Source organism: Sinomonas atrocyanea, assembly GCF_030811715.1.
Lineage (GTDB): Bacteria > Actinomycetota > Actinomycetes > Actinomycetales > Micrococcaceae > Sinomonas > Sinomonas atrocyanea_A.
Genome location: NZ_JAUSRH010000009.1, coordinates 1 through 168,739, shown reverse-complemented (window position 1 = coordinate 168,739; position 168,739 = coordinate 1). Strand labels below are relative to the sequence as shown.

Annotated in this window: 154 protein-coding genes, 1 tRNA gene and 1 pseudogene; 83 read left to right on the top strand and 73 right to left on the bottom strand. The window is 71.4% G+C overall.

All coding sequences use genetic code 11. The annotated features are described in order from the left end of the window. Nucleotides 1-242: 242 nt before the first annotated feature. Nucleotides 243-920, top strand: a complete 678-nt coding sequence (locus J2W21_RS14475; RefSeq protein ID WP_307115208.1) for a hypothetical protein — start codon at nt 243-245, stop codon at nt 918-920. Nucleotides 921-983: 63 nt separating this feature from the next. Here J2W21_RS14475 and J2W21_RS14470 read toward each other — a convergent pair whose 3' ends face one another. The 4 genes from J2W21_RS14470 to J2W21_RS14455 form a co-directional block, all read right to left on the bottom strand. After that, the gene (locus tag J2W21_RS14470; RefSeq protein WP_307115207.1) at nt 984-1,556 is read right to left on the bottom strand and encodes an excalibur calcium-binding domain-containing protein; all 573 of its coding nucleotides are present in this window, start codon (nt 1,554-1,556) and stop codon (nt 984-986) included. A gap of 656 nt (nt 1,557-2,212) precedes the next feature. Further along, nucleotides 2,213-2,593, bottom strand: coding sequence for a hypothetical protein (locus J2W21_RS14465; protein ID WP_307115206.1), 381 nt, complete (start codon nt 2,591-2,593; stop codon nt 2,213-2,215). Nucleotides 2,594-2,786: 193 nt separating this feature from the next. Next, the gene (locus J2W21_RS14460) at nt 2,787-3,116 is read right to left on the bottom strand and encodes a CHY zinc finger protein (RefSeq protein ID WP_307115205.1); all 330 of its coding nucleotides are present in this window, start codon (nt 3,114-3,116) and stop codon (nt 2,787-2,789) included. Between the two features lie 10 nt (nt 3,117-3,126). Next, on the bottom strand, nt 3,127-3,768 hold the full coding sequence (locus J2W21_RS14455; RefSeq protein ID WP_307115204.1) for a biotin transporter BioY: 642 nt from the start codon (nt 3,766-3,768) through the stop codon (nt 3,127-3,129). Between the two features lie 265 nt (nt 3,769-4,033). On the opposite strand from J2W21_RS14455, the gene J2W21_RS14450 reads away from it, so the two are divergent. After that, a complete protein-coding gene (locus J2W21_RS14450) occupies nt 4,034-4,867 on the top strand; it encodes a DUF3883 domain-containing protein (RefSeq protein ID WP_307115203.1) in 834 nt (277 codons plus the stop codon). Nucleotides 4,868-4,992: 125 nt separating this feature from the next. On the opposite strand, the gene tcuA is transcribed toward J2W21_RS14450, so the two are convergent. The 3 genes from tcuA to J2W21_RS14435 form a co-directional block, all read right to left on the bottom strand. After that, complete coding sequence (tcuA, locus tag J2W21_RS14445; protein WP_307115202.1) at nt 4,993-6,486, bottom strand: FAD-dependent tricarballylate dehydrogenase TcuA; 1,494 nt, start codon at nt 6,484-6,486, stop codon at nt 4,993-4,995. Between the two features lie 56 nt (nt 6,487-6,542). Then, nucleotides 6,543-7,940, bottom strand: coding sequence for an MFS transporter (locus J2W21_RS14440; RefSeq protein WP_307115201.1), 1,398 nt, complete (start codon nt 7,938-7,940; stop codon nt 6,543-6,545). 101 nt (nt 7,941-8,041) lie between these two features. Further along, complete coding sequence (locus J2W21_RS14435) at nt 8,042-9,226, bottom strand: PrpF domain-containing protein (protein WP_307115200.1); 1,185 nt, start codon at nt 9,224-9,226, stop codon at nt 8,042-8,044. Between the two features lie 114 nt (nt 9,227-9,340). Here J2W21_RS14435 and J2W21_RS14430 point away from each other — a divergent pair, with 114 nt between their 5' ends. Then, nucleotides 9,341-10,261 (top strand): LysR family transcriptional regulator, encoded by a 921-nt coding sequence (locus J2W21_RS14430; protein ID WP_307115199.1) that lies wholly within the window; start codon nt 9,341-9,343, stop codon nt 10,259-10,261. Nucleotides 10,262-10,433: 172 nt separating this feature from the next. Next, nucleotides 10,434-10,700: a hypothetical protein gene (locus J2W21_RS14425; RefSeq protein ID WP_307115198.1), complete on the top strand. Its 267-nt coding sequence runs from the start codon at nt 10,434-10,436 to the stop codon at nt 10,698-10,700. A gap of 71 nt (nt 10,701-10,771) precedes the next feature. Here the strand turns inward: J2W21_RS14425 and J2W21_RS14420 are convergent, their stop codons facing one another. Further along, a complete protein-coding gene (locus J2W21_RS14420) occupies nt 10,772-12,223 on the bottom strand; it encodes an amino acid permease (RefSeq protein ID WP_307115197.1) in 1,452 nt (483 codons plus the stop codon). A 291-nt stretch (nt 12,224-12,514) separates the two neighbouring features. Between J2W21_RS14420 and J2W21_RS14415 the strand changes: the two genes are divergently transcribed. From J2W21_RS14415 to J2W21_RS14365, 11 genes are read left to right on the top strand one after another with little or no spacing between them, the layout of a single operon-like run. Continuing rightward, nucleotides 12,515-13,171, top strand: coding sequence for a TetR/AcrR family transcriptional regulator (locus J2W21_RS14415; RefSeq protein ID WP_307115196.1), 657 nt, complete (start codon nt 12,515-12,517; stop codon nt 13,169-13,171). Nucleotides 13,172-13,183: 12 nt separating this feature from the next. Next, nucleotides 13,184-14,026: an enoyl-CoA hydratase-related protein gene (locus J2W21_RS14410; RefSeq protein ID WP_307115195.1), complete on the top strand. Its 843-nt coding sequence runs from the start codon at nt 13,184-13,186 to the stop codon at nt 14,024-14,026. Nucleotides 14,027-14,078: 52 nt separating this feature from the next. After that, entirely contained in the window at nt 14,079-15,224 is a 1,146-nt protein-coding gene (locus J2W21_RS14405; RefSeq protein ID WP_307115194.1) for an acyl-CoA dehydrogenase family protein, read from the top strand. Nucleotides 15,225-15,252: 28 nt separating this feature from the next. After that, a complete protein-coding gene (locus J2W21_RS14400; RefSeq protein WP_307115193.1) occupies nt 15,253-15,999 on the top strand; it encodes an SDR family NAD(P)-dependent oxidoreductase in 747 nt (248 codons plus the stop codon). Nucleotides 16,000-16,037: 38 nt separating this feature from the next. After that, nucleotides 16,038-17,705 carry an AMP-binding protein gene (locus J2W21_RS14395; RefSeq protein WP_307115192.1) on the top strand — a complete coding sequence of 556 codons (1,668 nt, stop codon included), beginning with the start codon at nt 16,038-16,040 and terminating at the stop codon, nt 17,703-17,705. Nucleotides 17,706-17,710: 5 nt separating this feature from the next. Beyond that, nucleotides 17,711-18,925: an acyl-CoA dehydrogenase family protein gene (locus J2W21_RS14390; protein ID WP_307115214.1), complete on the top strand. Its 1,215-nt coding sequence runs from the start codon at nt 17,711-17,713 to the stop codon at nt 18,923-18,925. Nucleotides 18,926-18,929: 4 nt separating this feature from the next. Beyond that, on the top strand, nt 18,930-19,709 hold the full coding sequence (locus tag J2W21_RS14385; protein ID WP_307115191.1) for an enoyl-CoA hydratase/isomerase family protein: 780 nt from the start codon (nt 18,930-18,932) through the stop codon (nt 19,707-19,709). Further along, complete coding sequence (locus J2W21_RS14380; protein ID WP_307115190.1) at nt 19,706-20,572, top strand: 3-hydroxyacyl-CoA dehydrogenase family protein; 867 nt, start codon at nt 19,706-19,708, stop codon at nt 20,570-20,572. Before J2W21_RS14385 ends, J2W21_RS14380 begins: the two co-directional genes overlap by 4 nt. Next, entirely contained in the window at nt 20,565-21,836 is a 1,272-nt protein-coding gene (locus J2W21_RS14375; protein ID WP_307115189.1) for an acyl-CoA dehydrogenase family protein, read from the top strand. The genes J2W21_RS14380 and J2W21_RS14375 overlap by 8 nt, the downstream gene beginning before the upstream one ends. Continuing rightward, the gene (locus J2W21_RS14370; RefSeq protein WP_307115188.1) at nt 21,836-22,618 is read left to right on the top strand and encodes an SDR family NAD(P)-dependent oxidoreductase; all 783 of its coding nucleotides are present in this window, start codon (nt 21,836-21,838) and stop codon (nt 22,616-22,618) included. The genes J2W21_RS14375 and J2W21_RS14370 overlap by 1 nt, the downstream gene beginning before the upstream one ends. 48 nt (nt 22,619-22,666) lie before the next feature. Further along, on the top strand, nt 22,667-23,119 hold the full coding sequence (locus tag J2W21_RS14365) for a MaoC family dehydratase (protein WP_307115187.1): 453 nt from the start codon (nt 22,667-22,669) through the stop codon (nt 23,117-23,119). Here J2W21_RS14365 and J2W21_RS14360 read toward each other — a convergent pair. Beyond that, complete coding sequence (locus J2W21_RS14360) at nt 23,073-24,329, bottom strand: RNA polymerase sigma factor (protein ID WP_373423114.1); 1,257 nt, start codon at nt 24,327-24,329, stop codon at nt 23,073-23,075. The two genes, J2W21_RS14365 and J2W21_RS14360, sit on opposite strands and share 47 nt — an antisense overlap. After that, on the bottom strand, nt 24,329-24,652 hold the full coding sequence (locus J2W21_RS14355) for a YciI family protein (protein WP_307115185.1): 324 nt from the start codon (nt 24,650-24,652) through the stop codon (nt 24,329-24,331). Before J2W21_RS14355 ends, J2W21_RS14360 begins: the two co-directional genes overlap by 1 nt. A gap of 204 nt (nt 24,653-24,856) precedes the next feature. Between J2W21_RS14355 and J2W21_RS14350 the strand changes: the two genes are divergently transcribed. Further along, nucleotides 24,857-25,399 carry a flavodoxin domain-containing protein gene (locus J2W21_RS14350; RefSeq protein WP_307115184.1) on the top strand — a complete coding sequence of 181 codons (543 nt, stop codon included), beginning with the start codon at nt 24,857-24,859 and terminating at the stop codon, nt 25,397-25,399. A 53-nt stretch (nt 25,400-25,452) separates the two neighbouring features. On the opposite strand, the gene J2W21_RS14345 is transcribed toward J2W21_RS14350, so the two are convergent. From J2W21_RS14345 to J2W21_RS14335, 3 genes are all read right to left on the bottom strand, one after another. Then, nucleotides 25,453-26,454, bottom strand: coding sequence for an alcohol dehydrogenase catalytic domain-containing protein (locus J2W21_RS14345; RefSeq protein WP_307115183.1), 1,002 nt, complete (start codon nt 26,452-26,454; stop codon nt 25,453-25,455). 111 nt (nt 26,455-26,565) lie between these two features. Then, on the bottom strand, nt 26,566-27,141 hold the full coding sequence (locus J2W21_RS14340; RefSeq protein ID WP_307115182.1) for a hypothetical protein: 576 nt from the start codon (nt 27,139-27,141) through the stop codon (nt 26,566-26,568). Nucleotides 27,142-27,439: 298 nt separating this feature from the next. After that, nucleotides 27,440-29,182: a glycoside hydrolase family 13 protein gene (locus J2W21_RS14335; RefSeq protein ID WP_307115181.1), complete on the bottom strand. Its 1,743-nt coding sequence runs from the start codon at nt 29,180-29,182 to the stop codon at nt 27,440-27,442. A 117-nt stretch (nt 29,183-29,299) separates the two neighbouring features. Between J2W21_RS14335 and J2W21_RS14330 the strand changes: the two genes are divergently transcribed. Beyond that, entirely contained in the window at nt 29,300-31,201 is a 1,902-nt protein-coding gene (locus tag J2W21_RS14330; protein ID WP_307115180.1) for a hypothetical protein, read from the top strand. Between the two features lie 86 nt (nt 31,202-31,287). After that, the gene (locus J2W21_RS14325; protein ID WP_307115179.1) at nt 31,288-32,454 is read left to right on the top strand and encodes an ROK family transcriptional regulator; all 1,167 of its coding nucleotides are present in this window, start codon (nt 31,288-31,290) and stop codon (nt 32,452-32,454) included. A gap of 66 nt (nt 32,455-32,520) precedes the next feature. Here the strand turns inward: J2W21_RS14325 and J2W21_RS14320 are convergent. Further along, nucleotides 32,521-34,404: pseudogene (locus J2W21_RS14320) on the bottom strand (putative bifunctional diguanylate cyclase/phosphodiesterase); the annotation flags it as partial. Nucleotides 34,405-34,409: 5 nt separating this feature from the next. Further along, on the bottom strand, nt 34,410-34,961 hold the full coding sequence (locus J2W21_RS14315) for a heme NO-binding domain-containing protein (protein WP_307115178.1): 552 nt from the start codon (nt 34,959-34,961) through the stop codon (nt 34,410-34,412). A gap of 106 nt (nt 34,962-35,067) precedes the next feature. Between J2W21_RS14315 and J2W21_RS14310 the strand changes: the two genes are divergently transcribed. The 3 genes from J2W21_RS14310 (at nt 35,068) to J2W21_RS14300 (ending at nt 37,420) form a co-directional block, all read left to right on the top strand. Next, nucleotides 35,068-36,426 carry an APC family permease gene (locus tag J2W21_RS14310; RefSeq protein WP_307115177.1) on the top strand — a complete coding sequence of 453 codons (1,359 nt, stop codon included), beginning with the start codon at nt 35,068-35,070 and terminating at the stop codon, nt 36,424-36,426. Between the two features lie 46 nt (nt 36,427-36,472). Next, a complete protein-coding gene (locus J2W21_RS14305; RefSeq protein WP_307115176.1) occupies nt 36,473-36,850 on the top strand; it encodes an OsmC family protein in 378 nt (125 codons plus the stop codon). Nucleotides 36,851-37,021: 171 nt separating this feature from the next. Beyond that, nucleotides 37,022-37,420 (top strand): hypothetical protein, encoded by a 399-nt coding sequence (locus J2W21_RS14300; protein ID WP_307115175.1) that lies wholly within the window; start codon nt 37,022-37,024, stop codon nt 37,418-37,420. Nucleotides 37,421-37,438: 18 nt separating this feature from the next. On the opposite strand, the gene J2W21_RS14295 is transcribed toward J2W21_RS14300, so the two are convergent. Continuing rightward, nucleotides 37,439-37,957, bottom strand: a complete 519-nt coding sequence (locus tag J2W21_RS14295; protein ID WP_307115174.1) for a hypothetical protein — start codon at nt 37,955-37,957, stop codon at nt 37,439-37,441. 107 nt (nt 37,958-38,064) lie between these two features. Between J2W21_RS14295 and J2W21_RS14290 the strand changes: the two genes are divergently transcribed. From J2W21_RS14290 to J2W21_RS14270, 5 genes are all read left to right on the top strand, one after another. After that, nucleotides 38,065-38,790 (top strand): DUF4386 family protein, encoded by a 726-nt coding sequence (locus tag J2W21_RS14290; RefSeq protein WP_307115173.1) that lies wholly within the window; start codon nt 38,065-38,067, stop codon nt 38,788-38,790. A gap of 233 nt (nt 38,791-39,023) precedes the next feature. Beyond that, nucleotides 39,024-39,227 carry a cold-shock protein gene (locus tag J2W21_RS14285; RefSeq protein WP_307115172.1) on the top strand — a complete coding sequence of 68 codons (204 nt, stop codon included), beginning with the start codon at nt 39,024-39,026 and terminating at the stop codon, nt 39,225-39,227. 88 nt (nt 39,228-39,315) lie between these two features. After that, on the top strand, nt 39,316-40,419 hold the full coding sequence (locus J2W21_RS14280; RefSeq protein ID WP_373423113.1) for a fatty acid desaturase family protein: 1,104 nt from the start codon (nt 39,316-39,318) through the stop codon (nt 40,417-40,419). 106 nt (nt 40,420-40,525) lie between these two features. Next, complete coding sequence (locus tag J2W21_RS14275) at nt 40,526-40,954, top strand: hypothetical protein (protein WP_307115171.1); 429 nt, start codon at nt 40,526-40,528, stop codon at nt 40,952-40,954. A 9-nt stretch (nt 40,955-40,963) separates the two neighbouring features. Continuing rightward, entirely contained in the window at nt 40,964-42,490 is a 1,527-nt protein-coding gene (locus tag J2W21_RS14270) for a CYTH and CHAD domain-containing protein (RefSeq protein ID WP_307115170.1), read from the top strand. 43 nt (nt 42,491-42,533) lie between these two features. On the opposite strand, the gene J2W21_RS14265 is transcribed toward J2W21_RS14270, so the two are convergent. Together J2W21_RS14265 and J2W21_RS14260 are read right to left on the bottom strand one after the other, a co-directional pair. Continuing rightward, nucleotides 42,534-43,655 (bottom strand): alcohol dehydrogenase catalytic domain-containing protein, encoded by a 1,122-nt coding sequence (locus tag J2W21_RS14265; protein WP_307115169.1) that lies wholly within the window; start codon nt 43,653-43,655, stop codon nt 42,534-42,536. A 53-nt stretch (nt 43,656-43,708) separates the two neighbouring features. Next, a complete protein-coding gene (locus J2W21_RS14260; protein WP_307115168.1) occupies nt 43,709-44,422 on the bottom strand; it encodes a type 1 glutamine amidotransferase domain-containing protein in 714 nt (237 codons plus the stop codon). A 106-nt stretch (nt 44,423-44,528) separates the two neighbouring features. On the opposite strand from J2W21_RS14260, the gene J2W21_RS14255 reads away from it, so the two are divergent. Further along, nucleotides 44,529-45,197 (top strand): hypothetical protein, encoded by a 669-nt coding sequence (locus J2W21_RS14255; protein ID WP_307115167.1) that lies wholly within the window; start codon nt 44,529-44,531, stop codon nt 45,195-45,197. A gap of 55 nt (nt 45,198-45,252) precedes the next feature. Here J2W21_RS14255 and J2W21_RS14250 read toward each other — a convergent pair whose 3' ends face one another. Both J2W21_RS14250 and J2W21_RS14245 read right to left on the bottom strand, forming a co-directional pair. Continuing rightward, nucleotides 45,253-46,179, bottom strand: coding sequence for an NAD(P)-dependent oxidoreductase (locus tag J2W21_RS14250; RefSeq protein ID WP_307115166.1), 927 nt, complete (start codon nt 46,177-46,179; stop codon nt 45,253-45,255). 35 nt (nt 46,180-46,214) lie between these two features. Next, entirely contained in the window at nt 46,215-46,874 is a 660-nt protein-coding gene (locus tag J2W21_RS14245; RefSeq protein ID WP_307115165.1) for an HAD-IA family hydrolase, read from the bottom strand. A 100-nt stretch (nt 46,875-46,974) separates the two neighbouring features. Here J2W21_RS14245 and J2W21_RS14240 point away from each other — a divergent pair, with 100 nt between their 5' ends. Beyond that, nucleotides 46,975-47,724 carry a GntR family transcriptional regulator gene (locus tag J2W21_RS14240; RefSeq protein ID WP_307115164.1) on the top strand — a complete coding sequence of 250 codons (750 nt, stop codon included), beginning with the start codon at nt 46,975-46,977 and terminating at the stop codon, nt 47,722-47,724. A 59-nt stretch (nt 47,725-47,783) separates the two neighbouring features. Here the strand turns inward: J2W21_RS14240 and J2W21_RS14235 are convergent, their stop codons facing one another. After that, complete coding sequence (locus J2W21_RS14235; RefSeq protein ID WP_307115163.1) at nt 47,784-48,251, bottom strand: PTS sugar transporter subunit IIA; 468 nt, start codon at nt 48,249-48,251, stop codon at nt 47,784-47,786. Further along, complete coding sequence (locus tag J2W21_RS14230; RefSeq protein ID WP_307115162.1) at nt 48,251-48,556, bottom strand: PTS glucose/sucrose transporter subunit IIB; 306 nt, start codon at nt 48,554-48,556, stop codon at nt 48,251-48,253. The genes J2W21_RS14235 and J2W21_RS14230 overlap by 1 nt, the downstream gene beginning before the upstream one ends. Nucleotides 48,557-48,670: 114 nt before the next feature. On the opposite strand from J2W21_RS14230, the gene J2W21_RS14225 reads away from it, so the two are divergent. Genes J2W21_RS14225 through J2W21_RS14215 form a run of 3 tightly spaced genes read left to right on the top strand, consistent with a single transcriptional unit; the run spans nt 48,671 to nt 51,476 of the window. Then, a complete protein-coding gene (locus tag J2W21_RS14225) occupies nt 48,671-49,918 on the top strand; it encodes a PTS transporter subunit EIIC (RefSeq protein WP_307115161.1) in 1,248 nt (415 codons plus the stop codon). A 2-nt stretch (nt 49,919-49,920) separates the two neighbouring features. Beyond that, on the top strand, nt 49,921-50,697 hold the full coding sequence (gene nagB, locus J2W21_RS14220; RefSeq protein ID WP_307115160.1) for a glucosamine-6-phosphate deaminase: 777 nt from the start codon (nt 49,921-49,923) through the stop codon (nt 50,695-50,697). Continuing rightward, nucleotides 50,682-51,476, top strand: a complete 795-nt coding sequence (locus J2W21_RS14215; RefSeq protein ID WP_307115159.1) for a copper homeostasis protein CutC — start codon at nt 50,682-50,684, stop codon at nt 51,474-51,476. Before nagB ends, J2W21_RS14215 begins: the two co-directional genes overlap by 16 nt. Here the strand turns inward: J2W21_RS14215 and J2W21_RS14210 are convergent. After that, on the bottom strand, nt 51,391-52,401 hold the full coding sequence (locus J2W21_RS14210) for an adenosine deaminase (protein WP_307115158.1): 1,011 nt from the start codon (nt 52,399-52,401) through the stop codon (nt 51,391-51,393). The two genes, J2W21_RS14215 and J2W21_RS14210, sit on opposite strands and share 86 nt — an antisense overlap. A gap of 99 nt (nt 52,402-52,500) precedes the next feature. On the opposite strand from J2W21_RS14210, the gene J2W21_RS14205 reads away from it, so the two are divergent. The 5 genes from J2W21_RS14205 to J2W21_RS14185 all read left to right on the top strand — a co-directional run bounded on the left by J2W21_RS14205 (nt 52,501) and on the right by J2W21_RS14185 (nt 56,849). Then, on the top strand, nt 52,501-53,499 hold the full coding sequence (locus J2W21_RS14205; RefSeq protein ID WP_307115157.1) for an ABC transporter ATP-binding protein: 999 nt from the start codon (nt 52,501-52,503) through the stop codon (nt 53,497-53,499). Nucleotide 53,500: 1 nt separating this feature from the next. Beyond that, complete coding sequence (locus tag J2W21_RS14200) at nt 53,501-55,123, top strand: ABC transporter permease (RefSeq protein ID WP_307115156.1); 1,623 nt, start codon at nt 53,501-53,503, stop codon at nt 55,121-55,123. Next, nucleotides 55,120-55,587 (top strand): GbsR/MarR family transcriptional regulator, encoded by a 468-nt coding sequence (locus J2W21_RS14195; RefSeq protein WP_307115155.1) that lies wholly within the window; start codon nt 55,120-55,122, stop codon nt 55,585-55,587. Before J2W21_RS14200 ends, J2W21_RS14195 begins: the two co-directional genes overlap by 4 nt. A 97-nt stretch (nt 55,588-55,684) precedes the next feature. Further along, nucleotides 55,685-56,335: an NAD(P)-dependent oxidoreductase gene (locus J2W21_RS14190; RefSeq protein WP_307115154.1), complete on the top strand. Its 651-nt coding sequence runs from the start codon at nt 55,685-55,687 to the stop codon at nt 56,333-56,335. An 85-nt stretch (nt 56,336-56,420) separates the two neighbouring features. After that, complete coding sequence (locus tag J2W21_RS14185) at nt 56,421-56,849, top strand: universal stress protein (protein WP_307115153.1); 429 nt, start codon at nt 56,421-56,423, stop codon at nt 56,847-56,849. An 81-nt stretch (nt 56,850-56,930) separates the two neighbouring features. On the opposite strand, the gene J2W21_RS14180 is transcribed toward J2W21_RS14185, so the two are convergent. Further along, entirely contained in the window at nt 56,931-58,412 is a 1,482-nt protein-coding gene (locus J2W21_RS14180) for an NCS1 family nucleobase:cation symporter-1 (protein WP_307115152.1), read from the bottom strand. Between the two features lie 211 nt (nt 58,413-58,623). Between J2W21_RS14180 and J2W21_RS14175 the strand changes: the two genes are divergently transcribed. From J2W21_RS14175 to J2W21_RS14140, 8 genes are all read left to right on the top strand, one after another. After that, the gene (locus J2W21_RS14175) at nt 58,624-58,935 is read left to right on the top strand and encodes a hypothetical protein (protein WP_307115151.1); all 312 of its coding nucleotides are present in this window, start codon (nt 58,624-58,626) and stop codon (nt 58,933-58,935) included. 95 nt (nt 58,936-59,030) lie between these two features. Next, nucleotides 59,031-61,007: an amino acid transporter gene (locus J2W21_RS14170; RefSeq protein WP_307115150.1), complete on the top strand. Its 1,977-nt coding sequence runs from the start codon at nt 59,031-59,033 to the stop codon at nt 61,005-61,007. 72 nt (nt 61,008-61,079) lie between these two features. After that, nucleotides 61,080-61,628 carry a dihydrofolate reductase family protein gene (locus tag J2W21_RS14165; RefSeq protein WP_307115149.1) on the top strand — a complete coding sequence of 183 codons (549 nt, stop codon included), beginning with the start codon at nt 61,080-61,082 and terminating at the stop codon, nt 61,626-61,628. Nucleotides 61,629-61,725: 97 nt separating this feature from the next. Beyond that, on the top strand, nt 61,726-63,939 hold the full coding sequence (locus tag J2W21_RS14160) for an McrB family protein (protein ID WP_307115148.1): 2,214 nt from the start codon (nt 61,726-61,728) through the stop codon (nt 63,937-63,939). Continuing rightward, a complete protein-coding gene (locus tag J2W21_RS14155; protein WP_307115147.1) occupies nt 63,936-65,087 on the top strand; it encodes a 5-methylcytosine restriction system specificity protein McrC in 1,152 nt (383 codons plus the stop codon). Before J2W21_RS14160 ends, J2W21_RS14155 begins: the two co-directional genes overlap by 4 nt. 151 nt (nt 65,088-65,238) lie before the next feature. Further along, nucleotides 65,239-65,856 carry a TasA family protein gene (locus J2W21_RS14150; protein WP_307115146.1) on the top strand — a complete coding sequence of 206 codons (618 nt, stop codon included), beginning with the start codon at nt 65,239-65,241 and terminating at the stop codon, nt 65,854-65,856. A 34-nt stretch (nt 65,857-65,890) separates the two neighbouring features. Further along, nucleotides 65,891-66,568: a signal peptidase I gene (locus J2W21_RS14145; RefSeq protein WP_307115145.1), complete on the top strand. Its 678-nt coding sequence runs from the start codon at nt 65,891-65,893 to the stop codon at nt 66,566-66,568. Then, the gene (locus tag J2W21_RS14140) at nt 66,555-66,917 is read left to right on the top strand and encodes a hypothetical protein (RefSeq protein ID WP_307115144.1); all 363 of its coding nucleotides are present in this window, start codon (nt 66,555-66,557) and stop codon (nt 66,915-66,917) included. Before J2W21_RS14145 ends, J2W21_RS14140 begins: the two co-directional genes overlap by 14 nt. A gap of 16 nt (nt 66,918-66,933) precedes the next feature. Here J2W21_RS14140 and J2W21_RS14135 read toward each other — a convergent pair whose 3' ends face one another. Continuing rightward, nucleotides 66,934-67,707 (bottom strand): response regulator transcription factor, encoded by a 774-nt coding sequence (locus J2W21_RS14135; protein ID WP_307115143.1) that lies wholly within the window; start codon nt 67,705-67,707, stop codon nt 66,934-66,936. 144 nt (nt 67,708-67,851) lie between these two features. On the opposite strand from J2W21_RS14135, the gene J2W21_RS14130 reads away from it, so the two are divergent. Continuing rightward, complete coding sequence (locus J2W21_RS14130; RefSeq protein ID WP_307115142.1) at nt 67,852-68,283, top strand: hypothetical protein; 432 nt, start codon at nt 67,852-67,854, stop codon at nt 68,281-68,283. 30 nt (nt 68,284-68,313) lie between these two features. Here J2W21_RS14130 and J2W21_RS14125 read toward each other — a convergent pair whose 3' ends face one another. Continuing rightward, the gene (locus tag J2W21_RS14125) at nt 68,314-69,954 is read right to left on the bottom strand and encodes a PAS domain-containing sensor histidine kinase (protein ID WP_307115141.1); all 1,641 of its coding nucleotides are present in this window, start codon (nt 69,952-69,954) and stop codon (nt 68,314-68,316) included. Between the two features lie 139 nt (nt 69,955-70,093). On the opposite strand from J2W21_RS14125, the gene J2W21_RS14120 reads away from it, so the two are divergent. Then, on the top strand, nt 70,094-70,465 hold the full coding sequence (locus J2W21_RS14120) for an iron chaperone (RefSeq protein ID WP_307115140.1): 372 nt from the start codon (nt 70,094-70,096) through the stop codon (nt 70,463-70,465). Nucleotides 70,466-70,550: 85 nt separating this feature from the next. Then, complete coding sequence (locus tag J2W21_RS14115) at nt 70,551-71,243, top strand: DNA alkylation repair protein (protein ID WP_307115139.1); 693 nt, start codon at nt 70,551-70,553, stop codon at nt 71,241-71,243. A 39-nt stretch (nt 71,244-71,282) separates the two neighbouring features. Here the strand turns inward: J2W21_RS14115 and J2W21_RS14110 are convergent, their stop codons facing one another. The 4 genes from J2W21_RS14110 to J2W21_RS14095 all read right to left on the bottom strand — a co-directional run bounded on the left by J2W21_RS14110 (nt 71,283) and on the right by J2W21_RS14095 (nt 74,669). Further along, the gene (locus tag J2W21_RS14110; protein ID WP_307115138.1) at nt 71,283-71,966 is read right to left on the bottom strand and encodes an HNH endonuclease family protein; all 684 of its coding nucleotides are present in this window, start codon (nt 71,964-71,966) and stop codon (nt 71,283-71,285) included. A 162-nt stretch (nt 71,967-72,128) separates the two neighbouring features. Beyond that, nucleotides 72,129-72,914 (bottom strand): pullulanase X25 domain-containing protein, encoded by a 786-nt coding sequence (locus J2W21_RS14105; protein ID WP_307115137.1) that lies wholly within the window; start codon nt 72,912-72,914, stop codon nt 72,129-72,131. A gap of 264 nt (nt 72,915-73,178) precedes the next feature. Continuing rightward, nucleotides 73,179-74,048, bottom strand: a complete 870-nt coding sequence (locus J2W21_RS14100) for an MmpS family transport accessory protein (RefSeq protein ID WP_307115136.1) — start codon at nt 74,046-74,048, stop codon at nt 73,179-73,181. A 156-nt stretch (nt 74,049-74,204) separates the two neighbouring features. Continuing rightward, nucleotides 74,205-74,669 carry an acyl-CoA thioesterase gene (locus tag J2W21_RS14095; protein WP_307115135.1) on the bottom strand — a complete coding sequence of 155 codons (465 nt, stop codon included), beginning with the start codon at nt 74,667-74,669 and terminating at the stop codon, nt 74,205-74,207. 314 nt (nt 74,670-74,983) lie between these two features. Here J2W21_RS14095 and J2W21_RS14090 point away from each other — a divergent pair, with 314 nt between their 5' ends. From J2W21_RS14090 to J2W21_RS14055, 8 genes are all read left to right on the top strand, one after another. Further along, nucleotides 74,984-75,430 carry a pyridoxamine 5'-phosphate oxidase family protein gene (locus tag J2W21_RS14090; RefSeq protein ID WP_307115134.1) on the top strand — a complete coding sequence of 149 codons (447 nt, stop codon included), beginning with the start codon at nt 74,984-74,986 and terminating at the stop codon, nt 75,428-75,430. A 25-nt stretch (nt 75,431-75,455) separates the two neighbouring features. Beyond that, the gene (locus J2W21_RS14085) at nt 75,456-76,238 is read left to right on the top strand and encodes an IclR family transcriptional regulator (protein WP_307115133.1); all 783 of its coding nucleotides are present in this window, start codon (nt 75,456-75,458) and stop codon (nt 76,236-76,238) included. Between the two features lie 103 nt (nt 76,239-76,341). Continuing rightward, the gene (locus J2W21_RS14080) at nt 76,342-78,024 is read left to right on the top strand and encodes an FAD-dependent oxidoreductase (RefSeq protein ID WP_307115132.1); all 1,683 of its coding nucleotides are present in this window, start codon (nt 76,342-76,344) and stop codon (nt 78,022-78,024) included. Continuing rightward, on the top strand, nt 78,021-78,326 hold the full coding sequence (locus J2W21_RS14075; RefSeq protein WP_307115131.1) for a Dabb family protein: 306 nt from the start codon (nt 78,021-78,023) through the stop codon (nt 78,324-78,326). The genes J2W21_RS14080 and J2W21_RS14075 overlap by 4 nt, the downstream gene beginning before the upstream one ends. Next, complete coding sequence (locus J2W21_RS14070) at nt 78,323-79,717, top strand: MFS transporter (protein ID WP_307115130.1); 1,395 nt, start codon at nt 78,323-78,325, stop codon at nt 79,715-79,717. The genes J2W21_RS14075 and J2W21_RS14070 overlap by 4 nt, the downstream gene beginning before the upstream one ends. A gap of 20 nt (nt 79,718-79,737) precedes the next feature. Next, complete coding sequence (locus tag J2W21_RS14065; RefSeq protein ID WP_307115129.1) at nt 79,738-81,471, top strand: FAD-dependent oxidoreductase; 1,734 nt, start codon at nt 79,738-79,740, stop codon at nt 81,469-81,471. Next, nucleotides 81,468-82,235, top strand: coding sequence for an SDR family oxidoreductase (locus tag J2W21_RS14060; protein WP_307115128.1), 768 nt, complete (start codon nt 81,468-81,470; stop codon nt 82,233-82,235). The genes J2W21_RS14065 and J2W21_RS14060 overlap by 4 nt, the downstream gene beginning before the upstream one ends. Beyond that, complete coding sequence (locus J2W21_RS14055; protein WP_307115127.1) at nt 82,235-82,978, top strand: SDR family NAD(P)-dependent oxidoreductase; 744 nt, start codon at nt 82,235-82,237, stop codon at nt 82,976-82,978. Before J2W21_RS14060 ends, J2W21_RS14055 begins: the two co-directional genes overlap by 1 nt. A 154-nt stretch (nt 82,979-83,132) precedes the next feature. On the opposite strand, the gene J2W21_RS14050 is transcribed toward J2W21_RS14055, so the two are convergent. The 6 genes from J2W21_RS14050 to speB all read right to left on the bottom strand — a co-directional run bounded on the left by J2W21_RS14050 (nt 83,133) and on the right by speB (nt 92,677). Next, on the bottom strand, nt 83,133-85,175 hold the full coding sequence (locus J2W21_RS14050) for an ABC transporter ATP-binding protein (RefSeq protein WP_373423111.1): 2,043 nt from the start codon (nt 85,173-85,175) through the stop codon (nt 83,133-83,135). Beyond that, nucleotides 85,172-86,935 (bottom strand): ABC transporter ATP-binding protein, encoded by a 1,764-nt coding sequence (locus tag J2W21_RS14045; protein WP_307115126.1) that lies wholly within the window; start codon nt 86,933-86,935, stop codon nt 85,172-85,174. The genes J2W21_RS14050 and J2W21_RS14045 overlap by 4 nt, the downstream gene beginning before the upstream one ends. A gap of 150 nt (nt 86,936-87,085) precedes the next feature. Continuing rightward, entirely contained in the window at nt 87,086-89,152 is a 2,067-nt protein-coding gene (locus J2W21_RS14040) for an MDR family MFS transporter (protein WP_307115211.1), read from the bottom strand. Between the two features lie 16 nt (nt 89,153-89,168). Further along, complete coding sequence (locus J2W21_RS14035) at nt 89,169-89,666, bottom strand: MarR family winged helix-turn-helix transcriptional regulator (RefSeq protein WP_307115125.1); 498 nt, start codon at nt 89,664-89,666, stop codon at nt 89,169-89,171. 198 nt (nt 89,667-89,864) lie between these two features. Further along, the gene (locus tag J2W21_RS14030) at nt 89,865-91,550 is read right to left on the bottom strand and encodes a thiamine pyrophosphate-binding protein (RefSeq protein WP_307115210.1); all 1,686 of its coding nucleotides are present in this window, start codon (nt 91,548-91,550) and stop codon (nt 89,865-89,867) included. A 134-nt stretch (nt 91,551-91,684) separates the two neighbouring features. Continuing rightward, the gene (gene speB, locus J2W21_RS14025; protein ID WP_307115124.1) at nt 91,685-92,677 is read right to left on the bottom strand and encodes an agmatinase; all 993 of its coding nucleotides are present in this window, start codon (nt 92,675-92,677) and stop codon (nt 91,685-91,687) included. A gap of 175 nt (nt 92,678-92,852) precedes the next feature. On the opposite strand from speB, the gene J2W21_RS14020 reads away from it, so the two are divergent. Beyond that, nucleotides 92,853-94,574, top strand: coding sequence for an LssY C-terminal domain-containing protein (locus J2W21_RS14020; RefSeq protein ID WP_307115123.1), 1,722 nt, complete (start codon nt 92,853-92,855; stop codon nt 94,572-94,574). 3 nt (nt 94,575-94,577) lie between these two features. Here J2W21_RS14020 and J2W21_RS14015 read toward each other — a convergent pair whose 3' ends face one another. Both J2W21_RS14015 and J2W21_RS14010 read right to left on the bottom strand, forming a co-directional pair. Beyond that, a complete protein-coding gene (locus tag J2W21_RS14015) occupies nt 94,578-95,318 on the bottom strand; it encodes a hypothetical protein (RefSeq protein WP_307115122.1) in 741 nt (246 codons plus the stop codon). Nucleotides 95,319-95,693: 375 nt separating this feature from the next. Continuing rightward, nucleotides 95,694-96,269 carry a cupin domain-containing protein gene (locus J2W21_RS14010; RefSeq protein ID WP_307006661.1) on the bottom strand — a complete coding sequence of 192 codons (576 nt, stop codon included), beginning with the start codon at nt 96,267-96,269 and terminating at the stop codon, nt 95,694-95,696. Nucleotides 96,270-96,553: 284 nt separating this feature from the next. Here J2W21_RS14010 and J2W21_RS14005 point away from each other — a divergent pair, with 284 nt between their 5' ends. Beyond that, nucleotides 96,554-97,672, top strand: a complete 1,119-nt coding sequence (locus J2W21_RS14005) for a VIT1/CCC1 transporter family protein (RefSeq protein WP_307115121.1) — start codon at nt 96,554-96,556, stop codon at nt 97,670-97,672. A 133-nt stretch (nt 97,673-97,805) separates the two neighbouring features. On the opposite strand, the gene J2W21_RS14000 is transcribed toward J2W21_RS14005, so the two are convergent. Continuing rightward, the gene (locus J2W21_RS14000; protein ID WP_307115120.1) at nt 97,806-98,738 is read right to left on the bottom strand and encodes a LysR family transcriptional regulator; all 933 of its coding nucleotides are present in this window, start codon (nt 98,736-98,738) and stop codon (nt 97,806-97,808) included. A 102-nt stretch (nt 98,739-98,840) separates the two neighbouring features. Here J2W21_RS14000 and J2W21_RS13995 point away from each other — a divergent pair, with 102 nt between their 5' ends. Together J2W21_RS13995 and J2W21_RS13990 are read left to right on the top strand one after the other, a co-directional pair. Further along, nucleotides 98,841-99,866, top strand: a complete 1,026-nt coding sequence (locus J2W21_RS13995; RefSeq protein WP_307115119.1) for an MBL fold metallo-hydrolase — start codon at nt 98,841-98,843, stop codon at nt 99,864-99,866. Nucleotides 99,867-99,903: 37 nt separating this feature from the next. Next, on the top strand, nt 99,904-101,229 hold the full coding sequence (locus J2W21_RS13990; protein ID WP_307115118.1) for an MFS transporter: 1,326 nt from the start codon (nt 99,904-99,906) through the stop codon (nt 101,227-101,229). 114 nt (nt 101,230-101,343) lie between these two features. Here J2W21_RS13990 and J2W21_RS13985 read toward each other — a convergent pair whose 3' ends face one another. Further along, nucleotides 101,344-102,468: an LOG family protein gene (locus tag J2W21_RS13985; RefSeq protein ID WP_307115117.1), complete on the bottom strand. Its 1,125-nt coding sequence runs from the start codon at nt 102,466-102,468 to the stop codon at nt 101,344-101,346. A gap of 86 nt (nt 102,469-102,554) precedes the next feature. Between J2W21_RS13985 and J2W21_RS13980 the strand changes: the two genes are divergently transcribed. Both J2W21_RS13980 and J2W21_RS13975 read left to right on the top strand, forming a co-directional pair. After that, on the top strand, nt 102,555-104,120 hold the full coding sequence (locus tag J2W21_RS13980; protein WP_307115116.1) for a CehA/McbA family metallohydrolase: 1,566 nt from the start codon (nt 102,555-102,557) through the stop codon (nt 104,118-104,120). Between the two features lie 161 nt (nt 104,121-104,281). Next, complete coding sequence (locus tag J2W21_RS13975; RefSeq protein WP_307115115.1) at nt 104,282-105,721, top strand: amino acid permease; 1,440 nt, start codon at nt 104,282-104,284, stop codon at nt 105,719-105,721. Between the two features lie 50 nt (nt 105,722-105,771). Here the strand turns inward: J2W21_RS13975 and J2W21_RS13970 are convergent, their stop codons facing one another. After that, complete coding sequence (locus J2W21_RS13970) at nt 105,772-106,266, bottom strand: FBP domain-containing protein (RefSeq protein ID WP_307115114.1); 495 nt, start codon at nt 106,264-106,266, stop codon at nt 105,772-105,774. A 376-nt stretch (nt 106,267-106,642) separates the two neighbouring features. Beyond that, nucleotides 106,643-107,236: an HhH-GPD-type base excision DNA repair protein gene (locus J2W21_RS13965; RefSeq protein WP_307115113.1), complete on the bottom strand. Its 594-nt coding sequence runs from the start codon at nt 107,234-107,236 to the stop codon at nt 106,643-106,645. A 299-nt stretch (nt 107,237-107,535) separates the two neighbouring features. Here J2W21_RS13965 and J2W21_RS13960 point away from each other — a divergent pair, with 299 nt between their 5' ends. Both J2W21_RS13960 and iolB read left to right on the top strand, forming a co-directional pair. Further along, a complete protein-coding gene (locus J2W21_RS13960; protein WP_307115112.1) occupies nt 107,536-108,276 on the top strand; it encodes a GntR family transcriptional regulator in 741 nt (246 codons plus the stop codon). A 50-nt stretch (nt 108,277-108,326) separates the two neighbouring features. Beyond that, complete coding sequence (gene iolB / locus J2W21_RS13955; RefSeq protein WP_307115111.1) at nt 108,327-109,232, top strand: 5-deoxy-glucuronate isomerase; 906 nt, start codon at nt 108,327-108,329, stop codon at nt 109,230-109,232. Nucleotides 109,233-109,243: 11 nt separating this feature from the next. Here the strand turns inward: iolB and J2W21_RS13950 are convergent, their stop codons facing one another. The 7 genes from J2W21_RS13950 to iolC form a co-directional block, all read right to left on the bottom strand. Continuing rightward, the gene (locus J2W21_RS13950) at nt 109,244-110,107 is read right to left on the bottom strand and encodes a hypothetical protein (protein ID WP_307115110.1); all 864 of its coding nucleotides are present in this window, start codon (nt 110,105-110,107) and stop codon (nt 109,244-109,246) included. 126 nt (nt 110,108-110,233) lie between these two features. Next, nucleotides 110,234-111,247 (bottom strand): Gfo/Idh/MocA family protein, encoded by a 1,014-nt coding sequence (locus tag J2W21_RS13945; protein ID WP_307115109.1) that lies wholly within the window; start codon nt 111,245-111,247, stop codon nt 110,234-110,236. An 18-nt stretch (nt 111,248-111,265) separates the two neighbouring features. Further along, nucleotides 111,266-112,186 (bottom strand): sugar phosphate isomerase/epimerase family protein, encoded by a 921-nt coding sequence (locus J2W21_RS13940; RefSeq protein WP_307115108.1) that lies wholly within the window; start codon nt 112,184-112,186, stop codon nt 111,266-111,268. A gap of 23 nt (nt 112,187-112,209) precedes the next feature. Beyond that, nucleotides 112,210-113,709: a CoA-acylating methylmalonate-semialdehyde dehydrogenase gene (locus tag J2W21_RS13935; RefSeq protein WP_307115107.1), complete on the bottom strand. Its 1,500-nt coding sequence runs from the start codon at nt 113,707-113,709 to the stop codon at nt 112,210-112,212. 39 nt (nt 113,710-113,748) lie between these two features. Next, on the bottom strand, nt 113,749-115,701 hold the full coding sequence (gene iolD / locus J2W21_RS13930) for a 3D-(3,5/4)-trihydroxycyclohexane-1,2-dione acylhydrolase (decyclizing) (protein ID WP_307115209.1): 1,953 nt from the start codon (nt 115,699-115,701) through the stop codon (nt 113,749-113,751). Between the two features lie 14 nt (nt 115,702-115,715). Continuing rightward, nucleotides 115,716-116,678 carry a Cgl0159 family (beta/alpha)8-fold protein gene (locus J2W21_RS13925; protein ID WP_307115106.1) on the bottom strand — a complete coding sequence of 321 codons (963 nt, stop codon included), beginning with the start codon at nt 116,676-116,678 and terminating at the stop codon, nt 115,716-115,718. Next, nucleotides 116,675-117,664, bottom strand: a complete 990-nt coding sequence (iolC, locus tag J2W21_RS13920; RefSeq protein WP_307115105.1) for a 5-dehydro-2-deoxygluconokinase — start codon at nt 117,662-117,664, stop codon at nt 116,675-116,677. Before iolC ends, J2W21_RS13925 begins: the two co-directional genes overlap by 4 nt. 238 nt (nt 117,665-117,902) lie before the next feature. Here iolC and J2W21_RS13915 point away from each other — a divergent pair, with 238 nt between their 5' ends. From J2W21_RS13915 to J2W21_RS13905, 3 genes are all read left to right on the top strand, one after another. Beyond that, nucleotides 117,903-119,192 carry an MFS transporter gene (locus tag J2W21_RS13915; protein ID WP_307115104.1) on the top strand — a complete coding sequence of 430 codons (1,290 nt, stop codon included), beginning with the start codon at nt 117,903-117,905 and terminating at the stop codon, nt 119,190-119,192. Between the two features lie 88 nt (nt 119,193-119,280). Next, complete coding sequence (locus J2W21_RS13910) at nt 119,281-120,036, top strand: flavodoxin family protein (protein WP_307115103.1); 756 nt, start codon at nt 119,281-119,283, stop codon at nt 120,034-120,036. Nucleotides 120,037-120,069: 33 nt separating this feature from the next. Further along, a complete protein-coding gene (locus J2W21_RS13905; protein ID WP_307115102.1) occupies nt 120,070-121,005 on the top strand; it encodes a DMT family transporter in 936 nt (311 codons plus the stop codon). Nucleotides 121,006-121,024: 19 nt separating this feature from the next. Here the strand turns inward: J2W21_RS13905 and purU are convergent, their stop codons facing one another. The 6 genes from purU to glyA are packed head-to-tail and all read right to left on the bottom strand — an operon-like array spanning nt 121,025 to nt 128,396. Further along, nucleotides 121,025-121,906, bottom strand: coding sequence for a formyltetrahydrofolate deformylase (purU, locus tag J2W21_RS13900; RefSeq protein ID WP_307115101.1), 882 nt, complete (start codon nt 121,904-121,906; stop codon nt 121,025-121,027). Nucleotides 121,907-121,909: 3 nt separating this feature from the next. Next, nucleotides 121,910-122,587 carry a sarcosine oxidase subunit gamma gene (locus J2W21_RS13895; RefSeq protein WP_307115100.1) on the bottom strand — a complete coding sequence of 226 codons (678 nt, stop codon included), beginning with the start codon at nt 122,585-122,587 and terminating at the stop codon, nt 121,910-121,912. After that, nucleotides 122,580-125,537 carry an FAD-dependent oxidoreductase gene (locus tag J2W21_RS13890; RefSeq protein WP_307115099.1) on the bottom strand — a complete coding sequence of 986 codons (2,958 nt, stop codon included), beginning with the start codon at nt 125,535-125,537 and terminating at the stop codon, nt 122,580-122,582. The genes J2W21_RS13895 and J2W21_RS13890 overlap by 8 nt, the downstream gene beginning before the upstream one ends. Beyond that, nucleotides 125,534-125,836: a sarcosine oxidase subunit delta gene (locus J2W21_RS13885; RefSeq protein WP_307115098.1), complete on the bottom strand. Its 303-nt coding sequence runs from the start codon at nt 125,834-125,836 to the stop codon at nt 125,534-125,536. The genes J2W21_RS13890 and J2W21_RS13885 overlap by 4 nt, the downstream gene beginning before the upstream one ends. 23 nt (nt 125,837-125,859) lie before the next feature. Next, nucleotides 125,860-127,077, bottom strand: coding sequence for a sarcosine oxidase subunit beta family protein (locus J2W21_RS13880; protein ID WP_307115097.1), 1,218 nt, complete (start codon nt 127,075-127,077; stop codon nt 125,860-125,862). Further along, nucleotides 127,077-128,396 (bottom strand): serine hydroxymethyltransferase, encoded by a 1,320-nt coding sequence (glyA, locus tag J2W21_RS13875; RefSeq protein ID WP_307115096.1) that lies wholly within the window; start codon nt 128,394-128,396, stop codon nt 127,077-127,079. The genes J2W21_RS13880 and glyA overlap by 1 nt, the downstream gene beginning before the upstream one ends. 121 nt (nt 128,397-128,517) lie before the next feature. Between glyA and J2W21_RS13870 the strand changes: the two genes are divergently transcribed. Beyond that, nucleotides 128,518-129,180, top strand: coding sequence for a GntR family transcriptional regulator (locus tag J2W21_RS13870; protein ID WP_307115095.1), 663 nt, complete (start codon nt 128,518-128,520; stop codon nt 129,178-129,180). Nucleotides 129,181-129,283: 103 nt separating this feature from the next. Here J2W21_RS13870 and J2W21_RS13865 read toward each other — a convergent pair whose 3' ends face one another. Then, the gene (locus J2W21_RS13865; protein ID WP_307115094.1) at nt 129,284-130,090 is read right to left on the bottom strand and encodes an IclR family transcriptional regulator; all 807 of its coding nucleotides are present in this window, start codon (nt 130,088-130,090) and stop codon (nt 129,284-129,286) included. A gap of 252 nt (nt 130,091-130,342) precedes the next feature. Here J2W21_RS13865 and J2W21_RS13860 point away from each other — a divergent pair, with 252 nt between their 5' ends. From J2W21_RS13860 to J2W21_RS13845, 4 genes are all read left to right on the top strand, one after another. Beyond that, nucleotides 130,343-134,197, top strand: coding sequence for a hydantoinase B/oxoprolinase family protein (locus J2W21_RS13860; RefSeq protein ID WP_307115093.1), 3,855 nt, complete (start codon nt 130,343-130,345; stop codon nt 134,195-134,197). Between the two features lie 135 nt (nt 134,198-134,332). After that, nucleotides 134,333-135,697, top strand: a complete 1,365-nt coding sequence (locus J2W21_RS13855) for an MFS transporter (RefSeq protein ID WP_307115092.1) — start codon at nt 134,333-134,335, stop codon at nt 135,695-135,697. 167 nt (nt 135,698-135,864) lie between these two features. Beyond that, nucleotides 135,865-136,644 (top strand): N-carbamoylsarcosine amidohydrolase, encoded by a 780-nt coding sequence (locus J2W21_RS13850; protein WP_307115091.1) that lies wholly within the window; start codon nt 135,865-135,867, stop codon nt 136,642-136,644. A 109-nt stretch (nt 136,645-136,753) separates the two neighbouring features. Further along, nucleotides 136,754-138,112, top strand: coding sequence for an MFS transporter (locus J2W21_RS13845; RefSeq protein ID WP_307115090.1), 1,359 nt, complete (start codon nt 136,754-136,756; stop codon nt 138,110-138,112). Nucleotides 138,113-138,223: 111 nt separating this feature from the next. Here the strand turns inward: J2W21_RS13845 and J2W21_RS19820 are convergent, their stop codons facing one another. Together J2W21_RS19820 and J2W21_RS13840 are read right to left on the bottom strand one after the other, a co-directional pair. Then, entirely contained in the window at nt 138,224-138,412 is a 189-nt protein-coding gene (locus J2W21_RS19820; protein ID WP_373423112.1) for a DUF2087 domain-containing protein, read from the bottom strand. Between the two features lie 48 nt (nt 138,413-138,460). Next, nucleotides 138,461-139,966 carry a PucR family transcriptional regulator gene (locus tag J2W21_RS13840; RefSeq protein WP_307115089.1) on the bottom strand — a complete coding sequence of 502 codons (1,506 nt, stop codon included), beginning with the start codon at nt 139,964-139,966 and terminating at the stop codon, nt 138,461-138,463. 166 nt (nt 139,967-140,132) lie between these two features. On the opposite strand from J2W21_RS13840, the gene J2W21_RS13835 reads away from it, so the two are divergent. The 5 genes from J2W21_RS13835 to J2W21_RS13815 all read left to right on the top strand — a co-directional run bounded on the left by J2W21_RS13835 (nt 140,133) and on the right by J2W21_RS13815 (nt 146,339). Next, nucleotides 140,133-141,695 carry a purine-cytosine permease family protein gene (locus tag J2W21_RS13835; RefSeq protein WP_307115088.1) on the top strand — a complete coding sequence of 521 codons (1,563 nt, stop codon included), beginning with the start codon at nt 140,133-140,135 and terminating at the stop codon, nt 141,693-141,695. Nucleotides 141,696-141,782: 87 nt separating this feature from the next. Beyond that, the gene (locus tag J2W21_RS13830) at nt 141,783-142,574 is read left to right on the top strand and encodes a creatininase (RefSeq protein WP_307115087.1); all 792 of its coding nucleotides are present in this window, start codon (nt 141,783-141,785) and stop codon (nt 142,572-142,574) included. 127 nt (nt 142,575-142,701) lie between these two features. Then, nucleotides 142,702-144,075 (top strand): MFS transporter, encoded by a 1,374-nt coding sequence (locus J2W21_RS13825; protein WP_307115086.1) that lies wholly within the window; start codon nt 142,702-142,704, stop codon nt 144,073-144,075. 56 nt (nt 144,076-144,131) lie between these two features. Continuing rightward, nucleotides 144,132-145,391: a M24 family metallopeptidase gene (locus J2W21_RS13820; protein WP_307115085.1), complete on the top strand. Its 1,260-nt coding sequence runs from the start codon at nt 144,132-144,134 to the stop codon at nt 145,389-145,391. 138 nt (nt 145,392-145,529) lie between these two features. Beyond that, nucleotides 145,530-146,339, top strand: a complete 810-nt coding sequence (locus J2W21_RS13815) for an IclR family transcriptional regulator (protein WP_307115084.1) — start codon at nt 145,530-145,532, stop codon at nt 146,337-146,339. 13 nt (nt 146,340-146,352) lie between these two features. Here the strand turns inward: J2W21_RS13815 and J2W21_RS13810 are convergent, their stop codons facing one another. Together J2W21_RS13810 and J2W21_RS13805 are read right to left on the bottom strand one after the other, a co-directional pair. Further along, nucleotides 146,353-146,784, bottom strand: a complete 432-nt coding sequence (locus J2W21_RS13810; RefSeq protein ID WP_307115083.1) for a nucleoside deaminase — start codon at nt 146,782-146,784, stop codon at nt 146,353-146,355. Next, nucleotides 146,781-147,851: a zinc-dependent alcohol dehydrogenase family protein gene (locus J2W21_RS13805; protein ID WP_307115082.1), complete on the bottom strand. Its 1,071-nt coding sequence runs from the start codon at nt 147,849-147,851 to the stop codon at nt 146,781-146,783. The genes J2W21_RS13810 and J2W21_RS13805 overlap by 4 nt, the downstream gene beginning before the upstream one ends. 63 nt (nt 147,852-147,914) lie before the next feature. Here J2W21_RS13805 and J2W21_RS13800 point away from each other — a divergent pair, with 63 nt between their 5' ends. Together J2W21_RS13800 and J2W21_RS13795 are read left to right on the top strand one after the other, a co-directional pair. Then, nucleotides 147,915-149,615, top strand: a complete 1,701-nt coding sequence (locus J2W21_RS13800; protein WP_307115081.1) for a helix-turn-helix domain-containing protein — start codon at nt 147,915-147,917, stop codon at nt 149,613-149,615. Between the two features lie 126 nt (nt 149,616-149,741). Then, the gene (locus J2W21_RS13795; protein WP_307115080.1) at nt 149,742-150,866 is read left to right on the top strand and encodes a flavin-containing monooxygenase; all 1,125 of its coding nucleotides are present in this window, start codon (nt 149,742-149,744) and stop codon (nt 150,864-150,866) included. Nucleotides 150,867-151,043: 177 nt separating this feature from the next. Here J2W21_RS13795 and sucD read toward each other — a convergent pair whose 3' ends face one another. The 8 genes from sucD to J2W21_RS13755 all read right to left on the bottom strand — a co-directional run bounded on the left by sucD (nt 151,044) and on the right by J2W21_RS13755 (nt 159,632). Further along, nucleotides 151,044-151,979 carry a succinate--CoA ligase subunit alpha gene (gene sucD, locus J2W21_RS13790; protein ID WP_307115079.1) on the bottom strand — a complete coding sequence of 312 codons (936 nt, stop codon included), beginning with the start codon at nt 151,977-151,979 and terminating at the stop codon, nt 151,044-151,046. Between the two features lie 12 nt (nt 151,980-151,991). Next, nucleotides 151,992-153,170 carry an ADP-forming succinate--CoA ligase subunit beta gene (gene sucC / locus J2W21_RS13785; protein WP_307115078.1) on the bottom strand — a complete coding sequence of 393 codons (1,179 nt, stop codon included), beginning with the start codon at nt 153,168-153,170 and terminating at the stop codon, nt 151,992-151,994. A gap of 218 nt (nt 153,171-153,388) precedes the next feature. Then, entirely contained in the window at nt 153,389-154,864 is a 1,476-nt protein-coding gene (locus J2W21_RS13780) for an NCS1 family nucleobase:cation symporter-1 (protein ID WP_307115077.1), read from the bottom strand. Nucleotides 154,865-154,962: 98 nt separating this feature from the next. Further along, nucleotides 154,963-157,488, bottom strand: coding sequence for a DNA helicase PcrA (gene pcrA / locus J2W21_RS13775; protein ID WP_307115076.1), 2,526 nt, complete (start codon nt 157,486-157,488; stop codon nt 154,963-154,965). Nucleotides 157,489-157,582: 94 nt separating this feature from the next. Next, entirely contained in the window at nt 157,583-157,828 is a 246-nt protein-coding gene (locus J2W21_RS13770) for a hypothetical protein (protein WP_307115075.1), read from the bottom strand. Nucleotides 157,829-157,851: 23 nt separating this feature from the next. Further along, nucleotides 157,852-158,361 (bottom strand): DUF892 family protein, encoded by a 510-nt coding sequence (locus tag J2W21_RS13765; RefSeq protein ID WP_066496285.1) that lies wholly within the window; start codon nt 158,359-158,361, stop codon nt 157,852-157,854. 137 nt (nt 158,362-158,498) lie between these two features. After that, nucleotides 158,499-158,711, bottom strand: a complete 213-nt coding sequence (locus J2W21_RS13760) for a hypothetical protein (RefSeq protein WP_307115074.1) — start codon at nt 158,709-158,711, stop codon at nt 158,499-158,501. Nucleotides 158,712-158,792: 81 nt separating this feature from the next. Next, nucleotides 158,793-159,632, bottom strand: a complete 840-nt coding sequence (locus J2W21_RS13755) for an inositol monophosphatase family protein (protein ID WP_307115073.1) — start codon at nt 159,630-159,632, stop codon at nt 158,793-158,795. A 132-nt stretch (nt 159,633-159,764) separates the two neighbouring features. Here J2W21_RS13755 and J2W21_RS13750 point away from each other — a divergent pair, with 132 nt between their 5' ends. Beyond that, complete coding sequence (locus J2W21_RS13750; RefSeq protein ID WP_307115072.1) at nt 159,765-160,409, top strand: hypothetical protein; 645 nt, start codon at nt 159,765-159,767, stop codon at nt 160,407-160,409. A 37-nt stretch (nt 160,410-160,446) separates the two neighbouring features. Here the strand turns inward: J2W21_RS13750 and J2W21_RS13745 are convergent, their stop codons facing one another. Further along, nucleotides 160,447-161,307, bottom strand: coding sequence for a hypothetical protein (locus tag J2W21_RS13745; RefSeq protein ID WP_307115071.1), 861 nt, complete (start codon nt 161,305-161,307; stop codon nt 160,447-160,449). 88 nt (nt 161,308-161,395) lie between these two features. On the opposite strand from J2W21_RS13745, the gene J2W21_RS13740 reads away from it, so the two are divergent. Then, nucleotides 161,396-161,469, top strand: a tRNA-Arg gene (locus tag J2W21_RS13740). Between the two features lies 1 nt (nt 161,470). Further along, entirely contained in the window at nt 161,471-161,908 is a 438-nt protein-coding gene (locus tag J2W21_RS13735; RefSeq protein WP_307115070.1) for a DUF6314 family protein, read from the top strand. Between the two features lie 107 nt (nt 161,909-162,015). Here J2W21_RS13735 and J2W21_RS13730 read toward each other — a convergent pair whose 3' ends face one another. The 4 genes from J2W21_RS13730 to J2W21_RS13715 form a co-directional block, all read right to left on the bottom strand. Next, nucleotides 162,016-163,182 carry an alkaline phosphatase family protein gene (locus J2W21_RS13730; protein ID WP_307115069.1) on the bottom strand — a complete coding sequence of 389 codons (1,167 nt, stop codon included), beginning with the start codon at nt 163,180-163,182 and terminating at the stop codon, nt 162,016-162,018. Beyond that, on the bottom strand, nt 163,179-164,462 hold the full coding sequence (locus J2W21_RS13725; protein ID WP_307115068.1) for an alkaline phosphatase family protein: 1,284 nt from the start codon (nt 164,460-164,462) through the stop codon (nt 163,179-163,181). The genes J2W21_RS13730 and J2W21_RS13725 overlap by 4 nt, the downstream gene beginning before the upstream one ends. A gap of 106 nt (nt 164,463-164,568) precedes the next feature. After that, nucleotides 164,569-164,979, bottom strand: a complete 411-nt coding sequence (locus tag J2W21_RS13720) for an NUDIX hydrolase (RefSeq protein ID WP_307115067.1) — start codon at nt 164,977-164,979, stop codon at nt 164,569-164,571. A 13-nt stretch (nt 164,980-164,992) separates the two neighbouring features. Beyond that, on the bottom strand, nt 164,993-166,879 hold the full coding sequence (locus tag J2W21_RS13715; protein ID WP_307115066.1) for an ABC transporter ATP-binding protein: 1,887 nt from the start codon (nt 166,877-166,879) through the stop codon (nt 164,993-164,995). A 169-nt stretch (nt 166,880-167,048) separates the two neighbouring features. Here J2W21_RS13715 and J2W21_RS13710 point away from each other — a divergent pair, with 169 nt between their 5' ends. Both J2W21_RS13710 and J2W21_RS13705 read left to right on the top strand, forming a co-directional pair. Continuing rightward, nucleotides 167,049-167,801, top strand: a complete 753-nt coding sequence (locus J2W21_RS13710) for a hypothetical protein (protein ID WP_307115065.1) — start codon at nt 167,049-167,051, stop codon at nt 167,799-167,801. Further along, a complete protein-coding gene (locus J2W21_RS13705) occupies nt 167,798-168,496 on the top strand; it encodes a hypothetical protein (RefSeq protein WP_307115064.1) in 699 nt (232 codons plus the stop codon). The genes J2W21_RS13710 and J2W21_RS13705 overlap by 4 nt, the downstream gene beginning before the upstream one ends. Nucleotides 168,497-168,739: the final 243 nt, after the last annotated feature.

Sequence of the window (168,739 nt, the reverse complement as noted above, 5' to 3'; positions counted from 1 at the left end):
TGGGGGCCCGGCCCGGTGGGGGGGGGTGGGCGCCTGCGCCCCCCCCCCCCCCCCCCCCCCCCCCCCGCGGGGGGGGGGGGGGGGGGGGGGGGCCCCCCCCCCCGGCCGCCCCCGCGCCAGGCACAGCAACCGAAGCGCGGCACGCACGTTGGAGGCAGCTGCACCTCGAGGCGACGGTCGCCGCGCACTGCGGTGACGTTGTCCCCTTGCGGGACCGGCGAGGCGCTCGGGACGCTGGATGCATGAAGAAGGTGCTCGCCGCCTTCGGCGCGTCCACTGGGGGGGCGATCGCCGGCATCGCAGCCCTCCGCCCCGTGTTCCGGCACTGGGGCGCGACGCGCGACGAGGTCGCGGGCCCCTACCCCGGCGCGGACATCGTCCCCGACGGTGAACGCGGCGCGACGATGGCCGTGACGATCGATGCGCCGCCTGAGGCTGTCTGGCCCTGGCTCGTCCAGCTCGGTGGGGACCGCGGCGGCTGGTACTCGTGGGACCGCCTCGACAACGGCGGCCGGCCGAGCGCCAGCCGGATCCATCCTGAATGGCAGGACCTCAAGCTCGGCGACACCGTGAAGTACTGGACCAAGCGCTACGGAGCCGTTGACGCCTGGACCGTCGCCGCCCTCGAGCCGAACCGCTTCCTCGGGCTCCACGGGCTCAGCGACCTCGTGGGAAGGCCCCTCGACCCCGCGCAGCCTCGCCCCTCTGCCTACACAGAAGGCCTCTGGGGCTTCCAACTCAAGGAGCTGCCCGGCGGCAGGACGCGCCTCGTGATCGGCGGCTACGAGACCTTCAGACCGCGAGCGGTCGCCTGGCTGCTCTCGCTATGGATCTTCCCCTCGGTCGTGTGGGTCATGCAGTCCCGGATGCTCGCGATTCTCAAGCGCAATGCCGAGCGGGCCTGGAAGCGCGCCGGCTGACCGCCCCGTGGGGCGCTCATCGGCGTCGGCGTTGTGATCGGCGGTCCTGAGGCCCCGCGAGGTCTAGCGCTCGCAGGCGACCCCGTCGCGGTCACGGTCGAGGCCGATCCGGTAGCCGGGCTGGCCCGCGTACAGCGGGGCCGCGCCAGCGGCGCGGGCGGCGGTGCAGTTCGCGTAGTACACCGACGATGCCTGCTGCTGCTGAGCTGCCTGCTGGGCGGCCGTCTGCGCGTCAGCTGCGGCCTGCGCATCAGCAGCGGCTTTGGCATCAGCAGCGGCTTTGGCATCGGCGGCAGCCTTGGCGTCCGCAGCGGCCTTCGCATCGGCGGCAGCCTTGGCATCAGCCGCGGCCTTCTCCGCGGCGAGATCGGCAGCGAGCTTGTCGGCCTTGGACTTGGTCATCCACACGATCGAACCGTCGCGGTCCTTGGTGCAGGCCAAGTCGGCGCCCGCCAGTGTGTAGCGCTCCCCCACATTGGTGCAGGTGTCGCCGTCCGCATATAGCGCTGCCAGCACTGTTGCGGTTGAGGTCGGGCAACCCAATGGATCCTCGGCCTGAGCCGAAGGCGTCGAAGGCGCGACAGAGGAGTCGGTCGGTGCGGGCGTCGCCTTGACCGTGACCGTGGTGGTCGGCATCGGAGAGGGACATGTCGCCGTTGCAGTCGCGCTAGGAGTCGGGGATGCCGCGTTCGCGACCGAAGCGGTCGGGTGTGCCGAGCATCCCGTCAAAGCCAAGGCGCTCAGCGCGACTGCTACCAGAACGTTTTTCATACTGCCCCCTGCGATCGAACTTTCCGCATTCACTTCAGAAGGCCACTGGGGGCTTGTGGGAATGCATCCGGAGACAGGAGATCATATTCGTCTTTGACATGTAAAATTGCCACGCCACAGACGCCTCGGGAGAGGCCTACTCAAGGAGAGGCTCGGCTTTATCACGGATGAAGCGCGATGGGCTGCTCGCCGGGCCGGAACTGGGATCATATGCGGTTGACCCCAGCAGTGCCCTGGGTTCGGAAGACGCGGGCGACGGCGGCTAGGTCCAGATCTACGGCCATAAGCGCGGGGGCTACCCCGGAACTTCCCCTAGGACGGTGCCTTCAGGATCGGCCACGTGCTGCGGCCTTTGCCGGTGGGCCCGGCGCAGTTGACACTGACAATGAAGACTTGGCCGACGATCGCATTCGCCGGTCGTCTCGACGACATCGAGGCTGAGATGAGTGGTGGTTCCCCGCCCTTCAGCGGGGAACCACCATTCATCACGCGGTCACGAAGACGATCCAGGCACGCTCCGTCTACGCGCCCCTGAACCACCTCGTCGGCGGCCAGATGCGGTTCAGCAGGCCAAGCTTCCCGGCGGTGCCATCGGTCTCGCTGCGCCACCGTGCATCGTCACAGACGCGCAGGCCAATGACCTCCGCCGGACCGGCGAGGTCGCCGAGGAGCTCGACCACCCAGGGAGCGAAGCTCCACGCGTCCTCAAAGGCCTCGGCATCCAGGCTGAAGCCGACACCGATCTCGGGCATCTCGGAGTCAGGCGAGAAGCTGAACGTCTCAGCCCCAGCCTCCGTCAGCGGCCCCATGACGGCCATGACCCTCTCCACCGGGCTCGGCGAGGGATCGCCAGGAACGGGGAGGAGGCGGATGTCCGCCGAGATGTGCCACACGCTGTTCATGCTGGTGTCCTTTCACGGTAGGACCGCCGATCATCCGGGTGACTCCCGGACGAAGGGCGGTTGGCCACCTGCGACAGCAGCACCGGGGACACAGCTTGAACTTGTCGTCATGGGCTCATCAGAGCACGCCGCACCGACAGAAGTGGCGCGCGCGGACGACGGCGGGCGCGCACCCGCCGTCGTCCGCGTCGCGTCAGCCAAAGTAGAAGTGCCGGTGCGCGGCGCAGCGTTCGTTGAACAGGGCGCCGCAGCTCGGGCACGAGGTCGTCGCCAGGTAGTCCTCGATGGCGATCTCCCTCTTGCACACCCCGCACAGCACCGCCGGCTCCGCCCACTGGTCCGGCGGCCACGTCCGGCCCTCGTGGTCCGCGTCCTCGGCGTGGCAGAGGTGGCAGGGGTAGTACCGCCCGCAGCAGGCAAACTTCATGGCGACCACGTCCACCTCGGTGCGGTAGTGGACGCAGCGGGTCTCGTCGTCCACGGTCGCGCCGAAGACCCGCACGGCGTGCGCTCCCCCGCTCACTTCACTCGCCTCACTTCACGCGGCGGACGAGCACGTCCGGGAACGCCCGGTGCACGGCCACCGCGGCGACGGCGGCGACAGCGTCCTTGAGGAGGTCGCCCGGGTAGAAGACGAGGTCGGCGGCGAAGGCCGCCTGCCAGGAGAGCTTGAGGTTGAGCATCATGCCGAGCACGCCGGGCAGGTGCGAGGCGACCACGGTGACCACGGCCGCGGCGAGGAAGAACCACAGCGCCCGGCGCTTGGCCGAGACGCGCCGGATGATCTGCTCGGCGGCGACACCCACGAGGAAGGCGGCGAGGACGAACCCCACGATGTACCCGGCGGAGCCGCCGGCCATGACCTGCAGCCCAGCCCGGCCGCCCGAGAAGATCGGCAGCCCCGCGAACGCGACGACGAGGTAGAGCCCCACCGCGGCGGCGCCGCGGGCCCCGCCGAGGACGAGACCGGTGAGCATGATCGCGAACGTCTGCAGCGTGATCGGCACCCCGAAGCCGCCCACCGGGATGCCCGGGACGATGGCCGAGGCCGCGATGAGCGCGGCGAACACGGAGACGAGGGCCAGCGACTGCGAGTCCCACATCCGGCGGGTCCTGCGGGGGCAGGCCTCGGCCGAGCGGTGGGGCGCGGGAGCGGGCGTGGCGGGGTTGCTCATGGTTCCTCCAGAAGGTCCGGGAAGGCTGCTGGAAGAAGGCTATGCAGCGCCGCAAGCGACCGTTTTGTAGGGAACCCACCACGGGCGGCGGCGGTCTATGGGATGAGGGCTACAACGTGAAATGGCACATGGCGCCGAGGGCCCCACCGTGCGGCGCGTCATCAGTGGACGATGCCGGTGTGGCCCTCGCCGGCGCTCCCTGTTACAGGTCAACCGGGCAGGCACCCTGCACCGGAGGATGGAGCCAGTCCGCGATACTCGAGGCATGGTCTTCAACATCAGGATCATCGAACGGCAGACTGCCGACAGCGATGACCCGCTCGGGCGTGACTGGTATGGCTACGATCCTGACGCAACACCGCAAGAGCTCTGGGAGAACAATCGCGGCGACTGGAATGTGAACGAGGAGCGCGTCTCAGCCGAAAGCTGGGCGACCTTGAGCTACCAAGGCCGCATCATCTTGGTCGCAGAACTGCACCGCCCCAACTATGAGGTCCTCCCGGCCAACGCAAAAGGACAGCGAAAGAAGGCCCTTCTCGGCCACCCGCTACCGCCCGGACACCCCATCCATGAAGCCTTGATCGGGAGCCCTGTCGAACCGGCCAGGGGGTTCACCTACGAGCCCGACCCCGAGATCCCCGAGCCGGCAGACCCAGCAACCTCCGGCTTCTCGGAGGCCCTGGATGAACCCGGCACGCGAGGCCAAGGACTCCAAATGGACGCAGCAGTCCGCAGAGAGATCGAGGATGCCGCCCAAGACCGCCTGATGAACTACTACCGTGACGAAGGGTGGACCGTCACCGACACTCGGCAGAACCGTCCCTATGATGCCGTCGCTATGAGGGGAACGGAGAAGATCTTCCTCGAGGCGAAAGGCACGCAGAGCAGAGGCACTTCGGTGATCGTCACGCGCAACGAAGTTGATCACGCCCGCCAGCATCCAGGGCGGTGCAGGATCGGCGTGTGGTCGGGAATGCGCATGGTGGATGGGAAGGTGGACCTAGAAGCGGGCAGATTCGACATCATCGATTTCGACCCGCATGACCAGGAACTGCGCCCCCGAGACTTCGACTGGACCTTGCCTGGCACCCCTGCCTGACAGATCCTGGTCCACCGGCATCAGATGGGGCCACCGGGGGCCGAGATGCGTCACCAGCAAACGCCAGCGGACGACGGCGGGTGCGCGTCCGCCGTCGTCCGCTCCCCACAGCGTGACGCGAGCCGTCAGGCGAGCGAGCCAGCCCGCCGCCCGAACACGACCCCGGCCGCGAGGCCGGACCCGCCCGGGTAGTTGCCCGCGAACAGCCCGCCGAGCATCTCCCCGCACACGTACAGGCCCTCGATCGGCTTGCCGGCCGTGTCCAGGACCCGGCCGTGGGTGTCCGACTTCAGCCCGCCGAACGTGAACGTGATGCCGCACGTGACCGGGTAGGCGTAGAACGGGCCCGCGGTCAGCGGCGTGGCCCAGTTGCTCTTGGCCGGGGTGGTCCGGGCCAGGCGGCCGTCCTTGACGTTGGGGTCGAACGGGACGGCGAGGTCGATCGAGGTGTTGTAGTCGTTGACCGTCTTGGCCAGCACCTCCGGGTCCACGCCGATCTTCTCCGCGAGCGCCTCGAGGGTGGGGGCGGTCTCGACGGAGACGCCGGGCATGTCGTACTCCTCGGCGCGCAGCATGGGCCGCAGGGTGGCGTCGAAGATCTGGTACGCGACCGATCCGGGCTGCTCGAGCACCGCCCGGCCGAGCTTCGCGTAGGTGTAGTTGCGGAAGTCCTCCCCCTCGTCCACGAACCGCTCGCCCCGGGCGTTGACGATGATCCCCAGCGGGTAGCTCTGGCGCGTGAGCCGGTTGGTCAGCTCGCGGTTGGACTCGTTGTCGGGCGTGAACGCGTCCCACTGGGTGGAGTGGCACGTGCCCCAGTCCCCCGCCCGGCCCGCGCCGAGGGCGAGGGCGGCGGTGAGCATCTGGCCGGTGTTGAACGGGGTGCCGCGCACCTTCGCGTTCTCCCAGCCGGGGCCGAGGTGCTCGGCGCGCAGCTCCCGGCTGGCCTCGAAGCCGCCCGCGGCCAGGACCACCGAGTCGGCGCGCAGCTCCTCCTCGGTGCCGTCGGCCCGGCGGACGGTCACGCCCACCACGGCCCCGCCCTCGCTCACGAGCCCCACCACGTCCTGCCCGAACCGGACCTCGGTGCCGAGCCGCTGCGCGACCGCGAGGTGGTCCTGCATGAGGCCCTCGCCGCCGCCCACGTTGCCCACGTGCAGCCCGCCCCAGAACAGGTAGCTGCCGTCGGGCCGCTCGTAGGCCTGCCGCTCGTACATGAGCCGGTACTTCAGCCCGAGGGAGTGCAGCCAGCGCAGCCCGGGCGCGGCCTCGGCGGCGAGGACCTCGGTCAGGGCCGGGTCGTTGCGGCCGTCGGTGACCTTCTCCATGTCCGCGATGTAGTCGGCCGCGCTGTACGGGGGCACCTCGGTGACGGCGTGCCGCCCGTCCGGCTCGATGAAGTCCACCAGGTCGGGCAGGCCCGCGTGGGCGATCCGGGTGGCGCCGGCGGTGTAGTAGCTGTTGCCGCCGAAGAGCTCCCGGGGCGCCTTCTCAAGCAGGAGGACCGTGCGGCCCCGCACGGCCGCGGCGTGGGCCGCGGTGAAGGCGGCGTTGCCGCCTCCGACCACGATCACGTCCGCGGCCTTGGCCTGGGTGCGGGGCAGGTTCGACTCAGTCACAGAGATGTTCCGTTCTTTCCGGTGTGGGTGGGTCAGGTGGGCAGCGGGGACGGCACCTAGGCGGCAGAGGACTCCGTGCGGACGGCGGCCGCGGGGTGGCTGCGCCCCACGCCCTCCTCGGAGACCTCCTCGAGCGGCCGGCGGCCGGTGCGCGGGCCGAAGACGGCCACGGCCACCGCGACGATGAGCCAGCACGCGGCGATGTAGACGAACACCGCCTGGTAGCCGAAGGAGGAGAAGATCGCGGCGACGATCATCGGCCCGAAGATGTTCGCCAGGCGCCCGGTGCCGTACACGAGGCCGTGGCCGGCGTTGCGCAGCCCGGTGGGGAACAGCTCGGGACTGTAGGTGTAGAGCAGGGTCGCGAAGGTCTGGATGAGCAGGTTCACGCAGAAGCCGAACACCACGATGGCCACGGGGTTGAACGTCAGCCCGTAGGCGAGGCCGCTCGCCGCGGTGGCGAGGCTGACGACGACGATCGGCGCCTTCCGCCCGAACCGGTCCGTCACGGGCCACGCGAGCAGGGCCCCGGGCACGGCGCCGATGGTGGTCAGCGCGGAGAACCCGAGCGACTCGGCCACGCTGAAGCCGTGCTGGGCCAGCAGCGTGGGCACCCAGGCCACGAACCCGTAGAAGCCCAGGGTCTGGAAGATCCACACGACGGCGAGGAAGAGCGTGGTGCGGCCCGTCTTCCCGGTGAACAGCGCGCGGTAGCCGGTGGCACCCGCGGGACCGGCCGGCGTCGTCCGCTCCGGGACGGCGGCGAGCGGCGGGAGCTGCCCGGCGCCGGCCTCGAGCCGGGCGAGGGAGGCCTCGGCGGCGTCGAGCCGGTTGCGGTGCACGAGCCAGCGCGGGCTCTCGGGGAGGACGAGGAGCGCGGGGACGGCGAAGAGGGCCAGGCTGCCGAGGACGAAGACCCAGCGCCACGTGTCGTGGCCGAGGGGGACGATGGCGCGGGCGGAGAAGGACATGGCCGGGATGCCGGCGAGACCCACGGCCATGACGGCGGCCTGCATGCGGCCGCGGCGCGCCCCGGGCATCACCTCGGAGATGTAGGTGGTCGCGGCGACGACCATGGCGGAGAGGCCCACGCCGGTGAGGAAGCGGAAGAGGAAGAACGTGGGCACGTTGATCCCGGCGGCGTTGACCAGGGAGAAGACCGAGAACAGCAGCGTCGAGAAGAGGAGGGCGCGCTTGCGGCCGATCAGGTCCGAGACGCGGCCGCCGAAGATCGCCCCGATAGCCATGCCGAGGAAGGCCGCCGAGGTGACGGTGGCGACGTCCTGGACGGAGAACGCGAGGTGCTTGACGAGGGCCGGGGCCACGTAGGCGAACGTGTTCAGGTCCCCGAACTCGAAGAGGAACACGAAGGCCAGGGTGACGAGCGCGATCCTGTGCGCTCGGGTGATGGGCAGGCGGTCCACGCGGGCGGCCGCCGAAGATGCGGTGAGCAACTCTATCCTCCTTGATAGAAGCGTTCAGTTCGATGGAAGCAGCCCGGGATGGGCCGCGCCAGTGGTGGTGCTGGCCGGGCAGTGCCGGTCGCGAAGGCTGGTCAGGCCGGGACGGCCAGGGGCGCCGCGGCGGGGCGGTGCCGGGCTCCTTCCGCCGGGGCTTCCGGCTGGCCTGCTGCTGTCGGCACGTGCAGCACGGCCGTGGCGAGGCGGCGGGCGGCGCGGTGGAGCGAGACGGCCTCGACCGTCCCGTCCGGCGCGGTGGTCCACGAGGCCTCGACGACGCCGGACGCCGTGCCGATCCGCAGCGTGCGGCTGCCCGCCGGCAGGTACCGGCCGACCACCGTCCCGGGGGTCGCGGCGGCGACGGCCACCGCGACGGCGGAGGTGAGGCCGATCGCGGGGTGCGGGGCGTGCATGGAGAGCATGCGCACGGAGACGTCGTACTCCCCCGCCGCCACGGCCGTGCCGTCCGAGGCGGTGTAGTCGCGGGCCGGGCCCACGACGCCGGTCTTCGGCACCGCGTTCGGCGCCGGCTCCCCGCGGGCGATGATGCCGTGGAGCACGGCGCCCTCGGCGCGGAACGGGGTGAGCATCGGCACGCGGGCGGCGAGGTCCTCGAGGCCCTCTGCGCCGGTGAGGCCGAGGCCCGCGGCGTCGAGGAGGAGGGCGGGCGCGCCGGCGCTGACGATGGTCGCCTCGGCGGTGAGGCCGCCCGCCTGAACGGCCTCGCGGGCCCGGCCGGTGGGGAACGCGCGGTCCCGGGCGAACGGGCCCTCGAAGGTGAGGTCCACGGGGACGCCGGCGGAGGCGACGCCGGGCACGTGCGCCTCGCCCCGCTCGGGGGCGCGGCCGCCGGGGGTCGGGACGGAGGTGCTCAGGATGGCGCCGGTGTTGACGTTGCGGAGCCGGACGGTGGTCTGCTCGGCGCCGAGCGGGACGAGGCCCTCCTGGACCGCGTACAGGCCGACGGCGGTGGCGCAGTTGCCGCAGTTGCTGCCCCACTCCACCACACGGTCCGCGATGCCGACCTGGCCGAAGAGGTAGTCCACGTCCGCCCCGGCGTGCTCGGAGCAGCCGACGACCGCGATCTTGGACGTGGTCGACGTCGCGCCGCCCACGCCGTCGATCTGCCGCGCGTCCCCTGCGCCGAGCGCGTTCTCCAGCAGCGTCTCCAGGGCCAGCGGCGCGGCGTCGACGGCCTCGGCGGCGAAGATCCAGCACTTGCTGGTCCCGCCGCGCACCCACGCCGCCGCGACCTCGACGGTCCCGTTCAGTTCCTCCACCGGTGTACTCCTTCAGGCTCTCGGGCTGTTCCTCTCTTCATCGTGGGACCGCGGAAGGATCCGCACCAGCTAAAGTTCCTGAAAGCTCTTTAAGCGCTGCTGTAGGCTCCTGTCATGGCGATGGACATCCGGCGGATGCTGGTCCTGGTCGAGGTCGCGCGGGCCGGGTCACTCACGGCCGCCGCGGCCCGGCTCAACTACACGGTCTCCGCGGTCTCCCAGCAGATCGGCCAGCTCGAGGACGAGGCGGGCCAGCCGCTCGTGGAGCGCCGGCCCCGCGGCGTGACGCTCACCGAGTCCGGGCGAGCCGTGGTGCGGCACGCGGAGCAGATCGAGCGCGCGGTCCAGGCCGCACACGAGGAGCTCGAGGAGCTCGCCGGCCTGCGCACCGGGACCCTGCGCCTGGGCACGATCCCGACGGTCACGGAGTCCTTCCTGCCCGCGGCGATCGCCGCCTTCCGCGAGCGCCACCCCCGCGTGGACCTGCGAATCCACAGCGCCCAGCGCTCCGGGATCGGGCACCTGCTCGAGGCCCGCGAGATCGACCTCGCCATCACGTGGATGCGGGAGGAGCAGGACACCTCGGACACCGCGGGCACGAGCACCGAGCTGATCTTCCGCGAGCCCAACGTGCTCCTCGTGCCCGCCGGGCGCGAGCTCGCCCAGCGGCGCACGGTGAAGATGGAGGACCTCCGGCACGAGCCCTGGATCATCCGCACCTCCCCCAACGTCCTGGCCGTCCTGCAGGAGGCGTGCGAGGCCGCCGGCTTCGCCCCGCTCGTCTCCTTCGAGGCGCGCAGCTACCAGGAGGCGCAGGCCATGGTCGCCGTGGGCATGGGCATCGCGCTCGTCCCGCAGCTCTCCCTCTACAGCCTGCGCGAGGACATCGCGGTGATCACCGCCGTCTCGCCCCGGCCGCCGACCCGCCGGATCGTGCTCGCCCGCCGGCGCGGCGAGCGGCTCTCGCCCGCCGGGGCCGCGATGGGCCAGATCCTCGTCGACGCGGGGCGGGCGTGGAAGGCCGCGCAGGGCTGAGGCTGGCGCGGTCGTTGAGTGTCTGCGCCGAGAAATGTCAGAGGCGCGTGCCACCATCCTCGTATGACACCGACGTGCCCTTCACCTCTGGGGAGGCCCCTGCGCAATCGATGGGGCCTACGCGGAGCGCGTTCCGCGTAGCGGCAGCAGCCGCCAGTGAAAGGAAGTCCCCATGGCCAAGTCCAAGTCCACCTCGAAGTCCAAGCCTGCCAAGAACCCGGTGAGGCCGGTCCTCTCCTACGTCGATGCCGAGGGCATGGGCGACAAGCTCGTCGTGTGGCCGACCGTCGGCGATTACCCGGTCCTGCAGATCGACCCCGACCACGCCTGCATGTGCGAGACGAGCCGGGCCATCCACTTCCGCAGGGAGGACGCGCCGCAGCTCGCGGCGGCCATCCTCGCCGCCGGGATGATGGAGCCGCGCAAGCTGCGCAAGTAGCAGCGCGAAAGGCGGGCGGACGACGGCGGGGGCGCACCCGCCGTCGTCCGCCCGCCTCGGGTTGGGACGCGTCAGCCGCGCAGGCTCGCCTCCGGCTGGTGCCGCGGGCTGTCCGGGTTCATGAGCGAGTGCTTGCGCCCGTAGGTGAAGTAGATGACCAGCCCGATCGCGAGCCAGACCACGAAGCGCAGCCAGGTCTCCCAGTGCAGCTGGCAGATCAGGAACAGCGAGGCGAGGACGCCGAAGGCCGGGACCACGGGCATCCACGGCAGGCGGAAGGTGCGCGGGGCGTTGGGCTTGGTGCGGCGGAAGACGATCACGGAGACACAGACCACCACGAAGGCGGCGAGGATGCCGATGTTGGTCAGGTCCGCCACGGCGCGGATCGGGAACACGCCGGCCAGGAACGCCGAGCCGGCGCCGGCGATCCAGGTGACGCGCTGCGGGGTGCCGCCGCGGTCCACCTTGGAGAACCACTTGGGCAGGAGGCCGTCGCGGCTCATGGAGAACCACACGCGGGTCACGCCGAGGAGGAAGGTCAGCATGACGGTGAGGATGGAGAGCACCGCGAAGACGGAGATGATGCTCGCGATCACCGGCAGGCCCACCCCGGCGAAGGCGGAGGCGAAGCCGGCCTTGGGGTCGATGTCCTTGTAGTTCTGCATGCCGGTCAGCACGAGGGTCGCGGCGACGTAGAGGAGCATCGCGATGATGAGGGACAGGACGATCGCCTTGGGCATGTGCTTCTTGCCCTCGGTGGCCTCCTCGGCGGCGGTGCTCATCGCGTCGTAGCCGAAGACCGCGAAGAAGACCGTGGCGGCGCCGCTCATCACCGGGCCGAAGCCGCTGGGCATGAACGGGGTGTAGTTGTTGGTGTTGATGTAGAAGATGCCCAGGCCCACGATGAACAGGATCAGGACCACCTTGATCGCCACGACCGCGAGCTCGAACCGGCCGAACGCCTTGGTGCCGCGGCTGAGGATCAGGGTCACGACCAGGCAGATGAGGATGGCCGGCAGGTTGATGAGGCCGCCCTTGCCCTCGTCCACGGTGGAGGCCATCCACGCCGGCAGGTGCACGCCGAAGCCTCCCAGGAACGCGTCGAGGTAGCCGGAGATGCCGATGGCCACCACCGCCACGATCGCGATGTACTCGAGCAGGAGGTCCCAGCCGATGAACCAGCCGGTGATCTCCCCCAGCGCCACGTACCCGTACGTGTACGCCGACCCGGCGCGCGGAATCATGCCGGCGAACTCGGCGTAGGAGAGCGCCGCCGCGGCCGAGGCCAGGCCCGCGACGAGGAACGAGATCAGGACGGCCGGGCCCACCCCCGGGTTGTCGGCGTCGCCGTGCGCCACGAGCCCGGCGAGGGAGAAGATGCCGACGCCGATGATCCCGCCCACGCCGATGGCCGTGAGCTGCCAGAGCCCCAGGCTCCTGAACAGCCCGCTCTTGCCGGTCTCGTCTTCCATCTCCTCCAGCGGCTTGCGGCGCCACACTGATCGAGGATTCTGCCCACTCATCGACAACTCCCACTCCGTACTTCGGGCCCGCGGTTCGGGCCCTCTGGACTGTGCGGCCTTCGCGGACGGCGACTTCCCCATCGAACGTGACGCCGGCCACATCGGCCCCGAACAGTATCCGGAAGTCCATCCCATCAGGTAAAGCAACTGTTGCCGAACAATATTGGTCGGGTTTACTGATGGGTCCCACCGAGAGCGATCCGGGACTCCTTGACGCATGTGGCGCGCATCACCATACTGGGTGAATGAATCTTCATTCACTCTGAATGACCATTCACACGGAGGACTCCTGTGCAGACCAGCGATGCCGCGGTGGCGGCCCGCACCGCCCTCGTCGACACCCGGAGGAGGCAGCTGCTCAACGCGGCAGCCCGGCTCCTGGGCCGCGCCGGATCCCACTCGGTGTCGATGCAGAACGTCGCGGACGAGGCCGGCGTGAGCGTCGGGCTCATCTACCGCTACTTCGGCAACAAGCAGGAGCTCGTGCAGGCTGTCATCGAAGATGTGCTGAACGAGTTCAGCCTGCGCGTCGCCGAGCCCGTCCAGGAGGAGGCCGACCCGGTCCGCCGGCTCGCCGCGGCGTTCGCCGGCTACTGCTCCGTGGTGCAGGAGCTGCGGGATGCGGCCGTTCTCGCCTACCAGGAGTCCAAGACGCTCGAGCCCGAGGGCCGCGAGAGGATCAAGGCCCTGGAGGTCGAGAGCGCCGAACCGCTCATCGCCGCCGCCCGCGAAGCCATCGACGCGGGGCTCCTCGGCGACGTCGACCCGAGGGTCCTGGCCTATGGCCTCCTGACGACCGCCCACCTCTGGGCGCTCAAGCACTGGTACTTCAGCCGCTTCATGACGCACGAGCAGTACGTGGCCCAGCACACGGCCCTCGCCCTCTCCTCCGTGGTCCGGCCAGAGCACCGGGCCGCCTACTCCGACCTCCTCGGTTCCCTCGCCTGAAAGGACACCTCCATGACCGGCCAGACCACTGCCCCCAGCAGCACGACCGCCCCCGCGGTTCCCGCCTTCGAGGACATCCTCTACGAACGCCGCAATGCCGCCGCGATCATCACCATCAACCGGCCCGAGCGCTACAACGCGTTCCGCGGCAAGACGGTCGAGGAGCTCATCAAGGCCTTCCGCCTCGCGTGGGCCGACCACGGCGTCCAGGCCGTGATCCTCACCGGCACCGGTGAGAAGGCGTTCTGCACGGGCGGCGACGTCAAGCAGCGCGCCGAGACGGGGGACTATGGGCCCACGGAGTCCGGGATGTTCGAGATCGGGAACCTCCACAAGCTCATCCGCGACATCCCGAAGCCCGTCATCGCCGCCGTCAACGGCGTCGCGGTGGGAGGCGGCCACGTGCTGCACGTCCTGTGCGACCTGACGATCGCCTCCTCGACGGCCCGGTTCGGACAGGCTGGCCCGCGCGTCGGATCGTTCGACGCCGGGTTCGGCTCGGCATACCTCGCCCGCGTCGTCGGGGAGAAGCGGGCCCGCGAGATCTGGTACCTGTGCCGCCAGTACGACGCCGCCACCGCCGAACGCTGGGGCCTCGCCAACACGGTGGTCGAGCCGGAACGGCTCATGGACGAGGCGATGGCCTGGGCCGACGAGATCGCCGCGAAGAGCCCCACGGCGCTCCGCTTCCTCAAGCAGTCCTTCAACGCCGACACCGACCATCAGGCCGGGCTGAGCAACCTCGCGATGTCCGCCCTCGACCTGTTCGTCGCCTCGCCGGAGGGCGCCGAGGGCGCCGCCGCCTTCGCCGAGAAGCGCACGCCCGACTTCGCCAGCAAGGTCCAGTACCACTAGCAGGCCCCACCGCTTCCGCCCCACCTCAGCGTCGAGAGAAGAGCAGCGATCCATGGACTTCACGGTCACCGAATCCCAGCAGCAGTACATCAAGGAAGCCCGCGAGGTCGCCGGGCAGATCGCCCCCGGCTACCGGCAGCGCGAGACCGAGCGCCGCATCGAGCCGGAGGTGCGCCGCGAGATGGGCGCCCGGGGCCTCATCGCCCCCGAGCTGCCGGAAGAGCTGGGCGGACGCGGCGAGCAGCGCCTCACCTCGGGCCTCATCACGGAGGAGATCGCCCGCGGCGACTTCAACGTCGCCTACGTCCAGGTGGTCGGCTCCCTCGTGGGCCAGATCCTCGCAGCCAATGCGGCGCCCCAGGTCGCGGCGCACTGGGTCCCGCGGATCACGAGCGGCGAGGGGATCGTGGCGATCGGGCTCTCCGAGCCCAACGCGGGCTCCGATGCCGGCAGCCCCTCCCTCACCGCCCGGCGGGAACGGGGCGGCTGGGTGCTCAACGGGACGAAGTCGATGTCCTTCGCCCTCCAGGCGGACGCCGCGGTGGTCTTCGCGAAGACGAACCCCGAGCAGGGCCGCGGCCGGGGCATCAGCGCCTTCGTCACCGACCTCGACGCCGACGGCGTGGAGCTCGAGGCCGTCGACGACATGGGCACGAAGGCCGTGACCCGGGGGTACGCGCACTACACGGAGGCGTGGATCCCCGACGAGCACCTGCTCGGCGCCGAGGGCCACGGCTTCACCCAGGTCATGCAGGGCTTCGACTTCTCCCGGGCGCTCATCGGGCTGCAGTGCATCGGCACCGCCGCCGTCACCCTCGAGGAGACCTGGGAGTACGTCAAGGGCCGGGCCGCCTTCGACCGTCCACTGAGCACCTTCCAGGGGGTCGCCTTCCCGCTCGCCGAGAACGAGACCCTCCTGGCCGCGGCCCGGCTCCTGTGCCACCAGACGCTCTGGCTCAAGGACAACGGGCTGCCCCACACCGCCCAGGCGGCCATGTGCAAGTGGTGGGCACCGAAGACCGCCTACGACGTCATCAACGCGTGCCTCCTCCTCCACGGCCAGTTCGGCTACCGGACAGACAAGCCGATCGAGCAGCGCCTCCGGGACGTCCTGGGCCTGCAGATCGGCGACGGAACCGCCCAGATCATGAAGATGATCATCGCCAGGAACATCGCGGGCCGCGCCTACGCGCCCTGACCTGCCCGCCCCTCTTCAAAGGAGAACCATGGGAAAGCTCGAGAACAAGATCGCCATCGTCACCGGCGGAGCCTCCGGCATCGGCAAAGGCATCTCCACCAAACTCGCCGCCGAGGGCGCGACCGTGGTGGTGAGCGACCTCAACGAGCCTGCGGCGAAGGAGACCGCCGCCGCCCTCGGGAACCAGTCCATCGGTGTGCGGACCGACGTCACCTCCCGCGAGTCGGTGGACGAGATGGTCCGCGCCGTCCACGCGGAGTTCGGCCGGATCGACGTGCTGGTCAACAACGCCGGCTGGGACAAGGTCGGCCCGTTCGTGGACAGCGACGTCGCGGACTGGGACCGCGTCGTCGCCATCAACCTGTACGGCACCCTGCACTGCAGCCAGGCATTCCTGCGCGCGGTCGCGGACCAGGACCGCGCCGCGATCGTGAACATCGCCTCCGACGCCGGCCGGGTCGGGTCCTCGGGAGAAGCCGTCTACTCCGCGGCGAAGGGCGGCATCATCTCCTTCAGCAAGACGCTCGCCCGCGAGACCGCCCGCCAGGGGTTCACCGTGAACTGCGTGTCCCCGGGCCCCGCGGACACCCCCCTCTTCGCCGGGATCAGCGCCGACAATCCCAAGCTGCGCTCAGCACTCGAGAAGGCCATCCCGCTGCGCCGCCTGGCCCAGCCCGAGGACCTCGCCAACGCCGTCGCCTTCCTCGCGTCGGACGAGGCAGCGTACATCACCGGCCAGACCCTCTCGGTCTCCGGTGGACTCACGATGGCCTGAGCCGCATCCCCGCCTCCACTAGCCGAACGGACACCACCATGAGCTCGCCCTTCGAGATGCTCGCGCTGCCACAGGGCGCGGCGGACTTCCGCGCCAAGGGGTACTGGAAGAACCGTCTCCTCCTCGACTACTTCGACGACGCCGTCGCGGCAGACCCGGACAAGATCGCCGCGATCGACGCCGCCGGCCCCACCACGTACCAGGAGATGGCGGCCGAGGTCGAGGCCATCGCGGCGGGCCTGATCTCCTTGGGCGTCGAGGCCGGGGACACGGTCTCGATCCAGCTGCCCAACCGGCACGAGTGGATCGTCGCCCACCTCGCCGCAGAGCGGGTCGGTGCGGTGACCAACGCCCTCATCCCCATCTACCGGGACCGCGAGATCGAGTACATGGCGAGCAAGGCCCGATCCAAGGTCGTCTTCATCCCGGACACGTTCCGGAATTTCGACTACGTGGCGATGATCGCCCGGCTGCGCGGCTCGCTGCCCCAGCTGCGCCACGCCGTCGTCCTCGGAACGGGCCCCGCGGCGCCGGCCGCGGACGGCTTCCTCTCCTGGGCCGACCTGGCCGGGCGCGGCAGGGCCCGCGGCCTCACCGCCGCGGAGGCCGCCAGCCGCCGGCCCGACCCGGACGACCTGGCGCTGGTCATGTTCACCTCCGGGACCACGGGCCGGCCCAAGGGCGCCATGCACAGCCACAACACCGTGCTCTCCGGCGCCCTGCCCTGGCCGGACCGGCTCGGGATGGACAGCACCTCGGTGATCCACATGGCCTCGACGTTCGGCCACCTCACGGGCTACCTGTTTGGCGTCGCGCTCCCGATCATGCTCGGCGCCACGGGGGTCTTCCAGGAGGTCTGGCAGCCCGCGGAGTTCGTCGAGCTCGTCGAGGAGCACGGCATCCAGCACACCTCCGGCGCCACGCCGTTCCTCCAGGACATCCTCACCGCGCCCAACCTCGCCGACCACGACGTCTCGAGCCTCGCCCGGTTCTGCTGCATGGGAGCGCCGATTCCCCGCGCCGTGGTCCACGCCGCCAAGGAGAAGCTGCCGGGCCTGAACGTCTTCGGCGGATGGGGCCAGACCGAGTGCTGCCTCGTCACCATGGGCAGCCCAGAGGACCCGGTCGAGAAGGTCCTCGACTCCGACGGGCGCGTGCTCCCCGGCATGGAGCTGCGCATCGTCGACTACGCCGGCGAGCCCGTGCCCACGGGCTCCGAGGGCCGCATCCAGGTCCGCGGCTCCTTCCTCTTCCGCGGCTACCTCGAGCAGCTCGACACCACGCTCGGCGAGTTCGACGGCGAGTGGTTCGACACCGGCGACCTGGGCACCAAGGACGAAGACTCGTACGTCCGGCTCGCCGGCCGCACGAAGGACATCATCATGCGCGGCGGCGAGAACGTCCCCGTTGCCTACGTGGAGAACGTCCTCTACGAGCACCCGCGCGTCGCAGCCGTGGCCCTCGTCGCTGTCCCGCACCCGCGCCTCCAGGAGATCGGCGGCGCCGTGGTCCAGCTCAACGACTCCGATCCGTTCACGCTCGAGGACCTCAGGGCCTTCCTCGAGGCCAAGGGGCTCGCCAAGCCGTACTGGCCCGAGATCCTCAAGGTCGTCCCCGAGCTGCCCCGGACCCCGAGCGGCAAGATCCAGAAGTACAAGATCCGGCAGGAGCTGTCGGAAGAGTTCAGCCAGGAGGCCACGGCGTGACCACCATGACCACCCTCAGTTCCGTGTTCGGCCCCGCCGACCTCACCGGCCTCGACGGCCAGCTCAGCACCGAGGAGAAGGACGTCGCCCTCGCGGTGCGGTCGCTCGTCGACGAGCACATCCGCCCCAACATCGCCGGCTGGTACGAGCAGGCGGTCTTCCCCCGGGAGATCATCCCCGAGCTCGCCAGGCTCGGCCTCCTCGGCATGCACCTGACCGGCTACGGCTGCGCGGGGCGCTCCGCGGTGATGTACGGCCTCGCCGCCTCCGAGCTCGAGGCCGGCGACTCGGGGCTGCGCACGTTCGTCTCGGTCCAGGGCTCGCTCGCGATGTCGGCTATCCACAAGCACGGCTCCGAGGAGCAGAAGCAGCGCTGGCTGCCCGAGATGGCGGCGGGCCGCGCCGTGGGCTGCTTCGGGCTCACGGAGCCCACGGCCGGCTCGGACCCGGCCTCGATGCGCACCACGGCGGTCCAGCAGCCCGGCGGGGACTGGGTGCTCAACGGTGCCAAGCGGTGGATCGGGCTCGCCACGATCGCCGACGTCGCCGTCATCTGGGCGCAGACGGGCGAGCACGGCGACGCCCGCGGCGTGCGCGGGTTCGTGGTCCCCACCGGCACCCCGGGGTTCACGGCCACGGCGATCCAGCCCAAGCTGTCGATGCGCGCGTCCGTGCAGTGCGACATCACGCTCAAGGACGTGCGCCTCCCCGCGGAGGCGATCCTCCCCGCAGACAGCGCGATCGGGCTCAAGGGCCCCTTCTCGTGCCTGAACGAGGCCCGCTACGGGATCATCTGGGGCGTCATGGGCGCCGCGCGGGACAGCTTCGAGGAGGTGCTGCGGTACAGCTCGGAGCGCACCCAGTTCGGCCAGCCGCTCGCCGCCTTCCAGCTGACCCAGGCCAAGCTCGCGGACATGGCAGTCGAGATCACCAAGGGCTACCTGCTCGCGCTGCAGATCGGCCGCGCGAAGGACGCCGGGACCCTCTCCCCCACCATGATCTCGGTGGGCAAGCTCAACAACTGCCGCGAGGCCATCCAGATCGCCCGCGAGGCGCGCGAGATGCTCGGCGGCAACGGCATCACCCTCGACTACTCGCCGCTGCGGCACGCCAACAACCTCGAGTCGGTGCGCACCTACGAGGGCACCGACGAGGTCCACCAGCTCATCCTCGGCCGCGCGCTCACCGGCCTCGGCGCCTTCCAGGCAGCGGGGAGGTAGGCCCGTGGAAACGCTGGAGACAGTCACCGCCTCGCTCGACGGCGCCGTCGGCACCATCACGGTCAACCGGCCTGAGGTGCGCAACGCCCTCTCCAAGACCGTGCTCTCCGAGATTGGAGCCGTCCTGGACGCGTGGGAGGACGACGACACGGTCGGCGCGGTCGTGTTCACCGGCGCCGGTCAGAAGGCCTTCGTGGCGGGCGCGGACATCGGCCAGCTCGCCGGCTACGACCTCGCCTACGGGCTCGCCGCCCACATGCAGAAGCTCTTCGACCGCGTCGAGGAGTACCCCAAGCCGACCATCGCCGCGGTCAACGGCGTCGCGATGGGCGGGGGCCTCGAGCTCGCCATGAGCTGCGACATCCGCATCGCCGCCGACGGCGCGAAGATGGGGCTGCCCGAGGCCACCCTCGGAGTCCTCCCGGGGGCCGGCGGGACACAGCGCCTCACCCGGCTCGTCGGGACGGCCCGCGCCGTCGAGATGATCCTCACGAGCCGGGCACTGACGGCGGCCGAGGCCGAGCGGTACGGGCTCGTGACCGCCGTCGTGCCCCGCGAGGAGCTCGCGGCGACCGCCGCCGCGACCGCCGCCACCATCCTGTCCAAGGGCCCGCTCGCGGTGCGGCTCGGCAAGATGGTGATCCGCCAGGGCGCCGAGACGGACCAGAAGACCGGCCTGCTGCTCGAGCGGCTCGCGCAGACGCTGCTGTACACGACCGTGGACAAGGCCGAGGGCGCCGCGGCGTTCCTGGCCAAGCGCCGGCCGGAATTCGTGGGGCGGTGACCGCGGTGGACGTGCGGAAGGTCCTCGTGGTCGGCTCGGGGGCGATGGGGCGCCAGATCGGCATGGCTGCTGCCGTCGCGGGATTCACGACGGCGGTGCGGGACGTGAGCGCCTCGGCCACCGCGGCGGCCGAGGCGGACATGCGCCGCTGGCTCGACGGGCGGATCGCGAAGGGCCGGCTCACCGAGGCCGACGCCGCGGACGCGTGGGAGCGGCTCACGTTCACCACCGATCTTGCGGGCGCGGCCGCGGACGCGGACCTCGTGATCGAGGCGGCGACCGAGCGGCTCGACGTCAAGCGGTCCATCTTCGCCGAGCTCGACGCCCTCGCGCCGGCGCACGCGATCCTCGCGACCAACTCCTCGACGCTGGCCTCCTCGACGGTCGCCGACGCGACCGGACGCCCCGACAAGGTCTGCAACCTGCACTTCTTCAACCCGGCCCTGGTCATGAAGGCCGTGGAGATCGTGCGGAACCCGCAGACCTCGGACGAGACCGTCGCGACCGTCACCGAGGTGGCCCGGGCGATGGGCAAGTCCCCGGTGCTGCTCAACCGCGAGATCCCGGGCTTCGTCGCGAACCGGCTGATGGGGGCGGTTCGCGACGAGGCGCTCGCCCTGTACGCGGGCGGCGTCGCCTCCCTCGAGGACATCGACACGGCGGCCAGGGATGCGCTCGGCTACCCCATGGGGCCGTTCGAGCTCATGGACCTCGTGGGTCTCGACGTCACCTACCTGATCCGCCAGGCCGCCTACGCGCAGACCGGGGACGAGAAGGACCTCCCCCATCCGCTCGTGGCTGCCAAGTACGAGGCCGGCGAGTTCGGCCGCAAGACCGGGAAGGGCTGGTACACGTATGGATGAGCTGCTCGACGCCGGGCCGAGAGCCGGCTTCGCCGAGACGGACGAGTACCTCGCGGCGCTCCGCGAGCGCCTCACGGTCCCGCGGGACACGGACTACCTGCTCCTCGCCGACGGCCTGCCGGACGACGCCGCGGACGCCCGCGCCCGCATGCGCGCCTTCGTCGACGCGAAGGTGCTGCCCGTGATCAACGGCTATTGGGAGCGCGCCGAGTTCCCGTGGGAGCTCCTGCCCGACCTCGCCGCGACCGGCCTCGTGGGCGGGGTGATCCGCGGGCACGGCGCCGCCGGCCTCTCCCGGCTCGCCGCCGGACTCGCCACCGTGGAGCTCGCCCGCGGCGATGGGTCGATGAACACGTTCCTCGGCGTCCAGGCCAACCTCACCATGGGCACCATCAACCTGCTCGGGTCCGAGGAGCAGAAGGGGCGCTGGCTCCCCGGCATGGTCCGGCTCGAGAAGATCGGCGCCTTCGCGCTCACCGAGCCGCGCCACGGCTCCGACTCGGCGCAGCTCGAGACCACCGCCCGCCGCGACGGGGACTCCTGGGTCCTCAACGGGGCCAAGCGCTGGATCGGCAACGGCTCGATGGCCCACGTGACGGTCATCTGGGCCCGCGACGAGGCCGACGGCGAGGTCAAGGCCTTCGTCCTCGAGCGCGAGGACCCGCGGGATCCCGAGAGCCTGCCCGCGGGGTTCTCGGCCCGGACCATCGACGGCAAGATCGGCAAGCGCGCCATCCTCCAGGCGGACCTCGCCTTCGAGAACATGCGCGTGTCCGAGGCGAACCGGCTCCCCGGGGCGAACAGCTTCCGCGACACGTCGCGCGTGCTCGCCACCACCCGGGGCGGCGCGAGCTGGGAGGCCCTGGGCCACGCGGTCGCGTGCTTCGAGGCCGCCGTGGCGTACACCGAGGTCCGCGAGCAGTTCGGGCACCCCATCGGCAGCTACCAGCTCGTCCAGTCCACCCTGGCCTCGATGCTCTCCGAACTCACGGCCATGCAGCTGATCTGCTTCCGCATGGCCGAGCTCCAGGAGGCCGGAAAGTGGAGCGGAACCATGGCCTCGATCGCGAAGATGCACACCTCGAACAAGGCCCGCACCATCGCCCAGCAGGCCCGTGACCTCCTCGGCGGCAACGGCCTCCTCCTCGACTTCCACGTGGGCCGCCACCTCACGGACATGGAGGTCGTCCACACCTACGAGGGCACCGAGTTCATCCAGTCGCTCCTCATCGGCCGGAAGGTCACGGGGAGGTCCGCGTTCTGATGCCGCGCGAGGAGCCAGCCTTCGCCGACCGCCGGGTCCTGCTCGTGGGCACGGGCGGCATCGGTGCTGCGATCGCCGCGCGACTGGCCGGCGAGGGCGCCCGCATCTTCGGGACCTACCGCCGCGACCACGAGGGGGCGGCGGCCCTCGGCGCACGGCTCCCGGCTGGCGCGTGGGCCGGAACCGCGCCGCTTGACGCGGCGGATCCGGCATCCGTGGCCGACGTCGTCGGGCCGGGCGGGAGCGCGGCCGCCGCCCTGGGCGGCGTTGACACCCTCGTGGTCACCGCCGGGCACCGCCACCCGCTGGCACCCCTGACGGCGACGGACCCGGCGGTCCTCGAGGACATCGTCCGCACCGAGCTCGTGGGCCCGCTGCTCCTCGTCCGCGCGGTCCTGCCCGGAATGCTCGAGTCCGGGTTCGGCCGGATCGTGCTGGTGGGATCGGACAGCGGCAAGGCCGGCACCCTCGGCGACGCCGCGTCGTCGGCGGCGCGCGCTGGCCTCCACGGCCTCGCCCGGTCAGTGGCGCGCGAGACGGCCAGGACCGACGTCACCATCAACGTCGTCTCCCCCGGGCCCACCGACACCGGGCTCCTCGCGGGCATGCTCGCCGCAGACGGCCTCACCGGCAAGGTCATGGCCGGGACCGTCAGGGCCGTGCCCAAGGGCAGGGCCGCACGCGCGGAGGAGGTCGCCGCGGCCGTCGCCTACCTCGCCTCCCGGGATGCCGGGTTCACCACCGGCCAGGTGCTCTCCGTCTCGGGCGGCCTCACCATGTAGGCCCGGCAGGCGCGCAGACCACCCGAGGACACCAGCAGGAGGAGACCCATGGACCCGGCCCCGTTCGATCCAGACCACGTGGCGGTCTTCCGCAAGACCGTCACCGAGACGGACCTCGTGCTGTTCGCCGGGATCACCGGCGACTTCGCGAGCAACCACACCGACGAGGAGTACATGCGGGCCACGCCCTTCGGCACCCGGCAGATCCACGGCGCGCTCATCGTCGGATTCATGTCCGCCGTCGCGGCCCGTGCCCTCGAGGATGCGCGGCCCGAAGGGCTCACGCCTGTCTCCCTCGGCTACGACCGCATCCGCTTCATCCGGCCGGTGTTCCCGGGGCAGACCCTCTCCTTCCGCCACGAATGGGACAGCTACGACCCGGAGTCCCGCCGTGCCATCGCCGCCGTCCAGGCCCACAGGAAGGACGAGCTCGTGGCCGTCGCACGCCACGTGGTCACCTGGGTGCGCGGGGATTCCGACCGCACTCAACCGCCCGCGTGAGGTACGCGGTCTCCGCCGCGTTGCCCGGGAGGGCGATGGCCACCTCGTATTCCGCCCGGGCCTCCGCATCTCGGCCGAGCCGGCGCAGCAGGTCGGCGCGAGCCGCATGGTACGCCCGGTAGCCGGACAGCGGCTCCCCCAACGGCTCGATGAGGGCCAGCCCGGCCCCGGGGCCGTCGCGCTCCGCGACCGCGACGGCCCGATTGAGCGCGACCACGGGCGAGGGGTCGAGCCGGACGAGCTGGTCGTAGAGCGCCACGATCTGGCTCCAGTCCGTCTCCGCTGCGCTGCGGGCGGAGGTATGCACGGCATTGACCGCCGCGAGAAGCTGGTACCGGCCCGGCGCCTCCCCCGAGGCCAGGCGCTCGCGAACGAGCCGGTGCCCCTCGGCGATCAGCGCCGCGTCCCAGGCGGCGCGGTCCTGCTCGCCCAAGGGGACCAGCGCGCCGTCGTCCGAGATCCGGGCGGCGCGCCGGGCCTCGGTCATGAGCAGGAGCGCCAGCAGGCCGGCCGCCTCGCCGTCGTCCGGGAGGAGATCTCGGGCGAGGCGGGCGAGCCGGATCGCCTCCGCGGTCAGCGCCGGGCGCACGGGGTCGGCGTCGGGCCCGGTCGCGAGGTACCCCTCGTTGAAGATGAGGAACAGGACGGCGAGCACGCCGGAGATCCGGGCCGGGAGGTCGTCGGCGGAGGGCACCCGGTACGGGATGCGCGCGTCGGCGATCTTGGTCTTCGCGCGGGTGATGCGGCGCGCCATCGCACCCTCCTGCACGAGGAAGGCGCGGGCGATCTCGGGCACGGTCAGGCCGCCGACCAGTCGCAGGGTGAGCGCCACGCGGGCCTCCATCGCGAGCGCAGGGTGGCAGCAGGTGAAGATGAGCCGGAGCCTGTCGTCCCCGACCGCGCCGAGCGGCTCCGGCGGCCCGTCGTAGAGCAGGCGGCTTCGGCTCCGCTCCACCAGCGGGCGCTTCGTCTCCCTGCGGATCCGGTCGATCGCCTTGCGGTTCGCGGTGGTGGTCAGCCACGCGCCCGGGTTGGGCGGCACGCCGTCGGTCCTCCAGCGTTCGACGGCGGTCGCAAACGCTTCGGCCGCCGCGTCCTCGGCGAGGTCGAGGTCGCCGAAGCGCCGCGCCAGCGACGCGACCACCCGGGCCCACTCCTCGCGGTGGGCCCGGGTCAGCGCCTCCGCCGGGTCGGGGCCGCTGGCCGGGATCACAGGAACGGCCGGACCTCGATCCTGCGGTTGCAGGCCTTGGAGCCCTCGGCGGCGAGCTTGAGCGCTGCGTCCAGGTCCGGGGCCTCCATGATCCAGAAGCCCACGATCCACTCCTTGGTCTCCGCGAACGGCCCGTCGGTCATCACGGCCTCGCCGTTCCGGTTGTCGATGACGGTGGCGGAGGCGGGCGCGCTGAGGCCGCCGGCGAAGACCCAGTGGCCCTCGGCCTGCAGCTTGTCGTTGAAGGCGTCGATCGCGGCCGCCTCTTCGGAAGTGGCGAGGTCAGTGTTGTCATTGAGGACGGACACCAGGTACTGCATGCGGATCATCTCCTGTGGTTCGGTGGCGCCCGGCGCGGGCGGCCGCTCACCCCTGCAACGAACGGGCCTGCCCCTATCGGACACCGGCGGCGGTGCGGGTTCAAGCCGCCGCACGGCAGACGCTGCGCGCGGGACCTTGGACACTTCATGCCGGGCCCGGCCGGGCGCAGGATGAGGGCACACTCACCCCGAGGAGGAGCCGGCATGAGCAAGGTCCTGGTCGCCTACAGCACCCATGAAGGGCAGACGGCGAAGATCGCGGACTTCATCGCCAGCGTCCTGCGCACCCACGGCCTCGACGTCGACACCCGCGACGTCAAGGAGAGCGCCGACCCCGCGCTCATCGACTACGACGGCGTGATCGTCGGCGGGTCGGTGCACATGGGCAAGCACGACAAGCACGTGGTCGACTACGTCCGCGGGAACCGCCACGGGCTGACGGGCCTGCCCTCGGCGTTCTTCTCCGTCAGCATGAGCGCCATCCACGATGCGGAGGATGCCGAGAAGTACGTCCAGGAGTTCGAGGAGCAGACCGGCTGGCTACCGGGGAAGATCGCCCTGTTCGGCGGAGGGCTGCCGTACACCCACCTGAACTTCATCATGCGCCGAATCATCAGGAAGATCGCCGAGGACAAGCCCGGCAACCTGGGCACCGACACCTCGCGCGACTACGTGTACACGGAGTGGGACGGCGTGCGGCGCTTCGCCGAGGACTTCGCGGCAGAGCTGGAGGCGGCGCCCCAGTAGGGCGCCGCCTCCTGCGGCGGGTTTCGACTCCGCTGCGCTCCGCTCAACCGGCGTCAGTCGACGGTCAGGACCACCCGGAAGCGGGCCTTGCCGGACATCATGCGGTCGAACCCGTCGGCGGCCTTCTCGAGCGGGTACGTCTCGATGAGCGGGCGCACGCCGGTCAGGGCCGCGAACCTCAGGGTGTCCTCGGAGTCCTTCGCGGACCCGGACGCGTGCCCCGCCACCGACTGGCTGCCGCCGACGATCGCCCCGGCATGGACGGCGAGCGGCTCGTGCGGGACGCCGAGCACCACGAGCTTCCCGCGCGGTGCGAGTCCGCCGATCGTCGCGGTCATCGCCTCGGCGTCCGTCACCGTGGCGAGCACCACCGTGGCGCCGCCGAGCGCGGCGAGCGAGCCCGCGACGTCGTCCGCCGTGCTGTCGATGTAGTGGTGCGCCCCGAGCTCGCGGGCGAACTTCTCCTTCTCGGCCCCGCGCGCGATCGCGACCGTCTCGAAGCCCATGCGGGCCGCGAACTGCACGCCGAGGTGGCCGAGGCCGCCGAGGCCCAGGACCGCCACGACGTCGCCGGGGCGCGCGCCGCTCTCGCGCAGCCCGTTGAACGTGGTCACGCCGGCGCACATGAGCGGGGCGGCCTCGGCGTCGCTGAGCCCGTCCGGGACGGCGGCGAGCGCGTCGGCGGGGGCGACGACGTATTCGGCGTACCCGCCGTCGGAGGTCAGGCCGGTGACCTTGCCGACCCGGCAGGAGATGAAGTCGCCGTCGCGGCACGCGTCGCACACGAAGCACGCGCCGCCGAACCAGCCCACGCCCACGCGCTGGCCGGGCTTCCACTGCTCCACGCCCTCGCCGACGGTCTCGACCGTCCCGGCCACCTCGTGCCCGGGCACGCGCGGATAGGACGAGGCCATGCCGGCGCCGGGCATCGTGTCGCTGTGGCAGACGCCGCACGCGGCGACGCGCACGAGCACGTGGCCGCGCGGCACCTCGGGGACGTCCCGGTCCACGGCTTCGAGGGACTCGCCGGCGGCGGGGATCTGGATGGCTCGCATGGTGACACCTTTCGTCGAAGGGCTTGCTTGACCGCGGCCCAAGGTAGCAGCGGGGCCTTGGCGCCGGCTGGGGGCCGTTGCCGCGGATCCCGCGGCAGCGGCCCCCAGCCGTCAGTCGTCCTCGCTGGGCGCCACGACGCAGGCATCGCCCACGAAGGCCCCCGCGAACGAGGGGGCTCCGAGCGCCTTCGCCGCAGCCTCGGTGAGCGTCAGTCCGGCGGACGTGCCGGCGCAGGCGGGCACGCTCCCACCGATCGGCCGCGCGGCGACGAGGGCGAACAGGTCGACCCGTTCATGCAGTCGCTTCCCATTCAGCCGCGCCTTGGCGTCGAGAAGCCCAGTGTCCAGGTTGATGTCGAAGCGGGTCAGCTTCAGGTCCCCGCCGCCAACGGGTGTGAACTCGAGGCCGCCGGCATGCCCGATCACGTCGTCGTCCACGCTCGTGATGGGGAAGGAAAGCTGAGCCGTGCCGCCGGGAGCTGTGAGCCGCGCCGGCGCGATGGGCTTGACCTTGAGCGTGTTCACCAGCACTGGTGCCAGCTTGGGGTTGAGCACCACGGTGGTTTCGTGGTGGTGCCGGTGCGTCCATTCGTGCCCCGCATCGGCGTTGGCCGCGGGTGCAAGGAGGACGGTGGACGCCAGCGCGGCGGCCGACGCCGCAGCTGCAATGAATCGACGAGTGCGCATGATCTGCTCCAAACGGCAAGGGCCCTCAAGGGCCGGGAAGGCTGCTTGATATCTCCAGATCGCGGGAGATGTGCTGTAAAACGTGAATCTCGACTATCGAATAGCTCGACTGTCGAGATAAATTGTCGCTCTGCGCACGCGGGTCCGCAACCCCTTCCGGGGGGGGGGGGGGCTTGGCACACCCAGTCAGCAGACCCCTCTCGAGCAGGGCGGCCGCCCTGAGCCTCCGCCTCCGCGCACGACGCCGGTGACGCACCCCGCGCGGGCGCGTCACCGGCGTCGTAGGTTTCGGCTCCGCTCAACCACCGTAGGTGCGGAGGCGGCAGGTGAACTCCCACGGCCGCAGGTCGAGGGCGGGGCTGTCCGCGTAGTTGCCGAGCAGCACGTCGGCGGCGGCCCAGCCCGGGTCGCCGACGTCGACCGGCTGAGGCTCGCCGGAGAAGTTGCCGAGCACGAGCAGCTCGGTCCCGTCCAGGCGGCGGGTGAAGGCGTAGACGGCCTCGTGGTCGGGCAGGAGCATCGTGAAGTCACCGTCGGCGATGACCGGCAGCTCGTGGCGGAGCCGGATGAGCTCGCGGTAGAAGGCGAAGACCGAGTCGTCGCGGTCCACCTGCTCGGCCGCGTTGATCGCCGCCGCGTTCGGGTTGACCACGATCCACGGGGTGCCGGTGGTGAAGCCGGCGTTGGGGCCGGCGTCCCACTGGACGGGAGTGCGGGCGTTGTCCCGGTTGAGCGGGGCGATCGATTCGAAGACCTGGATCGGATCGAGGCCGAGGGCGCCGGTGGCCTCGCGGTAGTGGTTGAGGACCTCGATGTCCCGGTGCGCGTCGATCCCCGCGAAGGCCATGTTCGTCATGCCGAGCTCCTCGCCCTGGTAGACGTACGGGGTGCCCCGGTGCAGGTGCAGGACGCCGGCGAGCATCTTCGCCGAGAGCTCCCGGTGCTCCCCGTCGTCGCCGAAGCGGGAGACGACGCGCGGCTGGTCATGGTTGCCCCAGTAGAGGCTGTTCCAGCCCCGCTCCTCGAGCCCCTCCTGCCAGCGGTTGAACGAGGCCTTGAGGTCGGTGAGGCGGAGCGAGCCCGGCTGCCACTTGCTGCCGTTGCCGTGGTCCAGGTTCACGTGCTCGAACTGGAAGACCATGTCCAGCTCGGCACGGGCCGGGTCGGTGAACAGGATCGCGTCCTCGACGGTGACATTGGGCATCTCTCCGACCGTCAGCAGGCCGGGCCCCCGGCTGGCGAAGACCTCCCGGTGCATCTCCTGGAGGAACTCGTGGATGCGCGGGCCGCAGACGTAGCCGCTGCGGTCGTGGCTGTAGAGCTCGCCCTCGGCGAGGGGCTTGTCCGCGAGCGCGGGATCCTTGGAGATGAAGTTGATGACGTCCATGCGGAAGCCGTCGACGCCGCGGTCCAGCCACCAGTTCATCATCGCGTAGACGGCCCGCCGGACCTCGGGGTTCTCCCAGTTCAGGTCCGGCTGCTTCTTCGAGAAGAGGTGGAGGTAGTACTCGCCGGTGGCCTCGTCGAACGCCCAGGCGGGGCCCGAGAAGAAGGAGGCCCAGTTGTTCGGCTCGGCCCCCGGCGCGCCGGGCTCGTGGCCGGGACGGGCGGGGCGCCACCAATACCAGTCGCGCTTGGGCGAGTCCTTCGCGGCGCGGGACTCGGCGAACCACGGGTGCTCGTCCGAGGTGTGGTTGACCACGAGGTCCATGACCAGCTTCATCCCCCGGGCATGCAGGCCCTCGATCAGCTCGTCCAGGTCGGCGAGCGAGCCGAAGAGCGGGTCGATGTCGCGGTAGTCGCTGATGTCGTAGCCGTTGTCGTCCTGCGGCGAGCGGTACACGGGCGAGAGCCACACGACGTCGACGCCGAGGCGCTCGAGGTAGTCCAGCCTGCCGATGATCCCGCGGAGGTCACCCACCCCGTCGCCGTCCGAGTCCGCGAAGCTGCGCGGGTAGATCTGGTAGACCACGGCGCTGCGGAACCACGCCGGGTCTGCGGCGGAGTCGGCGTGGGGACTGGCGGTGCCTGGGGCGGTCATGGCTTCTCCTTGGCGGCGTCCGTTCAGAAACCGAACGCCTTTTATTTTTATGCTTGACGCATTTATATGCTCCCAAGCAGACTGTGGGGACCGCAACCCCTCCCAAAGGACTGATCGATGAAGAACCTGTCCCGGCGCTCCCTCCTGGCCTTCGGGGGCGCGGCCGCGCTCGCCTGCACGGCCGCTGTCGAAGCCCCTGCCCGCGCCGCGTCCGCGGACCTCCGAGTGCCTCCCGCCCCGGCGCCGCCGCTGCGGCTCGCCAGCCGCAACAGCGTCTTCACCCGGCGGGGCGCAGGCCCGCGGTACTGGAACATCTACGGCTACGCCTTCCCGCACAACGCCCCCATCCCCGAGGACGAGTGGAAGGCGAACATCGACTGGCTCGCCTCCGACCTCGCCCCCTACGGCTACGACATGGCCTGCACCGACGGATGGATCGAGGGCTCGAGCCGCACCACGCCCAACGGCTACATCGTCAGCTACAACGACTCCTGGAAGCACGACTGGGCCTATTGGTCCCACTATCTGGCCGAACGGGGCATGAAGCTCGGGGTCTACTACAACCCGCTCTGGGTCCACAAGGCCGCCGTCGAGGACCCCTCAAAGACCGTGGCGGGGCGGCCCGACATCAGGATCGCGGACATCGTTGCTCCGGACGACTTCTTCGCCAAGGACATCGGCGGCAACAGCCTCTACTGGCTGGACGTGACCCGTCCCGGCGCCAAGGAGTACCTGCAGGGCTACGTCGCGTACTTCAAGCGCCTCCGGGTCCCGTACCTGCGCATCGACTTCCTCTCCTGGTACGAGAACGGGATGGACGCCAACATCGGGCGGGTCAACGCCCCGCATGGGCGCGCCAACTACGAGACGGCCCTGGCCTGGATCAACGAGGCCGCGGGCGAGGACCTCGAAGTCTCGCTCGTGATGCCCCACCTGTTCGACGACGCCTCCGCCGAGCTCGCCAACGGAGACCTCGTCCGGATCGACGCCGACGCCGACCGCGGCGGCTGGGACCGGCTCAGCGGCGGCCGCCAGAGCTGGCAGGATGCCTGGCCCAACTGGTTCAACCCCTTCTCCGGTTTCACCGGCTGGTCGCACCGCAACGGGCGCGGGCAGCTGATCCTCGACGGCGACTTCATGCGCGCCAGCACCTTCGCGAGCGACGACGAGCGCCGGACCATGATGAACCTCATGGTCATCGCCGGCTCTCCGCTGGCCATCGCCGACACGTACCAGCAGATCGGTAACAACGCCTGGGTCTACACCAACAAGGACGTGCTCCGGCTGAACCAGGAGGGCCTGGTCGGCAAGCCGCTCTACCGCTCCGGCACCCCCTACTCGGTCGACCCCGGCTCGCGGGACAGCGAGCGCTGGGCCGGCCAGCTCCCCGACGGGTCCTGGGCCGTGGCGCTCTTCAACCGCTCGGACAGCGCCACCCAGACCAAGACCATCGACTTCGTCAAGGACCTCGGCCTCGCCGCCCCCGCGAACGTCCGCGACCTGTGGGCCCACAGGGACCTCGGCGTGCGGACCGAGGCCTCGGCGACGCTCGCCCCGCATGCCTCCGCCCTCTTCAGGGTCACCCCGCTCAAGGTCCGCGGCGCCACCCGCTACCCCGCCGCCTATGCGGCCTGGGGAGGCGGCGCCGGCTTCAACAATGACCACGCCGGCTTCGACGGCAGCGGCTTCGTCGACGGCCTCGCGGCCGCCGCCGGCAGCGCGGATCCCCTCGTGACCTTCGCCGTCCGGGCCACGCACCGCGGCGAATACACGATCCGGTACCGCTACGCGAACGCCACCGGCGCGACGAGCACCCTGACCGTCTCCGCGGAGAAGGCCGACCACTCGGTCGTCGACGGGCCGAAGCACGTCGACTTCCCCGCGCTGGCCAGCTGGGACACGTGGGGCGTGGCGACCGCTCGGATCACTCTCGACGCCGGCGACAACCTCATTACCCTCGGCCGCGGCCGCTCCGACGTGGGCGCCGTGAACCTGAACTGGATCGAGCTGGGCGTCTAGCAGCACCGTGCCCCCGCTCCCGCGGGCGGCCCCACCGGGAGCCGCCCGTGGGAGGGGCGGCTGCCCCTGCGGATAGAGTTGAGGCCATGGGTATGGAGGCAGGCGGCCGACTGGCCTTCCACCTTCCGGCGGTGAAGGATTCGCACCGCGCAGAGCTCTTCTCCCTGCTCCTCCGCAACGAGCCGCTCACCCGTGCCGACCTGGCCGCGCTCGCCTCGCTCGACCAGTCGACGGTCACCCGGACCCTGAAGCCGCTCATCGACAGCGGCTACGTCACCGAGTCCCCCGCAGCCCCAGCAGGTCGTGGGAGGCCGCGTCGCGTCCTCCGTGTGGCGGTCGAGAAGCTGTGCGCCGTGGGGATCAAGATCGGTCCGCGCGTCATCTCGGGGGTCCTGACCGACCTCGGCGCCAAGGTGGTCGCGCGCCGCGAACTCGAGCTCGACCATCCGGGCCCCGAGGAGGCGCTGGCTGCGGTCGCCGAGCTGGCCGACGGCCTCCTGGCCGAGGTCCCCGGGTCCCGCGAGCGCACGCTCGGCATCGGCGTCGGCGTCAGCGGGCACGTGGACCCGCCCTCGGGCACCTGCCGGTTCTCCCCCATCCTCGGCTGGCACGAGGTCGACATCGCGACCCCCCTCAGCCGGGCGAGCGGCCTCCCCGTGAGCGTGCACAACGACGTCAACACCCTCGCCGTGGCCGAGTACCTCTTCGGCGCGGGACGGGAGGCCGAGGACTTCGCAGTGGTCACCCTCGGACCCGGGGTCGGGCTCGGCCTCGTGATCGGCGGCCGCCTGTACGACGGCGCCGAGGGGCTCGCGGGCGAGTTCGGCCACATCCCACTCCTGCCGAACGGGCCCCAGTGCCACTGTGGACGCCGCGGCTGCCTCGAGGCGCTCGCGGGCGACGACGCGATCTCCCGGGCGGCCGGGGTGCCCGACGTCGGCACAGCGGCGGACCTCGCGCGCAACGGCGAGGGCGCAACGAAGCGGACCGCCCGACGCGCCTTCCACAGCGCCGGCGAGTGGATCGGCCGGGGCCTGGCCGTCCTCGACAACATCCTCGCCCCCGAGCTGATCCTCCTCTCAGGCGAGGGCATCGCCGCCCACGACCTGCTCTCCGAAGGCATCACCTCAAGCCTGCGCGACTGCGCCTTCGAGGGCGCCCGGGCGCTCGAGAGGCTGCGCGTCGACTCCGCCGATGTGAACCTCTGGGCGCGGGGGGCCGCCTGCCTCGCGATCCAGCAGTCTCTGGGCTGAGCGACCGGGCTCGGGCTGCGCCGCAAGCAGGCCCGAGATGACGGCGGGCTCGACGGGCCGGGAGAAGTAGTAGCCCTGCGCGAAGTCGCACCCCAGCGTCTTGAGCTCCGCCACGTGCTCGGACGTCTCGGCCCCCTCCGCGATGACCCGGATCTTCAGGTCCCGGGCCAGGTTCATGATGGTCCCCACGATCTGCCGGCCCTGGTCGCCCCGGTCGAGCTGCGCGACGAAGGACCTGTCGATCTTGAGCGTGTCCATCGGGAAGCTGTGCAGGTACGCGAGCGACGAGTAGCCGGTGCCGAAGTCGTCGATGCTCACGCACACCCCGAGGCGCTGGAGCTGGGTGAGGACCTCGACCGTGTACTCGGTGTCCATCATGGACACGCTCTCGGTGATCTCGAGCTTGACCGTGTCGGGGCGGATGCCGGTCTCGGCCAGGACCCGGCTCACCTGCTCGACGAAGTCGTGCTGGCCGAACTGCCGGGCGGAGACGTTGACGGCCACCGTGAGGGCCGGGTCGCGGGGGAACTCCTGCTGCCAGCGCACCATCGTCCGGCACGCCTCGCGCAGCACCCAGAGGCCGAGGAAGACGATGATCCCGGTCTCCTCCGCCACCGGGATGAACTGGTCCGGGTAGACCAGCTCAGACTCCGATTTGCGCCACCGGACGAGCGCCTCGACCCCGACCATCGCCCCGTCCTCCAAGGAGACGATCGGCTGGTAGTGCAGGACGAACTCCTCCTCGTGCAGAGCCTGGCGCAGCCTGGATTCGAGGGAGAGGCGGCCCACGGCCAGCTCGTGCATCACCGGGTCGTAGATCTCGTACCGGCTCTTGCCCAGCACCTTCGCGCGGTACATGGCCAGATCCGCGTGGCGGAGGATCTCGTCGGCCGAGTCGTACCCCATGGTGCTGGTGGCGATGCCGATGCTCGCGCTGATGAACAGCTGCTGCCCGCCGATGAGGACCGGCTCGGCCAGGGCCTCCATCATGCCGGCCGCGGTGCGCACGGCGTCATTGACGTCCTCGATCCCGTCCAGCAAAACGGTGAACTCATCGCCGCCGATCCGGGCCAGCGTGTCCCCGGGGCGCAGCGACTGGCCCCACCGGCGGGCGACCTCGGTGATGAGGGCGTCCCCGACGGGGTGGCCGAGGCTGTCGTTGACGAGCTTGAACCGGTCCAGGTCGGCGAAGAGGACGGCGAAGGAGGTCCCCTGGTCGCGTGCGGTGCGGGCCACGGCGTGGGCGAGCCGGTCCGCGAGCAGGGCGCGGTTGGGCAGCCCGGTGAGTGCGTCGTGGAGGGCATCGTGGAGGAGCCGGTCCCGGGCGCGCTCGCGCTCCGCAACCCGGCCCAGCTGCGCGCCGATCTTCGCCAGCAGGCGCAGGAGCGTCTCGTCGGGCTCGAGGGGGTGGGCGGCGAAGAACTCGAGGACCGCGGTGACCTCCGTTCCCAGCAGGATCGGGAACGCCACCGCTGAGCGGAGCCCGTCGCGCAGGGCCGCCTCGGCCCGGGGGAACTCGGTGTCGGCGGCGATGTCGGGGATCCAGGCCGGGGCGCCGCTGGCCAGGACCCGGCCCGGTAGGCCGCGCCCCAGCTCGAATCCGGTGGCCTCGGTGGCCCCGTAGAAGTCCGTGAATCGGCCGTCCTCGACACCATGCCAGACGGACGTGGGCTTCATGCTCAGGCCGCCCTCGTCGAGCAGGTAGGCGTGGCCGATCTGCCAGTCGGTGAACTCGCACACGGTCCGGACCCCGTACTGCAGGGCCTCGGCCACGGTGCTCGACTGGTTGGCCGCATCGGCGACGGCCTCGAGCAGGCCCAGCTGCTGCTGCCGGTCGTAGAGCTCCCGCAGCCCCCGCTCAGCAATCGCCTCCGCGGCGAGGCGGGTCCGCCGCTCGCGGTCGAGGCGACGCTGGAGGGCGACGATCTGCGCCTCGTGCGGCTCGGCCATCCCGCTCACACTGCCTCGGCGCGGCGGAAGGTGACCCGGCACAGGCACGCGCTGGCGCCCCGGTGCAGGCACTCGAGGTGCTCCACCTCCGCGGTCTCCCCGAAGTGCTCGGCCGCGCCGTCGATGAACCCGTGCGCGAGGGCGCAGAGGCGCCGCGGGGAGTCGTAGGTCATCAGCAGCGCCCCGGACGGTTCGGTGCGGAACCCGAAGGTGGGCACGTCAGCGCCGGGATAGACCTTGCGAACCTCCGGATGGATCATGCTGTTGACGCTGAGCAGGAAGGGCAGCGCGTTCGTGTGCGCCGCGAAGTAGGCCGGGTACCGTCCCGCCATCAGCGCCAGCGCCTGGCGGCCGAACCAGCGCAGCGTCTCGGCCGGGCTCCTGCCGTCGAGGGCGGCGGCGCCCTCGACGATCCGGTACACCTCGGTGTCGGGATAGCTGCCGAGCGAGGTGTAGACCCCGTCCAGGCCGAGGCCGTCGAGCAGGCCGTCCCACGCGTCGGCGCCGTGGCGCTCCACGATGGCTTCCTCGAGCAGATTGAAGATGATCCCCTTCATCCCCTCCCCTATCGGCAGGTCCGGCGCCGCCGTCAGCAACTCAGAGCAAGCACTCAGAAGAGCCGGCCGAGGAATAGAGCCGCGCCCCCGACCCGTTGCCGAGGGGGTGACCGCCCAGCAGCAGACCCCGCCCCAGACCTCCCTCCCCCGATCGCTCGGCCTGCGCCAGCTCATCGGCAACGGCCTCGTGTTCATCGGCCCGGCCGCCCCGGTGGGCATCTTCGGCACCATCTACGCCAAGAGCCAGGGCGCGAGCCTCACCGTGTACATCGTCGCGACCCTCGTCATGGCGCTCACCGCGGTCTCCTATGCCCAGATGTCCGCCGCGGTGCCCCGCGCCGGCTCGGTCTACTCCTACGCCTCGGCAGGCCTGAGCGCCCCAGCGGGCTTCATCGCCGGCTGGATGGTGCTGCTGGACTACCTCCTCATCCCCAGCGTGGCGTTCCTCTTCACCGGCTACGCGCTCCATTCGTTCCTGCCCGCCGTGCCGGCATGGGCCTTCACCGCCCTCGCGGTCCTCGTCACCACGGCGGTGAACCTCGCGGGCGGCAAGACGATCGCCCGGGCCGCGGCCGCCGTCGTCCTCGCCGAGGTCGCGGTCCTCGCCGTCGTGCTCGTGGGAGCGCTCGCGGTGCTCGCCACCTCGGGGGCACGGCAGAGCCTCGCCGCGCCCTTCGCCGGGGTGAGCGGGTTCTCAGCGACGGCGGTCATCGGCACGGTCTCGGTCGCGGCCATGGCGTACCTGGGCTTCGACGCGATCGCGACCTTCGCGGAGGAGACCGCCGGAGCGGCCAAGGTGGTGGGGAAGGCTATGCTCGCGTGCCTCGTGGCCGCCGGCATCCTCTTCTTCCTCCAGAGCTACGTGATCCAGCTCCTCACCACCGCGACGCCGGCCGACCTCGCCGTGGACCCGTCCGCCGAGGGCACCCTGTTCTACGACGTGGTCCGCTCCCAGGTCGCGCCGTGGCTCGCCACGCTGCTGGCGGTCGCCAAGGCGATCGGTGCGAGCTTCGCCGGCATGATGGGCCTGGCGGCCGGCTCCCGCGTGGTCATGACCATGGCGCGCGACGGCCGCTTCCCCCGCGCCTTCTCGCGCGTCGGCGCACGCACCGGCTCGCCCATCCTCGCCACGGCGCTCGTCACCGCGGTCACCCTCGTCCTCGCCGTGTGGGCCGCCTACGAGCCCGACGGACTCGACCTGCTCGCCTCGACCGTCTCGATCGGTGCGCTGAGCGCGTTCCTGCTCCTGCACGCCTCGGTCATCGGCTACTTCGCCGTGCGCCGCCGCAGCACCCGCCGGCTCGTGCACGTGGCCGTCCCCGCGCTCGCGATCGCCGTGCTGGCCGTGATCGTCGCGTTCGCGAACCAGAACGCGCTCCTCGTCGGCGCGGGCTGGCTCGTGGTCGGCGCGGCAGCCGCTGCGGTCCAGTACGCGCGCGGACGACGGCGTGGCCTCGCCCGCTGAGCTCCACTCGCCTTCTCACCCTCCCCGCCAACCGAAGGGAAACCCCATGGCCGACTCCTACACCGCCACCGCGACCCGCACCGGGACCGAGCAGTTCACCGTGTCCACGGGCAGCACGACCGTCGTCTCGGACCCGGGCCTGCGCCCGAGCGAGCTGCTGCTGGCCTCGCTGAGCTCGTGTGTCCTGTGGACGGTGGTGGACTACGCCGAGCGCAACGGGATCGACCTCCCGGGCGAGGTCAGCGTGAGAGTGTCCGGGACCATGGCCAACCGCCCGCGCCGGGTGGGTGAGATCCGCGCCGAGCTCGTGCTCCCGGAGGGCCTCAGCGAGAAGCACCGGGACGCGCTCCTGCGCGCGGGCCAGCACTGCCCCGTCCACGCGACCCTCACCCACTCCCCGGGGCTCACGGTCGCCCTCGGCTGAGCGGCTGCGGGGGCGGCCCTGGACACGGCCGGGGCCCGGGCGCGGGGTGACGGCCTCGCTCGGAAAAGGTAACCCGTCCAATGGCGCCCGATGGGTTGCCTTTCGGCAGGAAATCATCGATTCCCCGTGCCGCTTCGATTGCCTCGGGGCACCGCTGGGCAGGATGGAGGCATGAGTGATGAGACGGAGATGATCCAGCGCGGGATCGGTGTCCTCACGGCTGCCCTGTCCTGGGAGCCGGAAGACCCCGCGGCGACGGAGATGTTCAAGGAGTCCCTCAAGACCCTGGCCCGTGTGGACGACGCGGTCTCGGTGACCTTCAGCGGCGGCTCGCCCGAGCAGGCGGCGGCGCTCCGCGAAGTCCTGCCCCAGGTGATCCGCCAGATCATCGAGGCCCTCGCCCCCGACTACACGCGTCTGGTCCTCGGCATGGCCATCGGGTTCAAGTCCGTGGCCGAGGCCTACCGGCAGGACGCGCCGGACGCGGACGTCGCCGCAATCCTGCAGGCCGCGTCCCTGAACCTTGCCGAGGCCGAGGAGGACGACGAGGACGACGACGGGGACGACTAGCGCCGGGCGTCGAGCCGATCACGCGAGGCGGTGCTGCCGCCTCGGTGCCCGGCGCCGCGCCGGGGCCGACCGCGGCCGCCACTCGGCGCGCAGCAGGATCCCCATGCCCACGAGCATGACCGCCGCGTAGTAGGTCAGGAACCATGAGAAGAACACCCCGAGCCCCACGTGGAACGCGATCGCAGCCATGAGGCCTGCCCGGGTCGGCCAGCCGCCGGAGAGAATGAGGATGCCGGTCACGGCCTCGAACGCGATGAGCAGCCCGATCCAGAGCGTGTAGTCCCCGGGCACCACGGCGCGCCAGGCGTCCGTGACCCACGCGAACTTCGCGTCGTCGGCGAAGTCGGCGTAGGTGACGCCCCGGATCAGGAACGAGGCGTTCACGGCGGCCCCGCCGAGCAGCATGGTCAGGCCCGTCCCCACCCGGCCCACCCATCGGGCCCACGGGAACCAGGCCGCGAGGACGCTGCCGAGGAACGCGGGGACGGCGAAGACGTAGAACACGATCATCTGGACGAGCGGATTCATGGCGATCACTCCCGGACGCTGCGTGCAACCTGGTCTCAGGCTAGGCCGGGCACGGGCCGACGTTCAGAGCCCTTCGCCCCCAGCAGATCCGCGCCGCCGGCCCTAGCCTGAAGGGCATGACGGCGCCAGCACGGCCCGGCGCCCCCGCCTGGGCCTCCCTGTCGTGGACTCCCCTGTACCGGGTTGCGGGGATCGCGGCACTCCTGTTCGTCCTGTGCGATGTGGCCGCGCTGGCGCTCTACGCCGTGGACGCGCCCCCGGTCTCGGGCGGCGACGCGACGCTGCGCTTCATTGCCGGGCACAAGGCCTCCTACATCGCCCAGCAGCTGCTCTGGCTCGTCCCGTCGCTGTTCGGGCTCGTGGTGTTCGCCGCGCTCCTCGTCGCCCTGCTGCCCACGAACCCCAGTCTCGCGGTGCTGGGCTTCACGGTGGGCGCAGCGTCGTGGACGGCGCTGCTCGCAGTGCCCACCTCGAGCGTGGGGACCCTCTCGCTCCTCACCCTCAGCGATGCGTGGTCCGCCGCGGACGACGCCGCGCGGCCGGCTTTCGCTGCTGCTGCGGAGGCGCTCGTGGCGGAGAACAACACCGTCGCCCTCGCCGGCACGCTCACTCCGCTGGGTGTCCTCCTCATCAGCCTGCCCCTGGTCCGCGGCCCGCTCCCCCACTGGATCGGCTGGCTCGGGATCGCCACGGGGGCGCTCGGCGTGGCGAGCGAGGTGCTGCGGTTCGCCGTCACCGCCCTCTACGCGGTCTATGGGCCGCTCCTGTGGGTGTGGATCGCCGCCGTCGGAGTCGCCCTTCTGGGGCTGGCGGGACACAGGGCCCGAAAACCTGTAGAGTGATACAAACACCAGCTGTCAGAAAAGCGGTTGGTCACCGCCCCTCAGATCGAGGGCCCCTCAGACTTTCTTGCCGCAAGGCCTCCGGCCGCCGGGCCGCGGCCCCTCTGGGCCCCCCGCAGCGCGCACCTCGCCTCGCGCATCATTCCCCCACCACCACAGCTGTCCGTGCCGACGTCGTCGGCCGGCAACCGGCCCCTTGCACAGGGGTCACATCCACACAGAAGGAAAGCAACATGGCCACTGGCACCGTGAAATGGTTCAACTCCGAAAAGGGCTTCGGCTTCATCGCGCCTGAGGACGGCACCCCCGACGTCTTCGCCCACTACAGCGCCATCAACTCGAACGGCTACCGCTCCCTCGAAGAGGGCCAGCGCGTCGAGTTCGATTCCGAGCGTGGCCCCAAGGGCCCCCAGGCTGCGAACATCCGCGCCCTCTGATCTGAACGATGCCTGCGGGCGGGCCGCCGCCGGCGCCCGCCCGCAGGCATCGCTTCCACCCCCAGCACTCCCCCCACCTGAAAGTCCCCTGATAGCCACAGTTTCCAGCCCCGCAGTCCCCTCGACTCGTCAGCCCCATGCGGGAACCGAGACGTTCCCGCCGCTGACCAAGGCCTACCTCCACGTGGCGCAGGTGGTGCGCGAGAACGGGCTGCTGCGGCGCACACCGTGGTTCTATTCGCTGCTCGGCGGAGCACTCCTGGCCGTCCTCGGCGGCTTCCTCACGGGCTCCGTCCTCCTCGGCGAGAGCTGGTTCCAGCTCCTCATCGCCGCCGGGCTGGGCATCCTCTTCACCCAAGTCGCCTTCGTGGCCCACGAGGCCGCCCACCGGCAGATCCTCTCCACCGGCCCCGCCAACGACAGGCTCGCCCGCGCCCTCGCCGCCGTCGTCGGCATGAGCTACTCGTGGTGGGACTCGAAGCACTCCCGGCACCACGCCAACCCGAACCGGGTGGGCCGCGACCCGGATATCGAGGTGGACACGATCTCCTTCATCGAGGAGGACGCGTCCCAGGCCCGGGGCCTGCGCAGGCTCGTCACGCGTCACCAGGGCTGGCTGTTCTTCCCCCTGCTGACGCTCGAGGGCCTCAACCTGCACTTCCTGAGCTTCCGGCACCTGTTCTCCCGCGGCCCCGTCCGCGGCCGGTGGACCGAGCTCGGCCTCCTCGCACTGCGGTTCGGCCTCCTGCTGGTCCCCCTCTTCTGGCTGCTCCCCGTCGGCATGGCCTTCGCGTTCCTCGGCGTCCAGCTCGCCGTCTTCGGCGTCTACATGGGCGCCACCTTCGCCCCCAACCACAAGGGGATGCCGGTGATCGCGCGGGACGCGCGGCTCGACTTCTTCAGCAAGCAGGTCCGCACCTCCCGCAACATCTCCGGCGGCTGGTGGGCCACCTGGCTCATGGGCGGCCTGAACTACCAGGTCGAGCACCATCTCTTCCCCAGCATGCCGCGGCCCCATCTGGGCCGGGCGCGCAGGATCGTGCGCGAACAGTGCCGTGCCCTCGCGGTCCCCTACACGGAGACGACCCTCTGGCGCTCCTACGGGATCGTGATCGCCTACCTCAACCGGGTCGGGCTCGCCGCCCGCGACCCGTTCGAGTGCCCCATCACTGCCCAGTACCGGCGCGTGTGATGTCCAGCCCTGCCGTGCGCAGACCGCATTCCAGCGCGGTGCCGACAGTGCAGGCCGTGACATTGCCGCCCGGAACCTGGGCCGGCCCCCGGGAGCACTCCGAGCCATGAGAAGCAACTACATCCGCGGGGCCTCCGTCACCTGCTCGGCCTCGCAGGCTGAGATCCAGGGGATGCTCGCCGCCGCCGGGGCCACCGGGATCCGGTTCGCCTCCGAGCGCGGGAAGACCAGGATCACCTTCCGCTCGGGAGACCACCACTTCCTCCTGGCCCTCCCGGCCGCATCCTCTGATCTGCCCCACGCCCAGGAGGCCGCCAGGCGCGGCTGGCGACAGCTCTCCACGCTCATCCGGGCCAAGCTCGACGCGGTCGACGCAGGGATCACCACCTTCGACGAGGAGTTCCTCGCCTACTTGGTCATGCCCGGGGGCACCACGGTCTTCCGGGCAGTCGCCCCCGGGATCGCGGCGGCCTACGCGGCCGCCGGCCCCGTGCCTCCGGCCGAGCCCGGTGCGCTGCCCGCCGCATCCCCGTAGGCTGGGCGCATGGCCGGCCAGGACGCCCTCGAGGTGGAACGCAAGTACAGCGTCGACGCGCACACGCCCGTTCCCTCCCTCGCCGGCCTCCCCGGCGTCGAACGGGTCGGCGCGCCCCAGACGCGCCTGCTCGATGCCGTGTACTTCGACACCCAGGACTTCGCCCTCGCCCGGCACCGGATCACCCTGCGCCGCCGCACCGGCGGGCCGGACGCCGGCTGGCACCTCAAGCTCCCCGCGGCCTCGGGCGCCCGGCAGGAGCTCCACGAGCCCCTGCGCCTGGACACCGCGACGGTCCCGGACAGGCTCCGAGGGTTGGTGTCCGCCCACATCCGCGGCGCCGACCTCGTGCCGATCGCCCGCCTGTCCACCCGCCGCACCGCCACCGAGCTCTTCGATGCCGCTGACCGGGTCCTCGCCGAGTTCAGCGACGACCACGTCGAGTCGCAGGTCCCGCCCGGCATCGGCCCCGGGCAGCGGTGGCGCGAATGGGAGCTCGAGCTCGTCACGGGGCCGGAGGAGCTGCTCGACGCGGCCGACGAGCTGCTCGCCGCCGCCGGCGTCCACCCTGCCGCGCTCCCCTCCAAGCTCGTCCGCGCCCTCGGGCCCGCGCTCCAGCACCTGACCTCGCAGCCGGCGACGCCCGAGCGGAAGGGGAAGGCCGGCGTCGTGCTCGAGGCCTACCTGCGCCAGCACGCCGAGGCGCTCCTGGCCCACGACCCCGGCGTCCGCCTCGACGCGCCCGACGCCGTGCACCAGCTCCGCGTCAGCGCCCGGCGCATGCGCTCGGCCCTCGCCACGTTCCGGAAGTTCGTCGACGCGGCCGCCGCCAACCGGCTCCGGGACGAGCTCCAGTGGCTCGCCGGAACGGTCGGGCAGGCGCGCGACGTCGAGGTCATGCGCGCGCGCCTGACCGACCTGGCCGGCGGCCAGCCGGCCGCGCTGCTGCTCGGCCCGGTGGTGCGGCGGATCGAGGAGGAGTCAGACTTCCGCTACCGGCAGGCGCACGACGCCGGTCTGGTCGCCTTGGACAGCGAGCGCTACTTCCGCCTCCTGGAATCGCTCGAGAAGTTCCTCGATCAGCCGCCGCTCACCGACCGGGGCCGGAAGACGGCACAGAAGGCCGTGGCCCGGCGCCTCGCCAAGGACGTCGGGCGGCTGCGTGACGCCGTCCGGGCGGCCGAGGACCTCGAGGACGCCGGCTCGGAGGACCCTGCCGCCCTCGACGAGGCCCTCCACGAGGTGCGCAAGAGCGCCAAGCGGCTGCGGTACGCGGGCGAGGCGGCCGAGCCCGTGCTCGGCAAGCGGGCGCGGAGGCTCGCCAAGTCCGCCGAGCGGATCCAGGACACCCTCGGGGAGCTGCAGGACACCGTGGTGAGCCGGGCCCACCTGCTCGAGCTCGCCGCCGCGGCGCAGGCCGACGACGAGAGCGCGTTCAGCTTCGGGCGCCTGCACGCCCTCGAGGAGCAGCGCGCCGCCGAGGCGCGCGCCCGGTTCCGGCGCGACTGGGCCGACTTCCTCGACGACCACTCCTGAGGGAGCCGTCCGAAGGCCTCGGCGACGCCGCCAGCGGGGGCCGCTACGCGCCGTCGAACGCCACGACCTGGCGGATCACCGAGCCGGAGGCGAGCGCGTCCATGCCCTCGTTGATCTCCTCGAGGCCGATCCGGCGCGAGACCAGCCGCTCGAGCGGGAGCCGGCCCTCGCGCCAGAGCCGCTCGAACGCCGGCACGTCCCGCTTGGGCACCGCCGAGCCGAGGTAGCTGCCCACCACGGTCTCGGCCTTCGCGGTCAGCTGCAGCGGCTCGATCTCGGCGGTCGCGCCGGGGGCCGGCAGCCCGACGGTCACGAGCGTCGCGCCGAGGCCGAGCAGCCGGTACGCGGTCTCGAACGCCCTCGGGTGCCCCACGGCCTCGAGGACCACGTCGGCCTGCACGCCCCGCTCGATCGCCTGGGCCGGGGTGAGAGCCTCGGCGGCGCCCCACTCGCGGGCGGTGGCGAGCTTGGCCTCCTGCGCGTCCACCGCCACGACCCGGCACCCCGTGGCGAGCGCCGTGAGCAGCCCGGCCATGCCCACGCCCCCGAGGCCCACCACGGCAACGGTGGTCTCGGGCGTGATCCTGCCCGCGTTCAGCAGCGCCCCGCCACCGGTGAGCACGGCGCAGCCGAGCAGGGCCGAGACGTGCGGCGGGACGTCGTCGCCGACCGGGACCACGGACCGCTCGTCGACCACGGCGTGGGTCGCGAAGCCGGAGACCCCCAGATGGTGCTGGACCGTCTCCCCCGAGCGGCTCAGGCGCCGGGCACCCGTGAGGAGCGTCCCGGCCGTGTTCGCCGCGCTCCCCCGCTCGCACGGCAGCCGGCCCTCGGTGGCGCACGCGGCGCACTCGCCGCAGCGCGGCAGGAAGGTCATCACCACGCGCTGGCCCGGCCGCACGGACTCCACCCCGTCGCCCACCTCCTCCACGATCCCCGCGGCCTCGTGCCCCAGCAGCATGGGGAGGGGGCGGGGCCGGGAGCCGTTGACCACGGACAGGTCCGAGTGGCACAGCCCGGCGGCCTCGATGCGGACCAGCAGCTCGCCGGGGCCGGGGCCCTCCAGCTCGAGCTCGTCCACCGTGATGGGGCGGGAGTCCGCGTAGGGCGGCTCGGCGCCCAGGGTGTTGAGGACGGCGCCGCGGATGGTGCGGGTGGCGGGCATGCGGACTCCTTCGGCCGGGGGTGTGCTGGGGGCAGTCAAGCAGGCCCGGGCGATCAGCCGGCGGCGCCGCGCCCGAGGGCCTCGAGCACCTCGCGGGCCACGGACGCGCTCGACTGGGGGTTCTGCCCCGAGATGAGGTTCCCGTCCACGACCACGTGGTCGCTCCAGGCCGGCGCCGTCTCGACCTCGAGGCCCGCGTCGCGCAGCGCGGACTCGACCCACCAGGGGGTCTTCTCGCCGGTGCCGCCCGTGCGCTCCTCCTCGTTGGTGAAGGCCGTGACCCGGCGCCCGGCGAAGACGTTCGTGCCATCCTCGGCCTTGGCGGCCAGGAGCGCGGCCGGGCCGTGGCAGAAGGGCGCAATGACCGTGCCCGCCGAGTTCGCCGCGGCCAGCACCCGGCCGGTGGGGGCGTCGAAGGCGAGGTCGGTCATGGGGCCGTGGCCTCCGGGGACCACCACGGCGTCGAACTCGGAGACGTCCACCGAGGAGATGGGCACGGCGGCCTCGAGCTCGCCGGAGATCTCGCGGAGGTAGGCCGCGAGCTCGTCGGCCTTCTCCTGGGAGCCGACCTGCTCGGCGTCGAGGCTGACCGCATCGGGCGTGGGGGTCTCGCCCTCCGGCGTCGCGATGACGAGGTCGTGGCCCGCTCGGGTCAGCTCGCGGTGGGCGGTGGCGAGCTCCTCGGCCCAGAAGCCGGTGGGGTGCGGGGTGCCGTCGGCGAGGCGGAGCTCCGTGGCGGCGGTGACGATCATCAGGATCCTGCTCATACTTCCTCCAAGTGCCGATTGCTGGAATGCGGGTGGGTATTACCCAGACGGCGGCCCGGTGACCCACCGGCCCCACTGCCCCGCCGACCCAGAGAGGGACGCTCCCATGGCCCACCACCCGACCACCTTCCTCGGGCGCCTGTTCGCCGCCGGCTTCGGCGCCGTGAAGGCCCTCCGGCCGGACCGCCCCATCCATCCTCAGGGCGTGCTCATGAACGGGACCCTCGAGATCACCGGCGGCACCTCGGGCATCCCCTTCCTCGACACCCCCTCCTCGCGGACGGTGGCGGCGCGCCTGTCCCGCTCGCTCGGCCTGCCGGGGGGCTGGCCGGACATCCTCGGGCTCGCGCTGCGCTTCCCCACGGACGACGGCGCCGCGGACCTCCTGCTCGCCTCCACCGGATGGCGCGTGCCCGGCCGCTTCTTCCTGACCGCGCACCGCACGGCGGGGGCGGCCCGGCTGACCTCGCTCATGCCGTACCGGGGGTCGCGCGGCCCAGTGCTCGTCGGCGCGCGGACGCTCGGACCCGATCCCGGCGCGCCGGGCCGCGTCCGGGACAGCGCGACCTGGACCCTCGCGCTCTCCTGGGCCACGCCGCTGGGCCGGTGGCACCGCTGCGGCGCGCTGCACCTGACGCCCGCGCTCGGGCCCGACGGGGCCGTCCGGGACACCGCGCTCCGCTTCGACCCGCTGCTCAGCCCGCTGCCCACGGCGGGCACGTACGGGTGGACGCGCCGCCTGCGCGAGCACTCGTACCGCAGGGCGCGGTCCTGAGGCGGGGCGCCCTCCGGCGGCCGGGGGCGTGCCGCCCCGGCCGGACCCGTGCGGCCTACTGCTTGAACGCCTCCGCGACGGAGGCCATGTCCTCGTCCCCGTGCCCGGCGGCGATCCCGGCCTCGAAGCGGTCGCGCAGCGCGTCCATGAGCACCGGGCTCACCCCGGCGGCGCGCAGGGCGTCCGCGATGAGGCCGGCATCCTTCGCCGCGCCGGCGAGCGGGAACGCGGGCGGGAACTCGCCGGCGATCATGGCCTTGCCCTTGAGCTGCGCGTAGGGGCTGTCGGTCCCGCCGCCGGCGATCGAGTCGAGGAACAGCTGCGGGTCGATCCCGAGGCCGCGGGCCAGGCTGATCGCCTGCGCCGTCCCGCCCACGAGGGTGAGCACCCAGGAGTTCATCACGAGCTTGAGCCGCTGCCCGTCCCCGGGCTCGTCGCCGACCCACACCGTCTTCGCGCCGACCGCATCGAAGACGGGGGCGACGGCGTCCCGCAGCTCGGGCGCGCATCCCGCCATCACGGTGAGGGTTCCTTCCTCGGCCGGCTGCCGGGTGCCGACCACCGGCGCGTCCACGAAGGCAACGCGCGCGGACCGGGCCTGCTCCGCGAGCCGCTGCGCCCCTTCCACGCCGATCGTGGCGCTCTGCACCCACACGGCGGCGTCCTTCATGGCGGGCAGCGCCTCGGCCATGACGTCCCTGACGGCGTCCTCGTCGAAGAGCATGGTCACGACGATGTCCGCGTCCGCCACCGCTTCCCGGGGGCTCCCGGCGACCCGCGAGACGCTGTCCGCGAGCGCCGCTGCCTTGTCGTGGCTGCGGTTCCAGACCACGACGTCGAAGCCCGCCTTCGCGAGGTTCTTCGCCATGCCTGCGCCCATGATGCCCGTCCCGAGCACTGCTGCCGTGGTTGCCATGAATTCCTCCTGAGTCGCCTCGTCCAACGCTGGTTCTCGTACCCCGGAACCGTCGCGGCCACCCATTGTCCGGGCCCGGGCGGCTGAGCGGGGCCGAAACCTCAGCCCGCGAGCGTGAGGAGGGCGGCGCCGTCGTCCGTCCGGCGGAGGGAGACCTCGGTGAGGTCGGCGGCCCAGTAGGTCGGCGAGTACGACGCCGCGCGCTCGCCGACGCCGAGCACCCTCGCCCCCGCGGCGAGCCCCGCCATGATTCCCGCCTCGGAGTCCTCGAGGACGAGGCACTCCCCCGGGAGGGCGGCGAGCTTCGAGGCGGCGAGGAGGAAGCCCTCCGGGTCCGGCTTGCTCGCCGCGACCATCTCGGCGGTGACGGCCAGCTCCGGGAAGGGCAGGCCCGCGGCTGCCATGCGGCGGCGTGCGAGGTCGTCGTCGGCGGAAGTGACGAGGGCGTGCGGGATGCCGGCGAGCGCGGCGAGGAAGTCCGCGGCGCCCGGGACCGGGACGACCCCGGCCATGTCCTCGCGGGACGCGTCGAGCATGCGCGCCTCGTCGGCCAGGTTCTCGGCGTGCGGCCGGTCGGGCAGCAGCAGGGACATGGTCAGCCACCCCTGCCGGCCGTGGATGAGCGGCTCCACGGCGTCCCAGGCGAGGCCCTGCTCGGCGGCCCACTCCGCCCAGAGCCGCACGACCACGGCGTCGGAGTTCACGAGCGTTCCGTCCATGTCCAGCAGGACGGCGCGGGCGGCGATGGTCTCAAAGGTCATGAATCCTCCTCCTGTAGTGCCCACCGTACATGGCATAATGCGCCTAGTGGTCCTATCTGGATCGAACCACGAGCAGCGAACCACGAGCGAGGAGGCCCCCGTGCCAGCGACTGAGTCCGACGTGCGGGCCGCGGGCGGCGCCATCAACAACTCGAGCGTGCCCAAGCACGAGCAGCTGCGCTCGATCATCCTCAGACTCGCCAAGGAGGAGCTGGCCCCGGGCGACCGGCTGCCCAGCGAACGGGCCCTCATGGACGCCTACGGGGTCTCGCGCATCACCGTCCGCGCCGCGATCGGCCGGCTCGTCACCGAGGGCCACCTCGTGCGCGCGCCGGGCAAGGGCACCTTCGTGGCGGACTCCGCCATCCAGTCCACGCTCCACCTGGCCTCCTTCACCCAGGAGATGGAAGGCCGCGGGCTCACCGCCAGCACCGTGGTGCTCACCGCCGAGGAGGCGGCGGCGCCCGAGGACACCGCCGAGGCGCTCGGCCTCGCCCCGGGGACCGAGGCGATCCACCTCCGCCGCCTGCGCCTGGCCGACGGCCGCCCGGTGAGCGTCGACGACGCGTGGTACCACCCGGCGCACGCCGCCGGCCTGCTGGGCATCGACCTGACCGGCTCGGTGTACAAGGCGCTCGCGACCGAGTTCGGCCACCAGATCGACCGCGCCCGGCAGACCGTCCGCGCCGAGGGGGCGCCCTCGGACATCGGCGTGCTCCTGGGCACCGGGACCGGCGCCCCGATCCTGTTCTTCGACCGCGTCTCCTACTCGGGCGAGCTGCCGATCGAGCACGCCCGCTCGTGGTACCGCTCGGACCGGTACGCGCTCAGCATGGAGGTGCGGCTGTAGGGTCCGGGGCTTCGACTGCGCTCACCCGCCGGGACGGTGCTCAGCCGGCGCGGTGGCGCTCAGCCGGCGCCGTTGACCGAGAACAGCTCGGCCCCCGCCGTGACCTGGCCGGAGGCCAGCACGGTCGCGGTGTCAGGCTTCGTGTCGAGCACGACGACGGGGCTCACCATCGAGTAGCCGGCGGCCACCGCGGCGGCCGGGTCGACGCGCATGACTGGGGCGCCGGCGTCGACCGTGTCCCCTTTGGCGGCGAGCAGCTCGAAGCCCTCGCCCTTGAGCTTCACCGTGTCGATCCCGACGTGGGTGAGGACACCGCGGCCCGAGCCGTCCACCACCACGAACGCGTGGGGCAGGAGCTTGACGATCGTGCCGGCCACCGGGGAGACGACGTCGAATGACTCGCCCGCGGGCGGCTCGACCGCCGCGCCCGAGCCGACCATCTGGGCCGCGAACACGGGGTCGGGCACCTCGGCCAGGGGCATCGAGCGCCCGGCCAGCGGGGCCAGGACCACGAGCGCTCCGGCCATCAGAGGAGGTCCTCGATGTCCTCGGCGAGGGTGTCCGCCTCGGGACCCACGATGACCTGGACCGCGCTGCCGGCTGCGAGCACGCCGTGCGCGCCCGCCGCCTTGAGCGCGGCCTCGTTCACGAGCGAGGCGTCCTTGACCTCGGTGCGCAGGCGCGTGATGCAGGCCTCCACCTCGACGATGTTGGCGGCGCCGCCCAGGCCCGCGACGATCTTCTCTGCCTTCGACATGGCATGTCCTCTCTGACTGTGCTGCTTCGACCAGCGGTGGTGGCCAGTGTGGGCGGGAACGGTGGGCGGGGTCACCCCCTTGACACCCCGCGGTGGCCCGTCTCACACTGAACTGGTCATAACCAGACAGTACCGGCACAGGCCGGATGTCCACAAGACCCCAGACCCGAACCCGCAAAGGTGCATCCCATGTCGACTGACACCTCGGCCCAGGCGCCGGAAAAGAAGCCCAACGTGGTCTTCGCGACCCTGCAGCGCCTCGGCCGCACGCTCATGCTGCCCATCGCGGTCCTGCCCGCCGCGGGAATCCTCCTGCGCCTCGGCCAGGCCGACCTCCTCGGCGCGATCCCGGGCTTCGGCCAGGGCGCATCGGTCATCTCGGCCGCCGGCAACGCCGTCTTCCAGTGGCTCCCGCTCATCTTCGCCGTCGGCATCGCGATCGGCTGGGCGAAGAAGGCCGACGGCTCCACGGCGCTCGCCGCGGTGGTGGGCTACATGGTGATCGACGGCGTGTTCAAGGCCATGTCGCCGATCGTCCTCGCCGGTCAGATGGACCCGACCGGGAAGCCGGCGGTCATCAACTACGGCGTCCTGGCCGGCATCATCGTCGGCCTCTTCTCCGCGACCCTCTGGCAGAGGTTCTACCGGACCAAGCTGCCCGACTTCCTCGGCTTCTTCTCCGGACGCCGCCTCGTGCCCATCCTGACCTCCGTGACCAGCCTCGTGGCCGGTGTGGTGCTCTCCCTGCTCTACCCGATCTTCAACTCGGCCCTGGCGTGGGTGGGCCAGGCCGTTGCCTCGAACTCCGTGGTGGGCGGCGGCGTGTACGGGTTCGCCAACCGCATGCTCATCCCCGCCGGCCTGCACCACATCCTCAACTCCGTGGTGTGGTTCCTCATCGGCGACTACACCGACGCCTCCGGCCACCTCGTCCGCGGCGACCTCAACCGCTTCTTCGCCGGCGACCCCTCCGCGGGCGTATTCATGACCGGCTTCTTCCCGATCATGATGTTCGGCCTGCCGGCCGCGGCCCTGGCGATCTGGCGGCACGCGAAGCCGTCCCAGAAGAAGATCGTCGGCGGCATCATGCTCTCCACCGCGCTCACCGCGTTCCTCACGGGCATCACCGAGCCGCTCGAGTACTCGTTCATGTTCGTCGCGTTCCCTCTCTACATCGTCCACGCCTTCCTCACCGGGACCTCCCTGGCCCTCGTCAACGCGCTCGGCATCCACGACGGCTTCACGTTCTCCGCCGGCCTGATCGACTACATCCTCAACTTCGGCAAGGCCCAGAACGCGTGGCTGCTCATCCCGATCGGCATCGGCTACGGCCTCGTGTACTACTTCCTCTTCTCGTTCGTGATCAAGCGGTGGAACCTGCGCACGCCGGGCCGCGAGGACGACGAGGTCACGGTCGACACCGAGGCGGCCAAGTAGGCATGGAGATCATCGTCCTTCCCGACGCCGACGCCGTGGCGCGCACGGCCGCGGACATCATCGAGGAGCGGGTGCGCCGCGGCCCCTCGGTCCTGGGCCTCGCGACCGGGTCCACCCCGCTGGGCACGTACCGCGAGCTCATCGGACGGCACCGGGACGGCCTGAGCTTCGCGGAGGCCCAGGCGTTCCTGCTCGACGAGTACGTGGGCCTGCCCTCGGCACATCCCGAGTCGTACCGCTCGGTGATCCGGCGCGAGTTCGCCGGGCACGTGGACCTCGCGGCGGACGCCGTCCACGGGCTCGACGGCGAGGCCGCCGACCCGGCCGCCGAGGCCGCCCGCTACGAGGCCTCGATCTCCGCAGCGGGCGGGGTGGACGTCCAGCTGCTCGGCATCGGCACCGACGGGCACATCGGGTTCAACGAGCCCATGAGCTCGCTCGCCTCGCGCACCCGGATCAAGACCCTCACCGAGCAGACGCGGCGGGACAACGCGCGCTTCTTCGCCAGCCCGGACCAGGTCCCCGAGCACGTCCTGACCCAGGGGCTCGGCACCATCCTCGAGGCGCGCCACCTCCTGCTCCTCGGGCTCGGGGAGGCGAAGGCCGCGGCGGTCGCGGCCGCCGTCGAGGGTCCCGTCGCCGCCGTCTGCCCCGCCTCGGCGCTCCAGCTGCACCCCCACGTGACGGTGCTCGTTGACGCGGCCGCGGCCTCGCAGCTCGCACACACGGAGTACTACCAGTACACCTACGGCCGGAAGCCGGCGTGGCAGGGCTTCTGACCGCACCGGGCCTCGAGTTCGCCGTCGAGTCCGCCGCCGGGGCAAGGATCGCGGCCGCAGCGGGCGCCGTGCGCGTGGAGCTGTGCGCGGCGCTGGCCGCGACCGGCGGGATCACGCCCAGCCAGGCCACGATCGAGGCCGCGTGCGATGTGGGGCTGCCCGTGCACGTCCTCGTCCGCCCGCGCCCCGGCGGCTTCGCCTACTCGCCCGAGGAGACGCGGGCCATCGAGCGGGACTGCGTGCTCGCCCTCCGGGCCGGCGCCGCAGGGGTCGTCGTCGGGATGCTGGCGCCCGACGGCGGCCCCGACGCCGAGGCGCTCCGGCGGGTGGCCGGCGTCGTGCGTGGGCAGGGGCCCCGCGCGGAGGTGACGTTCCACCGCGCGTTCGACGCCGCGCTGGCCGCGGGGGCGGACCACGCCAGGGCCCTCGCCCGGCTCGCGGCGGCCGGCGCGGACCGCGTGCTGACCAGCGCCGGCGCCCCGGACTGCGGCCAGGGGCTCCACGGCCTGCGCGATCTCGTGGTGCTGGCGCGCGAGCATGCGCCGGGCCTGCAGATCATGGCGGGTGGCGGCGTGACCGCGGGCCTCGTGCCCGCACTCCTCGAGGCGGGCGTGCACGCGGTGCACGCCTCGGCGCGCGGGGCGCACGGGGCGATCGACCCGGCTGCTGCGGCGGCCATCGCCCGGGCGGTGGCTAACGGGCGGACGCCTCACGCTCCCACGCGTCCACCTCGGCCAGGAGCTCGCGGCGGCGGTCCTCGGGCGCGAAGCTTCCCGTGACGGAGTTGCGCGCCAGCCGGGCCAGATCCGCGGCGCCCAGGCCGAACTGCTCGGCCACGGCGGCGAGGTTCTCCCCCGCGTAGCCGCCGAAGTACGCCGGGTCGTCCGAGTTGACGGTCACGTGCAGGCCTGCGGCGAGCATCGCCGGCAGCGGGTGGTCCGCGAGCGTGTCCACGGCCCGCAGGCGCACGTTGGAGAACGGGCAGACGGTCAGCGGCACGTGGTCCTCGGCGAGGTGGCGCACCAGCTCGGGGTCCTCGAGGGACCGGATGCCGTGGTCGATCCGCTCGGCGCCGAGCTCCCGCAGCGCCTCCCAGACGTAGTCGGCGCCGCCCTCCTCCCCCGCGTGCGCCACCGCGTGCAGGCCGAGCCCGCGGGCCTCGCGGAAGATCGGCGCGAAGGGCCCCACGCGGTGGCCCACCTCGGCCGAGTCCAGGCCCACGCCGAGCAGCTCCTCCGGCCGCTGCTTCGCCTCGGCCCAGACCGCCTCAGCCTCGGCAACCGGCGCGTCGCGGAGGAAGCACAGGATGAGGCCGCCGGTCACGCCCTGGCGTGCGGCGTCGTCGAGCGCGTCCCGCAGCCCGGCCACGACGTCCGCATAGGCGACGCCGCGGGCGGTGTGCGCCTGGGCGTCGAAGAACAGCTCGGCGTGCCGCACGCCCTCGGCCGCGGCCCGGCGGAGGTAGGCGGCGGCGAGGTCGCGGAAGTCCTCCCGGGTGCGCAGCACGTCCATGCACGCGTAGTACAGGTCGAGGAAGGACTGCAGGTCCGCGAACCGGTACGCGGCCCGCAGCTCCTCGACCGAGCCGAACGGGAGCCGCACGCCGTTGCGGGCGGCGAGCTCGAAGGCGAGCTCGGGCTCGAGCGTGCCCTCGATGTGCAGGTGGAGCTCGGCCTTGGGGAGGGTCAGGGCAGGGGACGTCATGCGCACTACCTTCGCATACGCCAGCCGGGCCGGATTCCTTACGGAACCTTTGCGCTTCTGAACATTCACAAGATTGTGAAACCGGCACACACTGCTGCCATGGACACCGTGATCTCCACCGTCGAGCTCCACAAGCACTTCGGCCCCGTGCGCGCCCTCGACGGGCTCAACCTCGAGGTCGCGCGCGGGGAGATCCACGGCTTCCTCGGACCCAACGGCGCCGGGAAGTCGACCACGCTGCGCATCCTCCTCGGGCTCGCGCGCGCCACCTCGGGCACGGCCACGGTCCTCGGCAGGGACCCCTGGACGGACGCGGTCGAGCTGCACCGCAGCATCGCGAGCATCCCCGGGGACGTGAGCATCTGGCCCAACCTCTCCGGCGGCGAGGCGATCGACCTGATCTCCCGGCTCCGCGGCGGCACCGCGGACCACGCGAGGTACAGGGCGCGCAAGAAGGAGCTGTGCGAGACCTTCGACTTCGACCCCACCAAGAAGGGCCGCGCCTACTCCAAGGGCAACCGCCAGAAGGTGGCCCTCATCGCCGCCCTCGCGACCGACGCCGAGCTGTACCTCTTCGACGAGCCCACGAGCGGCCTGGACCCGCTCATGGAGGCCGTCTTCACCCGTGAGGTCCGCGCGCTCGCCCAGAACGGCGCCACCGTGCTCCTCTCGAGCCACATCCTCTCCGAGGTCGAGCGGCTCGCCGACAGGGTGAGCATCATCCGCTCCGGGAAGATCGTCGACGGCGGCACGCTCGAGGCGCTGCGCCACCTCACCCGCACCGAGATCTCCTTCTCCGCCGGATCTCCGGGCACGGCCAGCCACATCGACACCGCGGCGCTCGGGCTCCGCCCCGAGGTCCACGACCTCACCGTGGCAGACGGCCGGGTCAAGTTCGGCGCCGACTCCGACCACGTCGCCGAGGTCCTGCCACTCCTGGGCAGCCTGGGCGTGCAGAGCCTGCTCGTTTCGCCGGCCTCGCTCGAGGAGCTCTTCCTGCGGCACTACGGCGACACGGTCGCCCCGCAGGAGAACGGCAAGCACGACGGCGGCCGCCGCGCCCGGCGCCACCGCTCCACGACCGGCGCGGGGGCCTGAGATGCGCACCTTCCTCATGCTCTACCGGCAGCGGCTGCGCCGGGACCGCTGGCAGCTCGTGAGCTGGGCGATCGGCACCGGCGCCATGGCCGTCTTCGCCGTGGCCGCCGTCGCCAAGACCTACGGCAGCTTCACCGAACAGGAAGACATCCTCAAGGTGGCGCTCGCGACCCCGGTGATCCTCATCTTCCGCGGCCTGGCCCGCGGGCCAGGGCTCGGTGCGTTCACGTTCTTCGAGATCTACACCTTCCTCGCAATGCTCACCGGCTGGATGAGCACGTTCATGGCGGTCCGGCACTCCCGCGCCGAGGAGGAGGCCGGGCGCTCCGAGCTGGTCTCGGCGACGCCGGCCGGGCGGATGCTCCCCCTCGCCGCGACGGTGCTGCACGGCATCGTGGCGAACATCCTGGCCGCGGCCGCGATCGCCCTCGCCTTCGTCGCCGCGGGCCTCGACCCGGCGGGCTCGGTCCTCAGCGGGGCCGCCGCGGGCGCCGTGGGGATCTGCTTCCTCGGTGTCGGGCTGCTCGCCGGGGAGTTCATGAGCACCCCGCGCGGGGCGAACGCGGTCTCGGCCTCGCTCGTGCTCGTTGCCTACCTGCTGCGCGGGTTCGGCGACGCCGCCGGCACCCCCGGCGCCGACGGCATGTCGATGACGGCGGGCTGGCCGAGCTGGATCTCCCCCATCGGGTGGGGGCAGCAGACGTACGCGTTCACCGGAGACCGCTGGTGGCCGCTCGTGCTGCCGCTGGCGCTCGGGGCCGTGTGCATCGCGGCCACGGCGCTGATCATGGACCGACGCGACGTCGGCGCCGCGCTCCTAGCCGGGCGCAGCGGCCGGGCGGACGCGCGCGGAATCCTCAGCGGCTCCTTCGCACTGGCCGCGCGGCTGCAGATGGGATCCATCATCGGCTGGTGCATCGGGGGTCTCGCCACCGGGCTCCTGACCGGCGGCCTCGGCTCGGCCGTCAACTCGATCACCAGTGCGAACCCGGACACGACCACGGCGCTGCGCAAGATGCTCGAGGCCGAGGGCGCCTCGACCTCCCAGCTCCTGATCTCGGTCTTCTTCCTCCTCGCCGGCGTCCTCGCGGCGGCATGCGCCCTCCAGGCGGTGATCCGCGCCCGCCAGGAGGAGGCCGGCGGCACGGGGGCCTGGCTCGTGTCCCAGCCGCTCGGACGCATCCGGTGGTTCGCGGACTACCTCGCCCTCGGCACCCTCACGATCGTCGCCGTGCTGCTCCTGACAGCGCTCGGCGCGTGGGTCTCGCTCCTCGCCTCCGGGGACACTTCCTCGGCCGTGGGGGACGTGTGGATGACCGCGATCGACCAGATCCCGGCCGCGCTGGTCTTCCTGTCCCTGCCCGCGCTCGTGTTCGTGGTCTGGCCGCCGGCCACCATCCCGGCCGCCTGGACCCTCCTGGGCGCCGCCGTGCTGCTCGGCGTGTTCGGGGGCCTCATCGGGGTCGACAAGTCCCTCCAGGACCTCTCGCCGTTCGCGCACACCCCGGTGCCGGGCCCCGGGGGCACCGACTGGACCGGCGGGTTCTGGATGCTCGGCCTCTCCGTCGTGGCCGTGGCGGCGGCGCTCGCGCTCATGCGGCGGCGCGAGGTCGGGTCCGCGTGAGCGTCCAGCCGCAGCAGCGCCGCCTGCCCGACGCGGCCGAGGCCTCCGCGGCCGTCATGGCCGCCGCCGGCTTCCCCAAGATGCCCGCGCGGGCCCTGCTGGCCCTCGTGGCCTCCGAGGACGGCGCGCTGACCGCTGCGGAGCTCGCCCAGGCCCTCGGCGCGAGCGCGGCCGCGGTCTCCGGCGCCGTCCGCTACCTGCAGACGGTCGGGTTCGTCCACCGGGTCTCGCAGCCGGGCAGCCGCCGCGACCGGTACGCCCTCCCGGAGGACCCGTGGTACGTGGCCACGCTGCGGCAGAACCCCGTGTACGAGCGGCTCGCGGGGCTCGCGGCCGCGCTGGCGGACGAGCTCCCCGACGGCCCGGCCCGGGCCCGGGCGCAGGAGACGGCGGACTTCTACCGCTTCCTGACCCGCCGGATGCCCGGGCTCCTCGACGAGTGGGAGGCGGAGCGGCGGGCATAGGCGCCCGGGGCGGCTTCGGACACGGAAGTGGGAGGAAGGGCCCGGCCGTGGCAAGGTGGGACGTGGTCTTGAGCCCACCGGCAAGAAGGAGCAGCGCATGTCACGCATCGCCATCATCGGAGGCCACGGCAAGGTGGCCCTCCTCCTCGCACCCCTGCTCGTCCAGCGCGGGGACGAGGTCACCTCGATCGTCCGCAACCCCGAGCACGTGGCCGACGTCGAGGCGACGGGCGCCACGGCCGTCGTCGCGGACGTCGAGTCGCTCGACGAGAAGGGCCTGGCCGAGATCCTCGCCGGGCACAACGCCGTCGTGTGGTCCGCCGGCGCCGGCGGGGGCAGCCCCGAGCGCACCCGCGCCGTGGACCGCGACGCCGCGATCCGCTCCATGCGCGCCGCCTCGGCCGCGGACGTGCCGCGCTACATCATGGTCTCCTACCTCGGCGCCGGGCCCGACCACGGCGTCCCGGAGTCGAACCCGTTCTTCCACTACGCCGAGGCCAAGGCCGCGGCGGACGAGCACCTGCGCGGGACGTCGCTGGACTGGACCATCCTCGGCCCCTCGACGCTCACCTCCGATCCCGGCACCGGCAGGATCGAGCTCGCGGACCCCTCCGACTCGCGCAGCGTGAGCCGGGCCGACGTCGCCGCGGTCGCCGCCGCCGCGCTGCGCGAGCCGCGCACGGTGCGCCAGTTCGTCGGGTTCAACCAGGGACAGACCACCATCGAGGACGCCCTCGGCTCGCTCTGACCGGCAGAACGGGCCGCTTCGCGCGGCCCACGCACGGCGCCGGGTACGGTGGCCACATCAGGTCATCCTTGAGGAGGGGCACAACATGACTGGACCGATCGTGGTCGGCGTGGACGGCAGCGAGACCGCCGAGCGCGCCGCCGCGCAGGCCAAGCAGCTCGCCATCGCGCTGGGGGCGCGGCTGCACATCGTCTCCGCGTTCGACTCCGACCGCACCGAGGTCCTCGGCAGCGGCAGCGACACGTGGATCGTCTCGGACGCGGACACGACCGTGGCGATCGCGAAGGAGACGGCCCGCGCGCTCGAGGCGCCGGGCCTGACGGTCACGTACGCCGCGGCGCGCGGCAAGCCGGCCGAGGCGATCGTCGCCGAGGCGGAGCGGCTCGACGCGCAGATGATCGTGGTCGGCAACCGCGGGATGCAGGGCCTCGGACGCCTGCTGGGCAGCGTCGCCAACAAGGTGGCGCACACCGCCCCGTGCGACGTCTACATCGTCAAGACCGTCGGCAGCTAGCCTGCCGCGCACGACGGCGGGTGGCCGGGCCGCGCTGGCCGGCCACCCGCCGTCGTACGTGGGGTTTGCCCGTGCCGAGGCTCAGTCCACGGCGGGCTCGGCCTCGACCGCGACCGCCTCCGGGACGGCGGCGGCCGCCCCGGCGCGCGCGGGCCGCGCCGCCCAGTAGTACGCGGCCGCAGACAGGACCACCCCGATCGGCCACGAGAACGGCGCGACGTCCGCGAACGCCGGCACGAGGGCGAGGACCGCGGCAAGCGCCGCGGTCGGGACGAAGACCCCGATCGCCTTCGGGTTCACCCCGCGGCGGAAGAAGTGCTGTCCGTGCTCGTCGGCCCGGTAGAGCTCGCGGATGTCGACGTGTCCGCGCCGGATGAGGTAGTAGTCCGCGGCCATGATCCCGAACAGGGGACCGAGGAAGGCTCCGAGGCCGCCGAGGAAGTAGTTCACCACCACGGGGTTCGAGTAGAGGTTCCACGGCATCACGAGCAGTGCCAGGACGGCGCTGATCATGCCTCCGCGCTTGAACGTGATGTGCTTCGGCCAGACGTTCGCGAGGTCATAGGCCGGCGAAACGAAGTTCAGCACCACGTTGACGCCGATGGTGGCCACGATGAACATGACCGCGCCGACCACGAGGACTGCCGTGTCAGGCACCTTGGCGATGATGAGGGCGGGATCGGTGATGGCCTGGCCGAACACCACGACGGTGCCGATGGTCATGGTGATGCTGATGGCCGCGAAGGCTGCGAAGTTGACGGGGATTCCCCAGAAGTTGCCGCGGACCACGGCCTTGCGCGAGGTGGCGAAGCGGGTGAAGTCGCAGTAGTTCAGCAGCATCGTGGCGTAGGTGGCGACGAGGAGGAACGCCCCGGTGAAGACGCCTCGGAAGGCCTCCCCGCCCGGCAGGGGATGGATGGAGAGGTCCATCGGGATGTTCCAGCCGGCGAGGGCGAAGAGCCACAGCGCCATGGCGAGCATGACGAGCCAGATGATGGGGCCCGCCCAGTCCTGGAATCTCCGCACGGCGTCCATGCCCCGCGTGATGACGAGCAGCTGGAGCACCCAGAGGAGGAGGAAGCAGGCCCAGCCCAGCAGTGAGAGCCCGAGGAAGGACTGCTCCTGGTACTCCTGGAGGGCCGGGTCGATCCGCAGAAGGAGGACCACCACCGCCATCGAGGCGAGGTAGGTCTGGATTCCGTACCAGCAGATGGCGATCACGGCCCTGATGAGGGCGGGGAGGTTGGCTCCCCAGATGCCGAAGCTGATCCGTGCCATCACGGGGAAAGGCACGCCCGTCTGCTGGCCCATGCGGCCGGCCCAGTTCATCCCGACGAACAGGATCCCTGTGCCGATGAGGATCGAGGCCAGCACCTGCCAGCCGTTGAGTCCGAGCACGAAGAGGCCCGCGACGAAGGTGTAGGTGCCGATGTTGTGGATCGCCGACATCCACACGGCGAAGAAGTTGTAGGCCTTCCACTTCCGCTCGCTGGCGGGGGCAAGGTCTTCGTTGTACAGCCGCCCGGACGGGTCCAGCTGCTGCAGTGACGGCTCACCGCTCATGGTGACTCCTAGGTCAGAACTAGCAAGGGAGGCGCGCAACTGGGGACCGGGAGCAGACGGGTGGCCCGTTCCTGTGGGATCCCTTTTTGGGATACCTTTTTGGGATCCCAAGGAGATTTTGGATGTGATGCGCACCACTGTCAAGGTCTTCTGGGCGGTGTTACGCGCCGGGCTCCCGGTCCGTGAGGGTCCACGTGATAGTGGTTGAGGCATGCAGACGTGGGAGAACGACTATGAACGCGTGGTGGCCTCGCAGCCGGTGACCGAATCCGACCGCAACTCCGAAGTCCTGAGGATCCCGGGCAGCGCGCTCGCAGCGTTCCCGACCGCGCCCGCGGTCGTCACGGTCTCGGTCAACGGCGCCGAGCGCTCCGTCCTGTGGAGCCCGCGCAGCGACGAGCGGCGCTCGGGGACGCTCGCGGTGGGGCTCGACGTCATGTCCGTGCTCCCCGTGCGCGAGCCGGTGCGCATCGGGGTCCGCGGGGACGTTTTCGTCCTCTGCCCCGAGTCCGCGGCCGCCTGAGCCATAAAGATCCCGTAAAACACTGGGTCTGAGGGCCCTGGGACGGGGTACCTTTTCGGCTGTCGCACCAGCGGCACGATCAGGAAGGTACCCCGGTGACCACGTTGAGCCGCCCACCCGCCGAACCCCGATTCGGACGGGAGACCAAGGCCCATTCCTTCCGGGCCTGGCTGCTGCACGACCTGCAGCAGCCGCAGGCCATCCACCAGGGGCCGCACGCGATCCCCCAGGGCCATGAGAAGAAGCACCGGTGGTGGCAGGTCATGTGCCTCACCGGCGTGGACTACTTCTCCTCCCTCGGGTACGCGCCCGCCATCGCCGTGGTCGCGGCCGGGGTGCTGTCCCCGCTGGCAACAGTGGTGCTCGTGATCGTCACCCTCTTCGGCGCGCTGCCGGTCTACCGGAGGGTTTCGGTCGAGAGCCACAGCGGCTCCGGCTCCATCGCGATGCTCGAGCGCCTCCTCCCCCGCTGGGGCGGGAAGTTCTTCGTGCTGGCCCTGCTGGGCTTCGCGGCGACGGACTTCATGATCACCATGACGCTCTCCGCCGCGGACGCTGCCGCGCACCTGATCGCGAACCCGCTCGTGCCCGGGTGGCTGCAGGACCAGAACCTCGTGGTCACGCTCGTGCTGCTCGCGCTGCTCTCGGCCGTGTTCCTGCGCGGATTCAAGGAGGCGATCGGCGTCGCCGTCGTCCTCGTCGGGGTCTACCTCATCCTCAACGCCGTCCTCGTGGTCGTCACCTTCGGCCAGGCGCTCGCCCATCCCCTCCTAGTCGGCGACTGGTGGCACGCCCTCACCACCTCGCACGGGAGCCCGATCCTCATGGTGGGCGTCGCCCTCCTGGTCTTCCCCAAGCTCGCCCTCGGCATGTCCGGCTTCGAGACCGGCGTGGCCGTCATGCCCCAGATCCGCGGGGACGCGAGCGACACCGAGGAGAACCCGGCCGGGCGCATCCGCGGGACCAAGCGGCTCCTGACCACCGCGGCGCTCATCATGAGCACGTTCCTCATCACGAGCAGCTTCACGAGCGTGGTCCTGATCCCGCAGAAGGAGTTCGAGCCCGGCGGCGCCGCGGACGGCCGAGCCCTGGCCCTCCTCGCCCACGAGTACATGGGCGTGGGCTTCGGCAGCGTCTACGACATCAGCACCATCGCGATCCTCTGGTTCGCCGGCGCCTCGGCCATGGCGGGCCTGCTGAACCTCGTGCCGCGCTACCTGCCGCGCTACGGCATGGCGCCCCAGTGGACGCGCGCCACGCGGCCCCTCGTCCTGGTGTTCACGTTCGTCGCCTTCATGGTCACGCTCATCTTCCAGGCCAGCGTCGAGGCCCAGGGCGGCGCCTACGCCACCGGCGTCCTCGTCCTCATGACCTCCGCGGCCGTCGCCGTGACCCTCTCGGCGCGGCACCGCGGGCAGCGGAAGCTGACGATCGGCTTCGGGACCATCGCCGCCGTGTTCGTCTACACCACCGCCGCGAACATGATCGAGCGTCCCGAGGGCATCCAGATCGCCGCGATCTTCATCGCCGCGATCATCGTCGTCTCCTTCATCTCGAGGGCCCGGCGCTCCTTCGAGCTGCACGCGACCCAGATCCACTTCGACGAGAAGGCCATCGAGTTCATCGCCTCCGCAGAATCGGGGCCCATCCAGATCATCGCCCACGAGCCGCTCAGGCTCACGAGCCAGGCGTACCGCGACAAGCTCGCCTCCGCGAGCGAGGTCAGCCACCTCCCCCTCGACGAGAACGTCATCTTCCTCGAGGTCATCGTCGACGACTCCTCCGACTTCGAGACCGAGCTCGACGTCCACGGCGTCATGCGCCACGGCTACCGGGTCCTCGAGGTCCACGGACCCGTGGTCCCGAACACCATCGCCTCGGTGCTGCTGCACATCCGCGACGTCACCGGCCTCATGCCGCACATCTACTTCCGCTGGACCGAGGGCAACCCCGTGCGGAACCTGCTGCGGTTCATGTTCTTCGGCGAGGGCGAGATCGCCCCCGTGACCCGCGAGGTGCTCCGCCAGGCCGTCCCGGACGTCACCCAGCGGCCCTGGGTTCACGTGGGGTGAGGTCCGTGGGCTGAGGCCCGTGGGCTGAGCGGGCCCTTGCCGGGGCGCGCCGGCGGCACCGACAGTGGAGTCATGGGCCGGCTCCTGTACATGAACCTCACGTCGCTCGACGGCTACATCGCCGACCGCAGCGGCAGCTTCGATTGGGCCGAGCCTGACGAGGACGTCCACGCGGCGGTGAACGACATCCTCCGGCCCGTCGGCACCTACCTGTACGGCCGGCGGGTGTACGAGGTGATGCGCGCCTGGGCGGACCCGGTCATCGACGCCGGGCCGGCCGGCGTCGTCCGCGACTTCGCCCAGATCTGGCGGGCCGCGCAGAAGATCGTCTACTCCCGCACCCTGCCGGAGGTCACGACGGCGCGCACGCGCCTCGAGCGCAGCTTCGACCCAGCCGCGGTCCGCGCCCTCAAGGAGCACACCGACCTCGAGGTCGGCGGCGCGGGACTGGCCGCGGAGGCGTTCGGGGCGCGTCTCGTGGACGACGTGCGGCTGTTCATCGCCCCGGTCGCGGTGGGCGGCGGGACGCCCGCGCTGCCCGAGGCGAGGCTGGACCTCGACCTCGTCGACGAGCGCCGGATCGGCCGCTTCGTGTACGTGCACTACACCGTCCGCGCCTAGCCGCGAGGACCCCTCCGGAGCCCCCGGGAGGCCCCCGGATCCCGGGCGCGTCGTCCAGCAGAACATGATCTAATGCTCTGGGTGCCGTGGACGCGGCATGGATCTGAAGGCAGGGCAGTCAATGGTGGAAGCGGGCGTTCCCGAGGGTCAATACTGGTTCGTCGGGTCCTCAGGCGCCGACCAGGAGTCCCAGGACCAGGCCGAGCGGTTCATCTCGCAGGGCATCTGGGAGAACGGCTTCGAGGACCGCTACCTGGACACGGTGAAGTCGATGAAGGTCGGCGACAGGATCGCCCTCAAGTCCACCTACGTCCGCCGCACAGGCCTCCCGTTCGAGACCCACGGCCATGCCGCTGCCGTGCTGGCCGTCCGGGCCGTGGGCGTCATCACCGCCAACCCGGGCGACGGGCGCAAGATCGGCGTCGACTGGACCCGCGCCGCGCGCCCCCGCGAGTGGTACCTCTACACCGGCCGGCACACCATCTGGAAGGTCACCCCGGGCCACTGGATGCGCGAGGCGCTCCTGCGCTTCACCTTCCTCGGAGAGCCCCAGGACACCGACCGCTTCCGCAACGACCCCGCCTGGGCGAAGCGGTTCGGCGACGTCGACCCCACCCCGGAGCAGCGCTTCGAGTGGACCGCCTTCTACGAGGCGATGGCGACGGCGCTGCTCGGCTTCCGCCGCCGCCGCGGCGAACTGCTCGCCCACCTGCGGGCGATGCAGGAGCGGCACGAGGAGCTCGGCTTCCTGATGGACCGCGACTGGCGGGACAACCCCGTACCGCTGAAGGACATCTGCCCCTTCACCGTCATGGGCACGTTCAACCGGGGCGCGAGCCCGGCCAAGCGCACCGAGATCGCCGCCGACTGGGCGGCCTTCCTCCGAGTGGACGCCCCGGCGCCGACGGGCTTCGACGGCATCCCGCTGCTGAACAACCAGAACTCCTGGTTCTTCCCGCCCGCGGGCACCCGCCAGAAGGACGACATCGACAGCCTCTGGGACGTGTTCGAGGCAGCCCTGGCCGCGGCCGATTCGAGCGAGGACCACGAGCGCTTCCGCCTCGCCGCGGCCTACGACAGGGCCCGGGACATCTACCGCGTGGGCACCAAGCTCACCATGGGCCTGTTCTGGGTGCGCCCCTGGAACTACCTCCCGCTCGACGGCCGCTCCCGCCAGTACCTCAAGACCGAGCTCATGCTCGACCAGGACTTCTTCACGGCCGACGGCGCCGCGTACGTCACCCTGCTGGACACCTTGGCCTCCAAGTTCGAGGACCCGCAGTTCGCCGTCCACTCCTTCCCGGAGCTGTCCTGGACCGCCTACCTCGAGCGCTACGGCCACGGCGCGCACGCCGACTCTGGCACGGCCGGCGAGGCGCCCGAACCCGAGGACGACCCCACGCCCATGTCCCCGCAGGCGAGCTACACGGTGCGCGACATCGTGGCGGACGGCTGCTTCATCGACGAGTCCGACCTCAACGGCTACCTCGCCCGGTGGCGGTCCAAGAAGAACCTCATCCTCCAGGGCCCTCCGGGGACCGGCAAGACCTGGCTCGCCCGCCGCCTCGCGTACGCGCTCATCGGCACGCGGGACAACAAGTCCGCCCTGCGCGCCACCCAGTTCCACCCCAACTCGAGCTACGAGGACTTCGTGCGCGGCTGGCGCCCCGGCTCCGACGGGAAGCTCACCCTCGTGGACGGGCCGTTCCTGGAGATGGTCGAGCGGGCCAACGCGAACCCGGACGTCCCCCACGTGATGCTCATCGAGGAGATCAACCGCGGCAACCCCGTGCAGGTCTTCGGCGAGCTCCTGACGCTGATCGAGGCCGGCAAGCGCTCCCCGCGCGAGTCCCTCCAGCTCGCCTACCCCCGCTCGGGCACCGAGAGCGTGCACGTGCCAAGCAACCTCTACATCATCGGCACGATGAACCTCGCGGACCGGTCGCTGGCGATCATGGACCTCGCGTTCCGCCGCCGCTTCGCCTTCGTCTCGCTCGAGCCGAGCGTGAACGACGCGTGGCAGGCGTGGATGTCCGCCCGGCACGGCGTGGACTCCAAGGAGCTCGAGCTCGTGCGCTTCCGCTTCGAGGCGCTCAACGACCGCATCGCCGACGACCCGGCGCTCGGCTCCGAGTTCCGCCTCGGGCACTCGTTCGTCACTCCCCCCGCCGAGGAGCGCGTCACCTCCTTCGCGGACTGGTTCCGCGGCGTCGTCGACACCGAGATCGTGCCCACCCTCGAGGAGTACTGGTTCGACGACGCGGCGAAGGCCGAGTCGGCGTCGGCCGCGCTCCTCGAGGGCCTCGCGTGAGCCCTGCGGACCCGTCTGGTCCGGAGCGCACGACGGCGGCTGCCGACGGTTCCGTCGTCGTCGCCGGCGGGGTGCGCATCCCCGTCCGCAACGTCTGGCTCCTGCTGCTGTACGCCTCGGAGTTCTACCAGTCCGGGCCCGAGGCGTTCGACGGCATCGAGGAGTACCCCGAGAAGCTCCCCGAGCTCCTCGCCGAGCTGCTCGTCGCGAGCGCCGAGGACCGCCTGCGGAGGCCGCTCACGCCGTCGTTCAGGAAGACCTCGCGCGACCTCGCCCGGGTGCGCGGCGGCATCGACACGCTCCGCACCGAGTCCCACCAGCTGCTCTCGCGCGGGCTCGTCGCGTGCCGGTTCGAGGAGCTGACGGTGGACACGCCCCGCAACCGGCTCATCCGCACGGCGCTGGCCTCAATCGCGCGCCTGTGCGGCGACGAGGAGCTCGTGCGCCGCTGCCAGGGGCAGTCGCAGCGCCTCGCCCAGCTCGGGGTCGGCATCCTCGATGCCGGCGCGGGCCAGCGCGACCAGTCGGCGTCGGTCGCTGCGCGGCTGACCCGCAACGACCAGCAGGACCGCTCCGTGCTGCTCGCGGCCCGGCTCGCCCTGCAGCTCTCGCTGCCCTTCGGCCGCAGCAATCCCGGCCACGGGCGCGGCACCCTCGACGAGCGCCAGTTCCGCCACCTGTTCGAGCGTGCGGTGGGCGGGTTCTACGCCGTGCATGGGCGCAGCCGCGGGTGGTCCGTCCAGCGCGGGCGCAAGGTCGGATGGAAGGCCAGCGGGGCCACCCTGGGCATGGCGGCGGTCCTGCCGCACATGGTCACCGACGTGTGGATCGACGCGCCCGCCACGGGCCGCCGACTCATCGTCGACACACGGTTCACCGCGGCGATCCGGCCCGGACGTTTCGCGCGCGAGACCCTCGATTCCGGGCACCTCTATCAGCTCTACGCCTTTGTGCGGGAACAGGAGTCCGCCGCAGACCCGGCCTCCCTGGAGGCCGGCGGCCTGCTCCTGTACCCCTCCGCCGGCAGCCCGCTCGCCGAGTCGTTCCTCTCCTCGGGCCACCGCCTCGGCGCCGCGACCGTGGACCTCTCCGTCGCCTCGGTCCTCGTGCGGGAGCAGTTCATCGCGGCCGTGGCCCCCTACCTCTAGGCGCCAGGGGCTTGAGCGGATCTTGAGGCTTTCTTGTCCGCTGGCGGGCGGTGGCCTTGAAACCCGGACCGGAGAGTTGTCTCTGTCAGCCGATGGGGCTGGCGACGACAGCAGACCGGGCGCGCTGCCCGGCCCGATCAAGGGGGAGAACATGGGTCTCAGCCTCAAGTCCACGTCCGGCAAGCTTCTGGCCTCGGCCGCCCTCGTCGGCGCAGCCGCGAGCGTGGCCGGCCTCGGCACCTACGGTGCCTTCACGTCCACGACCTCCGCGAGCTCGAACGTCGCCTCAGGCACCGTCGCGGTGAACCTCGGTGCCACCGGGGCCGCGAACCGCCTGAGTGTGGGAGCCACGGGCCTCGTGCCCGGGGACAGCGTGCAGCGCGCCGTCACGCTCACGAACTCCGGGACGCAGAACCTCGCCGGCATCACCCTGGCCACCACTGCGGCGCCCTCGTCGAAGCTCGACACCGACGCCGTCAACGGCCTCCAGCTGGCGATCGATGCCTGCTCGGTCCCGTGGACCGAGGCCGGAACCTCCCCGGCCTACACCTACACGTGCTCCGGAACCGTCACCTCGGTCCTGGCCACCAAGGCCGTCATCGGGTCCAACGTTGCCCTGGCCAACGTCGGCGCCGTCACCGCAGGCCACACCGACAACCTGCGGGTCACCATGACGCTGCCCGCCGGCGCGGACAACACGTTCCAGGGCATCACCAGCACGGTGAACTTCGCCTTCACCGGCACGCAGCGCAGCGCCACCAACCAGTAGCTCCCGGCCAGCGGACACCCCAGGAAGACCTGTCATGAGCACCACCTTCCCCCCGCAGGACGCAGCAGCCGCGCTCCCGCGCCGCCGGCCCGAGCCCTCGACGGGCAGGTCCGGCGGCGGGGCGGCCGGCCCCTGGCGCAGGGCCGCACGCCGTGCGTCACGCTCCGTGCTCGCCCTCGTCTTCGCCGCGGCCGCAGCACTGTTCCTGTTCCTGGCGGTCGGGCCCCGGTTCCTCGGCTACCAGACCTCGACGATGCTGACCGGGTCCATGGCTCCGCTCATCAACCCCGGAGACGTCGTGGTGAGCGTGAAGATCCCGACCGCGCAGCTGGCGGTCGGGGACATCATCACCTACCGCATCCCCGTGGACGACCAGCGGGTTGAGACCCACCGCGTCGTCGAGGTCACCCGGAATCCCGGAGGCGCAACCGCCATCAGGACCAAAGGCGACGCCAACAACGGCGCAGACCCGTGGACGGCCGTCATCACCGACGACTCCGTCTACACCACCGCGGCCGTGATCCCGCATCTCGGCGACGCGATCCGCGCCCTGCGCTCCCCGGCCGCACGGACGGCGCTCATGGTCGGGGCCCCGGTCCTGCTCCTCGCCATCGGACTGTCCTCGATCTGGGGCCGCCCAGCGTCCACACCGCGGAACCCCGAGGCTGCGTCCCCGTCCACGAAGGGAGAGCGGAGCCATGGCACCCGATGAGCTGCCCATCCTCGAACAGACCCGCCTGCGGGACATCGCCGGCGACCTCGGCTCCGCCGCCGACGCCCTGACGTTCGCGGCGCTGTTCCTGGACCTGCTCCCCCGCAGGCTCAGGACCGTCGCCGCCGCCGTCGAAGCCGGACGCACCGACGACGCCCACGTGGCGCTGCTGAGCCTGGCGACGTCAGCCGAGATGGTCGGGGCCCTCCGGCTCGAGCAGGCCGCCCGCTGCACCGACCGGGCCGTCCGCGCCGTCGACCTCCCGTCGGCGCGGGCCTCGGTGACCGACCTGCGGCGCAGCGCGGACGCCGTCGCGCAGGCGCTCGAGGACCTCCTGGCTGGCGGCTGACCTGCCCGCAGGCGGCTCAGGCGACCGGAGGGACCATCCCGTAGCCGACCCCGCGCACGGTCCTGATGAAGCGGGAGTCCTTGCCCCGGTCGCCGAGCTTGCGGCGCAGGTTGCCGACGTGGACCTCGACGAGGTGCGCATCCGAGGCCCACTCGTCGCCCCACACCGACCGCAGCAGCATCTCCCGGGTCCACACCCTCCTCGGCGCCCCGACCAGGAGGGCGAGGAGATCGAATTCGGTCCGGGTCAGGGGCAGCTCCTCGCCGTCCAGCACGGCGAGCCGGGCGTCGACGTCGACCACCAACGCCCCGTGGGCCAGGCTCGTCCCGTCCAGGGTCCGGGCCGCGGCGGGGGCGGCCGCGGCGGCGGCCGCGTCCCGGGACGGCGCCCCGGCCGGGGCCTGCGCCGCCGTGCGGGGGCGTCGGAACATGGCCTCCACCCGGGCCTGGACGGTCCGCGGGCTGAACGGCTTGCTGATGTAGTCGTCGGCCCCGATCTGCAGCCCCATCAGCTCATCGATCTCGTCGGCCCTGCCGGTGATCATCATGACGTAGGCGTCCGAGACGGCCCGGATCCTGCGGCAGACCTCGGTGCCGTCCAGATCGGGCAGGTTCAGGTCCAGGGTGACCAGGTCGGGCGTGTGCTCGCCGACCAGACGGAGGCCCTCCGCCCCCGTCCCCGCCACCGCGACGTCGAAACCGTGCCGCTGGAGCGTCCGGGCCAGGAGGCTCTGCATGTCGGCGTCGTCCTCAATGACCACGGCGCGGCGTTCGGCGGAATCTGTCCCCATGCCACAGAGTCTCGCAGATGTTCGGGCCGCGACGGTGGCCCCTCGTTGAGCAAATCTTGAAGATGGCGGCGGGCCCGGCTTGAGGGCGTGCTGGGAGGATGGGGCCACGGCCCGAGGACTGGTAGAAGAGGGGAAGGAGACACCATGGCACTGAGGCGGATGCTGGCCGCGTTCCTCGGCGCCCTCCTCTTCCTGGCGCTGGCCCCCATGGCCGCCCTGGGCGCCTTCAACTCGACCGACTCGTCTGGCTTCACGGCGAGCACCTATCAGGTGGCCGCCCCGGCGAGTGTGGGCGCGGCCATCGCCTGCAACGGCTCCAATGGGAAGTCCGCGACGGCCACGGTGAGCGCCTACAGCGAGGTGCCGCGCGCCACCGGCTACCGCTTCGTGCTGACAGCGCCCGACGGCAGCACTGCGTCCTCGACGGTGGGACCGCCGAGCAGCGGGGCGGTCGTCCTGCCCGCACCGCTCACGCGCACCTCTACCTCGGCCGGGAACCGGATCTACACGCTGACGGTCCAAGGCCTCCTGGGCTCGTGGTCCGGGGCTGTCTGGACGCTCACGCACACCTGCTGACAGGGAGCGTCCCCCGGCCGCGGCCGCTCCTCAACGGGGCTCGCCCCGCAGCGGGAGCCGCACTGTGAAGGTGCTGCCTTCCCCCACCCTGCTCGCGCACTCGAGGGAGCCGCCGTGGCGTTCCACGACTTCCTTGGACAACGCGAGGCCGAGTCCCGCGCCCGGGATGTCCTCGCCGAGCACGCCGTCGCTGCGGCCGAAGCGGGTGAAGATGTGCACGAGGTCCTCCTCGGCGATGCCGATGCCGCGATCCTCGACCGTGACCACGGCCCACCGCCCGTCCCGCGCGGCGCGCAGCCGGACCTCGGTCCCGGCTCCGGAGTACTTGAGCGCGTTGGAGACGAGGTTGTCGACGACCCTCACCAGGCCCGTGCGGTCGGCGAGGACCATGAGCGCGCCGTCCGTCTCGGCGTGGAGCCGGATGCCCCGGACGCTCGCGCTGGCGGCGGACGACTCGGCGGCCTCACGAACGATCTCCGCGACGTCCAGCGGCAGCCGGACGGCGGCTCCGGCGCCGGTCACCGCCACCACGAGCAGCTCGTCGACCATGCTCGCCACGTGCTGGGCGTTGCGGGCGATGACCTGGATGTCCGCGCGGGAACCGTCCGAGAGATCCGGATCGTCCGCGACGAGTTCGGCGTAGCCGAGGATGTTCGCGAGCGGGGTGCGGAATTCGTGCGAGAGCGTCGAGAGGAACCTGTCCCTCGCGCGCACGGCGTGCACGACGTCGGTGACGTCCGAGGAGGCGAGCACCGTTCCCGCCAGCCCGCCGTCCGCATCGAGGAAGTCCCGGGCCGTGACCGAGACCGTGCGGGCGTCGCGGCCGCGACCGAGCCGGAAGATCTCGTGCTCCACCCGCTCGCCCGCCAGCGCGCGCTCGAGCGCCCACTGCTCGGGGGGCAGCGCCTCCTCGGAGCCGTCCCGGTAGATCATCATGCCGGTCTCCGGCCCCTCCTCCTCGGTGGGCACCGCCGCCGCGTACACCTCGACCTGCTTCGTGTTCGTGAACGTCCCGCGGCCCTCGGTGTCGATCACGACGACGCCGACGTCCACGGTCTCGAGCACCGCGTCCAGGAGCCGCTCCCGGTTCTCGGCCTGGGCCAGCAGCTCCTCCACACGCGCCTGCTGGGCCATTCCGCTCAGCGTCATCACCGAGGTGCCCACTCCCACGGCAAGGAGCATGAACGGCGCGAGGAGGTGTCCGGCCAGGACGCGCGGATCCGGGGTTCCCGCGAGGAAGAGCGGCGTCCAGACCATGGCGAGGGCTGCTGCGCCGCTGAGCGGCACCATGAGCCGGGGACGGTACCCCGAGCCCGCGACCCACATGATGGGGAACAGCGCGAGGAAGGCCAGCCCCGGGAGCCGGTCCGAGGCTGAGGCCTGCACCAGGCCGATGGGAATGAAGTCGAGGAACGGCACCACGAGGAAGGAGCCGTACGGGAGCCGCTCCCACGGCAGCGAACCGGAGAGCACGAGGAGCAGGACGGCGATCGCCTGGCCCGCGACGAAGGCGGGCTCGGTGAGCTTCTCGGGCGCCGCCGCGGCGACGACCACGAGGACGAGGAGCAGCGTGAGGTTGGCGGGCAGCTGGCTGAGCATGACCCGCCCCCGCATGCTCAGCTCGTGGAACCGGGCCCGCCCCAGCAGCAGCACATCCAGTAGCTTGACCACGTCCGCTCCCCCTTCCAGGACGCTCCCCTGCATCACCATAACGCGCGGGGCTGCGCGGTTGCCCCTGCGGTGCGGTGCGACCGCGCCGCCCCGCAGCGCCTTCTTCCGTTCCTCACCCTGAGGGGCGGACGATGGGGGCATGGGCGAGGTCACCGACTATCTCGCGGGCCTGGACGGGCCGGACGGCGCGGCGCTCAGGCACGTGTACGCCGTCGCGCTCGAGGTGTGCCCCGAGGCGGCCGAGGGGCGCAGCTACGGGATGCCTGCCCTCCTCGTCCACGGCAAGGGCTATGCGAGCGCCATGAGGGCCAAGGACCACCTCTCGGTCTTCCCCTTCAGCGGCCGCGTGCTGGGCGCCCTGTCCGACCGGCTGGAGGACTTCGACTGGGCCAAGGGGACCCTCCGCTTCACGGCGGCGCACCCGGTGCCGGACGAGGTCCTGCGTGCCATCTTCGCGGCGCGGGCGGCCGAGATCGAGGGCACCCTGAAGGCTCGAGGGAAGGGCATTTAGACCCGGCACTTTCGGGCCCCTCCCGGGTTAGCCTAAAACTTGTACAAATCAGGCATCTCGCGGGGGTGTGCGGATGGTCTTCGGAATGCGTACCGCCGGGGCCTTCCTGGCAGCGCTGGAGTCGCTGAGTTCCGGTGATGAACTGAGGAAGTACAAGCGTGCGTTCCCGCTCGCGCGGCGTGGGGGCGACAGGTTCCTCGGGGTCCCGATGGGAACCGTGTTCGAGCTCGCGCGCGCGTCCGCGGAGATGCCGCTCGACGAAGTCGAGGCCCTCCTCGACAGCCCATGGCACGAAGCCCGCGCGGGGGCGGTGAGCATCATGGACTTCCAGGCCCGCAGCCCGAGCACGCCGCCGCCGAGGCGGCGCGAGCTCTACGAGCTGTACCTGCGCCGCCACGACCGGATCGACTCCTGGGACCTCGTGGACCGTGCTGCGGTGCACGTGGTGGGCAGCTACCTCGCCGACAAGCCGCGGGACCCGCTGTACGGTCTCGCACGCTCGCCGCGGCCGAGCGAGCGGCGGACGGCGATCGTCGCGGCGACCTACTTCGTGGGGCTCGGCGATCCGCAGGATCTGTTCGAGATCGCCACCCTGCTCGCCGACGACCCGGACGAGTCGGTGCAGAAGGCCACAGGCTGGGCCCTGCGGGCCGTCGGGACGCCGGGGCTCGAGGCGTTCCTGGACCGGTGCGCGCCGCGGATGGCCCGGGTGGCCCTCAGGTACGCGGTCGAGAAGCTGCCCAGGGGCTCACGCGAGCGGTACCTCAAGGCCTCCTGAGCGTGCCCCTTCACCCGGCCGCGGTTCACTCGGCCGCGTTCACTCGGCCCGGCAGGCGCCGAGGAGCTCCGCGGCCTTGTCATGCTCCGCTTGGGTCATCCACAGCCCGTAGGCGGCCTTGACGTCGACGACGTTCACCGCGTACTCGCAGCGGAACGACCTGTTCGCGGGCAGCCAGGTCGCGAGGTCGCCGTCGCTCTTCTGCTGGTTCGCCGGGCCATCCACGGCGCGCAGGTTGGCCGGGTCGTTGGCGAAGCTGAGGCGCTTCTGGGCCGTCCACTGCTGGGCGCCCTTCTGCCAGGCGTCCGAGAGGGGCACGATGTGGTCGATCTGGACGTCCGCGGACCGCTCACCGCGCTGGAAGGCGATCGAAGCGCCGGTGTACGGGTCCTCGAGCCTGCCGGAGAGGACCACGCAGTCCCGCGTGCCGGCCTTGAACACCGGGGAGCGCAGGTCCCGCGCGAGGATGTCGTTGCGGGTGTCGCAGCCATTGTGGTCCGTGTCGGCCCATGCCTGGCCGAACTCGTTCCGGGTGTACCCGGTCTTCGGCGCACGCCCCTTCACGGGGATGGCAGCGAGCGAGGCCTTCGCGGCCGAGAGCTGCGCAGCAGGGACTCCGCCGATCTGCGACTGCGCCGTCAGCGGCGACTCGAGGCCGGGGACCTGGATGAGGCCGGCGAACCAGCCGAGCGCCGCGGCGACGAGTGCCCCGGCGGCCGCCACGCCCGCGGCCCTGCGAGGGCGCCCGCGTCGCGGAAGGCGCCGGGATGAACGCTGAAGCATGGACGGCCCCCCGCCGGTGGTTGACAAGACCGTTCCACCGTACGGGAGGCCGCCGACAATCCTGGCCTCGGGCGCCCCTATGTGGAGAGGCGCCCGCCGGGATCAGGAGTAGGCGATGTCCTTGGTGGTGTGGTCGTAGGCAATGGTGACCGGGCCGCCGTCGTGCGTCAGCTCGTGGTTGGGGCCGTCGAAGGCGCCGAACGCGCCGTAGTTCTCGTCCCAGGAGCGGTTGATCGCGATCTTGAACGCGTAGTGGCCCGCGGGGAGGTCCACGGTGCGGACCCAGCGGCGGGAGGCCGCGTCGAGGCCCATCTGCACGGCGTCCGCGCTCGGCTCCCAGTCGGCGGACGCACCCAGGTGGGATGCGAAGTCGCCGGCGATCGCCACAGACTGCGGCTGGTCGAGGTCGACGACGAGCGGCTCAGCCGCCGGGGCGGCCTGCTCGGCCGCGGGCGCCTTGGCAGCGGATGCCTTCTTGGCGGGCGCCTTGCGGGCCGCCTTCTTCTTCGCGGGTGCTGCCGTGGGGACCGGGGTGTCGGCGGGCACCGGCGTCCCGTCCGCGAGCGCGGCCGCGAGAGCCTGCCCCGTCGGGAAGGCGACCGTGGCGCGGAGGCCGTCCTCGGTGATCGCCCAGCCGCTGCGGCCCTTGACCATCCAGCCTGCCTTGACGAGCTTGGCCGTGGCAGCGGTGAGCGCCTTGTGGCCGCGCGGGATGCCGCCGGAGAGGAGCACCGCCTCGTGCTCGTCGAACGGCACGGCGGCGACCGCCGCGGTCAGGACTTCGCGGGCATCCGCCGTCTGATCAGTGAATGCCGCCTCCGCCAGCCCGTCCAGCACCGCCTTGAGACGGAGATCGAGCTTCTCTGCCGCGTTCGCGTTCCTCGCCATTGCTTCCCCTTGTTCCTTGCGTTTCCGGCGGAGCCCCATGCCGCACTCCATGTCCATGCTGGCCGGTTACTCCTGGGTCGCCTTGTCGGTGACCGAGTGTGACGCGCCGTACAGCAGCTGCGCCCCACCGTGGCATGTCCTGGTTTCGCCGGGGTTACGTCCACGCGTCCTGCGCGTGGCCGGCCCGCCCAGGTCTCCGCCGGTCCAAGTCTACCGGGGCGCTGCCCGCCCGCCGGACAGCGTGCGGGCGGGCAGCGCCTGCGGTCAGCGGGTGCTGCCGGAGCAGTAGGCGGACGCGTACGCCCCGGTGTCGCTCTTCTTCGACACGGTCTTGCCGTCGATGAGGATCTCGCACGTGACCTGGGCGGTGTCGGCGTTGCCGTCGGCCATCACCGACACGTTCGCGAGCACGAAACCGCTGTCCTTGAAGTCCTTGGTCCACGGGGCGGTGATGTCCTCGTCGCTGTTGCCTGCAGCATCCGAGTAGCTGACCTTGGCCTTGCCGTTGGTGGTGACCTTGTACTGCACCGTGTGCTCCGCGTTGGCGGCGGCGCTCGCCGAGGCGAGCGAGGACTGGAGCTCGCCGAGGCTCTTCCCGGACGTCTTCTCCACAGAGGACACGAAGGCCATCGCGACGATGAAGGTGATCAGGGCGATGATCGCCCCCACCGCGCCGAGGATGATGCCGGCGATCGAGAGGCCCTTGCCTCCGAGCTTCTTCACGAGCGCGATGATGCCGCACACGATCGCGCCCGCCGCCAGCGGCCACGCGATGACCGGAAGGAGGCCGAACAGGACGGCGAGGCCGCCCGCCACGATCGAGATGATCGCCAGCGTCTTGTTCGGTTGCGGGCCGAACGGACCGGTGGGCTGCCCCTGCGGCGGGTACGGCTGCCCCTGCGGCGGGTACGGCTGCCCCTGCGGCGGGTACGGCTGGCCCTGCGGCGGGTACGGCTGGCCCTGCTGCGGGTAGGGCTGGCCCTGCTGCCCGTACGGCTGGCCCTGCTGCGCGTTCGGCTGCGGGTAGGGCTGGCCCTCAGCGGTGGCCTGCCCCGGCTTGCCGAACGGTGCGGATCCGGTCTGCGGGTGCGGGCCCGGGGCCGACGGCTGCTCGGGCGACTGAGGATGAGTCATGGAATCCCCCCTGGATTCAGGCTGCGCTGTCCCAACCCCTCGCTAGGACATCAAAGCGCGCCGCGATGAGTATTCCATGCCGGCCGCGCAAGGCCCATGCGCCACGGCGCGCGGGATTCCTTTGCGCGCCGCCACGCCCTCTGCGATGGAGTGCGCCTAGGCGAAGAGTCCGGCTCCCACGTAGGGCTCGAGGCGGCGGCGCTGGTCATCCGTGAGCCGCATGAGGCGGCCGGTGGACTCCTCCACGAAGGCGATCTGCGTCGTCGCCCGCACGCATTCGTGGCCGTCGACGGGGTCGTGCACGAGGTAGTCGAGGGTCAGCGCGGCGGCCTTGAGGCCGCTCACCCACACGTCCACCTGGGCGGGGACGTTGCGGTAGTCGAGCGGGCGCACGTACCGGACCCGGTGCTCGACGACGAGCGCGAGCGTCCCGTCCGGGACCGCCGAGAACAGCGGCACGAGCGGCTCGATGCCTGCCGCTCCCGTGCCCCCGGGGGGCCCGAAGGCGGCCACGCGAGCCTCCTCGAGCATGCGGACGATCTGGACGTTGTTGATGTGCCCGTAGGCGTCCATGTCCCCCCAGCGCATGGGGACCATGACGCGAAGCCGCTCGCTGCTCACCTTTTCGTGTCTACCACACCGCCTCCGCCGTCGCGGCGGAAGTGTGTTCCTGCCGCGGGCGGCGTCCGGGGCGCTCCGTGCCCCGCCGACGCCGTCCCCGCGGCCTGGTTCAAGCCTAGGAAAGCGATCTTGCGCGAGGGTGACGCCTGCGTTTAATCGCGGTTACGGCGCTCGTCCCGGCTGGCGGAGTGCGTGGCTAGGATGGAGTCAGCTCCCGATGGATGCAGGGCCCCCCGTCCGACCGCTTTCGGGGAGGTGGCCCGCTCGATCAAGCGACGGTGTCCGGCCGGCCGGCCGGGGGAAGAGGGAACGCCATGCTGTTCGACCACCACGATGATGAGCCGATCCGCGTCCTGACGGATGCGGAGAGCTGGGAGCTCCTCGACAGTGCCCGCCATGGCCGCCTCGCCACGGCGGCCGCGGGCGAGCTGGACATCGTCCCGATCAACTTCAGGTCCTCGGGCGGCAAGCTGTACCTCAAGACGACTCCCGGCACCAAGCTCGCAGAGCTGACCATCCACCCCCAGGTCGCCTTCGAGGCGGACGGCATCATGCAGGACGAGGCGTGGAGCGTGGTCATCAAGGGCACTGCCCGCGTGCTCGAGCACTCCCACGAGATCGCAGAGGCCGAGGCCGTGAACATCGAGACGTGGCTTCCCACCTCCAAGAGCGTGTACGTGGAGATCGCGCCCACCTCGATCGAGGGCCGCCACTTCCAGCTCGGCGCAGAGCCCGAGGAGACCACCGCGCGGGACTACTGAGCGGGCGCCCGCGCTCTGGAGCACCATGGCCAACTCCGCGTCCGGTGACTCGATGGTCCACCGTCTGGTGCGCATCATCGCCGCCTTCGACGGCGAGCACCCGACGCTGAGTGCTGCCGAGCTCGCCCGCAGGGCGGGGTTGCCGAGCAGCACGGCGTACCGGATCGTCGATGAGCTGCTCGCCGAATCCCTGCTGGACCGGGACGGCCAACGGCTGCGCCTCGGGACGCGGCTGTGGGAGCTCGTTTCCCGCGGTTCCAAGGTCCTGGGCCTCCGGGAGGCTGCCCTGCCGTTCATGGAAGACGTCCAAGCCGTCGTGGGGCACCACACGACCCTCGGCGTGATCGACCAGCAGGATGTGCTCTACATCGAACGCCTCGGTTCGAACACCTCCACCATCAACATCACGCGCGTCGCAGGGCGCCTGCCGATCCACGCCACGTCCACGGGCCTCGTCCTCACGGCATTCGGTCCGGCTGAGGCGCAGGAGACGTTCCTCCGGCGCCGCCTGCCGAAGCTCACGAACACCACCGTCACGGACCCGGACGAGCTGCGGCGGATGCTCGCGGAGATCCGTCATTCCGGGTTCTGCGTCATGCCCGGGACCATCGTTCCCGAGTCGACGGGCGTCGCCGTGCCGGTCTTCGCCGCGGACGGGACGGCCATCGCCGGCCTGAGCGTCGTGATCCCCCGCGAGGGCGGTCCGGTGCAGGCGTCGATCACCGCGCTCCAGACGGCTGCGCGGGGCATCTCGCGCGCGCTCGGCTGGGACGGCACGCTCCGGGACGCCATCCGTCGCAGCCTCTGACGAACAGCACGGCTTCCCGATCATCGGGAAGGTGTGATGTGCAATACATCGTCCGCAGGGACTCTCGTGAGTAGCCAGTTCACCGGCTCGAAGGAGAGTCCCCATGAAGTACCTCACCGGCAGACCGCAGGCCGCGTACGACGTCGTCGTGCTCGGCTCGGGTGCGGGAGCGCTCACCGCAGCAGCCACGGCGGCGCGCGCGGGCAAGTCCGTCGTCGTCCTCGAGAAGGCTTCGCTGCTCGGCGGCACGAGCGCCGTCTCCGGCGGAATGCTCTGGATCGCCGCGAATCACCACGCCCGCGAGGCGGGCTTCGAAGACTCGACGGACACGGCGCTCGACTACGTCCGCGCCGTCTCCCGGGGCCGCGGCCGCGAGGAGCTCCTGGCCGCCGCCGTGACACACGGCGATACGATGCTCAGCTTCGTCGAGCGGGAGCTCGGCGTGAGGTTCCTCTACCTCGACAACTTCCCCGACTATCGGCAGGACCTCCCCGGCTCCGTCGACGGCGGCCGGACCATCGAGCCACAGCTGGCCAACATCGTCGAGCTCCTGGGCGACCTGGGCGAGCACGTCCGCTCCGACGGCCGGGCCCCGTTCACCATGCAGGAGTACGAGGACTGGGGCGCGTTCACCCGGTTCCCCTGGGACGAGCTCGGCGCCCGGGCCGAGTCCGGCCTCGTCGCCAAGGGCCGCGCCCTCGTGGCGATGCTCCTCGCCGCCGCGGTGCGTGAAGGTGCGCACGTGGCGGTCGAGGCCCGCGGTGAGCGCCTGCTCCGCGACGACGGTCCGGCGCACGACGCCGGCCGGGTCACCGGAGTGGTGCTGGCCACCGGGGAGGAGATCGCCGCCAGAGAGGCGGTGGTGATCGGCACCGGCGGCTTCGAGTGGGATCGGTCCCTGGCCGACTCGATGCTCGCCAGCCGCCTCTACACGATGTGCTCCCCACCCACCAACGAGGGCGACGGCCTGCGCATGGCCCAGCGCATCGGGGCCCAGACCCGGGGCACGCGCGAGGCGTGGTGGGCGCCCATGTCCATCACGGGCGACACCCGCGATGGGAAGCCGATCGGCACGCTCCTGCGCTTCGAGCGCCAGGGGCCCGGCTCGATCATGGTCAACCGCCACGGAAAGCGCTTCGCCAACGAGTCCCAGAACTACAACGACCTGGCCCGGTGCCTCCAGTCGTGGGACTCCCCCAACAACACCACCCTCAACACCCCCGCCTACGTGGTGTTCGACGAGGCCTACCTCGAGCGCTACGGGATCCTCTCCCACCGCGCCGGCGAACCCACCCCCCAGTACCTCGCCGAGGGCGCCACCCTGGCAGAGCTCGCGGGCACCATCGGGGTGCCGGCCGGAAACCTGGTCGCGACGGTCGAGCGGTTCAACGCGTTCGCCAGCAAGGGCGAGGACCCCGACTTCCACCGCGGCGAGACGGCGTACGACCGGTACTGGGGAGACGGCGGGAACACGTGGCCCAACCCGTCCCTCGCACCCCTCGAACGCGGCCCGTTCTACGCCATGGAGGTGGTCAACGGGGCGTTCGGCACCAACGGCGGCATCGCAACCGACGGCTCCGCGCGCGTCCTCGACGTCGACGGAGCCCCGATCCCGGGGCTGTACGCCGTGGGCAACGCCACCGAGAGCGCCTACGCCGCCGGGTACCCCGGCGCCGGAGCAACGCTCGGTCCGCTCATGACCATGGGCTACCTCGCGGGCCGCACGATCGCCGGGCAGCCGGCGGCCTACGAGGCCGCGCTGGCCGGGGCGGAGGCCGCCCGATGATCCGCCACGCCGTCCTCTTCAAATTCAAGCCCGGCTTTCCCACCGAGGAGCGCAACGCCTGGACCGCTGGCCTGGACCGCATGCGCGGCAAGATCCCGGGCCTGATCGCCCTCACCCACGGGCCCGACGTCATCCGCTCGGGGCGGGCCTTCGACTACGCGATCGTCGCGGACTTCGAGTCCGTCGCCGACATCGAGGTGTACAACACCCATCCCCTGCACGAACCGCTGAAGGAGTACTCCTTCCCGAACAGCGAGCAGATCATCTCCGTCGACTTCGAGATCACCAAGGACACCCCATGAGCACTGCCGCTCGCCCAGCCCACGCCGGCCACACGCCGTCGTCCGCGGCCTCCTCCCAGAGCCCGGGCGCCCACCGCAAGACGCCGAAGAAAGCGGCCCTCGCGTCGTTCCTCGGCTCCACTCTGGAGTACTACGACTTCTTCATCTACGGCACCGCCGCAGCGCTGGTGTTCCCGGCGCTCTTCTTCCCAGCGGACAATCCGACCGCGGGCCTCGTGGCCGCCTTCGCAACCTTCGGGGTCGCGTACGTCGCCCGCCCGCTGGGCGGGATGGTCATGGGCCACTTCGGCGACCGCCTCGGACGCCGGAACGTGCTCCTCATGACGCTCACGCTCATGGGGCTGGCCTCCTTGGGGATCGGCTTCCTCCCCACCTACTCCTCCGTCGGCCTGCTCGCACCCGTGCTGCTCACGCTCGGCCGGCTCCTGCAGGGCTTCTCGGCCGGCGCCGAATCAGCGGGCGCCTCGACCCTGACCCTCGAGCACTCGCCTGAGGGGAAGCGCGGCTTCTTCACCTCGTTCGTCATGGCGGGCTATGCGTCCGGCATGGTCCTCGCCACCGTCGTGTTCGTCCCGATCACGGCCCTGCCGAAGGAGGACCTCATGACCTGGGGCTGGCGGGTCCCCTTCTGGTGCTCCGCGGCCGTCCTCGCGATCGCCTACTGGGTGCGGACCCACCTCGAGGAGACACCGGTCTTCAAGGAGGCCCGCGCTGAGGGCGAGGTGCGCAAGCTCCCCCTCGGCCAGGTGCTCCGCTATCAGGCAGGGGACGTGGTCCGGGTCCTGTTCATGTCGATCTTCTCCGTCATGCAGACCATCTTCACCGTCTTCGGGCTCTCCTACGCGACCGCCCACGGCGGCCTCGACAAGGGCGCCATCCTCACCATCAACGCCGTGGCCATCGGCCTCTCGATGCTCGTGATGCCCCCCGTTGCCGCCCTCTCCGACCGGGTGGGCCGCAAGCCGCTGCTCCTCATCGCGATGATCGGCTGCTCGGGCGCGCTGTTCGCCTACTTCTGGGCCCTCGGCACGGGCAACCTCGTCGTCGTTGCCGCCGCCAGCTTCGTGTTCATGACGGTGCTCTACTCCGGGTTCAACGGCGTGTGGCCGGGCTTCTTCGCCGAGCTCTTCGCGGCACCCGTCCGCTACTCCGGCATGGCGCTGGGCAACCAGCTCGGCCTCCTCGTCGCCGGCTTCGGGCCCATGATCGGCGGCCTGCTCATGACCGCCGGACCCGCAGGGTGGGTGCCCGTGGCCGTGTTCGGGACGGCGTGCGCCCTCGCCGCGGTGATCGCCACCGCGAGCTCGCGCGAGACCGCGCACACCCCCGTCGACGAGCTCGGCGGGCCGTACCTCAAGGCCGTCTCGGGCCATCCGGCTCCCACGAAGTGATCAAGGAGATTCCGAACCGCATGGGACAGAAGACAGCAGCGTGCGACGTCCTCGTCGTCGGATCCGGCGCCGCCGGCATGGCGGCAGCGCTCAAGGCGGCCAGCCAGGGCCTGAGCGTGATCGTCGCCGAGAAGGAGAAGTACTTCGGAGGGACCACCGCCATTTCCGCCGGCTGGGCCTGGGTCCCCGGCAACCGCGCCGGCGCGGCCGCCGGGGACAGCCGCGAAGAGGTCGAGACCTACCTCCAGAACCTCGCCCCCAGCACCTACAATGCCGACGGCGTGGCCCAGTTCCTGGACACCGTTCCCGAGGCGCTGGACTTCTTCGAGCGCCAGACCGCGGTCGAGTTCGTCTACCCCGAGAAGGCCCCCGACTACCAGATGGACCTGCCGGGGGCGCGTCTCGGAGGCCGAGCGATCCTCCCGAAGGACACCGACGCGCGCATTCTCGGCGACAAGCGCCTGCTCATGCAGCCGTACATGTCCTCCTACACGGTGTTCGGGTACATGCCGCAGGTGGGTCCGGACATCAACGAGTTCTTCCACGTCAACCAGTCCGTGAAGTCCTTCGTCTACGTCGCCAAGAAGCTCCTGCGCACCTGGTTCGACGCCGCCCGCTACCGCCGGCCCGTGCTGCGCTCGAACGGCAACGCCCTCATGACCCTCATGGTCAAGAGCGCCTACGACGCCGGCGTGCGGATGTGGAAGTCCTCCCCCGTCGTCTCGCTCACCAGGGGCGACGACGGCGCCGTCACCGGAGCGGTGCTCGGCGGCGAGCACCCCGTGCACGTCGAGGCGAAGCTCGGCGTCATCCTGGCTGCGGGCGGCTTCTCGGGCAGCACCGAGCTGCGCAAGCGGTACTTCCCGCACGACCCGGCGGGCACCAACCACTTCACCCCGACCGTGGGCCACGGCGGCGACGCCGCTGCGATGGCACTCGCTGCCGGCGGCCACATCGATGACAGGGTCTCCTCGGTCGGCTCGTGGGCGCCGGTGACCGTCTTCCGGTTCCGCGACGGGCGCCAACGCCTCTTCCCGCACCTGCGGGCCATCGGGCTGCCCGGGCTCATCGCCGTGGACCGCCACGGGAAGCGATTCGGCAACGAGGCTCTGAGCTACCACGACTTCGGCGGGCAGATGATCGCCCACAGCGCCGGCGAGGAGCAGACGTTCGGCTACGTCATCGGCGACGCGACGTCCATGCACAAGTACGGGATCGGCTACGCCAAGCCGTGGCCCATGCCCCGCGGCTACTTCTACAGGATGGGGTACCTGGTCAAGGGACGGACGCTGGAGGAGCTCGCGGGCAAGCTCGGCGTCGACGCCGAGGGGCTGAAGCAGACGGTCGCCGAGTTCAACGCGGGCGCGCGGGCCGGCGAGGACCCGCAGTTCGGGCGAGGCTCCACCGAGTACAACCACTTCCGCGGGGACATGGAGCACAGGCCCAACCCGAACCTTGCACCCCTCGACAAGGGGCCGTACTACGCGGCCAAGATCCAGATGGGCGATCTGGGCACCTTCGCCGGCATCGCCGTCGACTCCGACAACGTGGTCATCACGGAGGAAGGGACGCCGATCCCCGGCCTCCTCGCCGTGGGCGCGGCCGCCCGCAGCGTGTTCGGCGGCGGCTACCCGGGCTACGGCTCGCACATCGGCGCGGCCCTCGTGTTCGGCTACCGGGCCGGACGTGACATCGCGGCCCTCGCCGCCGCACGCGGGATCGAGCGTGGGCTCATCGAGGGCGGCGTGCGATGACCCGCGGGTCGGACCGCGTCGCCGGGAAGGTCGCGCTGATCTCCGGCGGGGCGCGCGGGATGGGCGCCTCACATGCCCGCGCGCTCGCGGCCCACGGTGCGAGCGTCGTCGTCGCGGACCTGCTCGAGGAGGAGGGGCGCGCGCTCGTTGAGAAGGTCAACGCCGAAACCGGGACCGAGGTGGCGATGTTCGCCCCCCTCGACGTGACGGACTACGCGAGCTGGGAGCGGGCGGTGAGCGCCGCCGTCGAACGCTTCGGCAGACTGGACGTGCTCGTCAACAACGCCGGGATCTTCACCCGCGGGTCCGTCGAGGACGCCGACGTCGACGAGTGGCGCCGGACGATCGAGATCGACCTGACCGGCAACTTCCTGGGCATGAAGGCGGCCGTGCCGCACATGAAGGCCGCAGGCGGCTCCATCATCAACATTTCGTCGATCGCGGGTCTCGTCGGGTTCAGGAACCGGGCCGCGTACGCCGCCGCGAAGTGGGGCGTCCAAGGACTCACCAAGACGAGCGCCATGGACCTCGGCCCGTACGGCATCCGGGTCAACTCGGTTCACCCCGGCTCGGTCAAGACTCCCATGACGGCGGGCCTGGCCCGCGGGTTCGGCCAGATCCCGCTCGGCCGCGACGCCGAGACCGAGGAGATCTCGGACCTGGTCCTGTTCCTCGCCTCGGACGAGTCGAGCTTCATGACCGGGGCCTGCCTCGCGATCGACGGCGGGGAGACCGCGGGGAACAACCTCAGGCAGGACGCGTAGTGCAGTTCGACCAGCGGGTCGCGGTGGTGACCGGCGCGGCGTCGGGCATCGGGGAGGCTACGGCGCGCCTGCTCGCCTCCCGAGGGGCCGCCGTGGTGATCGGGGACGTCGCGGAGGGCGCGCACGACGTCGCGCGCGGCCTCCGCGACGAGGGCCACCGGGCGCTGTTCGTCCCCACGGACGTGACCGACGAGGACTCGGTGGCCGCGCTCATGGACCGCGCCGCGGCGGAGTTCGGCTCGCTCGACGTGCTCGTGGCCAACGCGGGCATCGCCGAGCCGAAGGCACCGCTGCACGAACTCGATGTCGCCGCATGGCGACGCGTGATCGAGATCGACCTGACCGGGGTGGCACTGTGCGGCAAGCATGCCCTGCGGCACATGGTGGCCGCCGGGCGGGGCGCGGTGGTGAACGTCTCCTCGATCCTCGGCACGGTCGGGCAGCCCAACAGCACCTCCTACTCCGCGGCGAAGGCCGCCGTGGCGAACCTGACACGGTCCACGGCCGCGACGTACGCCCCACGCGGGATCCGGGTCAATGCCGTTGCACCCGGCTACGCCGACACGCCCCTCGTCGCCGGCCTGCCGGAGGCCGTGCGCGCCTCGATGGCTGAGAGGCAGCCCATCGGCCGGCTCGCGAGGCCCGAGGAGATCGCGGAGGCCATCGCGTTCCTCGCCTCGGACGCGGCATCGTTCGTGGTCGGGGCCGTGCTCGCCGTCGACGGCGGCTACACCGCCGTCTAGGTCTGGAGAGGCCCTGAGCCTATAGGCCTTTTCGGGTACGCATCTCGTCGCCCACAACGCGTTCCGGGTACGCACGCTCGTACCCGGAAGGGCGAAAAGGCGACGAGATGCGTACCCGAAACGGGGGTGGGGCGGGGTGGGTGGGGGAGGTTAGTCAGGTGCGGGGGGTCGCACCGGCTGAGGCCGCCGCCTCCTCCGCCTCGACGTCGATCCCCCCGGCGAACTGGCTCATGTAGAGCCGGTGGTAGACGCCCCCGCGCTCGAGGAGTTCCTCGTGCCGGCCCTGCTCGACGATCTTTCCGTTCTCCATGACGAGGATCGTGTCGGCGTCCCGGATCGTCGAAAGCCGGTGCGCGATCACGAACGAGGTCCGGTCGGTCCGCAGCGCGGCCATCGCCTTCTGCACGAGCAGCTCGGTCCGGGTGTCCACGGAGGACGTGGCCTCGTCCAGGATGAGCAGCGAGGGGTTGGCCACGAACGCGCGGGCGATCGTGATGAGCTGCTTCTCGCCGGCAGCGATGTTGGTGCCCTCCTCGTCGATCACCGTGTTGTAGCCGTCGGGGAGGGACCGCACGAACCGGTCCACATACGTGGCCCTCGCCGCGGCCATGACCTGCTCCTCGGTGGCGTCGAGGTTTCCGTAGCGGATGTTGTCGTAGATCGTGCCGCCGAACAGCCACGCGTCCTGGAGCACCATGCCCACCTTGGAGCGCAGCTCGTCCCGGGAGAGATCGCGGATGTCCACGCCGTCGAAGAGGATCCGGCCGGAGGAGATCTCGTAGAACCGCATGACGAGGTTCACGAGCGTGGTCTTGCCGGCGCCCGTCGGGCCGACAATCGCCACCGTGTGGCCCGGCTCGGCGGTCAGGGACAGGTCCTCGATGAGCGGCTTGTCGGGCGAGTAAGAGAACGAGACGTGCTCGAAGTCCACGTGCCCGTCCGTGGCCGCCGGCAGATGCCGCGTGGCCGTCTCGGGCTCCTGCTCCTCCGCGTCGAGCAGCTCGAACACGCGCTCGGCCGAGGCCACGCCGGACTGCAGCATGTTGGCCATGCCGGCGATCTGCCCGAGCGGCTGCGTGAACTGCCGCGAGTACTGGATGAACGCCGTCGCGTCGCCGAGGGTCATCTGCCCGGCCGCCACCCGCAGGCCGCCGACCACGGCGATCCCCACGTACGCGAGGTAGCTGATCCAGTTCATGATCGGGAACATCATCCCCGAGACGAACTGGGCGCCGAAGGACGCCCGGTAGAGGTCCTCGTTCTTGCCGTCGAAGCCCTCGACCATCTCCTTCTCGCGGCCGAACAGGATGGCCAGCTCGTGGCCCGAGAAGGACTCCTCGATGTGCCCATTGAGAATGCCGGTGTCCCTCCACTGCGCCTTGAACAGCTTCTGGCTGCGCGTGCCGATCACGCCCGTCACGACCGCGGAGAGCGGCAGGGCGACAAGGGCGATGAGGGCCAGCTCCCACGAGACGATGAACATCATCACGATGATGCCCAGCACCTGGAGGATCGAGGAGAGCAGCTGCGAGAACGCCTGCTGGAGCGCCTGCTGGACGTTGTCGACGTCGTTCGTGACCCGGGAGAGCAGGTCCCCGCGCTGCCGGGTGTCGAAGTAGCCGAGCGGCAGCCTGTTGAGCTTGGCCTCCACGTCCCGGCGGAGGCGGTAGACGATCCGCATCACGACGCGGTTGAGGATGAACCCCTGCGCCCACATGAACAGGCTCGCCACGAAGTACATGATCAGGATGACCGCGATGAGGAGCGTCAGCTCGTTGAAGTCGATCCCCCGCCCCGGCACGAGGTTCATGGCCGAGAGCATGTCCGCGAAGTTGTTCTGCCCCTGGGCGCGCAAGCCCTGGATGACCTGGTCCTTCGTCACCCCGGCGGGCATCTGCTTGCCGATCACGCCCGCGAAGATGACGTCCATGGCCTTGCCGAGGATCTTCGGGGCGATCACGGACAGGACCACCGAGACGATGATGAAGACGACCACCACGGCCATCCAGCCCATCTCCGAGCGGATCAGGCCGATGAGCCGCTGGGCCGTCCCCCGGAAGTCCTTGGCCTTCTGGGTGGGCATCTGCTGCCCGAAGCCTCCGCCCCCGCGGCCGCCGGCGGGGGCCGCGGCCTCCTCGGCCTCGGCCTCCTCCGGATCGACGGCCGGCACCGCGGCGCCCTTGCTGTCCTGGCTCATGCCTGCTCCCCCGTGGCTCCCGCAACGCTCTGGACTTCTTCGGCGCTGATCTGCGACTGGACGATCTCCTGGTACGTCGGCGAGGTCTCCAGCAGCTCCTCGTGCGTGCCGCGGTCCACGATCTTCCCGCCGTCGAGGACGAGGATCTGGTCCGCGCCCATGATGGTGGAGACCCGCTGGGCGACGACGATCATGGTCGCCCCGTGCATGCGGTCCCTGAGCGCGCGCCGCAGCCGCGCCTCGGTGGCGACGTCGAGGGCCGAGAACGAGTCGTCGAAGAGGTACACCTTGGGCTGGGCCACGAGGGCGCGGGCGATGCAGAGCCGCTGCCGCTGGCCGCCGGAGACGTTCGTGCCGCCCTGCGAGATCGGCGACTCGAGCCCCTTCGCCTTGGCGCGGACGAACTCCTCGCCCTGTGCGACCTCGAGCGCCTCCCACAGCTCGTCGTCGGACGCAGTCTCCTTGCCGAAGCGCAGGTTGTGCGCGATGGTGCCGGAGAACAGGTAGGGCCGCTGCGGGACCATCGCCACGCGGGAGGTGATCTCGCGCCGCGGCATCCGGGCCAGCGGCACCCCGTCGAGCAGGACCTCGCCCTCGGCGGCGTCGTAGAGGCGCGGGATGAGGTTCAGCAGGGTCGTCTTGCCTGAGCCCGTCGATCCGATGACGGCCACGGTCTGCCCGGGGCGAGCCGTGAAGGAGATCCCGCTCAGCACGGCGGCCTCGGCGCCCGGGTAGGCGAACGAGACGTTGCGGAACTCGACGACGCCCTCGGCCTTCTCGGGCACGGCGGGCTCGGCGGGCTCGGCCATGGAGGGCTCGACGCCGAGGACCTCGCCGATGCGGTCGGCGCACACGGTGGCGCGGGGGATCATCATGGCCATGAAGGTGCCCATCATGACGGCCATGAGGATCTGCAGCAGGTACTGCATGAACGCGGTGAGGGAGCCGATCTGCATGTCCCCGGAGTCGACGCGGTGGCCGCCGAAGAACAGCACGGCCGCGGTGGCCGCCTGCAGCAGCAGCATGATGATCGGGAACATCAGCACGAAGATCTGCCCGACCTTGAGTGAGATGTCCGTCAGGGCCCGGTTGGCGTCCGCGAACCGCTCCTCCTCGAACCGCTCGCGCACGAACGCGCGGACCACGCGGATGCCGATGATCTGCTCGCGCAGCACGCCGTTGATCGAGTCGATCCGGGACTGCATCTTGCGGAAGAGCGGCATGAGCAGGTAGACGAGGAATCCGACGACGGCGAACAGCACGCCCACCGAGACCCACACGAGCCAGGAGAGGCCGGCGTCCTCGTTGAGCGCCATGATGATGCCGCCCACGCACATGATGGGGGCCGAGACCATGAAGTTCAGCCCCATGAGCATGACCATCTGGACCTGCTGGACGTCATTGGTGCCGCGCGTGATGAGCGTGGGCGCACCGAAGCGCTGGAGGTCCTGGGCGGAGTACGAGGTGACCCTGCGGAACACGCCCTGGCGCAGGTCGCGGCCGAACGCCATGGCGGTCCTGGAGCCGAAGTAGACGGCCGCGATGGCGGTGAGGACCTGGACGAACGCGATGCCCAGCATGAGGGCGCCCTGGCGCCAGATGTAGTCCGTGTCCCCCTTGGCGACGCCCTGGTCGATGATCTGGGCGTTGATGCTGGGCAGGTACAGGGTGGCCATCGTCGTCGCGAGCTGGAAGACCACCACGGCGGCGATCCAGGGCCAGTAGCGGGCGCCGTAGCGCCGGATCAGAGTGAGGAGCATCGAGGTCCTTGCGGTCGGGCCCTGCCGGTGCCGAGCGGGGCGTGTCCAGCGTAGGCCTCGCGCGCGCCCGCGGGCATCCACCCTGAGGACTAATCAGGCAGCCTGCGGACGTGCTCTGTCCGCAGGCTGCCTGAGTGGTTCCGGCGCCGGTCAGCTGGCGCTGTGGCGCCCCCGCGTGGCGAGGTACAGCGCCGCCTCCTTCTGCAGCTGCCGCTCGGCGGCGAGCTCCTGCTGGAGCTGGGCGAGCTGGGCCGCTGTGGCCCCCTGCGCCCTCGCGGTCTCGCCCTGCTCGGCGGCGAGCCGCTGCTGCTCGTCGAGCTGGTCGGCGAGTCGTTCCATGAGCGAGGCGAGCTGGGCCTGCTGGCGCGCCAGGATGCGTTGGGTCTCCTGCAGCGCCTCGAGCGTGCCTGCCGCGGCCGGTGCGGGGGCCTGCCCCGCGGCCGGGACGGCCTCGGCGAGCAGCAGCTGCAGCTCGGTGTCCAGGGCCGTGCCCTCCCCCTCGGCGCCGGCGAGGACCTCGCGGATCGCTGCCCGGCGCGCGGCCGAGGCGGACGGCCGGCCGGCCGGGGCGGGCTCCCCCTCGTCTGCGGCGGCCACGGACGACGGCGAGCCGGTCGCCTCGGGCGAGGCCGCGGCGTCGTGCGCTCCGATCGGGGCGACGGACGGGATCGCGGCGGTGGCCGGGTCCGCGCCGGGAGCGCCGCCGGCCTGGGCGGGCTTGACGATGTCCACGGTGCGGCGCAGCGGCACCTCCTTGATGAAGAGGATCGCGATGAACGCCACGATGCCGACGATCCCGGCGATGAGGAACGACCGCGCGGAGGCGTCGCCGAAGGCGCCGCGGACGATGTCCGCGATCGGTGCCGGCATGTCCGTCAGGTCCAGGCTCGCGCCGCCGCTGCCGGCCGGGGCGTGGATGCCCTTGGCCGCGAGGCCGTCGGTGATGAGCTCCTCGGAGCGGTTGTTGAGCACGGCGCCGAGGACCGAGACGCCGACCGCGCCGAAGACGGAGCGGAAGAACGCGACGGTGGCGCTCGCGGTGCCGATGTCCTTGGCCTGGACGGTGTTCTGGACGCCGAGGACGAGGTTCTGCATCGTCATGCCCAGGCCGAGGCCGAGGACGAACGTGTAGACGCCGGCGCGGGCGAGGTCCGTGCTGTGGTCGATCGTCCCGAGCAGCCCCATGCCGGCGACGATCAGCAGCGAGCCGAGGATCAGGAACCGCTTCCACTTGCCGAAGCGCGAGATGAGCTGGCCCGAGACCACGGAGCCGAGGAAGTTGCCGGCGATCATCGGCAGGGTCAGGAGCCCGGCCTCGGTCGGGGTGGCGCCGCGGGCCACCTGGTAGTACTGGCCGATGAACGAGGACGAGGCGAACATCGAGACGCCGATCGCGGCGGAGGCGATGATGCTGAGCGCGGTGGTGCGGTTGGCGACGATCTTGAGCGGGATGATCGGCATGGCCACGCGGGACTCCACGACGACCAGGAGGATCAGGCCGAGGGCGGAGCCGCCGACCATGACCGCCGTCTGCCAGCTCCACCAGTCGTAGTAGTCCGGCTGGCCCGCGAACGAGACCCAGATGAGCAGGGTGCTCACCGAGGCGGTCAGGAGCAGCGTGCCGAGCCAGTCGATCTTCGCGACGCGCTTGACGTGCTTGATCTTCAGCGTGGCCTGGATGAGGAACAGGGCGATGACGGCGAGCGGGACGCACACGAAGAACGTCCAGCGCCAGCCGAGCGAGGAGTCGACGATGAAGCCGCCGAGGAGCGGGCCGCCCGCGGTGCCGACGGCCATGACGGCGCCCATGTAGCCGTTGTACTTGCCGCGGTCGCGCGGCGGGATCATCGTGCCGATGATCGCCATGGCCATCGCGGTGAGGCCGCCCATGCCGATGCCCTGGATCACGCGGGCGGTGAGGAGCCAGGGGACGTTCTGGGAGAAGCCGGCCATGACCGACCCGGCCACGAAGACCACGATGTTCAGCTGCGTCAGGAGCTTCTTGTTGAACAGGTCCGCGAGCTTGCCCCAGATCGGGGTGGTGACGGCGTTGGCGAGCAGCGCTGCCGTGATGACCCAGGCGAAGTCGGTCTGCGTGCCCTTGAGGTCCGCCATGATGGTCGGCAGCGCGTTCGCCACGATCGTCGAGGAGAGGATTGCGGTGAAGAATGCTGCCAGGAGGCCGGTGAGGGCCTCGAGGATCTGCTTGTGGCTCATCTGCGGAGCCGCCGCGTCAGCGGGCTGCAAGGGCTTCCTCCTTGTCGGTCGATGTGGTGGTCGGGGCGGGGCGGTGGCCGGAGCCGGAGCGCAGGGCGTCGGAGAGCTGGCCGATCGCGGCGACGGCGGCCGCCGCGCGGCCCTCGTCCCAGTCGGCGAGGTAGCTCTGGAGGCGCTGGATGCGGTGCTCCTCGATCTCCTCGAGGACCCGGCAGCCGCGGTCGGTGAGCCCGACGAGCTGCGCGCGCCGGTCCTCCGGGTCGCGGTGGCGCTCCACGAGCCCCAGGCCCTCGAGCTCGGCGAGGTGCCGGCTGAGCACCGGGGCGCTCACGCCGAGCTTCCCGGCGAGGTCGACGGCGCGGCCTCCGTGCTCGCCGATCACCCGCAGGACGCCCTGCGATGCGACGCCGAGCTCTCCGTGCTTGAGCTCGGAGGTCGACAGGCAGCGGACCACCCGCTGCAGGTCGAAGACGCGATGGATGAGTTCCCGCGCCGTTCCGGGATCGACAGGCATGGCCGCCCCTCCTCAATTGATTGCTTGCAACAACTATACGCCTGATGGTTGCTTGTGCAAACTAATTCGGTAGGTGACCTTAGTAACACGGGGCGGGAGGCCGGCGTCGTGCGCCGGAGACGCCTCTGGGGGTCACGTTCCCAGAACGTGACCCCCAGTGAGGAAGGCGGGGAAGGGTGGTGTGGGCGGCGCTCCCCCTCAGCCGAGGTGGGTCGGGGCGAACATCTTCAGGAGCGTCTCGACCACGACGACGTTGGGCCCGTCCGCGGCGAGGCTCTCCTCGAGCGCCTGCCGCACGCCCTCGACCGGCACGCGCCGGGCGGGCACGCCGAAGGACTCGGCGAGGGCCACGAAGTCGGGGCGGGCGAGCTCGGTCGCGGTGGCCTTGCCGAACGCGTCGACCATGTACTCGCGCAGGATCCCGTAGCCGCCGTCGTCCACGATGAGCCAGGTGACGGGCACGTTGTGCTGGCGCGCGGTGGCGAGCTCGGCGATCGAGTACATCGCGGAGCCGTCGCCGGAGACCGCCAGCACCCGGGCCGGCCGCCCGAGCGTGGCCAGGCCCACGGCCCCGCCGATCGCCGCGGGGAAGCCGAAGCCGAGGCCGCCGGCGCCCTGGGCCGAGTGGAACTGCCCCTCGCGGGAGTCCCAGCAGCTCCAGGCCCAGTAGGCGGAGATCGTCATGTCCCAGAAGGTCTGCATGTCGTCCGGCACGGCGGCGCGGACGTCCGCCATGAAGGCCAGCTCCTTGGCCAGGTCCTGGGACTCAAGCCGCGCCCGGACCTTCCCGAGCGCCTCGGCCACGACCTCCTCCGGCGTCCTCCCGTGCCAGTCCGGGGCGGCGCCGGGGCCCGCGGAGGCGGCGGTGCCGGCGGGAGGCGCGGCAAGCGCGGTCTCGAGCGCGGCCAGCGCCTGCCCGGCGTCGGCGCGGATGCCCAGGCCGGGCCGGTTGGACTCGAGCACGCGCGGCTCGGCGTCGATCTGGATGATCCGGCCGCGGGGCTCGAACGTGAAGTAGTTGGAGGTGACCTCACCGAGGGAGGATCCGACCACCACGAGCACGTCCGCGTCCTCGAGGACCTCGGTCATGTGCCGGTCCTCGATCCACGACTGGAGCGAGAGCGGGTGCTCCCACGGGAAGGCGCCCTTGCCGCCGGGGGTGCAGATCACGGGGGCGCGCAGCTGCTCGGCGAGGCGGCGCAGGGACGCCTCGGCGTGCCCGCGCCGGGTCCCGCCGCCGGCGATGATCGCCGGGCGGCGAGCCCCGCGCAGCCAGTTGACCGCCTCGCGGACCAGCTCGACCCGCGGCGGGTTGTCCGCGGCCTCGGCGAGGGCATCCTCGACGGGCGGGACCATGACGGGATCGAGCAGCACGTTCTGCGGGATCTCGACCCACACGGGCCCCTGCGGGGAGGAGATCGCGTCCGTCCAGGCGTCCTGGATGGCCGAGGGGATGCCGGAGGCGTGCTGGATGAGGCGCTGGCTCTTCGTGACGTTCGCGGCCGAGGCCTTCTGGTCGTCGAGCTGGTGCAGCATGCCCTTGCGCCGCGCGCCGAGCCCCTCGAGGGGGATCTGGCTCGCGATGACGACCATCGGCACGCCGGTCGCGTAGGCCTCCTGCAGGCCCGCGAGGGAGGTCAGGGCGCCCGGGCCGGTCGAGAGGAACAGGACCCCCACCTCGCCGGTGGCGCGCGAGTAGCCGTCCGCCGCGAAGGCCGAGTTGTTCTCGACCCGGCTCGAGACGAAGGAGAGGCTCCCCCGGCCCATCGCGTCGAACAGGCCCAGCGCGTGCTGCCCGGGGATGCCGAACACGGTCTTCGCGCCGAGCGCCTCGAGCGTCTCGACCACGAGGTCGCCGCCGTTGCGGGGTCCGGCCCCGCGCACGACGCCGGCCTCCTCGCCCTCCGCCCCCGCCGCGCCGGCCGCCTGGCGCGCCTGCAGCTCCCGGGCCTGCAGCTCCCGGGCCCCGGCGGCCTGGAGCGCCTGGGCCTCGCCCGTCCAGGGCGACTCGACGGGGCTCACCGGGCGCTCCGCGGGGCGGCCGGGGCGGGGAGCTCGCTCATGAGGGTCACGAGGTCGTAGGCGACGTGGCTCGCTGCGACGGCGGTGATCTCGGCGTGGTCGTATGCGGGGGCGACCTCGACGACGTCGGCGCCGACGAGGTTGAGCCCGCGCAGGCCGCGCAGGATCTCGAGGAGCTCGCGGCTCGTGATCCCGCCGGCCTCGGGGGTGCCCGTGCCTGGGGCGTGGGCAGGGTCGAGGACGTCGATGTCCACGGAGACGTACAGCGGGCGGGTGCCGATGCGGTCCCGCAGCTTCGCGACGACCTCGCGCACGCCCTGGTAGTAGACGTCCGAGGAGGTGACGATGCCGAAGCCGAAGCGGCGGTCGTCCTCGAGGTCGCGCTTGCCGTACAGCGGGCCGCGGGTGCCGACGTGGGAGATGGCCTCCGTGTCGAGGATGCCCTCCTCGACCGCACGGCGGAAGGGGGTGCCATGCGTGTACTCGGCGCCGAAATAGGTGTCCCACGTGTCGAGGTGGGCATCGAAGTGCAGGAGCGCCACGGGCTCCCCCGCCCGCTCGGACGCGGCCCGCAGGAGCGGGAGGGCGATCGTGTGGTCACCGCCGAGCGTGAGGAGGCGCGCGCCGTCGGCCGTCAGATCGAGCGCGTCCTGCTGGATCGCCTCGATCGCCTCGTGGATGTTGAACGGGTTCACCGCCATGTCCCCGGCGTCGGCCACCTGGGCGTTGGCGAACGGCGAGGCGTCCAGCGCGGGGTTGTATGGGCGCAGGAGGCGGCTGGCCTCGCGGACGTGGTTGGCCCCGAAGCGGGCCCCCGGGCGGTAGGAGACGCCCGCGTCGAAGGGGACGCCCACGATCGCCACGTCCGCGCGGGCCACCTGGTCGAGGCGGGGCAGGCGGGCGAACGTCGCCGCGCCCGCGAAGCGGGGGATCCGGGACGAATCGATGGGACCGAGGTTGCCGTTCTCCTCGATGCGCAGCTCTTCCAAGGCAGGCCTTCCATAGTGTGGGAACCGTGGCCCCACCCTACCGCACAAGTTGCCCCATATGCACCCGATGTTTACATCGAACGATGTTTACATCGAACCACCCCGCGGGAACCGGTCCGCCGCCTCACGGGCGATTCCTAGATTGGCCTTCCAGCGCCCAGGGAAGGATCGGGGCATGACAGCGACCCGTCAGACCCTGGTGGACCGCGGCCCGGTGCGGCGCGGACCCGGACGGCACCTCGCGGTGGCGGCCATCATGCTCGTGCTCATGGTCGCGTGCTTCTACGCGGTGCAGACCCTCGCGCTGTTCGTGTCGCCGATGCTCTTCCTCGCGGCGATCTTCCTCGAGGTCGTCTTCCTCCTCGTCCTCGTCCTCGCCCTCCTCCGGGCGCTCGCCGCGCCCTCGACGATGCTCCGCTCCCTCGCCGCCTCGGCCTGGTCCGGGCTGCGCACCAACGAGCATGTGGTGCGGGCCCTGACGACGGACGCGCGCCCGATCCCCTGGCTGCGGGACAGGTTCCGCACCGACCGCCCCACTGGGCTCTGGCTCACTGGGACGGCCGTGGTCGCGGCGGTGCCCCTCCTTGCCTTCCTGCGGCTCGCCGTCACGGTCGCGGCCCACGGACAGCTCACCCAGGTCGATGCCCGGATCGCCCACCTCATGCCCGCCGTCCGCACCCCCGGCGAGACCGCCGTGTTCACCGCCGCGACCGCGCTCGGAAGCTTCCAGTCGGTCCTCGTGATGACCGTGCTCGCCGCCGCCATCCTGTGGTGGCGGCGCGAGCGGCTCCTGGCCGCGGCCGTGGTGGGCACCGTGGCGGCGCAGGAGCTCCTCTTCACCGCTGCAAAGGACATCGGGGGGCGGCCCCGCCCGGACTCCGCGCTCGCGCTCGTGGCCGAGACCTCCCCGAGCTTCCCGAGCGGCCACGCGGTGCGGGCCACGGTGGTGTTCGGGATCGTCGCCTACCTCGTCTTCAGGTCCGTCCGCTCGACGTGGGCGCGCGTGCTCACGGTGTCGGCGTACCTCCTCGCGGTCCTGCTGGTGACCATGAGCCGGGTATACCTCGGGGCGCACTACGTCTCCGATGTCTGGGGCGGCATGCTCCTGGGGACCGCCCTCCTCGCGGCCGTCATCGGCGCGCTCGAGATCGCCGACCGCTTCCCCCTCGGCGCCGTCCGGCGGCGCCCCGGCATCCCGAGCCGCGCCGTCGCCGTCGCGCCCGCGGCAGCGCTCGTCTTCGCCGTCGGGCTGGGGCCGGGCCTCGTCCATCCGCAGGAGCACACGGCACCGGCGGCCACCCAGGCGCTCCCGTCCCTGGACGCCGCGGAGTTCTCCCGGCTGCCGCTCTACAGCGAGACGCTCACGGGGAGCCGGATGGAGCCTGCCAGCTTCGTCTTCGTCGGAACCGAGGACCAGGTGGTGCGGGCCTTCACCCGTGCCGGGTGGCAGCAGGCCGATCCCTCGACGCTCGCCAACACGCTGCGGGCCCTCGCGGTGGGGCTGCAGGGCGGCCAGTACGCCTCGGCGCCCGTCACGCCGGCGTTCATGGACGCCCAGCCCGAGACCCTCGCGTTCCAGAAGGCCACCGCCGCGAACTCGCTGCGGCAGCGCCACCACACCCGCATCTGGCGGACCGGGTTCACCGCGCCGGACGGGCGGGACGTGTGGGAGGCGACGGCCAGCTTCGACGACGGCATCGAGCTCGCCGGCTCCGCGAAGCTGCCCACCCACCACATCGATCCCCAGGTCGACGCCGAGCGGGCGTACATCACGGGCTCCCTCGGGCTCCCCGGCGCCCTCTTCCAGCGCACCGACCCGCAGATGGGGCACAACGCGAGCGGCGACGAGTTCTTCACCGACGGCAGGGCCGAACTCGTGGTCCTGCCTGCCAGCTAGGACCTAGTACACCGTCAGGCTCATCAGGATCGCCTTCAGCCGCTGCCCGTCCTCCGAGCCGAGCCAGCCGAGCGCCTCGGCCGCGTCCCGGAAAGTCATGAGGTCGGCGCTCGCGTCGGCCCCGACCGAGTACCCCGCGGCGATCTGGACCGTGCTGTCGAACGGTCCGCCGTGCCGCTGGGCCGGCCCGTCCAGCGGGCGCCCCGGCGAGAGGGTCATCGAGTAGGTGACCACCGGGTCCCCGCCAGGGCCCACGGCGCCTGCCTCGGTCTCGGCATAGAAGGCGTAGTAGCCGGGGCGGACGGCCGCCGAGCCGAGGCCGGGCACGGGCTCGGCGTCGAGGACGGCGCGCGTGACCTCCGTGCCCACGTCCTGCGGCGCCCAGTTCACGAAGACGTCGAGGAGCCGGCGCCCGGCGCCGTCCAGGACGGTGGCCGTCTCCCGCACCTCCCCGCCCGGGCCGATCGGCCGGACCTCGGCCGCCACGGACCAGTCGGACGGGTACCGGAAGGAGAGCGGGTGGGAAGTGAAGCGGTGGATCGTCGGCGTCGCCTCCGAGGTCGCCCTGCTTGGCGACGCCCCGCTCGGTGACGCCGACGACGGCGCGGGGCCGGCCGGCGTCGTCCGCGGCAGAACGACGGGCGGTCCGGCGGAGCACCCGACGAGGACGCCGGCGGCGAGCAGCGCCACGACGGTGTGGGCCGCGGCAGGCCACCGGCGCCCCCGAAGAGGTGCGGAGTGCATCGATTCATCCCCCCGAGCGCGATGGATGCCGAGCGCTCGAGCCCCACTGTTCCACCACCCGAACCGTTTGACCAGAGCCCGGAGGCGCCGTTGCGGAAGCGATACACACGCCCCCTCTCCCCGCTTCGGGTACGCATCTCGTCGCCCTTTCGGCATTCCGGGTACGCATCTCGTCGTCCTTTCGGCGTTCCGGGTACGAGGCTCGGCGGGGTTCCGGCCCCGCGTACGACGCCGGGCGCCACCGGCGGCGCTCGGCGACCGGACGGCGTCGTCCGCCTCCCGCGGGCGAGGCGCTGCGGCGGGCGGCGGCGTGTGCCCGAAACGGGAAAACCGCGACGAGATGCGTACCCGAAACCCTCAGCTGAGGGGCGGAGGTCAGCGGGAGGCGGCCGGCACGAGGACCCAGAGGAGCCGGGCGGGCTCGTCGGAGGGGTTGACCCACGTGTGGGGCTCGCGGCCAGGGAACGTCAGGGTGTCCCCGGCGGCGAGGGAGTAGCGCTCGTTGGCCATGATGAGGTCGATCCGTCCGCGCACCACGTGGAGCACGTCCACGTCGCAGTCCACCGCGTACAGCTCCGACTCGCCGGCGCCGCGCGGCTCGATGTCCGCCTGGAGGACCTGCACGCGGCGCTCGGAGCGGGCCGTGAGCAGCCTCTCGACGATGCCCTCTCCCCCGAGCGAGATCCTCGGCGCCTCGGCGGCCCGCGTGAGGTGGGTCTCCGGCTGGGCGAAGAGGTCCCCGATCGAGAGCGAGAGCACCTGGCACAGCGTCACGAGCGAGGCGACCGAGGGCGAGGTCAGGTCCCGTTCCACGCGCGAGAGGAAGCCCTTGGTGAGGCCGGTCGCGTCGGCGACCTGCTCGATGGTCATGCGCTGGGACTGCCGGGCGGCGCGGATGCGGGAGCCGATCGCCACGGGGGCGTTGCTCGGCTCGACGGGCAGTGCTTTCATCGGTTCTCTCTCCTGCGCGGCAGGGCCCGGCGGCGACGGCGCGGGCTGCATCCGGTCCAGCATAGAGCAACTTCTGTTGCCCAGCAGGCACCCCCATCGCAAAGGGGCCGCGCACGACGCCGCCGCCGCACCACGCGCGGGCCGTCGCCCGGCGTCGGGCGCACCGCCTGATTGCGGTGCGCCGAACTCCCGGACTCCGGGCCACCGGCCGAAAACTCGAGCCGGAAAGGTCTACAGTGGCGGGGGCAACGGGGCCACGAGCATCCGTCCACGCAGGAGTACCCATGCACACCACCACCCCCCACGGGCCCGGCCACCGCCCGGAGCCCAGCCCGGCAGACATCCGCCGCTGGCGCCAGTACCTGGCCGACGAGAAGGCCGAGGCGGCCATCTACCGCTCCCTCGCGAGCCGGCGGACGGGCGAGGAGCGCGACATCCTCCTCGGCCTGGCCGAGGCCGAGCGCCGGCACGAGGCCCACTGGCTGGCCCTCCTCGGCGACAAGGTGGGCCGCCCCCGGCCGGCCTCGCTGCGCAGCCAGCTGATCGGATTCCTGGCCCGCCACTTCGGCAGCGTGTTCGTCCTCGCGATGGCCCAGCGCGCCGAGGGCCGCTCCCCGTACGCGACTGACCCCTCGGCGACCCCGGCGATGGCGGCGGACGAACGCATCCACGAGGAGGTGGTCCGCGGCCTCGCGGTCCGCGGCCGCCTGCGCCTCTCCGGCATGTTCCGCGCCGCGGTGTTCGGCGCCAACGACGGCCTCGTCAGCAACCTCTCCCTCGTGGCAGGCATGGCCGCTTCCGGGGTCGCGAGCCACGTCGTGCTGCTCTCCGGCGTGGCGGGCCTGCTCGCCGGCGCGCTCTCGATGGGCGCGGGCGAGTTCATCTCGGTGCGCTCCCAGCGCGAGCTCCTCTCCGCGTCGAGGCCCACCCAGGTCACGCTCGCGGCGGCGCCGGACCTCGACCTGACCGCCAACGAGCTCGTGCTCGTCTACAAGGCGCGCGGCATGAGCCAGGAGGCGGCCGAGCACCGCGCCGCCGAGCGCCTCGGCTACTACGCGTGCGACTGCGACCCGAGCCTGTCCCTGCACCCCGAGGCCGAGACCGCCGAGGACGAGCACGAGGCCATCGGCTCCGCGTGGGGCGCGGCGGGCGCGAGCTTCTGCTTCTTCGCCTCCGGCGCGGTCGTGCCGATCCTGCCGTTCCTCTTCGGCATGGTCGGGATCCCCGCCCTCGTGGTGGCCGCGGCCCTCGTGGGCCTCGCGCTCCTGGGCACCGGCGCCATCGTAGGGCTGCTCGCCGGCGCGTCCCCGCTCACCCGCGCCCTCCGCCAGCTCGCGATCGGCTTCGGCGCCGCCGCGGTCACGTACATGCTCGGGTTCCTCTTCGGCGTCGGCATCGGCTAGCGACGCGGGTAGCCGCGCACGACGACGCCCGGTCGCCGGAGGCGCCTGCCGGGTGCTTGGGTGACCACTCACCACAGGGATATGACCCCTCAACCGTGCAAGCGTTGAGGGGTCATGTCCCAAGCTTGAGGGGTCATGTCCCTACGCGATCGCCCGAGGGCTGACCCGGGGACGCGACGTCGCGGGCGGCTCCGAGGACGGCATCGACCCGGCGAGGGCGGCGCAGGCCCGGGGGGACGGCGGCGACCACCGCGTTGTGCGGCGTCGGGTCCGCGACGGGCACGAGCACCACGCCGCTGGCGCGGAACAGCTCCTCGACGCCCTCCCAGACATTCGTCACCGAGTAGCCGAGGCCGCTCGCGACGATCGCGCGGATCGTCTCCGACACGACGCTGCGCCACCGCACCCGCGGCGCCACGCCCGCGGACTCGAACATGGCCAGGACGCGCTCGGCGCTCGGGGGGACATCGAAGAGGACGGCGTCGTACTCGGCGAGGTCGGCGAACCGCAGCGACGGGCGGCCCGCGAGCGGGTGGCCCTCGGCCAGCTGGAAGTGCGGGCGGGACTCGGCGAGCGTCACGAAGTCCACGCCGGGCACTGCCTGGAGCGAGTACACGACCGCAGCGTCGAGCTCGCCGTCGGCGACCGCGCGCTGGAGCTCCTCCGCGGCGCCCTCGACGAACTCCACCTCGATCTCCGGCCACCGCCGCGCGGTCTCGGCCAGGAGGCGGGGCATGAGGCGCGGACTGATGGCGATCATGCACCCGAGCCGGACCCGCCCGCGCAGCTCCTCCCACCCGGCCCGGACGCTCGCGGGGATCTCGGCGGCCTCGTCGAGCACCCGCCGCGCGCGCAGGCCGAGCGCCGTCCCCGCTTCGGTGGGCACGAGCCGCTTGGACCGGGCGCGCACGAACAGGTCCACGCCGAGCGCGCGCTCGAGCTGGCCGATGGCCATGGACGCCGCCGCCTGGGAGATGCTGCTGCGCCGTGCCGCCTCGGTGACGGAGCCGGCGTCGAGCACCGCCACGAAGTACTCGAGCTGGCGGAGGGTGAACTCCGAAGACATAAGTGTTCCTGATCGTTCTGTACGGATTGATTGATTATACAAAAGCTGTGGCGCTGACCACACTGGATCCCAGACCGCCGTCCAGAGATTCCAGGAGTACCCATGGCCCCGAGCCTCGCGCCCCGCATCATCACCCTCGGCACCGCGGGCGGCCCCCGCTGGTGGGCCGCCGCCGACGCCGGCGAGCGCACCGGCATCGCCACAGCCGTGGTGGTCGGGGACGCGTTCTACCTCGTCGACGCCGGCCAGGGCGCGGGGCGCCGGCTCGCGCAGTCCGGGCTCGACCTGGCCGGGATGCGGGCCCTGTTCATCACGCACCTGCACTCGGACCACGTCTACGACCTCGCCGGGATCGGCATCTTCGGCCTCTACGCCCTCCAGCACCGGGCCGGCACGGATCCGGTGCGCATCATCGGCCCCGGCAACCGCGGCGAGCTGCCCCCGGTGTCCCCGCGCGCCGTCGTGCCTCCGGCCCCACTCGCCCCGCAGAACCCGACGCCGGGCACGCGAGAGATGTTCGAGGCGCTCATGGCCGCGCACGCGACGGACCTCAACGACCGCATCCTGGACTCGCTCAAGCCCAGCCCCCTCGAGGTGTTCCACCCGGAGGACATCGAGATCCCGGCGGGCATCGGCTACCACCCGAACACCAACGCGACCCCCGAGATGGCCCCGTTCGAGGTCTACCGCGACGAGCTCGTGACCGTCACCGCGATCCTCGTCGAGCACCCGCCCATCGCGCCGGCGTTCGCGTTCCGCTTCGACACCGCCGAGGGCTCCGTGACGATCTCCGGGGACACGTGCTTCACCCCCAACCTCGTCACCCTCGCGCAGGGCACCGACCTGCTCCTGCACGAGGCCATCGACTTCGACTGGGTCGAGTCCCTCTACGGGGACCGGACAGATGAGGCCTCCCGCGCCGCCCGGGACCACCACTACAAGTCCCACACGAGCGTGCGCGAGGCGGCCAAGGCCGCCGAGGCCGCCGACGCCGCGGCGCTCGCCCTGCACCACCTCGTCCCCGGCCACGCGCCCGAGAGCGTGTGGGCCGAGGCGTCCGAGCACTTCTCCGGCCGGTTCGTGCTCCCGAAGGACCTCGACGTCATCCCGTTCGGCCGTCAGCGCTGACGCCGCCCGCAGCCCATCATTGGAAGAGGACTCCCCTGTGACCACCGAAAGCACCACGATGGCCTCCCAGACCGCCGTGCCCGTCGCGACGCTCAACACGAAGGACATGCGCCGCATCCTGGCCTCGTCCTTCATCGGCAGCGCCATCGAGTACTACGACTTCATGCTCTACGCGACCGCCGCCTCCCTGGTCTTCGACAAGGTGTTCTTCGCGAACCTCGGACCCGGGTTCGCGCTGTTCGCCTCGTTCGTCACGCTCGCCGTCGGCTACGTGGCGCGCCCGCTCGGCGGCCTGGTCTTCGGCCACTTCGGCGACCTCGTGGGCCGCAAGAAGGTGCTCGTCCTCTCGATGGTCATCATGGGCGCGGGCACGGTGGCGATCGGCCTGCTGCCGCCGACCGCCCAGGTGGGCATGGCCGCGCCCGTCACGCTCGTGGTGCTCCGCCTCGTCCAGGGCGTCGCCGTGGGCGGCGAGTGGGGCGGCGCGGCCCTGATGGCCATCGAGCATGCACCGAAGAAGCACCGCGGCTTCGCGGCGTCCTTCGCCAACGCGGGCGGTCCCGCCGGCGCAATCCTGGGCACGCTCGGCCTCTCCCTCTTCGCCGCCCTCTCCGGCAGCCAGTTCCTCGTCTGGGGCTGGCGGGTGCCGTTCCTCCTCTCCGCCGTGCTGATCGGTGTGGGCCTCGTGATCCGCCTCAAGGTCTCGGAGACCCCCGTCTTCCAGCGCCTCGAGGCCGCCAGCGAGAAGCGCCGCGTGCCGATCGTCGAGGTGCTCCGCCATTCCAAGCGCGCCGTCCTGCTCGGGCTCGCCGCGACGACCGCCTTCTACGTCTGCCAGGCGATGACGACGGTGTGGGGCGTCTCCGTGGCCGTCGCAGCGGGCGCCGACAAGAACGGCGTGCTCAACATCAAGGCCGGTGCGGCGGTCCTGACCCTCGTGATGTGCTTCGTCTCGGCGCGCCTCTCCGACCGGCTCGGACGACGCCGCGTGCTCGCCTTCGGGGCGCTGCTCGGCATCGTCGCGGCGTACCCGACGGTCCTGCTGATGACCAACGGCACCCTGTGGGGCTTCGCCCTCGCGATCGTGATCGGCAACGGCCTGGTCCAGGGCGTCCTCTACGGCCCCATCGCCGCGTACGTGGCCGAGCAGTTCCCGACCCGGCACCGCTACACGGGCGCCTCGCTGGCCTACCACACGGCCTCGATGCTCGGCGCGGGCTTCACCCCGATGGTCATCACGGGCCTGATCCTCGCCGCCGGCGGCGCCCTGTGGCCGGTCGCGGCCTTCTGGGTCGCGATCCTGCTCGTCGCCTTCGTGGCCGTCCTGTCCACCCCGGAGGGCACCCGGCGCGAGCTGGACTGACCCCTCAACCTAGGGACATGACCCCTCAACCGGCCTCCTGGCTGTGGGGTCATGTCCCTGCGCTGTGGGGTCATGTCCCTGCGTTGTGGGGTCATGTCCCTGCGGCCGGCGGGGTCAGCGCAGGACGGCGACGGCCTCGTCGACCGAGTCGACCAGGTGCACGCGCCCCGCCATGCCGCGCCCCTCGGCCAGCCTCGAGAGCAGCGGCCAGGCGGGCAGCTCCTCGGTCCAGTGCCGCACCCCGACGAGGACCATCGGGGTGATGGTCCCGTCCGCGCCGTAGTAGTTCTCGCACGCGTCCTGGAAGACCTCCTGCACGGTCCCCGCCGCGCCCGGCAGGAAGACGACCCCGCCGGTGCACTTCTCGAGGAGCACGGCCTCGCGGACCGAATTCGCGAAGTACTTGGCGACGTGGGTCGCGAACATGTTGGGCGGCTCGTGGCCGTAGAACCACGTCGGCACCCCGAGGTTCTCGGCACCGCCGGGGAACCCGCCGAGGACGCCGAGCGCGGCCCGCGCCCACGCGCTCACGGACGGGCGGAAGAGGGGCACGACGGCGATCTGCCGCTGCGCCGCGTCGAGCGCCCGCTCCGGGAACGCCGAGAGGTAGGCGCCGAGGTTCGCGGCCTCCATCGCGCCCGGCCCTCCCCCGGTGGCGACCACGAGCCCGGCCGCAGCGAGCCCGCGCCCGAGGCGGGCGGCGTCGTCGTACGTGCGGCTCCCTCGGGGGGCGACATGGCCGCCCATGACGCCCACGATCCGGCGCCCGGCGAACTCGCCCTCGAGCGCGTCCTGGAGGGCCTCGCCGATGTGGTGGTCGTGGAGGGCGGCCGAGATCGCGGACTCGACGCCGGCGCGCCCCTGCCGCTTGGTCCACGCGTAGATGAGGGCGTCCGGGGTCTGCTCGTAGGGCCGGGCCGTGACGCCCTCGTACAGCTCGGGCCCGGTATAGAGGGTGGGCCGGTAGGGGTCGAACGGGACGCCGGGGAGGATCGGGAAGACGAGGGCTCCGCGGGCGCGCAGCGACTGCTCCATGCCCTCGGCCAGCCGGCAGCCCAGAAACATCGCCCCCGAGGGGTCGAGCGCCTTGAGCGGACCCGAGCGCTCCGTGAGGTCGACCGACTGGAGGTGCCACCCCGCCATCGCCGTCGCACCGCCCGCCACGAGCGCATCGAAGCGCTCGAGGGACTCGACCTCGAGCGTCCGGGGCATCGGGCTCAGCGCGGGCGTGGCATTCATGGGGCCAGACTATCCACCCGCGGTGTTCAGGCCCCGGCCCTCCCCGCGTTGCCTACCGTTAAGTAAGGGGCACCACGATGTCGCGGGTGACTTCCCCCTGCAAGGCCCACAGCGGCGACACCCCTGCCCTCCTCTCCACCTCGCGCCGGGGCTTCCTGGCAGCGGCCCTCGCCGGCGCCGCCGTGACCCTGACGCCCATGAGCTTCGCGGCCGCGGACAGCGGTGCCCAGAAGACCAAGACGATCACCGGCCATCTGGACCCCGGGGCGGCCGACTTCGTCTACCTGCCCGTCGAGGTCCCGGCCGGCGTGAACAGGATCAGCGTCTCCTACACGTACAGCAGGCCCGCGGTGGCCCCCGGCCTGCTCTCCAACTCGTGCGACATCGGCATCTTCGACGAGCGGGGCACGCGGCTCCAGGGCAAGGGCTTCCGCGGCTGGTCCGGCGGCTTCCGGACCGAGTTCTTCATCAGCGCCGCCGAGGCCACGCCCGGCTACCTCCCCGGCCCCATCGGCAAGGGCACCTGGAACATCGCCCTCGGCCCGTACCAGGTCGCCGAGGCCGGCCTCGACTACACGGTCACCGTCACCCTCGACTACGGCCCCGACGGCGCCCCCTACCAGCCGAAGTACCCGGCCCCGGCCGTGGCCGGCAAGGGCGCGGGCTGGTACCGCGGCGACGCCCACCTCCACACCGTCTACTCGGACGGCAAGCGGACCCCGGAGGAGGTGGCCGCGGGCGCCCGCGCCGCCCGCCTCGACTTCATGATCTCCACCGACCACAACACGCCCGCCTCGCACGGGGTGTGGGGCCCGCTCGCCGGCAACGACCTCCTCATCCTCACCGGCGAGGAGGTGACCACGCGCAACGGCCACTACCTCGCGCTCGGACTGCCGCCCGGGGACTGGATCGACTGGCGCTACCGCGCCCGGGACAAGGGCTTCGAGGACGCCGCGCAGCTCATCCACGCCCGCGGCGGCCTCGTGGTCCCCGCCCACCCGTACTGCCCCTACGTCGCGTGCCGCTGGAAGTTCGGCTACGACGACGCCGACGCTGTCGAGGTCTGGACGGGCCCGTGGACCCACGACGACGAGATGTCCATCAGCACCTGGGACTCGATGCTCGTCCACTCCGTCCGCACCAACGGCCGCTGGCTGCCGGCCATGGGCAACTCCGACGCGCACAGCTCCCCGCAGGTCATCGGCTGGCCGCACAACGTGGTCAACGCCGCGGCGCTCTCGCACGACGCGATCCTGGACGGCATCCGCAGCGGCCGGTCCTGGATCGCGCAGTCGGCGGACATCACCCTCGACCTCACCGTGAAGTCCGGCGGGAAGACCGCGGGCATCGGCGAGCGGCTCGACGTCGCCCCGGACGCCCCGGTCACGGTGACGGCGAACATCGGCGGGGTGCCGAACGGCGTGGTGCGCTTCATCACCGACGAGGGCCAGACGCAGCAGGTCACCCTGCCGGCCTCGGGCCAGGGCACGGTCACGTGGGTCACCACCCCGCAGCTGGCCGCCTACCTCCGCGTCGAGGTCCGCCACCCGAAGGGCGACGGCACCTCGGGCAGCGGCACCGAGATGGGCCCGGACCTCCCCCTCGGGCCGATGGCCGCCCTGACGAACCCGATCTTCCTCGGGTCCAAGTAGCGGCCGCAGAAGCACGACGTCGGCGGGTCGCCTCGCGGGAGGCGGCCCGCCGGCGTCGTGCTCCGGGCCGGACCGGCCCGGATCCGGCGGCGACAGGAGGCCGGGACAGGAGTACCCTGCGGAGCATCCGAGGATCGAGAGCCAACCACCAGGAGGCCGCGATGTCAGGCTCACGACAGTCCATACTCCGGCGCAAGCCAATCGGTGAGATCGAGGACGAGCCAGGCATCGGGCACCTGTCCCGGACCCTCGGGCTCTGGCAGCTCACTGCGATCGGCGTCGGCGGGATCATCGGCGCGGGCATCTTCTCGCTCGCCGGCGCCGTCGCCCACCAGACCGCGGGGCCGGCCGTGCTCATCTCCTTCCTCGTCGCCGGGGTCGCGAGCGCGGCCGCGGCCCTCTCCTACGCCGAGTTCGCGGGCATGATCCCCAAGGCCGGCTCGGCCTACACCTACGGGTACGCGGCCCTCGGCGAGGTGGTGGGCTGGTTCATCGGCTGGGACCTGCTGCTCGAGTACACGGCCATCGTCGCCGTGGTCGCCATCGGCATCTCCGGGTACTTCGGGTTCCTCGTGGGCCAGCTCGGCGTCGACCTGCCCGCGTGGATGCTCGGTGCGCCCGGCACGGGCCCCGGGCACGTGGTGGACGTCTTCGCGATCATCCTGTGCCTGCTCACGGCCTGGATCCTCACCCGCGGGATCCAGAGCACCGGCCGGTTCGAGCTGCTGATCGTGGCCCTGAAGGTGCTGCTCGTCGTGGTCATTGTGGTCCTGGGCGTGTTCCACATCAACAGCGCCAACTACCACCCGTACTTCCCCTTCGGCTTCGGCGGGGTGATGACCGGGGCAGCCACAGTGTTCTTCGCCGTCTTCGGCTACGACGCCATGAGCACCGCCGCCGAGGAGTCCCGCGACGCCACCCGGCACATGCCCAAGGCCATCATCTACTCGCTCGTGATCGCCATGGTCCTGTACGTCCTGGCGACCCTCGTCCTCACCGGGATGCAGAACTACACGCAGATCGACCCGAAGTCCGGCTTCGCGAGCGCGTTCGCCGCGGTGGGGCTCCCCGGGGTGGCGGACGTGATCGCCGTCGGCGCGATCGTCTCGATCCTGACGGTGATGCTCACCTTCATGCTCGGCGTGACGCGCGTGTGGTTCTCGATGAGCCGCGACGGGCTGCTGCCCAAGTGGTTCGCCCGGACCGACCCGAAGCGGCACGTCCCCACCCGGGTCACGTGGATCGTCGGAGTCGGCTCGGCCATCCTGGCCGGCATCCTGCCGATCAACACGGTCGCCGAGCTGACTAACATCGGCATCCTCTCCGCGTTCGTGGTGGTGTGCCTGGCCGTGATCGTGCTGCGCTACCGCAGCCCCGAGATCCCCCGGTCCTTCCGCACGCCGCTCATGCCGGTGATCCCCGCGATCGGGGTCCTGTTCTCCCTCTGGCTGATCATCTCCCTGCCGTGGGAGACGTGGGTCCGGTTCGCCGTGTGGCTCGTGATCGGTCTCGCGATCTACTTCGGCTACTCCCGCCGGCACTCGCTGCTCAACCCGGACAGCCCGCGCCACGCCCAGGCGGGCGCCTCCAGCGAGCGGTGAGGCTCCGCGCACGACGCCGGGTGGCCGGCGTCGTGCGCAGGCCGCCTCCCCTAGCCGCGTACCTTCTCCACGAACAGCCCGGCGCGCGCACCCAGGCCCTCGATCCGCTTCGCCACGACGAGCGACGGATCGGGGTTGATGGGGTCCGCCGGCGGCTCGACGCGCACGTTGGCGCTGCACTCGAAGTCGGCGCAGATGAGGGTGCCGACGGTGTTGCCGTTGCGGCCCGATGCCCCGGCACGGCGGGCGACCCACAGGAGGACATCGTTCGTGGCGTCCACCGAGCGGCACAGCTCGCACAGCACGGCGCGGTTCTTCCGGGCGCCGCCCTCGGGCGCGCGGAGCAGGGCGGAGACGATCCGCCCGTCGGCCTGCGGCACCACGAGGTAGCCGCGCAGGGGCATCTTCGGGTCGCGCCAGCCCAGGACGTCGAGGGCGTCCCAGTCGAGGTCGTCGAAGTCCTTCGGCGGGCTGAGCCGGGCGGCCTCGGACCGGCTGGCGTTGATGAAGGAGGAACGGATCTGGTTCAGGGTGGTCTTCTGCATGGCAGGGCTCGCTTTGCGGCATCGCTTCGGGCCCGCGCTCGTCTGAGCGGGGCATGGCAAGGGCGGTGTCTGCCGTCCGCGGTGCCTGCGGAGGCCCCGGCGCGGCGTCCGGCGCGGCGGCGCGGGCATGCCGGGGCCCAGGGTTCGGGAAGCCTGGTTCAGGCGGCGGGGGCAGACGGGCGCAGGGGTGCGCAGCAGGCCGGAACGGCCACCCCGCTCACTGCAGCGATCACGTCTGCTCCCCCTCGTGGCGCCTGCCGGCGCGTCCTGGATGCCCCGGCGCACTGCCGAGGGCGTGATGATGGGCCGGACAATCCGGCTGGGCCGATCCTCGCAGATCTCCGGCGCCCACGTCCAGCCGAGCGCTCCGCCGCCCCTACGAGGCCGGGCCCTTCGCCGCCTTGTGGGCCCTCGCGGCGGCCTTCTGCTCGCGCTTGAACTCTCGCACCCTGGTGAGTGACTCCGGGGAGACGATGTCCGCCACGCTGCGGTGGCAGCCCTCCTCGCCGTAGGGGGCGGAGGCCTCGCGCCAGCCAGCGCCGGCGTAGCCATACTGCTTGCCCAGGAGCGCGAGGAAGATCTTGGCCTTCTGCTCCCCGAACCCGGGGAGCTTCTTCAGGCGCCTGAGCACCTCGGAGCCATCTGGGGCACCCTCGGTCCACAGGGCCGCGGCGTCGCCGCCCCACTCCTGCTCGACGGCCGCGCACAGCGCCTGCACCCGGGCCGCCATCGAGCCCGGGAAGCGGTGCACCGCGGGGGTCTCCTTGAACAGCGCTGCGAACTCGTCCGGGTTCGTGTGGGCCAGCGCGGCGGCGTCGAGGGTGCCGGCCCGCTCGGCGATCTTCAGCGGCCCGGCGAAGGCGGTCTCCATCGGGACCTGCTGGTCCAGGAGCATGCCGATGAGCAGGGCGAGCGGATCCTCGGTGAGCAGGCGGTCGGCGGCGTCGTCGCCGGTGATGCGCAGGGTCATGGCGCCAGTCTCCCACCGGGCGCCCTTCGGCCGGGCATATCGAAACAACTCGGGCCGCGATCGGCCGTCTCGGGGCCGCTTTCTGCCGCGAGTTGTGTCGATCTGCCCGGCGGGACGATCCCTCGGGCCCGACCAGGGGCCTCAGCCGTTGTCTTGTCAAATAGGCGAGTCCACACTCCGGCCGTCCATGGGGGCCCTGTCCCGGTCCGGTGCCCGCTGCTACGATCGCAAATGAGGTTTTGTCCTATCAACCAAACATTCGGCTCGGGCCCGCGCCCCGCCGGACCCAAGGAGGGGCCATGGCAGCCACCCTCAACATTCCGATCGACAGGTCCTCCCCCGTCCCGCTGTACCACCAAGTGGTCCAGGGCATCGAGGCCATGATCCGCGGCGGCCAGCTCGAGCCGGGCTCCAAGCTCGAGAACGAGATCGAGCTCGCCGCCCGGCTCAACCTCTCCCGCCCCACGATGCGCAAGGCCATGGACGAGCTCGTCCGCGCAGGCCTCCTCGTGCGCAAGCGGGGCGTGGGCACCCAGGTCGTGGCCAGCCAGGTGCGCCGCCACCTCGAGCTCTCGAGCCTGTTCGACGATCTGGCCCGCGGCGGCAAGCGTCCGAGCACGCGCGTGCTCACGTTCAGCCACGGTCCCGCGGACGCCGAGGTCGCGGAGACGTTGCAGCTGCCCGCCGGCGTCGGCGTGTACCACTTCACGCGCCTGCGCTCGGTCGAGGGCAAGCCCCTCGCGCTCATGGAGAACTGGGTCCGCGACGACGTCGCGGAGCTGACCGAGGGGGGCCTGCGCGAGCAGGGCATGTACCAGATCCTGCGGGACGGGGGCGTGAACTTCCGCCTCGCCAATCAGCGCATCGGTGCCGCCGTCGCGGACGAGTACCAGGCCGGCCTGCTCGAGGTGGCGCCCGGCTCCGCGCTCGTCACCATGGAGCGCACCGCGGTCGACGACACGGGCCGCAGCGTCGAGACCGGCCGGCACGTCTACCGCGCCGACTCCTACAGCTTCGAGATGACGCTCGTCCAGCGGTAGGCCTGCACTCAGGGCACCCCCGGATCAGCACCCAACCCGAAAGGAACCAGATGGCGCAGTGGGTCTATCCCCTCGGTTCGGCGAAGGACGGCGACTGGCAGGTCTCGCTCGGCGCCCACGACTCCGCCGCAGCCGTGGACGGCTGGGAGCACACGGGCCTCAAGGTCGCCGAGCTCGCACACGGATCCTCGGTGGCCCTCGACGCCGCGGCCGAGGAACGGATCGTCGTCCCGCTCTCGGGCTCCTTCGAGGTGACGGTCGACGGCGACACCCACCTCCTGCGCGGCCGCGCCTCGGTCTTCGCGGGCCCGAGCGACGTGCTCTACACGGGGATCGGGAAGGACGTCACCATCGCGTCGACCGAGGGCGGCAGGGTCGCCGTCGCCCTCGCACCCGCCAACGCGGACTACCCCACCAGACTCGTCCGCGCCGAGGAGACTCCCGTGGAGCTGCGCGGAGCGGGGAACTGCTCGCGCCAGGTCCACAACTTCGGCACCCCGGCGGCCCTCGAGGCAGACCGCTTCATCGTGTGCGAGGTCATCACCCCCGCCGGCAACTGGTCCTCCTACCCTCCGCACAAGCACGATGAGGAGAAGGAGGGCGAGACCTCGCTCGAGGAGATCTACTACTTCGAGACGCGCCTCGCACCCGGCTCCCCCACCGCCGGCACGGAGGGGGCGGGCGAGGACCCCGTGGGCTACGCCCGCATCTACGCCTCGGACGAGCGCCCCATCGACGTGCAGGCAGAGGTCCGCACAGGCGACGTCGTCCTCGTCCCCTACGGCTGGCACGGGCCCGCCATGGCCGCGCCCGGGTATGACCTGTACTACCTCAACGTGATGGCAGGCCCGGGCCGCGTCCGCCACTGGCTCATCAGCGACGACCCGCACCACGGCTGGGTTCGTTCGACGTGGGAGAGCCAGCAGGTGGACCCGCGCCTGCCGTTCACGTCCTAGGCAGCGGCCGGCTACGAGGCAGACGGGCTCGCGCTCGACGACGGGCTCGACGACATGCCCGAGGTCTCCGAGCTGCTCGGCGAGCTGGAGGAGCTGGGGCTGCCGGACTCGGTGGCGCCGGAGGTCGACGACGGGCTCGTCATTCCCGAGGACGGGCTGGTGGTCGAGGACCCGGTGGCCTTGTGGAGCACGTCGTTCACGAGCCCCTCGAGCTCGTGCTGGTCGGTGTCGCCGAGGTTGCCGCCGCTCTTGGTCGCGACGACGAGGAGCCTGCCCTGGGCGCCGGAGACCTGCATGAGCATGTCCGAGCTGTTGTCGCCGCGGGTGCTGACCGTGCCGAAGGTCTCGGCGGCGTCGGTGCTGGCCTGGAGCTGCTTGCTCGCGACCGTGACCTTCTGCCCGAGGGCGGACACCGTGAACTTGGCGCAGGTGCCCATCTTGCCCTCGATATCCTTCAGGACCTGCTGCGCGTCGGGGCCGTCAGAGCCGGACTGCGCCGACACCGTCCGCGGCTTCTGGCTGTCCGAGATGGCCACCGCCACGGAGCCGTTGTCCACGCTGTTGACCAGGCCGGCGGTCGCGATGGACTTGCAGTCGCTCGGGTCCACGGTGGCCGTGCTGAGCAGCACCTTCCCGAGATCCTTGCCCGCGTTGACCTGGTCCTTGGAGTAGGGCTTGAGGTCGTTCCCGTCGGAGTCCTTCAGCCCGGAGACCAGGTTCTGGAGGTCCGATTCGCTGTAGACCTTGGCGCTCGGGCTCGCCGAGGCGCTCGGGCTCGCGCTCGGACTCGCGGACGTACCGCCGCCCCCCGTGCAGGCAGCCAGTGCCAGCGCTGCGACCCCCACGAGCCCCGTGCCCAGAGCCTTCTTCTTCATGCCGTTCATGGTCGTCCTCCGCTCGTTGCGCTTCGTCACAGCGCCGTTACCCGACCACCGGCCTGCCCCAAACCATGGAGGCGGACCGGCTCGTCGCGTGGAACGGGGTGGGGTCGAGGGCGAGCTTCACCGGTACAGCTCCGGCTTCTCGTTGAGCACGACGGCGACCCGCTCGCCGCTCTTCTGCGCCTCGACTCCCGCCTCGCAGCAGGCCGCGGTGGCGTAGCCGTCCCACGCTGAGGGACCGCCGACCCCGCCTCCGAGGGCGGCGTCGACCCACGCCTGGACCTCGACGTCGTAGGCCGCCCCGAACCGCTCGATGAAGCCCGGAGTGACCTCGCCGCCCCACCGGCCGGACCGCCGGACGTAGGGGCCGAAGTCGCCGCCGATGTCCACGATCCCGTCCTCGAACGCCGCCTCGGTGGCCACCTGGTAGCCGAACTGGGCGTTGACGTAGATCTCGACGTCGGCCAGGACGCCGGATGAGGTCTCGAGGAGGACGTGCTGCGGGTCGTGCTGGCCCGCGGGCGCCTTCGAGGTCGCCTTGCCGAGGCGCACCTGGACGGAGGTGATCTCCTCGCCGGTGAGGTAGCGGATGACGTCGAACTCATGGACGACCGAGTCGTTGATGAGCATCTCGTTGGTGAAGCCCGGCGGGGTGTCGGGGTTGCGGTGCCGGCAGTGGAGCATGAGCAGTTCGCCGAGATCGCCCGAGCGGACGAGGCCGCAGAGCTGGGCGTACTCCGTGTCGAAGCGGCGCATGAAGCCCACCTGGATGCGCTGGCGGCCCAGCTTCTGCTCGGCCTCGACGATCTTCCAGGCGGAGGTGGCGTTCGGGGTGAGCGGCTTCTCGCACAGGATGGGGATGTCCCGCTTGAGCGCCTCGAGGAGCGCCTGCTCGTGGAGGAACCCGGGGGTGGCGATGAGGACGGCGTCCACCTCGCCCGAGCTGTACGCCTCGGCCGCGGTGGCGAAGGCGCGGGCGCCGGGGATGTCTGCGATCGCGGCCTTGGCCCGCTCGAGGTCGATGTCGACGACGGCGACCACGTCGGCGCCGTGGATGCGCGTGTGCAGGCGCTGGATGTGGTCAGCGCCCATGCGGCCGGCGCCGATGACGGCGACACGCAGGTTCTCAGCCATGGGATGTGCCTTTCTTCGTCAGACGCGCGTGCGGGAGCCGCACGAGAGGAGGTAGTTGCGGGTGCGCTTGGCGATCGGGAGCGGGACGTCGAATGCGACGGGGTACATGTCCTGCTCGACGATGCCGAAGATCGGGCGCTCGAGCGCCTCGACCGCCTCGATGACCTCGCGCAGGTCGGGCAGGCCCGACGGCGGCTCGGCCATGACGCCGGCAGTGTTGGCGGCGGCCCACGTCATGTTCTCGGCCCGGACCCTCGCGAGGACGTCCGGGTCGATCTGCTTCAGGTGCAGGTAGCCGATGCGCTCGGGGTACCTGCGGATGAGGTCGATGCTGCTCGCGCCGCCGTACTCGGCGTGGCCCGTGTCGAGGCACAGGGTGAGCAGCTCGGGGTCGGTGTTCTCGAGCAGCCGCTCGATGTCCGCCTGGCCCTGGACGTGGGAGTCCGCGTGCGAGTGGAACTGCTGCTTGAGGCCGAACTGCTCGGCGAGGCGGCGGCCCAGCTCGTCGTGGCCCTTGAACAGGGAATCCCACTGCTCGGGGGCGAGGACCTCGTTCTCGACCGCCTCTCCGGTGACGTCGTCGCGCCACATGGCCGGGATGACGACGATGTGCTCGCCGCCCATCGCGGCCGTGAGCTCGGCGACCTGGCGGGCCGGCGCCCATGCCTCCTCGAATGCTGCGTCCCCTGGCCGCCCTCCGCGGTGGAACGCCGTGAAGACCGTCCCAGCGGAAACCTGCAGCTCGCGGGCCTTGAGCTCGTCCGCGAGCCGGGACGGGTCGGTGGGGAGGTAGCCGTACGGGCCGAGCTCGATCCAGCGGTAGCCGGCCTCGGCCACCTCGTCGAGGAAGCGCTCCCACGGGGTCTGCTTCGGGTCGTCGGCGAACCAGACGCCCCAGGAGTCGGGGGCGGTGCCGATGGTGAGCTTGTTCTCAGTCATGGGTGTGCTCCGTGCGGCTGCGCTCAGTTGGAGGGGAAGTTGTAGGAGGCGCCGGAGGCGTGGGTGGGCTCGGGCCAGCGCTGGGTGATGACCTTGGCGCGCGTGTAGAAGGCCACGCCCTCCTCGCCGTAGATGTGCTTGTCGCCGAAGAGGGAGTTCTTCCAGCCGCCGAACGAGTGGTAGGCCACGGGGACGGGGATCGGGACGTTGACGCCGATCATGCCCACGTGGACACCGCGGTGGAACTTGCGGGCGTTGGAGCCGGAGGAGGTGAAGATCGCGGTGCCGTTGCCATACGGGTTGGCGTTGACCAGCTCGATCGCCTCCTCGACGGTCTCGACCCGGACCACGGAGAGGACGGGGCCGAAGATCTCTTCGGTGTAGGCGTCCATGTCGGTGCCGACCTGGTCGATGACGGTGGGGCCGAACCAGTTCCCGCCCTCTTTGCCGGCCACCGTGAACTCCCGCCCGTCGACGACGAGCTGCGCGCCGGCGTCGGCCGCGGCGGTGACGATGGACTTCATCCGGTCCTTGGAGGCGGCGGTGATGATCGGGCCCATCTCGGCGTCCGGCTCGGTGCCCTCGGCGACCCTGACGGCCTCGGCCCGGTCCTTGACCTTCCCCACGAGCGCGTCGGCCGCGTCGCCGACCGCCACGGCCACGGAGATCGCCATGCACCGCTCGCCGGCGGAGCCGAACGCGGCGGCGGCGAGGTGGTCCGCGGCGTTGTCCATGTCCGCGTCGGGGAGGATGATCGCGTGGTTCTTCGCCCCGCCGAGGGCTTGGACGCGCTTGCCGTGGGCGGTGGCGGTCTCGTGGACGTACTTGGCGATCGGGGTCGAGCCGACGAAGGAGACCGCGTCGACGTCGGGGTGGGTCAGGAGCCCGTCCACGGTCTCCTTGCCGCCGTGGAGGACCTGGAAGACGCCGTCTGGCAGCCCCGCCTCGGTCCAGAGCCGCGCGAGAAGGAGCGAGGCGGAGGGGTCGCGCTCGCTCGGCTTGAGGATGAACGTGTTGCCGGTGGCGATCGCGACCGGGGCCATCCACAGCGGGACCATGACGGGGAAGTTGAACGGCGTGATACCGGCGACCACGCCGACGGGCTGGCGGTAGGAGAAGACATCGATGCCGGTGGAGGCCTGGTCGGAGTAGGCGCCCTTGAGCAGCTGCGGGATGCCGCAGGCGAACTCGATGACCTCCAGGCCGCGGCCGATCTCGCCCTTGGCGTCGGAGAGGACCTTGCCGTGCTCGGCGGTGACGAGGCGAGCCAGGTCGTCCACGTGGGCGGCGACGAGCTCGCGGAACCTGAACAGGATGGCGGTGCGCTTGGCCAGGGAGATGTCGCCCCAGGTCTCGGCGGCCTTGCGGGCGTGGGCGACGGCGGTCTCGAGGTCTGCCGCGTCGGCCAGGCGCAGCTCGCCCGTCTGCTCGCCGGTGGCCGGGTTGTAGACCGGCTGCGTCCGCTCGCCGACGCCGTTGGTCTCCTCGCCGTTGAGGAAGTGCGGAATGGTCTTGACAGTCATGACGGTGTACTCCTGATGTGACGTGAGCGGGTGGCGGGGTCAGCCGATGAGCGGTCGCTGGCGGGACTTGTGGTCGGTGTAGGTGGCGAAGGCGGCCTGGGTGGACTCGAGCTCGGAGGCGCCGGAGACGGGCACGTCCCACCAGGACTCGGAGCTCGGGGCGTCGATGAGCGGGTCGGACTCGATGTGGATCACGATCGGGCCGGTGCCCTCGGGTGTGGCCTTGGCCTTGCCGATCGCGGCCTCGAGGTCGGCGATCGCGTTCGGGCCGGGCTCGATCCGGTAGACGGTCACGCCGAGGCTCTCGGCATTGGCCGCGAGGTCGATCGGGAGCTTCTCGCCGTCGTCGAAGGTGTGGTGCTCCGGGTCCAGGGTGCGGTACCTGGTGCCGAAGCGCTGGGAGCCGAGCTGCTCGGACAGGGCGCCGATCGAGGCGTAGCCGTGGTTCTGGATGAGCACCGCGATGAGCTTGATGCCCTCGGCGACGGCGGTGACGAGCTCGGTGTGCATCATCAGGTAGGACCCGTCCCCGACCATGACGACGACGTCCCTGTTCTCCTCGCGGCCTCCTGCACTGGGGCGGGCCGCGGCGTCGAGGGCGGCACGCTTGACGCCGAGCCCGCCGGGAATCTCGTAGCCCATGCAGGAGAAGGCGTACTCGACGTGGTAGCCGAACGGGTCGCGGATCCGCCACATCTTGTGCAGGTCGCCCGGCAGGGAACCCGCTGCGCAGACGAGGACGTCCCGCGGGTCCATCGCGCGGTTGACCGCGCCGATGATCGCGTTCTGGGACACGAGCGGCTGGTGGCCCTCGGCGAACGCGGCGTCCACCGTGTCGTCCCAGCGGGCCTTCTCGTCGGCGACCACGCGCTCGAGCTCCGCCCCGACGCGGTAGCCGCCCAGCGCCGTCGTGAGCGCGGCGAGGGCCTTGCGCGCGTCTGCGACGATCGGCAGCGAGGAGCCGTGCTTGTAGGCGTCGATCGCGGCGACGTTGATGTTCACGAACTGCACGCCGGGGTGCTGGAACGCGGTGCGGGAGGCGGTCGTGAAGTCCTCGTAGCGGGTGCCGATGCCGATCACGAGGTCGGCGTCCCGCACGAGGGCGTTCGCCGCCGTCGTGCCGGTGGAGCCGACGGCGCCGAGGGCCTGCGGGTGGTCCCAGGCGAGGGAGCCGACGCCGGCCTGGGTCCAGCCGACGGGGATGCCGGTGGCCTCGGCGAACGCGCGCAGCTGGTCCGTGGCGAACGCGTAGAGCACGCCGCCGCCGGCGATGATGACGGGGCGCTCGGCGGCGCGGATGCGGCGGGCGGCCTCGGCGATGTCCTCGGCCTCGGGCTCGGGGCGGCGGATGCGCCACTCGCGCTCGGCGAGGAACTCCTCGGGCACGCCGAAGACCTCGGCCTGGACGTCCTGCGGCAGGGAAATCGTCACTGCGCCCGTCTCGGCCGGGTCGGTCAGCACGCGCAGGCCATGCAGGAGCGCGGAGAAGAGCTGCTCGGGCCGATTGACCCGGTCGAAGTACTTCGAGAGCGGCCGGAACGCGTCGTTGACCGTGATGTCGTGGCCGTGCGGCTGCTCGAGCTGCTGCAGGACCGGGTCCGCGGCGCGGGTCGCGAACGTGTCCGAGGGAAGGAGCAGGGCCGGGAGGCGGTTGGCCGTGGCCAGCGCCGCGCCCGTGAGCATGTTCGACGAGCCCGGGCCGATCGAGGTCGAGATGGCGAACGTCTGCCGGCGGCGCGTGTGGCGGGCGTAGCCGACCGCCTGGTGGACCTGGGCCTGCTCGTTGCGGCCCTGGTAGTACGGCATGAGGGCCGGGTCGGCGACCTGCCACTGCTTGAGGGCCTGGCCCACGCCGGCGACGTTGCCGTGGCCGAAGATGCCGAACATGCCGGGAACGAGCCGCTCCCGGTACGCCCCGCCGCCCGCGCCGCCCACCGAGTCGACGGTGTACTGGCGGCCGAGGAACTCCACGACCGCCTGCGCGACGGTCATCCTGCGGGTCGTGCTCACTGGGAGGCCTCCTTCGGCTTGATCTCTTCGGTGTGCAGCAGCGACGCCGCGGCCGCGACGGCCCCGGCCACGTCGCCGTCCGCCGGGTAGAGCAGGGTCCGCCCCACGGTCAGGCCCTGAACGCCGGGCAGAGCGAGCGCGCGGCCCCACGAGGCGAACACCTCGTCCTGGTGCCCTGCCGGGTCACCGCCCAGGAGCACCGTGGGCATGGTCGTCGCCGCCATGACGCGCTCCATGTCCGCCACGACGGGCAGCTTCATCCACGTATACGCGCTCGTGGAACCGAGGCCCTCGGCGATGGCGACCGACTTGATCACGGCCTCCGGGGAGAGGTCGTTGACGACCTTGCCGTCGACCCAGCCCGACAGGAAGGGCTCGACCATCGCGATCAGGCCGTGCGCCGCGAGCGAGTCGATCGCCCTCGCGGTGTTCTCGAGGATCGAGGCCGTCGCCGGGTCGCCGAGCGCGATCCGGGTCAGCATCTTGCCGCCGTCCGCGCCGAGCGCGGCGAGGGCCTCGGCGGTGTGGCCGGTGAAGCGGTCGTCGAGCTCGTTGACGAACCCCGTCAGACCGCCGCGGTTCATCGAGCCGAAGACGAGCTTGCCCTCGAGCGCGCCCAGGAGCAGGAGGTCGTCCATGATGTCCGGGCTCGCGAGCACGCCGTCGACCGCCGGGTTGGCCAGGGCGATCTGGAGCCGGTCCAGCAGCTCGCGCCGGTCGGCCATGGCCTCGGGCCGGCCCTGCGCGGCGAGGGCCCCGCGGGCGGGGTGGTCGGCGGCGACGATGAAGTTCTGCTTCCCGAGCACCGCGCCGGGGTGGCGGCGGCGGGCCCTGGCCGCCCGGGCGATCGCCTGCGGGTCCTCGAGCCGGACCTTGGTGAGGTGCTCGTAGCGGCGGGGGTCGTCGTCGTGCGCGTCCCGCAGGGGTGACGCGGCGTTCGTCTCGGTCGCGGCGCTCACTGGGCCACCGCCTCGGGGACGAGCCGGCCGCGTTCGGCCAGCAGCGAGGTGACCTCGGCCGGCGTCGGCATCGCGTCGGCGCACGAGAGGCGCGAGGCGACGATCGCGCCGGCGGCGTTCGCGTAGTCGAGGACCTGGGCCAGCGGCCACCCGGCCAGGAGTCCGTGGCAGAACGCCCCACCGAACGCGTCGCCGGCCCCGAGGCCGTTGAGCGTCTCGACGGGCACGGGGGCGGAGACCACTCGCTGGTCACGGGTCTTGGCCATGACGCCCTCCGGGCCGAGCTTGACCACGGCGATCTCCACGCCCGCGGCGAGGAGGCGGTCGGCCTGCTCGTCCGGGGTGCCGTGGCCGACGGCGACTGCGCACTCCTCCTCGTTGCCGATCGCGACTGTCACGTGCGGCAGGACCCTGGCGACCTGCTCGCGGGCGGCGTCCTCGGAATCCCAGAACATCGGGCGGTAGTCGAGGTCGAGGACCGTGGACTGGCCCTCCGCGAGCGCCGCGCGGGGGCGGGCCTCGTGGGCGGCGATGTGCGCCGAGCGGCTGGGCTCCTGGCACAGCCCGGTCACGGTGGACCAGAAGATCCTCGCCTCCCGGATCGCGTCGAGGTCGAGCTCCTCGGGGCTGATCTGCAGGTCCGGGGCCGTGGGGAAGCGGCCGTAGAAGTAGAGCGGGAACTCGTGCGTGGCCGGCATGATCGCGCAGAACGTCGCCGGGGTCTGCAGGCCGGCCACCGGGGTGACGAAGCGGTCATCCACGCCGAACTTGGCCAGCTCGCGGTGCAGGTACTCGCCGAAGGGGTCGTCGCCGGTGCGGGTCACGACGGCGGTGGCGCGGCCGTGGCGGGCGGCGGCGACGGCGACGTTCGACGGCGAGCCGCCCAGGTACTTGCCGAAGCTCGTCACGTCCGCCAGGCCGACGCCGATGTCATGGGGATAGATGTCGACGCTGATGCGCCCCATCGTGAGAACGTCGTAGGTCACTTCGCGGTGCCTTTCCTCCTGCGCCCGGACGGCGGGCCGGCTTCGCTGCCTGTGGCATCGGCCACAGGACCAACTCTGCTACACGCCAAATGTCCTGTCAAAAGTTTGTGCTGACAATTGTCGTGCTCCTTGACGATGGGTGAACTCCCCGGTTGGTGCGCCCCGGACGCCACTGCGGGGGCCAGGACCACGCCGTGAGAAGGTGGGAAGGCTCCCTCCCCTGCCGAAAGGACCACCCGTGACCCGCCGGATCAGCCGCACCGCGGCGCTGGCACTGATCGCCGTCGGCCTCATGTCCCTCAACTCCCGGGCCCCCGTCGTCGCCCTCGGCCCGGTGCTCGGCGACATCCAGCGCGACACGGGCCTCAGCTCCGCCGTCGTGGGTCTCCTCGCCTCGATCCCGGTGCTGTGCTTCGGGCTCGTGACCCCGGCCGCGGCCTGGCTCATGGGCAGGATCGGCATCAACCACGCGGTCCTGTACTTCTTCGGCGGCCTGGCGGCGGGCGTCGCGATCCGCTCGTTCGGCGGCGCACCCGGGGCGCTGGTCGGCACCGTGGTGATCGGCGTGGCGATGACGATCGTCAACGTGGCCACACCGCTGCTCGTGGGGCGGGACTTCCCCCTCCGCGCCGCACTCATGACCGGGGTCACGACCGCGGCCGTGAACGTCGGCACCACGCTCGCGTCCGCGCTCACCGCTCCCCTCGCCGCGGCGATCGGCTGGCAGGGCTCGCTCGTGTCCTGGCTCGGCCTCACGGCGATCGCGGCGGGCGCCTGGTTCTTCGTCTTCCCCCCGGGCAAGGACGGCCCCCGCTGGTCCGACTCCGACTTCCCCGGCCGCCTCGCCAAGGACGCCGTGCGGCGCCGAGCGGAGCTCAAGGCGGCCCAGGCACAGCCCGGAACCGAGACCGGCCCGCTGCCCATCGCCCCGACGCCCGGCATCAGCCCCGCCAACCGGCGCATGATGTGGCTGTTCACGGTCACCTTCGCCCTGCACAACGTGGGCTACTACGCCATGACCCTGTGGCTGCCCAGCTATCTCGTCCAGACCCAGGGGATGACCCCGTCCGCGGCCGGCCTCGGCGCGAGCCTCCTGCAGGTGTTCGCCATCGCGGGGCCCCTGCTCGTCCCGGCCCTGGCCCACCTGTTCGGGTGGGGACCGATGCGCCTGTTCGCCCTCGTGGCCGCCTGCTGGGTCGTGCTCCCCGCCGGGCTCCTCGTGGCGCCCGGCCTGTGGGTCCTGTGGGGAGTGCTGGGCGGGATCGCCCAGGGCGGGACGTTCACGGTCGTGTTCACCGTGGTCATCAACCGGGCCCGCTCCCTCGACGAGAACCGGCGGATGACGGCGCTCATCCAGTCGGTTGGCTACGCGGTCGCCTCGACCGGGCCCATCATCATGGGCGGCCTCCACGAGGCGGCGGGCAACTGGCAGGCGCCGCTCGCGCTCGTCCTGGGCGCGCTCGTGGTGATGGCGGCCTCGGGCTTCCTCGCGATCCGCACCCGGGGCACCTCGCCGCGGCGGGCCTGAACCGCGCACGACGCCGCCCCTCCCCTCCCGCGGATCCCGCGCCTAGCATCGTGGCTGGGGAGGGACCCTGCGCGGAAGGAGTCGGCCCATGCTGCCGGAATCAGTCCAGGCGTTCATCGACGCCGAGATCGCGGCGAGCACCGCCGACTTCTCGGACCTGCGCGCCGTCTACCTCAACGGCACGCTCAAGCGCAGCCCCGAGCAGAGCCACACCGACGGCCTCATCGCCGTGAGCAGGCACGTCCTCGAGGGCGTCGGCGCGCGGGTGGACGAGATCCGGGCGGTGGACCACGACATCCCGCCGGGCGTCTATCCGGACATGCGCGAGCACGGGTGGGAGACCGATGCGTTCCCGGACCTGTACCGCTCGCTCATCCAGCCGGCGGACATCGTGGTCCTCGCGACGCCGACGTGGCTCGGCGACCAGTCCTCGGTGACGCGGAAGGTGGTCGAGCGGCTCTACGGCTACTCGGGCGAGGCCAACGAGCGAGGCCAGTGGGCGTACTACGGGAAGGTCGGCGGCGTGATCGTCACCGGCAACGAGGACGGCGGGAAGCACTGCGCCGCGCAGCTGCTGTACGCGCTCAGCCACATCGGCTTCACCGTCCCGCCCCAGGCGGACGCCTACTGGAACGGCGAGGCTGGGCCCGGGCCGTCCTACCTCGACGACAACCGGGGCGCGCGCAACCACTGGACCACCCGCAATGCGGTCTTCGCCGCGTGGAACATGCTGCACACGGCTCGGCGGATCAAGGACGCCGGTGGGATCCCCGCGCACGGGAACGTGGTCGCGAACTGGGACCTCTCCAACCCCGACCACCCCAACCCCGAGTACCGCGGATAGCCGGGGACGCGGCCGCAGGCGCACACTGAGGGGGTGAGCGCTGCAGGCGGCCGGGACGTGCGCACGGTGGTCGTGTTCATCGCGGCCGTGGTCGTCACGGGCGGCAACGCGGTCGCGATCCGCTACAGCAACCGCGAGCTCGACCCGCTGTTCGGGGCGGCGGTCCGCTTCGCCGTCGCGGCCCTCGTCTTCGCCGCCGTCGCTGCCGTGGGCCGGAAGCCCTGGCCGCGCGGCAGGGCCCTGGCCGGGGCCCTCCTGTACGGACTGCTCAACTTCGGCCTGGCCTACGGCTTCATCTACGAGGCGCTCCGCGAGGTCCACGCGGGCCTCGCCCAGATCGTGCTCGCCTCGGTGCCCCTGGCCACGCTGCTGATCGCGGCCGGCGCCGGGGTCGAGGCCTTCAGCTGGCGCCGGTTCGCAGGCACCCTCGTGGCCGTCGCGGGCATCGGGGTGGTCAGCGGGGCGGGCACGACGGCGTTCTCCGCCTCCTCGCTCCTGGGCATCGCGGGCATGGCCGCAGCCGCGGTGTCCATCGGTGCAGGGGCCGTCGTCGTCAAGGTCTTCCCGCCGGTTCCCGGCGCCCCGCTCAACGCGGTGGGGATGGCGGTGGGAGCGGCGGCCCTGGCCGTCGCCTCGCCCCTGGCCGGCGAGCGCTGGGGCGTGCCCGCGCGCGGGGAGACGTTTGCGGCCTTCGGCTTCCTCGTCGTCTCGACCCTCATCCTCTTCGCCGCGTTCCTGTATGTGCTGCGGCGCTGGAGCGCCTCGGCGACCTCCTACCAGTTCCTGTTCGTCCCCATCCCGGCGGTCATCGTCTCCTCGCTGCTCGACGCGGAGCCGCTCACGCCAGCGCTCTTCTTCGGCGGCCTGCTGGTGCTCGCGGGCAGCTACCTGGGCCTGCGGAGGGGACGCACGGCAGAAGGCCACGTCCCGGGGGACGCCGTCGCCAGGACGGACGCCTCCGGGACGTGACCTTCGCCGGGTTCCGCGGCTACCGCAGCACCACCGTGCGGCTGCCGTTGAGGATCACGCGCCCCTCGCAGTGCCAGCGCACCGCGTTGGAGAGGGCCTTGCACTCGGCGTCGCGGCCCACCGCCACGAGGTCCTCGGGCGCGTGGGTGTGGTCCACCTCGATGACCTGCTGGGCGATGATCGGCCCCTCGTCCAGCTCTGCGTTGACGTAGTGGGCGGTGGCCCCCACGGTCTTGACCCCGCGCTCCCACGCCTGGTGGTAGGGCTTGGCGCCCTTGAACGAGGGCAGGAACGAGTGGTGGATGTTGATCACCCGTCCCGCCATCTTGGTGGCGAGCTGGTCCGAGAGGACCTGCATGTAGCGCGCGAGCACCACGAGCTCCACCGCGTACGCGTCCACGAGCGCCAGGAGCTTGGCCTCGGCCTCGGGCTTGGTCTCCTTGGTCACCGGGATGTGGTGGTAGGGGATGCCGTGCCATTCGACGAGCCCGCGGTGGTCCTCGTGGTTGGAGACGACCGCCACGATGTCGATCGGCAGCTCGCCGACCCGCGCCCTGAAGAGCAGGTCGTTGAGGCAGTGGCCGAACTTGGAGACCATGAGCAGCACGCGCGTCCGCTCGCCCGCCGGGCGCAGCCTCCATTCCATGCCGAACCGCGCCGCGACCGGGGCGAACTCCGCGCGGAGGCGGTCGCCGTCGTCGTCCGCGCCGTCGGTGCCGCTGCCGGCGGGCGCCTCGAAGTGCACCCGCATGAAGAAGTGGCCCCCGCGGCGGTCCCCGAACTGCTTGATGTCAACGATGTCGCACCCGCGCTCGGCGAGGAACCCGGAGACCGCGTAGACGATCCCGGGTCCCTCGGCGCAGTCGAGCGTCAGGACGTACTCGCGCGCCACGCCAGCCATCGGCTACCGCACCTCCGGCACGGTGTACTCGCGCATCGCGTCGATGAGCCAGCGCCCCACGTGGTCGGCGAAGGATGCGCGCGCCAGGACGCGGTACGCCTCCTCCCCCGTCTTCCACACGAGGACGGGCACGTGGTCCAGGACCGTCGCGACGGCCGTGCCGGCGGCGAAGTGCCGCGGGTGCAGGTCGAACGAGACGCCCTTCTCGAGGACCGCGCGGGCGCTCGGGCCGGTGAGCTCGAACGTGGTCCGGTTGGCGGAGAGGTCGACGACGGCGCCCGGGGTCCGCGCGCCGGCCCCGCCGAGGGCTGCGCCCACCCGGGCGGCCTCGGCGGGCCCGCGGTCCTCGTCCGCGGAGGTCGGGGTCTCGTCGGCCACCGCGAGGAACTCGTCCGGCCCGATCCACAGGACCGTGTACCCGGCGCCGGCGCTCGTGGCGCCGTGCCCAGCGGGCAGGGTGGTGCCGAGCGCGGACTCGAGGGCGGCGGCGCCCGCGGAGCCGGGCACCACGCGCAGGCCCAGCTGGGTCAGGAACGGGACCTCACGGACGGCCACGCCCCGGTCCCCGGCGACGGCCGCGGCGGCAAACGCGCCGGCGAGGCGGGCCGCGGGGCTGCGGCGCAGGGCCGGCGCTCCGGCGGTCTTGGCGGGGGCAGTCACTTCAGCAATCGTCTCAGCCATCACGGCGCTTCCCTTCGGGGTCAAAGAGGACGGTCTCACCGACCAGGACGTCAACGAGCCGGTCGCCGGCGACGGCGGTGAGCGTCTCGCCGATGCGGTTGCGGCCGTTCTTGATGAGGGCCAGGGCGAAGGAGCGCCCCAGCGCCGCCGAGTGGTAGCTCGACGTGACGTGGCCCTGCATCGGCACGGGCCCGTAGGCGGGATTGAGGGCGATCCCCTGCTCGACCACCTGGGTCCCCTCCGGGAGGCGGAAGGACGGGTCCACCGGCAGCAGGGACACGAGGTGCTTGCGGTCCGCGCGCGCCGTGTCGAGGCGCGAGTAGGAGCGCTTGCCGACGAAGTCCTTGGCCTTGGAGACGATCCACTCCATGCCGGCGTCCTGCGGGGTCACGGTGCCGTCCGTGTCCTGGCCGACGATCGGGTAGCCCTTCTCGGCGCGGAGCACGTGCATGGTCTCGGTGCCGTACGGGGTGATGTCGAACTCGGCGCCGGCCTCGGCGACGTCCTCCCACACCTGCAGCCCGTACCAGGCGGCGACGTTGATCTCGTAGGCGAGCTCGCCGGAGAACGAGATGCGGCACACGCGGGCGGGGATGCCGGAGGCGAGGACGGTGTCGCGCCAGGCCATGAAGCCGAAGGCGTCGTTGTCGACGTCGAGCTCCGGGGCCACCTTGGCGATGACCGCCCGGGACTTCGGGCCGACCACGGCGACCGTGGTCCACTGCTCGGTCACCGACGTGAAGTTCACGTCCAGCTCGGGCCACTCGGTCTGGTGCCACTCCTCGAGCCAGTCGAGGACCTTCGCGGCACCGCCGGTGGTGGTGGTCATGAAGTAGCGGTCCTGATCGAGGCGGAGGGTCACACCGTCGTCGAAGATCATGCCGTCGGGGCCGCACATGACGCCGTAGCGGCCCATCCCGGGGGCGAGCTTCTTGAACGCGTTCGTGTAGATGCGGTTGAGGAACTCGCCCGAATCGGCGCCCCAGATCTCGATCTTGCCCAGGGTGGTCGCGTCCATGAAGCCCACGGACTCGCGCACCGCGGCGCACTCGCGCAGCACGGCCTCGTCCATGGTCTCCTCGCCCTGCGGGAAGTACCACGGGCGCAGCCACTGGCCCACGAACTCGAACTTCGCGCCGTGCTCGACGTGCCACGGGTGGATCGAGGTGATCCGCTCGGGGTCGAACAGGTCCCCGCGCTTGCGGCCCGCCATCGCGGCGAACGCGACGGGGGCGTAGGGGGCCCGGAACGTCGTCGTGCCGATCTGGCCGATGCCGGGCGCGTCGCCGTCGCCCTTCAGCGCCGCCGCGATCACGCCGATCGCGTTCACGCCCGAGGTCTTGCCCTGGTCGTTGGCGGTGGAGATCGAGGTGTAGCGCTTGATGTGCTCGACCGAGCGCATGCCGGCGCCGGTCGCGCGGAGGACGTCGTGCACGGTCTGGTCGCGCTGGAAGTCGACGAAGTGGGTGTTCCAGTCCTCGGGGCTGCCCGTCTCGCCCGGCACGAGCCAGAGCTGGCGGGTCGGGGCCGAGGCGACGGCCGGGTGGGAGGAGACCGCGGTGGCGTGCTGGCCGGCCTCGGTGATGAAGCCGGCGTTGAAGGCCGCGACGGCGCCAGCGTGGGCACCCTCGGAGACCACGTCGGCCGTGGCGTAGGAGCCACGGGCAGAACCGACGACCTGCTGCGCCTCGACCGTGCCGGCAGGCACGAAGCCCGCGAGGTCCTCGTCCCAGCGCAGCTTGCCCTGCCGCTGGCTGAACAGGTGCACCACGGGGCTCCAGCCGCCCGAGACGGCCAGGAGGTCCGCCTCGATCCGCTCGCCCTCGCCGGTCAGCTCACCGTCCGCGGTGAGCCCGCGCACGACGACGGCGCCCAGCCGGGTGCCGCCACCCGCCTCGGTGCCGCTCACCGCGGAGCCTGCGATGACGCGGACGCCGGCGGCCTCGGCCGCGAGCGCGGCCTCGGTCTTCTCGGCGCGGGCGTCGACGACGGCGCCGACGGCCACTCCCGCCGCGGCGAGGTCGAGGGCCGTGGCGTAGGCGGAGTCGTTGGTCGTGAAGACCACCGCCGAGGAGCCGGGGCGCACGCCGTAGCGGTTGAGGTAGGTGCGGGCCGCCGAGGCGAGCATGATGCCCGGGCGGTCGTTGTCCGCGAACACGATCGGGCGCTCGTGGGCGCCGGTCGCGAGGATGACCTGGGCGGCGCGGATGTGCCACAGCCGCTGGCGCGAGACGCCCTGGGCGTCCAGCTCGCGGGCCCGGTCGGTGCCGAGGTGGTCGGTGCGGGACTCGAGGGCCACGATGTAGTTCGAGTCGTAGGAGCCGAACGCGTTCGTGCGGGTCAGGACGGTCACCTCGTCCGCGGCGGCGAGCTCGGCGGCAGCCGCCGCGACCCACTCCGGCGCGGGGACGGCGTCGACCGTCTCGGCGGGGGCGGAGAGCAGCGAGCCGCCCAGCTCCGGCTGATCGTCGACCAGGATCACGCGGGCGCCGGTCCGGGCCGCCTCGCGGGCCGCGGCGAGGCCGGAGGGGCCGCCGCCGACCACGAGGACGTCGGTGTGGACGTGCTTCTTGTCGTAGACGGCCTCGTCCTTGCGCGGGTCGAGCTGCCCGAGGCCCGCGAGGTACTGGGCGGCCAGGCCGTCGGTGAGCTCGACGATCGGTGCGGGGAGCATCGACTCGTCGACGCCGCCGGCGCCGCGCTGGAGGACCTTGAGCAGGGCGTTGGGCTCCTCGACGCCGGCGGCGAGGATGCCGCGCGGGCGGCCCAGGTACATGGACGGGGCGGTCTCGATGACGCCGTTGGCGAGCAGGGCGGAGGCGACCGTGTCGCCGGCGAAGCCCGTGTACTCGGTCCCGTCCACGCTGAACCGCAGGGCCTTCTCGCGGTCGATCCGCGCGCCCTGCGCCTTCTCGGCGGGGAGACGGTGGCTCTGGGATGCGGGGCTCACTTCTGGCCTCCATTCGTGGCTGCGGCGGTGGTCGCCGCTGGCGCGGCGCCGGTGTAGATGCTCTTGAATTCGTAGGTGACGGTGTCGCGGACCGCGTTGAACCACTTCCGGCACCCGGCGGTGTGCACCCAGCGCTCGGCGAAGGCGCCCTTCGGGTTCTCCCGGTAGAACAGGTACCGCGACCACTCGGCGTCGGTCAGCTCGGCGGGGTTCTCGGGGTAGGCCACGTGGGCCTGGCCGCCGTAGTGGAACTCGGTCTCGTCCCGCGGCCCGCAGTTCGGGCAGGTGATGAGCAGCATGCTCGTTGCTCCTTTCGGGTGCGTCAGTGGGCGACGGCTGCGGCGCCGTGCTCGTCGATGAGGGCGCCGGTCTCGAAGCGCTCGAGGGCGAAGGGCAGGTTGAGGGCGTGCGGCTCGCCGGTGGCGATGGTGTGGGCCATGGTCCAGCCGGCGCCGGGGGTGCCCTTGAAGCCGCCGGTGCCCCAGCCGCAGTTGACGTACATGTTCTCGACCGGGGCCTTGCCCACGATCGGGGACGCGTCGAGGGTGACGTCCACGATTCCGCCCCACGTGCGCAGCAGGTGCGCGCGGGCGAAGATCGGGAACAGCTCGACGGCCGCGGCCATCTGCTCCTCGATGACGTGGAACGCCCCGCGCTGGCCGTACCCGTTGTACGAGTCGATGCCGGCGCCCATGACGAGCTCGCCCTTGTGCGCCTGGGAGACGTAGACGTGGACGTGATTGGACATCACCACGGTGGGGTGGACCTTCTCGTGGAGCTCGGAGACGAGCGCCTGGAGCGGGTGGGACTGGATCGGCAGGTCGAAGCCGGCGAGCTTGGCCAGGACGCTCGAGTGGCCCGCGGCGCAGAGCGCGACCTTGCCGGTGTTGATGGTCCCGCGGTTCGTCTTCACGCCCACCACGCGGTTGCCGTCCTTGATGAAGCCGGTGACCTCGCAGTTCTGGATGATGTCGACGCCGAGCTCGTCCGCCTTGCGGGCGAAGGCCCAGGCGACGTGGTCGTGCTTGGCGATGCCCGCGCGCGGCTGGTAGGTCGCGCCGAGGACCGGGTAGCGGATGTCCTCGCTGACGTTGATGATCGGGCAGAGCTCCTTGACCTGGTCCGCGTCGAGCCACTCGGCGTCCACGCCGTTGAGCTTGTTCGCGCCGACGCGGCGGACCGACTCGCGCACGTCCTGGAGCGTGTGCGCGAGGTTCATGACGCCGCGCTGGCTGAACAGGAAGTCGTACTCGAGCTCCTCGGGCAGGGCCTCCCACAGCTTGAGGGAGTGCTCGTAGATCGCCGCGGACTCGTCCCACAGGTAGTTCGAGCGGATGATCGTGGTGTTGCGGGCCATGTTCCCGCCGGCGAGCCAGCCGCGCTCGAGGACCGCGATGTTGGTCATGCCGTGGTGGGCCGCGAGGTAGTACGCGGTGGCGAGGCCGTGGCCGCCGCCGCCGACAATCACGGCGTCGTACGAGGGCTTCGGGTCCGGGTTGCGCCAGAGGAAGTCCGGGTGTTCGGGCAGGAGGTCCGCCATCACTGGGCTCCGTTCTCGGTGGAGGCCCCGGACTCGGCCGGGGTCAGGTTCGGGTAGAGGGGGTGCTTGTCGGCGAGGACCGCCACGCGGGAGCGCAGCGAGGCGGCGAGCTCGTCGTCGAACTCGGGCGCGAGGGCTGCGGCGATGATGTCGGCGACCTCGGTGAACTCCGCGGCGCCGAAGCCGCGGGTCGCGAGCGCCGGGGTGCCGATCCGCAGCCCCGAGGACACCATCGGCGGGCGCGGGTCGAACGGGACGGCGTTGCGGTTGACCGTGATGCCGATCCGGTGGAGGCGGTCCTCGCCCTGCTGGCCGTCCAGCTCGGAGTGACGCAGGTCCACGAGGACCAGGTGCACGTCGGTGCCGCCGTTGACGACGCCGATGCCGGCCTTCGCGAGGTCGGGCTGGGTGAGCCGGTCGGCCAGGATGCGCGCGCCCTCGAGGGTGCGGCGCTGCCGGTCCGCGAACTCCTCGGTCGCGGCGAACTTGAAGGCCACGGCCTTGCCCGCGATCACGTGCTCGAGGGGCCCGCCCTGCTGGCCCGGGAACACCGCCGAGTTGACCTTCTTGGCGAGCGCGGGGTCGTTGGTGAGGATGATGCCGCCGCGCGGGCCGCCGAGGGTCTTGTGCGTCGTCGTCGTGGTGACGTGCGCGTGCGGGACCGGGTTCGGGTGCAGGCCGGTGGCCACGAGGCCAGCGAAATGGCTCATGTCCACGAGCAGGAACGCGCCCACCTTGTCGGCGATGCGGCGGAACTCGGCGAAGTCCAGCTGGCGGCTGTAGGCGGACCAGCCCGCGATCATGAGCTGCGGCCGGTGCTCCTCGGCAAGGCGCTCGACCTCGGCCATGTCGATCCGGTGGTCCTTCTCGGACACCTGGTAAGGGACCACCTTGTAGAGCTTGCCGGAGAAGTTGATCTTCATCCCGTGCGTGAGGTGGCCGCCGTGGGCGAGGTCGAGGCCCATGATCGTGTCACCGGGCTGGATGAGCGCGTGCATCGCGGCGGCGTTGGCCTGGGCGCCCGAGTGCGGCTGGACGTTGGCGAACTCGGCGCCGAACAGGGCCTTGGCCCGGTCGATCGCGAGCTGCTCGATGACGTCCACGTGCTCGCAGCCGCCGTAGTAGCGCTTGCCCGGGTAGCCCTCGGCGTACTTGTTCGTCAGCACGGAGCCCTGGGCCTCCATGACGGCCGTGGGCGCGAAGTTCTCGCTCGCGATCATCTCGAGCGTTCCCTGCTGCCGGCGGAGCTCGGCGGCGATGGCCTCGGCCACCTCGGGGTCTGCCTGGGCCAGTGGGAGATCGAGAAGGTTCTCCATCATGCCTCCTTCGGTCTGACATCGACGTTGATATCTGACTAATAATCAACTGATATATTAGTTCTGAGATCGATAGTATGGTTGAGATCACACAGAGTCAAGCAGTCCCGGAAGGAGGCGGAAGGTGACAGTCACAGCACTTCAGGATGCGGCGTCGGCGGTGTCGCTGGCGGAGCAGGCGTACCTGACTCTCCGCGACCGGCTGATCATGCTCGAGATCAAGCCCGGCGCACCCATCAACGACACGGCGCTCGCCGCGGAGCTCGGCGTGGGGCGCACCCCCGTGCGCGAGGCGCTCAAGCGGCTCGAGGTGGACCGCCTCGTGGTCTCCTATCCCAGGCGCGGAACCTTCGCGACCGCCGTGGACATCACCGAGCTCGCCGACGTCTCGGAGATCCGCGAGCAGCTGGAGCCGCTTGCGGCCAGGCGCGCGGCGCGGGACGCCTCGCCGGCGATGAGGACCAGGCTGCGCGAGACCGCGGACGCCATCGAGGCGCTGCGCGAGCCGATCGACCAGCGCGAGCTCATGCGGTACGACATCACGGTCCACCGGCTGATCTACGCCGCGGCCGGCAACCCGCACCTCACGGACGCGCTCATCCGCTACGACAACCTCGCCACCCGCATCTGGTGCCTGGTGCTGGACAAGGTCCCCTCAGTGGCCGGGCACATCCACGAGCACGCCGAGCTGCTGCGCGCGATCGCCGCCGGCGACGTCGAGGCCGCCGGGCGCATGGCGCTCGAGCACGTCACGAGCTTCGAGGCGACGATCCGAACGGTCCTCTGACCCCTGCCACTCCCCCGTTTCGGGTACGCATCTCGTCGCCGTTTCCGCGTTCCGGGTACGCATCTCGTCGCCGTTTCTGCGTTCCGGGTACGCCAGGGCCAGCTCAGCCCTCGGCAGCGCGCTTCGCTCCGTACCCCAGGCGGGCCGAGACCCCAGCCGCCGCCTCGATGACCGCGGCCACCAGCCGTTCCGCCACCTCTGGATCGATGCGCGAGCGCGGCGCGGAGGCCGTCACGCATCCGGCCATGCGGCCCCGGTAGTCCCACACGGGCGCCGAGACACCGAACTCCTCGGGCGTCGTCGCACCGTCATTGATGGCCACCCCTGCCTTCTCCACCGCGGCGAGCTCGGCGGCCGCCGCGGCATCACTGCCGTACGGGGCGCCCACGAGCACGGCACCGGAGCCGACAAGCTCGCGGGCAGCGCCGTCGGTGAGACCGGCGAGGAACACCCGCACTGACGACGAGGCGAACTTGTTGTACCGGGTACCGATGGACGCCGTGTGCTTGACCTGGTGCGGACTCGGAACCTGCTCGACGACAACAGCCTCCTGGCCGTTCCACACCGCGAGCGCGCTCGTCTCCCCCGTGTGCTCAGTGAGGTCCTCCAGGTAGGGAAGGGCCGCCCGCCGCACATCCAAGTCGGCCAGAAGCGGTCCGGAGAGGGCAAGCAGGCCGAGCCCGAGCCGATACCTGCCGGTGGCCTCGTCGCGCTGGACGTAGCCGGCCTCGGCAAGCCCGGTGAGGATGCGCGAGACGGTGCTCTTGTGCAGACCGACCTTCTGGGCGATCTCGGTCACCCCGAGCACGGGCTTCTCGATGGAGAACGCCTCGAGCACGCCGAGGCCGTTGAGAAGGGACGCCGCCGCCCCCTGGGGTGCGTCGTCACTGGTGCGCGGTCGTCCTGCCACGGTCCACTCCTCTTCCGGTCGGGTGCGTGGCTCTCATCTTAGAGTCCTGTGTCATCTCGGCTTGACCTCTTGTGCGGTGCTAAGCGAGCAACTACTTTGGGAGCACAGCAACATCATATGTGATTCAGCTCACGTGCGAAACGTCTTACCTGTTCGAAACCCACGTTGCTCACTGCCCAACTAGCTTGATGCGAAAGCAACAACATACCGGTTCCGCCAGCCCCAGGGCGGAGCGATCGAAAGGAAAGCCACATGAAGCGTATCGGCGTAGACGTCGGCGGCACATTCACCGACCTCTACTTCTCCGATGATGAAGCCGGAAGAGCCGTCATCGAGAAGGTCCCCTCCACCCCCGACGACCCGTCACGGGCAGTCATCGACGGCCTGAAGCGCCTCGTCGCCAAGGCGGGCACGAGCCTGGCCGAGGTCGACCAGCTGGTCCACGGCACCACAGTCGCCACGAACATCGCCTTGACGCACACCGGGGCCGAGGTGGGCATGATCACCACGGAGGGCTTCCGGGACATCCTGCACATCGCCCGCCACAAGAAGCCGCACAACTTCTCGCTGCAGCAGGACATGCCGTGGCAGACCAAGCCCCTCATCAAGCGCCGCCATCGCCTGACCGTCAAGGAGCGCATCACCGCCCCGAACGGGGAGGTCCTGATCCCTCTGGACGAAGACGAAGTCCGTGATCGCGTGCGGGAGCTGAAGGCTGCCGGCGTCGAGGCGATCGCGGTCTGCCTGCTGCACTCCTACCTGAATCCGGCCCACGAGCAACGGATCGGTCAGATCGTCACCGAAGAGTTCCCCGAGGCCTACCTGTCCCTGTCAAGCGACATCGTGCCGCTGTACCGGGAGTACGAGCGGTTCTCCACCACAGCCCTCAACGCGTATGTGGGACCCAAGGTTTCCAAGTATCTGGCTCGGCTCGCCTCCGAGGTCCGAGCGCTCGGCTACCAGCGTGAGGTCCTCCTCATGCAGTCCTCGGGCGGCATGGTGCCGATCAAGGAGGCCGCCAAGAGGCCGGTCACGCTGATGATGTCCGGGCCGGTCGGCGGCCTGATCGGCGGCATGTGGGCGGGCCGCCAGTCCGGCTTCGACAACGTCGTCACCTTGGACATCGGAGGAACCTCGGCGGACATCGGCGTCGCCTACCAGGGCGAGCTGCGCATGCGCCACCTGTTGGACACCAAGATCGGCGACCACCAGGCCATGGTGCCCATGGTGGACATCGACACGATCGGTGCAGGCGGCGGTTCCATCGCCTACGTCGACGCCGGCGGGGTCTTCCGCGTCGGGCCGCAGTCGGCCGGTGCCGTTCCCGGCCCGGTCTGCTACGGCCGCGGTGGGACGGAGCCGACGTCGACGGATGCCCAGCTCGTCCTCGGCCGCATGCGCGACCGTCGCACGCTGGCCGGCGCCGAGATGAAGCTCGACGTCGAGGGCTCGCGGACCGCGATGGCCAAGGTCGCAGACAAGCTCGGCATGAGCATCGAGCAGGCCGCGCTCGGCGCCCTGCAGATCCAGAAGTTCGGCATGACCCAGGCGATCGAGCAGAACTCCGTGCGCCGCGGCTACGACCCGCGCGACTTCACCTTGGTCGCCGCCGGCGGTGCCGGCGCACTGTTCGCCTGCGAGATCGCGGCCGAGCTCGAGGTCCCGAAGGTCCTGATCCCGGCCCACCCTGGCATCATCGCCGCGACCGGCCTGCTGGCCACCGACGAGAAGTACGAGTTCGTGGCCACGCGGCGGTTCACGTTCGCCCACGCCGACCCCGCCGCCATCCAGGCCTCCTACGAGGCGCTGGAGCGCGAGGCACACGCGCAGCTCGACTCTGAGGACGTCCCGGCCGAACGGCGCAAGCTCGTCTGGCTCGCGGACGCGCGCTACGAGGGCCAGGGCTACGAGATCCGCTTCGTCGCCCCCGAAGGGCCGGTCGACCAGGCCTGGCTCGAGAAGGCCGAGGCGGCCTTCCACGAAGCCCACTTCGAGGAGTACGGCCACCAGTTCAAGAACGGCACGGTTGAGGTCATCAACATCCGCGTCGACGCCAGCGCGGTGATGGATGAGCTGCCCACCCCGGAGGTGACATCGTCCGGTTCCCTCCATGATGCCCTCGTGGAGACCCGCGCGGTGACGTTCGAGCAGGACGGCAAGCCCGTCACGGTGGACACCCCCTTCTACGACCGGGAGAAGATGGGCGTGGGCACCGCTTTTGTCGGCCCTGCCATCATCGAGCAGTACGACTCCACCGTTGTCGTACCCCCGAGGTTCTCCGGAACGGTGGACCCGGCCGGCAACCTCGTCATCGACTGCCCGGTCGCAACCCAGACCGCTGAGAAGCTCGCCACCCCGATCTTGATGCGCGTGATCGGCGGCGCCCTGAACTCCGCGGCGAAGGAAATGGCCTCCGTGCTGTTCCGCATGGCCTACTCCTCGATCATCCGCGAGTCCGAGGACCTCGGCGCGGGCCTGTTCGACAAGGACGGCAACGTTCTGGCCGAGTCGGACTCCACGCCGATGTTCATGGGCTCCATGCCCAAGATCGTCAAGGGCGTCATCTCGGTCCTCGGCGAGGACCTCCATGAGGGGGATGTCATCCTGCACAATGACCCGTACCTCGGTGCCACCCACTCCCCCGACGTGGCGATCATCGAGCCGATCTTCCACGACGGGAAGCTCGTGGGCTTCGCGGGTGCCTCGGGCCAGCTCATCGACAACGGCGGTGCCTACTCCGGCCTGATGGTGGACATCCAGGACATCCAGTCCGAAGGCACCATCTTCCGCGCGGTGAAGATCTACGAGAAGGGCGTCCGGCAGGAATCGCTGATCCGGCACATCCTCAACAACACCCGGACGCCCACCTCCAACGAGGGCGACTTCCAGGCGATGATCGCCGCTTGCGAACTGGCCAAGGCCCGCTACCTTGCCCTCATCGAGCGCTACGGCTTCGACGCGGTGCGAGACGCCGGGCAGAGCTGGATCGACTACTCCGAGCGGATGTTGCGCCAGGAGATCGCCAAGATCCCAGACGGCGTCTACGAGACCGAGGTCGGCTACCTGGACGACGACGGCCGCAACTACGGCAAGAACCTGCCGATCGCGGTGAAGGTGATCGTGGAGGGCGACGAGATCACCTATGACCTCACCGGGTCCGCCGAACAGGTACCGACCGCCTACAACTGCGCCTTCGAGGGCACAACGGTCTCGGCGTTCACCTTCATCACGCGGATGATGTTCCTCGACGAGGTCGCGTTCCCGGTGTTCGTGCCGCAGAACGAGGGCATGCTCAAGCCGCTGAAGGTGATCGCCCCGGAGGGCACCATCTTCAACCCGAAGTACCCGGCTGCGACCTTCTCGCGGTTCTCCCAGGTGCAGCGCGCCGTCGACCTCGCCCTGCGCGCGCTCGCTCCGGTGATCCCCGACCGCGTCACCGCCGGCAACTCCGCCCACATCCACTTCATCTCCTACTCGGGATGGGATGAGAAGCAGGGCGAGTACTGGGTCTACCTCGAGGTCAATGAGGGATCCTACGGTGCCCGCGCCACGAGCGACGGTCCAGACTCTGTGGACAACCTCATCGCCAACACCCGCAACAACCCGATCGAGGAGCTCGAGTGGCGGTTCCCGATGCGCACCGACCGCTACGAGCTGCGGCCCGAGCCCGCGGCCGCCGGTGAATTCCGCGGGGGCATCGGCATCGTCCGGGAGAACACGTTCCTGACCGACACTGCGATCACGTGCGAGGGCGAACGCCATGAGTCCGACGCACCGTGGGGCGCCTTCGGTGGCCACGACGGCCTCAACGGCTCGCTGGTGAAGAACCCGGGCCGGGCGGGCGAAGAGTCCTGGCCGTCCAAGGTGACCGGTCGCCAGCTCCTTGCCGGGGACTCCCTCCAGATCACCGTGCCCAGCGGCGGCGGCTTCGGCGATCCGTTCCGGCGCGATCCAGAGAAGGTCCTCGAAGACGTCCTCGACGGTTTCACCACCCTCGAGGCCGCGGAGCGCGACTACGGCGTGGTGATCGACGCGACCACCATGACGGTCGACGCCGCGCTCACCTCGGAACGCCGGTCCCCGGCGACTGCCTACGCCACGCTCTAGTTCCGCAACACCCAGCAGTACCGCACTGAATCCACTCACTGAGGCGGCCGGGGGGACGCACAGCGTCCCTCCCGGCCGCCTCTTCCATGCCCATTCCCACCTCCCGGCCCCAGCCACCTCACCTCAGGAGTACTCATGGAACCGATGGAAAGCACCCTTGACCCGTCGCAGCCGAACGGCTCGCGCGGCACACGCACTACGGCGCCCCCTCCCGCCGCTCCCGAGCCCACCTCGGGCGGACTCACCCCGCGTGACGTGCGCATCGCGACGTGGATCTGCTTCTTCGCGTGGACGTTCGCCGTGTACGACTTCGTCCTGTTCGGGAACCTGCTGCCGGTCCTCGCCGCCGAGGTGGGCTGGGCGCCGGCGCAGTCCACGGCGGTCAACACGTGGGTCACGGCCGGCACGGCGCTCGTGGCGTTCGCCGTCGGCCCCCTGGTGGACCGGATCGGGCGCCGGAAGGGCATCCTCATCTCCGTCATCGGCGCGGCCATCGCCTCACTTTTGACCGCCGTCGCAGGCTGGGCCGTGGGCATCGTGGGGGGGATCGGCGTCGTCCTGCTCATCCTGGTGCGCTCGGCCGCCGGCCTCGGCTATGCCGAGCAGTCGGTCAACGCCGCCTACCTCAACGAGCTCTTCGCCCACGCCTACGCCGATCCGGCCAAGGCACGGCGCCGCGGCCTCATCTACTCCCTCGTCCAGTCCGGCTGGCCGATCGGCTCGGTGCTCGCGGCCGCCTCGATCTACCTGCTGTTCCCGGTGGGCGGGTGGGCGCTGTGCTTCATCGTCGCGGCCTTCCCGGCCGTCTTCATTGTCATCGCCGGGCGCTGGCTCAAGGAGAGCCCGCAGTTCGAGGCGCACAGGCATTCGAACACGGGCGGCTCCCCCCTCGCCGAGGCGTTCCGAGGAGAGTCGCTGCGTTCGACCGTGGTGATCGGCCTCTCGTTCCTGCTGAACTGGGTCGGCGTCCTCGTGTTCGCGATCCTCGGGACGTCCCTCCTGAGCGCCCCGGACGGCAAGGACATCCCGTTCACGAACGCCCTCGTGATCCTCGTGGTCTCCAACGCCACCGCATTCGCCGGCTACGTGTTCCACGGCTGGCTGGGCGACAGGATCGGCCGGCGCAACACGATCGCCATCGGCTGGATCCTGTGCGGCGTCTCCTTCACGGCCATGCTGCTCGCGCCGTCGGGGAACTTCGGAATCGTCGTCGCGCTCTACAGCGCCGGCCTGTTCTTCCTCATCGGCCCGTTCTCCGCGCTGCTGTTCTTCAACGGCGAGAGCTTCCCGGTACGGACGCGTGCCACCGGCGGCTCGATCATCAACGCCGGCGGGCAGGTCGGGGCGATCATCAGCAGCTTCCTCGTCACGCTCGCGCTGGGTGCCGGGTGGACGTGGAGCACGGCGGCCTTCTGGATCGGCTGCGTGCCCATTTTCGCCTCGGGGCTGCTCATCCTCGCGGCACGGAATGTCAACCCGCGCACCGTCCGCCAGGACTAGGCAGACGCCGGAACAGAAAATTCACCGAACCTCTTGCGCGTTGCTTCTTGAGCAAATAGATTGGTCATACAGCAACAGAAGAGAGCCGGATCACATGATTTCCTCTTGTTGCTAAGGCAGCAAACCATCCCCGCATAAAGCAAACTTCACCTTCCAAGGAGTGCACCATGAGCCAGGACACCGCAGTGAGCCAGGACATCGAAGCCCGTCTTGCAGCAGTGCTGGAGGAGGCGTTCGAAGCCGGCACAGACATCTACAACGAGCGCGGCTTCAAGCGCCGGGTCGGCTACGGCAACCGCCCCGCCGTCATCCACATCGACCTCGCCAACGCCTGGACCCGTCCGGGCCACCCGTTCAGCTGCCCGGGCATGGAGACGATCATCCCCAATGTCCAGCGGATCAACGAGGCTGCGCGTGCCAAGGGGGTCCCGGTCTTCTACACCACGAACGTGTACCGCAACCGCGACGCCTCCTCCGGCACGAACGACATGGGCCTGTGGTACTCGAAGATCCCCGTGGAGACCCTTCCGGCGGACTCCTACTGGGCCCAGATCGACGACCGCATTGCGCCCGCAGAGGGCGAGGTCGTGCTCGAGAAGAACCGCGCCTCGGCCTTTCCCGGGACGAACCTCGAGCTCTTCCTGACCTCCAACCGGATCGACACCCTGATCGTGACCGGTGCGACCGCGGCCGGCTGCGTGCGCCACACCGTCGAGGACGCGATCGCGAAGGGCTTCCGCCCGATCATCGCCAAGGAGACCATCGGCGACCGCGTCCCGGGCGTCGTGCAGTGGAACCTCTACGACATCGACAACAAGTTCGGTGACGTGGAGTCCACGGATTCGGTGGTCGAGTACCTGAACCGCCTCCCGCAGTTCGAGGACACGGTCCCGAAGACCCTCGCGGATCGCCAGCCCGAGGTCGCGGCCCCCGCAGATCCGGCCTGAGTCGTGCCGCACAGCGCCCGCCGTCTTCATCTGACGGCGGGCGCTGTGCATCATGGCGTCGAGGACCTCGGACGCCCCCGAACGATCCCCACCCTCCCCGGGAGCCCCCATGAACCCCGCAGAACCTTCCACCCCTGGCGGCCAGACCGCCCCCGTCCCCCAGTCGGTCCTCCGCAAGGTCACCGGCGCCGCAGCCGCCGGCACCGTCGTCGAATGGTTCGACTTCGCCGTGTACGGCTTCCTCGCGACCCAGCTCGCGCACGCCTTCTTCCCCGCAGGCGACAACGTCGTCGGCCTGCTCCAGACCTTCGCGGTCTTCGCCGTCGCCTTCGCGCTCCGGCCCATCGGCGGCGCCGTCTTCGGCGTCCTCGGCGACCGGATCGGCCGCAAGCGCGTGCTCGCGCTGACGGTCCTGCTCATGTCCGGCGCCACGATGGCCATCGGCCTCCTGCCGACCTTCGGTGCGGTCGGCGTCGTCGCGCCCCTCCTCCTGACGCTCGCCCGGAGCGTCCAGGGCCTCTCCGCCGGCGGCGAGTACGCGGGCGCCGTCGCGTACGTGATCGAGCATGCGCCTGCGGACCAGCGCTCGCGCTACTCCTCCTGGATGCCCGCCGCGACATTCGGCTCGTTCTCCGGCGCCGCCCTGCTGTGCTGGGGGCTCACGGCGGGACTCGGCAGCGCCGCCATGAACGAGTGGGGCTGGCGCATCCCGTTCCTCGTCGCCGCGCCCCTGGGGATCGTGGCGTTCTACATCCGGCGTCGGCTCGACGAGTCGCCGGTCTTCCAGGCCGCCCTCGAAGCCCAGCGGGGCAAGGAGCACGCTCCCCTCCGCCGGACGTTCGCCCTCCAGGGGCGCCCGATGCTCATCCTGGGCGGCTACATCGCCCTCACCGCCCTGAGCTTCTACACGTTCTCGACGTACATGACCACGTTCCTTCGGGAGGTCGTGAAGATGCCCGCCGACCTCGTGCTGTTCAGCAACGTCATCGCCCTCGCGTTCGCCGCGGCCCTCGCCCCGGTCCTGGGCCGCGTGTGCGACCGGATCGGGCGCAAGCCCACCATGGTTGCCTCGTCCCTGCTGCTCGGCGCGCTCGCGGTGCCGGCGTACCTGCTGGCCTCGGGCGGCTCGTTCGGCGCAGCCCTCGGCGGGCAGCTGCTGCTGGCGGTCGGCGCCGTGACCGCGAACGTGGTGACCGCCGTCCTGCTCTCGGAGGTCTTCCCCACCGAGGTGCGCTACACGGCGTCGGCCATCACGTACAACGTCAGCTACGCAGTGTTCGGGGGCACCGCGCCGTTCGTGGCGACGTGGCTCATCGCCACCACCGGCAACCCCATGGCGCCCGCGATCTACCTGACCGTCGTCGCCGCCGGGGCGCTCGTCGCGGCGTGGCTGCTCCCGGAGACGGCGCACCGGCCGCTCGACGGACGCACGACGGCGGCACCCGGCTCGATCTCGCAGCGCGCCTGAGCGCCGCGCGCCCCGCGAGACGCCCTGTTCCCGGGAGGACGCCCTGAAGGGTCCTTCCCGGCAACAGGGCGTCTCGGCGTGTCCGGGGAGAAGGGCCTGGCGGCTCAGCCCTCACTCGGAGCGCCAGTACGCGCTCCCATCGGCCTCCCTGCGCACGATCCCCTCGTCCACGAGCGCGCGCCGGCATCCGGCATCCGGCGTGCACCCATCCGACGTGCCGCAATGCCCGCGGTCCCTACGAGGCCGCGCGCGGCCTCGTACCCGGAACGGGAAAGTGGCTACGAGATGCGTACCCGAAATGGGGAAACAGCGACGAGATGCGTACCCGAAACGGAGAAGAGGAGGGGGTCAGGGGCGGGGGTCGTCGCGCAGCTGGGCGTTTCCCCGGACGAGCTTGACCGCGAAGGCGAGCGCGCCGAGCTTGCCACGGCCCCGGGGGTCGCCGCCGATCGCCGCGAAGATGCGGCGGAGCCGCTTGTGCAGCGACTGCCGCTCGAGGAAGAGGATGTCGGCCGCGTCGGTCGCATTGCACCCGGCGGTGATCCAGACGTCCAGGGTGCGCACCAGTTCGCCGCCCGTGCGCTGGTCGAGCCGGATGAGCTCGCCGAGCGACTCCTCGACGAGCGCGTCGACGGCGCTGCGCGACAGGGACCGCTCCGCCATGCGTTCGACCAGGAAGTCGGAGGCGTCGTAGATCGCGTCCGTCCACTTCGAGGAACGCCCGATCCGCCAGGTCGCCCGGGCTTCGGCGAGCGAGAAGGCCGCCTGCCGGATCGTGGCGGCCGTCGGGCCGAGGGCCCCCGTGAGCCCCTTGCCCTCCACGGAGCCCCTGAGCATCCCGAGGACCCGCTCGCGCTCCGCGTGCCCGGCCCGTGGCGGCAGGGCCATGAGGATGTCCACCCACGGTCCGTCCACGATCAGCAGCGCCGTGGGCAGCGCTGTGCGGGCCCGCTGCTCGAAGTCCGCGGATCCGTCCGCCGGGCGGCGGATCACGGCCATGGCGAGAGGCTGGTCGGGCGCGACCCCGGCCGCCTGGCTCAGCTCGATGAGGCGGTCCCCTCCTCCCCCGGCCCCGATGAGGCGGAGCAGCTCGTCCTCTGCGAGCCGGGCCAGGCTCGGCCGGTGCTGCTGGGCGAGGGCCAGCGCGACAATGCTCCTCACCCTGGCCAGGGCGGTCTCGAGCAGCTCGCCGTCCGCCTGGGGGCCGCCGACCAGCTCGAGCCGAGCCGCGCCGATGCCGCCCACCGTGAGCTCGGTGTCGGGCCCGTGCGCGTGCGGCCCCGGGTCTGGTCCGGCGGCGGCGAGCAGCGCCCCGCGGGTGTCCACGACGCGCGCGTGCACCCCGAGGGTCTCGGCGATGAGTCCCACGAGCGGCCCCAGCACCGCCCCGGAGCTCGCGATCCTCTCCGTGAGGGCCTGGGAGAGCCTGTCCGCCACTTGGAGCGCGTGGACCTGGCCCGAGACGATCCTGCGGTTCACGGCCTCGGCAACGTCGACGAAGGGCACCACCTGGCGCAGCTCGATGAGCGGCAGGCCGGCCTCGTCCGCGGCGGCCACGAGCTCTGGCGGAAGATGCCGCCCGCTGCCGGCGGTCTCGACGGCGAGCGCGGCGACGCGCCGGGACGCCAGGCTCCAGATGTACTCCGCCTGGGCGCCCGGCTTGAGCGCGAGGAGCGCCGCTCCTCCCGTCAGGAGGAGCTCGCCCCCGGAGAGGAGGGGCGCGATCTCGAGGACCTCGCTCGAGTGGACCCACCGGACCCGGGCGCCCTCGACCGCGCTCTGGCCGCCCACCACGACGGGCGCCCCGGTGGCCAGCACACCGCCGGCGAGGATCTCGATCAGGGGCAGCGACATGACGGTCTCACTCTCGGCTGGAACATCACAAGGGTAGACAGATTGTCGCCCGCACCCCTCATGTTGGGCGACACAACGTATCTAGGTGGTGACGCGCCGCACATCTACGCTTGAAGGCAGCCGGCTACTCGCTCCCCCAGCGAACACTACGAGAAAGTAGTCTCACATGAGCCTTCGCACTCAGAGCAAGACTGAGGACGCCACGCACGTCGTCGAAGACGTGCTGCAGCCCGTCCCCGAGTCTGCTCGCACCACCAAGGTCTCCGGGCAGTTCTGGATCTGGGCTGGGGCCAACGTTGCCCCCATCAACTGGATCCTCGGTGCCCTCGGCATCAACATGGGCCTCGGCCTCGCCGACACGATGACCGTGCTCGTCCTCGGCAACGTCATCGGCATGGTCGGCTTCGGCTTCTTCGTCCTGCTCGGACAGAAGACCGGCGCCACCGGCATGCTCCTGGCCCGCGGGGCGTTCGGCCGCCGCGGCGCCTACCTGCCCGCGGCGATCCAGGCCCTCGTCGCCGTCGGCTGGTCCGCCGTGAACACGTGGGTCATCCTCGACCTCGTCATGGCGCTCTTCGGCATGATCGGCTGGGTCGACCCGACGCAGCAGAACCTGGCCTGGAAGATCGGCATCGCCGCCGTGATCATGGGCATCCAGGTCACCATCTGCTACCGCGGGTACGGCGCGATCGCGAAGTTCGAGCGCATCACCATGCCGCCGACCCTCCTCGTCCTCGTCGCGATGTCCATCATCGCGTGGACCCAGCTGCCGATCGACTGGCACTACGCAGGGCCGGCGGGCGCGATCCTCACCGGCGGCGAGCGCATCGCCGCAATGTCCGGGATCATGACCGCGATCGGCATCGGCTGGGGCATCGGCTGGTTCACCTACGCCCCCGACTACTCCCGCTTCGTCTCCAAGAGCATCCCGAAGAAGAAGCTCTACTTCACCTCGGTCCTGGGCCAGTTCCTGCCGGTCGTGTGGCTGGGTCTGCTCGGCGCGAGCCTCGCGACGATGAACGGCACCGCGGACCCAGGCGAGCTGATCGTCAAGAGCTTCGGCGTCATGGCGATCCCGGTGATCCTGCTCGTGATCCACGGCCCGATCGCCACGAACATCATCAACCTCTACACGTTCGGCGTGGCCGCCCAGGCTCTCGACATCCGCATCGGCCGGCGCGCGCTGTCCGTCGTCGTGGGCTGCCTGTCCATGGTCGCGGTGGTCTTCTTCCTCTTCGCCGAGGACTTCGCGGCGCTCCTGGACAGCTGGCTCGGCGCCATCGTCGCCTGGGTCGCGACGTGGGGCGGCATCATGGCGGTCCACTACTTCGTCTTCGAGCGCCGCCACAAGAACTTCGGCTACCTCTTCCTGGACCCGAAGGACACGCGCCTCAAGGCCGTCAACCCGATCGCCCTGGTCTCCTTCCTCATCGGCCTCGTCATGACCTGGATGTTCATGTACGGCGGTGATCCGCTCCTCCAGGGCCCCGTCGCCACCGCCATGGGCGGCGTGGACCTCTCCTGGCTCGCCGGGACCCTGACCTCGGGCCTGCTCTACCTCGCCCTCGGCTATCCGCGCTTCAAGAGCCGCATCCACCACGGCGTCCCGCTCGGCATCCGGGCCGACGTGAGCGACGAGGAGTACCTCGCCTCCCACGGCGACGCCTCGGCGCACGACGGCGAGCAGCCGGCGTCGCCCGCCGGCTCGCCAGCCGCCGTGGCCCCGTAGCCCCTCTCGGGCACCCCATCACCGCCGGCGGCGGGCCCGCCCGCCGCCGGCGTCCCAGACACATCACCGACGTTCCCAGGAGGAGCCATGCCCAGCAGCGTCTTCATGGAGGAGATCGACGCCTTCACCTACCGCGAGGCCATCGCGGCGGGCGCGCCGATCATCATCCCCGTGGGCTCGATCGAGCAGCACGGCCCGCACCTGCCGCTCAACACGGACGTCGTCCTGTCGCGGGCCATGAGCGAGCGGCTGGCCGAGGCCGTGGGCGGCCTGGTCGCGGCCCCGATCGTCTACGGCTACAAGTCGCAGCAGCGCTCGGGCGGCGGCAACCACCTCAGCGGCACGACCAGCTTGGACGCGACCACGCTCATCTCGATCGCCCGCACCCTCACCTTCGAGTTCGCGCGGCACGGTGCCCGGCGGCTCGTCTTCCTCAACGGCCACTTCGAGAACTACCAGTTCCTCTACGAGGGCGTCGAGCAGGCCACCTCCGAGCTTGCCCTGCGGGGCGAGGACGTCTCGGCGCTCCTGCTCTCCTACTGGGACTTCGTGGACGAGGACGCGATCGAGGAGATCTACCGGGGCTCCTTCCCCGGCTGGGACGTGGAGCACGGCGGCGTCCTCGAGACCTCGCTCATGCTCCACCTGCATCCCGAGCGCGTGCAGCTGGACCGGGTCATGGACCTCCCCGCCGCGCGGCTGCCGAAGTACGACGTCCTGCCCGTGCGGGCTGAGCTCACCCCCGCCTCGGGGTGCCTCTCCTCGGCGGCGGCGGCGTCGGGCGAGGCCGGCGCGCTGCTCCTCGAGCGGACCTCCGCGGCCCTCGCGGCGGAGGTGGACGCCGAGCTGCGCGCCACCTCCCCTCTCGCCGTCATCTAGTGGCAGCCCGTCATCTGGTTGCAACTGCCGCAACATCGGTGCGAGTTCTTGACCGTGACCCAGACCACACGTAGTCTGGTGCAACCGAGTTGCGGTAAACGCAACCCCAAGCTTCTGGTGGTTTCCCATGAGCACTGAACACTCCCCCCGCCTGGCATCCCCGACCAGCGCTGGGCCCGAGGCAGACGTGCCGCTGAGCGGACAGCCCTCCCCGGCAGCGTCCGACGGCATCGGCAAAGACGCCCGCCGTCGGGTCCTGTGGGGCAGCTTCATCGGCAACTTCGTCGAGTGGTTCGACTACGCGGTCTACGGCTACCTCGCCTCCACGATCGCCGCAGCGTTCTTCCCGGACTCCGACAAGCAGACCGCGCTGCTGGCGACCTTCGCGGTCTTCGCGATCTCGTTCTTCGTCCGCCCCCTCGGCGGCTTCGTCTGGGGCCACATCGGCGACCGCCTCGGCCGCCGCACCGCCCTCTCCCTGTCCATCCTCATCATGAGCGGCGCGACGTTCTGCATCGCCCTCATCCCGCCGTACGCCATGATCGGCGTCGGGGCCCCGATCATCCTCCTCGTGATCCGCGTGATCCAGGGCTTCTCCGCCGCAGGCGAGTACGCCGGCGCCTCGGCCTTCCTCGTCGAGTACGCCCCCGCCCACCGCCGCGGCCTCTACGCCGCCGTCGTCCCGGCGTCCACCGCGGCGGGCCTCCTGCTCGGCTCGCTCCTCGCGGCCCTGCTCTCGATCGTCCTCAGCGACTCCGAGATGGCCGCCTGGGGCTGGCGCCTGCCGTTCCTGCTCGCGGCCCCCATGGGCCTGATCGGCCGGTACATCCGGACCAAGCTCGAGGACACGCCGGTCTTCCGCGAACTGGCCAAGGAGGACGAGGTCACCCATGCCCCCGTCAAGGACATGTTCGTCAAGCACTGGCGCTCGCTCATCCTGGCGGTCGGCGCGGTCCTGCTCAACGCCGTCGGCTTCTACGTGATCCTCTCCTACATGCCCACCTACCTCTCGACCGAGCTGGGCTTCGGCGCCACCGAGTCCTTCTTCGCGACGACGATCGCCCTGCTGACCTACATCGGCTTCATCTTCCTCACCGGGCTCGCCTCGGACCGGTTCGGCCGCAAGCGCGTGCTCCTGTCCGCCTCGATCCTGTTCATCCTGCTCACCGTCCCGGCCTTCATGCTCCTGGACTCCGGCAACTTCGCCGTGATCCTGCTCGTCGAGGTCTTCCTCGGCGCCATGCTCACCCTCAACGACGGGACGCTGCCGAGCTTCCTCGCCGAGCTGTTCCCGACCCGCATCCGGTACTCCGGCTTCGCGGTGAGCTTCAACCTCGCCAACGCCGTCTTCGGCGGCACGGCCCCCTTCATGGCGACCCTGCTGATCGGCGTCATGCACACCAAGCTCGCGCCTGCCTGGTACCTCGTCGCCGCTGCCATCGTCTCCCTCATCGCCGTCCTGTGCGCCAAGGAGACCTCCCGCCGGCCGCTGGCCCACTGACCTTCCCGACTTTCCTCACCTCCACGCACACACAACCCCTGAAAAGGAGACCCACCATGTCCGTCGACCTGACCTCCACGAACGTCACGAACGTCGCCGAGCTCGAGCGCCTCAAGGTGCTGCACAACGGCACGAAGGGCAAGCTCACGTTCTCAGACGCCGAGTTCGAACGCCGCCTCGCCGGCCTCCGCCAGATCATGGCCGCCAAGGACCTGGACGCGGTCATCCTGACCAGCTACCACGGCATCAAGTACTACTCCGACTTCCTCTACACCACGTTCGGCCGCAACTACGCGCTCGTCGTCACCGCCGACGACTCGGTCACGGTCACGGCGAACATCGACGCCGGCATGCCGTGGCGCACCTCCTACGGCGAGAACATCGTCTACACCGACTGGCGCCGCGACAACTTCTACTTCGGACTGCAGGAGGCCCTGCGCCAGCGCGGCGTCAAGGCCACCCGCCTCGGCGTCGAGGACGACGCCCTGCCCACCCTGACCCGTGAGAAGATCGCCGCCGCGTTCCCGGGCGCCCAGCTCCTCGATGTCTCCCAGGACGCCATGCGCCAGCGCATGATCAAGTCCGCGGAGGAGATCGAGGTCATCAAGCACGGCGCCCGCATCGGCGACCTCGGGGGCGAGGCCATCCGCAACGCCATCCGCGAGGGCATCACCGAGTACGAGGTGGCGCTCATCGGCACCGAGGCGATGGTCCACGAGATCGCCAAGACCTTCCCGGACCGCGAGGTCCGCGACACGTGGGTCTGGTTCCAGTCCGGCATCAACACCGACGGCGCCCACAACTGGGCCACCACCCGGAAGCTCCAGCGGGGCGACATCCTCTCCCTGAACTGCTTCCCGATGACCTCCGGCTACTACACGGCCCTTGAGCGCACCCTCTTCCTGGGCCAGCCGGACGAGCGCTCCCTCGAGCTGTGGAACATCAACGTGGAGGTCCACCGCCGCGGCCTCGAGCTCATCAAGCCCGGCGCCGTCTGCAAGGACATCGCCGCCGAGCTGAACGAGATCTACATCTCCCACGGCCTCCTCGCCAACCGCACGTTCGGCTACGGCCACTCGTTCGGCGTCCTCTCGCACTACTACGGCCGCGAGGCGGGCCTCGAGCTGCGCGAGGACATCGAGACGGTGCTCGAGCCGGGCATGGTCGTCTCGATGGAGCCCATGATCACGGTCGCCGACGGCCTCCCGGGCGCCGGCGGCTACCGCGAGCACGACATCCTGGTGATCGGCGAGGACACGGTGGAGAACATCACCAAGTTCCCGTTCGGCCCCGAGAAGAACATCATCGAGGCCTGACGGCCACGGTGAGCACGACGGCGCCGCACCCCGCCACGCGCGGGGTGCGGCGCCGCCGTCGTACGCCCGCAGCCGTGAAAGAAGGGGACACCACCATGACTGAGCACTCCGGCGGCGCCCGCCGCATAGGGTTGACCCATGAGTGAGAACGGCAACGGCGAGGCCGGCGAGGGCCGCGCGGCCTCCCCCATCTCGAACGCCGTGGCGGTGCTGCGCTGCTTCAGCGTCGACGAGCCACTGCTGGGCGTCACCGAGATCGCCGCCCAGGTGGGCCTGCACAAGAGCTCCGTCTCCCGCATCCTGAGCACCCTCGAGTCCGAGGGACTCGTGGAGCGCGACGAGCCGACGCGCAGGTTCCGGCTCGGGCTGGGCATCATCGCCGTGGCGGGCCCGCTCCTCGCGGACCTCGACGTTCGCCGGGTGGCCTACCCCGTGCTCCGCGAACTCGGCGAGAAGACCGGCGAGACCTCGGCGCTCCTGCTCTGGAACGGGCACGAGGCCGTCTCGGTCGAGCAGATCCCGAGCCGTCACCAGGTCAAGCACACCACGACCCTGGGCACCCGCTACGGGACGGCGCTGTCCTCCTCCGTGCAGGTCTTCCTCGCGACCGAACCGCCCGAGCGGGTCCGCGAGCTGCTGACCACCGGCGCGGTGCAGCTGCCGCACACCGACAGCCGGGCGCTCGATGCCTACGCGGTGCGCCTCGCCGAGGCCGCCGCGAAGGGCTATGCGGTCAACTACGGCGAGACCTCGCCCGACGAAGTGGGCGTGGCCTCCCCCGTGTACGACCACCGGGGCGACGTGGTGGCCGCCGTGCTGATCTCGGCCCCGCGGTTCCGGGTCTCCCCCGAGCGGCTCGCGGAGATCTGCGACGCGTGCGCCCGTGCCGCGGCGGATGTGACCCGGCGGCTCGGCGGGAACGCGGGCGGCCGCGCCGCCGCGGGCTAGCCGTCCTCGCGCCCTATTCGGCGATGTCCTCCGCCCACAGCTCGGCGTGCTCGCGCTGGAAGTCCGCCATCATCTGGACGCACCGCGGATCGTCGAGCACCTCGACCTCGACGCCGCGCGAGCGCAGCAGCTCGAGCTCGCCGCCGAACGTCCGCGCCTCCCCGACCACGACCTTCGGGATCTTGAACTGGATGATGGTGCCGGTGCACATCGCGCACGGAGCAAGCGTCGTGTACAGCACGGTGTCACGGTAGGTGCGCTGGCGCCCCGCCGAGCGCAGCGCGGCCATCTCGCCGTGGGCGATCGGATCGCCGCTCTGGACGCGCTCGTTGTGGCCTGCGGCGATCACCTGGCCGCCGCGGACCAGCGCGGCGCCGATGGGGATGCCGCCCTGGGCGAGGCCCTCCCGCGCGGCGGCCAGAGCCGCCTCGAACCCTTCGCTCACTGCTGGGCCCCGGCGGGAACGAGCATGACCTTCGTTGCGCGGCGCTCGTCCATCGCCCGGTACGCCTCGGGGGCATCCTCGAGGGCCATGACCGAGTCGAACACGAGGCCGGGGTTGATCGCGCCGGAGAGGACGTCCTCGAGCAGCTCGGGAAGGTATTCGCGGGTGGACGCGGCGCCGCCGCCCACCGAGATGTTCTTGGAGAACAGGGTGCCGATCGGCAGCTCCGCCCCGCCGGCGGGGACGCCCACGAACCCAAGGCTGCCGCCGGGCCGGGTGCAGGCGAAGGCCTGCTCCATGGACTCCTTGGTGCCGACGCATTCGAGCACCGAGTCCGCCAGGACGCCGCCGAGGATCGAGCGGACCTTCTCGGCGGCGTCCTTGCCTCGTTCGGCCACCACGTCGGTGGCGCCGAACTGCCGGGCGATCGCGGCCCTGTCCTCGTGCCGGGACATGGCGATGATGCGCTCCGCGCCGAGGCGCTTGGCGGCGAGGACCGCGCACAGGCCCACGGCGCCGTCGCCCACCACCACGACGCTCCGGCCGGGGCCCACCTGGGCGGCCACGGCGGCGTGGTGGCCCGTGCCCATGACGTCGGAGAGGGTGAGCAGGCTCTTGGTCAGGGCCTCGTCCGGGTCCGCCACGCCGGGGACCGGGACGAGCGTGCCGTTGGCGAGGGGCACACGGACCCGCTCCCCCTGGCCGCCGTCCACCGGAAGGCCCTGCTCGTCGGAGCCGCCCCACGCGGCGCGGTGCTCGCACGCGACCTGCACGCCGTTGCGGCACGGCGGGCACTCTCCGCAGGAGATCGCCCAGGGCGCCACCACGAAGTCGCCGACCTTGACCACGGTCACGTCGTCGCCGACGGCCTCGACGACCCCGACGAACTCGTGCCCGATCGGGTGCGGCTCCTCCGTGGCTCGGACGCCGCGGTAGGGCCACAGGTCGGAGCCGCACACGCAGGCCGCCGTCACGCGGACCACGGCGTCGCCGGGGAGGCGGACCTCCGGCTCGGGCCGGTCCTCGACGCGGATGTCGCGGGTTCCGTGGATCATGGTGGCGCGCATGGGAGCTCCTTGCGTTGCGTGGGCGGCATTCAGGTACAACCTACTCCGGTCTATCCTCGAAGCGTGGCCCCCGGTTCCACGGACCGGCTTCCAGCTTCTGCCCGGCCCCTCGACGACGGGCGCCGCCTGTATGGGGCCGGCGCCTGGAAGCGCGCGCTCGAGGCTTTCGAGCTCGCCGACTCGGTCGCGGCCCTTCCGGGCCCCGACCTCATGCTCGCCGGGTTCAGCGCGTACCTCCTTGGATTCGAGGAGCGCAGCATCGGCCTGTTCGGCCGCGCCTTCCGCCGCTTCCTCGACGCGCACGACGACGCCGCTGCCGCCCGCGCCGCGTTCTGGCTCGCCTTCGCCCACGACAGCCGCGGCGACCGGGGCCGGGCCGAGGCATGGGGCCGGCGCCTCGCCGCAGTCGTGCAGGAGGGCAGCCTCACGGCGGAGCGGGCTCTCCTCCTCTCCGGGCTGGGCCACCGGGCCCTCGCTTCGCCGGACCCGGCCGAGACGCACCGCGCCCTCGGCCTCTCCCGCGAGGCCATCCTGATCGCGCACGGGGCCCGGGACACGGACACCGAGGTCTTCTCCCGGCTCAGCGCGGGCTGGGCACTCCTGCGGCTCGGGGACGCGGCCGCCGGCCTCGGCGAGTTCGACGAGGCGATGGCCACGGTGACGGCGGGCGAGGTCACCATCCCGATCGTGAACGGGGTCGCGTACTGCTCGGTGATTTCGGCGTCGCTGCGGGCCAAGGACCTCTCCCGCGCCCGGGAATGGACCGCCGCGGCCACCGACTGGTGCGAGCGGAACCGGGAGCTCGTCCCCTTCCGCGGGCAGTGCCTCGTGCACCGCTCGGAGGTGAAGATGCTCGACGGCGACTGGGCCGGCGCGCTCGAGGAGGCTGCCCGCGCCGCGCAGCGGCTGCTGCCGGCCGACGCGGGCCTGGCCAGCTACCAGATGGGCGAACTCCACCGCCTCGGCGGCCGCTTCGCCGACGCCGAGGCCGCATACCGCCGCGCCAACGCGGCCGGCCGCCGGCCCGAGCCCGGCCTCATGCTGCTCCGCCTCGCCCAGGGGCGTGTCGACGCGGCCGCCGTCTCCGCCCGCCGGCTCGACGCGGAGCTCACGCGCCGCTCCGAACGGGAGGAGTTCCTGCCCGCCTACGTCGAGGTCATGGCGGCCGCGGACGATGCCGCGGCAGCCCTCGCCGGGGCCCGCGAGCTCGCCGAGCTGGCGGAGCGGGCGGAGCCGGAGGGGGCCGGCCGCGCCGGCGTCCTGCGGGCCCAGGCACTCGCGGCCGAGGGCACGGCGTGCTGCGCGGCCGGGGATGCGGCCCGGGCCGTCCGGCGGCTGCGGGACGCGTCCCTGGCCTGGCACGGCCTGGGCATGCCGTACCCCGAAGCGCGCACCCGCGCCACGCTCGGCCGGTGCTACGCCGCCCTGGGCGACCACGAGGCCGCCGCCCTCGAAGTCGAGGCTGCCCGCGCCGCATTCGAGCGGCTCGGCGCCGCGCCGGACCTCGCGGCCCTGCCGGCGGGCACCGCAGACCCCGCTGGGGCGCGCGCCGGCCACGCGGCGTCGTCCGCGGCGCGCCTCACCGACCGCGAGGCGGAGATCGTGCGCCTCGTGGCCGCGGGCCTCACCAACCGGGCCATCGCGAAGGAGCTCGTCCTCAGCGAGAAGACCGTGGCGCGCCACCTTGCGAACATCTATGCCAAGCTGCGCATCGCCTCCCGTGCCGCAGCGACCGCCTACGCCTACAACCACGGCCTCGTCTGACCCGCCCTGCCTGGGCCACCTCCTGCCCGGGGTGACGTCCCTGCACAGAAATACCCATGCCGCGCGAGCGGAGGATGCACGTTCCGCCCGACGCGGCGCTCCCACCGGCAGCCGTACCGTCGAGGCATGACCAGCTTCCAGCCCCAGACGCCCCTTCCCCCAGCCCCGGGCGGCGCACCGGTGCACCGTGTCGAGACCGTCATCGTCGGCGGCGGGCAGGCCGGGCTCGCTACGGCCCACTGGCTCGCCGACGCCGGCAGAGACTGCCTCGTGCTCGAGGAGCGCGACCGGATCGGCAGCCAGTGGCACGAACGCTATGACTCGCTCCGCCTCTTCACACCAGCCCGCGTGAACGGTCTCCCCGGCCTCCCCTTCCCGGGGCCACCCGACGTGTTCCCGACCGGCGGCGCGCTCGGCGACTACCTCGAGGAGTACGGCGGCACTCTCGGCGGACGCATCCGCACCGGCGTGCGCGTGCTCTGGGTCAACGCCCTCCCCGCGGGAGGGTTCGGGATCGTGACCGACGCGGGAGAGTACGCGGCGGAGAACGTCGTCGTCGCGACCGGCTCGGAGGCGGTGCCGAAGGTCCCCGACGTCGCCGCCGAGCTCGACCCGGGCATCCGGCAGCTCCACTCGAGCCAGTACCGCAACGCTGCCCAGCTCCTTCCCGGCCCCGTGCTCGTGGTCGGGGCCGGCACCTCGGGCGCCGACCTCGCCATCGAGGCCGTCGGCGCAGGGCACGAGACATGGCTCTCGGGCCGCCACCCGGGCGAGATCCCAGGCAACGAGCGGGTCCGCGCCCCGCTGTTCTGGTTCGTGGCCAACCACGTGCTGACCCTCAAGAACCCGCTCGGGCGGAGGGCCCGTGCGGCGATGAGGGCGGCCGGGCGGGCGCCGCTCGTGCGCACGCGGCGTGCTGACCTCGACGCCGCGGGCGTCCACCGGACCCAGGCGCGGACCGTCGGCGCCGTCGGCGGGAAGCCGGAGCTCGACGACGGGACCGTCCTGGACGTCGCGAACGTGCTGTGGTGCACGGGCTACCGGCGCGACTACTCGTTCGTGCCGACGGTCCGCCTGGACGCGGACGGCTACCCGATCGAGAACGGCGGCGCGGCGGCGGGCGTGCCCGGCCTCTTCTTCGTGGGCCTCTTCTTCCAGAGCGCGTTCAGCTCGCACCTCGTGGGCGGCGTGGGAAGGGACGCCAAGGCGGTCGCAGACCAGATCTGCGCCCGCTCGCGCCAACCCGTCTGAGGGTCGTCTCCGGGGGTCGTCGTCAGGACCTCCACTGCCAGAGGTGGACCTTCAGACGGCGGGTACGGAGCGGAGCACGACGGCGGCCGGCCGCCTCCCGTGGGGAAGGCGACCGGCCGCCGTCGTACTTCAGTGTCAGCTGCGCTCAACCGAGGGGCTGCGCGCGGCCGCCCTCAGTCAGAGGTTCGAGTCCGCCAGGTGCACCGGGTAGACCGAGCGGAGGAGGTGGGCGGTCTCGGACGGCGTCTTGCCGACCTTGACGCCGGCGGCCTCGAGGGCCTCCTTCTTCGCCTGCGCGGTGCCGGAGGAGCCGGAGACGATGGCGCCGGCGTGGCCCATGGTCTTGCCCTCGGGGGCGGTGAAGCCTGCCACGTAGCCGACGACCGGCTTGGTGACGTTGTTCTTGATGAACTCGGCCGCGCGCTCCTCGGCGTCGCCGCCGATCTCGCCGATCATGACGATCGCCTTCGTCTCCGGGTCCTTCTCGAACGCGGCGAGGGCGTCGATGTGGGTGGTGCCGATGACCGGGTCGCCGCCGATGCCGATGGCCGTGGAGAAGCCGAGGTCACGGAGCTCGTACATCATCTGGTAGGTCAGGGTGCCGGACTTGGACACGAGGCCCACGCCGCCCTTGCCGGTGATGTTGGCCGGGGTGATGCCCACGAGGGCCTCGCCCGGGGTGATGATGCCGGGGCAGTTCGGGCCGATGATGCGGGTGACCTGGTTGCCCTCGGCGTCCTTCTTGGACTGGGCCAGGGCCCAGAACTCGGCCGAGTCCTGCACCGGGACGCCCTCGGTGATGACCACGACGAGGCCGATCTCGGCCTCGATCGCCTCGACCACGGCATCCTTGGTGAACGCCGGCGGGACGAACACGATGGAGGTGTCCGCGCCGGTCTCGGCCATGGCCTCCTTGACGGAGGCGAAGACGGGGAGCTCGACGGCGTTGCCGTGCTGGTCCGTGTGGCTCACAGTCGTGCCGGCCTTGCGCGCGTTCACGCCGCCGACGATGTTGGTGCCGGCCGCGAGCATGCGGGCGGTGTGCTTGGAGCCCTCGCCGCCGGTGATGCCCTGGACGATGACCTTGTTGTCCTTGTTGAGGAAGATCGACATTTTCTCTCGTCCTTACTTCACTGCGTTCGAGGAGTTGGCCAGCTCGGCGGCCTTGTCGGCGCCCTGGTCCATGTTCTCGGCGAGGGTGACCAGCGGGTGGTTGGCCTCGTGGAGGATGCGGCGGCCCTCGTCGACGTTGTTGCCGTCGAGGCGCACGACGAGGGGCTTGTTCGCCGAGTCGCCGAGCTTGTTGAGCGCGCCCACGATGCCGTTGGCGACGGCGTCGCACGCGGTGATGCCGCCGAAGACGTTGACGAAGACGCTCTTGACCTGCTCGTCGCCGAGGATGATGCCGAGGCCGTTCGCCATGACCTCGGCCGAGGCGCCGCCGCCGATGTCGAGGAAGTTGGCCGGCTTGACGTTGCCGTGCTTCTCGCCGGCGTAGGCCACGACGTCGAGCGTGGACATCACGAGGCCCGCGCCGTTGCCGATGATGCCGACCTCGCCGTCGAGCTTGACGTAGTTCAGGTCCAGGGCCTTGGCCTTGGCCTCGAGCGGGTCCTCGGAGTCCTTGTCGACGAGGGCCTCGTGCTCGGTGTGGCGGAAGGCGGCGTTCTCGTCGAGGGAGACCTTGCCGTCCAGGGCGATGATGTCGCCGGCGCCCGTGCGGACGAGCGGGTTGACCTCGACCAGCGTGGCATCCTCGCCCTTGAAGACGTCCCACAGCTTGACGATGACGCCCGCGACCTTCTCGCGCAGCTCGGGGGCGAAGCCTGCGGCCTCGACGATCTCGGCGGCCTTGGCGGCGTCGATGCCCACGGCCGGGTCGACGGGGACCTTGGCGAGTGCCTCGGGGCGCTCGACGGCGAGCTGCTCGATCTCCATGCCGCCCTCGACTGAGCACATGGCCAGGTAGTTGCGGTTGGACCGGTCGAGCAGGACCGAGAAGTAGAACTCCTCCGCGATGTCCGCACCCGCGGCGATCATGACCCGCTTGACGGTGTGGCCCTTGATGTCCATGCCGAGGATGTTGGTGGCGTGCTCGAACGCCTCGTCGGCCGTCTTGGCGACCTTGACGCCGCCCGCCTTGCCGCGGCCGCCGACCTTCACCTGAGCCTTGACGACGGTGACCCCGCCGATCTTCTCGGCCGCGGCCTTGGCTTCCTCGGGGGTGTGCGCAACGATGCCGGCGAGCACGGGAACCCCGTGCGCCTCGAACAGATCGCGCGCCTGATATTCAAACAGGTCCACGGTTCAGGTCCTCTACGTCGAAAGTAGTTCTGACTCGGAGCACGCACGAGTGTGCCGTGGGGAGCTCCCCTCGGCGGGCCTGATGCTCCAAGGGGCAACTCTAATCCCTTGCGGAGGCGCGAGCTCCCCACGGGCTCCGTTCGTGACCAACCGCACAGCTCTACAATTCGTAGAAATAGGCGCGTGTGCGCTAGGCGCCGGCGCCCCGCGGGCCTTGGCTAGATCCGGGCCTCCGGCGCGCTTCCGGACGCCGGTTCGGCCGCCGCGGCCGCCGCGACAGACTCCGCGATCGAGGTGTCGTGGCGGGAGATCGCCCAGTGGACGGCCGCGGCGATCGCAGCACCGATGAACCAGGAGAAGGCGGCGAGGTAGTCGAACGCGGGGACGAGCGCGACCACGACGGCGGGCACGGCCGAGACGATGAACGAGGCCACGGCCTTCAGGTTCCAGCCGTTGCTGTACGTGTAGTAGCCGCGCTCCCGGAAGAGGTCCCCGACCGCCACGTGCTGCTTCCTGAGGACGTAGTAGTCCACCATGATGATGCCGAAGAGGGGCCCCAGCAGGGCACCGAGGCCGCCCAGGAAGAGGTTCACGACCACCGGGCTGTTGAACAGGTTCCACGGGGTGATCACGAGGGCGATCAGCGCGGCGATCAGGCCGCCCCGCTTGAACGTGATCTTCTCCGGCCACACGTTGGCCAGATCGTAGGCGGGCGAGACGAAGTTCGCGACGACGTTGATGCCCAGCGTCGCGACCGCGAACGTGACGGCGCCGAGCAGGAGCGCCCACACGCTGTCGATGCGGCCCACGATCTCGACCGGATCGTAGATGTGCGTCCCGTACACCTGGTACGTGCCGGCGGTGACCACCACGGACACGACCGAGAACGCGATGAAGTTCACGGGCAGGCCCCACAGGTTCGCCGACCACACCGACCGGCGGTCGGGTGCGAAGCGGGAGAAGTCGCAGAAGTTCAGCAGGAGCGTGGAGAAGTACGTGACGGTCAGCGCGATGGCCGCGGCGAACGCGTGCCCCACCCCCCACGTGGCCGTGCCGCCCTGGAGCTCGAGCGAGACCTTCCAGCCGGCCTTGAGCAGGATGTAGACCACGAGGAGCCCCATGACGACCCATACGGCGGGGCCCGCCCAGTCCTGGAAGCGGCGGATCGTGTCCATGCCGTTGCGCAGGAGGACGAGCTGGAGCGCCCACATGAGGAGGAATCCGAGCCAGCCGAGCGTCGACTCGCCGAGGAAGTTGTTCTCGGTCAGACCCTTCGCATCGGGCCAGATCTTCAGCGCGATGATGATCACGGCCCGCGACGCGAGCCAGGTCTGGATGCCGTACCACGCGATCGCGACCAGTGCCCGGATGAGCGCGGGGAGGTTCGCCCCGATCGTGCCGAAGGAGATCCTCGCCAGCACCGGATACGGCACGCCCGTCTTCTGGCCTGCGTACCCGGAGAGGTTCATGAGGAAGAAGACGAGGATGATCCCCACCACGAGCGCAAGGAAGACCTGCCACGCGCCGAGGCCGATCGCGAAGAGCCCGGCGGCGAACGTGTATCCGCCGAGCGAATGGATGTCCGACATCCACATCGCGAACAGGGAGTAGAAGCCCCATTTCCTGTGCTCGGCGGGCGCGAGGTCCTCGTTGTAGAGGCGGGGGCTGTACCCTGCGGGAATCGTCTCGGCCACCGTTCTGCCTCCTTGCCCACGGTTCCCCCGGCGGTGCCCCCACGCCTTTCGACGACAGGGTAGATCCGCCGGGCCGCGGGCTCAATGGGCGGCGGTGCTCAGCCCACCTTCGTCAGCGGCGCATAGCGCAGCAGGAGCCGCTTCTCGCCGACGTCGAAGCTCACCTTCGCGACGGTCTTGTCGCCGGCGCCCTCCACGCCGATCACGGTGCCGTTGCCGAAGGCGGTGTGGTTGACCTTGTCCCCCACCGCGACGGCGATGACCTCCTTCTGCGGCTGCACCCGCCCCTTCGCCGCTGCCGCAGAAGGCGCCGAGGCCGGGGAGATCGAGGAGAAGCTCGCGTTCCGGCTCGTCCCGGCACCCCACGAGGAGCCGCCGTAGCGGCCCGCGGACCGGTCCCACCGATCGTTGCCCACGGCCGGCGGCCGCTTGGATCCCTCGCGCTTCCAGTCGATGAGCTCGGCCGGGACCTCGCCCAGGAACTGGCTCGCGGGGTAGTACTCGCTCTGGCCCCACAGGCTGCGCACCTCGGAGCGGGTGAGGTACAGGCGCTTCCGGGCGCGGGTGAGGCCCACGTAGGCGAGCCGGCGCTCCTCGGCGAGTTCCTCGGGGTCCGTCGCGGAGCGCCGGTGCGGGAACACCCCGTGCTCCATGCCGGTGAGGAACACGACCGGGAACTCGAGGCCCTTGGCCGTGTGCAGGGTCATGAGGGTCACCACGCCCTGCCGCCTCGCCTCGGCGACCGCGGCGTCGACCTCGGCCTGGGAGGCGCCGTCCGGCGTGTCCGGGATCTGGTCCGCGTCGGCCACGAGCGAGACCTGCTCGAGGAATTCCTCGAGGCTCCCCTCGGGGTTGTCCCGCTCGTATTCGCGCACGACGGCGACGAGCTCGGCGAGGTTCTCGACGCGCGACTCGTCCTGGGGGTCCGTCGAGCTGCGCAGGCCCGCGAGGTATCCGGTCTGCTCGAGCACGGCCTCGAGCGCCTCCGCCGCGCCGGAGCCCTCCGCCACCGCGGCGAGGTCATCGAGGAGCTTGACGAAGCCCTTCACGGCGTTGAGCGAGCGCGTTGCCATGCCCGGGACCTCGTCGGCGCGCCGCGCGGCGGCCATGAAGGAGAGGCGCTCCCGCTCGGCGAAGGCGGCGATGGTGCCCTCGGCCCGCTCGCCGATGCCCCGCTTCGGTTCGTTGAGGACGCGGCGGAGGTTGACGTCGTCGTCCGGGTTGACCAGCACGCGCAGGTAGGCGAGCGCGTCCTTGATCTCCTTGCGCTCGTAGAAGCGGGTGCCGCCGACCACCTTGTAGGGCAGGCCCACGCGCATGAGGATCTCCTCGAGGCTGCGGGACTGGGCGTTGGTGCGGTAGAACACCGCCACGTCGCCGGGGCGGAACTCGCCGGTGTCGGTGAGCCGGTCGATCTCCTTGGCGATGAAGCGCGCTTCCTCGTGCTCGTTCTCGGCCGCGTAGCCGATGATCTTCTCGCCGTCCCCCTCGGAGGTCCACAGGCGCTTCTCCGGCCGGTTCGGGTTGCGCGAGATCACGGCGTTCGCGGCGGAGAGGATCGTCTGGGTCGAGCGGTAGTTCTGCTCGAGCTTGATGGTGCGGGCCTCGGGGTAGTCCTTCTCGAACTCCACGATGTTGCGGATGTCCGCCCCGCGGAAGGCGTAGATGGACTGGTCGGAGTCGCCGACCACGGTCAGCTCCGAGGCGTCCGGCCCCTCCCCGACGATCTCGCGCACGAGCGCATACTGCGCATGGTTTGTGTCCTGGTACTCGTCGACGAGGACGTGCCGGAACCGGCGGCGGTAGGTCTCGGCGAGCGCCGGGAAGGCCCGGAACATGTACACCGTCTCGGCGATGAGGTCGTCGAAGTCCATCGCGTTGGCCTGGCGCAGGCGCTGGGTGTAGCCCTTGAAGACCTCGGCGACGCCGGCCTCGAACGGGTCGTTCATGTTCGCGCGGCCGGCGAAGTCGTCGGCGTCGATGAGCTCGTTCTTGAGCGCGGAGATCTTGTGCTGGACCGCCTTCGGGGCCACCTTCTTGGGGTCCAGCTCGAGCCCCTTGTGCACGAGCGTGATGAGGCGGAGGGAGTCGGCGGAGTCGTAGATCGAGAAGTTCGAGTTCAGGCCCACGGACTTCGCCTCGCGGCGGAGGATGCGCACGCACGAGGAGTGGAACGTGGAGATCCACATCCGCTGCGCGCGCTCGCCCACGAGGGCCTCGATGCGCTCGCGCATCTCGGCGGCGGCCTTGTTGGTGAAGGTGATGGCGAGGATCTCGCCGTGGTGGGCCCGGCGGGTGGCGATGAGGTAGGCGATCCGGTGCGAGAGCACGCGGGTCTTGCCGGACCCGGCACCGGCGACGATGAGCAGGGGGCTTCCGGCGTGGGTGACGGCCTCGAGCTGCTGGGGGTTGAGCCCCTCGAGCAGGTGGGCGGCCTCGGCCTCGGCCTCCCGGCGGGCGTCCTCGGCCGGGTCGGAGGCGGGCAGCCAGCCTTCGGGCAGGTCCTCGGGGGCGCCGGCCTCCTCCTCGGGGGCAGGCGGGAGCTCCTCGGGGTCTGGTTCCTCCGCCCCGCCGGGCAGGCCGGACTTGGGCAGATGGGCGTAGGGATCGAAGAGCATATCCATGATCCCTCTATTTTAGGCCGCGCCGCTGACACTTCTCGGGGGCCGGGAGCGCGGGCGTGGCCGGGACGATGGACGCCCCGGCCACGCCCGGCCCTCAGGCGCCGCTCGGGCGGCGCACTCCGTAGCGGTGCCCCTCGCTGTCGGTCTCGATGTCGATCCCGTCGAGCTCGCGCGCCTCCTTGAGGTCCTCGGGGTTGTGGCCGTGCCGCTCGGGCTCGGTGGCGATCCGGCGGTTGGCCGGTCCGTACAGCCCGCGCAGGTGGCCCATGGCCCTCATGAAGGACTCGGGTTTGGTCTCGCGCGTGCCCGGCTCCTGCTGGCCCGGCTCGTGGTGGTTCATTTGCGCACCTCCCTCCCTGCGCCTCAGTCCGTCTTGGCCTGGACGGTCTCCGCGCTGGCGAAGACTTCCCGCATGAGCTCGAGGACGCGGTTGCGCGAGGCGAGCTGCTCGATGAGGCACTTCTCCAGCTGGTCGGCGAGGTGCGCGCTGATCCACTCCCGTGCGTAGACGGTGAGCGGCTCGTAGACGGCGATCGCGCTGTACAGGACCTCGAGGGCGAGCGGCAGGACCGCGAGGTCCTTGATGCCGTCGGCCGTCTTGCGCAGGATCGCATGCGCCTCCTTGTCGAGCCCGTCGGCCGCATGCCCCGGAGGGACGGCCACATTGCGCTCGAGCTCGGCGAAGCAGTCCTCGAGGACGGCCGCATGGAGCCTTGCCTCCTCGCTGAGATCGAGCATGAGGGCTGCGACCTCGCGCCGCTGCGACTCCTGCTCGAGGACCCCGAGCGTGACGATCGAGCGACGGCTCGTCCCGCGGGCGATTCCCAGGCGGTACACGAACAGCTCGTGGGCTTCGGAGAAGTACTCGAACATGGCAGGACCTCCCTCCCAGCGGGCCAGCGGCGGGCGCGAGGCTCTGGCGGATCCTTCGACGACGTCCGCCCCAGTCCTAGAGACCATTCTCCGCCGCGGCGCTGGCCGCGGCAACGGACGGTTTCGGGACCGGTGTCCTACGTGTCCAGGCCGCGGTGCTGCTCGGCGACGTCGGCGGGATCCGCCTCCGGGACGTCGGCCGGGCTGGGCTCGACCACGGCCTCCTCGGCGTCGATGAGGCCGTCCTCCTCGTCCCAGACCTTCTCGTCGGGCTCGACGGAGAAGTCCAGTGAGGGGTCCTCCTCCTCGCTGAGGCTGCGTGCCGGATCCTGGTTGTCGATGCTGGCCATGGTTCCCCTCCTCGCGCTCAGTCCAGCACAGCACCGGCCCGGTGGGAGGTCAAGGGTGCCCGGGCCTCGGGCAGAGGGTCCTCAGCCGAGCCGCGCGGAGGAGAGGGCCGCGACGATCTCGCGGACCGCCGTCGTCCCTCCGGCCGCGAACCACGTGAGCCCGTTGACCTCGACGGTGGCGGTGGCGCCTCCGGCGGCGGTGAGGATCGCCTTGCCGGGGAGCCAGTCCCACTGCGGGCACGAGTGCTGGAACCAGGCGCCGATCTCGCCCTGGGCCACGCGCGCGAGGTCGCAGGAGCCGGATCCGAGGATCCGGATCGAGGCGGACTGCACGGCCGCGGCGTGCCACGGCATCGCCGAGAGCGGCTGCTCGAGCCAGCGGGGCTGGATGGACGTCGCGACGCCGAGCATTCCCAGGCGCGCGTCGGCCGGCCCATCGAGGGGCTGGCCGTTGAGGGTGGCGGGGGTGCCCGCCCCGCCGATCCAGAGCTTGTCCTCCTGGGGCTGGAAGATGGCCCCGAGGAGCGCCTCCGGGTCGGTGTCCCCGTTCGAGGCGGCCCCGCGCAGGGCAAGGGCCGAGCACCAGTAGCTCGAGCCCGAGAAGAAGTTGTAGGTCCCGTCCACGGGGTCCACGACCCACGTCCGGCCGGAGGAGGACGGCACGTCCGTGCCCTCCTCGCCGAAGACGCCGTCCTCGGGCCGGCACCGGCGAAGCTGGGCGAGGATGTAGGCCTCGGCGGCCTTGTCCGCGGCCGTCACGATGTCCGAGACGGACGACTTGCGCTGGGCTTCGAGGCCCTCCCGCCGCATCTCGAGCGCGAGCATCCCCGCCGTGCGCACGAGCGCCTCGGCCAGTGCGGCGTCGGTCAGGCTCGGGTCGAGGTCGGGCAGGGTCCGGGTGCGGTCACTGGTCTCAGACACAAGGCCCAGCCTACCTGCGGGCCCCACCTGGGGCCCCGCGGGAGATCGGCGCCGCCGGTCGGCGCGGGTGGGCCGCCGTCGGCGCGGGTGGGCCGCCGTCGGCACGGGTGAGGCGGGACGGATAATGGACCCATGTCCAAGACCCCTGCCCAGCGGGCCCGCAAGCACGGCGAGCGCGCCGCCGTCGCCCCGAGCCCCCGCCCCGGCCAGCCCGTCAACCCCACCACGAGGCGCACGCCGGAGCAGGCGCAGGGCAACGCGCGGCTCATCATCATCGCCGCCCTCGTGGCCAGCGTGTTCATGTTCTGGTACTACCACCTGCTCACGCTCTCGCAGATGACCCAGCTCTCCGGGGGCCTGGCCATGCCGGACTCGCTCGTGGGCGGGTTCTCCCCGGACTACGCGCACCGGCTGCAGGGCGCGCTCGACGACGCCGCCCGCGGCCAGCTCAGCTACGTCCACAAGACCGCGGGGACCCTGTTCCCGCTCATCGCCGGCTTCACCTTCCTGCTCGTCTTCGGCACGTGGGTGAAGGCGAAGGTCCTGCGCCGGATCTCGTTCGCCGTGGTGGTCGTGTTCGCGATCGTGCGCCTGTGGGGCAACATCGCGGTGGACGGCGCCGTTGCCCCCGGCGCGGACGCCGGGGCCGCGGTGCTCGCCTCGGTCCTCGTGGTGGCAGGCTGGGTGCTGCTGTTCCTCATCCTCCTGGGCGCCGGGGCCGCGGTGCTCGCCGCGCGACGGGCGCGCACGACGGCGCGGGCCTCCTCGGGCGGCTGACCCGCCTCGTGCGCGGCGAGGGGCAGGGGGGCAGGACTCAGGCGCGCACGCGGCGCAGCGCCCGCGCCTGCCTGGCCGGGACGCCGAGACGGTAGGCGATGACGGCGCCCACGAGCGCGATGCCCGCGGTGATCGGGTAGCCCATGAACCGCTCGAGGGTCCCAGGCTCGGGCACATGGAGACGGACCGCGCCGCCCACCACCGTCGCGACGAACGAGGCGCCGCCGCACAGCAGCACGGGCCACGCAGCCGCGGAGCGGCCGATCCACAGCAGGCCGAGCACCACGAGGGCGGCCGAGCCGCCGAGGAAGTAGGCCCCCGCCGCGGCCAGGTGCAGGGCCTCGATGGAATCCTGCGGGACGAGCCCCACCACCGCGACCCCGGCGCCCGCGAGCCCGAGGAGGATCCGCACCGCGAGCGTCGCCGCCCAGGGCACGGCGACCGCCGGGTGGCCGGACCGGATCGCCGCGGCGAGGCTCACGCCGGCGGCGGGGGCCGGCGTCGTGCGCGGAAGGCCCGCGGTGCGTCCGGTGCCCGCCGCGCGCGCGGCGAGGGCGCGGGAGAGCCGTGCCTGGGCGCGGACGCCGCGGTCCTGGGCGGCGACGCGGAGCACGGCCGAGGTGATGAGCAGCGCCGCGATCACCATGCCGACGCCCTGGAGGACGAACGAGACGTTCATGAACGCATGCAGCGGCGAGCAGACCACGCGGGTCCCGTGGAGGCCGCAGCCGACCTGCCCGAGGTCGCTGATGAAGTTCAGCCGCCGGCTGTATGGGGCAGGCCCGTGCCAGGCCGCGATCGTGGCCGCCTCCGCGGCGAAGAACTGCAGGACGCTCACCGCCGACCACGCGCCCAGGTAGTGCCGGATCCGGTCGGTCGATGCCTCTGCCGCTGCCACGGCCCCAGCCTAGCCACGACCGCGGCGTGCGGCGCGGGCGCCCCGCCAGCCGGTATGCTTGTCAGCGTGCCCGGGGCGATCCGGGCGGGCCCCCGTAGCTCAGTAGGATAGAGCGGCCCTCTCCTAAAGGGCAGGCCATCGGTTCGATTCCGGTCGGGGGCACTTGTCATATCCGGTCCCTGATCTGCGCGCCTACCTCCTCGGGGCGTGGGCCGCGGAGCGCGAGCTCCTGGACCGGGCCTCGGGCGCCCGCGGCAGCTTCTCCGGCACCGTCGCCTTCGAGCCCACCGACGACGGCGGCCTCCGCCAGCGCGAGCAGGGCACCCTGCGCTGGGGCTCGCACGAGGGCCCCGCCGAGCGCGAGTACGTGTGGCGGCCCGGCGCCCGCGCGGGCACGATGGATGTCTTCTTCCCCGACGGTCGGCCGTTCCACGCCGTCGACCTGACCGGCTCTGCCGGCGACGGCGCCCACTGGTGCTCCCCCGACGACTACCGCGTCCACTACGAGGCCGTCGGCCCGGACGAGCTGCGCTATGCGTGGGACGTCACGGGGCCGGCCAAGGACCTGCTCCTGACGACCGTCCTGCGCCGGCTCGCCTGAGGGCTCTTCCCTGCGTTGAGGGGTCATCTCCCTGCGTTGAGGGGTCATGTCCCCGCGTTGAGGGGTCATGTCCCTGCGTTGAGGGGTCATGTCCCTAGGTTGAGGGGTCAGACGCCCTTGTTGTACACGTCGAGCCCGAAGCGATTCAGGCCCGGCGTACCCGCGTACCCGAGGTAGGACAGGCCGTTGAGGTCCTCGATGCTCGCGAGCAGGCTGTAGTGGTTGTACGGCGTCGTGGACCACGTCCCGCCGGCCGTGAACGGCGAGAGCACGAGTGCCCCGACCCTGCCGCCCCCGAGGCCCGTGATGCCCGGGAGCGCGGCGTTGGGCCCCGGCCCCTCGCCGCAGCACGCGCTCGCGTCCTGCTGGGGGCCGTCCGATTCGTCGAACGTGATGACGAGGACCCCGTCCTTCTTGAACGCGGGCGAGTCCGTGATGACGGGAACCCACTGCTTCAGCCATGCGTCGGCAGAGACGAGGCCGCCCGGCTGGCCGTCGACGCACGGGGAGTCGTGCCCGTCGTGGCACAGGTTGGGGGTGATGAAGGAGACGTCCGGGGTGGTCGACGCCGAGGCGAGGTCGCCGCTGAGGGCGGACAGGTCGACGTCCTTCGCCGCGCAGTCGGGCGAGCCGGTGATGCCGGCGAAGTAGACGAACGGGTTGTGGCGGGCGGCGTACTGGTCGCCGACCCTGGCCTTCTGGGTGTCGTCCACGGCACCGAGCTGGGGGTGGCGGCAGGGTGTGCCCATGTCCTCCATGTAGCCCTTCCAGCTCTTGCCCGCGGCGGTGAGCTGGTCCGCGACGGTCTTGACACCGGAGGGGTACACGCAGCCGCTTCCGACCGCCTGCGCCTGGTCCGCCGTGCCGGTCTGGACGAACGGTGAGTAGGTCTGGCAGTCCGCCTGGGTCTGGCTGTTCGGCCCCTGCCCCGAGACCTCGGAGACGTAGTTGTCGAGCGAGTTGTGGCCCGTGCCGTAGTAGCTGTTCAGGAGGACGCCCTGCGAGCGCAGCGTCTGCGAGAGGTAGGGGGCCGGGGAGGACGGGCCCCAGGTTTCGTCGTAGCCCTTGTTCTCGAGGTTGATGACGAACACGTGGGAGCTCGCGGGCAGGTACTGGGAGGTCGGCGCGGCGGCGTGGGCCGGCTGGCCCCCGCCTCCGCGCACGAGCGCCACGGCGGCGAGCACCAGCACGGCGAGGGCCGCGAGGACGACGGCGAGCGGCCGCCGTCGTGCGGCGACGGCAACGGCGCCCGGGGCGGGGTTTGCGCGGGTCATGAGAGCTTCCATCCTTCCGAGATGGCTCGGTCCTTGAGCGGCTTCCACTCGTCTTCCGGGTCGCCGCCGGGCAGGGGCGTGCAGGCCGCACCCGCGACGAACGGCGGAACGGTGTACGCCGGAGCGCTGAGGTCGGGGGCGGATGCGAAGTCGAGGACTTCGGCGATGTTGGCGGCGTTCGCGTCCCGCGGGGTGAGCGCCTGCAGGTTCCAGCGCCATTCGATGGCCTTCAGGACCGAGGTGTGGTCGTATGTGCCGGAGGCCACCGCACCGCGGCGGGCGAACGGCGAGACCACGAGGGCCGGCACCCGGAAGCCGCGCAGCGACGTCGTCGGGCTCACGTCCGGCGCGGTGGTCGGGGCGACATGGTCGTAGAAGCCGCCCCACTCGTCGAAGTTGACCACGAGCATGGTGCGGGACCACGCCGGAGACTTCGTGACGGCGTTGTAGACCTCGTTGAGGAAGAGCTCGCCGGACCGGACGTCCGCGTGGGGGTGGTCGTCACCCGAGGTCCCGGAGCTCTCGTCCGTGAACCGGGGATCCACGAAGCTCACCGACGGGAGGGTGCCGGCCGCGCAGTCGCTGAGGAACTCCGAGTACGGCGCGGAGATGGGCAGGTACTTGGTGCCCCACAGGGCGAGGAACGGCACGTCGGAGTAGTAGTACCTGCCGCTCACCCCGGCCGCTGCGAGGCGGTCCCAGATGGTGGGGATCGTCGCGTTGGCGGTCGAGTTGTGGATCCGGTCGGTCTGCGCCGCGTGCTGGTAGAAGCGGTTGGGGTAGGTCTCGGCCATGACTGCGGCGTAGTAGTTGTCGCACACCGTCCATCCGGGGGCGGCCTGGGCGAAGAACTTCAGGTCGGCGTCGGTGTAGTAGCCGACGGCGAAGTCGTCGTTCTCGCCGGCGCGCAGCCAGCCGTCGCACTTGCCGTCGTTGTACTCGATGAGCCCGCCCTCGTACGAGTGGTCCGGGTCGGGGTGACCGCACCCCTGGAAGTCTGTCAGGCGGTGGGTGCCGTGCGGGATGCCGTAGCGGTCGGTGTAGGTGAGGCCGCCCTGCTTCCCGTTGGCGCCGGGGAGCCAGCCGAGGAAGTGGTCGAACGAGCGGTTCTCCATCATCACGACGATGATTTGGTCGATCCCGGCGGTGCTCGGGTCGGCGGGCAGGGCTGCGGGGGCGACGCTCCGGGCGGTCGACGGCGCGGCGGCCCCGGTGAGGGCTGCCGCGCCGAGGGCCGCGAAGGACGCTGCCGAGAGGAAGCTGCGGCGGGAAGTGGTCACGGCCCACCAAGTTACCGGCCGGTACGGAGGTTCGGGGGCGGCTTTCCCCACTGTTCACCGTCGGTTCATGGATTTCCCACGCTGCTCCCAGCGAAGGCGGCGCCCGTCAGGGGCGCCGGGCGAGGAGCGGCAGGATGTGGTCGGTCAGGAGCGGGGCGAGGTCCACGTCGGGTTGGGCCGCGGGATCGATCCAGCGCAGTTCGGCGATCTCGGCGGCGGCGTGCACCGCGGCCGGATCGTACGTTCCCGGGGCCGCGAACACGGTGGCCTCGATGTCCCGCCCGGCCTCGTTCGCCGCCCGCGCGATCCAGGCGCCCAGAGGCTCGAGGGCCTCGGGGCCGACGACGATCCCCACCTCCTCCTCGAGCTCGCGGCTCGCCGCGTGGGCGGCGGACTCCCCGGGCTCGGGCTTCCCGCCGGGGTGCATGAAGCGGTCGGTGCCGCGCTTGCGGACGGTCAGGAGGCGCCCGTCAGGGGCGAAGATGCAGACGGCGGAGACGACGATGCGGGCTTCCACGGTGTCCGGGCTCCTAGGCGTAGTCGTCGGCCGTGGCGGCGGCCTCGGCGAACTGGGTGGTGTACAGCTCGGCGTACCGGCCGCCGGCCGCGAGGAGCTCGCCGTGGGTGCCCCGCTCCACGATCTGGCCGTCCTCGACCACGAGGATCTGGTCCGCGGCGCGGATCGTGGAGAGGCGGTGCGCGATCACGACGGCGGTGCGCCCCTCGAGCGCCTCCCCGAGGGCCGCTTGCACGGCCGCCTCGTTGGTCGAGTCGAGGGCGGCTGTGGCCTCGTCGAGGATCACCACCCGCGGGGCAGCCAGGAGCAGGCGCGCGATCGTGAGCCGCTGCCGCTCGCCGCCGGAGAGCCGGTACCCCCGCTCCCCCACGATCGTGGCGAGCCCGTCGGGGAGCGAGCGCACCATGTCCTCGAGCCGCGAGCGCCGCAGCACGTCCCAGAGCTCCTCCTCTGTGGCCTCGGGGCGGGCGAGGCGGAGGTTGGCGGCGATGCTCTCGTGGAACAGGTGGCCGTCCTGGGTGACCATGCCCACCGTGCCCCGCATGGAGGCGAAGGTCGTGTCCCGCACGTCGACCCCGCCGATCCGCACCGACCCCGAGTCCACGTCGTACAGGCGCGAGAGCAGCTGCGCGACCGTGGACTTGCCCGCCCCGGAGGAGCCCACGAGCGCGAGTGTCTGGCCGGGATCGACGCGGAAGGAGATGCCGTGGAGCACCTCTTCGCCGCCGCGCGTGTCGAGCACCGCGACCTCCTCGAGCGAGGCGAGCGAGACCTTGTCCGCACTCGGGTAGCCGAAGCGGACGTCGTCGAACTCGACGGCGACGGGGCCGGACGGGAGGGGCCGCGCGTCGGGCTTCTCGCGGATGAGCGGGGTCAGGTCGAGGACCTCGAAGACGCGCTCGAAGCTCACGAGCGCGCTCATGATCTCCACCCGCGCGTTGGAGAGGTTGGTGATCGGCGCGTAGAGGCGGGTGAGGAGCAGGGCGAGCACGACGACGTCGCCCGGCGCGAGCTGCCCCGCAATTGCGAGCCAGCCGCCCACGCCGTAGACGAGTGCGAGGGCGAGCGAGGAGACGAGGGTGAGCGCGGTGATGAAGGTGAAGGAGAGCATCGAGGAGCGGATCCCGATGTCCCGCACCCGCCGCGCGCGCAGCGCGAACTCGCGCGACTCCTCGTCGGGGCGTCCGAAGAGCTTGATGAGGGTCGCGCCGGGGGCCGAGAAGCGCTCGGTCATCTGCGTGCTCATGGTCGCGTTGTGCCCGGCCGCCTCGCGGCGCAGGTCCGCGACCCGCGCCCCCATCCGCCGGGCGGGGATGAGGAAGATCGGCAGGAGGATCAGCGCCAGGATGGTCACGAGCCAGGACTTCTGCGCCATCACGGCCACCGTGAGGACCAGCGCGACGGCGTTGCTCACCACGCCCGAGAGCGTGCCGGCGAAGGCGGCCTGCGCGCCGATCACGTCGTTGTTCAGGCGGCTCACGAGGGCGCCGGTGCGGGTCCGGGTGAAGAACGCGATCGGCATGGTCTGGACGTGGTCGAACACGGCGCGGCGCAGATCGAGGATGACGCCCTCGCCGATCGTCGCGGACAGCCAACGGGTCAGGAGTCCGAACCCCGCGTCCGCGAGCGCCACCGCGGCGATGAGCACCGCGAGCCAGACCACGGTGGAGACCGAGGAGTGGCCCACGATCGCGTCGACGACCTGGCCCGCGAGCACGGGAGTGGCGACGGCGGTCACGGCCGCGACGATGGACGTCAGGACGAAGGCGACGAGGCGGCCGCGGTGGGGGGCCGCGAACGTGAGCACCCGCCGCAGGGTATCCCTGCTGAACGGGTTCCTGCCCTCGGTGGCGCGGGAGATCTGGTGCAGCGAACTCCACGCCGCGCTCTGCATGCTCATGGGGATTCTCCTGGGAACGTGAAAGGCCCGCCGACTCGCGATTGGGGGGTGCGCGAGCCGGCGGGCTCACCTCAGGATAATCCAGCCCGCGCAGCACGTAAAATCGACACGCACAGGTGATGCGGGGGCGGGAGCCGCTCCGCCGCTCACCGCATGACAAGGGGGGTACATGCCGGTATCAGCGTTGGTGTTCCGGGACTGGCTGCAGGAGCTCGCGCCCGGCAATACCGCGGCGGACGTCTGCCGCCGGGCAGGCCTCAAGCGCAGCACCCTCGCCCAGCAGCTCGTGCGCGGCAAGGTCGCGGAGGCGACCGTGGTCGCCGTCGCCCGTGCCTACGGCGAGAACCCCGTGCTCGGCCTCGCCCGCTTCTCCCCCTACCGGGATCTGGCCTCGAGCACCGCCACGCCCACCGACGCCGAGCTCCTGAGCCAGGTCTCCACCGCGCGGCTGCTCGAGGAGCTGCTCGTGCGCGGCGGCGAACTCCCCGAGGTGCCCGCGGCCGCGGCACACCCCGCGCCCGCCCGGGCCGAGAGCGAGTGCTCCTCGTGCGAGCCCGATGTCCGGCAGTGGGTCGACGCGATCGACGACGGCGACCTGCGCCAGCGCGTGAGCGAGGCCGCCGGCATCGCGCCGCAGAACCTCTCGGCGCAGCTGCGCGCCAACCGCCTCAGCCCCGAGCTCGCCGTCAGCACCGCCCGCGAGGCCGGGGTGGGCCTGCGCAACGGGCTCGTCATCACCGGACTCGTCACGGCCACCGAGGCCGGGTGGCCGCTCGAAGCCTGGGAGCAGGCAGTCCGCCGCCTCCCCGACGCGGAGCTCGCCTTCATGGCGGCGGAGCGGCTCGCCGCCCTGGGCCGCGCCCTGCGCCGGAAGACCACGGACGCCCGGGCTGTGCGGCGGGTGTGGGAGCACCTCGGATGACGGCGCTCGCGTGGGTCACGTTCGCCCTTGCCCTCGTCCTCGCCCTCGTGCGCATCCCGTCGGCGCTGCGGGGCGAGAACCGCCTCATGATGGCCCTGTTCGCCCTCCTGGCGCTCGCCGTCCTGCTCAGCATCAGGGTCCCGTACCTCGCCGTCGACGCAGCCCTCGGCGGCATCAACCTCGCGAACCTGCTGCTCAGGTTCCTCATCTACGCCATCGCGCTCCTCCTCGCGGTGCGGATCGCGCGCGCGTTCTCGGCCCGGGGCGCGCAGCACGCGCTGCTCGGGCCCTGGGGCCTCTCGGCCCTGGCCGTGGTCGGGGTCGGGACCGTGGTGTCCTTCCTCCTCATGGGGCTCCTGCCCTCGAGCGTCGGGCTGCGGGCCGGCGACGACCAGACATGGTTCGACCTCTACGGCGAACTGGGCAGGGTCTACCCCGCCTTCACCGGAGTGGTCCTGCTCCCCAGCCTGCTCCGGGCGCTCCGCCGCTCCACCCTCACCACGCTCCGGGCCGCCGCCGGCCTGCTGGCCGCCGGGTACGTGGTGCTCGCGCTGACGATCCTCTTCCCCCTCATGCCGGACAGCTGGCTCCCCGTCCAGCAGGCCATGAACTACAGCTCGATCCTGTTCCTCCTCACGGGCCTCGCTACCATCTGGATCGCGGGCGGAATCGCCAGACGACGCGCCGACGCGTAAAAAATCCACTCAAAGGATGAACCCGGTTCACATTTTCATTAGTCCATGCCACAATGATGAATGTGTGAACACGACCTGTCAGGGGGACAGGGTTTGTTCGTCATTGGGGGGATGAGTGGCGGGGGGGGGCGGGGCGCCCCCCCCCCCCCCGCCCCCCCCCACCAACGCCCGGCGCCCGGCCAGGGGGGAGCACCGGATAGGACTCGACGACAACCGCAAAGAACACCCACGCCCCCCCCCGCA

Bases quoted from the DNA above. Each gene is read 5' to 3' on its own strand.
- J2W21_RS14190 (WP_307115154.1), top strand. From the start codon at position 55,685: ATGTCACGCATCGCCATCATCGGAGGCCACGGCAAGGTGGCCCTCCTC.
- J2W21_RS14350 (WP_307115184.1), top strand. From the start codon at position 24,857: ATGAGCAAGGTCCTGGTCGCCTACAGCACCCATGAAGGGCAGACGGCG.
- J2W21_RS13795 (WP_307115080.1), top strand. From the start codon at position 149,742: ATGACCAGCTTCCAGCCCCAGACGCCCCTTCCCCCAGCCCCGGGCGGC.
- iolB (WP_307115111.1), top strand. From the start codon at position 108,327: ATGGCGCAGTGGGTCTATCCCCTCGGTTCGGCGAAGGACGGCGACTGG.
- J2W21_RS13705 (WP_307115064.1), top strand. From the start codon at position 167,798: ATGACGGCGCTCGCGTGGGTCACGTTCGCCCTTGCCCTCGTCCTCGCC.
- J2W21_RS13935 (WP_307115107.1), bottom strand. From the start codon at position 113,709: ATGACTGTCAAGACCATTCCGCACTTCCTCAACGGCGAGGAGACCAAC.
- J2W21_RS14450 (WP_307115203.1), top strand. From the start codon at position 4,034: ATGGTCTTCAACATCAGGATCATCGAACGGCAGACTGCCGACAGCGAT.
- J2W21_RS14250 (WP_307115166.1), bottom strand. From the start codon at position 46,179: ATGGGTGGCCGCGACGGTTCCGGGGTACGAGAACCAGCGTTGGACGAG.
- J2W21_RS14375 (WP_307115189.1), top strand. From the start codon at position 20,565: ATGGATGAGCTGCTCGACGCCGGGCCGAGAGCCGGCTTCGCCGAGACG.
- J2W21_RS14455 (WP_307115204.1), bottom strand. From the start codon at position 3,768: ATGAGCAACCCCGCCACGCCCGCTCCCGCGCCCCACCGCTCGGCCGAG.
- J2W21_RS14090 (WP_307115134.1), top strand. From the start codon at position 74,984: ATGCTGTTCGACCACCACGATGATGAGCCGATCCGCGTCCTGACGGAT.
- J2W21_RS14410 (WP_307115195.1), top strand. From the start codon at position 13,184: ATGACCGGCCAGACCACTGCCCCCAGCAGCACGACCGCCCCCGCGGTT.
- J2W21_RS14425 (WP_307115198.1), top strand. From the start codon at position 10,434: ATGGCCAAGTCCAAGTCCACCTCGAAGTCCAAGCCTGCCAAGAACCCG.
- iolD (WP_307115209.1), bottom strand. From the start codon at position 115,701: ATGACCGTCGCGCAGGCGGTCGTGGAGTTCCTCGGCCGCCAGTACACC.
- J2W21_RS13940 (WP_307115108.1), bottom strand. From the start codon at position 112,186: ATGACTGAGAACAAGCTCACCATCGGCACCGCCCCCGACTCCTGGGGC.
- J2W21_RS14330 (WP_307115180.1), top strand. From the start codon at position 29,300: ATGAAGAACCTGTCCCGGCGCTCCCTCCTGGCCTTCGGGGGCGCGGCC.
- J2W21_RS13820 (WP_307115085.1), top strand. From the start codon at position 144,132: ATGTCCGTCGACCTGACCTCCACGAACGTCACGAACGTCGCCGAGCTC.
- J2W21_RS14475 (WP_307115208.1), top strand. From the start codon at position 243: ATGAAGAAGGTGCTCGCCGCCTTCGGCGCGTCCACTGGGGGGGCGATC.
- J2W21_RS14070 (WP_307115130.1), top strand. From the start codon at position 78,323: ATGAGCACTGCCGCTCGCCCAGCCCACGCCGGCCACACGCCGTCGTCC.
- J2W21_RS13855 (WP_307115092.1), top strand. From the start codon at position 134,333: ATGGAACCGATGGAAAGCACCCTTGACCCGTCGCAGCCGAACGGCTCG.
- J2W21_RS13765 (WP_066496285.1), bottom strand. From the start codon at position 158,361: ATGTTCGAGTACTTCTCCGAAGCCCACGAGCTGTTCGTGTACCGCCTG.
- J2W21_RS13715 (WP_307115066.1), bottom strand. From the start codon at position 166,879: ATGAGCATGCAGAGCGCGGCGTGGAGTTCGCTGCACCAGATCTCCCGC.
- J2W21_RS14340 (WP_307115182.1), bottom strand. From the start codon at position 27,141: ATGCGCACTCGTCGATTCATTGCAGCTGCGGCGTCGGCCGCCGCGCTG.
- J2W21_RS14465 (WP_307115206.1), bottom strand. From the start codon at position 2,593: ATGAACAGCGTGTGGCACATCTCGGCGGACATCCGCCTCCTCCCCGTT.
- J2W21_RS14275 (WP_307115171.1), top strand. From the start codon at position 40,526: ATGAGAAGCAACTACATCCGCGGGGCCTCCGTCACCTGCTCGGCCTCG.
- J2W21_RS14365 (WP_307115187.1), top strand. From the start codon at position 22,667: ATGGACCCGGCCCCGTTCGATCCAGACCACGTGGCGGTCTTCCGCAAG.
- J2W21_RS14160 (WP_307115148.1), top strand. From the start codon at position 61,726: ATGGATCTGAAGGCAGGGCAGTCAATGGTGGAAGCGGGCGTTCCCGAG.
- J2W21_RS14105 (WP_307115137.1), bottom strand. From the start codon at position 72,914: ATGGCGAGGAACGCGAACGCGGCAGAGAAGCTCGATCTCCGTCTCAAG.
- J2W21_RS13860 (WP_307115093.1), top strand. From the start codon at position 130,343: ATGAAGCGTATCGGCGTAGACGTCGGCGGCACATTCACCGACCTCTAC.
- J2W21_RS14000 (WP_307115120.1), bottom strand. From the start codon at position 98,738: ATGTCTTCGGAGTTCACCCTCCGCCAGCTCGAGTACTTCGTGGCGGTG.
- J2W21_RS13710 (WP_307115065.1), top strand. From the start codon at position 167,049: ATGCCGGTATCAGCGTTGGTGTTCCGGGACTGGCTGCAGGAGCTCGCG.
- J2W21_RS13845 (WP_307115090.1), top strand. From the start codon at position 136,754: ATGAACCCCGCAGAACCTTCCACCCCTGGCGGCCAGACCGCCCCCGTC.
- J2W21_RS13830 (WP_307115087.1), top strand. From the start codon at position 141,783: ATGCCCAGCAGCGTCTTCATGGAGGAGATCGACGCCTTCACCTACCGC.
- J2W21_RS13880 (WP_307115097.1), bottom strand. From the start codon at position 127,077: ATGGCGGACCTCCTGCCCGAACACCCGGACTTCCTCTGGCGCAACCCG.
- J2W21_RS14150 (WP_307115146.1), top strand. From the start codon at position 65,239: ATGGGTCTCAGCCTCAAGTCCACGTCCGGCAAGCTTCTGGCCTCGGCC.
- J2W21_RS14290 (WP_307115173.1), top strand. From the start codon at position 38,065: ATGACGGCGCCAGCACGGCCCGGCGCCCCCGCCTGGGCCTCCCTGTCG.
- J2W21_RS14210 (WP_307115158.1), bottom strand. From the start codon at position 52,401: ATGACGTCCCCTGCCCTGACCCTCCCCAAGGCCGAGCTCCACCTGCAC.
- sucD (WP_307115079.1), bottom strand. From the start codon at position 151,979: ATGTCGATCTTCCTCAACAAGGACAACAAGGTCATCGTCCAGGGCATC.
- J2W21_RS14120 (WP_307115140.1), top strand. From the start codon at position 70,094: ATGGGCGAGGTCACCGACTATCTCGCGGGCCTGGACGGGCCGGACGGC.
- J2W21_RS14405 (WP_307115194.1), top strand. From the start codon at position 14,079: ATGGACTTCACGGTCACCGAATCCCAGCAGCAGTACATCAAGGAAGCC.
- J2W21_RS13760 (WP_307115074.1), bottom strand. From the start codon at position 158,711: ATGGCCAGCATCGACAACCAGGATCCGGCACGCAGCCTCAGCGAGGAG.
- J2W21_RS14060 (WP_307115128.1), top strand. From the start codon at position 81,468: ATGACCCGCGGGTCGGACCGCGTCGCCGGGAAGGTCGCGCTGATCTCC.
- J2W21_RS14085 (WP_307115133.1), top strand. From the start codon at position 75,456: ATGGCCAACTCCGCGTCCGGTGACTCGATGGTCCACCGTCTGGTGCGC.
- J2W21_RS13970 (WP_307115114.1), bottom strand. From the start codon at position 106,266: ATGCAGAAGACCACCCTGAACCAGATCCGTTCCTCCTTCATCAACGCC.
- J2W21_RS14225 (WP_307115161.1), top strand. From the start codon at position 48,671: ATGTCGACTGACACCTCGGCCCAGGCGCCGGAAAAGAAGCCCAACGTG.
- J2W21_RS14235 (WP_307115163.1), bottom strand. From the start codon at position 48,251: ATGGCCGGAGCGCTCGTGGTCCTGGCCCCGCTGGCCGGGCGCTCGATG.
- J2W21_RS14305 (WP_307115176.1), top strand. From the start codon at position 36,473: ATGGCCGACTCCTACACCGCCACCGCGACCCGCACCGGGACCGAGCAG.
- J2W21_RS14245 (WP_307115165.1), bottom strand. From the start codon at position 46,874: ATGACCTTTGAGACCATCGCCGCCCGCGCCGTCCTGCTGGACATGGAC.
- J2W21_RS14470 (WP_307115207.1), bottom strand. From the start codon at position 1,556: ATGCCGACCACCACGGTCACGGTCAAGGCGACGCCCGCACCGACCGAC.
- nagB (WP_307115160.1), top strand. From the start codon at position 49,921: ATGGAGATCATCGTCCTTCCCGACGCCGACGCCGTGGCGCGCACGGCC.
- J2W21_RS14205 (WP_307115157.1), top strand. From the start codon at position 52,501: ATGGACACCGTGATCTCCACCGTCGAGCTCCACAAGCACTTCGGCCCC.
- J2W21_RS14065 (WP_307115129.1), top strand. From the start codon at position 79,738: ATGGGACAGAAGACAGCAGCGTGCGACGTCCTCGTCGTCGGATCCGGC.
- J2W21_RS13965 (WP_307115113.1), bottom strand. From the start codon at position 107,236: ATGACCCTGCGCATCACCGGCGACGACGCCGCCGACCGCCTGCTCACC.
- J2W21_RS14400 (WP_307115193.1), top strand. From the start codon at position 15,253: ATGGGAAAGCTCGAGAACAAGATCGCCATCGTCACCGGCGGAGCCTCC.
- J2W21_RS13750 (WP_307115072.1), top strand. From the start codon at position 159,765: ATGTCCAAGACCCCTGCCCAGCGGGCCCGCAAGCACGGCGAGCGCGCC.
- J2W21_RS13985 (WP_307115117.1), bottom strand. From the start codon at position 102,468: ATGAATGCCACGCCCGCGCTGAGCCCGATGCCCCGGACGCTCGAGGTC.
- J2W21_RS14175 (WP_307115151.1), top strand. From the start codon at position 58,624: ATGCAGACGTGGGAGAACGACTATGAACGCGTGGTGGCCTCGCAGCCG.
- J2W21_RS13895 (WP_307115100.1), bottom strand. From the start codon at position 122,587: ATGGCTGAGACGATTGCTGAAGTGACTGCCCCCGCCAAGACCGCCGGA.
- J2W21_RS13975 (WP_307115115.1), top strand. From the start codon at position 104,282: ATGTCAGGCTCACGACAGTCCATACTCCGGCGCAAGCCAATCGGTGAG.
- J2W21_RS14145 (WP_307115145.1), top strand. From the start codon at position 65,891: ATGAGCACCACCTTCCCCCCGCAGGACGCAGCAGCCGCGCTCCCGCGC.
- J2W21_RS14315 (WP_307115178.1), bottom strand. From the start codon at position 34,961: ATGAAGGGGATCATCTTCAATCTGCTCGAGGAAGCCATCGTGGAGCGC.
- J2W21_RS14045 (WP_307115126.1), bottom strand. From the start codon at position 86,935: ATGCTCCTCACTCTGATCCGGCGCTACGGCGCCCGCTACTGGCCCTGG.
- J2W21_RS13825 (WP_307115086.1), top strand. From the start codon at position 142,702: ATGAGCACTGAACACTCCCCCCGCCTGGCATCCCCGACCAGCGCTGGG.
- J2W21_RS13770 (WP_307115075.1), bottom strand. From the start codon at position 157,828: ATGAACCACCACGAGCCGGGCCAGCAGGAGCCGGGCACGCGCGAGACC.
- J2W21_RS14200 (WP_307115156.1), top strand. From the start codon at position 53,501: ATGCGCACCTTCCTCATGCTCTACCGGCAGCGGCTGCGCCGGGACCGC.
- J2W21_RS14020 (WP_307115123.1), top strand. From the start codon at position 92,853: ATGACAGCGACCCGTCAGACCCTGGTGGACCGCGGCCCGGTGCGGCGC.
- J2W21_RS14165 (WP_307115149.1), top strand. From the start codon at position 61,080: ATGGGCCGGCTCCTGTACATGAACCTCACGTCGCTCGACGGCTACATC.
- J2W21_RS14035 (WP_307115125.1), bottom strand. From the start codon at position 89,666: ATGCCTGTCGATCCCGGAACGGCGCGGGAACTCATCCATCGCGTCTTC.
- J2W21_RS14140 (WP_307115144.1), top strand. From the start codon at position 66,555: ATGGCACCCGATGAGCTGCCCATCCTCGAACAGACCCGCCTGCGGGAC.
- J2W21_RS14260 (WP_307115168.1), bottom strand. From the start codon at position 44,422: ATGAGCAGGATCCTGATGATCGTCACCGCCGCCACGGAGCTCCGCCTC.
- J2W21_RS13945 (WP_307115109.1), bottom strand. From the start codon at position 111,247: ATGGCTGAGAACCTGCGTGTCGCCGTCATCGGCGCCGGCCGCATGGGC.
- J2W21_RS14050 (WP_373423111.1), bottom strand. From the start codon at position 85,175: ATGAGCCAGGACAGCAAGGGCGCCGCGGTGCCGGCCGTCGATCCGGAG.
- J2W21_RS14040 (WP_307115211.1), bottom strand. From the start codon at position 89,152: ATGAGCCACAAGCAGATCCTCGAGGCCCTCACCGGCCTCCTGGCAGCA.
- J2W21_RS13950 (WP_307115110.1), bottom strand. From the start codon at position 110,107: ATGAAGAAGAAGGCTCTGGGCACGGGGCTCGTGGGGGTCGCAGCGCTG.
- J2W21_RS14300 (WP_307115175.1), top strand. From the start codon at position 37,022: ATGAGTGATGAGACGGAGATGATCCAGCGCGGGATCGGTGTCCTCACG.
- J2W21_RS14325 (WP_307115179.1), top strand. From the start codon at position 31,288: ATGGGTATGGAGGCAGGCGGCCGACTGGCCTTCCACCTTCCGGCGGTG.
- J2W21_RS14265 (WP_307115169.1), bottom strand. From the start codon at position 43,655: ATGCCCGCCACCCGCACCATCCGCGGCGCCGTCCTCAACACCCTGGGC.
- J2W21_RS14270 (WP_307115170.1), top strand. From the start codon at position 40,964: ATGGCCGGCCAGGACGCCCTCGAGGTGGAACGCAAGTACAGCGTCGAC.
- J2W21_RS13960 (WP_307115112.1), top strand. From the start codon at position 107,536: ATGGCAGCCACCCTCAACATTCCGATCGACAGGTCCTCCCCCGTCCCG.
- J2W21_RS14355 (WP_307115185.1), bottom strand. From the start codon at position 24,652: ATGCAGTACCTGGTGTCCGTCCTCAATGACAACACTGACCTCGCCACT.
- J2W21_RS14255 (WP_307115167.1), top strand. From the start codon at position 44,529: ATGGCCCACCACCCGACCACCTTCCTCGGGCGCCTGTTCGCCGCCGGC.
- J2W21_RS14075 (WP_307115131.1), top strand. From the start codon at position 78,021: ATGATCCGCCACGCCGTCCTCTTCAAATTCAAGCCCGGCTTTCCCACC.
- J2W21_RS14345 (WP_307115183.1), bottom strand. From the start codon at position 26,454: ATGCGAGCCATCCAGATCCCCGCCGCCGGCGAGTCCCTCGAAGCCGTG.
- J2W21_RS14015 (WP_307115122.1), bottom strand. From the start codon at position 95,318: ATGCACTCCGCACCTCTTCGGGGGCGCCGGTGGCCTGCCGCGGCCCAC.
- J2W21_RS14285 (WP_307115172.1), top strand. From the start codon at position 39,024: ATGGCCACTGGCACCGTGAAATGGTTCAACTCCGAAAAGGGCTTCGGC.
- J2W21_RS14115 (WP_307115139.1), top strand. From the start codon at position 70,551: ATGCGTACCGCCGGGGCCTTCCTGGCAGCGCTGGAGTCGCTGAGTTCC.
- J2W21_RS14010 (WP_307006661.1), bottom strand. From the start codon at position 96,269: ATGAAAGCACTGCCCGTCGAGCCGAGCAACGCCCCCGTGGCGATCGGC.
- J2W21_RS13840 (WP_307115089.1), bottom strand. From the start codon at position 139,966: ATGTCGCTGCCCCTGATCGAGATCCTCGCCGGCGGTGTGCTGGCCACC.
- J2W21_RS13805 (WP_307115082.1), bottom strand. From the start codon at position 147,851: ATGCGCGCCACCATGATCCACGGAACCCGCGACATCCGCGTCGAGGAC.
- J2W21_RS14080 (WP_307115132.1), top strand. From the start codon at position 76,342: ATGAAGTACCTCACCGGCAGACCGCAGGCCGCGTACGACGTCGTCGTG.
- J2W21_RS14135 (WP_307115143.1), bottom strand. From the start codon at position 67,707: ATGGGGACAGATTCCGCCGAACGCCGCGCCGTGGTCATTGAGGACGAC.
- J2W21_RS14370 (WP_307115188.1), top strand. From the start codon at position 21,836: ATGCCGCGCGAGGAGCCAGCCTTCGCCGACCGCCGGGTCCTGCTCGTG.
- pcrA (WP_307115076.1), bottom strand. From the start codon at position 157,488: ATGGATATGCTCTTCGATCCCTACGCCCATCTGCCCAAGTCCGGCCTG.
- J2W21_RS14005 (WP_307115121.1), top strand. From the start codon at position 96,554: ATGCACACCACCACCCCCCACGGGCCCGGCCACCGCCCGGAGCCCAGC.
- glyA (WP_307115096.1), bottom strand. From the start codon at position 128,396: ATGATGGAGAACCTTCTCGATCTCCCACTGGCCCAGGCAGACCCCGAG.
- J2W21_RS14335 (WP_307115181.1), bottom strand. From the start codon at position 29,182: ATGACCGCCCCAGGCACCGCCAGTCCCCACGCCGACTCCGCCGCAGAC.
- J2W21_RS14185 (WP_307115153.1), top strand. From the start codon at position 56,421: ATGACTGGACCGATCGTGGTCGGCGTGGACGGCAGCGAGACCGCCGAG.
- J2W21_RS13885 (WP_307115098.1), bottom strand. From the start codon at position 125,836: ATGCTGCTCATCACCTGCCCGAACTGCGGGCCGCGGGACGAGACCGAG.
- J2W21_RS14395 (WP_307115192.1), top strand. From the start codon at position 16,038: ATGAGCTCGCCCTTCGAGATGCTCGCGCTGCCACAGGGCGCGGCGGAC.
- J2W21_RS14130 (WP_307115142.1), top strand. From the start codon at position 67,852: ATGGCACTGAGGCGGATGCTGGCCGCGTTCCTCGGCGCCCTCCTCTTC.
- J2W21_RS14180 (WP_307115152.1), bottom strand. From the start codon at position 58,412: ATGAGCGGTGAGCCGTCACTGCAGCAGCTGGACCCGTCCGGGCGGCTG.
- J2W21_RS13995 (WP_307115119.1), top strand. From the start codon at position 98,841: ATGGCCCCGAGCCTCGCGCCCCGCATCATCACCCTCGGCACCGCGGGC.
- J2W21_RS14420 (WP_307115197.1), bottom strand. From the start codon at position 12,223: ATGAGTGGGCAGAATCCTCGATCAGTGTGGCGCCGCAAGCCGCTGGAG.
- J2W21_RS13730 (WP_307115069.1), bottom strand. From the start codon at position 163,182: ATGACCCGCGCAAACCCCGCCCCGGGCGCCGTTGCCGTCGCCGCACGA.
- purU (WP_307115101.1), bottom strand. From the start codon at position 121,906: ATGGCTGGCGTGGCGCGCGAGTACGTCCTGACGCTCGACTGCGCCGAG.
- J2W21_RS14100 (WP_307115136.1), bottom strand. From the start codon at position 74,048: ATGACTCATCCTCAGTCGCCCGAGCAGCCGTCGGCCCCGGGCCCGCAC.
- J2W21_RS14430 (WP_307115199.1), top strand. From the start codon at position 9,341: ATGGCGATGGACATCCGGCGGATGCTGGTCCTGGTCGAGGTCGCGCGG.
- J2W21_RS13910 (WP_307115103.1), top strand. From the start codon at position 119,281: ATGCTGCCGGAATCAGTCCAGGCGTTCATCGACGCCGAGATCGCGGCG.
- J2W21_RS13835 (WP_307115088.1), top strand. From the start codon at position 140,133: ATGAGCCTTCGCACTCAGAGCAAGACTGAGGACGCCACGCACGTCGTC.
- J2W21_RS14390 (WP_307115214.1), top strand. From the start codon at position 17,711: ATGACCACCCTCAGTTCCGTGTTCGGCCCCGCCGACCTCACCGGCCTC.
- J2W21_RS13815 (WP_307115084.1), top strand. From the start codon at position 145,530: ATGAGTGAGAACGGCAACGGCGAGGCCGGCGAGGGCCGCGCGGCCTCC.
- J2W21_RS13850 (WP_307115091.1), top strand. From the start codon at position 135,865: ATGAGCCAGGACACCGCAGTGAGCCAGGACATCGAAGCCCGTCTTGCA.